Raw genomic sequence first — 225,293 nt, forward strand, 5'->3', positions numbered from 1 at the left:
TCGGCCCGACCCGGAGCCACGTGCTCGCCACCGCTGCCGGCAACCCCCTCGCCCTGGTGGAACTGGCCCGTTCCGTGGCCCGGGACGGCCGGCTGCCCGCCGCGGGACCTGTGCCCGTGCCCGTCACCGACCTGCTGGAGCGGACCTTCGCCGCCCGGGTGGACGAGCTGCCCGCGGCGACGCGCGAGGCCCTGATGGTCGCGGCCGCCGCCGACGGCGCGGGCCTGGCCGACGTACTGGCCGCACTGCCGGCCGGATCCGGCACCGAGGTGTGGCTGCCGGCCGAACGGGCCGGGCTGGTACGGCTGCACGCCGACCGCATCGACTTCTGCCACCCCCTGATCCGTTCGGCGGTCTACGGCTCCGCCCCCTTCACCGAGCGGCGCCGCGCCCACCTGGCCCTCGCGGACGCCCTCGCCGGTGACCCCGACCGCCGCGCCTGGCAGCTGTCGGCCGCCACCGTGACCCCCGAGGAGCCGGTCGCCCTCGCCCTGGAGGCCGCGGCCGTGCGGGCGCTCGGCCGGGGCGCCGTCGCCGAGGCGCTGGCCGGGCTGGAGCGGGCCGCGGAACTGCACCCGGCCCCGACCGAACGGGCGCGCCTGCAGGCGACCGCGGCGTACGCGGCCGTCGTCGCGGGCGACATCGCCAGGGCCGAGGAGCTCGCCGCACGGGCCTCGCGGCTCGACACGGACCCGGACGCGCTGCGCTGGATATCGGCCTTCAGCGGGCTCGTCGAGATGCTGATGCTGCGGATGGAGCGGGCGTTCTGCCTGGTCGTACCGGACGAGCTGCCCGGGGCGGCGCAGATCGACGGCGGGGTCTCCACCATCGCGACAGGCATCGTCCACCACTCGGGCATCCCCGCCCAGCGCGAGCGGGTCCGGCCGATGCTGGCCGCCCGCTCCGGCGCCGAGGGGATGGACACGCACCCCTTCCACCTCTGGGACATCGGCGTCACCGACCCCTTCCTGTACGGCGAGGAGGTGCGCGGCCGGCTGCCTGCCGTCACCACGGCCCCCGGCCTGATCCCCACTCAGAAGCACACCCTCGGGGTCCTGTGCATGCTGCTCGACGAGACCGAGACCGCGGTGAGCCTGCTGGGCGACGTGGTGAACCCGCAGTGGGAGGACGCGGCGGACTTCCACGCCGGAACCACCGCCGCCGACCTGGCCCTGGCCAACCTCGACGGCGGCCGGTGGGCCGACGCCCGCCTCGGCGTCGAACGGCTCGCGGACCGGGCCCTCGCCGGGCAGCGCAACCTCGGAACCGTACGCGCGCTCGCCGTCCTTGCGACCCTGTGCGCCCTGACCGGGGAGACCGGGGCCGCCCGGCGGCACGCGGCCGCGGTGCTGGCCGTCACCGAACCGGCCTGCGCGCTGGCCACCACGGTCCGCGCCCGCAGGGCCGCCGCCTTCGCCGCCACGGCCCTCGGCGACCACGTCACCGCCCACCACCACCTGCGGGCGCTCTTCGACGGATCGGGGGAGCCCGCCCACTACCACTTGTCCTGCTACGCCGTCGCGGACCTCGCGGCCGCGGCCGTGCTCACCGGCCGGGCCGACGACGCCCACCGTGTCCTGGAACGGGTCGGGGCCGCGGTCGGCGGCGGGGCCTCGCCGCGGCTGCGGCAGATCCTGCTGCGGGCCGAGGCCCTGCTGGCCGGACCGGCCCAAGCCGACGCGTGCTTCCGCGAGGCGCTGGAGGAACCGGCCGGACAGCGGTGGCCGTTCGAACGCGGTCAGATCTGGCTGGAGTACGGCGAGTGGCTGCGCCGGCAGCGGCAGATCGCCGAGGCCCGTGCGGCCCTCACCAAGGCGCGCGAGATCTTCGAAGGGCTGGGCGCCGCGCCCTGGGGCGAGCGGGCCGAGGCCGAGCTGCGGGCGGCCGGCGTGGTCGTCGAGCCGGCCCGCCCCAGCGCTCTGCGGTCCCTGACACCGCAGCGGCAGCGGATCGTCAGGCTGGCAGCGCAGGGCCTGACCAACCGGGAGATCGGCGAGCGGCTCTTCCTCTCGCCCCGGACCGTGGGCACGCACCTCTACCAGGCCTTCCCGGCCCTGGGGGTGACCTCGCGCGGTCAGCTGCGCGACATCGTCGAACGGGAGCCGGGCGACTGAGGCATACGGGAGCCGGGCGACTGAGGCGTCCGGCCACCGCGCAAGTCATGTGACGGATGGCAGCGGTGCCGCCCGGTCCGAGAGTGGGGAACAGCAACGACCGCACCGCACCCGGAGCCCCCCATGCCCGACGTCGTGTCCACCTCGCCGCTGTCGCCCACCGATCGGGCGGAGTACTGGCACACCCTGGTGTCCGGCACTTTCATCCCGCTCGACGTCGTCCTGCACGAACGCGAGCCCTCGGCGGGGACGATCGCCAGCCGGCGGCTCGGACCGCTGCAGATCTCCGTGGTCGAGGCCGGCCCGCAGACGGTGTCGCGCAGCGAGCGCCGGATCGCGCAGGGCGGTGCGGAGTACCTGACCGTCACCCTCCACCAGCGGGGTACCGCCCGGCTCACCCAGGACGGCCGGCAGGCCCTGGTACGACCGGGCACCTTCACCTGCTCGGACGCCGGGCGGCCCTACCGCAGGGAACAGCCGGACGACTTCCGCTTCACCGCGTTCCGGGTGCCGAAGCAGGGGCTGGGAGTCTCCGAGGACGACCTGAGGGCCGTCACCGGAACCCTGTTCAGCGGCAGTTCCGGCACGTCGGGGCTGGTCGCCGGATATCTGGCCCGGCTGGCCGAGCAGGCCGGGGACTTCGACCCGTACACGGGCCACCAGCTCGCCCTCACCACGGCCGACCTGCTGGCCGTGCTGGTCCGTGAACGCCGGGGACTGCTGGACCCGCAGGCGCCGGAGGCGGCCCGCGGCATGCTGGCCCGCGTCAAGGAGTACGTCCTGTGCCACCTCGGCGACCCCGGGCTCTCGCCGCAGCGGATCGCGGCGGCGCACCACGTCTCCGTGCGCTACCTGCACAAGCTGTTCCGCTCCGACGGGACCACGGTGGGCCGCTGGATCCACCGGGAACGGCTGGAGCGGTGCCGGCGCGAGCTGTCCCGTCCCCCTGGCGCCACCGTGCCCGTCTCGGCGGTGGCCCAGCGCTGGGGTTTCGTCAGCCCCTCCCATTTCAGCCGGGCCTTCCGCACCGCCTACGGGATGTCACCCAGGCAGTGGCAGGCCGACGCCCGGACCCGGAACGGACCGGACCCGGACGCGGCCTGACGGAGGAGAGGCGGTGCCGGTCGGCTCACAGGGTGCGGCGCACGCCCGCCTGCCGCCCGACATCGCGCAGCTGCACGCCGCGCCGACGGGCACGGCCGCCTCGATGGCGGCCAGGTCCGCCCCGGGGACGACCCGGCGGCCGAGCGCGTCGACGACCAGGGTGGCGGGCCGACGAGCCCGGCGAGCTCGCGCTCGTCGCAGCAGAGGGCCAGGATCCGGCCGTCCTTGACGGCGAGGGCACGGGCCCGGGGACGGGCCGGGTCCCCCCGTGAAGACCTTCGCGTTGCGCAGGACGAGGTCGGCCGTGGAGCCGTCGGGCCGCTGCGGGGCCGGGCGTATGCCGGCCACGGGCATGCCGGGTGCGCCGCTCATGCCAGGGCCTCGCGCAGGGTGTCGACGGCGAGTCCGATGGCGAGCGTCGCGGCCGCGGTCTCGCGCAGGGCGTTCAGCATGACGAAGTCGTGGATGGTGCCCAGCGCGCGCAGCGCGGTGACGGGTACCCCGGCGGCCCGCAGCTTCGCGGCGTACGCCTCGCCCTCGTCGCGCAGGACGTCCGCCTCGGCCGTGATCACCAGGGCCGGGGGCAGCCCGGTGAGCTGCTCGGTGCCGGCCCGCAGCGGGGACGCGGTGATCTCCGTGCGCTGCGCCGGGTCGGTCGTGTACTGGTCCCAGAACCAGCGCATGGCGTCGCGGCGCAGGAAGTAGCCCTCGGCGAACTGCAGGTAGGACTCGCTGTCGAAGGAGGCGTCGGTCACCGGGTAGAAGAGGACCTGCTGGACGAGGCGGACGTCGCCGCGCTCCTTGGCCATCAGGGTGAGGGCGGCGCTCATGTTGCCGCCCACCGAGTCGCCGGCGACGGCGAGGCGGCCGCCGTCGAGTCCGTGCCGGCCGCCCTCGGTGGTGATCCACCGGGCGACGGCGTAGTTCTGCTCGATGGCCACCGGGTAGCGGGCCTCGGGGGAGAGGTCGTACTCGGGGAAGACCACGGCCGCCCCGGCGCCGACGGCGAGTTCGCGCACCAGCCGGTCGTGGGTGTGGGCATTGCCGAAGACCCAGCCGGCGCCGTGGATGTAGAGGATCACGGGCAGCGGGCCGGTGGAGCCGGCCGGGCGGACGACGCGGATGCGGACCTCGCCGGTGGGGCCACAGGGCACGGCGAGCCATTCCTCCTCCACGGGCGGGAGGACGACGCCGTCGCCGCTCTGGACGTCGTCCACGGCCTTGCGGCCGTCGGCGACGGGGATCTCGTAGAGGAACGGCGGCTTGGCGGTGGCGTCCGCGAAGGCCTGGGCGGCGGGCTCCAGGACGGGGCGGCTGGACATGGTGGAACTCCTTCGGGGAAGCGGGGAAGCGGGGAAGCGAGGAAGCGAGGAAGCGGGAAAGTGACGGGCGGCCGGCGGGTACGGTGCCCAGGATCACGCCGGCGGCCGCTCCCGGTCGGGAGACGGCCACCGGCGCGCCGGAGCGGGACCCGCTCAGCCGAGGAAGGCGAGCAGGGCCGAGTTGACCTCGTCGGCGTGGGTCCACAGCAGGCCGTGCGAGCCGCCGGGGACGGTCACCAGCCGGGCTCCGGCGATGCTGCGCGCCAGCGGGATCGCGGTGGAGTCGATCGGCAGGGTGCGGTCGGCGTCGCCGTGGATGATCAGCGTGGGGACGTCGATGCGGGGGAGGTCCCCGCGGAAGTCGGTCAGCCAGGCCTGTACGCACCACAGCGGGTACGGCGTCAGTCCGAGCACCCGGTCGAGGGACCAGGCCCCGGACCGGTGGCGGCCAGGGCGGCGGCGGTGCCGATCAGGACGAGCGGGTACTCGTAGCCGTCGTTCTGCGCCCACAGGCCGTTGTGCCATTTCACGGTGACGGCCACGGTCATGACCCCGACGGCGCCTGTCGCGGCGAGCGGGGTCAGCAGGCCGGCGGCGAGCAGCGCTCCGGACCCGATCTGGCCGGCGCCCGCCGCGGGAGCGGTGAGGGTCCCGCCGCGGAACCCGTCGGCGCGGAACTCCCTCGCACCGCCGCCGAGTCCGCGTCCTCCGAGGTGCGAGCTGACCTTCTGGACGCCATGGCCGGCGATCAGCAGGCCGGCAGCAGCCGCAGCAGGAGCAGGCCGGTGTCCAGGGACGTCATCCGGCCGCGTGCGCGCCGATGACGGCCTGCGCGTAGACGACACCCAGGCCGTAGGCGCCCGCGTGCTCCTTGACGATCTCCATGACGGCGCCGTAGGACTCCGTACGGGCCCAGTCGCGCTGGAGTTCGAGGAGAACCTGCAGCCAGGTGACGGGGACCGCGCCGGCGGCGGTCATCCGCTGGATGGCGTGCTCGTGGGCGGCCGGGGTCACACCGCCCGAGGCGTCGGTGACCACGTACACCTCGTATCCCTGGGCGAGCGCGGAGAGCGCGGGCAGCACCAGGCAGACCTCGGTCCACAGGCCGGAGAGGACGATCTTCCTGCGGCCGGTGGCCCGGACCGCCTCGACCAGCGCCTCGTCCTCCCAGGCGTTCATGCTGGTGCGGTCCACGGCCTGCCGGCCCGGGAACACGGCGCCCAGCTGCGGGAGCAGAGGCCCGGAGAAGGATTCCGCGGCGACGGTGGTCAGTACGGCCGGCACGTCGAACGCGCGGGCCGCCTTCGCGAGGCCCACCGTGCTGTTGATGATCGCGGCCCGGTCCCCGCTTCCCGTGCCGAAGAACATCTGGGGCTGGTGGTCGATGAAGAGCATGACCGAGTTGGCGGGCGTGAGCAGGTCCGCGCTCGGGGCGGCATGGACCTGGGAGACGTCGAACACGAGGGATGTCCTCTCGGGAAAGGCGGAAGGAGAAGCGGAAGCGGCCGCCGCGGTGTTCCCGCGGCCTGCTGTCCGGTCACCGTAGGTCCGCGCCGACCGGCCCGGTTGCCCGTCCGCGCCCGGCGATTTGCCCACGAGCGCACCGCCGCACCGGTGCTTTCCGAAAAACCCGGGGCACGGGTCCGCCGCAAGGGTGAGGATCGGCCATATCAGTGGCGCGATATACACCTTAATTCGATCACGGCATCGTGCTTGGATGGCGCCGCCCCGGTAATTCGTTTACGGCTTGACGGTTTTGACGAACCGGCGGTAACTCCGCGAAGCGCCCAGGTTACGGAGAAGGGAGAAAAGGCCGGCGGGAAGGAAATGACCATCCGTCGGCTCGACTTCCGCAAGATCGGTTATGTAGTGTTCCCGTTATTCACCGCCCAACGGGGGGCGGACGGCAACTTCGGGATTGGTCCGGACTATTTCCGGCGTGTGACGACCCCGAAGAACCGGCAGACCACCGCCCCCGCCACGCTCCCCATTGGGGGAATGCGTGTCCCGACACGGGGGATCAACCATCCGGTTCCAGCTTTTGGGGCCCTTGAGCATTGCGCACGGACCCGAAACCGTCGTTCTCAAACCGTCCAAGCCGACCAGCCTTCTCGCCGCACTTCTGCTGCACCCGAACACGGTGGTGTCAACCGCCTACCTGCTACGCGCCGTATGGGACGAAGAACCGCCTGCCACGGCCCGGGCCGCACTGCAGACGTGCGTCCTCCGGCTGCGCCGGCTGTTCGCCAAGTACGGCATATCCGCGACCACCATCGAGGCCGTCCCCGGCGGATACCGGATGCACTGCGACACCGACACCCTCGATCTCGTGCAGTTCCGTACACTCGCGGCCCGCGCCGGTGCGGCGGCGGGCCCGGGGGAGGAGCTCTACAGGCTGCGCGAGGCGCTCTCCCTCTGGCAGGGCCAGCCCCTCGCCAACGTCGCCTCGCGTCTGCTCCAGGATGACGCGGTGCCCGCCCTCGAACAGGAACGGCTGCGGGTGCTGGAACGGGTCTGCGACCTCGAACTCGCCGCCGGCAACTGCCATCAGGTCCTCGTCGACCTGTACGAGAGCGCCCGTCGGCACCCGGTGCGCGAACGGTTCACCGAACAGCTCGTCGAGGCGCTCTACCGCACCGGACGGCAGGCCGAGGCGCTCGCCGAGTACCGCACGGTCCGCGACCGGCTCCGGGACGAACTCGGCATCGACCCGGGACCGGGGCTGCGCCGCCTGGAACTCGCCATCCTGCGCGCGGAGGAGCTGGCGCCCGCCCCGCCGGAACCCGCGCGTACCGCAGGCGCGACCGCGGTTCCCGCGCTGCCCTCCGGCGCGTCCGCCCCGGCCCGGCCGCCCCGGGCGGCACCGCCCGTCCCCGCCTTCACCGGACGCGAGAGCGACCGCAGGGCCATGGCCGCCCGGCTCACCGCCCCCGACGGACCCCGCCTGGTCGTCGTCTCGGGAGCGCCGGGCATCGGCAAGTCCGCACTCGCCCGCCAGACCGCCCACGAGGTGCAGGAGTCCTTCCCCGGCGGCGTGTTCACCCTCCGGCTGGCCCGGCCGGACGGCACCCCCGTCGCCGTCGAGGAGGCGGCGCGGCTCATGCCGGAGCCCGCGGCCGGACGCAGGCTGGTCGTCCTGGACGGCGCGGCCGGCGCCTGGCAGGTGCTGCCGTTGCTGTCCGCCGCCGAGGACGCCGCCGTCCTCGTGACCAGCAGGCGCCAGCTGGCCGCCGTCGTCGCCACGCACGGCGGCGCCGTGCACCGACTCGACGTGCTCCGGTCCGCCGAGGCGTACGCACTGCTGGCGGGACTCGTCGGCGCCGAACGGGTCGCGGCCGAACCCGCCGCGACCCGTGAACTGGCCGCCGTGTGCGGGCACTTCCCGCTCGCCCTGCGGATCGCCGCGGGACGGCTGCTGACCCGGCCCGGCCTGTCGGTCGCGGCCTGCGCGGCCTGGCTCGCCGAGGATCCCACGGCGCGGCTGGCGCTCGCGGAGGACGCCGGACTCTCCGTACCCCAGGTGCTGGGGCGGGCCCTCGACGCACTCGCCCCCGGTCTGCGGGAGGCGTTCCTCCGGCTGGGGGCCCGCGCCGGGGCCGGGGACCCGACGGCCGGGGAGGACGAGTCCGTGCTCGAACAGCTCGTGGAAGCAGGGCTGTTGGAGGACGGGCCGCCCGGCCCGTACCGCATGCACGAGCTGCTCCGCAGCTACGCGCGTCGGCGCGTCCGCACGCACGAGACCACGGCGGCGGCCGCACCGCGCTGACCCCTCCGGCCCGGGCCCCGGCCCCGTGCCACGGCCGCGCGAGCCGTTCGTCCGCCTCGGCCGTCTCCCGTGCCGCGCTCCGTCCCGCTCGGTCCCCGTGCCGCGCTCTCTCCCCGCTCCAGGCTTCCCCCGATCCCGCCCAGACCGCACCCAGGGGTGTTCCCATGGCTCACGCCAGCTACCAAGCCGTTGCCGCGACCCGTCCCCGGATCCGCCGGGACGTGCTGTTCACCGAGACGCCCGACGGCGTGCTGTTCCACAACGCGGACGGCGGCTTCCGCCTCACCGCCAAGTCCGCGTACCGCTTCGCGACGCTGATCGTCCCCCACCTCACCGGTGAGCACTCGGTCGACGACCTGTGCCGGGGCCTCGGCGAAGCACAGCGGGCGATGGTCGGCGAACTCGTCCGGACCCTGTACGACAGGGACTTCGCGCGACCCGTCACCACCCCCGCCGGACCGGCGGACGCGCAGGCCGCGGCCGCCCCCGACGTGGCCCGCCGGTACGCCCCCCAGATCGCCTACGCCGACCACTACGCCGACGACGCCGAAGCCCGCTTCCTGCGCTTCCGGGAGACCCGCGTGGCCGTGCTCGGCGACGACGACGTCGCCCGCTGGTGCGCGTCGAGCCTGATACGCAACGGCTGCGCGGTCGTCGGCGTGACGCCCGCCCTCGCAGCGCCCGCGCCCGTCACTCCTGAGAGCGGCAGGGCCGCGCCCGGCATGCCCGCGCCCGGAACGCCCGCGCTCGACGCCGAGGTGGCCGAGGCCGTCGCCGACGGCTGCCCGGCCGAGCTCCGCACCCTGCCGGTGGCCGCCGGCCGGGAGCCCGCCTGGATGGACCTGTCCGACTACGACCTCGTGGTCGTCACCGGCGGCCGTACCGCGCCCGCCCGCCTGCTGCCGCTGCTGCGCGCCGGCGTCCCGGCCGGCCGCACCCTGCTGCCGGCCTGGTCGTACGGCTCCGACGCGGTGATCGGCCCGCTCATGACGGCCAACACCCCCGGCTGCTGGGCCTGCGCCGCGCTGCGGCTCGGCGCGGCCCCCGGCCGCGACGGCGCTGCCGCGGCCGAACTGTGGAGCACCCTGGCCCTGCCGGGCGGACCCGCCGCCGCCGGCCCGGAGCCCGGCGGGCCGCTGGCCGCGATGATCGGCAACCTGCTGGGCTACGAGGTCTTCCGCACCACCTCCGGAGCCCTGCCCGCCGAGACCGCCGGCCAGGTCGTCGTGCAGGACATGGCCTCGCTGGACGTCACGGCGGAGCCGCTCCTCGCCCACCCGCGCTGCCCGTTCTGCGCCCCGGACACCGGGACGGCGAGCCGGCCCGTCGCCCCCGTGGACCTCACCGAAGCCGCCACCACCGCCGCGCCCGCCCTGCCCACCCTGGAGACCGCTCGCGAGGCGGACGCCCTGGTGGAGGAGCTGAACCGGCGCTCCGAGGCGCTCGTCCGCCCGTACACCGGCGTCTTCACGCGCTACGCCGACGAGCCGCTGACCCAGATCCCCCTCAAACTGAGCGTGGTCGACCTCGGCACCGGCCACGCGCGCTCCCGGTCCGTCGCGGCCTTCGACGTCCACCACGTCGCCGGGGCCCGGATGCGCGCCCTGGACGCCGCGGCCCTCGTCTACGCCGAGCACGTCGTCCCCGCGTACGGCGTCACCACCCGCGACGAGGGCGCGGACGGGGGCGGGCCCGCGGTCGCGGAAGGCTCGCTGACCGTCGCCTCCGGTCTGCCCGGCACGGCCGCCGCCTGGCAGCGGGCCGTCTCCCTGGTCACGAAGGAGCCCGCCCGCGTGCCGGCGGGCGCCGTCCGGCCCTTCGGCCCGCACAACCCCGACCGGCTCTTCGAACGCACCCGCGCCGGAGCCGGTGCCGGCCCCTCGCCCGCCGACGCGGCCGCCGCCGGTCTGCTGTCCGCCCTGGCCCACGACGCCCTGCTGCGGGCGGTCCGCGGGGCCGCTGCCACGCCCGTACCGCTGACGCACGCCGTCGACGGCACCGCCGACGCCGCTGAAACGGCCGACGCGGCCGGCACCGCCGACGCCGAACTCGTCTTCCTCGTACGGTCGGCGCAGCGGCTCGTGCCGGACGTCGAGCTCCTCGACCTCGGCGAGGCCGCCCGCTCCGGCGTACCGGTGCTGCTCGCCCGGGCCGGCGAGCGCTGGGCCGTGGGCGCCGGCCTGGACCGCCGGACGGCCACCGTGACAGCGCTGCGGGACCTGCTGGGCGCCGTGCAGTACGAGCAGGACGAGGCCGCACCCGGCGGACCGGCCGACACCGGGGATCCACTGCTCGCCGACCTCGACGCCCGCACGCTCACGACCTCGCCGGACGGCGCGTCCACCGGACCGGGCCAGGACGCCGCCGACTGGCCCCAGGTGCTGGACCGGCTGCGCGCCGCGGGCCGCGACGCCTACCTGGTCCCCACCGGAACCCCGGACCTGGCCTCGGCCGGACTCCACACCGCCAGGGTGCTGCTGACCACCGCCCAGGAGCCGGGCGATGACCACTGATCCGCTGACGGCCGACGGCCCCGGCCTCGCCGACGCGCTCGGCCCGGACGCGGCGGCCCGCTTCACCGCGCAGCTCGACCGCGCCCTCGCCGAACTCGGCGGCCCCCGCATCACGCCGGCACCCCTCGGACTCGGCGACGCCTTCACCCGGCCCGCCCCGGAGGGCGCCGACGGGGCGACGGCCGTGCCCGTGCACCTGTACGGCCACCAGGCGGTCGTCGGACCGCCCGGCGGCTGCGCCCGCTGCCTGGAGCGCCGCTGGCAGGCGGTACGGTCCGTGGCGCTCCGGGACGCCCTCGAACTCGGCGGCGGCACCCGGGCCGCGGGCGAGTGGCCGTACGCCCACCCCTTCGCCGCCCGGGCGCTGGCCGCGCTGATCACGGCCGCCCGGGCTCCCCGCCCCGGCGCCCCGGCGCCCGGCGTCTTCCCCGACGTCCGGCTGCTGGACCTGCGGACCGGCCGGGTACGCCGGTACCCGCTGGTCCCGGATCCGGAGTGCCCGCTCTGCGCCACCCCGGGCGAGGACACCGCCGCAGCGGCGGTGCCCGATCCGGCTCCGGCGCCGAAACACCGGCCCGGGGTGTTCCGTACCCGGCCCGTCGAGTCGTACGGGATCGACGTGGCGGCCTTCGCGAACCCGCTGTGCGGGGCGCTGGGGCCCTCCCTCGTCCAGGACGTCTCCTCCACGTCCACCTCGGCGACCATCGGCTGCTTCTCCATGCGCTCGGGCGAGTACCTGCGCGAGACGTTCTGGGGCGGTCACACCGACTCCTTCGCCCGCAGCGCGCACGTGGGGGTCCTGGAGGGGCTGGAGCGCTACGCGGGGATGCGGGCCCGGTCCCGGACCACGAGTGTCACCGGCTCCCTGGAGCGGTTCGGCGCCGACGCGGTCGACCCGCGGGACGTCGGCCTGTACAGCGAGGCCTTCCACCGGGCGAACCCGCGCGTGCGGCCCTTCGCCCCGGACCGGGAGATCGCCTGGGTGTGGGGATGGTCGCTGCGCGACCGGGTACCCCGCCTGGTCCCGGAGATCCTGACGTACTATCACGCCCCGGGCCTGGAGAACCGGTTCGTGCAGGAGAGCTCCAACGGCTGCGCCTCCGGCGGAAGTCCGGCCGAGGCCGCCTACTTCGGGCTGATGGAGGTCGTCGAACGCGACGCGTTCCTGCTCACCTGGTACGGGCGGCAGCCGCTGCCGGAGATCGACCCGGCGAGCAGCTCCCGGCCGGCCACCCGCGCGATGGTCGACCGGCTGGCGATGTACGGCTACCGGGCCCGGTTCTTCGACACCCGGATCACCTTCCCGATCCCCGTCGTCACGGCGGTCGCCGAACGCTTCGACGGCGGCCCCGGCCGGATGTGCTTCGGTGCCGGCGCCGGCCTCGACCCCGAGGCCGCCCTGGCCTCGGCGCTGTGCGAGATCGCCACGGACGCCGTCAACCTGCCCGGGCGCACCGAGCGCGACGAGACCCGGCTGCGCGCGATGGCGGCCGACTTCGACCTGGTCACGGCACTGCACGACCATCCGCTCGTCTACGGGATCCCGGAGATGGGCGTGCACGCGGACTTCCTGCTGCGCGGCCCCCGCACCGGCACCGCAACCGGGACCGGCACCGGGACAGGCACCGGAACCGGAACCGACCGTGAGCGCCGGCGGACCGTCGCCGAGCTGGAGTGGCCCGACGCCTGGGGCTCGCCCGCCTCCGACGACGTGCGCACCGACCTGGAACGGTGCGTGTCGGCGGTCACGGCCGAGGGGTTCGACGTCGTGGTCGTCGACCAGACGATGCCCGAGCAGCGGGCTCTGGGACTGCACACGGTGAGCGTGCTCGTCCCCGGCCTGCTCCCCATCGACTTCGGGTGGTCCCGGCAGCGGGCCCTCGGCATGCCACGGATGCGGACCGGCCTGTTCGCCGCCGGTCTGCGCGAACGGCCCCTGGAGCCCGGCGATCTCAACCCGGCACCCCACCCCTTCCCCTGACCGGCCACCGCCGGCGTCCGCCCCGAACTTACGGAGGACCCATGGGCCACGCCCATGTCTACGCCCACGAGATCATGCACCGCGGCCGGGTGCCGATGGAGCCCGCCGACTTCGTCCCCGACTGGGCCGACCGCCCCCGCAAGGCCAAGTTCCACCCGGACGCCGAGACGCTCCCGCTGCCCGCGCTGCCCGCGCTGCCCGCGCCGGCCACCCCGCCGCGGCCCGTGCCCGGATTCACCCTGCCGCTGCTGGCCGGGATGCTCGGGGACTCGTACGGGCTGACCGGCCGACGGCTCGCGGTCCAGGCCAACACCGACCTGGCCGCCCTGCCGCACTACACCCACGCCAACTGGTCGCGCGGCACCGCCTCCGGCGGTGGCCTCTACCCGGTGGCCGTCCACTGGGCGGCCGGCCCGGGCGGACCGCTGACACCCGGCCTCTACCACTACGCGCCGCACCGGCACGGGCTGCGCCGGCTGCTGACGGGCGACGTCACGGGCGACGTCCGGGAGGCCCTCGGCCCGGGGGCCGGCGCCGCCGGACAGGCCACCCAGTACCTCGTCCTCAGCGTCAAGTACTGGCAGAACGCCTTCAAGTACAACAGCTTCTCCTTCCACGCCGTCAGCATGGACGTCGGAGCGCTCGTGCAGACCTGGCGGCTGTGGGCGGCGCAGTACGGTCTGCGCATCGACCCGGTGCTGTGGTTCGACGAGGAACACCTGGCCCGGCTGCTGGGCGTGCCGCCCGAGGAGGAGGGCGTCTTCGCCGTCGTCCCCCTGGCCTGGCAGGGCGCGCCGGAGCCCGGGCACGCCGGAGCGACGGGCGCCACCACACGCCACCGGGACCGCGAACGCTCCCGCCGCGTCATCGAGTTCGAGACGCTGCGCCGCATCCACACGGCCACCACGGGCCGGGCCGCCGACCGCCCGGCGCCGGGAGCGCTGGACGCGGCGGCCGCCCTCCCGCCCCGCGGCGCGGATCCGCTGCCCCTGCCCGTTCCCCCCGCGCCGCCGGTCACCGTCACCCGTGCCCTGCGCGAACGCCGCAGCAGCTTCGGCCGCTTCGACGCCTCCCGCCCGGTCGCGGCCGGACAGCTCGCCGCCCTGCTGGCCGACTGCGCGGCCACCCGGTACGGAACGGAGGCCGAACGTCCCGGCGGTCCCGCCCTCACCTCGCTGTACGCCTTCGTCAACCACGTCGAGGGCATCGCCCCCGGCACGTACGCCTACGACCGGGCCGTGCACACCCTGCGCCTGGTCCGGCCGGGACCGCCCGGCCCCTTCCTGCAGCGCAGTTACTTCCTCTCCAACTACAACCTGGAGCAGGCCGGCGCGGTGCTCGTCCCGACGGTCCGCACCACCGCCGTGCTGGACGGCGTCGGCGACCGCGGCTACCGGCTCGTGGGCGGCGCCGTCGGAGCCGTCGCACAGACCTTCTACACCACGGCTGCGGCCCACGGCCTCGGCGCCGGGGTGGCCCTCGGCTTCGACAACATCTCCTACATCGAGGAGCTGGGACTGACCGGCACCGACGAGGCACCCCTGCTGATCATGCTCGCGGGCCACGAGCGTCCGCACCCGGCCGACTTCCGCCACGAGATCGCCTGAAGGGGGGCGGGACGAATGAACACCACCGACTGGCACGCGGGCGACCGGTTCATGCTGCGCGTCGCCGGACTGGCCCTGTCCGACGTCGAGGCGCTGCGCGCCGACGGCACCCGCCGCTGGGCCGAGGACGTCCTGGCCGCCGAGACCGGCCTGCGCCAGGGCGCCGAACGGCTGGGCGAGGTGCTCCACGCGGCCGTCGCGGCCACCGACCCGGCGCCGGACGGCCCGGGCACCGCCCAGCGCCGCGCACTGCTCCGGCTGCGCCGCCAGATCCACAACGACCGGCTCCCGGCCAGGCCGGACGCCTCGACCGAGACCGCCGTCGAAGCCGTCGCCGCCGTGGACGAGGCCGCCGCCGAGCACCTGGCCGGCTGGCTGCACCGGCGCCGCCTGCTGGACAAACTGCTGGCCGAGGGGCCGCCGCTGCTCACCGCCGACCTCGCCCGCAACCGGACCGCCCTGCGCGCCCTGGTCGCCGACGAGCGGCTGCGCCGCGGCCTGCTGCTGGCCTCGCCGGTGCTCGAAGGGCAGCTCGACGCATACGCCCGCGCCGAGGGCGTACCGACCGGGCGGGCCCGCAAGGCCGAGCGGTCCGTCCTGTCGTACGTGTACCGCACGGCGTGCAAGACGAGCCCGTTCAGCACCCTCACCGCCGTCGCCACCGGCCGCTTCACGGACACCGCGGGCCGGGACGCGCCGGACGGGATCCGGGTGGCCGACACGTGGAGCAGCCACGTCCGGCTCAACGTCGTGGTCCTCGCCCGGCTCGCCGAGCTGATCCTGGCCGACCCGGAGCGCCGCCGGGACCTGCCGCTGCGCCCGGCCTCCGGCTGGGGCCACGAGGACGACCGGATCCGCTACGTGCGCAGGTCGGTCACGGCCGGCGACGACGCGGCCGCCGTCACCTTCGACGCGGTCGAGGACCGGCTGTTCTTCCTGCGCCGCAGCGGCACCCTGGAGCGGCTCCTCGGCCTGTTCGCCGAGCGTCCCGGACTGCGCCACCGGGAACTGACGGACTGGCTCGCCGCCGAGCACGCCGCCGGCCCCGCGGAGTGCGAGGCGTACGTCCGTGCCCTCCTCCAGCTCGGCCTGGTCCGCGTACCCCTCCTCGACACCCACGTGCACGACGACGACCCGCTGTGCTCCTTCCGGCAGGCACTGACCTCGCTGGAGCGGCCCTGGGCCGACCGGCTCGCCGCCCTGCTCGAAGCGCCCGCCGCCGCCCTGGCCGGCTATCCGGCCGCCGGGCACGCGGAACGGGCCGGTCTGCTGCGGGTGCTGCGCAGCGGCCTGCACCGCGCCCAGGAGGAACTCGGAGCACCGGACGCGGCCCTGCCGCAGACCCTGCTCTACGAGGACGTCAGCGCCGGCCGCGAGCTGCCCTGCCCGACGCGCGACTGGACCGCACTGCGGTCGGTCGAGCGGATCCTGCCCGCCTTCGACCTCACGCTGGCCCAGCGGATCACCTTCGAGGGCTTCTTCACCGCCCGCTACGGGGCGGGGGGCCGGTGCGAGGACCTCCTGGGCCTGGTGCACGACTTCCACGAGGACTTCTTCGACCAGTACCTGTCGTTCACCGCACGGCGCAGACCCTTCGACGAGCACGGCGCGTACGTTCCGGAGGAGAACTGGCTGGGCCTGCCGGGCATCCGCGCCCTGGACGCGGCGCGCCGCACCTTCATCGGCCGGATGCGACAGGCCTGGGCGGCGCACGAGGACGAGCACGGCCGCGACGCGACGGCCGTCCTGCGCCTCGGCGAAGCGGACCTCGCGGCGGTCACGGACGAACTCGCAGCGATCACCCCGGGGTTCGCGCCGCGCTGCCACCACCTGCAATTCGGCAGCGATCCCGCCGACGGCACCCCGCTGACCGTGCTGAACCGCTCCTACGGCGGACTGTCCTTCCCCTTCAGCCGCTTCACCCACGTCTACGACGGGACGGGCGCGGACCTCTCCGACGCCCTGCGCGCCACCGCGCACTCCGTCACCCCGCCCGGGGCGGTCCTCGCCGAGGTCACCGGCGGCCCCGTCACCACCAACCTCAACCTGCACGGACGGCTGACCGAGTACGAGATCGTCTGCCCGGGCGAGAGCGGCACCCTCCCGCCGGAGCGCCGGCTGCACCTGGACGACCTGTACGCCGAACATGTGCCGGCCACCGGACGCGTGGTGCTGCGCTCGCGCCGGCTGGGCCGCGAGGTGGTCCCCGTCTACCTCGGCTACCTGGTGCCGCTCGCCCTGCCCGCGATCCCGCGCACGCTCCTGCTGCTGTCCCCGTCGTCGATGTCACCGCTCGACGTGTGGGCGGGCGTACCGCAGGGCGCCGCGCGCGACAACGTGACCACCCGGCCCCGGGTGGTCCACGGCGACGTCGTGCTGAGCCGTCGCAGCTGGACCACCACCGCCGGTGACCTGCCCGTCCAAGGGGCCCAGGAGGCCCGGCACTTCCTCGACTGGCAGCGCTGGCGCCACGCCCACGGCCTGCCGGAGCAGGTGTTCGCGACCGTGTCGGCCGGACCGTCCGCCGCCGGGGCCAAACCGAGTCACGTCGACTTCGCGAGCCTGCTGTCACTCGCGGCCTTCGAGACGCTGCTGCGCGACCCGGCCCACCGGGTCGTCTTCCGCGAGATGCTCCCCGACTCCGCGGGCCTGCACGTCCACTCGGCGCGCGGCGCGCACGTGGCCGAACTGGCCGTCGAGACCTTCACCACCCCCCGAGACGCAGCAGACCAGGAAGGCGGCACGCGATGTCCGAGATGACCCCGTCCACCACCGGCGCCCGCCCCGACACCCGCGGCGCCTGGCAGGCCCTGCACATCTTCTACGCCGCCAACCCGCAGCCCCTGCTGGTGCAGTGCGTCCGGCCGCTGATCGCCGGACTCACCGCCGACGGCCTGCTCGCCGGCCACTTCTTCATCAACTACTGGCTGGAGGGGCCGCACGTCCGGCTCCGGCTGCGCCCCGCCACGCCGGAGGCGGAGGCCGAGGTGCGGCGCCGCTCCGAGGAGGCCGTGGCCGCCTTCCTGAGGGCCCGGCCGGCCCTCTACGAGGTCGACTCCGGATTCCTCAACGAGTTCTACAACGCCCTCTTCGACATCGAGTTCCCGGAGGGCGACCGGGCCGCCTTCACCGGGCCCGACGGCCGGATGAACCTGCGGCCGAACAACGCGTACTCCCGAGAGCCGTACGAACCCGAATACGGCAAGTACGGCGGCCCCGCCGGCGTCGAACTCGCCGAATGGCACTTCGCCCGCTCCAGCGATCTGGTCATCGACGCCCTGCACCGCATGAACCTGCACCTGCGCACCGTACTGCTGGGCACCTCCGCCCAGCTGATGATGGTCATGGCAGGCGTCTTCCTGCCCGACCGGGAGGAACTCGCCGGATACCTCGACCGCTACTACGAGTTCTGGCACCGGGCCTTCCCCGGCACCGGGTTCATCGGATCCGAGGAGTACGACCGGACGTACGGGCAGACCGCGCCCGGGCTGGGCCGCCGCTTCACCGCCGTACGTGCCGCGCTCGCCTCGGGGGAGACCGGCCGGCTCCCGGCCTTCCTCACCGGGTGGGCGGAACACTGCCACGAGCTGCGTGAGCGGGCCGAGGCCCTCGCCGTCGCCGGGGAGCTCGTCTTCCGGTCCTGGGACGGCACCCGCGACGAACGGGTGACTGACCCCGCCGAGGCCCTGCCGCTGCTGCTCTCCCCGTACATGCACATGACCAACAACCGGCTGCACGTCACCATCCGGGACGAGGCCTACCTGGCACACCTGCTGGGGCGGGTGCTGCGCGAGGACGGGGTCCCGGCCGGGGGAACGGCGGCCGCCACATGACCGGGCTCGGGGACCACCGGCCCGCGCTGCGGCCCGAGGTCCTGCTCTCCCCGCCGCTCCTGGACGGGCCCGCGACCGTGCACCTGGTCAAGGACCCGGTCTCCGGGGCCTCGTTCGAGATCGGCCCCAAGGAGCACTTCCTCGTCTCCCGGCTGGACGGCTCCCGGAGCCTGGCGGAGATCGGCAGCGAGTACGGACGCGTCTTCGGGCGACGGCTCGGCGAGGGTAACTGGCAGCAGCTGCTGGCCCTCCTCGGCAGCCGACGGCTGCTCGCCGGCGGTCCGGCCCCGGACCCGGACCCGGGCCAGACCCCGGAGCCCGTCCCGGCCGCCGGGACGTCCGGCAAGCCGCTCCGGGGCACCCTCCTGCGCGGCACGCTGCGCCTGGTCGCGGACGCCGACGCCACGACGGCCCGGCTGCACCGCGCGCTGCGCCCGCTCCTGCACCCGGCGGTGCTCGGCGTCCTGCTGCTCGGCTGCCTCGCCATGGAGGCCGTGCTCGCCCGGTCCCTGGGTGAACTCGCCGCTGCCTGCGGCTGGTTGCTGCGCCATCCGGCGCCGCTGCTGGCCGTGGCCACCCTCATGTGGCTGAGCACGGCCCTGCACGAGTTCGCGCACGGCATCGCCGCCCGCCACGTCGGCGGGACCGTCGGCGAGATCGGACTGCGCTGGCGGCTGCCCGTCGCCATCATGTACTGCACCGTCGACAACTACCGCTTCCTGCAAAGGCGCCGGCACCAGCTGGCGGTCGCCGCCGCCGGAGCCTTCGCCAACCTGCTGTTCCTGCTGCCGTTCTGGCTCTGGTGGGCGGCGCTGCCCGCGGGCGAGGACCCCACCCGGCGGACCCTCTCCGCACTGCTGCTCATCGGCAGCGCCCAGGCGCTCGTCAACCTGATCCCGCTGCCCCCGCTGGACGGCTACACCATGCTCGGCCACGGCCTGCGCGTCACCCGGCTGGCTCCCGCCAGTTCGGGGTACCTCCGACTGCGGATGCGCGACCGGGCCGCCGCCGCCGCGTACCCGCCGCGTGCCAGAAGGCTCTACCTCGGCTACGCCGTCGGCTCCACCGCGCTGGTCCTGCTGCTGGCGGCCGGCCTCACCGGAGCGGTCTGGTACGCCGCCACCACCTGAACCCACGACACCCCGAACCACGACACCCCGAACATCCCGTACGACAGACACAGAGGGACGCACGACCCATGACGACAGACAGCACCCAGCCGCCCGACTCCCCGGCCATCGCCGTCCGGGACGTCCGCAAACGCTACGGCGACCGCCGGGCGGTGGACGGGGTCTCCCTCGACGTGCGCCGCGGTGAGTTCTTCGGGCTCCTCGGCCCCAACGGAGCCGGCAAGACCACCCTCATCGAGATCATGGAGGGCCTGCGCCAGGCCGACGACGGCACGGTCACCGTCCTCGGCCAGAGCCCCTGGCCCCGCAACACCGCGCTGCTGCCCCGGATGGGCGTACAGACCCAGGCCTCGGCCTTCTTCGTACGCCAGAGCGCCCGCGAGCATCTCGCCACCGTCGCCGGCCTCTACCGCCGCGACCCGGCAGCCGCGGACCGCACCCTGGAGAGCGTCGGGCTCACCGGACAGCGCGACGTCATGGTGGAGAACCTCTCCGGCGGCCAGCGCCAGCGCCTGGCCATCGCCTCCGCACTCGTCCACGAACCGGAGCTGATCTTCCTGGACGAGCCGACGGCCGCCCTGGACCCGCAGGCCCGGCGCGACCTGTGGGAAGTGCTGCGCGCCCTCAAGGACCAGGGCCGCACCATCGTCTACACCACCCACCACCTCGACGAGGCCGAGGCGTTGTGCGACCGGGTCGCCATCCTCGTCGGCGGCCGGATCGCCGCGCTCGACTCGCCCCACCGGCTGGTCACGGCGGCCGGCGCCCCCTCGCGCCTGCTGCTGCCCGCCGGCCGGCTCGCCGTCGAGGAGGCCGCGGCGCTCCCCGGCGTGGACCGGGCCGTCCTGCAGGGCGGCTCGCTCGTCCTGGAGACCGCGACACCCGGCAAGGTTCTCCAGGCCGTCGACGCCCTCACCGGACTGGACGGGGTGATGACCCGCACGGCCACGCTGGAGGACGTCTACCTCGAACTCACCGGCGCCGCACACCCCGGCCCCCGGACCGGCCCCCACCCGCAGACGGAGTACCAGGCATGAGCGCATACACGGCCCTGACCGCCGCCGGCTACCGGGCGCAGGTCCGGGACAAGGCCACCCTCTTCTTCACCTTCGCCTTCCCGCTGCTCTTCCTGGTCGTCTTCGGCCTGATCTTCAGCGGGCAGGACGTCGAGGAGACCGGCCGCCCCTACATCTCCTACATCGCGCCCGGGGTGATGTCCTGGGGCGTCGCCAACGCGGCCGTCTTCGGCATCGCCTTCACCCTGATGCAGTGGCGGCGCGACGACCTGCTCCGCCTGATCCGGCTGACCCCGACCCCGCTGACGACCGTGCTCGCCTCGCGGTACGTCCTGGCCCTGGTCGTCGGCATGGCACAGGCGGCCGTGTTCGTCGCGGTGGCCATGCTCCCCGGTTTCGGGCTGACCCTCGACGGACGCTGGCCGCTGGTACTGCCCGCCCTGGTGCTCGGCATCACCGCCTTCCTCGCCATAGGCGTGATCGTCGGCACCTACGCCAACACCCCGGAGGCCGTCGCCGCCATCGCCAACTGCCTGATGGTCCCGATGGCCTTCCTGTCCGGCTCGTTCCTGCCGCTCGACATGATGCCGTCGTGGCTGCGGTCGGTCTCCCTCGTCCTGCCGCTGCGCTACCTCAACGACGCCGCCACCGGCGCGCTCACCGGCACCGGGACCCTCGCCGGCATCGGCACCGGCTGCGGGGTACTCCTCGGCTTCGCCCTGCTCTTCGGCGCGATCGGGCTGAGGACCTTCCGCTGGAGCAACCGGACATGACCACGCCCCCGTCCCGTCCGCCCGCACCGGACGGGACGCCCCTGGAATCCGCCCGGCGGAACCTCGCGGCAGCACTGGAACCGCTCGGCGCCGTCGTGGTCACCCTGGGCGTGCACGACGCCCTGGGACCGCGCACCGCCGACCCGTTCGCCGCGGTCCGGCCGCGGGCCACCGTCCACCTCACCGCCCGGGAGGTGCTGGTCGGCCCGTGGGGCGGCGACGGCAGCGCACCGGCGTGCGGCCAGTGCCTGGCCATGCGCCGCCAGCGGCTGCGCAGCCGCAGCGAACGCGACGCCCTGGAGACCGGCAGCGGGCCCGGCACGCCCACCGGCCCCGAGTGGCCGCGGCTGTCCCCGTACGCGCACGACGCGGTGTACGCGCTGCACGAGGCCGTCCACGGCGGCCGGGTCACCGCACCCGCCGGAGCCGCGGCCGACCGCACCCTGCCCCAGGTGTCCCGGCTGGACCTGGCCACGCTGCGGATCCGGACGTACCCGCTGCTGGCCGACCCGCTGTGCCCGGACTGCGGCCCACGGGGTACCGACACGCCGCGGCCCTTCACCCCGGTGTCCCGGCCCAAGCCCGGTCCCGGCGACGCACAGCGGCTGCGCGCCGCCTCCTCGTACCCGATGCCGTACACGGCGCTGGCCAACCCGGTGACCGGGGTGCTCGGCGGCGGGACCTGGCTGAACGTCACCTCGCCGACCACCGCCCCGGTCGCGGGGAGCGTCTTCATGCGCGGGTACGCGGGCCTGACGGACGTCACCTGGAGCGGGCAGGCCAACAGCTTCGCAGCCAGCCGCGACCTCGCCCACCTGGAAGGGCTGGAACGGTACGCCGGCACCCACCGCCGCACCGGGAACACCCTGCTCACCGCCTCCTACGCGGAACTGGGCGAGCGGGCGCTCGACCCGGCCGAGTGCGGGTTCTACGCGCCGGAGACCTACCACGACGACCCGCTCGTGTCCCCCTTCGACCCCGGGCGGCCGATCCCGTGGGTGTACGGGCACTCGCTGCGCGACGACCGTGCCGTCCTGGTCCCGGCCCGGCTGGTGCATTACAGCGCCGGTGTCGCCGCCGACAACTTCGTCTTCGAGTGCTCCAACGGCTGCGCCATCGGCAGCTGCCCGGAGGAGGCGCTGCTCGGCGCCCTGCTCGAACTCGTCGAGCGGGACGCGTTCCTGCTCGCCTGGTACGGCGGCCTGCCGCTGACCGAGATCGACCTGGCGAGCATGCCGGGGACCGCGGTGCGCACGATGGCCGACCGGGCGGCGCTCCAGGGCTACGACGTGCACGCCTTCGACAACCGCGTCGACCTGGCGGTCCCGGTCGTCACCGGGCTCGCGGTACGGCGCGACGGCGGCCCCGGACTGTTCTCCTTCGGCGCCGGCGCCGCCCTCGACCCGGCGACGGCGGTGGAGGCGGCGCTGTCGGAAGTGCTCACCTACATCCCGCACCTGCCGCGCCAGGTCGAGGAACGACGCGGCGAACTGGAGGCGATGGCGGCCGACTTCACCAGGGTGCTGCACCTGAAGGACCACGCCCAGCTCTACGGGCTGCCGGCGATGGCGGAGCACGTACGGCCCTACCGGGAACCGGTCGCGGTCCGCGCGATGGACGAGGTCTACCGGTCCTGGACGGACCACGGACGGCCCCGCACCGGCGACCTCCGCGACGATCTGCTCTGCGTGGTGCGGGAGTTGACGGGTGCCGGACACGACGTCATCGTCGTCGACCAGACCACCCCGGAACAGCGGCGGATCGGCCTGCACACGGTCTGCGCGGTGGTGCCGGGCCTGCTGCCGATCGACTTCGGCTGGTCCCGGCAGCGGGCCCCGTACCTGCCGCGCCTGCGCACCGCGCCCCGGCGGGCGGGACTGCGGACCGCCGACCTCACCCACGCCGACATCCGCCGGGTCCCGCACCCGTTCCCGTAGCACGTGCCCGACGGCCGGATGCCCCGGTCCCCGCAAGCACGGGGACCGGGGCATCCGTGTGTCCGCGGCCCGACGGGTCAGGCGGAGCAGGAGGTGGTGCTGGTGGTGGAGGAGCAGGTCGAGGTGGAGCTGCAGCTCGTGGAACCGGCGAGCACGACCTCGCTGGCGTCCGAGTAGTCGGAGATCTCGAAGGTCTCGGACTCCAGCTCCAGGATCTCGTCCGCGAGCGAGGCGAGGGGCGACTTGTCCATGGTGACTCCTTCTGGTGAGGGGACCGCACCGGGTGTTGCCCGGTGCCTGCACCCATCAGATCCGGTGCCGCAGTCAACGGACCCGTCGCACTGCTGACACTCCGCTGACACCGGGTGTCAGCGCCCTGCCGTGCCCGCTCCGGACCCCTGGCCCGATCATGGCCCCATGACCGGCCACACCCCCGTACCGCTCGCCCGGCTCGACGGGCACCTGCGCGACCTGACGGCCTTCTACCTGGAACTGCACCGTGACCCGGAGCTGTCGGGAGCGGAACGGCGCACGGCGGACCGCTTCGCCGGACGGCTGGAGTCGGCGGGGTACGCCACCACGCGCGGCATCGGCGGGCACGGTGTGGCGGGCGTGCTGCGCAACGGGGACGGGCCGACGGTCCTGCTGCGGGCCGAACTCGACGCCCTGCCGGTACGGGAGACGACCGGGCTGCCGTACGCGGCCGACGGGGAAGCGGCGCACGCCTGCGGGCACGATCTGCACCTGGCCGCGGCGGCGGGCACCGCCGCACTGCTCGCACGGACACCGCAGGCCTGGCGCGGCACCCTCGTGGTGGCCGGGCAGCCCGCCGAGGAGACGCTGGAAGGGGCCAGGGCGATGCTGGCCGACGGCCTCTACCGGCGGTGCGGCCGGCCCGACGACGTCCTGGCCCAGCACGCGGCGCCGCTGCCGGCGGGGATGGTCGCGCACGGGTACGGGCCCATGACGGCGGGCAGCGTCACCCTCCGGGTGGTGGTGCACGGCCGGGGCGGGCACGCGGGCGCCCCGCACCTCGCGGTGGACCCGGTGGTGGCCGCGGCACACGTGGTGACCAGGCTGCAGACGGTGGTCGCGCGGGAGGCCGCCCCGGCGGACCAGGTGGCGGTGACCGTCGGCTCCTTCCGGGCGGGGGAGCGGGCGAACGTCATCCCGGACCGCGCCGAACTGGCCCTGACCGTGCGGGCGGTGAGCGAGGCCTCGCTGGCCCGGGCCGCCGCGGCCGTGGAGCGGATCGTGCGCGCCGAGTGCGCCGCCGCGGCCTGCCCCCGGGATCCGGAGGTCGTCCGGCTGTCGCAGTCTCCGGTCACGCACCCGGATCCCGGTCTGACGGCCGCCGTACGGGATGCGCACACGGCCGAGTTCGGGGCGGAGCGGGTGGCGATGTGGCCGCCCTCGCTCGCGACGGAGGACTTCGCCCTCTTCGGTGACGCGGGCGCGGAGGTGCACGGCGAGCGGGGCATCCGGCTCGGATACTGGATGGTGGGCACGGTCGGCCCGGCCGCCTGGGCCCGTGCGCCGGGTGCGACGGCGGCGCAGAAACTGGCCGCCCTCCCCGCCAACCACGCCCCGGACTTCGCCCCGGACGCGCGCACCGCCCTGCCGTCCGCCGTCCGCGCCCTGACCGCCGCGGCCCTGACCCGGCTGGCCCGCCCCTGAACCGCTCCGGATCCACCCCGGCGGAGTGACCCGGTGTACAGGGGTGGGCGCGGTCCGTGGCCGTCGGGGCGGCAAGGGGCAGCCTTCGGGACGCCTGGACGGCCGGACGAGTGAAGCGGGAACGGACAGGGCAGGCGCACACCGGAAGCGCAACTCCGGACATGTCCTGGAATGCGACGTTTCTCTATGAGTCCGGGAGAGCGGGTTCATGCCTCTCCAACTGATACTGCACCTCGACCTGCAAGGCCGGAGGGCCGCGGCACAGGCCCGGCGCGCGGCCCGCACGCACCTCGTCATGGCGGCCGAGAGCGACGGCGGGTACCTCCCGCCCCTCGCGCTGGACACGGCGCTCCTGCTGATCAGTGAGCTCGTCACCAACGCCGTCCGCCATACGAGCGGCGGCTGCCTGCTGGAGGTCCGTCTCGAGCGGGAGGGCATCGACATCGAGGTTACCGACACCAGCGACGAGGATCCGCAACCGAGACGTCCCGACCGGCGCGGCGAGGGCGGCTGGGGATGGCACCTGGTCAACCGGCTGGGAACCGACGTGGGCATCCGCCACCACGCGGCGGGAGGCAAGACGATCCACGTCCGTGTCCCGCGCGAGGGCTTTGCCGCGCATTAGCGTCGGCAGCCCTGCGGGGCAGGCGGTGGGGCTCTGCGGACCCGCCCGAGGGTTCCCCCGGGGGCTCCGCGTCCCGCGTCGGGGCCCCGCGTCAGGGCCCGCGTCAGGGCACGGCTCGGGCCCGCAGGACGCGGGCCGGCTGCTGGCCCCCGCTCGTCGCCAGCACCCGCACCTCGCCGCCGCTGCTGATCTCGGCCCGGACGATACCGGTGGCGTCCTCGTACACGGGATGCCCGCCGGGTCCTGCCCCGCTGGTGCGGGTCATCCGGACGACGTCCTCCCCGACGCCGTCCACCGCGGCGAAGACCACCTCGTAGGCTTCCGCGTCCCCGTGCACCGTACCCATGGCCGGCCCTCCTGCCGTGACATCTGCCGTTCGCCGGCGGTGGCCGACTTCCCACCTGCCACGCTAAGCCCGCCCCGCCGCTCTGTCCTGACGGCCCGCGCGCCACGGCCTCAGCCGACCGGCCGTACCACGAACGCCACGGCGTCCACCGCCCCGCTGCGCCGGAAGTGCAGGACGAACGGGATGGCATCGCCCACCCGGTGGCGGGCCTTCACCCGGATCCTCAGGTCCAGGGTGGCCGGTGTCATCACGAGGAAGTCGCCCGCCGGGATGTTCGCCGACGGGACCGCCCGTGTCCGCACCGCGTCGCCCGCCTCTCCGCCGCGCTCGTGGCGGTTCAGCACGATCCCGTCGGCGGCCGGTGAGGTGACCGACAGCAACTGGTCGTCGGAGTCACCGGTGTTGGCGATCCGGAAGAAGGCGGCCGTGTGCTCCTTCCCGGCCTGCGGGACCAGGACCCGGCCCACGCCGACGTCGATCCGCGCGGGGCTGCCCGCGGCACCCGCCTTCGTCCAGGCCGTCAGCCCCACCAGCATCGTCAGACAGGCCATCACAGGAACCAGCACGGGGATCAGCGCGCCGAGCAGCCCGTCGCGCAGGCTCCGACGGCCGGGCATGCGGCCTTCCGCCGCCGTCACGGCCCGGTACACCGCCCGGTACACGGCCCTGCGCACCGCACGGTCCACCGTCCGCAGGAGGTCACTCATCGACGGGAGCCCTTCCGGACGGGGGCGGCGAGGCGTTTCGGCGTGGGATGCCAGGTGCGCAGGCGCAGGCTGTTGGCCACCACGAGCAGCGAGCTCGCGGACATCGCGGCGGCGGCGAGCATGGGTCCCAGCAGTCCCACGGCCGCCAGCGGGACGGTCACCGCGTTGTAGCCGAACGCCCAGACCAAATTGAGCCGGATCGTCGCCAGGGTCCGGCGCGCGAGGCGGACCGCGTCGGCGACCGCCTCGATGTCGCCCCGTACGAGGGTCACGTCGGCGGCGCCGATGGCCACGTCCGTACCGCTGCCCATCGCGATCCCGAGATCGGCCTCCGCCAGGGCCGCGGCGTCGTTGACCCCGTCCCCGATCACGGCCACCCGGCGGCCCCCGCTGCGCAGCTCCCGTACCAGCGCCGCCTTGCCCTCCGGCGTGCAGTGGGCGTGGACCTGCGTAATGCCCAGCTCGCGGGCGACGGCCCGCGCGGTCGCCTCCCGGTCGCCGGTCGCCAGGACCGGTTCCACGCCGAGGCGCCGCAGCCGGTCCACCGCCCGGTAGCTGCCGGGCCGCAGGACGTCGCCCAGCGCGATGAGCGCCTCGTCGAAGCCGTCCACCCGGACCAGGACCGGGGTGAGCGCGGCGGCCTCCGCCCCGGCCAGCGCCTGCGCCAGCGAGGCGGGCAGGCCCTCGCCCGGAGTGCGCACCTCCACCCGCCGGCCCTCCACGATTCCCGTCACGCCGCTGCCAGGCGCGGCCAGGAAGCCGACGACCCCCGGCAGCGGGCCCGCGGCGGCGCGCTGCGCGTACGAGAGGACCGCCCGGCCCAGCGGGTGCTCGGAGCCCTGCTCCACCGCCCCGGCCAGCCGGACGGCCGCGTCCCGGCCGATCCCTCCGGCCGTCTCCGTGACCCGTACGACGGACATGTGGCCGGTGGTGAGGGTACCCGTCTTGTCCAGGACGATCACATCGACGTGCCGCAGGGCCTCCAGCGCCTGCGGCCCTTTGACCAGGATCCCGAGACGGGCACCGCGGCCGGTGGCGGCCATGAGCGCGGTGGGCGTGGCCAGGCCCAGGGCGCACGGGCAGGCCACGACGAGGATCGCCACCGCCGCGGTCACGGCTGCCTGGGGGTCGGCTCCGGCGCCGAGCCAGAAGCCGAGCACGGTGACGGCCAGGGACAGCACGGCCGGGACGAATACGCCCGCCACCCGGTCGGCGAGGCGCTGGGCCCGCGCCTTGCCCGCCTGGGCCTCGGTGACCAGGTGCGTGATCCGGGCCAGCCGGGTGTCGGCGCCGACCGCCGTGGCCTGCACGAGGAGCAGCCCGCCCATGTTGACGGCGCCGCCCACCACCGCCCGGCCGGGGCCGACCTCGACGGGGTCGCTCTCCCCGGTGATCAGCGACAGGTCCAGGGCCGAGTTGCCCGAGACCACGACGCCGTCGGTGGCGACCCGCTCCCCGGGCCGGACGACGAAACCCTGCCCCGGTACGAGTTCCGCTATGGGCAGGAGGCGTTCCCTGCCGTCTTCGCGCACGGTCACGTCCTTGGCGGCCAGGCCGGCGAGGGAGCGCAGGGCCGCACCCGTGCCGCGCCGGGCGCGTGCCTCCAGATGGCGGCCGGTCAGCACGAAGAGGGGAACGGCGACGGCCGCCTCCAGGTAGATGTGCGCGACCTCCGTTCCGGCCTGCGGGAGCAGGCTGAACGGCATCCGCATGCCGGGATCACCCGCGCCGCCGAGGAACAGCGCGTACAGGGACCAGGCGAAGGACGCCATGACGCCGATCGAGACGAGGGTGTCCATGGTGGCCGCCGAGTGCCGCAGCCCGCGGGCCGCCCGTACGTGGAACGGCCAGGCGCTCCAGACGACCACGGGGGCGGCCAGGACGAGGCACAGCCACTGCCAGTTGCGGAACTGCAGGGCGGGCACCATCGACAGGACGAGGACGGGCAGGCAGAGGAGCGTGGTGATCAGCAGGCGTTCGCGGTCCTGGCGGGCCTCGGCACGGGTCGGACCGGCCGGGTCGTCGCGGTCTTCGGGTCCCCGGGGGTCGTCCGGGCCGGTCGGAGCGCCGGGGGTACCGGACGGACCGGGGCCGGTGGCGGCCGCCGGGGCGGTCCGCGAGGCGGGCGGCGGCACCAGCTCCGTCTCGTATCCGGCCCGTTCGACCGCCGCCAGAAGTTCGCCTGGGGTGACCTCCGCCGGGTGGTGGACGCGGGCCCGGCCGGTGGCCAGGTTGACCGAGGCCGTCACCCCGTCGATGCGGGACAGCCGCTTCTCCACCCGGTTCACACAGGCCGCGCAGGTCATGCCCCGGACGACGAGGTCGGTGGTCGCCCCGGCGACCGTGCCGCTCTCCGGTGTCATCGCCCACCGCCGCTCATGCCGCCGGTCATGCCGTTCATGCCACCGGTCATGCCGCCCATGTCCCCGCGGCCGCCCGGCTCGGCGGAACCCGCGTCGCCGACGGTGCTCCGCATGCCGGGCGCCACCGGACCGGCCGCCGCCCCCACCCCGTACGCGAGGCCGAACATGGCGAGGAGCAGTACCACGAAGCCGGTCAGCGCCGGAGGAGGGCCCCACCGCCCCCTGGTCGCGGGCGCCTGGACTGCGGACTGCTGTTCTTCGGCCATCGACATTCCCTGATCCGAGGATTCGCTCACGGAGCCACCGCCCCGCCCGTTCCGCGCAGGTGGTCGGATGCGATCCCCGTCCGGTTCCCGCGGATCCCGGGCCCGTTTCCGGGTGGTCGGTCCGTCCGGCGCACCCCGGCCGTGGCGCTTCGGGGGCGCGTCAGGGGCGGGCGGTCAGGTAGCCGCCCATGGAGGTGAAGTACTCGGTCGCGGGCAGTTCGCGGCCGTCCTCGGTCCGCACCCGGGTGATGGCCAGACCGTGGTTGCGGCCGGAGCGGGCATCGGCGCCCGCCACGATGACCACGCCGTCGCCCTCGCGGTAGAAGACGCGGCCAGGCGTGCCGCCGTACCGGCCCTGCGACACGAAGGCGGCCAGGACCTCGATCCGCCTGCCGCGGTGGAAGGTGAACGCACTCGGGTACGGCTCGGACTGGGCGCGCACCAGGCGGTCCAGCTCCTGCGCGGACCAGGTCCAGTCGATGCGGCTGTCCTCGACGGAGCGCTTGTGGAAGAAGCTCGCCTGCGACCGGTCCTGGCGGACGAACTCCCGTCGCCCGGAGGCTATGAGGTCCAGCGCGCCGACGGTGACCGGTGCGATGAGGCCGACGGTGCGGTGGAAGAGGTCGGTGGCGGTGTCCTTCGGCCCCACCGGTACGGCCTCCTGCCGCACTATGTCCCCCGCGTCGAGCTCGTCGTTCATCAGGTGGGCGGTGACGCCCACCTCGGTCTCGCCGTTGATCAGCGCCCAGATCAGGGGCGAGAAGCCGGCGTACTTCGGCAGCAGCGAGTCGTGCACGTTCAGGGTGCCGTGGCGCGGGAGGCTGAAAACGCGCGGGGGCAGCCAGGTCCGCCAGTTGTTGGCCACGATGATGTCCGGGTCCGCCTCCTTCAGGCGTGCGAACAGCTCGTCGTCGTCGGGGCGGTTGCGGAGCAGTACCGGGACCCCGTGCGCCTCGGCGAGATCGGCGACGGAGTCGCTCCAGATCTTCTCGTAGACGTGCTCGCTCCTGGGGTGCGTCACGACCAGTACCACGTCGTGCTCGGAGTCCAGGAGGGCTTGCAGGGTGCGGTGCCCCCAGGTCTGGTAACCGAACATGACGACCCGCATGGGGTTCCTCCTCGGCGCAGGGGGTTGGTCATGTCGAGTAAAGCAAGGCTTGCCTAAGCCTGCAATGGCCCTTATCTGCAAGGGAGTTGAGGATCACTCGGAAGGGTGACCGCATGGTTGGCCTATCGACAGCACCGTCCGGATCAGCTTAGCCTTGCCTAAGTCTCACGGTCGTGGCTCCGTCGGCATGCCCTCGTTCCACGCCGGCCGGCCCCCCGACCGACGGCCGCCCGTCCCCACGGCGGGAAGGCCGCCCTCGCAGGATGGGAGTGACATGGCACAGGTTCGTCCTGGCGAAGGCCCGGTGGTCCACGACCTCATCGGAATCGGCTTCGGGCCGTCCAACGTGGCCATGGCCATCGCGGTCAGCGAGCACAACTTACGCGTCGGCGGACAGGAAGCGATCAGCGCCCGCTTCTTCGAACAGCAGCCCCGCTTCGGCTGGCACCGCGGCATGCTCATCGACGACGCGACCATGCAGGTGAGCTTCCTCAAGGACCTGGTGACGCTGCGGAACCCGGCGAGCGACTACAGCTTCCTCTGCTACCTCAAGAGCAAAGGACGGCTGGTCGACTTCATCAACCACAAGAACCTCTTCCCGCTCCGCGTGGAGTTCCACGACTACTTCGAGTGGGCCGCGGACAAGGTCGACGCCATGGTGTCCTACGGGCACGAGGTCGTCGGGATCACCCCCGTGACCCGGGGCGGAGTGATGGAGCACCTCGACATCACGGTCCGGTCCGGGGAGGGACTCGCACTCCACCGGGCCCGCAACGTCGTCATAGGAACGGGCCTGCGCCCCTTCATGCCCGACGGTGTGGAACGCACCGACCGCGTCTGGCACAACTGCGACCTGCTGACGAAGGTCGACGGCCTGGACGCCGCCGCCCCCGCCCCTTCCCGCTTCATCGTGGTCGGCGCCGGGCAGAGCGCCGCCGAGAACGTCGCCTACCTCCACCGCCGCTTCCCCGGGGCCGAGGTCTGTGCCGTCTTCTCCCGTTACGGCTACAGCCCCGCCGACGACAGCGGTTTCGCCAACCGCATCTTCGACCCGCAGGCCGTGGGTGAGTTCTTCGCGGCTCCGGAGGACGTCAAGCGCCGGCTCATGGACTACCACGGCAACACCAACTACTCCGTGGTCGACATCGACCTGATCGACGACCTCTACCGGCAGATGTACCAGGAGAAGGTCCTGGGCACCGAGCGCCTCCGCTTCCTCAACGTCTCCCGGCTGACCGACGTCCGGGAGACCCCGGCGGGCGTCCACACGACCGTGCAGTCCCTCGTCACCGGTGAGGAGACCCCTCTCGACGCGGACGTCGTGGTCTTCGCGACCGGATACCGTCCCGCCGACCCCCTCGACCTGCTCGGCGACGTCGCCGAACGCTGCCTGCGCGACGATGCGGGCCGCGTCCGGGTCGAGCGCGACTACCGGATCGCGACCGATGCCGCACTGCGCTGCGGCATCTACGTACAGGGCGGTACGGAGCACACGCACGGCATCACCTCCTCCCTGCTGTCCAACACGGCCGTCAGGGTGGGCGAGATCCTCGACTCGCTCCTCGGGCGGGGCCTCACATCCGGTGCCGACGAGGTCCGCACGGTCGCCGGGGGCACCGGCAGCACCGCCGCCCGCTGACGAAGGGATGACGTACGGCGACATGGGCACGCTTGCACTCGAACGCCCCGTGCCCACGGGCACGACGAGGGCGCGGAAAAGGCGGGTGGCCGGTTCGCTCGCCCTCGTGTCGGTCCTCCTGGCCGCGATGGTGGTGTCGTTGGGTGTCGGTGCGCGCGGGCTGACTCCGTCCGAGGTCTGGTACGGGCTGACCGCCGGGCCCGGCGGCGCCGACCACCGGCTCACCGAGATCCGGCTCATCGTCCAGACCGTACGGATCCCCCGTACGGTGCTCGCCACCGTCGCCGGAGTGGCACTGGGGGTCGGCGGGGCGCTGATCCAGGGCTACACGCGCAACCCGATCGCCGACACCGGCCTGCTCGGCGTCAACGCGGGGGCCTCGTTCGCCGTGGTCTCGGTGATCGCCGTCTTCGGCTTCGCGAACCCGTTCCAGTACGTCTGGTTCGCCTTCGCCGGGGCGGCGGTCGCCGGCGTCGTCGTGTTCGGGCTGGCGAGCATCGGCCGGGGCGCCGGCAACCCGTTGACGCTGGCCCTGGCGGGACAAGGGGTCACCGTGTTCCTCGCGGCCATGACCACGGCGGTCGCCCTGTCCGACAAGGCGTCGCTGAACGCACTGCGCTTCTGGAACGCGGGCTCGGTGGCCGGCGTAGGCTTCGGCGTCATCTGGCCGGTGACCGCCTTCGTCGCGGCCGGGCTGGTCCTGGCACTGACCACGCTGCCCGCCGTCAACCTGCTCAACCTCGGCGACGACGTGGCCAGGGGCCTGGGGGTCAACATCGCACTGAACCGGACCGTCGGCATCATCGCCGTCACCCTGCTGGCGGGGGCCGCGACGGCGGCGTGCGGCTCCATCGCGTTCCTCGGGCTCATGGTCGCCCACGTGGCCCGCTACCTGACCGGGCCGGACTACCGCTGGCTCGTGCCGTACGCGGGTCTCCTCGGCGCCATCGTCCTGCTGCTCTGCGACATCGCCGGGCGGCTGCTGGTCCGGCCGGGCGAGCTGGACGCGGGTGTCGTCGTGGCCCTCCTGGGCGCCCCCTTCTTCGCGGTGCTGGTGTGGCGCGGAAAGTTCAAGAGCGCATGACCGGGACACAGGTGAAGCCTTCGGTGGCCCCGGGCGTGCGGCTCGGCCGGGTGTCGTTCGTCTGGCGGCCCTGGCTCGTCTGCGTCACCCTCCTGCTGGCGGCGGCGACGTTCCTCCTCTTCTGCCTGTCCATCGGCGTCGGGGACTTCCCGATCGGCCTGCCCCAGGTGATCGCCACGATCCTGGGCCGGGGCGAGCAGGTGGACGAGTTCGTGATCATGGACCTGCGTATGCCGCGCGCCCTGGCCGGGTGCGTCGTCGGCATCGCGCTGGGCATGTCCGGGGCGATCACCCAGTCCATCGCGCGCAACCCGCTGGCCAGCCCGGACATTCTCGGGATCACCTGGGGCGCCGGTGCGGTCGCGGTGTTCCTGGTGACCGTGTCGGGCGGGACCGCCACGGCGGTCGTCAACTCCGTGGGCCTGTCGGGGGCAGCCCTTGCGGGTGGTCTCGGTACGGGGCTCCTCGTGTACCTCCTGGCGTGGCGGCGCGGGATCGACGGCTTCCGGCTCATCCTCATCGGCCTGTCCGTGAGCGCGGTGATGGAGGCGATCACGACCTGGCTGCTGGTGACGGCCGACATCAGGGACGTGGCCCGGGCACAGGCCTGGCTCGTCGGCTCGCTGGACAACCGCTCGTGGGACGACGTGCGGGTGGCGCTGTGGTGCACGCTCGCCCTGGCGGCGGTCGTCGCGGGCGTCGCCTTCCAGTTCAAGCCGCTGCACCTCGGAGACGACGTGGCCGCGGGCCTGGGGGTCCGCTACACGGTGGTGCGCGCCGTCCTGCTGCTGTGCGCCGTGCTGCTGGCCGGCGTCGCGGTGAGCGCGGCCGGACCGGTCTCCTTCGTCGCGCTGGTGGCACCGCAGGTCGCGATGCGTCTGGCGAGGTGTCCGACGCCGCCGCTGGTCGCCTCGGGCCTGACCGGGGCCCTGCTGCTGATCGGTGCGGACCTGGTCGCCCGTACGGCGCTGCCGATGACCCTGCCGGTCGGCGTCGTCACCGCCGCGATCGGCGGTCCCTTCCTGGTCTACCTCCTGGTGCGGGCCAATCTTCGTTGATCGACACATGTTCGGGCAGGCACGGACCGAGGGGGAAGCGTGGCCGTTGAGTACGTCGCCGGGAGTGCGGCCGGGGGCGGGGACACCGCACGGCTGGCCGCCAGAGGGGTCACGGTCGGGTACGGGGGCCGGGTCGTCATCGACGACCTGGACGTGGTCGTCCCGCCCCGGGTGATCACCACGATCATCGGATCCAACGGCTGCGGGAAGTCGACGCTGCTGCGGACCCTGTCGCGGCTGCTCAAGCCGACCAGGGGGACCGTCGTGCTGGACGGCGAGGACATCGCCGGGCTCAGGACCCGGGACGTGGCGAGGAAGCTCGGTCTGCTGCCGCAGGCCCCGGTGGCCCCGGAGGGGCTCACGGTGGCCGACCTGGTGGCCAGGGGCCGGCATCCGCACCAGAGCTGGCTGCGGCAGTGGTCGTCGGACGACGCCGCCGTCGTGGAACGCGCGCTGGCCATGACCGGGGTGTCCGACCTGGCGGACCGTCCGGTCGACGCCCTGTCGGGAGGCCAGCGGCAGCGCGTGTGGATCTCCATGACGCTGGCCCAGGGCACCGACCTGCTGCTGCTGGACGAGCCGACCACGTACCTGGACCTGGCGCACGCCATCGACGTGCTCGACCTGGTGGACGACCTCCACGAGTCCGGATGCACCGTGGTCCTCGTGCTGCACGACCTCAATCTGGCCACCCGTTACAGCGACAACCTCATCGTGATGAAGGCGGGATCCATCCTCGCGCAGGGGCACCCGCGGGACGTGATCACGGCCGAGTTGCTGCACGAGGCCTTCGGGCTGCGTGCCAAGGTGATCGACGACCCGGTGGGGGACAGGCCGCTCATCGTGCCGATCGGCCGCGCTCATGTGAGGCCGGATCAGTTGGACAAAGATACGGTTCAAGTAAGGCTAGGCTAGCCTCACTTGGGGGCGCTACTGTGTGGCTGCCCTCGGCCGGGGGCGCAATGGACAGCACGAAAGCAAGGGATTGCGGATGCTTCTCCATCGAACGTCAGTCACGAACCCCTGGGCGCGGTCCGCGGTGGCGGTGTCCGCCGCGGCGCTCGGGGTCGGCCTCCTGGCCGGATGCGGTTCCGACCCGGCGGACCCGGCCGAGAAGAAGGGTGGTGACGCCCCGGCCGCGGCGGCCGGCACCTTCCCGGTCGCCGTGGAGCACGCGTTCGGATCCACGAAGATCACCAAGGCCCCCCAGCGGGTCGTCTCCGTCGGCTACACCGACGAACAGGCGATCCTCGCCCTCGGCGTCAAGCCGGTGGGCATGGTCGACCAGTACCCCAACCCGCCCGGCACGAGCCCCGACATCAACACCCAGTGGCCCTGGACGAAGGAAAAATGGGGCGACACCCGCCCCGAGGTCGTCATGAACAACGGTGACGCCGGCCCGAACTTCGAGAAGATCGCCGCCCTGCGCCCGGACCTGATCGTCGCGGTCTACTCCGAGATCGACCAGGCCGCCTACGACAAGCTCTCCAAGATCGCTCCGACGGTGGGCCGGACCAAGGCCGAGAAGGAGCCGTTCAGCGCCCCCTGGCAGGACAACGCGGTCCACATCGCCAAGGCCCTCGGCCAGGAGAGCAAGGGCACCGAACTGGTCAAGGGCATCCAGGACAAGCTCGACGCGGCCAGGAAGGCACACCCCGAGTTCGCCGACCGGACCGCCGTCGCACTGTCCTGGTACAAGGACTCCGTGGCCCCCTTCACCACCACCGACGTACGCGGCCGGCTGGTGACGGGCATCGGCTACAAGGGCCAGACGGAGATCGACAAGATCGCCGACGGCAAGTTCTACACCACGCTCTCCCCCGAGCGCATGGACCTCGTCGACGTCGACCGCATCTTCGTCATCGCCGACAAGGCGGACCAGGAGGCACTGAAGAAGTTCGAGCTGTTCACCAACCTCGACGCGGTCAAGAACGGCAAGGTCTCCTACCTCCTGGACAGCGAGGGCCCGGCCGTCGGCGCGGCCATGTCCCAGGGCACCCTGCTCTCCCTGCCGTACGCGATCGACGAACTCGTCAAGTCGGCCGGCTGAGTGTGAGCACCACGGACACGCTCGTCGCCCCGGCCACCCTGCGGACCACCACCGGACGCGAGGCCGCCCGCTGGGTCGCCGCGCACTGCCGCGAGGTGCCCTGGCTGACGGCCGCCACCGCCTTGACGACGGTGGCCGGGGCCGCCCTCCAGGTGCTCCCGCTGCTCCTGCTCGGCCGGGTCGTCGACGGGGTGGTCGCGGGCGGACCGCGCTCCATCCTGGTCACCACGGGCGTGCTGATGGCGGCCGCCGCGCTCCTCGGCGCGGCGGCCACCGCCCTGTCCACCTACCTGGTCGGCCGGCTCGGCGCCGACCTCCTCGCCCGGCTGCGGGAAGGCGCCGTCCGGGCGGTCCTGGGCATGCCGAGCGCCCGGATCGAACAGGTCGGCCGGGGAGACGTGCTCTCCCGCGTCGGCGACGACGTCGCCGTGCTGTCCAGGGGCATCCGTACCGCCGTCCCCACCGTGTTCTCGGCGGGCGTGCTCGTCGTCATCGCCACCCTCGGCATGTTCGGCCTCGACTGGCGGCTCGGCCTGGCCGGAGCCGGCGCACTGCCCGCGTACGCCCTCGCCCTGCGCTGGTACCTGCCCCGCTCCGCCCCCCTCTACAAGCAGCAGCGAGCCGTCCAGGCCGACCGCGCGCAGGCGCTGATCAGCGGACTCAACGGGATCGACACGGTCCGCGCCTACCGTCTGGAGGGCGCCGTCCGGGAGAAGGTCACCACGGAGTCGTGGCGGGTCCGCGAACTCGGCATCGACGTGTTCCGCCTCTTCGGCCGCTTCGTCGGCCGGGAGAACCGGGCCGAGTTCATCGGACTGGTCCTCATCATCCTCGTCGGGTACGCCCTGCTGGAGGCCGACGCCGCCACCCTCGGCGAGGTCTCCGCGGCCCCGCTGCTCTTCCACCGGCTCTTCACCCCGCTGGGCTCCATCATGTTCACCTTCGACGAGGCGCAGAAGTCGGGCGCGAGCCTGACCCGGCTCGTCGGGGTCCTCGGCGAGGACGCCCAGGACCGGCTCGTCGGCACCCCGGGCGTCACGCCGGCGGCCGGGGCGCCGTACCCGGTGACCGTCAAAGGCCTGACCTTCAGCTACCCCGGCACCGAGCAGCCCGTCCTGAGGGACGTCGACCTGACCATCCCGGCCGGCGGCTCCCTCGCCCTGGTCGGCGCGACCGGCGCCGGCAAGTCGACCCTGGCCGCGCTGATCGCGGGCATCGGGACCCCGCAGGCCGGATCGGTCCGCATCGGACCGGCCGACCTCGCCGGTCTCGACGAGGCCGGGGCCCGGGCCCTGGTCAGCATCCTGACCCAGGAGACGCACGTGTTCTCCGGCCCGCTCGCCGACGACCTGCGGCTGGCCGCACCGCAGGCCACCGACGCCGAGCTGACCGACGCCCTGCGCACGGTCGGCGCCGACGGCTGGGTGGACGCCCTGCCCGACGGCCTGAAGACCACGGTCGGGGAGGGCGGCGAACGCCTGGACGTCACCAAGGTCGCCCAGATCGCCCTCGCCCGGCTCGTACTGGCCCGCTCACCCGTGGTGGTGCTCGACGAGTCCACGGCCGAGGCGGGCAGCGAGGGCGCGGCCGAACTCGAACGGGCTGTGCTCGCCGCGTGCGCCGGCCGCACCACCCTGTTCGTCGCGCACCGGCTGACCCAGGCCATGGCGGCGGACCGGATCGCCGTCCTCGACGCGGGCCGCGTCGTGGAGCACGGCACGCACGAGGAGTTGGTGGCCCTGGGCGGCCGGTACGCGCGACTGTGGCGCGCCTGGCGCGAGGGAAGCTAGCCCCACCCCGCAACCGGGTGGGACAACCTGCGGACACTGAAGGGGCGTTGAGTCTTCGATGACGGAACCGACCGCTCGTCTCCTGCGGCTTTCTCCCACGCGCCTGGCCGGGGTACGCCGGCGAACGGGCGACTACGGCGACCGGACCATCGCCTCGGCGTGCTCGGTCGCCCTGGCGTACTGGGCGACCGGCCGCAGCCCCGACGGCATGGAACTCACCCCCGGCACCCTCTTCGCCGACGTCCTCGGATGGGCCGACAACGGCGGCGGCGGTGCGGCCGGCTGGGACGTCGGCGCGGACGCCCGCAGCATCACCCTCCCGGAAGGCGTCCCGCCGGCCGAGGCGCAGCTCGCCCTCGACGACCTGGCCGACTTCCCCGACCGGCCTCTCGGCACCATCGCCCCCTCCAGCGTGGCGGCGCGCATCGAGACCCTGGCCGAATGGAACGACACCGGCGCCGACCGGGTCCGCCCCACCATCGTGGAGATGTTCCTCGCCCAGGCGCGCACCCGCCCCGACGCCGTCGCCGTCGTCGACGAGCACCGCACCCTGACCTACGGCCGGGTCGCGGAATTATCGGGCCAGCTGGCCCACCACCTCCTCGACCGCGGGATCACCGCCGAACAGGTCGTCGGCATCTCACTGGACCGCTCCGCCGACATGGTGGTCGCCCTGCTCGGCGTACTCCGGGCCGGCGCCGCATTCGTCCCGCTCGACCCGCAGTGGCCCGCCGCACGCAGGGCCGTCGTCATCGAGGACGCGGGCGTCGTGCTCCAGCTCAACGGCTCGGGCGAGCACCCCCCGGGCGAACCGCCCGCCGTGGCCGTCGACCTCGGCGCATGGCGCCACGGCTCCCACCCCGGCGGGCCCACCGGCATCACCACCCCCGGCGACGCCCTCGCCTACGTGATCTTCACCTCCGGCTCCACCGGCCGCCCCAAGGGCGCGATGATCCGTCACGAGGCGATCAGCGAGCGCCTGCTGTGGCAGGTCGACGAGATCCTGGGCTTCGGCCCCGACGACGCCTCACTGTTCAAGGCGCCGCTCTCCTTCGACATCTCCGTCAACGAGATCTTCCTGCCGCTGGTGTCCGGCGGCAGGCTGGTCGTCCTGCGGCCCGGCGGCGAACGCGACCCCCACCACCTCCTCGGCGTGATCGCCGAGCAGCGCGTCACCTTCACCTACCTGGTGTCGTCGATGCTGGACGTCCTGCTGGAGATCGCGGGCGACTCCGGACGGCTGGACAGCCTGCGGCACGTGTGGTGCGGCGGCGAAGTGCTCACCCCCGAACTGTACGAACGGTTCCGCACCCGGCTCGACATACCCATGTACCACGGCTACGGCCCGGCCGAGACGACGATCGGTGTCTCCCACGTCATCTACCGGGGCGCCGCGGAACGTCTGTCCACCTCGATCGGCCGCGCCAATCCCAACACCCGGCTCTACGTCCTCGACGACGAGCTGCGCCCGGTCCCGGTCGGCGTCGGCGGCGAACTCTACGTGGGCGGCTTCCTCCTGGGCCGCGGCTACGCCGGCGCCCCCGGCCTGACGGCCTCCCGGTTCGTCGCCGACCCCTTCGCCGGGGACGGCTCGCGCCTGTACCGGACCGGCGACCTGGCCCGGTACGCCCCGGACGGATCACTGGACTTCCTCGGCCGCGCGGACAACCAGATCAAGATCCGCGGCATGCGGCTGGAGATCGAGGACGTCGAGGCCGGCCTCGCCGAACACCCGCGTGTACGGCACACCTGCGTCGTCGCGAAGAAGAACTCCGCCGGCGGCACCTACCTGGTGGGCTACGTGATCCCCACCGCCACCGCCACCGCCACCGCCACCGCCACCGCGACCGCCCCAGCCGCGGACCTGCGGGCCGAGGAGGTCCGGGACTGGGCCGCCGCGCACATGGTCGCGTACATGGTGCCCGCCCACATCGTCGTCCTGAAGGAGTTCCCGCTCACCGCCAACGGCAAGCTCGACCGCGCCGCGCTGCCGGAGCCCGCGTCCGGCACCGGCCCGTTCGCCCCGCCCGTCACCGAGAACGAGCGCCTGGTGTGCGCGGCGGTCGCGACGCTCCTGCGGCTGGACCGGGCCGGTGTCGACCAGGACTTCTTCCGGCTCGGCGGCGACAGCCTGCTCGCCATCTCCCTGCTCGGCGCACTGCGCAAGGCCGGCCTGCACGTCACCCCCCGGCAGATCTTCACCCACAGCGGGCTCGGGGCGCTGGCCGCGGTGGCGAGTCCCGTCGGCACCGCCGCCGAGGACCACGACGACGTGGCGACCGGGCCCGTCACGGGATCCCCCATCGTGCGCTGGCTCGGCGCGACCACCGACGCCGTCGACGGCTTCGTACAGGCCGTGGAGCTGAACACCCCCGCAGACCTGACTGCCGTCGCCCTCGACACGATCCTTTCCGCCGTCGTCGAACGGCACGACATGCTGCGCGCCCGGCTCGTGCGCGGCGACCACTGGGGATTCGAGGTCCCGGCACCGGCGGACCGTACCGCCGCCGGATGGCAGGAGAGCGACCGGCCGCTCGACGAATGCGTCGCGCTCGCCACCGCCGCCCTGGACCCGGTGGGCGGCGTCATGCTGCGCGCCGTCTGGCGCCGCGAGGCCCGCCGGCTCGTCCTCGTCGCCCACCACGTGGTGATCGACGGCGTGTCCTGGCGGATCCTGACGGAGGACCTCGCCACCGCCTGGCGGCAGTACTCCACCGGCGTCCCGGTCCGGCTGCCGGCGGTGGGGACCTCGTTCCGCCGATGGACCCAACTGCTGGAACAGGCCGCGTTCGACGACGACCGCGCCCACTTCCGCCGCGCCCTGCCGGGGACGGACGCACCCCTGGGCCGGCGCGCCCTCGGCGCGGACGACACCGTCGCACGCGAACGGACCCTGACCGTCCCGGTCGGCCCCGACGTCACCGCCGCCCTGCTCGGTGACGTTCCCGCCCGGTTCCACGCGGGCGTCAACGACGTGCTGCTGACCGCACTCGCCGTCACCCTCGCCCGGTGGCGCCGCGACCTCGGCCAGGACCAGACCTTCGCCCACATCGAACTGGAGGGTCACGGACGCGAAGCACGCTTCGTCGCGGACGGCGCCGGCTTCGAACCGGAACTCTCCCGGACCGTCGGCTGGTTCACCACCCTGTTCCCCGTCACCGTGGACCCCGGCGCGGCCGCCGACCTCACCGCTCCCGACTACCTGGCGGCCGCCCTCAAGGCCGTCAAGGAGGACCTCGCCCGCGTCCCGCGGGGCGGCCTCTCCTACGGCGTCCTGCGCCACCTGGCCGGCGCCCGGTTCGGCACACCCGCACCCCAGGTCCTCTTCAACTACCTCGGCCGCTTCACCGCCGGAGCGTCCGGCGACTGGGAACCGGCCGGGCCCACGGGCCAGTTGGGGGAGCGGCGCGACCCCGGAATGCGCCTGCCGCGCGCCCTGGAGTTCAACGCCATCGCAGAGCCCGGCCCCACCGGTGCCTACGAACTGCTCACCACCCTCTCCTGGCCCGACGGGCTGTTCACCGACGAGGACGTCGCGACCATCGGCGCGTACTACCAGCAGACCCTGACCGCGATCGCCGCCCTCGACGGCGGAGGCCACACCCCCGGCGACTTCCCCCTGGTCACCCTCACCCAGGCCGACGTCGACGAACTCGACGGCCCCGCCCTGCGCGACGTCCTGCCGTTGACCCCGCTCCAGGAGGGCCTGTACTTCCACTCCGTCTTCGACGACGACTCCTCGGGCCACTACGTCGAGCAGCAGCTGCTCACCCTGGAGGGAGAGGCCGACACCGCCCGGCTCGCCGCCGCGGCCACCCGCCTGCTCGCCCTCCACCCCAACCTCGCCGCCCGTTTCACGCCGCTCGCCGACGGCCGCGTCGTCTCCGTACTGGAGAGCGGCGTACAGGCCCCCTTCACCGTCCTGGACCGGCCCGGCATCAGCGACGAGGAGATCCGCGACCACGCCGGACGGGACCGCCGCGCCGGATTCGACCTGGCCACCGGCCCCCTCATGCGGTACACGCTCATCCGGGCGGGAGCGGGCCGGAACATCCTGGTGCAGACCGTGCACCACATCATCGCCGACGGCTGGTCGGTGCCGCCGATGCTCCGCGCCCTGCTCGCCGAATACCACGCGCCGGGCACAGTCCACCCGGTCGGCGGCTTCACCGACCACGTGCGCCGGCTCGCCGGGCGGGACCAGGACGAAAGCGACCGCGTGTGGTCCGAACAGCTCGCCGGCCTCCCCGGACCCTCCCTGGTCGCCGAGGGACACACCCCCTCCGACCGGTTCGCCGACGCGGCCTCGGAGCCGGACGGAGACCTCGACGAAACCGCCCGCTCGGCCGGGGTGCCCCTGAGCGTCGCCGTGCACAGCGCCTGGGCGGTGGCCCTCGGCGGCCTCCTGCACGGCCGGGACGTCGTCTTCGGCTCCACCGTGTCCGGGCGCGACGCGGACGTGCCCGGCATCGGGGACATGGTCGGCCTGTTCATCAACACCATCCCCGTCCGTGCCCGATGGACCGCCACCACCACTGCCCGGGATCTGCTCGCCTCGGTCCGCGAGCACCAGAGCGCCGTGCTGGCGCACCAGCACGTGTCGCTGGCCCGCATCGGCCGCCGGGCCGGCGCCGGCCCGCTGTTCGACACCCTGGTGGTCTTCGACGTCGCGACGGATATCGCGGCCCTGCGCGACCCCGCCCACACCCTGTCCGTCACCGGCATCGTGAACGAGGGGGCCCCGCACTATCCCCTGACCCTCGTGGTGGAACGCGCCCCTGACGGACGGCCCCGCTTCAACCTGATCCACGACGGCGCGCTCCTGCGGGAGAGCGGAGCCCGCGCGATCCTGTCCGCCTTCACCCGTACCCTCACCGGCCTCCTCACCCGGCCGGACGCCCTGGTCGACGACCTGCTCGCCGAAGCGCGGCCCGCCGCGGCCCGGCACCCGGAGCGGACCGCGCCGATCGCCCCGATCACCCCGGCCTCGGCGGCCACCCTGGGTGCCCTCTTCGACGCCGCCGCGCGCCGCGACCCGGCCGCCACCGCCGTCACCCAGTGCGCCCTCGACGGCGCGACCCGCTCGCTGACCTACGGCGAACTGGCCGCGGCACGCGACGAACTGGCCGCCACCCTGCTCGCCGCCGGTGCCGGACCGGGAGCGCGCGTCGCCGTCGCCGTACCGCGTTCCCTGGAACAGGTCGTCGCGCTCGTGGCCGTCGTCACCGCCGGCGGGGCCTACGTACCGCTGGACCTCGACTACCCGGACGGGCGGCTGGAGTACCTCCTCACCGACGCCGCTCCGCAGGTCGTCCTCGTCGCCCCGGAGCACCGGGACCGCTTCGCGCGGCTGCTGGCCCGGGCGGGCGTCCCCGCCCGCGTCCTCGTACCGGGGGAGGAACCGCCGCCGCAGGACACCGGAGGTCCCGCCGCTCCCGCCGCCGCGCCGCACGACCCCGCGTACGTCATCTACACCTCCGGCTCGACCGGCCGGCCCAAGGGGGTCGTGGTCCCGCACTCCAGTGTCGTGACCCTGCTCGCCGGCACCCGCCCCGGCATGGCCTTCGGCCCGCGCGACGTGTGGGTGCAGTTCCACTCGTACTCCTTCGACTTCGCGGTCTGGGAACTGTGGGGCGCCCTCGTCCACGGCGGCGAGCTGCTGGTGCCCGACTACGCGCTGACCCGGTCCCCGGTCGACTTCCACCGGCTGGTACGCGAACGCGCGGTCACCGTGCTCAACCAGACCCCCTCCGCCTTCTACCGGTTCATCGAGGCCGACCGGCACGCCGCCGAGCCGCTCCCCGCACTGCGCCGGATCATCTTCGGGGGCGAGGCACTGGACCTCGGGCGGCTGCGCGGCTGGGTCGAACGGCACGGCACCGCCTCGCCCGAGCTCGTCAACATGTACGGCATCACCGAGACCACCGTCCACGTCACCCACCGGGTCCTGACCGACGAGGACTTCCGCCCCGGCGGCGACATCAGCCCGATCGGCGGCCCCCTCCCCGGCCTGGTCACCCACCTGCTCGACGACCGGCTCCGGCCGGTGCCGCCGGGCCGGGTGGGCGCCATCTACGTCGCCGGCGACCAGGTCTCCCTCGGCTACCTGGGCCGGCCCGGGCTGACCGCAGGCCGCTTCGTGGCCGACCCGTTCGCCGCCGACGGCTCCCGCATGTACCACACCGGCGACCTCGCCCGCCGCACGCTCGACGGCGAGCTGGAGTTCACCGGCCGCGCCGACGACCAGCTACAGCTCAAGGGCTTCCGCATCGAGCCCGGCGAGGTGGAGGCCGCGATCAGGGAAATCGACGGCGTCGTCGACGTGGCCGTCACCGCGGCGGACAGCGGCGACCACCTCGTCGCACACCTCGTGGGACGCACACCGGGCGACTTCACCGCCGCTCTGGCGGCGAAACTGCCCGCGCACATGGTGCCCGCACGGGTGCTGCCGGTCGACGTCCTGCCCCTGACGGTCAACGGCAAGCTGGACCGGCAGACCCTCGCCGACCGCGCCCGGGCGGCGGGCGGGACCGGCCCGGAGGACGACGTGGACGGTGCGGCCGCCGTGCCCGGCGGGGCGCTCGACAGCGCGCTGACGGCACTGGTCGGCATCTTCACGCAGTCCCTGCCCGGCACCGCCGTGGACGCCGACTGCGACTTCTTCCGGGCCGGCGGCGACAGCATCCTCGCCATCACCGTCGTCAACCGGGCCAGGGCCCTCGGTCTCGCGATCACCCCGCGGGACGTGTTCCTGCTCAGGACACCGCGCGCGCTCGCCGGACAGCTGGCGACCAGCGCCCCGCCGACCGGGGTGTCCGCGCCCGCCGACGCCACTGCCGCCCCCGCCGGGCCGGCCGCCCCGCAGGACGGCCCGCTGGCACCGACCCCGATCATCCTGCGGCAACGCCTGCTGGGCGGCTCCCTCGCCCGGTTCGCCCAGGCCCGGGCCGTGACCGCCGCCGAGGGCACCGCGTTCGCCGACGTCGAGCGTGCCGCGAACGCCGTCGTGGCCGCGCACCCGGCCCTGCGGCTGCGGCTGCGCACCGAGCACGGCGTATGGGCCCTGCGTACCGAACCCGCCCGCGCGGTGAGCGTCGTCCGCGCGGACACGACCGACCCGGCGGCCGCGGCCGACGAGGCCGCCGGACGGCTCGATCCCGAGGCGGGGGACGTCATCGCGTTCACGTGGCTGGAGACGAGCCGCACCCTCGTGGTCGCCGTGCACCACCTCGCCGTCGACACGGTGTCCTGGCTGATCCTCCTCGACGACCTGGACGCGGCCCTGCGCGGAACGCCCCCGGCGCCGCAGACCACCCCCTACGCCGAGTACGCGCGGGCCCTGGCCGATCCCCCGGCCCACCCGGCCGACGGCGGCCTCGGCCACTGGATCGCCACGCTCCAGGCGCCCCCGCTGCTGGCCCGGGTCCGGGCGCCGCACGACGTCACCGTCGTGCTCCCGCCCGACGTCAGCGACCTTGTCACCCGCACCGCGCCCGCCGCACTCGGCGCCGGACCCACCGAGCTGCTGTGCGGCGCGCTGCGCACCGCGCTGACCCGCGTCCAGCCCACGCCTACCGACCTCGCGGTCGACCTGGAGCGGCACGGCCGCGAACCGGTGCTGCCCCACCACGACTACACCCGTACCGTCGGCTGGTTCACCTCCATCGCGCCCGTCCGGCTCACCCCCCACACCGACCCCGTCGCGGCGGCCCGTGAGGTCGCCCGACGCCGCCCCGACGAGCGCGCCCACCTCGCCTACGGCCGGCTGCGCTACCTCGACCCGCAGACGGCCCCGCTGCTGGACGCCCACCCGCAGGTGCTGTTCAACTACCTCGGCCGGGGCGACGAGTCGCGCGCCCTGCACATCACCGGCGGCGACCAGGGCGGCCACAGCCCCTACGCCGTCGAGGTCAACGCCTGGACGGACGCGGCCACCGGCCGCCTGCACGCCGTCTTCACCCTCGCCGACGGCGTCCCCGAGGAGATCACCGGGCACTGGTGCGACGCACTGCGGCACATCGCGGAAGCCTCCACCACCGCCGCGCGCACCGCACCGGTCACCCCGCTCCAGCGCGGCCTGTACTTCCAGGCCCAGCTGGCCGGACCGGCCGGCCACTACGTCGCACAGAGCTGGTTCACCTTCGACCGGCGCCTGGACACCGGCGCCCTGGCCGAGGCCATGGCCTGGGTGATCGCCCGCCACCCGGCGGTCGGCGCCGGCTTCGCCACCGGCGACGACGGCAACGCCGTGCAGGTCCTCGCGGCCGGCCGCCGCGTCGACGTCCGCACGGTCGGCCTCACCACCGACGCCGAGGTCGACGACCTGCTGGCCCGGGACCGCGACACCGGATTCGACACGGGCCGGCCGCCGCTGATCCGGCTGACCGTGGTGCGCCGGCCCGACGGCCGTGACGGCCTGCTGCTCAGCTACCACCTGCTGCTGTGGGACGGCTGGTCCCGGGAGATCGTCCTGCGCGACCTGTTCGACGCCTACGAGGCGGCTCTCGCGGGCACCCTGACGGTCCCGGCCCCGGCCTCCCCGAGCTTCGAGGACCATGCCCGGGCGCTCGCCGCCAAGGACCCCGCCGAGGCGGAACGGTTCTGGGCGCGGCACCTGACCGGCCTGCCCGGCCCCACCCTGCTCGCCGGACCGTCCCCGGCCCTCGCAGACGGCCTGCCCCGTACCCTCGTGCACACGCTCGACCCCGAGCGGTCGCAGCTCCTGCGGGACGCCGCCCGCACCCACGGCGTCACCCTGAACTCCTTACTGACCGGCGCCTTCGGACTCCTGCTGGGCGCCCGGACCGGCCGCGGCGACGCCGTCTTCGGCGTGACCGTCTCCGGCCGCGAGGGCGAAGGCCTGGCCGGCATCGTGGGCGTCCTGCTCAACACCGTCCCCCAGTGGACCCGGGCCCGGCCGGGCGACACCGTCCGTGAGTACCTGTCGGCCGTGCAGGCCGCCCGGGCCGAGGCGATGGAGCACGAGCACATCGGGCTCGGCGAGATCCAGCGGGCCGGCGGACACGACACCCTCTTCGACAACCTGTTCGTCCTCCAGAACTTCCTGGACCTGGACGCCTTCGCCGAGATGAACACCCGCCACGGCATCACCGCCGTACGCGCCGACGACTCCACGCACTACCCGTACACCTGGGTGGTCGCCCCCGGCGACCGGCTCACCGTCAAACTCGAGTACCGCGACCACGACACCCCGGCGGCCCGGCGCCTCCTGGACGACTACCTGCGCCTCCTCGACGACCTGGCCCGGGCCACGGGACCGGTGGGCGCACTTGGCGCCCTCGGGCCACGGCCCGAGACCGCCGGGCGCACCGACATCGGAACGGACACCGTCGTCGACCGGTTCGACCTCGCGGCCAGCCGCGACCCCGGGCGGACCGCACTCGTCGCCCACGGACACACCATGACCTTCGCCGAACTCCGGGACCGCAGCCGCGCCGTCGCGGGCGTCCTCGCCGGGCGCGGCATCGGCCCCGAGACCACGGTGGGCATCGCCGTGCCCCGCTCCCTCGACTCGATCGTGGCGCTGTTCGCCGTCCTGCGCACGGGCGCCGCGTACGTGCCGCTGGAGCTGGACCACCCCGACGAGCGGATCACCGCGATCGTCGCGGACGCCCGACCCGAGGCCGTCCTCACCGTCAGCGCCGTGTCACCCCGGCTGGACGTGCCACCCGGCGACCTGATCGAGCTGGACCGGCCCCTCCCCGCGGCCGGGCCCTTCACCACCTTCGCCCCCGACGACCCGCACCGCCTGCGGCACCCCGCCTACACGATCTACACCTCCGGATCGACCGGCAGGCCCAAGGGTGTGGTCACCGAGTACGCGGGCCTGACCAACATGCTGATCAACCACCAGCGCCGGATTTTCGAGCCGGTCCTCGCGGACCACGGCCACCGGGTCTTCCGGATCGCCCACACCGTGTCGTTCGCCTTCGACATGTCGTGGGAGGAACTGCTGTGGCTCGCGGACGGCCACGAGGTGCACATCTGCGACGAGGAACTGCGCCGCGACGCCCCCCGGCTCGTCGCGTACTGCCTCCGGCACGGGATCGACGTCATCAACGTGACCCCGACCTACGCCCAGCAACTGGTGGCCGAAGGCCTGCTCGACGACCCGGACCGGCGGCCCGCCCTCGTCCTGCTGGGCGGCGAGGCCGTCACGCCCGCCCTGTGGCAGCGGCTCGCCGAGACCGAGGGGACGGCCGGATACAACCTGTACGGCCCCACCGAATACACCATCAACACCCTCGGCGTCGGCACCTTCGAGTGCGAGGACCCCGTGGTGGGCGTCGCCATCGACAACACCGACGTCCACGTTCTGGACCCGTGGCTGCGCCCCCTGCCGGACGGGGTCCCCGGCGAGCTGTACGTGGCCGGCATCGGGATCGCCCGCGGCTACCTCGGCCAGGCCGCGCAGACCGCGCACCGGTTCGTGGCCTGCCCGTTCGGCGAGCCCGGCGAACGCATGTACCGCACCGGAGACCTGGTGGCGCGGCGGCCCGACGGCAACCTGACGTACCTGGGCCGCACCGACCAGCAGGTCAAGATCCGTGGACACCGCGTCGAACCGGGCGAGGTCGAGGCCGCGTTCGCCGCGCACCCGCGGGTCCGGTTCGTCGCCGCGGTCGCCCAGCCCGATCCGCAGGTGGACGGCGCGTACCGGCTGGCGGCCTACCTCGTCCTGGACGAGGGCGGGGACCTGGCGACGGTCGCCGCCGAAGTGGGCTCCGCACTGCCGGACTTCCTGCGCCCGACCCACTACGCCCGGGTCGACGCCATCCCGCTGACGGTGAACGGGAAGGCCGACACCAGGGCACTGCCCGAGGCCCGGCCGCTGGGCGCGCTGACCACGGCGGGGGAGCGCGGCCCGGAGACGGAGACGGAGACCGTCGTCTGCGAATTCTTCGCGGAGGCCCTGGACCTGGACGACGACGAGGTGAGCGCGGTGAGCGACTTCGTGTCCCTCGGCGGACACTCCATGCTGGCGGTGCGGCTGATCGGGCTGCTCCGCCGGGAGTACGGTCCAGTGATCACGATCCGCGATCTGTTCACCCTGCGAACCCCGGAAGCGATTGCCCGCCACCTCGATGACAACTCCTGACACGCAGCGGGCCCGTTCGGGGTCCGAGATCCTGCGCATCGCGCTGCGCCGCAACATCGGCGCCATGGCCTGGGGCACCGTCCTCATGGGCCTCTACCAGGCCGGCGAGACGGCCTTCCCCATCGCGCTCGGCCTGATCGTCGAGCACACGATGCAGGACCGCGGCCCCGGCGCCCTCATCCTGTCGATCGGCGCGCTCGCCGTGATCATCACGACGGTGTCGCTGTCGTGGCGCTTCGGCATGCGCATCCTGCAGAAGGCCAACACGACCGAGGCGCACCGCTGGCGGGTGCGCGTCGCGGACTGCGGACTCCAGCCCGTGGCCCGGGACGCCGGCCTCAAGTCGGGCGAGGTGCTGACCATCGCCACCGAGGACGCCGACCAGACGGCCGACATCATCGAGGTCGTGCCGCTGCTGATCAGCTCGCTGGTCGCGGTGCTGGTGGCCGCCGTGGCGCTCGGGCTCGCGGACCTCAGACTCGGCCTGCTGGTGATCGTCGGCACCGTCGCGATCCTGTCGGTCCTGTCGGTGATGTCCCGGCGGATCGGCTCCAGTACGCGTGAACAGCAGGCCCGGGTGGCCCGCGCGGGCGCGAAGGTCGCCGACCTGATCACCGGGCTGCGCCCGCTGCACGGCTTCGGCGGCAACCACGCGGCCTTCGGCTCCTACCGGAAGGTCAGCACCGAGGCGAAGCGTCAGGCGGTCACCGTGGCCGGGGTGAACGGCGCGTACGCGGGCACGGCCGCCGCCCTCAACGCGGCCCTGGCCGTCGCCGTGACCCTGACGGCCGGCTGGCTCGCCTTCGACGGCCGCATCAGCGTCGGCGAGCTCGTCATGGCCGTGGGGCTGGCGCAGTTCATCATGGAACCGCTGAAGATGTTCTCGGACATGCCCAAGTACGTGATGATGGCGCGGGCGTCGGCCGAGCGGATGGCGCTGGTGCTGACCGCGCCCCCGGTCTGCGTCCCGGGGCCGCGGCGGCCGGGCGCCGGCGGCGACCTGGAGATCGACGGTGTCCGCCACGGCGCCCTGCGCGGCCTGAAGTTCCAGGTCCCGGCGGGCGGTTTCACGGCGATTGCCGCCTACCAGCCGCGGGCCGCCGCCGACCTCGCCGCCGTCCTGGCCGTCAGGGTCCCGCCCCACTCGTACGAGGGAGCCGTACGTGTGGGCGGGCAGGAGATCGCCGACCTGTCGGTGGAGGCGGTCCGCGAGCACATGCTGGTCAACCCGTACGACGCGGAGATCTTCGCGGGCACGCTCCGTACCAACATCGACCCGTCGGGCAGCAGCCGGACGGTCCCCGAGGCCGTCGAGGCGTCCATGCTGACCGATGTCGTCGCCCTCCACCACGAGGGGCTCGACTACGCGGTCCGCGACCGCGGCGCCAACCTGTCCGGCGGCCAGCGCCAACGGCTCTCCCTGGCCAGGGCCCTGGCGGCCGACAGCGACGTCCTCGTCCTGCACGACCCGACGACTGCCGTCGACGCCGTGACCGAACAGCTCATCGCCCGCAACATCGCCCGGCTGCGCCGGGGCCGGACCACCCTCGTGATCACGAGCAGCCCGGCCCTCCTGGACGCCGCCGACCGGGTGCTCGTCCTGGACGACGGCGTGATCACCGCCGAGGACACCCACCGCAACCTGCTCGCCACCGACCAGGACTACTGCCTGGCGGTGGCGAGGTGAGCGGACGGGTCAGACCCCGGCGCCGCGGTCGAAGAGGCTCCTGCGGGCGAGCTGCTCGGACTCCATCTGGGCCAGCGCGGACCGGCACGCGTCGGTGAACTTCCAGAAGTCGGTGTTGGTGCTCTGGGCGCGCCTGGTGGGGCTGGTCGCGTTCGGGGCGCCGCCGAAGTCGGCGAACAGGCTCTTGCGGAGGTCGTAGGTGATCTCCAGCTGGCCGCCGCCCTCCCCGGTCAGGGTGCGGTTGCAGATGTTGTCGGGCAGGTCGCCGTTGAGGTGCTCGGGGTCCCCCGTCGCGATGAGGAAGCCCGCCTTGCCCAGCCGGTCGGCGAGGAGGGCGCGCAGGCGGCCGTTGGCACCGCCGACGACGACGCCCTTGGCCCCGGCCGGCAGACCGGCCTGGGTGGCTGTGCAGCCGTGCAGGCTGAGGACGTTGGTGCTGCCCGCGGCCATCGAACGGGCCACCGGGTCGTCGTTGAGCGTCGAGGTGACGTGCAGGTCGCCGTTGCCCGGCACCGCGCCCGGGGCCCGCAGACCCTCGAACATCCAGTAGTCGTGGAGCGGGGCGCCCGCAGCGACGGGTTCGAGCGTGTCGGGCCGGAAACCGGCGATGGCCAGGCACAGTTCGGAGGTGCCCGGTTCGATCCCGCCCCCGTGGATGGCCATGACCGTGCTCAGCCGCGGCCCCGGGGTCGTCGCCCGCTGGGGATCGAACATCTCGTGGCGCTTGAAGCGGCGGGCGTAGTCCACGCCCTCCACGTTCGCGGGGTCGGCGTAGAGCCTGCTGTTGGTGAGGGTGTCGGCGGCGTCGGCGGCGTGCGCCGGGGTGGCGGAGAGGGTGTTCAACAGCGGCGCACCCGCGGCGGCGGCCACGAGGCCCGCGAGCAGGGTACGACGGCTGGCCCGGGACGATGGCATGACGAATCCTTGATCTTGGTCGGAGATCGTGTACGGCCGAATCCTCGGTGATCATCAGCAGATCGCCTAGCGGGTTTCAGGGCGCGACGTCTGCATGGACGTCACTCGGGGGCGGCGGGTGGCCGGCGCTACCCCAGGGCCCAGGCGACGTCCCTGAGGAGGGCGTGGCGCCAGCCCGCGCGGTCGTGGGCCGACGGGGAGCGCGAGACGCGTACGGTCGCGCCGGCCCGGGCGACCAGGGACTCGACCAGGACGCAGTGGGGCAGCATCCGGGTCTCGTGTTCCCCCACGTCGAAGGCGACCCGCAGCCCCGACAGGTCGACGCGCTCGCGCAGCCGCGCCGCGACGGAGCCGCCGAGCGGGCCGCCGAGCGGATCCGGGAGGCCGGGGGCGCCCGGCGCCCACCAGAACGACGGGGACTGGCAGGCGACCCGTGACACCAGGTCCGGGAACTCCAGCGCCGCGTACACCGCGCTCAGGCCGCCGAGGCTCTGCCCGGCGACCACCAGCCCGTCCCGGTCCGCGGGCAGGCCCGTCTCCGCCACCAGCGGCAGGAGTTCGTCCCGTACCGCCTCCCACAGCCCGGGCCGGCACCCGAACTCGGCCTCCCGGTCCCTGGTCGGCAGGAAGACAAGGGTGACGGGCGGCATGTCCCCGGCCTCGACGGCCGCGTCGAACGCCGTCATGGCCGGGTGCAGGTACAGCCAGTCGTCCCCGTCGAGCAGCAGGACCACCGGTCCGCCGCCGCCCGCCGGGTGGACGCGTACGGTGCGCCGTCCCCCGAGCCGTTCACTCGTCCAGCGGATCCGGGTGCGGGGCAGAGGCAGCACCTGGCCGGCGCCGGCGCCGAGGACGGGCCAGTACGGCTGGGCCGGCGCGTCCGGGGTCGCGGCGATGGACCGGTCCCCGCCCGCACCGACCGGGTTGAACGGGTCGGCGAACTCCCCGCCGTCCACCAGGAACCGGTACGTGACCCGCAGCCGCGCGGGCATGCGCACCTGCGCGTACCAGCAGTCCGTGTCGCCCCACCGGTCCAGCGTCACCGGCTCCGACCAGCTCTCGAAGCCGATGCCGGCCGGCGAGCCGCGCCACAGGAACAGGGTCGTCCAGCCGCCGTCCCCCGAGGGGACGGACACGGGTGCTCCGGCCGCCGCCCAGAACGCTTCGGAACCCGGTGCGCCGGGCAGTCCGTACGCGGCGAAGGCGTCCTCGGTCAGACGCATGCGGGTCTCCTTGTGAGCGGCAAGGGGAGGAACTAAGCTCGTTGCGATGAGGCGAGCCTAACCTAATCGTGACGTTCCGGGGAGGCAACAACCGTGACCACCAACCCCTTCGACGACGCCGAGGGCCGCTTCCTCGTCCTGGTGAACGACGAGGGCCAGCACTCGCTCTGGCCGTCCTTCGTCGACGTGCCCGGCGGCTGGACGATCGCCCTCGGCGAGACCAGCCGGGAGGCCTGCCTGGATTTCGTCGAGGCCAACTGGACCGATCTGCGCCCCCGTTCCCTCGCCCGGTCGATGGAAGCCTGACAGTCCCTCCAGCGCACACCGCGCACATCCGCGCCGATCCGATCCGGTACGCATCCGGCGGCACCGGCCGGCCATCTCCGGGGACCCCGCACGATGCTCTGCACCCGGCTGGCCAACGCCCGTTTCCTCACCATGGACCCGGACCATCCCGTCGCCCACGAGGTCCGCGGCTGGGGCTCAGCGCGGTCGTCCAGCCCCACTTCCTGAGCTACTTCGGCGACGACTACGCGGCGATCAGACGACCCGCGCCGCGTCGACGTCTCCCGCATCGGGGACGTCGAGGTGGTGGCGGCGTACGTGGACGGCAGGGAGGCCGGCCGGCCGCCGCCGTGAGACCCGGCCCGGCGGGCGGCGGGACCGTCAGCCGGCCGTCACGAGTGCCGTCAACAGGCGCGGACCGGCTTGTGGTTGTGGACGTAGCGCGCCGAGACCCATCCCTTGGCGTTCTGGAGGCGGTACCAGACGGGGTTGCCGTCCACCCACCCGCCGCGCGCCTGGCAGTTGAGGAGCACGCGCTGGCCCGGGCGGAGCGTCCTGACGACGCCGGAGTACACCGTGGGCTTCTGGCGCACGTGGAGGGGCGCGTCCGAGACCACCTCGCCCACCGGGTACGCGACCCGCGACGCCGCGGCGGCCGGCGCGGCCCCCTGCTGCGGTGCGGCCCAGCCGGCGCCGCCCGTCGGGCCGAGCACCAGGCCGGTCACCAGCGCGCACATCACTACGGACTTCTTCATCCCGGTCCCGTTCTCCGACGACTTCGGTACGGGCATGCCACGACGGACCGTGGCCGGCCGAGAGCGCCCGGTACGACTATCCGCGCGGAGCCGGGGACTTCCGGGCCGACACGTCCGCCGTTCCCCCTGATGGCGGCAGACCTGGCCGTGGCCCCGGCCGGACGTGTGTCCGGATCCGCTGTTTCGGACGCGGACGAGCGAGCAGACGCGAGCCATGGCACCCGGCGCCGTCGGTGCCGCCCCGGCCGGACGGCGAGATCCCGGCCCCGAACCGCCCGCCGCCCCTCCCCGCAGAGACGAGTCGTCATGGACCACCGGCCCCGCGCCCCCGAGCAGCACACGACGCAGCAGCACCCGACGCAGAGCCCGACGGAGCAGAGCCTGACCTGGACGACCCGTATCCACCAGGTGCGGACCCGGCTGCGGTTCCCGCTCCGGGCCACGTTCCACTGGTCGCCCCGCACCCCGCTGGGCGTCGAGGTCACGTTCCACCCGGTCGGCGCGGACACGGTGACCTGGGTGATCGGCCGGGACCTCCTGGCCAGGGGCCTGCGCACCCTGGCCGGAACCGGAGAGGTACGGGTCCGCCCGGCCGACGGACCCGGCCGCGCGGGCCAGGTGGTGCTGCGGCTGGGGGCGGAGGAGCCGTACGCCCTCTTCGTGCTGGACCGGGCGGGCCTCACACGGTGGCTGGAGGAGACGTGGGCGCTGGTTCCGGCCGGCGCCGAGGCGGAGCACCTGGACTGGGAATTCTTCGACCGCCTGCTCGCCGACCGCTGAGCGGCGGCGTCACGGCAGCGGCAGGGCCCCGTCGTCGGGGATGCCGTCCGCGGACTCGGCGGCGGGCGGCGGCGTCGGCGTGGCCAGTGGTCCCGAGAGGTAGGCCAGGAGGCCGGCGATCTCACGGCCGGCCTCCGCCGGGTGGCGGAAGCGCGCCCCGGGCGCGATGGCGTAGCGGTTGCGTCGGCCGTCCCGGGTCCGTGTGAGGTATCCGTCCGTCTGGAGGTCCGTGACGATCCCCTGCACGGTGCGTTCGGTGAGGTCGCAGTCCGCGGCGATGTCGCGCAGCCGGGCCCCCGGGTCGCGCGCGATGGCGACCAGGACCCGGGCGTGGTTCGTCAGGAAGGTCCAGTGGTTCCGGCGGGACCCCGTGTGCTCGTTCTCCACTCCGACATTCTTGAGTGACGACTCGCGAAAAGCAAATCCAGAAAAGTATTTCCGGTATAACTTGACGTCTGTCCGGGGGGCCCGGCAGGGTGCAGGGGAGCGGAAGGGGACTTCCGCCCCGACCGAACGACCGAGCAAGCGACCGAGCAGTCGCGCAACGCGCCGCAAGCCCCTGTGCCCAAGGAGCGAAGACGATGACCATCACGGCCACGACCGAGGCCACGACCTCGACGACGCCCCCCACGACGGCCACCACCCCCACCGGTGGCGCCGCAGCGGCCCCCGCACTCGGCGGGCTCCCCGAGGTGCCCTTCCCGCGGGAACTCTCCACCTGCGATGCCCGGCAGCTGACCAGGGTGTTCTTCGAACGGCTGCGGAGCCTCGAAGAGGGCACCCGTGAGTACCAGTACGTGCGCGGCACGCTGATCGAGATGAACATCTCACTCGTGAACTTCGTCGCCCGCCCGTTCCGCGACCGGCCCGGCGGCCCCGAGAACGAGGACATCGTCCAGGTCGGCATCATCGGCCTGATCAAGGCCATCGACCGGTACGACCCCGAGCGCAACACCCAGTTCACCACACTGGCCGTGCCCTACATCACAGGTGAGATCAAGCGCCACTTCCGGGACACCACCTGGGCCGTGCGTGTCCCGCGCCGGCTCCAGGAGCAGCGTCTGCTGCTGGCGAGGGCGACGGAGGAGCTGACCTCCGAGACCGACCACGCCCCCACTCCGGCGGAACTCGCCACCCACCTCGGCCTCACCGAGGACGAGGTCCGCGAGGGCCTGGTCGCCGCCAACGGCTACTCCTCCCAGTCCCTCGACGCGCCCCAGGCCGACGCCGGCGGCAGCGGCACCACCCCCGCGAACGGACAGCCCGCACGCTCCCTGGCCGAGACCGTCGGCGGCCTCGACCCCGCCCTGGCGGCCGTCGAGGACCGGCAGGCCCTCGCACCGCTGCTCGCCGGCCTGGACGAGCGCAGCACCCGCATCCTTCAGCTCCGCTTCGGCCAGGAGATGACCCAGGCGGAGATCGGCGAGGAGGTCGGGCTCTCCCAGATGCACGTCTCGCGCCTGCTCGCCCGCACGCTGGAGAACCTGCGCGAGGAGCTGCTGCACGACTGACCCGCGGTCCGAGGACCTCTGGGAGCCGGGCGCCGCCGTGCGCCCGGCCGCCCCGACCCGTTCCCGAGACCTGACACCGGGGAGTCATGAACAGTTTCGTCCGACTGCTGGCCGTCCTGGGCGGCTCCGCCGTGCTCACCCTCGTCGTGGGCCGCCTCACCGACCTGCTGCTGCGGCGGGCCGACGCCCGTCATCCCGAGACACCGCTGTGGAACATGCTGCGGCGCTGCGGACCGTCGCTGCGCGTGCTGCTGTTCACCGCGATGCTGCGCGGGGCGTACCGCCAGATCGCCTGGCAGCCGCTGCGCGACCACGAGGCCGCCGTGGGCCAAACCCTGACGCTCGTACTGATCGGGGCGGGCGCCTGGTGCGTCGTCGGCGTCGCCTCCGCCGTGGTCGAATCCTCCTACGCCCGCTACGCGCTGGGCACGCGCGACCCCTCACGCGTGCGCCGCGTCCGTACCCAGGTGACGCTCATCAGGAGGATCGTCACCGCCGTCGTCGCGGTGGTCGCGGCGGCCGCGATGCTCCTCACCTTCCCCGCCTTCCGGGCAGTCGGCACGTCCGTACTGGCCTCGGCGGGCATCATCGGCATCGTCGCGGGTGTGGCGGCCCAGTCCACCCTCGGCAATGTCTTCGCCGGCTTCCAGATCGCCTTCGGCGACATGGTGCGCATCGGCGACACCGTCGTCGTCGACGGGGAGTGGGGCGTGGTCGAGGAGGTGACCCTCACCCTGGTCGCCGTGCGCACCTGGGACGAGCGCCGGATCACCATGCCCGTCTCGTACTTCACCTCGCGGCCCTTCGAGAACTGGTCGCGCGGCGGCATCCAGATGACCGGCACGGTGTTCGTCCACTGCGACCACACGGCCCCCGTCGCCCTCATGCGCGAGAAGCTGAAGGAGATCCTCGACGGCTGCGAGGCCTGGGACGGCCGGGGCTGGGACCTGGCCGTCACCGAGGCCACGCCCACCACCATCGTGGTACGGGCGATCGTCACCGCCAAGGACCCGGACCTGCTGTGGACCGCCCGTTGCGAGGTCCGCGAGCAACTGGTGGCCTGGCTGGCCGAGAAGCACCCGTACGCCCTGCCGCGTGTCGCCACGGCCGCCGCCGTGCCCCCGCCCCGGGCGGAGGCCCGCGCGGAGGCCCGTACGGACGTCAGGCCGCCAGCGGGGTGAACGGGTACAGCCCGTCCGCGCCCGCCCGTACCACGCCGTAGCTGCTCTCCGGCACCTCGTTCCACGCGCCCGGCAGGTCCCCGAGCGGCTCGGACACCACCAGGCGGGTCTCGTCGGACACCTCCTGGAGGAATCGGATGTCGGGGTGCAGCCTGCGCAGCGAGTCCACCCGGCTGCTGTAGAACAGCGACCGGGAGGTGCCCTGGCTGGAGTAGCGGAAGGCCCACACGCCGGTCCCGTCGGTGACGGCCACCGTCATCTGCATGGGGAACTCCACGCCGTGCTCGTGGCCGACCCGCTCCACCACGCCCACCATCCGGGCGACCGCGGCCGGCGGGTCCTCCTCCAGACCGAAGGTGAGCGCCAGATAGAACATGACCTCGGAGTCCGTCGTGCCCTCGATCTCCCCGAACAGCGCGGGGTCGACGAGGAGCGCGAGGTCCCTGCGCATCGCGTGGAAGCCGGAGATGGCCCCGTTGTGCATCCACATCCAGCGGCCGTGCCGGAACGGGTGACAGTTCGTCTGCTGCACGGCCGTGCCCGTCGACGCCCGGATGTGGGCGAAGAAGACGGGGGAGGTGACATGGTCCGCGAGCTCCCGCAGGTTGCGGTTGTTCCAGGCGGGCCCCACGTCCTTCATCAGGGCGGGCGTGCCGTCGCCGCTGGCGCCGTCCGGATACCAGCCGATGCCGAAGCCGTCGCCGTTGGTCGTCTCCACGCCCAGCTTCGAGTGGAGGCTCTGGTCGATCAGTGAGTGGGCGGGTCTGTACAGGATGGTGTCGAGCAGCACGGGGGTTCCCGAATACGCCAGCCACCGGCACATGAGCGATCACCTGACTCGTCCGCCCCGTGCGGGTTGACCGTGCCGCGGGCCGGCCGGGGCCGTAACCGCCCGCATGGGCGCCCCGTCGCCCATGTCATTCTCCCGCCGCCCGACGGGCGCCGCACCCGGGGCGCCGCGGCCGCCCGCCCGGACGGTGCGGCCGCTACCAGCCGAAACGGCGGTCGACCACGGCCGCGAACTCCTCGAAGCTCAGCACCCGGTCTCCGTTCTGGTCCGCCGCGTCGAACAGCGCCGAGGAGTCCTCGGCGTCCCCCACGCCCCAGAAGGGAATCGCCCCCTGCGCGGCGAGGGTCGGTCCCTTCGAGCGCAGGGCGCCGATGACCTCGGCGCGGGTCAGGGTGCCGTCCTGGTCGAGGTCGAGGGCGTCGAACAGCCGCCGGGCCTTCTCACTCATCACATGTCCTCTCCGCGGTGCACGCGCCGTCCGGGCCGGCGGGTCCTGCCAGGAAGGACGCGACGCGCCCCCACGAGGTTGCCTCCGGCCCCGGATCCGCGCGCCGCGATGACGACCGGGGTCCGGGCGGCTGCGCTGCTCCCTCGTCACCAGTGCGCGAGGTCCGCTCTACGGCAGGGCCTGACGCCGCGTGTTGAGCTCGGCGACGATCGACGCGGGGGAGTGGCCGCTGCTGTCGGACAGGCGGTGGAAGTCGACCGAGACGAAGTTCGGGTCGCGGCCCCCGGCCGCGGGCCGGCACTGCTCGGCGATGCGGTTGCGCAGCTTCGCGCCGTTGTCCAGGGCCGCCGTCATCACGGTGGGCACGTTGCGGTGGTGGCTCATGGTGAACAGGCGCCGGAAACCGGGCTCCTGCCGGTCCAGGGGCACGTCCGACCAGCGGCTGACGCACGTCAGGTCGTTGCCCAGGTCCCCGAGGCTCCAGAAGTTGCTCACCGTCCAGGACCTGTCGTACATGACGCCCAGGTTCTCGCGGTCGGACCGGTCGGAGAAGATCAGCAGCCGCTTGCCGGAGGTCACGAGGTCGGCGACCTTCGGCCATCCGTTCTGCCGTACACCCCACTCGTCGGGCCGGAAGACCATGTCGGACAGCCCCCGGACCCGGCCGAGGGACTGCCGCAGCTGCTCGGCGCTCACGTAGTCCTCCAGGAAGACCGTCACGACCTCCTGGGGGTGGGCGGCGAGGAAGTCCACCACGGTCTGCATCGTGCCGTGGAAGGACTGGCGCGGCAGGGCGTACGTGGCACCGGCGAAGGTCTTGCAGTCGCCGTGGCACAGGTACACGTCGCTGGGGTAGCAGTCGCTGCCGAAGCTGATGACGCACAGCCAGGTGCTGCGCTCGTACCAATGGGTGTCCAGGCTCAGGCCTCGGACGCCGCCCTCTAGCTGGGCGCGCACCGATTCGGACTGGCTCACCGAACTCCAGCGTGAGTCCTGGTAGTTGGTGAAGGCGTTGTGGGTGGTCAGGAAGGAGACCTCGTCCAGGCGCCGGTCGCCCCAGCGGGCGTCCGCCGCGGCGTCTGCCGCGGCGGACGGTGTGCCGGCGGGCGTGCCGGACGGCGCGGCTGCGGGTGGGCGGGCGGCGGTGGCGGAGGCGGTGGTCGCGGTCCCCAGCAGCGCCAGCAGGAGCAGGCACACCAGGGTGCGGAGGGTGTGTCCGCTTCGAGGCGCACGGCGCGGACGGCCGCGGACCGGCCCCGCTTGTTTCATGTCCATGTCAACCATGGCGGGAGGGTAGCGCGCGGCCCGCCGCCCCGTCCCCCCTCCGGACACGGACGGCCGGCCGGCGCCCGCGGCGGTTCAGTAGCGCAGGGCCGTCCCGGTCTGCGCCGTCACGGTGCCGGACAGCTTGTGTGTGCTGCGGGCCGTACCCTGCCCGGTGCCCTTTCCTGCGACGTCGGAGACCGTCACCACCACGGTGTCGACGAGGCTGCCGCTCTCGTCCTTGAACTCGACCTGCACCGCGAAGGACTTGGTGGCGTCGTCGGTGTTCCGTACGGTCACGGGAACCGTCGTGTACCCGTCGGTGGCGGTGGTCACGGTGCCCAGAGTCACCTGGTCCTTGGCGTCGACGCCGTTCTTGACGTCGGCGAGCTTGTCCTTCGCGACGGCGGCCGCGGACTCGGCGGCCTTCGCGGCCTCGGAGGCGGCCGACGAGACGGCCTCGCCGGCCGACCTCACCGCCGAAGCGGCGCTGGAGACGGCCCCGGACGGGTTGCCGTCGCCGCCCGAGCAGGCCGCGGCGCCGAGCGCCACCGCCGACAGCACCGCACCTGCCGCACCACGCATCCACGCGACCTTCGCCACCACGCCTCCAAGGGTGTTCCGGGTCTCCCAGTCAACGGCCCGGCGGCCCGGATGCCCACTGCACGGGGCATCCGGGTGAGGCGCGGCGGGCGGCCCGGGGGCGTGCGCCGTCAAGGTCGTCCCGCGGCGGTCAGGCGCTGCTCGCGGACGCGCCGACCGTGAGGATCCTCATGTGCGGGTGCCTTTCGCGTGAGCGGGGGGAGTGCCGTCCACGGGAGTCCGCGGGTTTCGAGGGGCGGGCGGCGCGTACCGGGAGACCGCCACGCCGGCCAGGCACAGCACCCCGCCGAGGAGCGTCAGCCAGCCCGGTACCTCGGCCAGCAGGGCCCAGCTCAGCAGGACGACGATGGCCGGGACCGCGTACGTTGTCGCACCGAGCCGGCCGGCGGGCATCCGCGCCAGCGCGTACGTCCACGTGGTGAAGGCCAGGGCGGTGGGGACCACGCCCAGGTAGACCATGTTCAAGGTCGCCGACAGCGGCGCCCGGGGCAGTTCGTCGAGCAGCCGGCCGGTGAAGGGCAGGCAGACCACGGCGCCCGTCATGCAGCTGTACGCCGTGATCTGGAGGGGCGTTGCGTAGGAGAGGGCGGGCTTCTGCGCGATGACACCGGTCGCGTAGGCCACCGCCGCGAGCAGACAGAGGGCGACGCCGAGGAGCGAGGTCGAGCCGCCGTCCCCGGACGACATCGACAGGCCCACGACCACCGCGCCGGCGAAGGAGACGGCCATACCCGCCAGCAGGCGCGGCGGGAGCGCCTCGCCCAGCAGGCGGGCCGCGAGCAACGCCATGAGGATGGGCCCGGTGTTCACGAGCAGGGCGGCCGTGCCGGCGTCGACCAGCCGCTCACCCCAGTTCAGCGCGACCGTGTAGCCGCAGAACCACACGACACCGGAGACCAGGATCCCCCGCCAGGCCTCACGGGGCGGCAGGCCCTGCCGGCGGACCAGAAGCAGGACACCCAGCACCAGCGAGGCGGCCAGCAGACGGCCCAGGGCCAGCGCGCCCGGGGAGTACGCGGCGCCCGCGCTGCGGATGGAGACGAAGGCGGAGGCCCAGGCGAACACCGTGAAGGTGACGGCGCCGACCGTGAGCAGGCCGGGCGGGATCGGATTCGAGCGGAGGGTCATGCCGCCACTCTACGGTCGCAACATTTCGGCGTCGACCGAAATGTTGTTCCGGGCTCCGGCGTGGAGAGACAGCCCTGAGCGAACCGCGACGCGGACGCCTCAGGCCCAGGCCTGCGCGCTGAGGCCCAGCAGATCCCCGAAGGCCCGCTCGCCCGCCGCCGTGACCTCCAGCGCGCGCCCGCCGCCCGGCGGGCGCACCACCCATCCCTCCTCCAGCGACCGAGCGCACAGCCGCGCCCCGGCCAGGCCGCCCAGATGGCGGCGCCGCTCGGTCCAGTCCAGGCAGGAGCTCGCCGCCGCCCGCCTGCGCCCCCCGCCGTCGAGGCCGATACCGGCCTCGGCGCACCAGAGCCGGCCCGCCTCCGTCAGTTCGAACACGCCGTCCGTACGCAGCAGGCCGCGCCGCTCCATCGCGTCGGTCACCGCCATGCCCAGCCGGCCGGCGAAGTGGTCGTAGCAGGTACGGGCCCGGGCCAGCGGATCCGGTGCGCCGACCACCGGTACGGCGTGCGGGGCATCCCGGTCCGGGACCGCGTGGGCGGCGAGCTCGTCGAGCAGGCGGGCGGTCGCCGCGTCGGCGACGCGCACGTAGCTGTGGCGGCCCTGGCGCTCGGTCACGCAGATCCCGGCATCGAGCAGCCGGGTCAGGTGGCCGGAGACGGTGGAGGGCGCCACGCCGGTGATCCGGGCCAGCTCGCCGGCGGTCCAGGCGCGCCCCTCCAGGAGCGTCATGCAGATCGCGGCCCGCGTCTCGTCGGCCAGAGCGGCGGCGAAGGCCGCCAGACGGGCCGCGGGGGCCGGGGCGTCCATAGGGCCCGGGACGTCCATGGGGCCCGTGGGGTCCGCCGGGGCCGGGGTGCTCGCGGGAGGCCCGGGATGCAGCTCGTTCATACGTCCAGGATGCCCCATCGCTTCGGTATGCGGCGAACGGTTCGCCATGCCCGCTCAGTGGCCCGCCGCGGCCTTCACCAGGGCCACGGCCAGGCCGATCGCCGCGTCGAGCGCGCCCGCGAGCAGGGCGACGGCCACACCGCTGCCCATGCGGACGCTGCCGTACCAGCCCCACCCGAAGAGGCCGGCGACACTCACACCGGCCGATGCGTACAGGGCCGTGCGCAGGTCCATCACCCCCAGGGCGGACGAGGCGATGAGGATCAGCGGGCCGATGGCGGACAGCAGCAGCGGACTGCCGATCCACAGCATGTGCCGCAGCTCGGCTCCGGTGGCGAGCCGTCCGTGGACCACCCGGTGGGCCACCTGGTCGGAGACGAGGGACGCCAGCCACAGTCCGACGGCGGCGGTCAGCACCGTGGCCGCGGCCCCGGCGGCGGTGGCGTGCTCCGACGCGACCAGGCCGATCACCACGGAGATCATGGTGATCGTGGCGTAGAGCCGCTCCTTCAGCCGGGCCGCGGCGCCCGCCGCCACATCGGCGGGTGTGCCGGCGGTGTGATCCATACGGTCAGCCTAGGACGCCGCAGCCCGCGGGGCGGGACCGCCGAGGGCCGGGCGTGCCCTCTGTCGTGACGGGGTTTCACCGACCACACTGATGGCCCAGGGGCGCAACGCCCCCGTCCCGAGGAGGTGGTGGCGTGGTGCCGGAAGACCCTGTGGAAACCCCCGCGGCGAACCCTGTGGAACCCCCCGCGGAAGAACCCGCGGGACAGCCTGCTCCGTTCGTACGGCCCCAGGTGTGGGAGACGTACGGACCGGCCGATCTCGCCGCCGTGCCGGTGTTCGCCGGAGGGTTCATCAACTTCGGCTACTGGCACCGCGTCGACCTCGACGGGCCGCTGTCGCAGGACGACCGGATCCGCAGCGAGCAGGACCTCTACCGGCACGTGCTCGACGCCGTCGCCCCCGACGGCGGCCGGGCCGTGGAGGTCGGCTGCGGCCTCGGCCTCGGATGCGCCCTGGCCCTCGACGAGTACGGACCCGCAAGCATCACCGGGGTGGACATCCACCCCCAGCAGCTCCGGCGGGCCCGCGAAGCGAACTCCCCGCTCCTCGCCGCCCGGCCGCAGCAGCTGCGCTTCCTGCTCGGGGCGGCCGAGAGCCTGCCGCTGGGCGACGCGGAGTTCGACTGCCTCTACAGCGTCGAGGCCGTCCAGCACTTCCCGGACCTGCCGGCGTTCGCCCGCGAGGCGGCGCGGGTCCTGCGCCCGGGCGGCCGGGTGGCTGTCGCCGGCTTCTTCACCGTCGACGGCGCGCCCGCGCCCGAGGAGCGGCTCGCGGAGCTGTTGGAGACGTTCGCCAGCGGACTCGACATCGCCCGGCCCGTCTCCCGGCTGGCGGACGCCCTGGCCGACGCGGGCTTCGCCGACGTGCGGGCGGATTCGATCGGTCCGCAGGTCTGGCCCGGCTGGGACCGCTGGCTCGCCCGCCTCTGGGCGCCCGGCACCTGGCCGCGGAACTTCATGGCCGCCTGGGAGCAGCGGATCCTGGACTACTACCTGATCACCGCCAGGACCGGGCCGCACGGGCCCGGTGACGGATCGTCAGGGTGACGGCGGGGCCTCCTGGAGGTAGGCGGCGATCATGGCGAGGTCGTTGGCGATGGCCACGACGTCCTGGGTGTTCGGGCCAGGGGTGGAGGCGCCGTTGACCCCCGCGTAGAAGGTGTCGAAACGGCCGTCGCCCCGGTCCAGGTACCCGGCGATGGTGATCGCTCCGACGGCCAGCCGGTCGTTGAGCGAGTCCCCGCCGACCGCCGCCCCGGTCTTGGCGAACACCTTTCCGCGGGCCGGGCAGTCACGGCAGTTCTCCGCCAGCAGCCCGTCGACGCCGAGGACGGGCAGGGACTCGCGGAAGAGCTTCGCGTCGGGGGCGCGCTGCCAGTACGCCAGCATCTGCACCAGCACCTCGGGCGTGGCCCGGTCGGCGGGGTTGCCGCCCCGGCCGTCCATCAGCTGGAGCTGTCCGCGCTCGACGCCCGCCTCGTCCAGGAAGTCGGCGAGCACCGGGAAGCCGTCCTCGCACTGGCGGCTGCCGGTCGAGACGGCCATCAGGCAGATGCCCAGGTTGGCGCCCAGATTGTGGCTGACCTTGAGGATCAGCTTCGCGTACTGGGCGTAGGGAGGCGAGGTGTATGCGGCCACCCGCGGCCGGCCGTCGTAGTCGCGGGGCAGCCGGCCGACCGGATTGGGGCCCGTCGGGTCCGCGGTGACCCGGACCCCGGCCCGTTCCAGTGCCTCGATCAGAGCGGTGCGCCCGAAGGCGGCGGGGTCGGTGACGGGGGAGGTACGCAGCAGGGGCTCGGCGTCCGCCGCGATCGTGCCCGACAGCCGGATGCGGGTGCCGCCGTCGGTGGCCGTCACCGTGATGTCGGTCGGCCCGCCGGCCGCGACCGTCCGCACCGTGGAAGAGACCTGGTACGGGGCGACCTTCGGCCGCCAGTCCAGCCGGGCGGCGGTGCCCGCGCGGTCCCCGGGGGTGGTCATCAGGTCGATCAGGTTGTCGTTGATGATCAGCGGCGTGGGGGTCGGGTCGAGGACGGGATCGGGGGCGAACAGCCGGCTGTCCACGATCACTTCCCCGTCCACGCGGGTGATGCCGGAGGCGCGGACCTGGCGGGCGAGCTCGTCGATCCCGGCGAGGGGGTTCTCCGGGGTCAGGGTCGCCCCCGTGAAGTCGTTGGCGTAGGTGTGGTCGAGGTCCGTGTACGCGACCGTGCCGTCGGGGCGGGTCCTGCCGCCCATGGTGAGGTCGCCCTGCGCGACGAGGTCGAGGTCGCCGGTCAGGGTGGCGCCCCTGCGCTCACCGACCGCGTAGACCGGGGTCACGAAGCGGTGTTCGGAGCCGAGGGTGTGCCACGGACCCGAGACGCTGACCAGCTTGGCGGTCGACCCGGGGATGAAGAACTGCTCGGGGAACATGCTGTGCACCACGCGCCCGCCGTCCGGTCCGGTCTGCAGCAGACCCCACTGGGCGTTGCGGTACTCCGGCTTGCGCATGATCTCCGTGATGCGCGGGTCGAGCCCGCCGGCGGGGGAGGGCGTGGGAGTGGCGGAGGGCGGCGGAGCGGGCGTCGGGGCCGGGGCCGCGCCGGTGGCCGTACCGGAGGCCAGCGCCACGAACAGCAGCGCGGCGCAGGTGGCGGCCAGGCCGCGGCGCAGCGGGGCGGTGGGGTACCAACCGTTCACAGCGCGCTCCGTTCGTCGCGGCTGCCTTCCCCGAGTGCTGCAACCAGCGTGGCACGGCCGGTTCGAGGGTGCATGTGGTTCGGGGGGTGCATGTCACCACCGGCCGCACCCACCCAGGTCATACGGGGTGACTCCCGCCGGACAAGATCGTTCCCAGGGCATGCGACAGAACGTACGAACCGCCGCCCTCGCCCTGGCCCTCGCGGGCTCTGCCCTCACGGCCGCCACCGCCGCCCACGCCGCGGTGCCCACCGCCGGCCCGGCCGCGACCACCCTGGCGTCGGCACCGGCCGACGGCCCCGTCGGCGAACTCTCGGACGACCTGACCGACGACCTCGGCGACGTCGCCGGGGAACTCGGCCTGACCGGCGAGGACTGAGGCCGGCCGGACACCACCACCACGCACGTACCGGCCGGCCCCGCCTGAGCGGGCCGGCCGGTACGTTTCTGTCGCCTCCTCGTCCGGTCCTCAGCCGTTCCCGTCGCCGGGGCGTACCGCGTCGACGAGGGTGGCGAGCACCTCGACGGCGCTGCCGTCGTGGTCACTGCCCGCCGTCCCGCTCCCGCTCTGGAGGTTGGCCGTGCGGTCGACCTCGACGACGGAGTCGGAGTGCGAATTGTCGATGACGGTGATCAGGCTGCCGCTCGCGGCGGCCGGCGCCGCGCCGCCACCGATGAGAGCCACCGCGAGCGCGGCCGCGGCCCGGATGCGCGCGCCGGTCACACCTTCACGCTCTCACGCGCCACCGGTACGGGGTGGTGGCGCGAGATGTTCTTGGTCAGCAGCCTCGTGGACTCGCCGACCCCGACCTCCGCGCCCCCGTCGGCCGCGGGCAGCCGCCCGTCGGCGAGCCGCAGTTCGGCGAGGGCGGTGTCCATCGCCTTGTGCGCGGCGAACAGGCACGGGGTGCTGTAGATGGCCAGGTCGACACCGAGGTCGGTCAGCTCGGTGAGCGAGAGCCGCGGTGACTTGCCGCCGGCGATCTGGTTGAACAGCAGCGGCTTGCTGCCGACGGCCTCGCGGATCCGCTCGATCCACTCCACACTGCGGACCCCGTCGACCAGGACGACGTCCGCGTCGGTCGCCGCCAGGGCCTGCGCGCGGTGGATGATGTCGGCCTCCTCCGTCGCGTCGGTCCGGGCCACGACGACCAGGTCCTTGCGGGTCGCCAGCACCATCTCCAGCTTCTCCAGGTACTCCGTCAGCGGCAGCACCTGCTTGCCGTCGGCGTGACCGCAGCGCCGCGGGCGCTTCTGGTCCTCCAGGATCACGCCGGAGGCACCCATCCGTTCCAGGCCCTCCACGACGTGGCAGGCCACTTCGGGGTCGACGTAGCCGTCGTCGATGTCGACGAGCAGGTGGTGACGGGGGAAGGCGCCGCGCAGTCGCTGGACGAAGGCCACCATGTCGGGCCAGGCGATGAATCCGATGTCGGGCAGCCCGTAGTAGGAGGCGGCGAACCCGAATCCGGAGACGAACATCCCGTCGTAGTGCGCGGCCGCCACCGAGGCCGAGTACATGTCGTACACCCCGATGAGCGGCGTGGTGCCCGGCTCGGCGATCTGTTCCCGCAGCTTGTTCCCGTAAGTCATCGTTCGGTTCCTCCGAGGAGCGCATCGGTACAGGAAGGGCAGAGAGCCGCGCCACCAGGGCTCTTTACCTAAAACAGATCCTTCCTTGGTGAAGAGCGGAACTTTCGCGGATGAAGCCTTTACTCACCCCCACGGCGTAGCCGGTTCACCACAGAAACGTCACTGGAAGCAAGCCCGGGCCCCCGGCGGGCAGCGGTCAGCCGTGCAGACCGAGGGGGACCCGGCCGGGGATGCGGGTCCGGGGACGGGCCGACCGTGAGCCTGCTCCACCGGACGTGGTCGCGGACCGCCGCGGCGTCCGCCGAACCGGTTCCAGGGGCCCGGACAGCCGGATCCGTTCACCGGTCCCGTCACTTCCGGGTGGGACCTCCCGGCGGGCCCCCCGAGGGTCAGGCGGGGGTGAACGCGTCCGCGCGCGCGTCGTCGAGGACGAAGCCGTTGTCGAGGCGGACGCGGACCGTCACGCGCGGGCCGTGCTCGCGATGGGCCGTCCACGCGGGTTCGAGAGAAGCCACCTGCTCCTCCAGCTGCCGCCTGCTCGCCGGGGGCATCTGGTGACCGAAGTCGTCCAGGAGCGCCTTGAGTCGTACGTACTCGCGCACCTCGTGGCTCTGCTCCCGCTCCCGTGGAGCGTCCACCCGCTCCACGGTGCCGGCGGTGCCCGACGCGAGGGACAGCGAACCGACGACGGTGTCCTCGCCCGCCGGGCCGTCCTGGGCCGTGCACACCGTCCCGGCCAGCCGGAGGTCTGCCGCCAGCGTGACCCGCTGGCCTTCCTGGAGCATCATCGGGCGTTCACTTCTCCGGTCGGGACGGGGCAAAGACATCCCCTAGTGCTGTGACCGGAAAGGTTCACCGGGTCACGGCGCCCGGCACGGCACCTCGCCGCGTTGTCGGACCACGCACGTACGTCCAGTACGAGACGTGGCCCTCCGCCTTGCGATGCACCGCACCGGACACCGCGACCCGGCAAACCTTTCCGGTCACAGCNACGTCCAGTACGAGACGTGGCCCTCCGCCTTGCGATGCACCGCACCGGACACCGCGACCCGGCAAACCTTTCCGGTCACAGCACCTAGTCTCCCACCATGTCAGTCAACATCGATCTTGCTTTCACCGTCACCGGCGTCGCCGACGAGCCGCAGGCCCGGGAGATCGTCGGCGCTCTCGAGGAACTGATGCGCGAGGAGTCCATGGACGGCTACGTCCGCATCACGGTCGACGCCGACGCCGACGGCACGTGCCGCGTCCTGGGCAGGAGCCGCTTCCCGCTCTCCATCTCGGGCTTCCACCGGTGGCAGCCGTACTTTGAATCGCTCTTCGCGACGACCGTCGCCGACGTGACCACCGCCGCCAGGGCGGAGATCGAGTGGGGCTACCCGGACGAGGAGTCCTGACCCGCGGGGTCCTGACCCGCGCGCCCAGGAGCGGGCGGCAGCGCCCAGCGGATCGCCCGGGTCACGGCGTGGCCGCCCGCGCGGGCGGCCACGCCCGGCATCCGCTCGGCCGCGGCCCCCGAACCGGCCGTGACCGCCGTCCTCGCCCAGCCCGGCAGCAGGTCCACGGCCGCCGCCGCGAGCAGCGCGTACGGCAGCCGGGCGGCCCCAGGCAGCGGCGGATCGGTGAGCAGGAAACGGGCCGTGTCCCGGGAGGCGTCCGTCGGCCGCAGGGCGGGCCGGTACCCGGCCATCCGCACCGCCAGCTCCCGCACGTCCCGCGGCGGCCGGTCCGCGCCCAGCGCCCGGGCCACCCGCGCCGTGTCGGCGAGGTACGCGTCGCAGCCTGCCGGATCCAGCGGTTGCCTGCCGTACCGCTGGTGGGCCCGCAGGAAACAGTCCGCCTCGGCGACGTGCACCCAGCCCAGCAGCTCCGGGTCGTCGGCCCGGTACGGCACGCCGTCGGCCGTCCGGCCCCGGACCCGGGCGTGCACCGCCCGGACACGGGCCACGGCCGCCTCGGCGTCGGCGCTCGTACCGAAGGTGGTGACCGCCAGGAAGGTGCTGGTCCGGTGCAGGCGGCCCCACGGGTCGCCGCGGTAGCCGGAGTGCGCCGCCACCGCGGCCATCGCGACGGGGTGCAGCGACTGGAGCAGCAGGGCGGCGAGACCGCCGACGAACATCGACGCGTCCCCGTGCACCCGCCTGACCGGCCGGTCCGGCGCGAACCAGCGCGGTCCGGGAGTCGAGTGGATCCGCTCCCGGTTGCGGGCTCCGTCGGGGCCGGCGACGCGCAGGAAGACCGCCTCGCCGGCCTGCCGCCGGATCCGCCGGACGGCGGTCGTCGGGCTCGCCATGCGCCCAGTATGCGCGCGGCGCCGCTCCGCGGTCCCATGGACGCAAGGACGGTTGAGAGATACCGCGCCGGGCAGGTGCCCCATGTACGAGGAGGTACGTCATGGCTGCCGAGGACGCGCCCGGTCCGGAAGCCGCCGCCGGCGTCGGCCACCCCGATCCCTACGTGGTGCCGGTGAGCGGTGACATGGACCTGGACCACGCGGGCGAACTGCGGGAGACACTCGCCGCAGCCCTCTCGCAGGCCCCCGAGGGCGCCGACATCATCGTCGACCTGCGGAATTCGTCCTTCTGCGATTCCGCGGGCCTCAACACACTGCTGGACGCCCGGCGGCGGGCTGTCCGGACCGGACACGTCCTGCACCTGGCCGCGCCCAGCCACCAGTTGCTGAGACTGCTCGAACTCACCGGTTCGAGCAGCTCCTTCCCGCTGGACGCCTCCGTGCCCGGCTGAGCGCACCGGGGACCGGTGCGCCCCCGCCGGCGGCACGCCGACCCGACCGATCGGAGAACCCGATGAGCAGCGCCGACGAAGCCTACGGCGACGACGTCTACCAGCCGCAGGAGAGCGACGAGTCCGCCGAGGCCCAACCCGACCTGGAGAACACCCTCGACGAGCCAGGCCTCGACGACACGCTCGACACCGCCTACGTGCCCCTCGACCGCCCGCTCGCGGTGGACGACAGGGGCACGACCGCCGCCGAGGCGCGCACCGGCGAGACGCTGGAACAGCGCCTGGCCCGGGAGCAGCCCGAGGTGTCCGACGAGGACGAGGTCTCCGACGAGGCCGGCGACGCCCTGCTGGCCGGATCGGACCGCGCGGGCCGCCTGGCCGTGGTGGACGACTCCGCCCCGCAGCGCCACATCTCCGTACTCGCCCGTGACGTCGGGATCGACGGTGGCGCGGCATCGGCCGAGGAGGCCGCGGTCCACGTCGTCGACGAGCTGCCGCCCGCCGAGGACCTGGACGTCTGAGCCGCCGGCGCCCCCTCCTCGGGCGTCCCGGCGGTCGGTCGGATGATCGGTCAGATCGGTCAGATGATGTGGATGCGCTCCAGGGCGCCGGCGGTGTCCCGGATCATCAGGTCGTTGCCCTTGGCGCGTTCGCGCTCGATGAAACCGAGCAGGAGCACGGCCCGGTTGATCACGTCGGACTTGCTCACGCCGGATGCGGCCGTCAGCTCCGAGACGATCGTGACCGCGGGCGGGCACAGGGTCACGGAGTACCGCTCGGTGTCGGGGTGAGGGGGGAGCTGATCCATGGTGCGGTCCTTCCTGAGGGCGAGATGATGCACCATCGTTGCATCAAACCCGCGCGGAAGCGCACCAATTTCGTGCACAGATGGTGCACGGGGCGGGTTTACATGCCTGGGTCCCCATGCCCGGTCCGCCTGCGGGCTCGGGTCGATGAGCCGGTGACCTCAGTGAGCCGGTGACCTCAGTGAGCCGGTGACCACAGGGCGGTCAGCTGCCCCTTGCCGGGGGTCAGGTCCTCCCAGCCGCCCGCGAGGTCCACCACCACGACGCCGGAGGTCGGGAAGCCGTCCTTCAGCTGTTCCAGCAACTCCGCCGGGCCGCTGCCGCACAGCGCGGTCGCCAGCTCGTGGATGCCCGTGTTGTGGCCGACCAGCGCCAGACAGCCGAGCCCCGACCCGCGCTCGGTCAGTACGGTGACCAGCGTGTTCGGCGCCGCGTTGTAGAGCCTGTCGTCGTAGACGGCGTCCGGCGGGTCCGCCAGGGCGGGGACCATCAGTTGCCAGGTCTGGCGCGTCCTGCGCGAGGGCGAGCACAGCGCCAGGTCCGGCTTGTAGCCGCGCTCCGCCAGCCAGCGGCCCGTACGGGGTGCGTCGGCTCTGCCGCGCTCGCCCAGGCCACGCTCGAAGTCCTCGGCGGGGTCGCCCTTCGGTACCGCCTTGGCGTGCCGAACCAGCAGCAGTCGACTCCCGGTCGTGTGCGGCGCGGAGTCCGGGGACATGGGCACCTCCCTTCCGGCTGGTGCGCGTACGGGTACAGGCTCATGGTGCGGTGGGTCCCGGAGGCGCGCACCCGCACCCGGCCGCGGGCGGACTACGCGGACTACGCTGCGAGAGATGGAACGCGCAGACGTACTCAGGCGAGTGATCGGCATCCTCACCGAGGCCCAGGACATCCGCCGGGCCGCCGAGGCCGGGGAGGACACCCAGGGCCCGGGCGGGACGGCCGGGGTGGCCACACAGCTCCTGAACGAGATGCTGCCCTCGATCAGCGTGCCGGCCGACGCGTCGCCGCAGGAGGTGGCGACGCTGGTGGCCGAGGCCCTGGGACCGGCCCTGCACACGATGGTCTCGGGATTCAGCCTGGCGTTCACCAGTCTCGCGATCGCCCATGACGCAGGGCGCACGGACATCTCCTCGATCGAGGTCCTCCAGGAACTCGCCCTGGAGGTCGAGGCCGGCACCTACGACGAAGGCCCCTGGGAGCACTGACCCCTACGTGGGTGAACCGACCCGCCCGTAGGAGAACCGGCCCGCCCGTGGGACGGAAGCCGTCAGTCGGCGTCCTCGTCGTCGCGGTGGGACATCTTCCGCTCCTGCCGCATCCGCAGCTCCTCCGGGGTCTTGCCGGCGACCGGCTTGCTGGCCTCGGGGTGTACGGGGTCCGGCCCGGGGTGTTCCTGCGCGTGCTCCTCACGGCCTCCGGCCGGCCGCTGCCGCTTGTCCTCCGTACCCTTCATGGCTGTCGCTCCCTCGCAGATCCGATCGACGCTGACTTCGGACTCCCCCCACCTACCCCACCGGTCACTCGTGACACGATCGCGACACGAGCGGCCTTGACCACTGTGGCACGTGTCATCGCGCACGGCCTGGGAAGATGCGCAGTCATGCCGGAAACGATCAGCAGCATCGCCACCCGTGTCGTACGGCGCCACCGCGAGCCGGTCGCCGTCCAGGCCCTGCGCTCCACCGCCGCGGCCGTCATCAGCTACGTCGTCGCGCTCCGCCTGAGCAGCGAGCCCAACCCGCTGACCGCCCCGCTGACAGCCCTGCTCGTCGTCCAGGTCACGCTCTACTCCACGTTGACCACCAGCATCCGCCGGGTCAATTCGGTGGTCGTCGGCGTCCTGATCGCCATCGGGTTCAGCGCGCTGGTCGGTCTCACCTGGTGGAGCCTGGGCCTGCTGATCCTGGCCTCTCTCGTGGTGGGCCATCTCGTGCGCGTGGACGAGTTCGTCCCCGAGGTCGCGATCAGCGCGATGCTCGTCCTCGGCGTCACCCAGGTGGCGGACACCGCCTGGGACCGGGTGCTGGAGACCCTCATCGGCGCGGTGGTCGGACTGCTGGTCAACCTCCTGCTGGCGCCACCCCTCTGGATCGGCCCGGCGGGCGCCGCGATCACCGACCTCGCCCTGCGCATGAGCCGGCTGCTCGATCACCTCGGCGAGGAACCCCAGGGCCCGGGCAAGGTCGAACAGGCCGCCGCCCGGCTGCACGAGGCGCGCCGCCTCGACAACGACATCGCACAGGTCGACACCGCCCTGCGGCAGGCCGAGGACAGCCTCCGGCTCAATCCGCGGGTCAAGGAGGGCCTGATCTTCCGGCTGGTGCTGCGCACCGGTCTGGACACCCTGGAGATCTGCGCGGTGGTGCTCCGCGTGGCCTGCCGGACCCTGACCGACCTGGCCAAGGTCCGCCCCGACGTCCCGCTCTTCGAGCCCGCCACCGGCGCGGCGCTGCGCGAGGTGCTGCGGCACACCGCGATCGCCGTGGAGAGCTTCGCCCAGCTGATCACCGCCCAGGTGAGCGCCAACGCGGAGGAGGCCGAAGCCCGGCTGTCCGGTGAGCTCGCGGTGGCCCGGGCCCATCGGGACCGGCTCGCGGAGCTGCTGCTGGCCGCCGCCCGGGAGGACCCCGAGCACTGGCAGTTGCGTGGCGCGCTGCTCGCCGAGATCGACCGGGTCCTCGACGAGCTGGGCGTGGAGAAGCGCTCGCAGCGCCTGCTGGAGGAACTCGACCGGCACACCCGCAGCCGGCGCACCGACGGGGTACGCGGCCGGCTGCGGGCCTGGACCCGCAGGAGCCGCGGGGCGGAGCGGCCCGGGTGACGAAGCGGAGCGGCCCGGGTGACGAAGGGGGTGCGGTGCGCGAAGGTGGGGTACATGGTGCACGTACTGGGCAGCAGGATCCTGCTGCGACCGACGGACCCCGAGCGCTCACGCGCGTTCTACGGCGAGACCCTCGGCCTCGCCGTGTACCGCGAGTTCGGCACGGGGCCGGACCGCGGCACGGTGTACTTCCTGGGGGGCGGCTTCCTCGAGGTGTCGGGACGGGCCGAGGCGCCGCCCGCGCCGGGCCTGCGGCTGTGGCTCCAGGTCGCCGATGTGCAGGCGGCGTACGAGGAGCTGCACAGCCGCGGCGCCGAAGTGCTGAGGTCTCCGCTGCGTGAACCGTGGGGGCTGGTCGAGATGTGGATCGCCGACCCCGACGGTGTACGGATCGCTGTGGTGGAGGTCCCGGAGGACCATCCACTGCGCTTCCGTCCCTGAGTGGCAAGAGGGTGCCTGGCGTCAGTAGTAGTGCTTGCGGCCTCCCACGGCGTGCCCGACCGCGCCCAGTACCCAGAGCACCAGGCCGATGATGACGAGGATCAGGCCGATCGTCCAGAGGATCGAGATTCCTGTGACGAAGCCGATGATCAGCAGGATGACGCCCAGAATGATCATGACTACCTCCTGGTTCCTGTCGAACCGGTATGCAGGGCGTCTACCACAGTTGGGCGGCCTTATGCCTCTTTCATCCGTTTCTTGCTGCCGGGTGCTGCCGGGTGCTGCCGGGTGTCGCCGGTGGTGTCGGGTGGTGTCGGGTGGTGTCGGGTGGTCAGTCGACCCGGGGCGGCAGCCCTGCGAGGCCCGTGTCGCGCAGGATGAGGTCGATCGTCCCGGCGAGGGTGCTGTCGGCCCCGATGACGGTCTCGGCGCAGCCGGGGAGGAGGTCGCGCTCGCGGTACCAGTCGCGCAGGTGCAGCTCGGTCACCTGGGCCAGATAGTCGGGCTCCGCCTTCGAGGCATGGCGGGTCAGCGTCTCCTCGACCGGGACGTCGAGGTAGTAGCAGCGCGAGACGCCGCGATGGTCTCCGAGCAGGCCGGCGAGCATGTCGCCGTACCGGTCGGCGTACAGGATGCCTTCGACCACCACGTGGTAGCCGGCGTCCAGCGCGTACCGGGCGACCGTGTCGATCAGCCCGATGTTGGCACCGCCGGGAACGTCACGCTCCCTCAGCACGGTACGTCTGAGGTTGTCCTGGCCGACCACGGCCAGGCCGCGGCCGAACCGGTCGCGGATCCCCGCCGCCACCGATGACTTGCCGGACGCCGAGTTGCCCCGGACGACGACGAGCCGGGTCTCTTCGCTTCCCACGGCCATGCCGGCCACGCTACCGGCCCCCTCGTGCGCCGGTCGCCGGGCCGGCGAGGAACTCGGTGCGGCCGGAACCCGGTTGGCCGTCCCGGTGCTCCACGGGGTCGCCCGGCCGCTGGAAGTGGACGGCCGCCGGGAGCCCGGCCCGGTAGGCGTCCAGCCCGGCCCGGCAGTACGCGACCATCGGCGCGGGCAGGGCGTCCAGCCCGTACCAGCCCATGCCGTCGCAGCGGTCCGGCTCCATGATCCTGGGTGGGCCCGACCAGCTGCGCACCTCGAAGAAGACGCCGAGGCGGGACGACGAGCCCGTCGGGGGACGGTGGTGCACGGTGACCGCCGCCCGGACGTCCGCGGGGTCGATGACGACCCCGGTCTCCTCGTGCGCCTCCCGGACCACGGCCTCGACGAAGTCCTCACCGGCCTCCAGATGACCGGACGGCAGGTGCCACATGCCGGTCGCGTACACCGGCCCGGACCGCCGCGACAGCAGGACCTCGGGACCGCGCCCGCCGTCGCGGCGCAGCAGGAGGTGCACGTCGAGCGGAAGCGTGTGCCTGCGCGGGGCGGTCATCGGGCGCTCCCGCGGTCGTTCCAGCCGAGTTCGGTGTAGGGGCGTCCGGCGCGAATGCCTTCGAGCGCGGCGCGGGCGTAGGGGACGATCGGTTCGGGCAGGGCGTCGAGGGGCCACCAGTTCCACGACACGCACCGGTCGGGCTCCCGCAGCCGGGGCTCCCCGTGCCAGCGCCGGGCCCGGAAGACCAGTTGCATGCGCGGCGGGGCACCCGGCCGGTCCCTGACATGCACGAGGTGGACGAGGTCGACGTCGGCCGGGTCGATGACGAGCCCGGCCTCCTCCTGCGCCTCCCTGACCAGACAGCTGACGGCGGACTCCTGTTCGCAGTGACCGGCGAGGAAGTGGTGGGTGGAGCCCGCGTAGGCGGAGTCCGGGTGCCGTAGCCCGAGCAGGACCTCGCCGTTGCGTTCCAGGTAGAGGTGGACGCCCACGACGTGCGGGACCGGCGCGCTCCCGGACCCGGCGCGGACCGGCTCCGGGACGGGCTCCGCGGTGTACTCCTGGCCGTGCCCCGGGCCGTGCTCCGCGGCGTGCCGGCGGATCAGGGCGAGGGTCGAGGGGCTCAACCGCAGGCGGGGCAAGGTCCGCAGGCCGTGCCAGGCGAGCATGACCCCTTCGGTCAGGGTGAGGGCGCCGGGATCGCCGTTCCAGCGGGCGGCGAAGATCTGCACGGGGACGGTGGTGCCGTCGGTTCCGGTGGCGTGTTCCACCGCGAACGGCTCCAGGGCGGACGGTTGTAGTCCGGCCTCCTCCCGCAGCTCCCGGCGGACGGTGTCCTCCAGGGAGGTGTCCTGCGGCTCACGGCCGCCACCGAGGAGGGCCCAGGCACCCGGCTCCCAGATGTCCGGGATGTGGTCGCGCAGGTGGAGCAGGTAGCGGCCCGCGCCGTCGTGGATCAGTGCCGAGGCGTTCACCGGCTCGGCCCGGCCGTCGAGCCCGGACTCCAGCAGTCCGGCCCGCAGGGCGGGCGGGCCGACCTCGTCGAAGGGGAGCCACTCGGCTCCCGGTACCCCTTCGGGACGCGGTGCCACATCGCCGGTCTCCTCGGCCAGGTGGAAGACCATACGGAAGTCGTAGTGCCGGCAAGCCGGTTCACCCCCGGTCGGCCCCGCCTCCGCCGTATCGACGGCGATGTCGACGGGCACGTCCAGGTACGCGGCGGTGCGGCAGAGGGCGGCCGGCGGGATCCCCGCCTGCTCGTGGACCGCGCGCAGCGCCGCGGCGAGGAGCGTACGGTCGTCCGGCCCGACGCGCCCGCCCGGCAGGAGGAGGCTGCCGCCGGGCCGGTCGCGGACGTACAGGACGCGTCGGTGCCGGTCGACCACGACCGCGCTGCAGGTGATGTGCCCGGCCAGGGCCGCCGGGCCGGCGGCCTCGGCGGGGCAGGAGGGATCAGCGGAGCCCGCGGGATCGGCGGGATCGGCTCCGGCGTCGAGGGCGGTCAGCAGGTCCTCGAGTGCCTCGCGTCCGGCGGGACGGCGTTCGAGGTGGGCGGCGACAGCGTGGCGGATGTGGGAACGGGTGGGCGGCACGTGAACCTCACAGGTGCAGGGGAGGGCCGGCTCCAAGAACGGCTCGGGGCGCGGCCCGTCACGGTCGGCGCGGGGGCAGTCGGAGAACGGATGTTCTGGCCGCCGGGCCCACCCCCTGGGGACCTGGACCGGCAGCCCTGAAACTCGCTCGAAGCGGGTGGTGTCACCCTCGCGGGGGATTGCCCCGCGGGGCGTAGGGCAATCCCCCGGCACTCCCCGTCCGTTCAGGACACGAGCGTCTGCTCCTGCAGTTCGGTGAGCCTGACGGTGCACAGGCCGCCGCGCTCCGCCTTCACCTCCGTGACCTTGAGCTGCGTACCGGGCGGGAGGATGTACTCCTCCTCGTCGGTGAAGGCGGAGAAGCTGCGGATGCCCACCGCGCGGACGGGGGTCACCTCGAAGAGCGTCCGCTTCCCGCGCCCGCCGAGGAACGCGCGCGCCACGCCGAGCTTCGACGTGCACGAGGACACACCCCACCAGGTCACCGTCCGGCCGAGCGGATACTGCGCGCGCAGGTCCAGGGAGACCCCGCGCCACAGGGGCTCCGTACGGGCGGGGAGCCCGGAAACGGCCGAGAACAGCAGGCGCAGGTAGGGGATGTACGGGACGAGCCGGGCGCGGTCCGGGGACCGGAGCACGGCGTTGATCTCCCGGTAGAACGCGGACTCGCAGGTGTAGAGGTGGAGAGCGGCGATCGCGTCGGCGGACAGGCGGCTGACCACGCGCCGCGGGCCGCGGGCCGCACGGCTGAGGGCGGTGCCGGGTTCGTGGGCCGGATGCCGGTGCGTCAGCCCTGGGGCGGGGATGCGAGCCAGCGGTCGTCCTCGAACGCTTCGGGAACCTCGTCCTCCCACGGATCGATCCCGCGGCGTTCCAGTTCGTCGAACCACCGGTCCCGCTGGGACTCGGGCAGGCCCTGTCCGCACCAGGGACAGTAGGCGATCCCGATGCTCGCTGTCCCGCCGTCATGGATGATCAGCCCGTACTCCTGGAACTTGGCGCTGAACCGGATCAGCGCGTCCGGGCAGGCGAACGGGTCCTCGTGCTGGTCGCAGACCGCGTTCACCTTGCGGTCCATCGCCTCGCAGCAGTGGGAGGTCATGGCCTCGGCTTCTCGTCGTCGGATCTACGCCGACAAGTAGATCATGTTGTGTGACCGTCGACGGACGGCCCGTGGCGGAAGCTCCAGGCCTCGATGTCGCGGTAGTGGATCGGACCGGGACCGCGGCCGATGTTGCTGCCGACCAGGTGCAGGCGCGCCGTCGGCCACCGGCGGCCGGAGAACGCGGCGAGCCCGGCGGCGGCCTCCACCACGCACGCGGGATCGTTTCGGCGGGTCCGGGCCAGGGTGAGGTGGGGGCGCAGCGGCCGGTCCTCGAAGGGAACGCCGCACTCCTTGACCACCGCGCGCACCTCGGAGGCCAGCAGGTGCAGGCCTTCGAGGTCCCCGTCGACACCGCTCCACAGCACCCGCTCGTCGAAGTGCCCGCCGCCGCGCAGTGCCAGTTCCAGGGGCCGGCGGGCCGCCGCCAGGTCCGCGAGCGGCGGCCGCAGGAGCGGGACGGTCCCGACCGGGAGCTCGCCGAGGAACGCCAGGGTGATGTGCCAGTCCTCGATGCGGTTCCAGCGCATGCCCGGGTACGCCGCGTAGGCGGGCCGCAGCGCCCGCGCGAGCTCCTCCTTGGCGTCGTCGGGCGGGGCGAGCGCTATGAACACGCGAACGGTCGAGGGCTGGATCTGTTCCTTCACAGGCCCTTCGTACCGTACGCCGCACGCCCCGGTCATCTTTCCGGCCCGCCCGCCCGCCGGGTCCGCCCGCGCCGGCGTCGGCGGCTCAGCCGATCAGCACACCCGGGTTGAGGATGCCCCGCGGGTCGAGGGCGTCCTTCGCGGCGCGCAGCGCGAGGGCGAAGGGGTCGGGGCGCTGGCGCTCGTAGCCCGGGCGGTGGTCCCGGCCGACGGCGTGGTGGTGGGTGATCGTGGCCCGGTGGCGGTGCAGGACGTCGCTCGCCACGGCCTTGAGGTCGTCCCAGAAGGCCACCTCGTCGCCCGGCCGGCCCGCGGCGAGGACGGTGAAGTACGGCGCCGCGCCGTCGGGATAGACGTGAGTGAGACGGCAGTTGACGGTCGCCGGGTGGCCGGAGCCCTTGAGTGCGGCCTCCCCGACCTCCCTGCGGACCGCTGCGATCAGGCCGGGGATCCGGTCCCAGGTGGCCGCGGTCTCGAAGGTCTCCGCGACGGCCCCCATCCGGGCCAGACCGTCGCGCAGGTACGGCATCCGCAGGAAGGCCGAGCGCCACGCGCTCACGGCCGCGTCGGCGCCCGCGCCGCCCGTCGCCCCGCCGCCCGCCTCCCCGGAGGCTCCGCTGCGGCCGCCGTGTGACCGGGCCAGGCCGACGGCCTGTGCGAGCCGGGCGTCCACCGGTCCGTCCGCGGACTCGAACCCCAGGACGAGCACGGCGGAGCCGTCGTGGGAGGCGCCCGCCAGTGCGGCCTCGCCGGCGTCGAGCAGCCGGCAGTTGGCGGGGGAGAGGTCCGACTGCGCGAGGGCGCGCACCGCGTCCAGTGCCGCCTGGAAGTCGGTGAAGGCGAGGGAGGCGGACGCCTTGTGGGACGGGCGCGGCTGCAGCCGCACCCAGGCCTCGGTGATGACGCCGAGGGCTCCCTCGGAGCCGAGGAACAGCCGGTCGGGGGAGGGGCCCGCGCCGGAGGCGGGCAGTCGCCACGAGGCACTGGTGCCGGCCGGGGTGACCACGCGCAGGGACTGGACGAAGTCGTCGATGTGCGTGCGACCGGTGGCGTAGTGCCCGCCGGCCCGCGTGGCGAGCCAGCCGCCCAGCGTGGAGAACTCGAAGCTCTGCGGGAAGTGCCTCAGCGTCAGCCCGTGGGGCCGCAGCTGGTCCTCCAGGCTCGGACCGAGGGTGCCGGCCTGGATGCGTGCGGCCCGGCCGGCGGTGTCGACCTCCAGGACGCGGCCCATGGCGGTCAGGTCGAGGGACAGTACGGCGCGGTGGGCGTCGCCGCGGTACTCCACACCGCCCGAGACGGAGGAGCCGCCGCCGTACGGGACGACCGCCACCTGCCGCTCGCCGGCCCAGTCCAGCAGGTCGGCCACCTCCCGCTCGTCCGTCGGGCGGGCTACCAGGTCGGGGATGCGGCCGGGGCGTCCGCGCAGGGCGCGCACGACGTCGCGGTACGCCTTGCCCATGGCGTGGGCGGCGCGGTCCCCCGGCCCGGTGGCGACCAGGTGCGCCAGGCTCGCCGGGGGCTCGACGGCCGGGCGCTCGATGCCGAGGTCACGGACGCGCGGTACGGGCAGGGGGTGGGGGAGGGTGCCCGGTATCAGGGAGCCCATCGCCGCGCACTCGGCGTCGTCGGGGTGCGCGTCCGCCCACCCCCACCCCCACCAGGACCGGGTGCGCGGGGCAGGGGTCGGCTGTGGCGTCGTACCGGGCACGGGGCCGCTCCAGAAGTCACGGGACGGAACTTACCTTGCGGTAAATTACTTACTGATAATATCCGTCCATGGCAACCCCACGCTCGAAGGCCGGCACCAAGGGAGTCCCGCGGCAGCACCGCCGGCAGCAGATCCTGGCGGCCGCCACGCAGGAGTTCGGCACCCGTGGCTACGCGGCCGCCTCCCTCCCCGCCATCGCCGAACGCGTCGGCGTCACCAAGACCCTGCTGCACCAGTACTTCGGCACCAAGGAGGACCTGTACCTCGCCTGCCTGGTGCCCGTCGGGGACCGCCTGCTCGACACCGTCCGCACCGCGATGGGCCGGAACGGCACCACCGCGCACACGCCCCTGCGGGTGCTCGAGAGCATCTTCACCGCCCTGGAGGGGCAGCGGGAGGCGTGGTTCGTGCTCTACGACACCTCCCTCCCGGCCGACGGCGCGGCCGCCCGCCGCGCCGCGGAGTACTGGTCCGCCATCGACGACCTCGCGGCCGGCGGGACCGCCGACCTGCTGCGCGCGACCGGGTCCGCCGACCCGCTGGACGCGGACGCGCTTCGGTACGTCTGGCGGGACCTGGTCGCCACCCTCGTCCGCTGGTGGGTCAAGCACCCGGACGAGTCCCCGGAAGCCATGACCCGACGCTGCGCCCGCCTCTTCGCGGCCGCCGCAGCCCTCACCCCCGCCCCGGCGGATCCGCTCGGCTGACCTGCGTCACCACCGGTGCCGACGGCCCGGCCCCGTCTGACGTCGGGGAACGTCGGGTCCACGGCCAGGGTGGGGGCGGACTGCACCCGCGTCCAGCCGGTTCCTCGTCCACCACCGGATCCACGACGCCTTCCTCACCGCCTTCGCGGCCGAGGCCGCGAAACCGCGTACAGGTGCCAGTGGGCGGCGTTGTCAGCGGACCGAAGCCGGCGTCCGGATCGTCCGCCGTGCGGCATCTCGGGGCTCCTGGACACACCCAGGTCGAGCACGTCATGCCGTGAGCCCGTCGGCACCGCCCTCCGCCCGGTCAGCCGTTCAGGGAGGCCATCAGCTCGGGGGCGTAGCGGTCGCCCGACGCCACGCCGTGCGGGGCCACGGCGTCGATCGCGGCCAGTTCGGCCGGGGTGACCGTGACGGTGGTGGCGGCGACGTTCTCCTCCAGGTAGCGGCGGCGCTTGGTGCCCGGGATGGGCACCGCGCCCTGCTGCAGCGTCCAGGCCAGGGCGAGCTGCGAGGGCGTCACGCCCTTCTCGGCGGCGAGCCGGCGGACCTGGTCCACGACGGCCAGGTTCCGGTGGAAGTTCTCCCCCTGGAACCGCGGGTCGGTGCGGCGGAAGTCGTCCGCCGCGAAGTCGTCGGGGCTGGTGATGGCGCCCGAGAGGAACCCCCGGCCGAGCGGGGAGTAGGCGACGAGCCCGATCCCCAGCTCGCGGAGGGTGTCAAGGACGCCGTCGTGCTCGATGCCGCGCTCGAAGAGGCTGTACTCGGTCTGTACGGCGGCCAGCGGGTGCACGGCGTGGGCGCGGGCGATGGTGGCGGGGGAGACCTCGCACAGCCCGATGTGGCGGACCTTGCCGGCCTCGACCAGTCCGGCCAGGGCGCCGACGCTCTCCTCGATCGGCACGTTCGGGTCGACACGGTGCAGGTAGTAGAGGTCGATGTGGTCGGTGCCCAGGTGGCGCAGCGAGCGGTCGGCCGACCGGCGGATGTACTCCGGGGTCCCGTTGTGGCCGAGGAAGGCGCCCGCGTCCGTGAACTCGATCCCGGTCTTCGTGGCCACCACGGCCGCCTCGCGACGCCCGGCCAGGGCCTTGCCCAGCAGCTGCTCGTTACGGAAGGGGCCGTAGCCCTCAGCGGTGTCGAGCAGGGTGACGCCGAGCTCCAGGGCGCGGCCGATCGTGGCGAGCGACTCGGTCTCGTCGGTGGCGCCGTAGTGGGCGCTCATGCCCATCAGCCCGAGGCCCTCCGCCCCGACCTCGAGGCCCTGACGGCCCAGTGCGCGCATCTCCATGGTGTGCTCCTCGAAAGAAAGTAACTAACTGGTTAGCTAAAGTCTGCGACGCATGGGCCGTCGTTGTCAATAACCGGATAGTTACTTGCTAGGCTGCGGGCCATGGCACGGGACTCCAGCGCGACCAAGGCACGCCTGCTCGACGCGGCCTTCTCCGAGTTCGCGACGTACGGCATCGCCGGTGCGCGGGTCGACCGCATCGCCGAGACCGCGCAGGCGAACAAGCGGCTCATCTACGTCTACTACGGCAACAAGGAGCAGCTCTTCGACGCCGTGCTCCAGCGGGCCCTGGAGACGGGCTCGGAGTCCGTCCCCTTCGACGCCGACGATCTGCCCGGCTACGCGGGCGCGATCTTCGACCACCTCGTCGAGCGGCCCGAGCTGATGCGCCTGGTGCTGTGGAAGCAGCTGGAGCGCCCCGGGTCCACCGGCGCGGAGGCCGAGTCCTACGAGGGCAAGATCGCCGCCGTGCGGCGGGCGCAGGAAGCGGGCCGGATCGACGCGGACATCGCCCCCGCGGACGTACTGACGCTGATCATCGGGGTGTCGCAGGCGTGGTTCGGGGCGGTGGGCGGCCCGGCCGTGGGAGCCGCGGGCTCCGGCTGGCCCGCCGAGCGACTCGCCGCCCACCGGTCAGCCGTGGTGGAGTCCGTCCGCCGCATCACGGCACCCCGGCGCCCGGCCGCCTGAGACCCGGGACGCCGCCCCGGGGCGCCGGGGTCGGCCCGCGGGGCGTCACCACGGGTCGCGCCGACCGGGACCGCGGCCGTGGTCGTGGTGGAGCCAGCTCCGACGCGCCCGGTCCGGCGGCACGGCTGGGTGAGCGGCCTGGGGCGCGACGAGGGATGGCCCGCGCTGCTGCTCGGCCGAGCCCGGCCGGTCCGTCCGTGCGAACGCTGCGGCGGTCCGCGGTGGCTCGGGGCGTTGCCCGCCCGTTCAACGCCGTAGCCCTGCCGGTCGCCGCCTGCCGGCTCGCGGAAGTGCTGAGTCCCGCGGGCCCGTGGCCGCTGCGGCCGGGGGCTCGGCCCGGCTGCTCCCCGACGTGGGGCGTACGGAGGAGGTCGCTGCGATGCTGCGCAGGGCGCCACCCGTGGGCACACGGCGCCCGGGCCTGCCACCTGAGGTGGCCGTCCCCCCTTCCGGGGGGTTTCCGCTGCCGCCGCGCATCGGTCTGGCGTCGGCAGGAACCGGCTCCGGCAGCAATTGAATTGACGATCCGTCACCGTGCTGGCGAAAAGCGCATGGGGTCCGTGTCCGAAACCGTCGGCGCAATGATCAAACACGGCGACGCTCGAGATCACCGAATCGAGGTAATCCCTGCCTCTTCTGGTGGGTGGCCCGAATCGGGGGCGGTTAGTGTTCTTCCGGATCTAGAGGGATTGCCCGGGTATTCACCCTATTTTTCTTCTTTCACTGGTGACGTGCACACGCATGCGCTGATCACCGCCCGCACGAAGGAGAGGCCTGCGCGATGACCGTGGACACCAGCCCAGAGGCGCAGCTGGAGCCGACCCGGCAGACCAGTCTGGGCACGGCGGCCGCCCGCAACCTTGCCACCACGACCAAGTCCGCCCCGCAGATGCAGGAGATCACCTCCCGGTGGCTGCTGAAGACGCTCCCCTGGGTGGAGACCAAGGGCGGCACCTACCGGGTCAACCGCCGCCTGACCTACACCGTCGGTGACGGCCGCATCGAGTTCGTGCAGGACGGCGCCACCGTCCGGGTGATCCCGCGCGAACTCGGCGAACTCGCCCTACTGCGGGGCTTCGAGGACGAGCAGGTGCTGGTCACGCTCGCCGACCGGTGCGTGCAACGCGACTTCCGCGCCGGCGAGGTGCTGGTGGAGCGCGGCACCCCCGCCCAGGGCATCCACCTGATCGCCCACGGCCGCATCAGTCAGACCTCCGTCGGCAAGTACGGTGACGAAGTCGCCGTCGCGGTACTGGCCGACGGCGACCGCTTCGGCGAGAACGCGCTGCTCGACGCCGACGCGACCGCCGACTACACGGCCACCGCCGAGACCTCCGGCACCCTGCTCACCCTCTCCCGTGCCGACTTCGCTGCCGTGCTCGACGCGACGCCGGACCTCCGGGCCCATGTCGAGCGGTTCGGCTCCCTGCCGCACCAGCGGCAGAACAAGCACGGCGAGGCCGAGATCGCCATGTCCGCCGGCCACACCGGTGAGGCCGCCCTCCCCGGCACCTTCGTCGACTACGAACTCAAGCCGCGCGAGTACGAACTCTCCATCGCCCAGACCGTGCTGCGGGTCCACACGCGCGTCGCCGACCTCTACAACGGGCCGCACAACCAGACCGAGGAGCAACTCCGGCTCACCATCGAGGCGCTGCGCGAGCGCCAGGAGTACGAGCTCATCAACAACCGGGAGTTCGGCCTGCTCCACAACGCCGACTTCAAGCAGCGCATCCAGACCCACTCGGGGCCGCCCACCCCGGACGACATGGACGAACTGCTCTGCCGCCGTCGCGGCACCAAGTTTTTCTTCGCCCACCCCAAGACGATCGCCGCGATCGGGCGCGAGTTCAACGCCCGCGGGCTCTACCCGGACCACGTCGACCTCGGCGGCCAGCAGGTGCCGGCCTGGCGCGGGGTGCCGATCCTGCCCTGCAGCAAGATCCCCATCAGCAAGGAGAACACCAGCTCCATCCTCGCCATGCGTACGGGCGAGGACAACCAGGGCGTCATCGGCCTGCACCAGACGGGGCTGCCGGAGGAGTACGAGCCCGGCCTGTCCGTGCGCTTCATGGGCATCAGCGAGCAGGCGATCATCTCGTACCTCGTCACCACCTACTACTCCGCCGCGATCCTGGTGCCCGACGCGCTCGGTGTGATGGAGAACGTCCAGATCGGCCGCCGGCGCGACTGACGGCCCGGCCGCCATCAGCCCGGATCCTCCCGGATCCTCCCGGATCAGCCCGGACAGGCCGATCGTGCCCGGGAGGGTCCGGTCCGGGACAGCCCACCCTCATCACCTAGGAGCCACGGATGCCCGTTTCCGGGCCTTCCCCCGCGCAGTCGAGCCTGCCTGCCGCCGCGGCCCGCTTCGGGGCCCGCGGCCGCGGCGCCGAGGCCGTCCCCGCGGGCAAGCCCGCGCTGCCGACGGGGCCGGCGCTGCCCTTCGGACCGGCGGCCCGGCCACTCCACCCCGTCTCCCCTCCCTCTCCAGTTCCCGCTCCCGCTCCCGCGTCCGTTCCCGATGCCGTACCCGTGGCAGCGCCCGTACCGGTCGAGGACGCGGCCACGGCGGCGCCGAGCCCGGTGCCGAACCCCGCCCTGGAGCGGATCATCCGCGGCCCCAGCGGTGTGGGTACGGCGGGACTGTTCTTCACCCCCCGCCAGGCACCCCCCGTGGTACCGCCCGTGGTACCGCCCACAGCGCCACCCGCGCCCGAGTTGCCCGCGCCCCCGCCCCCGGCGGAGGGCCGGCCGATTCCGGGCCTCTACCACCACCCCGTCCCGGAGCCCGACCCCGCCCGCGTTGCGGAGGTCAGCCGCCGGATCAAGCGCTGGGCGGTGGACGAGGTGGAGGCGTACCCGCCGGAGTGGGAGGACCAGTTCGACGGCTTCTCCGTGGGCCGCTACATGGTCGCCTGCCACCCGGACGCGCCCACCGTCGACCACCTCATGATCGCCACCAGGCTGATGGTCGCCGAGAACGTGGTCGACGACTGCTACTGCGAGGACCACGGAGGTTCGCCGGTAGGCCTAGGAGGAAGGCTTCTGCTGGCGCACACCGCGCTGGACCCGGTCCACACGACCGCGGAGTACCAGCCGACGTGGGCGCAGTCGCTTCTCTCGGACGCGCCGCGGCGCTCCTACCGCTCGGCCATGGAGTACTTCACGCAGGCGGCGACCCCGTCGCAGGCCGACCGGTACCGGCACGACATGGCCCGGCTGCACATGGGGTACCTCGCCGAGGCCGCCTGGGCCGAGACGAAGTACGTCCCGGAGGTGTCCGAGTACCTGGCGATGCGTCAGTTCAACAACTTCCGCCCCTGCCCCACCATCACCGACACCGTGGGCGGTTACGAACTGCCGGCCGATCTGCACGCCCTGCCCGCCATGCAGCGGGTCATCGCGCTCGCGGGCAACGCCACCACCATCTCCAACGACCTTTACTCGTACACCAAGGAACTGGAAAGCCCCGGCCTGCACCTGAACCTGCCGGTGGTCATCGCCGCACGGGAAGGCCTCTCCGACAAGGAGGCCTACCTGAAGGCGGTCGAGGTCCACAACGACCTCATGCACGCCTTCGAGGCGGCGGCCGCCGAACTGGCCGTGTCCTGCCCCGATCCACGCGTCGTCCGCTTCCTCCGGGGCGTCGCCGTCTGGGTCGACGGCAACCACTACTGGCACCGGACCAACACATACCGCTACAGCCTGCCCGACTTCTGGTAAGGATGGATATATTCGTGACCAGCACCGATCTCACCGTTACCGCCCCCACTTCCGCCGCTTCCGCCTTCATCCCCTCCCCGGCGACGCCCTACCAGGGGGACATCGCCCGTTACTGGGACCACGAGGCCCGGCCGGTGAACCTGCGCCTCGGCGATGTCGACGGCCTGTACCACCATCACTACGGCATCGGTGACATCGACCACGAGGCCCTCGGGGACACCGAGGACAGCGCATACGAGAAGAAGCTGATCGCCGAGCTCCACCGCCTGGAGTCCGCACAGGCGGACGTCCTGCTGAACCACCTCGGCTCCATCGGACGGGACGACACCCTCGTGGACGCCGGCTGCGGCCGCGGCGGTTCGATGGTCATGGCCCACCAGCGGTTCGGGTGCAAGGTGGAGGGCGTGACCCTGTCGGCCAAGCAGGCCGACTTCGCGAACCAGCGCGCCCGTGAACTCGGCATCGACGACTCCGTCCGCGCCCGCGTCTGCAACATGCTCAGCACGCCGTTCGAGACCGGGCAGGCCGCCGCCTCCTGGAACAACGAGTCGAGCATGTACGTCGACCTGCACGACCTCTTCGCCGAGCACTCCCGCGTCCTCGCGGTCGGTGGCCGGTACGTGACCATCACCGGCTGCTGGAACCCGCGTTACGGCCAGCCCTCGAAGTGGGTCTCGCAGATCAACGCGCACTTCGAGTGCAACATCCACTCCCGCCGCGAGTACATGCGGGCCATGGCCGACAACCGTCTCGTGCCGCAGGCCGTCATCGACCTGACCCCGCAGACGCTGCCCTACTGGGAGCTGCGCGCGACGTCCTCCCTGGTCACGGGCATCGAGGAGGCGTTCATCAACTCCTACAAGGACGGCTCCTTCCAATACGTCCTGATCGCGGCCGACCGCGTCTGACGCCGCGGCCACGAGCAGGCCGGGCCCGTGACCACGGGCCCGGCCCGACGCGTGGGTGGGTAGCGGTCGTGGAGGAGCCTGGTCCCGACACACACCGAGGCACGAGTCTTGGCCAAACATGTTGCCGTGCGTCAGGACCGCTCGTCGGCGCCGTCGGCCGCGAGTGCCTTGGAGATCATGGCACCCGACCCGGTGAGGGACGGTCCGGTACCGGCCAACCGCGCAAGGGGCCGATCCGGTCTCGCGCTACTGTGCGCGCGTGAGTCTTCATGTCGTTTTGGGTTTTGGGCCGGCCGGCGCCGCCACCGCCCGGTTGCTGGCCGTGCAGGGACATTCCGTACGGGTCGTCACCAGGTCGGGCGGAAGCCCGGAACCGGGGATCGAGCACCTCGCACTGGACGCGGCGGACCCGGAGCGCCTGACCGCCGCCGCACGCGGCGCGGCGGCGATCCACCACTGCGCCGCACCGCCCTACCACCGCTGGGTCCGCGCATGGCCGCCGCTCGTCGCCTCGGCCTGCGCCGCGGCCGAGGCCACCGGGGCCGTACTGGTCATGCTGGGCAATCTGTACGGCTACGGGCCGGTGGACGGACCCCTGACCGAGGAGCTGCCGCTCGCGGCGACCGGCCCCAAGGGCCGTGTCCGGGCCGCCGGGTGGGAACAGGCGCGGGCACTGCACGAGCAGGGCCGGGTCCGGGCGGTCGAGGTGCGGGCGTCCGACTTCTTCGGCCCCGGCGTCACCGACGGCGGCCATCTGGCGGCCCGGGTCGTGCCCGCGCTGCTGCGCGGCAGGCCGGTCTCCGCGCTGGGCGACCCGGACGCCCCGCACAGCTGGACCTATCTCCCTGATGTGGCCGCCGCCATGGCCGAGGTCGCGGGCGAGGAGCGCGCCTGGGGCCGCCCCTGGCACGTCCCCACCCAACCTGCCTGCTCCGTAAGGGAGATGGCCGACAGAATCGCGGCGGAGGCGGGAACCGGGCCGGCGGTGGTCCGCAGGGTCCCGTCGGCCGTCCTGGGCCTCGCGGGACTCCTGTTCCCGCTGATGCGCGAACTGAAGGAGATCCGCTACCAGTTCGACCGTCCCTTCGTGGTCGATTCGAGCGCCTACGAGGCGGCCTTCACGGTCCGCGCCACGCCCGTCGACGAACAGATCAAGGCCACCGTCGACTGGTGGCGCACGCGACCGGGCACCTCCCGATGACCTCCGACAGGGACAGGGACAGGGACAGGGACGAGGCAGGTACGGGGACAGGGACGTCGACCCCCGGCGAGGGGCGCGAGGCCATCGCGATCGTGGGCATGGCCTGCCGGTTTCCGGGAGCCCGCGACCTCAACGAGTACTGGCGGCTCCTGACGGCCCCGCAGGCCCAGTTCTCCACCGTCCCGGACACGCGCTGGCGCAGCGCCGCCCTCCTCAGCGGCGACTTCCGCGACACGTCGTCGACGTACACCGACACCATGGCGCTGCTGCCCGACGTCGACCGCTTCGACGCCGCGCACTACGGCATACCGCCGCGCCGGGCCGCCGCGATGGACCCCCAGCACCGGCTGCTGATCGACCTGACCCGCGAGGCGATCCAGGACGCGGGCTGGGAGGCCGACGGCTTCGACCGCGAGGAGACCTCGGTGATCACGGCCCTCACCGAGAGCGGCTACCGCGAGCTCAGCACCCTGCGGATACGGATGCGCCAGCTGGCCGGCGGCGAGTTCGGCGCCCGGGTGACCGACCCCGGCCACCAGGAGGCCGTACGTGCCGTCCAGGGGCTGCACGGCACCTCCGTGGCCGGACTCCTGCTCAACATGGGCCCGAACACGGTCAGTTCGGTCTTCGATCTGCACGGCGAGAGCTACGCGCTGGACTCCGCGTGCTCCGGCGGGCTGATGGCCGTCGCCAACGCGGTCCACGCGCTGCGCGCCGGACGCTCCCGCATCGCGATCGCCGGTGGCGCCCAGCTCGTGCTCGCCCCGGACCTGCTGGTGGGCCTGTGCCGCATAGGAGCCATCTCGCGCAGCGGCCGGTGCCTGCCCTTCGGCGCGGAGGCCGACGGCTTCGTCCTGGGTGAGGGCGCCGGGGTCCTGGTGCTGCGGCCGCTGGCCGACGCCCGGGCGGCCGGCGACCGGGTGTACGCGGTGATCCGGGGCGTGGGCACGGCCAACGACGGGACCGTGCAGGGCGGCATGCACCCCCGCGCGGGCGGCCAGCTCAGGGCCCTGCGCCGGGCCTACCGCGACGCGGGCCTGCCCCCGGGCGCGGTGGACTATCTGGAGGCGCACGGCACCGGGACCACCGTCGGTGACCCCGTAGAACTCGCGGTCCTGGGCGAACTGCGCGGTGCGGACGCCGCCCCCGCCCACCTCGGCGCCGTCAAGGCGGTCGTCGGGCACTCCCTCAACTCGGCCGGGCTGGCCGGACTCGTCAAGACGGTCCTGGCCGTCCAGCGCGGGGTGATCCCGCCCCAGCCGGAATTCGGCCTCGCCGACACCGCCGCCCTCGACGCCGCACGGCTGACCGTCGCGACGGCCCCCGTTCCGTGGCCCGCGAGCGGCACGCCCCGCCGGGCGGGGGTGAGCGCCTTCGGCTTCGGCGGCACCGGGGTCCATGTGGTCGTGGAGGAGTGCACCGGGCCGCCCGTTCTCCCGGCCCCCGCCGACGGACCGTACGAACTGGTGCTCACCGCGCGCGACCGGGCCGGCCTGGCCCGGTACGCCCGGGACGTGGCGCGGGCCATCACCGAGGACGGGCCGACGCTGGCCGCCGTGGCGGACACCCTGGCCCGCCGGGCTCCCCTGACGGAGCGCCTCGCCCTGGTGGCGCGGGACCCCGCCGACGCCGCCGCCCGGCTGGCCGCGGCGTCCTCGGCGCTGGAGGCCGGAGACGGCGGAGAGCCCGCGCCGACGCCGGCCGCGCTCTCCGCCGCGGGACGCATACCCCCGTGCACCCTGCCGCCGAGCCCGCTCGCCCCACGCCGCCACTGGGTCGTGGACGAAGCCGCCCGCGAGGCGGCGCGGCCGGCCGAGCCCGTCCCGTCCGTCCCACCCTCCGGGCCCGAAGAGCCGGCCGTGACCGCCGAGCCCACCGAGCCCGCCGAGCAGGCCGTGTCCGCCGGATCCGTCGCGCCCGGTGCGGACGCCGCGTCCATCGTGCTCGACGAGGTGTCGCGGACCGGGGTGTTCCCCCGAGCGGACCTCGACGAGGACATGAAGCTGGTGGCGGGGCTCGGCTTCGACTCCCTCATGCTCCAGGAGCTGGCGGTCAACCTGGCCAAGCACGCCCCCGGCTTCCGCTCCGAGGACCTGTTCACACCCGAACTCACCGTAGGCGGGCTGATGGCGCTGCTCGATCCGGGCCGTGCCCGGCCGGCGGCCCCGGGCCGGGCGGCGTCCCCCGAGGCGCAGCCGGCCGCATGGAGCGCCGACGCGGCGAGGATCGACGACTTCCCGGAGGTGGCCCTCTTCGAGCAACGCCTGGGCGCGGTCACGGCCGGCGATGCCGCTTTCCCGTACTTCCGCGTCCACGAGGGCACCGTCCGCGACACCACGGTGATCGGCGACCGGTCGTACCTGTCCTTCGGCAGCTACAACTACCTCGGGATCTCCGGCCATCCCGCGGTCAACGAAGCCGTGCACGAAGCCGTGGAGCGGTACGGGACCTCGGTCTCCGCGAGCCGCGCCCTCTCGGGCGAGCGTGAACTGACGATCCGTCTGGAACGGACCCTGGCGGACTTCCTCGGCGTCGGGGACTGTCTCACGCTGGTCGGCGGCCATGCCACCAACGTCACGGCGATTGGGCACCTCGTCGGCCCGGGCGACCTCGTCCTGCACGACGCCCTGGCCCACGACAGCATCATCCAGGGCTGCGCCCTGTCCGGGGCGGCGCGACGGCCGTTCGCCCACAACGACGCCGACGAACTGGAACGCCTGCTGCGGCTCAACCGGTCGCGCTTCCGCCGGGTCCTGATCGTCGTCGAGGGTGCCTACAGCATGGACGGCGACCTGGTCGGCCTGCCCGCCGTGATCGAACTGAAGAAGCGGTACGGTGCCCTGCTGATGGTCGACGAGGCGCACAGCATCGGGACCGTGGGCGAACACGGCCGGGGCGTAGGCGAGTTCTTCGGCGTCGACCGGTCCGACGTCGACCTGTGGATGGGCACTCTCTCCAAATCCTTCGCCAGCTGCGGGGGTTACCTCGCAGGCTCGGTCCGCATGGTGCGCTGGCTGCGGCACACCCTCCCGGGCTTCGTCTACAGCGTGGGTCTGACCCCGGCCAACGCGGCCGCCGCGCTGGCCGCGGCCGAGCTGATCGTCGCGGAACCGCACCGTGTCCGCGCGCTCAGGCGCAACGCCCGGCTGTTCCTCGGCCTCGCCGCCACGGCCGGTCTGGCGACCGGCTCCAGCGTCGGCACACCCATCGTGCCGGTCGTCCTCGGCGATTCGGCGCGCACCCTGCGCGTCGCGGACCGCCTGTTCACCCGTGGGATCGTCGCCGATCCGATCTTCCACCCCGCGGTGGAGGAGGGCCTGTCCCGGCTGCGGTTCTTCCTCACCTCCGAACACCGCGAGGACGACATCCGCCGGGCGGTGGCCGTCGTGGCCGAGGAGGTGTCGGCGGCCGCCGGGACCTGAGCGGGTCATCTCAGAACAGGGTGCGTTCGATACGGCTGAGCATCGCGCTCGTCCCGGGATCGCCGGCCGCTCCCGTCTCCCCGGGCGGGCCCGCGCCGTCCCGCCCCTCGGCGGCGCCGCCCATCCGCTGGGAGAGCAGGTAGGCGATGATCTCCGCCTCCTGTTCCTGCACGTCGTCGTAGGCGGCGCGCAGGAGCATGTCGCGCACGAGTTCGGGGTCGAGGTTGGGGAAGAGCAGGCGGGCGGCCGTCTCGTCGAGCCCGCCGGCCCCGCGATGGCAGCAGATGATGTGGCCCAGCTCATGCAAGATGATGTGCTCCTGATGCGCGCTGGTGGTGTTGGCGTCGTAGAAGATCAGGTCCTCGTCGCGCGCGGCGACCCACATGCCGCACGGATGCGACGAGGGCATCTGCAGCGGGACCAGGATGATGGGGCGGCCCCGCGCTTCGCCGAGGTGGCGGCACAGTTCGGCCACATCGGTCGCCTTCGGCAGGTCGAGTGCGGCGATCCGCTCGGCGCCGGCCTTCCGGAGCTTCTTGAGCCGGCTGCGGCGGTCCTGGTCCGCCGACCGCTCCTTCCTGGCGCCTCTCATTCGGGGCCGGAGGAGTCGTCGACCGGCGGAAGGCCCTGCAACTGCCGGTACTGGTCCATGATGGCCGTGATGGCCTGGAGGTTCTCCTTCTTCATCCCGGCCGCCCGCATGGCGATGGCGCGGACCCCCGACTGTCGCAGGGCCTCGATGGCGGCGAGTTCGCCGAGGACCGACTCGGCGACCTTGTCGTCGAAGAAGTACGCGACCGACACGCCGAAGAAGCGGGCGAGGGCGGCGAGGAGGTCGGGTGAGGGATTGGACCGCTTGCCGGTGCGCAGCTGCGACAAGTACACGCCGCCGACCTTGAGTTCGGGATTGACCCGCTTCAGTTCCTCCGCGACCTCGGCGTTGGTCCAGTGCCGGCCCTTGGGGCGGACCGTCCTGAACAGGTCGTCGAGGCGTACTGCGAGCAGGGGCCGGTCATCGCCCTCGGTGTCGGTCTCCGTCATGGTGAACCTTCCTCCCGTCACCTCCCCGGTATAGCCCTTGGCTATACGTCACTTTCCCAGAATAGCTGTCAGTTGACAATTGGCCTGGACTCCGCCAACGTTGGGTCTCGCCGATAGCTGTCAGCTAACGCGACTCACGGGGGAAACGGGGTCGGGTTGCTGGGGGCATCGGACTGGCCCGGCCCTCGGGGGATGGGCCGGGCCAGTCCGGGCGGAAGCCACCCGTCCGGCCCGAGGAAACACGGGGGAACGGGAGGTGCCCGCCCGGTTTGACGGGGGATGCAAACCGGGCGGGAGCTCTCAACTCGCCTTACCGAGCTTACTGTAGGCGGCGGCAACCTGGGTGAGCCATGCGACTTCCGCCATGAAGTTGTCCGTGTCGCGGTCGTCGAAATCCCCCGCGTCCTTGCTGTGGTCGGGGACGCTCCCGGCCCGCTTCGCCCGCAGGGCCTGCCTGATCTGCGCCGCTTCGGCGAACGCCTGCCGCGCCTCCGCCCCCGCGTCACCGGCCGCCCCGCTGCCCGCCGCCCCGCCGGGACCGTCGGACGTGTGCGTGTCGCGGTCGATGTAGGGCCTCAAGTCCCGCCAACCGTCGCGGATTTCGACCACCCGGCGGTGCAGACGGTAGTTGAGGTCGGAGACCGAGGCCCCCGGCGGCTCCAGCGCGATGTCGGGCGATGCCTCGTACAGATCCCGCCACAGTGGGTGCAGCGCCCGGTAGGAACGGTAGCTGCGGGCCCATTCCGCCAGCCGGGAAACCGGCGGCCCCCAGAGGGAGTTGATCAGGCTGAGGGAGAGGATCACGATCCCCGAGGCGCTGAAGATGTTCGAGGCGAGCTTCCAGACGCCGATGTCCACCCCGGCCGCCGCGGTCAGGATGTTGACCGTACGGGCCGTGCAGTAGAGGAACAGCACGACCGCGGCGACCGACAGCATCCGCAACGCCTGCCGCAGCGAGGCGTTGTCGGTCATCCGGGCGTACGGGCCGCACTGACGGTAGATCGTCACGCACGGCACCGCCTGGGACACGATGAAGACCAGGAGGTAGGTGAGCAGCAGCGGTCTGCTGGTGCCGTCGAAGTCGGACATCGGCCGGCCGGGGCCGTCCGCCAGGAAGAACAGGACCGTCAGCAGCACGTCGAGGACGATGCCGGTGATCAGCCAGTACCGGGTGCCGCGGGCCGCCGCCTCGTCCGTGGCCGCCCACCGCAGCAGGATGATCTGCGCCGCCACGCAGAAGGCGACGGCGGCGAGGTGCATGATCAGGACGGCCAGGTTGCCGATGCCGAAGAGGCTGCCCCCGCCCATGGCGACGGCACCCATGGTGAAGGTCAGGCACTGCAGTAGGAGGGTGGCGATCAGCGCGCGGTAGGCGCTGTCCCGCCAGCTGCGCCGGGCCTGGGAGAGGCGGTAGAGGAGCGCGGCGTACGAGGAGAACGCCGCTATGGCGAAGCAGAGGGTACGGATGGCAGTCACGTCAGTGGTCGTCCTCGCCCAGCGGGACCACGATCCCGGCGGTCTCGGCCGCCACGGCGACGGCATGGTCGAAGTCGGCGGCCTCCACTGCGGTGACGGCCAGTCCGCAGTCGCGGGCCACGGCGTCCAGGGACAGCCCCGACGCCCCCAGCTTCACCAGGTGTTGACGTGCGGTGTCCTTGACCACTGCCGGCAGCGCCGTGTCGTCGGTCGGGTTCGGTGCGGGAACGTCCATGCCGGAACCGTACCCGCGGACGATCGCGCGGGCAGCCGAGTCGCCCGAACACCCGTGCCATCCGCCGTGATCCGGCCACGGCGGATGGGCGGAAGGCCGGTACGGGTCACATCCCGGGGCCTGCGTCAGGGTGCCCCGCCCGGCCCGCACGGGCCGGGCGGGGGTGCTTGCGCGTCAGGAAACGGTCACGAACTGCCCGATGCTCGGCACCCCCTGGGCGTCGAGGGCGAAGAGCATGTACGTCCCCGGCAGTACCACACCGGTGTCGGAGGGGATCGACACGGTGTACGCACCCGTTCCCGCGGGCGCGGACACGAGCGGCACCCGCCGCTGGTCGTTGTCGGTGGAGTGGGTCGCGGCCGCGGCCCGCATCAGGACGAACGACGCCACCGACTTGTCGGTGCTCACCGTCAGCTGCGCACCCGGAGCCGCCCTCGGGGGCACGCCCCCGGTGATCGCGGGCCGCGGTTTGGGCGTACCGTCCGCGCTCAGCAGGTAGGGCGGTGTGAAGACGGCCCCGTCGGGATGGTTGGTCGCGCAGTCGCCGCACAGGCCGCCGCCACCGGAGAAGACCCGGCCGTCCGGCAGCAGGTTGGCCACGCTGTGGTAGTTGCGCGGGACGGCCATGGAGGCGAGCGGGGTGAACCTGCCGGTCGCCGGGTCCCACAGTTCGGGCGTCAGGACCGAGGTGGCGTCGCTGAACGGCACCGGATAGGCCTGGCCGCCGAAGACGGCCACCTTGCCGTCCGGCAGGACGACGCTGTTGCTGAACGCGCGGGGGTGCTCCATGTCCCCGGTGCGCGCCGCCTGGACCTGGCTGCCCGAGATGCCGACGGTGTACGCCCGCTGCGTGGCGGGGGAGTCCTGGTAGGCCGGGGAGCCGCCCAGCGTGACCAGCTTGCCGATGTCGTACGGGACGGCGTTGCCGGTCATGGCGTCCTGGCTGTCGGCGCGGGTGCCGGCGGGCGTGACGGAGCCCTGGCCGCTGGTCGAGATCCAGTTCATCTGCTTGCTCGGCCCCAGCTGCAGGACCTTGCCGCCCGAAGTGGCGTGCAGCCACATGTGGTTGTCGGCGCGGTAGGGGCCCGCCGGATCGGCGGTCAGCGCCTTGGACGCGGGAACACCCGGCAGCGAGCGCCATGTACGGGTGTCCGGCGACCAGACCTCACCGGCCTTGTCGGTGCTCGCGTTGCCGCTCCAGGACCCGCCGAGGACGAAGGCCTCACCGGTGGAGAGCAGCGTCATGGCCTGGTAGCCGCGGGCGATGTTCATACTGGTGGTCGCGGACCAGGAGTCGGTGGCAGGGTCGTAGATGCTGGCCTTCTCCGCGTTGCTGCCGCCGGTGACCAGGACCCGGCCGTCCGCCAGCATGGCTATGCCGGGGCAGAACATGTCGTGGCCGGTGTTGTCGATGCGGCGCTGGGTGACCTTGCCCGTCTTCAGGTCCAGGATCGCCGTCTGGGTGTAACCGTTGCTGCCGCCGAAGCGGTCGACGGCGTACGCGGACCAGGCGAGCAGCTTGTCCCCGGGCAGGGCGGCGGTGGCCACGGGCACCAGCGGGAAGCCGATGATCCGGCCCCAGGACCCGTGCACGGCGGGGCTGGCCGGCCCGCTCAGGCGTATCTCGCCCGCCGAGGTCCACGGTCCGCGGCCGCCGGCCTCACTGGTCACCGTCAGGCGTATGTACCGGGTGTGCTCGGCGCGGGTGAAGGTGGCCGTCTTGACGGTGTCGTCGTCCCGCCAGGTGCCGGACGCCACCGAAGAGCCGAAGGAGATGCCGTCGGTGCTGGTCGCGACGGTGTATGCGCCCGCGCGCCCGTTGGGACCGTCACCGCGGGGATGGTAGACGAGCGCGGAGACGACCGCTGAGCGGTGCATGTCGATGGTGATGCTGTGCGGCAGGGGAGCCGGGGTGCCGCTCCACTTGCTGTGCCAGATGGTGTTGGCGTTGCCGTCCAGGACATTGGCGGCGCGGCCGTTCTCGCCGGTGGTCTCCTCGTCGCTCGCCGTCGCCGTCCAGCCGGACCGGGACAGGTCGACGGTGGCGGCGGGGGTGCCGGGGTCGCCCAGCAGGTCGATCTCGGCGGCGGAGGTCCACGGCCCGCGGTTGCCGGCCTCGGTGATCGCCGTCAGCCGGACGAACCGGGCGCCCGTCGGGGCGAAGCCGAGGGTCTTGGCGGTGGCGTCGTCCGCGAGGGTTCCGGTGGCGACGGGGGTTCCCCAGTTCTGCCCGTCCGCGCTGATGCTGATGGCGTACTCGCCGACACGGCCGTTGGCCCCGCCCGCCCGCGGGCGGTAGACGAGCGCGGAGACGACCGCCGTGCGGTGCATGTCGATGGTGATGTTGTGCGGCAGGGGAGCCGCGGTGGCGGTCCACTTGCTGTGCCAGATGGTGTTGGCGTCACCGTCGAGGACGTTGGCGGCGCGGCCGTTCTCGCTGGTGGTCTCCTCGTCGCTGGCCGTCGCCGTCCAGCCGGCCCGGTCCAGGACGGGAGCCGCCGGCTCCATGGCGTTCGCCGGTGCGACGCCGTGGTGCGGCGACTGCACCGCCGCCTGCTGGTCGGTGGGCACGGGCGCGGCCCGCGGTCCCGGGGTGCGGCCGGCCGCCGCGGTGCTCGTGACCCCGAGCCACGGCGTCAGGCCGATCAGCACGGAACCGAGGGCGAAGGCTATGAGCAGGTGGGAGCGGCGTAACAGGCGGGTGAGCGCGCGGGAGCGCCTGGACTGCAATCTGACCTCCTGGGGCGAACCGGTATGCCCCGTAGAACATAGTCAGAGCGGTTACAACTCGTGTGTGAATATGCAGAGTTGGCGGGAATGCGTGCCGGCGCCGCAGCCGGGGGAGCCCGGGTGCCCGGGCGTCAGGACAGGCCGTCCCAGAAACCGAGGCGGTGCTCCCGGCGGTAGTCGACAGGACCGGTCCGCCCCGGCGCCAGCGACTGCGTGTACGGCCGGTCCGTACGGTGGGGGAGCCAGCCGGGCAGGCCGGCTCCCCGCGGCGCCCCGGTACGGGCGAACGCCGCCCAGTAACCGGTCATCACGGCCGACAGGCCGCGTTGCGCCTGAGTGAACCGCGGCTGCGCCGCCGCGTCCTCGAACAGGTACGGGACGTCACCGGCATGGAAGGCCCCGAAGTCGAAGCCACCCGGCAGCGGGAGGAACATCGGCGCGTCGCGGTCGGCGAACTCGTAGGCGTACACGGGCACATGCGGTGCGAGCGCGTCGTGCTGGGCCTGGGTGCCGCGCGCCCACATCCGGTCGGTGACCACCGCTGCCCACGCCAGAGCGGGGGACGCGAAGGCGCCCGGCGGGTACGCGGCCCGCACCCGCGCCGCGGCCGCCGCGCCGAACGCGGTGCGCAGCGCACGGTCGTAGTCCGCCGCGGTGAAGGGCCGGCCGGCCGCGTCGTACGTCATCCCCACGAAGGTGCGGTGCTCGTCGCGGGTGGCACCGGACAGGACGGGCACCCGGTGGAATCGTCCGGCCCGCAGAGCCGCGGGCGGCAGCTCGGGCAGCGTGGTGTTGCCGTACCCGAATGCCTGGAAGGCGTTCATGATGTACGGCACGTCGAGGATCCTGCGGACGGGCAGGGCGCGCAGGCAGACGAGGGTGCGCTCCGGCCGGTCGTCGCCACAGCCCAGGGAGGCGGTCATCGCCCGGGTGATGTCCTCCATCTCCCGTCCGGTCCGCCAGACGTACCACGGATATCCCGGCACGCCCGGCCCCATCGCACCGGCCGGCATGTCCATCATCCCCTCACCGCTGGCCATGACGGCGCGGTGGAACAGACCCGCCGAGGCGGGCGAGGTCAGGTGCCCGGCGACGGCCGACGCCCCGAAGGACACACCGGCGACGGTGACGTTGCCCGGATCGCCGCCGAAGGCCCGCGCGTTCCTCCGTACCCACTCCAGGGCGGCCCGCTGGTCCTGCAGGCCGAAGGTGCCGGAGCCCTCCAGCCCCGGCAGGGCCAGGCCGCCGAAGACGCCGAGCCGGTAGTTGACGGTGACGACCACCAGGCCGCGCGCGGCCAGCCGGCGCCCGTCGAAGAAGGAGCCGCCGCCCACGGCTCCGTCGCCGTGGATCCAGACCAGTACGGGTGCGGCCCGCCGCCGGTCCGCCACCGGCGGCGTCGTCACGTTCAGGACCAGGCAGTCCTCCTCCGTACTGGAGATCCGCGCGTACGGCGAGGGCACCTGCGGACACAGCGGCCCCGTCGCGGTCGCGTCCCGCACTCCCTGCCACGGGGTTACGGGACGGGGCGGCGCCCACCGGTGCCGCCCCGCGGGGGCGCCCGCGTACGGGATGCCCCGGAAGACCAGGTGCGGGCCCGACCGCACACCGCGGACCGGACCGGCGTCCGTACGCACGGTCTCGCCGACCGGCGCCGGCCCCGGCGTACAGCCGAGCGGCGCGGACACCGCGGAGGCGAGGGCCAGGGTGCAGGCCGCCGCCACGAGGGAACGGCGGGGGGATCGGCGATGCGTCACCCGTCAAGCCTTCCGCGCGGCGCCCCGACCGCCCCGCGTACGCGCCGTGCGCGACCTGATCGGACGCGGCCTCCGCGCCCTCCGCGGCTCGCACGGTTTCCGCGGAGGCGGTCAGGCGCCCACGTAGGCCGCGAGGTGCTCCCCGGTCAGGGTGGACCGGTCGGCGACGAGGTCGGCGGGAGTGCCCTCGAAGACGATCAGGCCGCCGTCGTGGCCGGCGCCGGGGCCGAGGTCGACGATCCAGTCGGCGTGCGCCATGACCGCCTGGTGGTGCTCGATGACGATGACCGACTTGCCCGAGTCGACGAGCCGGTCGAGCAGCCCGAGCAGCTGTTCGACGTCGGCGAGGTGGAGTCCGGTGGTCGGCTCGTCGAGGACGTAGACGCCGCCCTTGTCGGACATGTGCGTGGCCAGCTTCAGCCGCTGCCGCTCGCCGCCGGACAGCGTGGTGAGCGGCTGCCCGAGGCTGACGTAGCCCAGCCCCACATCGGCGAGCCGGTCCAGGATGCGGTGCGCGGCGGGCGTGGCCGCCTCACCGGAACCGAAGAACTCCAGGGCCTCGGTCACCGGCATCGCGAGCACCTCGCTGATGTCGCGGCCCCCCAGGTGGTAGTCCAGCACCGACGCCTGGAACCGCTTGCCTTCGCAGTCCTCGCAGGTGGTCGCGACACCCGCCATCATCGCCAGGTCGGTGTACACCACTCCCGCGCCGTTGCAGGTGGGGCAGGCACCCTCGGAGTTGGCGCTGAACAGCGCCGGCTTGACCCCGTGGGCCTTCGCGAAGGCCTTGCGGATCGGGTCGAGCAGACCGGTGTACGTCGCCGGGTTGCTGCGCCGGGAACCGCGGATCGCACCCTGGTCGATCGACACGACGCCCTCGCCGGCCGGGATCGAACCGTGGATCAGTGAACTCTTCCCGGAGCCCGCGACCCCGGTGATGACGGTGAGGACACCCAGCGGGATGTCGACGTCGACGCCGCGCAGGTTGTGCGTGGTGGCGCCGCGGATCGGGAGGGTGCCGGTGGGCGTCCTCACCGTCTCCTTCAGGGCCGCCCGGTCGTCGAAGTGCCGGCCGGTGATGGTGCCGCCCTTGCGCAGCCCCTCCACACTGCCCTCGAAGCAGACGGTGCCGCCCGCCGTGCCGGCGCCGGGGCCGAGGTCGACGACGTGGTCGGCGATCGCGATCGTCTCCGGCTTGTGCTCCACGACGAGCACCGTGTTGCCCTTGTCGCGCAGCCGCAGCAGCAGGCCGTTCATCCGCTGGATGTCGTGCGGGTGCAGGCCGGTGGTGGGCTCGTCGAAGACGTAGGTGGTGTCGGTGAGCGAGGAACCGAGGTGGCGGATCATCTTGACGCGCTGCGCCTCGCCGCCGGAGAGGGTACCCGCGGGACGGTCGAGGGAGAGGTAGCCGAGCCCGATCTCGACGAACGACGCGAGGGTGTGGTGGAGCGTGGCGAGCAGCGGCGCCACCGAGGGCTCGTCGAGGGAGTCGACCCATGCGGCGAGGTCGCTGATCTGCATCGCGCACGCGTCGGCGATGCTCACCTTCTTGATCTTCGATGAGCGGGCCGCCTCGGTGAGCCGGGTGCCGTCGCAGTCGGGGCAGGTCGTGAAGGTGACCGCCCGGTCCACGAACTCCCGGATGTGCGGCTGCATCGACTCCCGGTCCTTGGCGAGCATCGACTTCTGGATCCGGGGGATCAGGCCCTCGTACGTCATGTTGATGCCCGCGATCTTCATCCGGACCGGCTCGCGGTGGAGGAAGTCGTGCAGCTCCCGCTTGGTGTACTTGCGGATCGGCTTGTCGGCGTCGTAGAGCCCGGACTCGCTGTAGAGCCGGTAGCTCCAGCCGCCCGGCTTGTAGCCGGGGACGGTCAGGGCGCCTTCGTTCAGCGACTTGGAGTCGTCGTAGAGCTGGGTGAGGTCGAGATCGGTGACCGAGCCGCGGCCCTCGCAGCGGGGGCACATGCCGCCGGTGATGCTGAAGGAGCGGCGCTCCTTCACCGTCTGGCCGCCGCGCTCCACCGTGACCGCCCCCGCGCCGCTGATGGAGGCGACGTTGAAGGAGAACGCCTTGGGCGAGCCGATGTAGGGCTTGCCGAGGCGGCTGAACAGGATGCGCAGCATCGCGTTGGCGTCGGTCGCGGTGCCCACCGTGGAGCGGGGGTCGCCGCCCATCCGCTGCTGGTCGACGATGATCGCGGTGGTCAGCCCGTCCAGCACGTCGACCTCGGGCCGCGCCAGCGTCGGCATGAAACCCTGCACGAAGGCGCTGTAGGTCTCGTTGATCAGCCGCTGCGACTCCGCGGCGATCGTGTCGAAGACCAGCGAGCTCTTGCCCGAGCCGGAGACCCCGGTGAACACCGTCAGCCGGCGCTTGGGGATCTCGATGCTCACGTCCTTGAGGTTGTTCACGCGGGCGCCGTGCACGCGGATCAGATCGTGACTGTCGGCAGCGTGCGGGGCGGGCGGCTGCGTGTTCTTCCTCGTGGCCATGCTGGGCGTTTCTCCATCCGTGGGGGCGGGCCGCGGTCGCGTTCACGCCGGGTGACGCGAAGGTGACCGCGGCCGTGGTGGGCGGGGCGGCGCTACTGCCTGCGGGGCTGGTTGAAGCGGAGCATGTTGCCCGCCGGGTCGCGGAAGGCACAGTCGCGGACACCGTACGGCTGGTCGATCGGCTCCTGCATGACCTCGCCGCCCGCCGCCCGGATGCGTTCGAAGGTGGCGTCGACGTCGTCCGTGGAGAAGATCACGCCCCGCAGCATGCCCTTGGCCAGCAGCTCGGCCATCGCCTGCCGGTCCGCGGCGGGCGCGCCGGGGTCGGCGAGCGGCGGTTCGAGGACGATCTCGACGTCCTGCGAGGGCGAGCCCACGGTCACCCAGCGCATCCCCTCGAACCCGACGTCGTTGCGCACCTCCAGGCCGAGGACGTCGCGGTAGAACGCGATCGCCTTGTCGTGGTCGTCGACTGCGATGAAGCACTGCGAGAGGTTGATGTTCATGGCTCCGACGCTACGAGGCGCCCGCCGATTTCGCTTCTCCATTCCTGACCGGTTCCCTGACCGGTTCTCTGACCGGTTCACCGCCCTTGTCCGGTCCACCGCCCCTCACCGGTCGCGTCATGTACTTGGCGACGCACGCCGGGATCGCCTCGCCCGCCTCGTGCGCGCGGGCCCGGTACGCGCTGGGGCTCTCGCCGACCAGCTCGGTGAAGCGCGAGCTGAAGGACCCCAGCGACGTGCTTCCCACGGCGAAGCAGACCTCCGTCACGCTCATGTCGCCGCGCCGCAGCAGCGCCTTCGCGCGCTCGACGCGGCGGGTCATCAGATAGCTGTACGGGGTCTCCCCGAAGGCGGCGCGGAAGCTGCGGGAGAAATGCCCCGGCGACATCAGAGCGACCTTCGCGAGCGCCGGCACGTCCAGGGGCTCCGCGTAGTCGCGGTCGATCACGTCCCGGGCACGGCGCAGCCTCACCAGGTCTTCCAGGGTCATGCGTACCAGCATCGCACGGCGCCGTCCGCCCGCCTCGGCATCGGCCCGGTCCGGCGGTGTTCTTGATCCCGGCACCCCCGTCGACCTGGTGGAGCGCGCCCTGGCCCGTACCGCCGACGGGCGGCTCCCGGACCCGGCGGACCGGTCGGGGTCGCCCCCCCTCCCCGCACGAGACCGCGCCCCGGCCATCACATCTGCCAGGCCCACGTCACCCCCGGCAACGACTTCGTCTCGAAGTGGCCGTCGGTACGGCCGAGTTCGGCGAGGGAACACCGACGGCGCACATCCAGACCGCCGCCACCCAGCTGGGCACGCCCCCTCGCGCATCCGCCTGGTGCGGTCGGACACCGACCGCACCGGATTCGGCACGGGCGCCTTCGCCGGCGCCGGGCTCTTCGTCTCCGGCAACGCCGTGCTGCGGGCCGTCGTCGTCTACGCGATCACGACGCGGATCTGGACCCTGCCCCGACCCCGCGCCGGGCCCCTGGTTCAGCCGGACGGGGAGTCGCCCACGATCAGGCTCCGCAGGGCCGGCATACCGCCCTCCCGCAGGGCCCGCCGCTGCCGGTCGGCCGGCGTTCCCTCCTGCAGCAGCCGGTGGACGAGCGAGGACACCTCGCGTTCGTCGCCGGACTCCACCAGGGCCGGAGTGACGTGGGCCAGCAGCAGGGACAGCACGTCACCGCTGCTGCGGCAGCGGCCGTCGGGATCGACCAGCGTGGAGTTCAGGCCGTGCCGGGCCGCGTGCCAGTTGGCGGCCTGCAGCAGCTCCGGCCGGCACCGGACCGGTGCGGCTCCGGCCTTCTCCTCGGCGAGCGCGACCGCGACCAGCGCACGTACCAGACCGGCCAGCATCACCGCGTCGTCGGCCCGCAGCTGCACGTCCAGGCAGCGGATCTCCACGGTCGGGAACCGCTCGGAGAGCCGTGCCTGCCAGTACAGCTGGCCCCGGTCGGCGATCACCCCCGACGCCACCAGGGCGTCGATCCGCTGCTCGTAGTCGGCGAGGCCGTCGAAGTACGGGGGCGGGCCGCTCACCGGCCAGCGGCCGAAGACGATCGTGCGCCAGCTCGCGAAGCCGGTGTCCTTGCCGTCCCACAGAGGAGAGTTCGCCGACATGGCCAGCAGTGTCGGCAGCCAGACCCGGATGCGGTTGAGCACCGCGACGCCGGTCTCCGGATCGGGCACCCCCACGTGCACGTGCATGCCGTTGATCAGCTGCTCGTCCACCAGCTGCCGGGCCTGGCCCTCCATCCTCAGATACCGCGGCTTGCGGGTGACCGGTACCGCCGAGGCGTTCCTGAGCGGTGCGGCCGCGGCCATGGCGACCCGGCAGCCGTGCTCCTCGGCGGCGGAGGCGACCGCGTGCCGCAGCCGGAGGAGGTGCCCGCCCACCTCCTCCAGCTCCGTGCAGACCGGCGTGGCGACCTCGACCTGGGCCTGCAGCAGCTCGTCCTGGACCTCGTCGTCCTCCGCGAGCGGACCCAGGCCGGCCGCCCTGCGGACGTACTCGGCCCCGGGGACCGGCAGCACCGTCACCGGGTCCACCAGCAGGTATTCCTCTTCGACGCCGAATGTGATCACGCCGTGCGGTTACCCCGGGAACGGCCCGATCATCCGTCGCCTGAGCCGACCGGCCTAGGGGGTGTCCGGCGGACCAGGGTCGGACGGCCGGACGGTGCGGCAGTGGTTCAGCCGTCGCCGCTCTCCGGCTCGGGACGCCCGCCCTGCGGGGAGTGCGGTCGGACCTGCTCCTCCCGTCCCGTGCCCGGCCGCTGCCGCTTCGCGGTGTGCGCGCCCGCGCCGTCCTCGTTCCCGCCGCCCGCGTCCCGCAGGACGGCCCGGTCCGCCTCCCGGCGGGCCTCCTGGTCCCCGCTCTCGCCCGGGGCCCGCGACGGGGTGGTCGGCCGCCGGCCGTGGACCTGTCCGTGCCGTGTCATCGCATCCTCCTTCGTCGTCAGTGGCCCAGCTTCCGCTTGAGCTCGGCCTTGTCCATCGAGGAACGGCCGTGGATGTTCTTCCGCTTGGCCTCCTCGTAGAGCTGGTCGTAGGTCGGGCCCCCGGCTCCCTTGTGCGAGCGCAGTCCGCCGCGCCGGCCGGAGGAGATGTCCTCCAGCGACGTCCTGCTCGCCGTCTCGGACTCACCGGCCCTGGCCCGTTCCTTGTTCACCGTCCGCGCGGCGATCTCCTTCGCCCTCTCCGGGCTCTCGCCGCGCTCCTCGGCGCTCTCCTTGATGTGCTCGTACTGGCGTTCACGCTTGGGGCTGGAACCGCGAGGCATGATCACTCCCGGGGCGGTGTGCGGACGTTCCGGTACGCCCGGCGCCTACCCGGTGCCCGCCCCCGCACACGACCGCTCCGGGCCGCGGCCGGGTGATTGGCCCGCCGCCGACCGGGTAGCCGCCGCGGACAAGGGTTCTCCGGGAGGGCTGCCATGATCCACGTGTCGATACCGCTGATCCCCGCCGTCGACGGCGTGATGCTGATCCCCGCCGGCCACGTGACCACCCTCCTGCGCCGCCTCGCCGCGGACTGGGAGCGTTCGGCCGAATCCGGCGAGCTGCGCGGAGACCTGCAGACCGCCCGCGACCTGTCCGGAGTGCTGACGGAGCTCGCCGACCAGATCGACGTCGAGTGCATCGGCTTCGCCTCCGCACTCGAAGAGGACACCTGAGGAAGCGGGCCGGGCGGGGACGGTCAGTCGGGTCCTGCCAGGTGCCGTTCGGCGGCCGCCACGGCTTCGTGGACGGTCGACCGGCCCATGAGTACGCACAGGGTGTAGGCGGCGTCGTCCATGGCGCTGCGGGCCGTCGCGTCGCCCGGGGCGGCGGCGAGCCGCTCCCGGGACGCCCGGAACAGGGCCAGGGCGTCCTCGGTCCGGGCCCGGCTGGGCAGCAGGCCGACCCCCCGCCCGCCCTCCGTCCCCGGCAGGGGGCTCCGCAGGGCCTCCACCGCCCGGCGCAGCGCCCGCTCCCACCGGGCGGGTACGGGTTCCCCGTGCGCGCCCGCGACCACCGCGGCCGCGAAGTCCGCCACCTGGACGTGGACGAGCTCGGCGGCGGCCGCCAGCACGAGCCGTGCCTCACGGGCCCCGCAGGGTGCCAGGGTCATCACCATGCCCATCGCCCACTCCACCGCCGGCTCACCACGGAGGACCGGTCCATGCCCTGTAGAGGACTGATGAATGCTTTGAGAGATCACCGATCATCCTTTCAACCGAAGGTTGTGCGAGCGGTGGGGGGAAGTATGAAAGGTATGCCCGCTGCAGTTGCCTTCCCACACCCACAGAACGCACCCCGCGTCCCCGCCGCGTAGGTTCGGCCGCATGATCTTCACGACCCGCCGCGAGGAGTTCACCGGCGGTGCGCAGGGCCCGTCGGCCCGCGGGCCCTGAACCAGACGGGCCAGGGCCCGCCCCGCGCGCACAGGGAAGATCGCCGCCACCCGGCCCGGAAGGTCCGCGCGGGCCGGTACGGACCCGGCGATGCGCAGCGAACTCGCCGGCCGGCCCAGGTGTTCCTCCTGCATCGACAGCACCGCGAGGACGATCGGTTCCACCTCCGCCGGTCCCAACTCACGTTCACCGGAGGCCAGTTCCAGCGCCCGCAGGTGCAACTGCCGCGAGAACGGCTGCTGTTCGGCGTCGAAGGTGATCTGTGCGGCGACCTGCAACAGCTCGGCGAGCGCGGCCCGCTCCCCGGCGTCCCGCCCCGGCCGGCGGTGCGCACCGCCTCCAGTGCCCCGGCCGCCGCCCACCGCGCCCCGGCGGCCACGACGAGTGCGACGAGCCGCTCCTTCAGGGCCCTCAGCTTCGCCACCGGCATGCCCGGAGCCCGCGCATCCTCCGTCATCCGGGCCGCCCCGTGATCTCATAAGTGTCCTGGCCTGCTGCCTGCTTGCTGCCGCCGGCACCGGCCCGGTTGCGCCGCCGCGCAGCGGCGCGGCGGGAGGATGGCGCCATGGCCGACACCTTCGTATCGCGCACCATCGACGTGACGACCGGCGACCGGGAGACCGTCCACGACCTCACCTCCGCCTGCGCCGCCTTCCTCCGGGAGGTGGCGCGCGGCCGGAGCGGACTGCTGAACATCTTCACGCCGCACGCGACCGCCGGGCTCGCCGTCATCGAGACGGGAGCGGGCAGTGACGACGATCTGCTCACCGCCCTGAAGTCCCTGCTGCCGGCCGACGACCGGTGGCGGCACCGGCACGGCTCCCCGGGCCACGGACGCGACCACGTCCTGCCCGCGATCGTCCCGCCGCACGCGACGCTGCCGGTGATCGACGGGACGCTGGAGCTCGGAACCTGGCAGTCCGTCACCCTCGTGGACACCAACCGGGACAACCCCCGCCGTCAGGTCCGGCTGTCCTTCCTCGCCGGCTGACTCGACCGCCGAGGGGGCACCGGGTGGGCGCAGGGGTGAAGACGTATCCATCATGACAGGTCAGAGCGGGTTTTCGTAGGACCAAGGGCACAGCTGTTTGTCATTGTTCGAGCCCCTGTGCGGCTTTCAGAATCATCGTCATGACTCACACGGCGCACATCAGTCACGACGCGATACTCCGAGCACGAGTGGCCCTCTACCACGTACACCCGACGGCCCGGGAGGAGGTCGCCGCCTACCGCGTGCTCGCCCAGGTGAGCCCGCTGGCGTATCTGCCCCTGCTGGCCCACGCCCTGTGCACATACGGCATGCACGAGTTCGCCGACCGGCCCGAGGTAGCCCTCGCGCTGCGGGCCGAAGCGGTCGCCGCAGCGCGCCGCATGAACTCCCTGGAAGCCGGAAGGGAGCCGCTGCTCATCCACATGCTGATCGCCTACCGGGTACAGCTGGACCACATGGGACGGCAGGAGGAACTCGCCGCGGTGGAGGAGGAGATCGCCCTCCTGCAAGCCGCACACCGGGCCCCGTAGCGGGACGTCGGCCGGGCGGGGGAGCGGTGGGTGCGGGGCAGGGGCCGGGTGGGAACGCCGGCCGGCCGCGGCCCGGTCCTCACCAGCGCCAGGTGAGGGTTCCGCCCTCCGCCACCCCCGACCAGCGCTCGGCGGCACGGTCGAGCGCCGCGCAGGCCAGGGCGATCTGACGGTCGTCCAGCGGGCTCCGGCCCACCCCCCTGCCCTCCGTGCGCAGGCCGGACCAGACACGGTAGGCCCAGTTGACGGAGAGCTCGGCCCGCAGCACCGCGTCACCGCCGCGTCGCAGGACCTTCATCCCCGACCGGCGGTGGCGGGTCGGGGCCGCCGTCTCGAAGCCCTCGAAGGTGGCGCCCCGTGCCATGGCTCCCCAGAACCCGTCGGTGACCGAGAGCGCGCTCTCGACCGCCGCGTGCACGAGATCGTGGGGCATGGTCGGGCCCGTCGCCTGGGACATCAGCCGTACGTCCGGTCCCCGCCGGTCGCGGACCTCGAGGTCGTGCCGGTTGTCCGGGAGCTTCCGGAAGATGATCTCCATCGGTCCTTCTCTCAGGGGGCTCGGCCTGGATGGTAGGCGTGGAGCCCCCGCGACCGCGCTCTTTTTTCCGTGCGGGCGGCCCTGTCGAGGTGCCGGACGTCCGGCGCTGACCCATCCTTCTCATGGAGGGCAACCGCAGCCGACAGGCGCCGTCCGCGGAAGGAGCCGTCACCGTGTCGGAACCGCGTGACAAGCCGCCCCGATTCACCGTGCCGGCATGGATGCGCAAGTACACGCCGTTCCTGGGCCGGATCCTCGAACAGTTCGCCCGCGTCAACCTGCTGGACTGCGCGACCCGGCTGGCCGCGCAGGCCTTCCTCGGCGCAATCCCCGCCATCTTCGTCATCGGGGCCCTCGCGCCCGACTGGATGCGCAAACAGCTCGTGGCCACCGTCAGCGGGACCCTGGGCTTCACCGGCCCGGCCCTGGACCAGATCCGCGCCGTGGTGCACAACAGCGGCGAGGACACGACGACCATCGCGAGTACCGGGGCCGTGGGTGTCGTGGTCACGCTGCTGTCCGCCACCGCCTGCAGCCGCGCACTCCAGCGGACCTGCGAGCGCGCGTGGCACCTGCCGAAGGCGGGCGCCCGGCTCGCGGCCTGGCGCTGGGTAGTCTGGCTGCTCGTCTGGCTGACGGCCCTGTTGTTCCAGGGGCCCATCCAGCAGGCGTTCGGGGCCGGCCCCGTGCTCGGCGCGGTCGTCTCGCTGATCAGCGGCATCCTGCTGTGGTGGTGGACCCAGCACCTCCTGCTCGGCGGCCGGGTGGCGTGGCTGCCGCTGCTGCCCGGCGCGGTACTGATCGCGGTGGGGGCGAGCCTGATCAGCTGGGGTTCCAGGTTCTACATGCCCCGCGCCCTGAATCACAGCCTGGAGCAGTTCGGCGGCCTTGGACTGGTCTTCGTCGTCCTGTCCTGGCTGATCATGTTCTTCGTCGTCGTCACCATGGGCGTCGCCCTGGGCTACGTACTGGCCCACGAGTCCCTGCTGGCCCACCACCTGCGCACCCCCGACGACCCGCCGCCGCCCCGCAGCGAGCCCCCCGCCACCCCGCGATGAGCCCGCCACCACCCCGGCAATCGGCCCGCACCTCACCCGGACCGGGCGACCCGAGTGGTGATCACGACCGATCGCGGCTTGAGTGGAGGCTGTGGCCCGACCGCAGAGCGATCCGATGCTCACGGCCCGCTTCACCGCACCGGCCGTGCCGAAGACCCTCGTCCACCGGCCCGAGCTGCTCAGACGCCTGACGGCCGGGGTACGGGGCCCGCTCACCCTGATCAACGGTCCGGCCGGCTCCGGCAAGACGGTGCTCACCGCCCACTGGGCCGCGGCCGGCCGTCGCGCTCCGCGGCCCCCCGTGTGGCTGACCGTCGAACCCGACGACGCCCCCGGCGTCTTCTGGGCGTACGTCCTGGAGGCCCTGCACCGCGGCGGCGTCGAGATACCCGCCGCCGTGGGCAGGCCGACCCGCGCCGAGGGGGTGACCCAGTCCTTCCTGGTGCGTCTGGCGGCGGGGCTGGCCGAGTCCGCTCAGCCCGTGGTCCTCGTCCTCGACCAGTTCGACACGGCCCAGCCGCCCGCCATGACCGAAGGGCTGGACTTCGTCCTGCGGCACGCCGCCGGAGGGCTGCGCATCGTGCTCACCAGCCGGACGGACTCCCTGCTCCCGCTCCACCGCTACCGCGCCGCCGGGGAGATCGCGGAGATCCGGCACGCCGACCTCCGGTTCACCCACGCGGACGCCGAGGCCCTGCTGGGCGAGCACCGGCTGGACCTCTCACAGGACGGCATCCGGCTCCTCGTGCAGCGCACGGAGGGATGGGCCGCGGGGGTGCGGCTGTGCGCCCTCGCGATGCAGCGCAGCCCCGACCCGGAGGCCTTCGTCCGCCAGTTCGCGGCCGACCGCACCACGATCGCCGACTACCTGCTGGGGGAGGTCCTCGACGCGCAGCCGCCGGACACCCAGGACCTGCTGCTGCGCGTCTGTGTGACGGACCGCGTCCACCCCGACCTCGCGGACGCGCTGACCGGCCGCGACGACGCCGCCCGCACGCTCGCCGGCCTGGCCCGCGACAACGCGTTCCTGGAACAGGTCGACGCATCGGCCTGGTACCGGCTGCACCCGCTGTTCGCCGAGGTGCTGCGCGCCCACCTGCGTCAGCGTCACCCGGGCCTCGAACAGCAGTTGCACGGGCGGGCGGCACGCTGGCTCGCCGGCACCGACCGGCTCACCGAAGCCGTGTTCCAGGGGGCGGCCGCCGGTGACTGGCCGTTCGCCGCCGGGCAGCTCGTCGACGCCCTGGCGATCGGCCGGCTGTTCACCGGCCTGGAGGCGGAGCAGCTCAACCGGGCGTTCGCCCCGCTGCCGGCCGAGGCGGAGGGGGCGGCCCCCGCACTGGTCGGCGCGGCCGCCCGGCTCGTCGTACAGGACCTCCCCGGATACGAGGACGCGGTGCGGCGCGCGGACTGTCACCTGGGTCCCGGATCCGGCGCGGCCGCCCGGCTCAGCCGGGCCTTCCTCGGGGTGCTCGCCGGCCGTGCGACCGGCGACCCGGCGGCCACCGAGCGGGCGGCCGCCGAGGCCGAGCGTGTACTCGGCGAGCTGCCGGCCCCGCTGGTCGCCGCGCACCCGGAGATCCGGGCCCTGGTCCTGGCGGGCCTCGGCGCGGTACGGCTCGGCGCCGGACGGCTCGACGGCGCGCACAGCGCTCTCACGGCCGCGGTCGAGGCCTGCGGAGAACCCGGAACGCGGCCGGGAACGGAGCCGGGACCCGCGCCGGACACGATATCGGGAACGGAGCTCGCGCCGCTGTACCCGCCGCTGTGCGACGCCCTCGGCTCGCTGGCCCTCACGGAACTGATGCGCGGCCGGCTGCGGCAGGCCGCCGCACACGCCCGGGCGTGCCTCGCCGTCGCCGAGCAGTCGGCCCTCCCGCCCGAGCGCCGGTCCGGTACCGGCCACGTCGTCCTGGCGGGCGTCGCCCTGGAGCAGGACGACCTGCCGGCCGCCCGCTCCCACCTGGACCTGGCGACCGCGACCGCGGCCGCCGGGCCCCGCCCCGAACCCGCCGTCGCGGTGGCGGCTGCCGTCATCGGCGCCCGGATCGCGGCCGCCGACGGCGACGGCGAGGCCGCGCTCGCCGTCCTCGCCCGGCCGTGGCCGCCGGGGGCGGCGCCGGCCGGGGCGTGGGCGACGGACGAGCTGGCCGTGGCCGCATCGGCCGCGCACCTGGCCCGCGGTGACGCCGCCGCGGCCCTGCGGGCGCTGGACACCGCGCCGTCCGGGCGGCCCGAGCATGCGCTCGCCCGGGCCCGCGCCCTCATGGCGGCCGGTCGTGCCGAGCCCGCCGCTCGGGAGCTGGCGGCCCTGCCCGCGGACGACGGCCTCACGCTGCCGGTCAGGGTCGGCGCGTGCCTGCTCAGGGCCCGGATCGCCGCGGCCGACGGCGACACCGCGGAGGCGCACCGGAGGCTGGCCGAGGCCGTGGAGCTCGCCCGGCCGGAGGAAGTGCGCCGGCCGTTCGCCGAGGGCGGGCCCTGGGTGCGCCGGACCCTGCGGGAGGCCATCCGGCCGGTACCGGCCCTCGGCAGCCCGGCCGGCCGTCAGCCCGGCAGCCGGACCGGCAGCCCGGCCGAGGGGCAGGCCGGCAGCCGGACCGGCAGCCCGGCCGAGGGGCCGCCGCCCGTGGAGGCGCTCAGCGCGCGGGAGACCGACGTACTGCGCCAGGCCGCCCGGATGTTCTCGACCGAGGAGATCGCGGCCGAGCTGTATGTGTCGGCCAACACGGTCAAGACCCACCTGAAGAGCATCTACCGCAAGCTCGGCGTCACCCGGCGCAGCGACGCCGTCCACCGGGCCCAGGACCTCGGTCTGCTCTGATCCGACGCGTGGCCCTCTCGCCCGTGGCGGGCGATGCGGGACGCCGGGACCCGGACCGACGATGGCAGCGCAAGGCACCTGAAGTCTTCCTTCGGAGAGAAGTGAGTGCTCTCATGCGCTACGAGTTCCGCATCTCGGGCGTCGTGCCGGACACACTCGCCGCGAACTTCCCCGAGCTCGACCGGATCCCGGTCCGGGAGCAGACGCTCCTCCTCGGCATCGTGGCGGACGAGGCACACCTGTACGGGCTCCTCACGCGCTTCCAGTCCCTGGGCCTGCGGGTGCTCGAAATGCGCCAGATACCCGCCTGACGCCGCACCCGTCCCCGACCCGGAAGGGAGGACCACCCGCTTCGGGTGATCACGAGAAGCCGTCGGCCGGACGACACTGCGAAGTGTGCCCGGCGCGGTACCGCCAACTGTGAGGTGAGTTCGATGGGCCAGTCGACACCGACCGGGGGAACTTGGAATACCGGCCCCGCGCCGGGCACCACACCGCTGTCCAGCGGTGGCGACGGAACAGGAGGGGCGGTCGGCACGTTCTTCGCCGCTGTGCTCCTCGTCGTGACCGGATGCCTCGCGATCTTCCAGGGCATCGCGGCCATCGCCGAGGACGACGTGTACGCCCGCCTCGGCAGCTACGTCTTCGAATTCGACCTGACGGCCTGGGGCTGGATCCACCTCATCGTCGGACTCATCGTCGTCCTGACCGGAGTGGGCCTGTTCCTCGGCTCGAACGTGGCCAGGGGCGCGGGCATCGCCCTCGCCAGCCTCAGCATCATCGTGAACTTCCTGTGGCTGCCCTATCAGCCCTGGTGGTCGATCATCATCATCGCGATCGACGTGTTCATCATCTGGTCCTTGTGCACGAGCTGGTCGCAGAAGCCCGCGTGACCGGGCGGCGGCACAGCGGCACCCGGTCCGGGCCACCCGGACCGGGTGCCGCCGCGCACGGCCCCCGGCCTGTGCTCAGGCCAGGGTGAGGCGCACCTCGTCGATCTCGCCGTCCCGGGCCCGCGCGAAGCCCCGCCCGTGCCCGGTGACGACGAAGCCGCACTTCTCCAGCACCCGGATCGACCCGGCGTTGTCGGCCGCCGCGTGGGCGTACAGCGGACGGGTGCCCTCCAGGCCGACCAGCGCCGCGAGCGCCGCCGTGGCGATGCCGCGGCCCCAGTGCTCCCGGCCGATCCAGTACGTGACCTCCCGCTCGTCCGGCGGCCCGTACACCGCGGCGTGCCCCGCCACTTCGTCATCGGCCAGCACCGTGCGCACCAGGACGTCGGGGTTCGAGCGGACCTTCGCCCAGTGGCTCTCGAAGCGCACCCGGTCGTAGTGGTAGTCCCGGGTGACCGCGGCCACGTGCCGCGCCACCGGGTCGGAGAGCTGCTCCCAGAAGGCGGGCAGGTCGCTGTCGCGTACGTCGCGGAGGGAGATCATCAGGGTGGTGGCTCCTGTGCGGGCTCGGGGACGGCACGGTCCGGCCGACCCGGAAGCGTACCCGCCGCGCCGCCCCGCAGGGCGCGGCGCATCGCGTCGATCTCGTCCCGCCAGGCCCCGGACCCGAAGGCCGTCGGGTACAGCCGCAGACAGGTGGCCAGATGGTCGTGGAAGGCCGCGCGCAGGCGGTTCGCGTAGTGGGCGCACAGCGCACGCGCGGACGTGCCGGCCGCGGCCGCGTCGATCACCGCCGCCGCCAGGATCGCCGTACGCAGGGCCTGCGCGGTGCCCGTGCCGCTGATCGGGTCCTGCCGCAGGGCGCCCGCTCCGACGACCAGCAGGCCGCCGCGGCCCGCCACGGGCGGTACCGCCGGGGCGAGATGGACCCGGGGCGCCGCGGCCAGGGCCACCGCGGTACGGGGCGGTCGGCGCAGCCGGGTCCCGAGGGCGGACTCGGCCAGCAGCCGTGCGAGCAGCCCGGCCGGATCCGCGGCCGGCCCGGGCACCATCGCCTGTACGAGGCACGCGTCCCGGCCGAGCGGCGTCAGGTGCAGCCAGCCCAGCCCGGTGCAGTCCAGCCGGGCCGTGTCCTGGTCGCGCGGGCGCCGCACGGGAGCGGTTCCGGCCAGCAGCCGTCGGCGCCCGCTCTGTTCGTGCGCGGCCTGCTCGCCCGGGGTGGCCGTCACCGTCCACGCGGCCGGTTCCCCGGAAAGGTCCCCGGCGCCCAGCCGCTCCCGCATCCGGGCGGCCAGCACCGCACCGTCCACCGCCCGTGCGGGCTGCGGGAACCGGGCCGGTGACGGCTCCGCGCCCCACCGCGCATGGCGGTGGGTGAGCGGCCAGCCGCCGTCGAGCAGTCCGTCGCCCCAGAGCTGAGCCACCAGCTCCAGCGTGGGCCCCGTCAGCAGGAGGGGCCGTGCTCCGGCCCCCGCCCCGGCCGCCCCCGTGGGCTGCGCGGGCGGCCGGGGCGGCTGGGGCGGAGCCAGCCGGACCCGGTGCCCCCGGTCGGCGAGCAGCCGTGCGCAGGTGAGTTCGGCGAGCCCGGAGCCGGCGATCTCGACGAGGGTCACCCGCCGCCACCGGGCAGGGCGGACGGGGTGGTGGTGCGCTGCGGCGCGCCCCCGTCGAGCCGGGCGAGGAGGGCGATCAGCGATTCGGTGTCGGTCTGGTGGCGGATGGCCATCTCCCGGACCGACCGGTTCCCGAGCACCCCGATCGCCTCCCGCGCCCGCGCCGCGGCCGCCGACGCCTCCCGTACGAACTGCCCGTCGGTCCACGGGACGTCGGTGCTCGCGAGCGAGACCGGCTGCGGCCGGAGCATGGGCGGCAGGGTGAACCGGGGCCCCACCCCGCGCGCCGCGAGCTCGTGGTTGGTCTCGTGCATGTTCTGCATCACGAGACGGCTGCGCCGCATCAGCTCACCGCCCGCCGTGTCGCGGCGTGCGAAGGATCCCCGCAGCGTCCCCATCAGCAGCGCGTAGTCCTCGTCGCTGCGGTTGAGCAGCTCCAGGTCCGTCTCGTCCGTGGTCGCGGTGGCCAGCGGACGCAGGAACTGCTCCTCGGTGAGGCCCGCCAAGTGGCGCTGGACGGCGCGGAACCGGTTCCAGTGGTCGTTGCCCTCGTCGATGATCAGCTTGATCAGGTGGGTGAGCCGGTCGGCGTCGTGGAACCGGTCCCCGTGCTTGACCAGGGCCGCGTGCAGTTCGACGTACATGCCGTCGACCGTGCTCGGATCGTCCGGGTCGGCGCTGGAGCTCTGGCTGGGGGCCTCCACGTCGACGAACCACTGCAGCCGCTGGAGCGTGAGGGGCTCCAGGCCGAACAGGTGCACCGTCTCGCGCTTGATCTCCCTCGCACGGTCCAGGACCGGCCGCCGGCCCAGCATGTCGAGGGCCTCGTTGACCCACCGCAGGTGCCGCATCTCGTCCACGGCGACCGAGAACACCTCCTGACCTGCGGCGTGGGCGCGGCGGGTGAGCTCGTCGGCGCTGGCCGGCAGCCGCATCGGAGCGTTCAGCGAATAGTGCGCGTACAGGTACTCGACGCACAGCGCGTGCTCCACACCGGCCAGTTCCGTCAGCCTGTCGGCGACCTGACCGGGCGTCATCCCGTCGGAGTCACCGCTTCGGCCGGCACGGGCCGGTCTCGGAGCAGGCGCGTGTCCCCCCACGTCCGGCTCGGGCTGTTCGCGGTCGTCGAGGACGACGGGGAGGACGTTCCAGTCACGGACGAGGTCCCCGTAGGTCAGCTCCAGGTCCGTCCGCTGCGACCCGATGTCGCTCGACTTGTCGGGGGCGGGCGGCTCGCTGCGGTCCCTGCGCAGGAAGTTGACCTCCGGGACGGACCCGTCCGCGTTGCTGGTCACGTCCGGCTTGGAGGCCGCCCAGTAGTAGCAGCCGCAGTCGCGGAAGTCGTACTGCCACGGTGCGCACAGGCTGCGGGTCAGCTCACCGGGCCGGTAGGCCGAGGGCTCGATCACCCCGTCCTCGTCCAGGTAGCGGGCCCTGTCCGCCACGAGCAGGGCGACCTCCACCTCGTCGTTCGCGCCGCGCCGCACGTAGCCCCGGCTGCCCAGCCGCGAGTCGTTGAGTTCGCGCACCTCGTCGAGGGGCGGGCCGGGGTAGTTGCGGTCGGGCAGCGGCCCGACCAGTACCGCGATCCGCCCCGGCAGCAGGTCGTGGACGCGCCGCCACACGTCCAGGCCGTCCATGCCGGTGCAGTCCACGGTGACGGCCCGTTCCTCGGTCTGGTCCACGGTGGTGCGCCCGCACAGGGCCCGTACGTACAGCGGACGGAGGTCGTCGCTCACGTCGGCGTCGACCAGGCCGTCCGGGTACGGGGGGCCGACGGCCGCGGACAGGACCCGGGCGCCTTCGGAGCGGTGGAAGTCGACCCGCAGGCCGGGGAAGAACGCGGTGTCCAGGTTGCGCTGGTCGAATTCCAGACCCGGGAAGCAGTTGTCGACGCCGCTCTCCGGCCGGCTGCCGGACGGATTGCCGCGTACCTGGTAGTCCGCGCGGGCGGTGAGGTTGCGGGGGAACAACTTCCCCGCGGGGGGCGGGAGGTCGGGCATGGACGGCTCCTTCAGACGAGGCCGGTGGCCCCGGCGGTGGTGGCGACGGGCTCGGGGGGCAGCCGGAAGAACTCGGGCGCGGCCTGTGACAGTTCGACGTAGGCCCGCAGGCAGAAGGCCAGCCAGCCGCGGATGTAGTCGCAGCCGGGGCGGCCGCGCCGGCTCACCTCGTGGTAGCAGCCGCCCCCGCACAGGTACCGGGCCCAGCAGGAGCGGCACGGCTCCGCCCGGTCGACGTGCCCGGTCGCCAGATGGCGCCGCCGGGCCTCCCCGTCCGGTCCTTCGGCGACCGAGCCCATCGCGAAGGCCGGATCGTCGACGAGCCGGTGGCAGGCGTACAGGCCGCCCTCGGCCGAGGCGCTGAGATAGCCGGCGCCGGCGCCGCACGGGTACGGCCGGTGGGTGCCCCGGTGCAGTTCCCGCATGGCGGTCAGGAAGTTCCCGAAGGGGTAGTCCCGGCCGGCCGACAGCTCGCGCAGCGCGCGCTCCCCGCACTCCACCATCTGGTCCAGGAAGCCGTCGAAGGCCCGCGCGGTGATCTCGTACGCCGGGTCGGGGGCGCTGACCACGGCGGCGAAGCCGACCTCGTCGAAGCCGAGACCGATGCCGTGCTCCAGCACATCGACCAGCCGTCCGGTCCGCGGGGTGACGCTGACTCGGGCGGACAGGTGGCGCGGGCGGCCGTGCCGGGCCAGTACGCCCAGGCCGGCGCGCAGTTGGTCGTACGCGCTGGCGCCGCCCGGTGCGCGGCGCAGCGCGTCGTGCCCGGCCCGGTCGCCGTCGAGGCTGACGGTCACGGTGAACGGGTGCGCGGCGAACAGCCGGGCGTCCTGCGGCCGCACGGTGGTGAGATTGGTGGTGAGGGAGAACCGCACCGGATTTCCCGCCTCGGCGGCGGCCCGCGTCGCGTACCGGACCACGTCGTGCACCAGGTCGCGGGCGAGGAGCGGCTCGCCGCCCATGAAACCGACCACCACGTCCGCCCCGGGAGCCGCCTGCGCCAGCAGCCGGTCGACCGCCGCGTACGCGGTGTGCCGCGGCATGGAGCGGGCGGATCCGCCGAAGCGCCCTTCGTCGGCGTAGCAGTGCCCGCAGCTCAGGTTGCACGCCTGCATCACGTTGAGGGAGAGCGAGGCCAGCGGGGGAGGCTCGGCGGGTGTGCCGTCGATCCGGGGCCGCGACCACAAGGGAAGGCCCAGGTCCCGGGCGAGGTCCGGCAGCGCGGCGTCCGGTGCGGCCGTCCACCGTTCCAGCCGGTCCGCGAGCGGCTCGGGCAGGTCGTACACGCGGCTTCCGTCCGCCACGAACAGGTGGGCGCCGTGGGCGCTGCGGAAGACCTTGGCCTCCGCGGAGGCCGGGGGCGGCCCGGATGGCGGCGCGGGGGCTGGTGCGGGGAGGCCCTGCGGTGGGGGATCCGGGGGCTGCCGGCCGATCTGGAGCAGTACGGTCACGACTGCGGCTCCGTGTCCTCGCGCAGCTTCTCCGCCCAGCGCACCAGAAGGTCGTACTGCCGGCGTGTCAGGTGCATCGGATAGGCGTCGGAGCCGCGCATGTTGCTGGGCATCTGCCGGTTGTAGAACCGCGGGGAGTCCAGGGTCATGCCGCCCTCGCCGCCCGACCGGGCGGGGGCGCGGACCTGTCTGCGGATCAGATCGGGCTGTTCCCGGATCATGTCCTCCAGCACCTCCAGTGCCACGAACCGGCGATGGCGGCGCCGGCCCCGCTCGGTCAGCCCGAGCAGCAGACCCAGCAGCGGCTCGGGGGGTTCGAAGGTCATGGCGCGGGCGTCGGCCGGCGCCAGGTCCAGATAGCCGGCCAGGCTCGCGTTCTCCGCGGCCGACCGCTCGTTCTGGACGTCCACGTTGACCGCGCCCATCGTTTCCAGGACCCGCTCGAACAGGTCGCGCACCTCCTGGGCGGTCTGCTTCTCGTCCTCCATGTAGTCGGGCCGGTGCACGTCCGCACGCTGGACGCGGTCGGCCAGCCCGTCGGCCAGGGACACGAAGGGCCGGCGGTCCGGGGAGAAACGGGGCGGGGCGGCCACGATCCGTGCAGTGGCCGTCAGCCCGGCGGCCGGGAGCGACACGGTCACGGTGCCGTCGCAGACGTCGTCCACGAGGCCGACGCTGCGCCATCCGTTCTCGGCCCCGGCGAAGAGCAGCCCGGGGGTCGTCCGGAAGTCGGCGCTGCCGACCCGGAAGCCGCACCAGGCGGCGTCGGGGTTGAGGATCAGCCGCTCCGCCGGAGGCTCGTAGCCACTGGCGGGGTCGAGACCCCGGGGGCCGTAGACGGCGCCCACTGCCGGGGTGAACCGCAGCCGCAGCTCGGGCAGCTCGGCATTGGGCGCGGGGAGCTGTACGGAGCCGAGCGGCAGGACCTCCCCGGCCGGGACGAGGGGCCGCTCGGCGTCCTGCGGCGACCGCCCTTCGAGGACGTGCCGCCGGTGGTCGTCGCCGCTCACTGAGACCAGGGCCTCGACCCGGTCGCCGTCCTGCCGGGTGATGTGGTGCGCCTTGAGGTTCGCGACGGAGACCTCCCACCGGACGTCCTGCGGACGCAGCCCGGAGCGCGTCAGCACCTCCTCGGTCACCGGGCCCGTGCCGGACTCCCCGTCGATGGTCCATGCGCCGTGCACCTCGAAGTAGGGGCACACCGGCCGCCAGCCGACGTCGTCCTTGAACTGCACCCGCTCCGACGGGCGCTCGCTGAGGTTGCCGTCCTCGTCGAGGTCCAGCGTCAGGTCCGGCAGGACGGTGGTCCGGCCCGTGCCGCGCGGTGTGAGGTCGCTCGGTCCGTAGCGGTAGTTGTCGCAGGGTACGGGGGAGGGGCCCAGACGGGCGAAGGCGAGGGGTGGCTGGAGCCAGAGTCGTTCGATCACCGGCATCTCCTCGTGATCGGTACGGAGGGGAAGGCGCACGGCGCGACATGACAGCGCTGTGTGACCGAAACTACAGCACTGGTGACAATGAGTCACCGACCGGCGCGTCCGGGAGCGCGGCGGCCTGCGTATCACCCCGGGCCCCCGCCGACCGCCGGCCGCCGGACCCCGCCACCGCGGCGAAGGCGATTCCGGTGTCGGAGAGCAGGACCGGCCGGAGGCGATCCGGTCACCGCAGTATGTACGCGTCCGTGCGGGACTCGCCCGTGCGCTGTGTGTACGGCAACAGCACCTTCCGCAGGCGGGGTTCGCCGCTGGATGCAGGCGCCGGGCAGGGCCTGTTCGATCCGCTCGACGGAGCGGGTGCGCAGATCCTCCGGAGCAACTCCCAGTCTCCGCAGGGCCGTCACGATGCGGTTCCGCGTCGAGGGGCGGGTCCGCCAGGTGGCTCGGGTACCGGTCGCCGTTGGCGGGCCGGCCGGGCGTGATCACCAACTTCCGCTCCATCGGGGCCCCTTGCCGGTGGGGTTGCGGAGAGTGGCGAGGTCGCCTCGACGGCCACTGAGCGTGCCGGATTCGCCGGCCCCGCACCGATCGTCACCACGTCGACTTCCCGGTCGGTCGGTCCGGGAGGGGCGGCGGGCTCGGATACCTCCAAACGGAGGGTGCGGGGGACACCTCTTCGAGGGAACGGGGCCGTCCGGACTTCGGTCGGCGGTGGTCGGCTGCCGAAGAAGGAGGGGCGGCCCCCCTCGGGGCCGTGCGGTGCTCCGGCACCGTCCTGCACGACAAGGAGATTCCACGTGTCGCGTGTTTGGAAGAGTGCGGGCCTCGCCCTGGTGATGGGCCTGGCGGTCATCGGCGGTGCGTCCTCGGCCTCGGCGGACTCCGTCGCGGAGGGCTACGCGGTCGGCTCGCCGGGCGTCCTCTCGGGCAACGTCGTCCAGATCCCGATCCACATTCCGATCAACGTGTGCGGAAACAGCATCAACCTGATCGGCGCGCTCAACCCGGCCGCCGGCAACACCTGCATCAACACCTGAAGGTCGTAGTGCAGCGCCCGTCCCGGCCGGACCCCCGGCCGGGACGGGCCCCGGCCGTACGGCCGGCCCGGGGCAGGACAGGGTGCGTACCTGCTGGTCGCGCAGCTCGTAGCGGGCCGCGACCGCGGCCAGTTCACCCGTCGCCACCCTCCCCGCGTGATCGGACTCGGCGGGGCGCGTCGGCCGAGCGGCCCGCCGCGGACCCCCGTCCCGCCGCGCCTCTCCCCGCGTGCGAGGCTTGCCGGGCACCCGGAAGGAGATCACACGATGCACACCCCGAGCCGGCCCGAAGACCTCGACCACCCCGAGCGGTTGTGGGCCAGAGCCGCCATCATGGCCATGGTCGACGCCGCCTGCTCCACCGGCACCGAGTTCGCCCTCGACGAGGACGGCCTGTGGTGCCACAGCACCGGCGCCGGTGGCTGGTGGCGCCTGAGCGTGTTCGACGGGGGCCGTGCGGTGTTCTGCGGCCAGGACCCCGACGGCAGCCACACCCATATCGGCGGCGAGCAGATCGACTTCCTGGCGGGCGGGCCCGACTGGCTGCCCTGGGAACTCCTGCGGGACGACGCCGACGGCAATCTCTTCGGCTTCGTCTACTGGTGGGAGGACGACGCCTGGCACCGCATCCCCTACCCGGAGGAGGTGCGCGAGGACGGGCTGGAGGGAGCCGCACCATGGGCCGGCTCGCACGAGGAGTTCCTCGGGCTCACGGCCTCCTCCTTCGACGTCCCCCACGTGCAGGAGCGGGCCCTCGCCGAACTCGTCGACCGGTTCGCGGCGCTCGTACGGGAGGGCAGGGCCGACGCCGACGCCGTGACGGCCCTGCTGAACGCCCCCGGCACCGCCGGGGGCCGCCCCGCACCGCGCATCGACGTGGCACTGGACATCGCCACCCGCGCGGGCATCCTGGCCTGATCCGGCCGAAGCCGGCCAGGGCGTGCGCTACTTGAGGGCGGCGAACGCCCTGGTGAAGGCGAGCGGCTGCTGGAGGATCGAACTGCAGGTGGCGTCCGCGTGGTTGACCGCTCCGGCCGCGCACTGCTTGTCGCGCGTCGAGGACCACATGGCCAGCCTGCCGATGCCCTTCGACGCCGCGAACTCCACCAGCTGCGTCGCGTCCGCCACGGTGAAGATCTCGCTGGTCACGTCGTTGACGCCGATCATCGGTGTGACGGCCACAGCTTTCCACGCCGCCGCGTCGGAGAGCCCGAGCACCCCCTTGATCTGGGCCTGGGTGGCCGTCGCGGCCTGGATCGCGTACTGCCCCATGTCCCCGCTGTACGCCGGGCCGTAGTCCATCGCCATGATGTTGACGGCGTCGACGCGCACGCCGTTCTTCTTGGCGTCGGCCAGCAGCGCCACGCCCGGCTGGGTGAGGCCCTCGGGCATCACGGGCAGCGTGAAGGCCACGTCCAGACCCGGGTGGGACTTCTGCAGCTTGGCGATGGCCTGCGAACGGCGTGCGTTGGCGGCGGTGTCCGGCAGCGCCGCGCCCTCGATGTCGAAGTCCACCTTGGTGAGCTTGTAGTGGTCGACGACCTTGCCGTAGGCGGCGGCCAGTTCGTCCACGGTGGCGCAGTTCAGGGCCAGTTCGTGCCCGGCGGCACCGCCGAAGGACACCCGGACGTCACCGCCCTTGGCGCGCAGCGCACCGATCTGGGAGGCGACCCTGTCGCTCGCCAGATCGGTGACGCCGCCCCACAACGGTGCGCAGCCGCCGCCGGAGGTGATGAAGGCGAGATGGAACTCCTTCACCCCGGTCTGTGCCGCGGTGTCGAGCAGGTCGTACGCGGGGTACAGGGAGGTGTCCACGTACGGGGCGAAGCGCGCGCCACCACCGACCGGGGCGGGGGCGGTCGCCGTGGGGGAGGGGGACGCGGTCCGGGTCGGCGCGGCGGAGGTGGGTGCCGCGGTCGGAGCCGTGGTCGGGGCGGCGGTGGCGGTGGGACGGGCGGTGGGGCGCCCGCTCGGCTGGGCCGTCGCGCCCTGGTCGACGGAGCACTTCACCCCGTTGATCCGGCAGCCCGTGGGGTCGCCCGGAGCGCCGGAGCCGCTCGCGACGAAGCCGACGGTGACGGAGGCACCGGCCGCCAACTGCCCGTTCCAGCTTGCGGGTTTCACGGTGACGCGCCGGTCCGCGACGGTGTGGGTGCCGTTCCAGAGCGAGTCGATCTTCGTGTCGGCCGGCAGGTCGAACTCCAGGGTCCAGCCGGACTGGGCCTGGCCTGAGCTGTTGGTGATGACGTACTGCCCGGTGTAACCACCGCTCCAGGAGCTGGACTTCGTATAGACGGCCCCGACGGAACCGGCGTGGGCGGTCCCGGTGAGGGCGAAGGCCGCACCGCCGATCACCGCCGCCGCCACGATCGCGCCCGTGACCCTCGCCGTACGACTCGTCCTGCGCCGGTGACCGACTGTGCTGCCCATGTGCGTGCCTGCCTCTGTGTTACTGGGGAGTTGGGGTTGCGGCAGCACGCTAGCCGCCCCGAAACGGACATTCGTTCGTTTCGGTGCACCCCTGGTGAGTCTTAGGTTCCGCTTAAGGAAGGGGAAAGCGGGGGATCAGGTAGCGGCGGCCCGCCGCTCGCGGTGTGGGCCGGTGGTGCCGGTCGTACGGTGGAGGGGGGAAACCGACCGCGGGCGAGGTGTGTTCCATGCAAAGGCCCATCCGAACCGCCGGGGTGCTCACCGGCCTGATCCTGACGCTCGGCGGCATCGTCGCCGCGGCCCCGGCCACCACGGCGGACATCCCCGCCTGCACGCAGATGGCCGCCCAGGCCGGAACGGAAACCACCGACGCCGTCACGGCGGCCTGCGGTCGCGGTGTGGTCGGGGACTTCCAGGGCTGCGTGGACGGCCTCACCGAAGCCGGAGTCCCCGGCGGCGCCGCCGCCGGCGCCTGCCGCCAGGCCGCCCTGGAACCCCGGTAGGCCCTGTCGGGCCTGCCGAGGGGCAACAGGAGCCTGGGGAAGGGGTGCTGGGGGTGCTGGGTCGCAGGGGCGGGGCCAGGGGTGTCAGCCGTGGGTGGCGTCGATCACGCAGAAGCGGTTGCCCTCCGGGTCCGCCAGGACCACGAAGTCCGGGTCCTCCGGGTAGGAGTCCCAGTCCACGCGCCGGGCCCCCAGCGCCACCAGTCGCGCCACCTCCGCCGCCTGCTCGGCCGCGTCCGCCGCGTACAGGTCGAGGTGGACTCGGGGGCGCTCCTGAACCGGCGTGGTGCTGCGCCCGAGTGCCAGCCCGGGCCCGCCGCCGTCGGCCGGGACCAGGACCGTCCAGCCCTCGTCCACCTCGCCGTCGCGGGGTACGTAGCCCAGCGCCCCGGACCAGAATTCCGCGGCCCGCCGCACGTCCGCGGCGCCCATGACGATCGTCCCGAGGGTCAGCATGATCCGATTCTGGCAAACCCCGCACGGCCGGCCACGGCCGGGAGCGGATCAGCGCGGCGCGGGCCGCCTGACCGCGACCATCGCGGCGTCGTCGTCCAGGGTGTTCCCGGCCGCATGCGCGAGCAGGTCCCCGCACAGGTGGTCCAGCAGCGCCTGCGGGGGCATGCCGCCCCACGCGGCGACCCGTTCCGCGAGGGGGTAGAAGGTGCCCGCCCGGTCGCGCGCCTCCAGAACGCCGTCCGTGTACAGGAGCAGGACGTCTCCCGGCCCGAAGGGGAAGGTCTGGGCGGTGACCGTCGACGTCACCAGCCCGGCCAGGCCCAGCGGCGGCGCGGGCCGGGCCACGTCGAGGACCACGGCCCCGCCGGCGCCGCGCAGCACCAGCGGCGGCGGATGCCCGCAGCTGACCAGGCGCAGCACCGGCTCGTCGTCGGGGATCTCCAGCACGGCCGCGGTCACGAAGCTCTCGCCCTGGTCCCCGCCGTCCAGGTCCGCGGAGACCGCCGCTTCCAGATAGTCCACCAGGCCGGTCAGCTCGGTCTCCTGGTGGGCGGAGGCCCGGAAGGCGCCGAGGACCAGCGCGGCGTCCCCGACCGCCTCCAGGCCCTTCCCGCGGACGTCGCCGATGATCAGCCGCGTCCCCGTGCCCGTACGGGCGGCCGCGTACAGGTCGCCGCCGATCTGGGCCTCCGCCGCCGCGGCCAGGTACACCGAGGCGACGCCCAGCGGGCCGATCCGGTCGCGCAGCGGCCGCAGGACCACCTGCTGGGCGGTCTCCGCCACTGTGCGCAGCTGCACCATTTCCTTCTCGTGCACTTCCCGCAGGTGGGCGAAGAAGGTCACGAAGACCGAGATCATGATGAGCGCGATGATCTGGAAGGTGTGGTTCAGGTCGGTCAGGCTGGTGCGCGTCACGGAGACCACCACCTGGGCCAGTACGGCCACCAGACCTACGAAGGCCGTCATCCGGGGTCCCGCGAACGAGGCTGTCATGGCCGGTGCGGCGGCCAGGAACGGCCCCAGGTGCACCTCGGGCGGGGCCAGGACGTCGACCACCGTCACGACGGCGATGAGCACGAACGGGGCAACCAGCTGCGCGTGGCTCGCCTGCCGGGACCGGTGGGGACGCGTGAGGGGCGGCCGGAGATCCATCCCTCCTGCATACACCGGGAGACGACCGGGATCCCCGAGGCCAGGCCGTCGGCGGACCGTCCGGTCCCGTGACGGTTCAGCCCGGCACCACGTGCCGACGAGTCGCCCCCGCCTCCGCCCTCGTGGCGTCCGGGCCCGCCGGCCGGGTAGCTCCGCTTCGCGGGGCTACGGGCGTCGGCGGGGCTTGCCGCTCCTGGCGCCGCCGGCGCCCTTGGCTCCGCCGGAGCCGCCGCGCTGGTTCTTCCCCCCGGACTTCCCGGAGGCGGACTTTCCGGCCCCGCCACCGGCCCCGCCACCGGTCCCGGCCCCGCGACGCGCACCGGCGGCTCCGCCCTTGCCGGCGCCCGCCTCGGGGCGCCCCCGCTTCGCCTTCGGCTGCGCGGGGGTGGGCTGCCGGCCCCGCGTGCTGTTCACCGTCCGGCCGCGGACGATCCCGATGAACTCCTCCACCAGATCGGGCGTCGGCTCCGCCTGCGGCCACGACAGCGCGACCCGCGACGTGGGCGCGTCCGTGACCGTCCGGTAGGTGAGGTCCCTGCGGTGGTGCAGACGGGCCAGGGACTGGGGCACGACGAGTACGCCCACGCCCGCCGCCACCAGCTCGATCGCGTCCGCCGTCGTGGCGGGCCGCTCGATCGCGGGCTGTCCCGGCAGCTTCTCCCAGCCGAGGGTGTCGTCGAGGGGCTGCCACACGACCTCGTCGGCGAGGTCCTCGGTGGTGATCTCCTCCGCGGCCGCCACGACGTGGTCCTTGGGGACGACGACGACCGTGGTCTCGGTGTAGAGGGGGATCGCGCTGAGGTCGGTACGGTCGACCGGGAGCCGGACGAATCCCGCGTCGGCGTCACCGGCGCGCAGGACGCCGAACACCTCGGCGGACGAGACCTGCGCGAGGGTCAGCGGGACGTCGGGCAGCCGCTCGTTCCAGATCCGCACCCACTTGGCTGGGGTCACGCCGGGGACATAAGCGAGCCGGAACGCTTGGGGTACTTCCGAGCCTGTCACCCCGCAAGGTTACCGGGCGTGGTCGGAACCCGTGCACACGCTCGATACCCTTGACCTCATGACGTCGCACCAGAACACCCAGACGATGAAGCCCGCGACCGCGGCGAAGAAGCTGGGCGTGTACCTCGAGGCCACCCCCGCAGAGTTCCAGGAGGGTGTCGTCTCGCGCAGTGAATTGAGTGCGCTCCAGGCCGACCCGCCCCAGTGGCTCCAGGAGCTGCGCCGCAACGGTCCCCACCCCCGCCCGGTGGTCGCCGCCAAGCTGGGCGTCTCCATCGCCGGCCTCGCGCGCGGCGGGGTCACGGAGCCCCTCACCACCGAACAGATCGAAGCGCTGAAGCAGGAGTCCCCCGAGTGGCTCCAGCGGGAGCGGGCCACCCAGGCCGACGTCCGCAAGGAAGCGGTGCGGATCAAGGAGCGGAACGCGGAGCGGGCCGAGAAGGCGCGCAACCAGGAGTCCTGACCCGCCGCGGTCCGGATTCCCCTCGGGCCCGGCCTCCCCCCGCGGGGGGAGGCCGGGCCCGATGCCTTCTCCCGGGTCGGACCGGTCAGCGCGGATCGGCGGTTCCGCGCCCGGATCATTGCGGGGAGTCGCCCGCCAGCAGTCGTACGGCCCGCTCCAGCCGGGCCCGCCTGGTCTCGGGCGTGAGCGCCTGGAGCAGCGGCAGGGCCACCAGGTAGCGGCCGGTCCGGTCCAGCGCCTCGAAGGCCGCGCCGGCCTCGGGGCGCGCCGCGAGCGCCGCCGCGAGGTCCTCCGGCACCCCCGCGGTCCGCTGCGAGGCGTAGGCGCCGACCCAGCGGCCGTCGGCCTGCGCCCGGCGGACCTCCGCGAGCCCGGGCTCGCGCATCCGGCCGGCGGCGGTCAGCTCCGCGACCTTGTCCACGTTCACCTGCGACCACAGGCTCCGGGACCGCCGGGGCACGTACTTCTGCAGGTAGTGCAGCTCGTCGAGGGAGCGCCGCTGCCCGGAGATCCAGCCGTAGCAGAGCCCGATGTCGACGAGCTCGTCAGCGGTGACCGACGGGATGCCGGACCTCTTCTTCGCGAGCCTGATCCACACCCCCTCCTGGCGTGTGTGGTGCTCCGCGAGCCAGCTCTCGAACGCCGCGGCGTCCGGGAAGCCGACGATCTCCACCCCGTCGATGTCGTCCATCGGCCCAGGCTAGTGCTGTGACCGCCCACCCGGCGAAGGATCGCTTCCTCAGGCGGCCACGGTCTCCGGGCGGGTGTCGTCCCGGCGCCCGGGGGAGGCCGAAGTACGCGAGGCGAACAGTGAGTCCAGCGCCAGCGCGCCGGGCCCGGTGAACACCAGCAGCAGGAAGGCCCAGCAGAACATCGCCGAGGCCTCGCCGCCGTTCTGCAGCGGCCAGAGCGCATCGGGCTGATGCACCGTGAAGTACGCGTACGCCATGGAACCGGAGGCGAGGAAGGCGGCCGCCCGGGTGCCCAGACCCAGGAGGACCAGGCCGCCGGCCACCAGCTGGATGGCGGCCGCGTACCAGCCGGGCCAGGTGCCGGCCGCGACGGTGCCGCCGCCGGGGGCGCCACCGAGGACGCCGAAGAGGGACGCCGCCCCGTGCGAGGCGAAGAGCAGCCCCGTGACGATGCGGAACAGGCCGACGGCGTAGGGCTGGGCGTGGTCGAGGCGTGCGTTCATGGGGGGAGGCTCCTTCGGTGGGGGACGGGTCCCGAAGTGGTGCCGGACATGAGCGAAGGCGAGTGAACGTGATCGAGTCCGAGCGAGCCAAAGGTTAGGTAGACCTAACAGGCGTGACAAGCGCGAGTTCCGGCCAACCGCCCGCGAAGACGGAGGTGCTGCCCGGTCGGACCGGCCCGCTGGCGGTCCGCCGGCCCGTGGGGTCCGCTGGAGAGGTGAGCATCCTCCCCGGCGCCGGCTGGTGGGCCGGGCTCCCGCCGGCGGCGGGAGCCCCCGTCATGGCCACGGGCATCATCTCCGTCGCGCTGCACATGACGGGACATGAGACGTCGTCGCTGATCGCCCTGGTCATCGCCGTCGCCCTGTGGCTCGTCCTCGCCTTCGACTTCACGGCCCGGCTGGTGGGCGACCGCGGGCGGTTCCATGCCGAGGCCGACACCCCGGCCGCCCTGACGGCCGTCGCCGCCACCACCGTCATCGGCACCCGCCTCTCCCTGCTCGGCCTGCAGACCACGGCCGCCGCCCTGCTCGCGCTGGCGGCGCTGCTCTGGCCGGGCCTGCTGTTCAACGTCCTCGCGCACTGGCGCAGGCGTATGCCCGGAGGCGCCTTCCTCGGCTGCGTGGCCACACAGGGGCTCGCCGTCCTCGCGGCGGTCCTCGCCGCCGCCGGCGGGCCGGCCTGGCTGGACCGGGCGGCGCTGGCCGCCTTCTGCCTCGGCCTGCTGCTGTACGTCGCCGCGTTCTTCAGGTTCGACCTGCGCGAGGTGGTCGGCGGTGCGGGCGACCACTGGGTGGCCGGCGGGGCCCTCTCCATCTCCGCCCTGGCCGGCTCCAAGCTCACGGCGTCACCCGTATGGCCGGGTTCGGCGCACATGGCCCTGCGTACCGTCACACTCGTCACACTCGCCCTGTCCCTCGCCTGGTACGCCGTCCTCCTCACCGCCGAACTGCGCCACCCCCGGCCGCGTTACGACATCCGGCGCTGGGCCACCGTCTTCCCCCTCGGCATGACGGCCACCGCCTGCCTCTCCGTCGCGGGCCCGGCCGGCATCGCCTGGCTGGTGCCGCTGGGGGAGATCCTGCTCTGGATCGCCGTGGCCGCCTGGCTGTTCACCGTCGCCGTACTGGCCACCTCCCTCGTGGCCGCCCGGCCCCCGGCCCGCCGGGAGAGCCCGCCGCGGTGACGGCGCCCTTCCTGTGGCGGGGCCGGGGCCCGGTCAGTAGGGTCCCGGCATGGCGTACACGTTCCAGGTGACCATCGACTCGCCCGACCCGCACCCGCTCGCCGACTGGTGGGCCGACGCCCTCGGCTGGGAAGTGGAACCCAGCGACGAGCAGTTCATCCGCGGCCTGATCGCCGCCGGGCACGCGACCGACGACGACACCACCACCCACCGCGGCACCCTCGTCTGGAAGGCGGGCGCGGCGATCCGCCACCCCGACGGCCTGGAAGGCGCTCCCCGCATCCTCTTCCAGCTCGTTCCCGAGGCCAAGACCGTCAAGAACCGGGTGCACCTCGACGTACGCACCGGTGACGACGACCCGAAGGAACTGGTCGAACGCCTCGTCGCCAAGGGCGCGAAACACCTCCACGAGGGCCGCCAGGGACCCAGCACGTGGACCACCCTCGCCGACCCCCAGGGAAACGAGCTCTGCGTCTCCCACTGAGCGCCGCCGAGCCCCGGCGGGCCCCACCGAGCCCGCCGCCCCCGCGCGCCGGCCTTATCGAGCCCGCCGCCCCCGCGCGCCGGCCTTATCGAGCCCGCCGCCCCCGCGCGCCGGCCTTATCGAGCCCGCCGCCCCCGCGCGCCGGCCTTATCGAGCCCGCCGCCCCCGCGCGCTGGCCCCCGGCACGCTCTACGCTTCCACGGGTGAACGTCATCCTCTTCGGCGCGACCGGGATGCTCGGCCGGGCCGTCCTGCGTGAGTGCCTGCGCGACGACTCGGTCACCGGCGTCCTGGCCATCGGCCGGTCACCGCTCGGCGTCACCCACCCCAAACTGCGCGAGCGGGTGCAGGACGACCCCTCCGACCTGGCCGCCGCCGGGGTCGACCCGGCCGCGTACGACGCCTGCTTCTTCTGCCTGGGCGTCTCCTCCGTCGGCATGACGGAGGAGGACTACCGGCGCGTCACCCACGACCTGACCCTCGCGGTGGCCCGGCCGCTCGCCGCCGCAAACCCCGGCATGACCTTCGTGTACGTCTCCGGGGAGGGCACGGACAGCACCGGACGGGGCCGCTCCATGTGGGCCCGCGTCAAGGGGCGGACCGAGAACGACCTGCTGGAACTCCCCTTCCGCGCCTACATGTTCCGTCCCGGCATCGTCCAGCCGGTGCGCGGCGTCCCCTCCAGGACCCGGCTCTACCGCGTCCTCTACGCCGTCACCGCACCGCTGGTTCCGCTGCTGCGGCGGTTCGCCCCGGACCTCGTCATCACCTCCGAGGCCTTCGGCCGCGCCATGATCGCCGTCGCCACTCCCGGCACCGAGGTCCCCGGCCACATCCTGCGGCCCGCGGACATCAACCGCCTGGGAGGTGCCCCGACCAGGAGGAATTGACTACCGAGCACGCCCTCCCGCAGGCGAGAATGAGCCATCTCAAACCGGGAGGACCCCATGAGCCAGGAGACCCTGACTCTGCATGACCTGCTGCCCGCACAGGCGCTGGCGGACTCGATCGACGCCGGGTACGTGACCCGCAAGTCGCACCCAGAGCTGCCGCTGTCCATCTACACCTACACTCGGACGGCCCAGTACGAGCGCGTCTGGAACCAGGTCACCACGCGCTGCCGCGGACTCGTCGCCGACGACGAGACCGGCGCGATCGTCGCCCTGCCGCTGCCGAAGTTCTTCAACGTCGGCGAGCACGAGTCGGGACAGCCGTACGCCCCGGCCCTCCCCGACGAGCCGTTCGAGGTCTACGACAAGGTCGACGGCAGCCTCGCGATCGTCTTCCACTACGCGGGCCGCTGGCGGGTCGCCTCCAAGGGCTCGTTCATCAGCGCCCAGGCCCTCTGGGCACAGCGCCGGCTCGACGGCGCGGACACCTCGGCCCTGCACCCGGGCACCACCTACCTCGCGGAGATCCTGTACCCGCAGAACCGCATCGTCGTCGACTACGGCGACCGGCGCGACCTCGTGCTCCTCGCGGCCTTCGGCCCGGACGGCACCGAGGTCCCGCTCGCCGAGGCCGCGCCCCACTGGGAGGGCATCGGTTCCGTCGTCACGGTGTGGCCCGCCATGCCCCTCGGTGAACTGCTCGCGCTGGCCGAGTCCAACACCCTGCCCGGCGGTTCCGCCGCGAGCGGCATGGACGCCGAGGGCTTCGTCCTGCGCTTCGCCTCGGGCGTGCGCGCCAAGGCCAAGCTGTCCGAATACGTACGGCTCCACAAGGTCCTCACCGGTGTGACCGCGCGGGACATCTGGCGCGGTCACGGCGTCCAGCGCTTCGCCGGCCTGCCCGCCAAGCAGCTCGCGCAGGGCCTGAACTGCACCGTCGCCGACATCGAGGCGTCCGGCGGAAAGCCGCTGGACGCCCTGCTGGAGCAGGTGCCCGACGAGTTCGACCACTGGGTGCGCGAGGTCATCGCCGGCCTGGAGGAGGCGGCGGCCCGCCACGAGCGCGCGATCGACGAGGCCTACGCGGGCCTCACGCACCTGACCGACGACCGGGGAGCCTTCGCCCGGGCGGTCGCGCAGCTGCCCGACCGCACCGTCCGGCCCGCGATGTTCATGCGGCTCGACGGCCGGTCGACCGAGCTCACGACCTGGCGCCAGGTGCGGCCGGAGGCCGCCGACCCGTACATCGCCGACGAGGAGAACGGGACCGTGACCGAGGAGAACCGGACCGCGCCGCCCGCGCCCGCGCGGGAACGGACGACGCCTGCCGCGGCGCCCACCCGCGCGCCGGAGGCGGCGCCGCGGATCCCGGCGCCGACGGCCGACCGGCCCGAGCGCCCCGCGGAGCGGGAGGCCCGGCTGCCCGTCGTCCACGTCATGACGGGTCTGCCCGCATCGGGCAAGACGACGGCCGCGCGCGCCCTCCAGGCCGAGGCCGGCGGCCGCATGCGGCGCGTCAACCTCGACGACCTGCGGGCCATGCTCGACCTGCCGGACCCGGAGCGGGGCCGCAGCTTCGCCCACGAGCAGACCGTGCTGGCCGTCCAGGACGCGGCCGTCCGCGCGGCCGTCGACGACGGTTTCGACGTGGTCGTCGACAACACGCACCTGACCAAGAACATCCCGAAGCGGCTCAAGGCGGCGGTCGGCGGCCTCGCGACCTTCGTCGTGCACGACTTCACCGACGTCCCGCTGGAGGAGTGCCTGCGCCGGGACGCCGCCCGCGACCGCCAGGTCGGCGAGGAGATCATCCGGATCCTGGCCGAGAAGCACCGCAACGTCCGCAAGGGCGGCTGGCGGCTGACGTCGGAGTGGATGAACGGCTCCGGTGCGGTGGCCGCACCGCCTGTCACGGCCTACGTGCCCGACCCGGCGCTGCCGGCGGCGGTGATGTGCGACATCGACGGCACGCTCGCCCTGACCGGCGACCGGGGTCCGTACGACTTCACGCGGTGCGAGCTCGACCTGCTCAACGAGCCCGTACGGCACGCCCTGGACGTCTTCCGGCGCGCGGACGGCGACACGATCGTGCTGCTGTCGGGCCGCAGCGAGGAGTACCGGCCGCAGACCGAGGCATGGCTGCGCCGGCACCGGGTGCCGTACGACGAGCTGTGGATGCGCGCGGCGGGTGACACGCGCCGCGACGACGTGGTCAAGGCCGAGCTGTTCGACGCGCATGTGCGCCACCGCTACGCGGTGCGGGTGTCGCTCGACGACAGGGACCGGGTCGTCGCGATCTGGCGCCGCATGGGCCTGCCCACCTGGCAGGTCAACTACGGCGACTTCTAGTGCTGTGACCGGAAAGGTTCACCGGGGCACGGCGCTCGGCACGGCACCTCGCCGCGTTGTCGGACCACGCAAGTACGTCCAGTACGAGACGTGGCCCTCCGCCTTGCGATGCACCGCACCGGACACCGCGACCCGGCAAACCTTTCCGGTCACAGCACTAGAGTGCCCGTGTGAGCAACGTCCTGATCGTCGACGCCGCGAATGTCGTCGGGTCGGTGCCGGACGGCTGGTGGCGCGACCGGCGCGGCGCGGCCGAACGGCTCCGCGACCGGCTGGCCTCCCGGGAGGGATCCCAGGAGGCCGGCCGGGAGGACGACGAGGAGATCATCCTGGTCGTCGAAGGCGCCGCCCGGGGTGTCGCCTCCGTGCCCGGCGTACGGGTCGAGGCGGCGCCCGGCAGCGGTGACGACCTGATCGTGGAGCTGGCCGCGGCCCGGGCCGCGGCCGGCTGCTCCGTGGTCGTGGTCACGGCCGACCGCGAACTGCGGGAACGCGTCCGGGCGCACGGTGCGCGGTGCGTGGGACCGCGTACCGTACGCCCGGTGGACGGACCGGGGGTCAGCGGCAGTACTTCACCTCGGAGAGGTTCTTGACGTAGCGGGCGGAGACCCAGCGCTCCTTCTCGTATGCCTTCGCGCGGTTGGGGTCCTGGCGGTCCTGGCGGTCCTCACGCTCCTCGCGGCCGGAACCGTTCTCCCAGTCCTCGCGGTCCTCGTGCAGGCGGTACCAGACACGGTTCCCGTCGACCTTCTGGCCGTACTTCTTGCACTCGATCTCGACCTTGCTGTTCGGCTGTACGTGGCCGATGGCACGGGACTCGGTGGTCGGCTTGCTGCGGACCTTCAGCGGGCCCTTGGAGACGACCTTGCCGGTGGCGTACTTGTCGTACGGGTACTGGCCGGGCTGCGCGGACGCGGGCACCTCGCCGACGATGATCTCCCGCGGGCCCTCGTCCGCGACGGCGGCGCCCACCCCGACCAGACCGAGAACCAGGCTTCCGGTGGCGAGAGCGAGGATGGTTCTGGTGGGCATCAGCATGAGCCGACTCCTCTGTGAAGACGTCCGACCGGCCGCGGCACGCGGCGCGGAATGGCAACGGGCGGTTGCCACGGACGACTATGACGAGGCTGCACCCCACAACCCCGGTGCCCCACCGGCGGTTAGCCCGATATGACCAATCTGTCCACCGGAGCGCAGCCCGCCCCGCGCGGCGGCAGGCCGGCCGGATGAGCCGGATGCGGGGTTCCCGGATGCGGTGGGGGGCGGGCGGGGCAAGAGTGGGTGCCATGGGTATCGATGACTACGGCGGTGGAGCGGGCGCGCACGAGAGCGGCGTCCTCGTCGTGACGACCAACGACGTCCCCGGCTACCGCGTCGAGCGGGTGATCGGCGAGGTCTTCGGCCTCACCGTGCGCTCCCGCCATCTGGGAAGCCAGATCGGCGCCGGACTCAAGTCGATGATCGGCGGCGAGCTGAAGGGCCTCACCAAGACCCTGGTCCAGACCCGCAACCAGGCCATGGACCGGCTCGTCGAGCAGGCGAAGGCACGCGGCGCGAACGCCGTGCTGATGATGCGGTTCGACGTCACCGACGCCGCCGACGTCGGGACCGAGGTGTGCGCCTACGGGACGGCCGTCGTCCTCGTCCCCGCCTCCGGCTGACCGCGCTTGTACGGTGGTTCCTCCGACGACGACGGGGGAGGCCCGATGAGCCGACGCAAGTCAGCGGCAGAGGTGTTCGACGCACTGGGGGAGCGCTACGAGGAGGCGTTCGGCAAGGTGCCGGGCCAGATCGAGGCCCTCGACTGGCTCACCGCCCGGCTGCCCGCCGGAGCCCGCGTCCTGGACGTGGGCAGCGGCACCGGACGGCCCACCGCCGAGACCCTGGTCCGGGCCGGCTGCGACGTGACCGGCATCGATGTCTCGGCGGCCATGGTCGCCCTGGCCCGCGCCCGGGTCCCGGGCGCCCGCTTCGAACAGGCCGACGTGCGCACCTACACGCCCCCGCCCGGCGGTTTCGACGCCGTGTGCTCCTTCTTCCCGCTGCTGGTCATGGACCAGCCGGAGGTCGCCGCGGCCCTCGACCGGATGGCCTCGTGGACGGCACCCGGCGGGTACTTCGTGATGGCCACGGTGCCCGGGGACATCCGGGGCCTGGACATCGAGTGGATGGGGCACGCGGTCACGGTCAGCAGCCTCTCCACGGAGGACCACCTGGCCCGGCTCGCCGACCGGGGCCTGGAGGTACTGCACCACCACACCGCGACGTTCCGGCCCGCCGACGACCTGGCGGGCCCCGAGGAACACCTGTTCTGCTACGCCCGCCGCAGGCCCTGACCGGTGCGCGCCGGCGGGGGAGGGGGCACGACACCCCCTGCCCCGCCGGCGCCGGAGATCAGCAGCTGCGCCACTCCACCGACGCGTCCCCGTTGAAGTACTTGCCGGGGTCCGCCGAGACGTCGATCCGCAGGGTGGTGCCGGCCGGGCCGACACTCGGGCTGGACTTGTGGCCGCCCTTCGCGTAGTAGAACTTGATGAACGGGCACCGGCCGTCGGCCTTCGCGTCGTAGATGTTCCCGGTGGCCCGCGCGCCGTCACAGATCTCGCCGCTGCCGCCGCCCTCGCCGCGCCACTCCCGCCAGGGCGTGCACCCCAGAGCGCTGCTGTCGCCGCCGGCTGCGGCCGGTGCGGGGGCGGCCGGTGCCGGGGCGGCCGCGATCGCGACCGCGGACAGTCCGAGGGCGAGTGTCGCCAGTGCGCGGCCGACGAGGCGACCGCCGGTCTTCATGCTGTTCATGCCGGTCAACGTGTCTCCCGATGAGTGGATTTCGAACGCCCGGGACCGGTCGAGCGCCGGCCGGGCGGCGGAGGCTGGGCCTCCTGAGGCGGTCACCACCCTGTCCGGGGGAGCCATTGTCCGGACCGGGGGCGAACGGGAGCCGCAGGCCGGCCCGGGCGGAGAAGGCGGACAACACCGGTTGTCCGCGGACAAAGATCCGGCAGGCGGAAAATTCTTCGGGAACCGCGGCAACCTCCCGCGGGGTCGCGCGTCGTGCGGGGGTGAAGGGGCGCAGTCCCGCACCCCGACCAGACCGTGGAGAACCACCGTGAAGAAGTTGAAGCGTGTCCCCCTGGCCGTCCGCCGCACGGCCGTCGCCGCTGCCGCCGCCGGGGCGGCTGTCGCCCTGGCCGGCCCGGCCCAGGCCGCGGGCGGCGGCTCGGCCGCCCCCTCCCCGTCGGTCAGCGTCCCGGCGAGCGCCTCCCCCGGCCAGGGCGGCCCCCGGCCCTCCGCCTCGGTCAGCACCCCGCCGACCGGCAAGGACGCGAACAGCGCGTCGCCCAGCGCCGCCCCCAGCGCCTCCCCGAGCAGCGCGGGCGGCGGTACCGCGCCCAGCGCGTCGCCCTCGTCGCCCGCCGTGGCACCCGCCGCGGGCGAAGCGGCCGAGCTCGCGCATACTGGCTCCTCGGCGACGACCGTCGCGATGGGGGCGGGGGCCACCGCTCTGATCCTCGCCGGCGCCGGAGCCCTCTACGCCGTGCGGCGCCGCGCGAACAGCTGAGGAACCCCGTGCTCCACCTCGCCTCACCCGTCGGCCCCCTCACGCCCGGTCCCGTCCGGGCGTGGCGGGGCCTGTGGTCGCTGCTGCGCCGCGAGCGTTCCCCCGCCCCGCGGGTGGCGCCGCGGCCGTACGGTCCTGCGTACGCCTCCTCGTACGGGACCCCGCACGCCCCCGGCCACCCGGGCGGCGACGACCCGAAGCCGCCCACCGTCACCGAGCTGTACCACGCGCACCGGCTGGGCATGGTCCGGCTGGCGGTGCTGCTCGTCGACGACCTGGCCACCGCCGAGGACGTGGTCCAGGACGCCTTCACCGCCCTGTACCGGCGCCACGGGGAGCGGATCACCGAGGTCGACAACGCCCTCGGCTACCTGCGCACCTCGGTCGTCAACACCGCGCGCTCCGTCCTGCGCCGCAGACGCACCATGCGGGCCTGGACCCCACCGCCCGCTGTCGACATGCCGTCCGCCGAGGACCACGTGGTCCTGGACGAGGCGCACCGTGAGGTGCTCGCCGCGCTCGCACGGCTGACACCCCGCCGCCGGCAGGTCCTCGTACTGCGCTACTGGGCCGACCTCGGCGAGGCGGAGATCGCGGCCACCCTGGGGATCAGCAGGGGAGCGGTGAAGTCCAACGCGAGCCGCGGCCTGGACGCGCTGGAACGGAATCTGGAGGGACGGATATGACGCCCGACGGCGAACGCCTCGGTGACCGCCTGGGTGAACACCCGGGCGAGCGCCCCGTGGAGCGCAGGCTGCGCCGGGCGCTCGACGCGCGGGCCGACAGCATCGACGTGCGCCGGCTGCGCCCGGCGAGCCCGCCGGGAGCACGGGCCGGACGGCGGCCGATGCAGAGGCTGCGGCGGTTCGCGCTGCCCCTCGCGGGTCTGGTGGCGGCTGCGGCCGCCGGGATCGGATACCTGCTGTTCGCCGCGGAAGCGGAGCCCGGTCCCCAGCTGCCCGCCACTCCGCCGCAGGTCACGGCCCCGGGCCCGGCCACCGGCTCACCGCCGTCGCCCTCGCCGGGGCGGCCGAGCCCGACCCCGAGCGTGGATCCGTCGTCGAGCCCGTCCGGGTTCCGGGCGCCCGACCGGTCGGCGAGCCCGTCGGCGCAGGCCTCCCCCTCGCGGCCGGGATCGGCGACGCCGTCACGCAGCTCGTCCGGCACCCCGGGCGCGGCGGTCACGTCGTCCCCGCCGCCCACCGGCCGGTAACGGACGCCGTCGTGCGGACCGGCTCCGACCGGTCCGCACGACGGGTCCCGGGGGCTCAGGACTTGCGCAGGTTCTCCACGGCCACGACCAGGGGGGCCAGTTCCGGATTGCCCGCGGCCTCGTCGAGGGCCTCGCGCAGGGCGGCGTCGTTGGTGGGGCGGGCGGCGGCCAGCAGGGCCAGGCCGGACTCGCTCACGTCGGTGTAGATGCCGCGCCGGTCGGTGTCGCAGATGTAGCGGTTGAGCAGGCCGCGGTCCTCCAGTCTGCTGACCAGCCGGGTCGTCGCGCTCTGGCTGAGCACCACCGAGTCGGCGACCTGGTGCATCCGCAGGTGCCCGCCCGGCCCGTCGTGCTGCCGGCTCAGGACGTCGAGCAGTGAGTACTCGCGCACGCTGAGGCCGTGCCCGGCCTGCAGGGCCCGTTCGATGTGGGCCTCGATCCGGCCGTGCAGGAGCGAGAGGGCACACCAGCCCTGGGAGAGGGCGGTGAGCGCGCTGTCCGTGGCCGTCATGGGCTCCTCCATCGAAGCGTCGCAGCATGCCGTGCGGGCGTGTGACCACCAGGATATGCCACCTCCGCAATAGCCCGCGCTTGCAAATATCCCGCGTCTGCAATTAATGTGGACGCACGTAAGCGGCGGCAGCATCGATGAGCTCGGGCCGCAGCCCCCCGCACCACCACCTCCCTGAAGGGCACCCTCCCCATGCCTCTCGCACTTCTCGCCCTCGCCGTCGGGGCCTTCGGGATCGGCACCACCGAATTCGTGATCATGGGCCTGCTCCCCGAGGTCGCCGCCGACTACGGCGTCTCGATCCCCACCGCCGGCTTCCTGGTCACCGGCTACGCCCTCGGCGTCGTCCTCGGCGCGCCCCTCATGACCGTGCTCGGCACCCGCATCCCCCGCAAGCGCATGCTGATGCTGCTCATGGGCCTCTTCATCGCCGGCAACGTGCTCTCCGCGCTCGCCCCCGCCTTCGGCGTCATGCTCGCGGGCCGCGTCGTCGCCTCGCTCGCCCACGGCGCCTTCTTCGGCATCGGCGCGGTCGTCGCCGCCGAGCTCGTCGCCCCCGAGAAGAAGGCCGGCGCCATCGCCATGATGTTCACCGGCCTGACCGTGGCCAACGTCGTCGGCGTCCCCCTCGGCACCCTCGTCGGACAGACCCTCGGCTGGCGCGTCACCTTCCTGATCGTCGCCGCGCTCGGCGTCGCCGGCCTGCTCGGCATCGCCCGCCTCGTCCCCGAGCTGCCCAGGCCCGCGGGCGGCGTGCGCATCCGCCGCGAACTCGCCGCCTTCCGCAACGTCCAGGTACTGCTCGCGATGGCCATGACCGTCCTCGGCTTCGGCGGCGTCTTCGCGGCGATCACCTACATCACGCCGATGATGACCGACGTCGCCGGATTCGCGGACTCCTCCGTCACCTGGCTGCTCGTCCTCTTCGGCCTCGGCATGGTCGCCGGCAACCTCATCGGCGGCCGCTACGCCGACCGCGCCCTGATGCCCATGCTCTACGTGTCCCTGGCGGCCCTCGCGGTCACCCTCGCCGTCTTCACCCTCACCGCCCACAGCAAGGCCGGCGCCGCCGTCACCGTCGTCCTGATCGGCGCCCTCGGCTTCGCGACCGTGCCCCCGCTCCAGAAGCGCGTCCTCGACCAGGCCGCCGGGGCGCCCACCCTGGCCTCCGCCGTCAACATCGGCGCCTTCAACCTCGGCAACGCCCTCGCCGCCTGGCTCGGCGGCCTCGTGATCGCCGCCGGCCTCGGCTGGACCGCCCCCAACTGGGTGGGCGCCGCGCTCGCCGCCTCGGCCCTGGTGCTGGCCCTCGTCTCCGGCGCCCTGGAACGCCGTACGGCCGGACGCGCCGCCCCCGCCGGCCGGGTGGTCGCCGCCGCCGAGGCCCGTGCGACGACCGCTGCCGCACCCGCCCACCACTGACCTCTCCTCCCCGTACACCCCCCCCCGCAAGGAGAAACCCGTATGTCCACCGCCATCCGCACCGCAGTCGTTCCCCTGACCACCGAGGACGCCGAGCTCCTCGTCGCCGTCGCCACGTCCGCCGCCGAGGCGGCCGGAGCCACCGTCAGCGTCACCGTCCTCGACGCCGGCGGCCACCTGCTGGCCTTCCGCCGTGACGACCGGGCCGTGCTCATCTCCGGCGAGACCAGCACCCGCAAGGCCTACACGGCCCTGCAGCTGAACGCGCCCACCGCCGACCTGGCCGACGCGGTCCGGCCCGAGGGCCCCTTCCACACGCTGCCCACGGCCCTCGACCGCCCCCTGCTGTTCATCGCGGGCGGCCTGCCCGTCCACCGCGACGGCCGCCTCATCGGCGCCGTGGGCGTCGGCGGCGGCGCCCCCGAGCAGGACCACGCGTTCGCCACCGCCGCCCGCGACGCCCTGGTCTGAGCCCCGCCGGGTCGCGGGCCCGTGTCCCCCGTGCCACGTTGGGTACGGGGGACACGGGCACATGATGCGGAAACCGAAGCGGCACAGGAGGGTCCACACCATCGCGACGGCAGGTGTCGCCGCGCTGGTCACCCTTGCCCTCCCCGGCTGCACGGCCGCCTCCGACGAGGTGCGCGCCCCCGCCCCCACGACCCCGGCCGCCTCCGGTCCGACCACCGCCCCGGCGCCGGCGGCCCCCACCCCGCCGGCCCCGTCTCCCAGCTACGCCCTGTCCACCGCCCCGCGCACCATCCCGGCCGTACGGGAACACGAACCGGCCCGCGGCCCCGGCTGGAAGCCCGCCCCCCAGGCACGGGTGGTCGTCGCCCAGGACGACACCGCCGCCCTCTCCGACGAGGCCCGGCTCCTTGCCGGGGAACTGGGCCTCCAGTACGGCGAGGCTGCGGCCCCCCGCGCGGGCGACGTGGAGCTCTCGGTGGAAGGCACGGGCACGTCCGAGTCGTACACCCTCACCGTCAAGGACGGCCGCGTCCGCATCAACGGCTCCGACGAGGCCGGCGTCTTCTACGGCACCCGCACCCTCAAACAGGCCGTACGCTCCTCCGGCTCGGCCCCCGAGGGCACCGTGCGCGACGCCCCGGCCAAACCCCAGCGCGGCCTCAACCTCGACATAGCGCGCAAGCACTTCACACCCGACTGGATCAAGAACCGGCTGCGCGAGATGGCCGACCTCAAGCTCAACCAGCTCGGCCTGCACTTCTCCGACGACCAGGCCTTCCGGATCCAGTCCGACAGCCACCCCGAGATCGTCTCCACACCGCACCTCACCAAGGCGCAGGTACGCGACATCACGGCGCTCGCCTCCCGGCTGCACATCACCGTGGTCCCGGAGATCGACTCGCCCGGGCACCTCGGCGCGGTGCTGCGCGCCCACCCCGACCTGCAACTGCGGGACGTGAACGGCAGGGCCGTCAAGGGCGCGGTGGACATATCCAAGCCGGCCTCGGCCAAGCTGATCGACGACCTGCTGCGCGAGTACCGGCCGCTCTTCCCCGGCGGGGCCTGGCACCTCGGCGCCGACGAGTACCAGGCACTGGTCGTCCGCGACCCGCAGGCCTCCTTCCCCCAGCTCGCCCGGGCCGCCCAGGAGCGCTACGGACCCTCCGCGCGCGTGCAGGACCTGGCCACCGGCTGGCTGAACGACCGGGCCGACGTGGTCCGCCCCTCGGGGAAGGCGCTCAAGGCGTGGAACGACGGCTTCTTCGCCGGCGGGGTGACCGACGCGGCCAAGGACATCCAGGTCGAGTACTGGACCGGCAAGGAGATAGGCGCCCGTCCGCCGCTGGAGTACCTGCGCGAGGGCCGCAGGCTCGTGAACCTCAACGACGAGTACCTGTACTACGTGCTCGGCGAGCCGAACCAGTTCACCTACCCCACCGGCCGGCGGATCTACGAGCAGTGGACCCCGCTGGTCCTGCGCGGCACCACCCCCGTGCCCGCCTCCTACGACGGCCAGATCCTCGGCGGCCGCCTCGCCGTCTGGGCCGACCTGTCCGGCGCACAGACCCAGGACCAGGTGGCGGCCGGCATCCGGATGCCGCTGGCCGCGCTCTCGCAGAAGGTCTGGGACGCGCGGACGCCCCAGATGTCCTGGGCCGACTTCCAGGCCCTGGCCGGACGGCTCTGAGCTCCCGGTACCGAGCTGCCGCCCCGCCCTCCGCGCTCCTGCGCTCAGCCCTCCCGGTGGCGCCCGGGCCGTCCGCGGCCGGCGGCCCACCGGACGGCCTGCGGCAGCGCCGTGGCCACCGTCAGGGTCAAGGCGGCTGCGCAGCCCCAGAGCAGGGGCTCGGAGACGGTGGCCGACGCCGCGGTGAACAGCGCCACCGTCACCACGCCCCACACCCCGGCCCAGGCGGCGCGGCGGCGCCGGCGCCCCGACCGCAGCATGCGGTCGAGGGCGCGGTCGGTCCTCAGTTCTGCCTCGATCGCGGAGAGGACGCGCTGCTCGCGATCGGAAAGGCCGGCTCCGTCCATCACGGGACACCTCCGCGGGCTGCCGCCGCCGGGCGCGGACCGCAGCCTGTGGCCTGCGAAATACCCGGCCTGACGCGCGTCAACCCCCGGAGGCCGCCTGGGCCCTGCCGGCCGCCGTCCGGCGTCACCAGATGGCGTCGACCCACTCCGGGTGGTCGATGAACGGGTTGCGGTTGTGCTGGTACGTGTCGAATATGACCTGGTTGCGGCGCTGCTCGAAGGCGTCCGGCGGGTCCATCCGGTTCCACTGCTTCAGCAGGCTGATCCTGCCGAACAGCGGGGCCGAGCCGTTGTTGACCCTGTCGTTCATCTCCAGGTCCGCGAAGCCGTCGCCGCCGTCGTAGCGGACGGCCATGTAGAGCAGCATGCGCGCGACGTCGCCCTTGACCGCGTCCCGCGGCTCGAAGGAGTCGGCGTCGGTCCGGCTGCCCGGTGCCTCGGAGACGGGGCTGCCGCCCAGGTCGAAGTCCTTGTTGCCGCGGGTGCTGTTGACGGTGACGTCCTCGGGCCGCAGGTGGTGCAGGTCGGTGCCCGGGCCGGTGGCGGTACCGAAGTCGCCGTGGCTCTTGGCCCAGACGTGCTCGCGGTTCCAGTCGTTGGCCCCGCCGCCGTTCGTCGCCTTGGACTGCGAGCGGCCGGAGTAGACGAGGATGACGTTGTTCGGGTTCGCGGGGTCCTGGTCGGTCACCTTCAGGGCGTTCCAGACGCCGTCGTAGGACACCTTGGACTGCGACTTGATGATGTCGTGCAGGGCCGTCTTCAGCGCGGCCCCGGTCTTGCCCTCGGCGGGCGCGTAGTACGCGTCGTACGAGGCGGCCGCGGCCGGGGCGGCTGCGGGGGTCCGGGGCGCCGCCGTGTCCTGCCGGGCGGCGGACGCGGCCGCCGGCACGGCGAACAGGGAGACGGCGGCGAGTCCGGCCGCCCAGGGGGTCAGGCGCGAGATTCTCATCGGGTGGGGGGTACCTCTCCGTACGCACCGTCCCCGCCCGGGGAATCGGCGGGGGATCAGGTGGCGGCACGAGGATGGCATTGTCATGTGCCCATCAGGCAAAAAACATGTGTCGGGGACGTGGAAGCCAGGGTGTGCGACCCGATGACCGCGGGCAGGGTAGCGATGGCCCCCGAGGGGCCGCCCCGACCGTGAACGGCCTTGTCTGGAGCAGCCCATGGCAGTGAAGATCCTCATCGTGACCGGCGACGCGGCCGAATCGCTGGAGGTGCTGTATCCGTACCAGCGTCTGCGCGAGGAGGGGTACGAGGTCCACATCGCGGCGCCGCAGGTGAAGAAGCTGCGGTTCGTGGTCCACGACTTCGAGGAGGGGTTCGACACCTACACCGAGAAGCCCGGCTACACCTGGCCGGCCGATCTGGCCTTCACGGACGTGGTCACGGAGGACTACGCGGCCCTCGTCGTCCCCGGCGGCCGGGCGCCCGAGTACCTGCGCAACGACCCCGAGGTGCGGCGGATCCTGGCCGCCTTCGCCGAAGCGGACAAGCCGATCGCGCAGATCTGCCACGGCCCGCTGATCACCGCCGCGGCCGGGAGCCTGGCCGGGCGCAAGGTGACCGCGTACCCGGCGCTGGAGCTGGACATGAAGGCCGCGGGCGCCGAGTTCGAGGACTCCGAGACGGTGGTCGACGGCACCCTGGTCTCGGCCAGGGCGTGGCCCGACCACTCGCGCTGGATGCGGGAGTTCCTGACCGTGCTGCGCGGCAAGGCCCCCGTGGTCTGACCGGCGCGCCCCGGGTCCTTGGCCGGGCGGGAACGCGCGGGCGGCCGTGACCCTTGCCCCAGGGTCACGGCCACCCGTTCCGCGTGCGTCAGCCGGTGGTGATCGCCGGCGCCGGGTCGTACTTGTAGTTCGGGCCGAAGTTCTTCTTCACGGCCGCTTCCCAGGACCCGTCCTGGACCATCTTCTTCAGCGCGTCGTTGATCTTGCGCTGGAGTTCCTTCTCGCCCTTCTTGACGCCGATGCCGTAGTTCTCGTTGCTGAGGCTCTGGCCGGTCAGCTTGAACTTGCCCTCGTTCCCCTTGCGGGCGGCGTACCCGGCCAGGATCGCGTTGTCCGTGGTCATGGCGTCGACGCGGCCCTCCTGAAGGGCGACGACGCAGTCCGAGTACCCGGCGAGTTCGAGCAGGGCCGCCTTGGGCGCGAGGTTCTTCTTGAGGTTCTCGGCGGACGTGGAACCCGAGACCGAGCACATCGTCTTGGAGTTGAGGTCCTCGGCCTTGGTGATGGAGGTGTCGTCGGCACGGGTCAGCAGGTCCTGGTGGGCCACGAAATACGGGCCGGCGAAGTCGACCTTCTCCTTGCGCTTCTCGTTGATCGAGTAGCTCGCGACGACGAATTCGACCTCGTTGTACTGCAGCAGCAGTTCGCGGTCGTTGCTGAGGACCTGCTTGAACTCGATCTGCTCCGGCTTGTAGCCGAGCTCCTTGGCCACGTAGGTGGCGACATCCACGTCGAAACCGGAGAAGACGCCGCCGGTCTCCCGCATGCCGATACCCGGCTGGTCGAACTTGATACCGATGGGAAGGGTCCCCTGGTCCTCTTCTCCACCGCCGCACCCGGTGGCGGTCAGGGCGAGGGCGATCACTGCGGCGACCGCGCCGGCCTGGGGAACCTTCATGCTTGCACTCTTTCCTGGGGGAACGCGGGACGCGTCACCGGGATCGCCGGGCGTGTGGAACCGCGGGAACGTACGACACGTCGAGACATGTGTACGAGGAAGCTAGGAAGAGGGCGCCCTTAGCGTCACTACATTTGAGCGAAACTTGAGGATAACGATCCGGCACGACCGTAATTTCTTCGGTGAAACCGGGTCTGACCAGCAGAAAGGGGCGGGTGTGGGAACAGGTTCAGTACGGGTGGACGGAAATGCGCTGCTTTTGGGAGAAGGGGTGCAGATCCGATTCATACGGACCCTGCGTCTGCCCGAATCCGGAACGCACGCCCTGCCGCCCGGGCTGGGGGAATTCCCCCTGCGCAGGGTCGAGGACCACCCGGACACGGTTCCCCCGGAGTGGCTGGCGAAGGGCGGCGTGATGCTGCCCGTGTACCTGCGCGAGGCGATGTGGCTGAGCTTCGGCGGGACCCGGACGCCCGCCGCGCTCCAGGTCGGCGTCGGCAAGGTGTGCGCCGTCTCCGGCGAGCGCTGGAGCGGTCGCCTGGCGCGCAGCCCGCAGAACTACGTGGTGCTGCCCCGGCAGCCCTGGCTGGACGGGATCAATTCCGGGGACGGGACGGTGCGCCAGTTCGTCGCCGTGCCCCTGGGGCTCGGTGCCACGGTCGAGGGGCAGGTCACGGGGGAGGAGACCACCGGCGGCGTGCAACTCCAGGCGTTCGAGCTGGGCCGCGAGGCGCTGGCGCAGTGGCACCGCGCCGAACGGGCGCGCCTGACGCCGCCCCCGGCGCCGGCCGGCGGCACTGGGCTCTACGGGGGCCCGCCCGTGCAGGCCCCCATGGGCGGGGCCTTCGGCGGCCCGGTCCCGGCGCCGATGATGGCTCCGCCCGCGCCCGCGGCGGCGCCCCGCTCGGCCCGACCGGGCAGCAGGTCGGGTCCGCCCGCGGCCCCCGCGATGGGGCTCGGCGTCGGCGGCAGCATGCGCCAGGAGGTCTACCGGGACGAGCGCCCGCTCTCCGACTGGGCCGACGAGCCCGCCGCCCGGGTCTTCGTACACCTGGTGCCGCCGCCCGCATGGCGCCATATCACCGGGGAGGAGGCTCCGCCCTCGCCGGTGGACCGGGCCGCCTACACCAAGGCGGGGCTGCCCTGGTTCGACTACTACGACGAGTCGGCCACCGATCTGGCCCCGACCGACGCCCTCAGCGGGGTCAAGCCGGTGGGGGAGTGGCTCGGTGACGACCACGACCCGTGGGTGGAGCCCGCTCCCGGCCAGGTCAAGCCGCTCGGGAACGCCCCGAGGCCGGGCAGGCCCGTACAGGACGGGGACTGGTAGCCGACGCGAGGCGCCGACGCGACCGGATCGGCCCGACTGGCCGGGAACGTACGGTCGTTCGGGCCGGGAGGGGGCGTCCATGGGATCATGGGCGGGCAATACCCGCAGACGAAGGGGGAGTTCGGTGACCGGTGTACGCAAGGGACTGGCCAAGGTGGAGGTCGCGCTGCGGTGGGACCCCAGCCCGGCCGGCACCCCCGCGAACGACCTCGACATCGTCGCCGCGGTGTACGCGGCCGCCGATCCGCACGGCGCTCCCGTCCAGCTCGTCCACTTCGGCAGCCGCTCGCCGGACGGGACCATCACCCTCAACCGGGACAGTCACACCGGTCAGGGCTTCGGCTTCGACGAGGTGATGACGGTCGAACTGCACCGGATGGCGGCGGACAAGGGCCGTGTGGTGATCGGCGTGGTCATCCAGGACTCCGGCGCGGGAACGGGCCGGGGCGCGGAGGGCACGAAGACCTTCGCCGATGTCGCGGGCACCGGGTTCCGGATCCGGGAGGGGTACACCGACCTCGCCCAGGGCGACTTCGCGGGCGTGTCCGGCGCCAGCGCTGCCACCGTCGCCGAGTTCACCAGGGACGCCTCGGGCGCCTGGTCGTTCCACCTGCGGCTGGAGGGCTTCGACGCGGACCCGGAGGAGTTCACCCGGGCCATGGGCGGGGTCCGCTGAATGCGGCGGACTTCGCCGCGGGGCCGCTCAGAGCGGGCGGCGGTCACTCGGGTGAGTGGCCGCCGCCCGGTCCGGGTGGCGCGCTGCCGCCGTCCCCACGAGGCAGCGCGGGCGGGCCGCCGTCAGGTCACCGGGACGACGGGCCGCCGGTTCAGGGGGTCCGGCCTGCCGCCGGACGGGCGGGGCGGTCGGGTGCCGGGCCGGCGGGACGGTCGGGTGCGAGACCCAGGGACGGGAGCATGACCGCCTCCACGAACCGGATCAGGTAGCCGGCGTCCGCGTACCGCCCCTCCAGTACGGGCCGGATGCGGAGCACGCCCATCAGCTGGGCCGGCAGGAACTCCACGGCGGGATGGTCCGCGGCGATCTCGCCGCGTGCCACGGCCCGCCCGACCATTGCGTCGAAGGCGGCCAGTTCGGGTTCGACCAGTGCCTCGCGCAGGGCGGACTGGAGTGCCTCGTCGCTCAGTACGGCGTGTCCGAGGGCCTGCGTCAGCCGGGTGTCCCGGCCGGAGGTGCCGGCCGCGATCCGGGCCGCCTCGCGCAGGTCGCCCGCCAGGCTCCCGGTGTCCACCGCGGCCAGGGTGCCCCGCCGGCCTGAGCGCAGCGCGGCGGCGACCAGCTGGGGCTTGGTCCGCCACTGCCGGTAGAGCGTGGACTTCCCGCAGCTGGCCCGGGCGGCGATGCCCTCCATGGTCAGGGCCTCGTAGCCGTGCTCACGGAGCTGCTCCAGGACGGCGTCGTAGAACTCCTGCTCCCGCTCCGGGGTGATCTTGGAGCGGCGCGCGGGGGTCGGCGTCGACGTCATGGGGTGCGGCTCTCCTCGGGGGGCGCCTCGGGTACGGGGTTCCGCTTCGAAGTGTACGGGAACGCGACCGTATCGGTACACGAGCGTATCGATACGCCAATGTATCGATACACTGGCGTGTCGCTGTGCGCGCAACAGGAAGAGAGACCGGGGGATGACCTCCCACACCACGCCTGCCGGGCCGGCGGGCGGGCCGAGAGCCGCTCGCCGACGCCTCATACGCGAGCTGCTGCTCGTCGTGGGCTTCTTCGCCGTCTACAAGGCGGGCCGGCTGCTCTCGACCGACCGCACCGGAGAGGCCTTCCGCAACGCGGACCGGATCTGGGACGCCGAGCGCGCCCTGCACCTGCCCGGCGAGGGCGCGGTCCAGCGGCTGCTGCTGCACGGGGACGCGCTCGTGACCACCGCGAACACCTACTACGCGGTCGTCCACTTCCCGGCCACCGCACTCTTCCTGATCTGGCTCTACATCCGCCGCCCCGCCCACTACCTGTGGACCCGCCGGGTGCTCGCGGTGCTCACCGCAGCCGCGCTCGTCCTGCACCTCGCCTATCCCCTCGCGCCCCCGCGGATGCTGCCCGTCGCCCGGCTCGTCGACACCGGACAGGTCTACGGGCCCACCGTGTACCGGGCCGCGCCGGACACCGACACCCTGGCCAACCAGTTCGCCGCGATGCCCTCCCTGCACTTCGGCTGGGCGCTCATGCTCGCCGTCGGCATGATCGTCGCGACCCGCGGCGCCAAGGTCTCACGGTGGCGGCTGCTGTGGCTGCTCCACCCGGTGGTGACCCTGCTGGTGATAGTCGGCACCGCCAACCACTACTGGCTCGACGCGATCGTCGCCGCCGCCCTGCTCGGGAGCGCCCTGCTGCTGGTCCCGCGGCCGCGCGTCGCGAGCGACCGGGACGGGACGGACACGGGCAGGGACCCGGGCGCGGACGCCGATGGCGGCGCGAAAAGCGGGGAGAGCGCGGAGGGCGCCGTACCCGCATTCCCGCGCCCGAAGAGCGCCGCCGCGGCCGTGGGAGCCGGGAAATGAACGACACCGTCCTGGCCGTCGGCCTCTGCCTCGCCTCGGCCGTGGCCTACGCGGCCGGCGCCGTCGCCCAGGAACGGCTCGCCCGCGCCGGCGTCGCGCGCAGCGCCAAGGCGCTGCTGGGCACCGGCGTCTGGTGGTGGTCGGCGGGGCTGAACGCGGCCGCGGCCCTGCTGCACGCGGCGGCCCTGCGCTACGGGCCTCTCACTCTGGTGCAGCCGCTCGGCGCGCTCACCCTGGTGGCCGCCGTCCCGATGGGGGCGCGCCGGGCCGGGCGGCGCGTGGCGGCCACCGAATGGCGCGGCACCCTCGCCACCGTCGCCGGACTCGGCCTCCTGCTGCTCCCGGCCTCCGGGCCCGCCCCCGACGACAGCCTCACGCTGACCGAGGCGCTCGCCGTCTCCGGGGCGACCACCGCGGTGATCCTCTTCCTGACCGCGGTCCGGGACCCGGGCTCGGGGCTGCGGCACGCCACGGCCTCCGGACTGGCGTCCGCGGTGGCCTCCGCGCTGACCCAGACCGTGGCCGTCGCGGGCGGCCGCGGAGGATCCCTGCTCAGCGTCCGGGTCGTCGCCGTGGCCCTGCTCGTCGTGGTGTTCGCGGTCGGCGGGATGTTCCTGTCGCAGCGCGCCTACCGGGGCGGCGGGCTCGGCGCCCCGCTCGCGGTGGTCAACCTGGCCAACCCCCTCGCCGCGGCCGCCATCGGCGCGGTCCTGCTCGGCGAACGCCTCCAGGGCGGGCCGGCGGGGCTGGTGCTGGCGGGAGCCGGAGCGTTCGTGGCGGCGCGCGGCGTGGTCCTGCTGACCCGGGCGCCGGCCGCGCCGACGGGCGCCGCGCCGGCCCGCGTACCGGCCGCCGCCGAACTGGCCGTGCCCAGTGGCCGGGTGCCCGTCTGAGCCGGGGAGCACGTGACGCCGTACGGAAACGTTCCACCGCCACCGCCACCGCCACCGCCACCGCCACCGCCACCGTCACCGCCACGGCTTCCGCGCGGCACCGGCCCGCCGGGATCCGGCCGTTGTCCGGCCCGCCGCCCCGCCCCCGCCGCCCCCGCAGCCGGGCCCACTACCCTGGCCGCACGGCGCGACGTACGAGAAACGAACAGCGAGGAACCGGTACCGCGATGAGCATCACCCCCGTCCCCACCGCCGACCTGTACGACGAGCACGGCGAAGCCCTCGACATCTGCACCACCGACTTCCGGCAGTTCGGCGGCCGCAGGCTCTTCGCCGGCCCCGTGCGGACCGTCCGCTGCCACGAGGACAACGCCCTGCTCCGCGAGCTCCTGCACACGCCGGGCGAGGGCGCGGTCCTCGTCGTGGACGGCGGCGGCTCGCCGCGCACCGCGCTGGTCGGCGACCTCATCGCCGGCGCGGCCGAACGCAACGGCTGGGCGGGCCTGATCATCAACGGCTCGGTCCGCGACAGCGTCGCCCTCGGCGGCCTCGACCTCGGGGTGAAGGCCCTGGGCACGGTCCCCCGCAAGAGCGGCAAGACCGGCGCCGGCGCCGTGGACGAGCCCGTCACCATCGGCGGGGTCACCTTCCGGGCCGGGGACACCGTCCACGCGGACGACGACGGCGTGGTCGTCCTGCGCGGCTGACGACGGCCCCGGCGTACTGCCGCGGCCGACGGCCGGAACCGGCCGGAACCGGCCAGGTCCGGCCTACCCGCCCTGGCCGCCACCAGGCGCCGCGGGTTTCACTGCCGGTCCATGAGACGACACAGGATCACGGGCCTGCTCGGCGCGCTCGCACTGGCCGCCGGAGCCCTGGCCGCCGCAGGACCCGCGCACGGCCTGCCCCGCGCCGACCCGCCGCCGCCCGCCGAGTTCGGCACCGACTGGCACGACCCCCTCACCGCCGCGCCACCCGTCGCGCGGCCCGCGACCCGCTCCTGCCAGGTGACGCTCGCCAAGGCACAGTTCCGCGACTTCACCCCCTACCGCGGCACCTACACGCCCCCCGCCGGCTGCGGCGCGGCCGACTGGGCCGCGGTGGTGCTCCGCCTCGAAGGCAAGGTCAAGGGCCGCCAGTACGACCGCCTCGGCCACCTCTCCCTGGGCGGCGTGGAGATCCTGCGCACCTCCACGCCCCAGCCCTCACCCGACGGCATCACCTGGTCCGTCGAGAAGGACGTCACCCGGTACCGCGACACCCTCGCCCGCCCGCAGCCCGTCGAGATGCTCATCGGCAACGTCGTCGACGACACCTACACGGGCGTCCTCGACGTCACGGTGACCCTCACCTTCTACGCCGCCGATCCCCGCACCCCCGCGCCCGACACCCCCGACCGCGTCCTGCCCCTCACCGCCTCCACGATCACCACCCCCCGCAACACCGAACGGCTGGTGGCCGAGGTGTACGCCACCGGCTCCGGCGGCGGCTGCGAGGAGTACTGGTACCTGACCACCCCCTCCGGAGCCCCGTACTCCTGCCCGGCGGACGGCGGTCCGCACCGTGAGGTCCGCATCTCGGTCGACGGCCGGCTCGCCGGCATCGCCGCGCCCTTCCCCACCGTCTGGACCGGTGGCTGGTCCAACCCCTTCCTCTGGTATGTCACGCCCGGCCCGCGAGCCTTCGACGTCCAGCCGCTCCGATACGACCTCACACCCTTCGCCGCCCTCCTCAACGACGGCCGCCCGCACCGCATCGAGGTGACCGTCGCCGGGCTGCCGGCCGGCCGGAGCGGCTGGAGCACCCCCACGAACCTGCTGCTGTGGCAGGACGAGGCCCGGCAGGTCGTCACCGGCGCCCTGACCCGGCACGAGGAGAACGCCCCGACGGGTCACTCACGCTGGACGCCCGCCGGCCCCGGCGAACAGCACCGGGTGGACACCGGGGGCGACCACCGGCTGACCGTCGCCGGGTACCTCAACACCTCCCGCGGCCGCGTGGCCACCACCGTCACCCGCTCCGTGCACCTCACATCCGCCCACCGCTGGACCGAGGGCGAGAACCACGACGCGCTGAACGCGACCTGGACCGACCGGGAGAGCGTGACGCACGGCCCGACAACCATCCGGACCGACCGCACCTACACGATGGACGGCGAGACCATCCTCGGCGCCGGCGACCGCCTGCGCACCGTCCTGTCCCTGGGCGACCGCGCGGACACCGTCACCCTGCGTGGCGGCCGGACCGTCGACGTCTCCCGGCTCGACGACCGGTACACGGGCGACGCCACCAACACCGCGAACGTCCCGCGCGACCAGCGCCACGCGGTCGCCACCACCTCCGCCCGCCACCGGTTGTACGGGGCACAAGCGCCCGGCGGGTGCTACGACCGCACCGTGGACACCGTCCAGGGCACCGTGACGGTGGACCGCCGCCGCTGCTGACACCGGCGCCCCCTACGATTCCGCCATGGACACGAGTGAGGCCGGCAGACAGCTGATCGACGGGCGCTTCGAACTGGTTGCGCCCCTGGGCAGCGGCGGCATGGGTACCGTTTGGCGGGCGCGCGACATCGCCCTGCACCGAGAGGTCGCGCTCAAGGAGGTGCGCCCGCCCGACCCGGCGACCGCCGCCGCCCAGCCCGGGCTGGCCGATCAGATGCGCGAGCGCGCCGTCCGCGAGGCCCGCGCGCTCGCCCGCCTCGCCCACCCCCACGTCGTGACCATCCACCACATCGTCGAACCGGCGGACGGCGCGGAGGGCCACCCCTGGATCGTCATGGAGATGGTCAAGGGCGGATCCCTGCACGACCGGCTGGAGTCGGGCCCGATGCCGCCCGCGGAAGCGGTGCGGCTCGGCCTCGACGTCCTGTCCGCGCTGCGCGCCGCCCACGCCGAGGGAGTCCTGCACCGCGACGTGAAGCCGGCCAACGTGCTGCTGCGCCCGGACGGCTCGGCGGTGCTCACCGACTTCGGCATCGCCGCCCTGCACGACTCCACCGGGCTCACCGCGACCGGCGTGCTGATCGGCTCGCCCGAGTACATCGCGCCCGAGCGGGTCCGCGGGGAGGAGGGGCTGGCCGCCTCCGACCTGTGGTCGCTGGGCATGCTCCTGTACGTGGCCGCGGAGGGGGTCAGCCCGCTGCGCCGGGCCACCAGCCTGGCCACGGTCGTCGCCGTGCTCGACGAGCCGATCCCCGTTCCGGTGCGCTCCGGCCCGCTGGGGCCCGTACTGGAACGGCTCCTGGTGCGGGACCCGGCCGTACGCCCCGACGGCGCACAGCTGGAACAGCTGCTCCGGGAGGCGAGCGCCGCTCTCGGTTCCGGCGCCGGCCACGGTTCGGGCCCCGGCTCGTCCGGTCCCGCGCCGGTCACCCCGCCGGCGGTCGCCGCCGCGTCCGTGGCCGGCCAGGCCGTGGCCTCCCCGTCCGTGCCCGGCCCGTACGGCCAGTTCGGTCCGTACGCGCCGAACAGCACCCCGAACACCCCGCCGCCGTACGGCTCCGGCGCCTCCCCGTACGCGGCGCCCACCCGGCCCGTCCCGGTGGGGTCCGCCCCGCGCCGGCGCCCCGTCCTCATCGGCGCCGCGCTCACCGCGGTCCTGGCGGCCGGTGTGTTCGGCATCGTCCAGCTGCTGCCCGACGGGAACGCCGGCGACGACAAGGCGAAGGGCGGCGACACCACCTCCTCGGCCGCCCCGCCCGGGCGGACGGCCTCCTCGGCCCCGGCCCCCAGGGCGAGCGCGCAGAAGGCGGACGCGCCCAAGGGCAGCATGATGACGCCGGAGAACGTCCGCACCGCCCTGGAGGCGTTCAAGAAGGAGACGGGGACGACCACCTTCGTCGACATGACGCTCTACGACGGCTACATCCTCGCCTCCATCCCCACCGCCGCCGGCGCCGAGACCGTCGACTCCTGGCAGTACCGGGACGGCGCCGCCTCGCGCACGGGACCGGACGGCACGGTCGAGGAGGGGGAGCCGCTGATCGACATGGCCACGGTCAACTGGGACGCGCTGCCCGGCATGCTGGATCAGTCCAAGAAGGACCTGAAGGTCGAGAAGCCGACCTCGCGCCACGTCATCGTCGACCCCTGGATGATGGACCAGGTCCCCTCGATCCGCACCTACCTCAGCGACGAGTACGGCCGCGGCGGCTACGTCCTGTGGAAGACCGACGGGAGCCTGAGGAAGGTCACCGCCACCTGATCCCGGGCCCGCACCGGCCGCGCACCGGCCGCGCACCGGACCCCGTCCACGCGTACCTCGAGGAGCACGACCACCATGCCCAGCTGGCGCACCACCCTCACGACGGCCGGGATATCCGGCACCCGGCTGCGCCAGGACTACACCCACGCCGCCCGCCGGGTGCTCCGTCGTGAACCCGCGCCGTACCTCGCGCTGCGGCTGCTGGCCGCGCCGCCCCTCGTGCCGTACCTCGCCGCCGGCCTGGCCTTCATGAACCTGGTCGACGACGTGGCCGAGACCGGCACCCCGCGGCAACGGGCCGCGGGCCTCGCCGCGTTGACCGAGCGTGTCGGGACCGCCCTGAAGTCGAAGGACAGCCCCGACCCGGTGTTGCGGGCCTTCGCCCACGCCGTGGACTCCCGGGGCCTGCCCGAGCACTGGGTGACCCGGTTCCTCGCGGGCGCCGCCACGGCGGAGGCCGGCTTCGACGGCTTCGCCGACGAGGCCGGCTTCCAGGCCTACCTCGACGCGTACGCCTGGCCCGGGGTGCTGGTCTTCACCGGACTGCAGTACCAGGGCGGCCCGGATCCCGAACAGGCCGCCGGCTGGCGGCGGTTCGTCGACGCGGCCCAGCGCGTCGACTTCCTCGCCGACCTCCACGGCGACCTCGCCGACGGCCGGCTCTGCATCCCGCTCGCCCGCCTGGACGAGCACTCCGTGATCCGGGCCGACCTGGAACAGGCGCGCGACACCCCTGCCGTGCGCGCCCTCCTCGCGGCCGAGAGCCGGCGGGCCCGCGCCGCACTCGACGCCACCGACGGCATCCTCGACCTCGCCGAGCCGGGCCTGCGCCCCGTCATCGCCACCATGGCGGACCTCATGGCCCACCAGCTGACGGCCGTCGAGCGGGCCGGGGCCGGCGCCCTGCGCCGGGACGTCGGGTACGGTCTCGCGGCGCCCCTGCGGATCCTCCTCCGCGCCGCGGCCTCCCGGCGCCCGACTAGTACGCGCCGTTGACGTTGTCGATCGACCCGTAGCGGGCGGCCGCGTAGTTGCAGGCCGCGGTGATGTTGGCCACCGGGTCGTAGGAGTCCGTCGAAGTGCCGGGTACGTGATAGGCCTTGAAGGTCGGGTCGATGACCTGGAGCAGGCCCTTGGAAGGGATGCCGTTGCGGGCGTTGATGTCCCAGAGGTTGATCGCCCTGGGGTTGCCCGAGGACTCCCGCATCACGTTGCGGTGAATTCCGTTGTAGGTGCCGGGAATACCGTGCTTGGCCATCACGTCCAGGGACTCGCGGATCCACCCGTCGAGATTGTTCGCGTACGAGGCGGCCGACTTGGCGGCGGCCTTCACGGCGGGCTTGGCGGCCGTGGCGGCCTTCACCTGGGTGCCGATGTTCAGTTTGATGCCGGGCCGGATGACCGAGGGGTTGGCGCCGACCACGGCACGGTTCGCCTCGTAGAGCTGCTTCCATCCGCCACGGACGGAGTGGTCCGCGGCGATCTCCGAAAGGGTGTCGCCCACGACCACGGAATACGTGGTGGGAGGGGCCGTCGCCACGTTGACGGCGGCGGTGGCCGCGGTGACGGCGGTCACCGCGGCCGGTGCGCTCGTCCCGGCCGCGCCTGCGGTGGTGGCGCTGATCAGCGGGAGCGTGAGAGCCGCGCCACCTGTGCCGGCGAGGGCCAGCTTGCGGGTGATCGGGTTCTGCTTCGGCCGACGGTGCTTACCCTTTGCAGGCATGGCGGAATTCCTCACGTGGGGGGACGGAGACCCGGATGGCGGGGCCGTTTTCGGCCGCCTGGCCATCTGGAGTGAGGTGACCGTAGGTGAGCCCGCCGGGCGGGAACAAGCCCCGAATTCCACCGATAGATCGACATCCCGCAATCCGCCCCGGAAATGACCTTGTGGACATCTCGGTGAAAAGGCCGATTCCCTTTCAGGGAAAAGGGAATCGGCCTGGTGCGGGAAATGATGTTGAGGCGTTCCGCGTGACTGACGTCACGGGGCGGGGGCTCGGGGGTCAATAGGGGCAAGTCCGGTACCTGGTGGGCTCATTCGGGCGACTCGCACGTAGAGGTCAAATCGCCCATCCAGGACTCTTTCCGGCGTGCATTTCCTCCCCGTACGGTCCCCTACGCCGGGAAGGCCTCGCGGAGCGCCGCCAGCCGTTCCAGTACGGCCGCCACCGCCGCCTTCGAGGCCGGCAGCAGCGGGAGGCGCACATCAGGGGTCGGGATCCGCCCCTGGGCGTGGAGGACGCCCTTCACGACGGCCGGATTGGGCTCGGCGAAAACCGCCGCCGCCAGTCCGGCCAGCGCGTGCCCCAGCGCCCGGGCACGCACCACGTCCCCCGTGCGCCAGGCCGCCGCCAGCTCGGCGAACCGCTCCGTCGCCAGATGCGCCGACGCCAGGATCCCGCCCGACGCGCCCAGCGCCAGCATCGGGGACAGGTACACGTCGTCCCCGGTCAGCACGTGGAAGCCGGCCGGCAGGTCGCCGAGCAGCTCCACCGCGTCCTGGTCGAGCCCGCCGGAGGAGTACTTCACCCCCACGACCCCGGACAGCGAACCGAGGGCCCGCAGCGCGGCAGCGTCCAGCGGCTGCCCCGTGCGGTGGGGGACGTGATAGACGATCAGCGGTACCGGGCTCACCCCGGCCAGCCGCTCGAAGTGTGCCGCCACGCCCGCCGCCGCGGGCCGTACGAACGACGGAACGGTGACCAGCGCCGCATCCACCTGCGGCCACCGCGCCAGCCGGGCCAGCGAGGCCTCCGCGGCCCGGGTACCGGCCGCCCCCGCTCCGACGGTCAGCGCGGCGCCCCGCTCCCGGCAGACCCGGGCGCACACGTCGGTGACGAGGTCGAGCTCCGCCTCGTCGAGGCAGGCAGCCTCTCCGGTGGTGCCGAGGGCGACGATCCCGCTGGCGCCCGCGTCGAGCACCTCGTGGGCGAGCGCCTCCAGGTCCCCGGCGGCGATCTCCCCCGTGCGCGCGTAGGGGGTGACGAGCGGTACGTGGATCCCGTGCAGCCGGGGGGTCCCCGCGGGGTCCTCCGTGATGTTCCCCGTCGTGTCCTGTGTCGTGCGGCGTGACGTGGGGTGCGTCGTGGGGTGTGCCACGTCCTGTGCCGTGTCCTGTGCCATGACCGCGAGCCTCACGCACCCCGAGCGCCGAATCCAGTTCACGTTTCTTACCCGACCCGTAAGCTGAGCCGATGCTCGATGTACGGCGCCTGCGCCTGCTGCGTGAACTCGCCCGCCGCGGCACGATCGCCGCCGTGGCCGAAGCTCTCTCCTTCAGTCCTTCGGCGGTGTCCCAGCAGCTCGGCGTGCTGGAGCGGGAGGCCGGCCTGCCCCTGCTGGAGCGCACCGGGCGGCGGGTCCGGCTCACCCCGGCCGGGGAGAACCTGGTCCGCCACGCGGAGGCAGTACTGGAGCGGCTGGAGCAGGCCGACGCGGACCTCGCCGAGGCCCGCGGAGGTCTTTCCGGGGCCCTGCGGATCGGCGCCTTCCCGACCGCCACCCGTACGATCGTTCCGGCCGCCCTGGTGGCCCTGGCCCGGCGCCACCCGGGGCTGGAGCCGATGGTCCACGAGACCGACCCGGCGGCGGTCGCCCACGCCCTGCGGGCCGGGGACCTCGACGTCGCGCTCGTCCACGCGTACGACTTCGTACCCGCCGAGCGCGAGCCCGGACTGACCACCGAGCCGCTGTACGGCGAGGCGATGTACCTGGCCGAGCCCGCGCAGGGAGCGTCCGCCGCGGCCGGAACGCCCGGGGTATCCGCAACGTCCGAGGTGCCGGGAATGTCCGGGGCGCCCGGCGCGGAGGTCTGCCCGCCACCCGGCCAGGGCGCGGCCCTGCGCGCGCACGCCGCATCGCCGTGGATCACCGCCACGCCCGGCACCCTCTGCCACACCATGACGGTCCGGGCCTGCCAGGCCGCCGGCTTCACACCCCGGGTGCGCCACCTGATGGACGACTTCGCCGCCGTGCTCGCGCTGGTCGCGGCGGGCCAGGGCGTGGCCGTCGTGCCCCAGCTCGGCGCCGCGGAGCCCGCCGACCCCGCCGTGCACCTCACCCGGCTCGTGATGCAGCGGCGCACCGGCCTGGCCTTCCGCAGCGGGGCCGGGGCCCATCCGGCCGTGGCCGCCTTCGGCGCGGCACTTCGCGCCGCGGTACCGCCGGATCTGGCCGGGTCGCGCGCCGAAGCGTGACACAACTCCCTTACCGGGCGCCGTCCGTGTACGTTCGTTGATCCAGGCCGATCGAACAGAACGGGGTACGACGTGACACATCGCGTACGAGGGGTCATCGCCCGGAGCAAGGGCGCGCCGGTGGAGACGACGACGATCCTCGTGCCCGACCCGGGACCGGGCGAGGCCCTCGTCCGGGTGCAGGCCTGCGGGGTCTGCCACACCGACCTGCACTACCGCGAAGGCGGGATCAACGACGAGTTCCCCTTCCTGCTCGGACACGAGGCCGCCGGAATCGTCGAGTCCGTCGGCCCGGACGTCACCTCCGTGGCCCCGGGCGACTTCGTGGTCCTCAACTGGCGAGCGGTGTGCGGGAACTGCCGGGCCTGCAAGCGCGGACGCCCCTGGTACTGCTTCGCCACGCACAACGCCACCCAGCCCATGACCCTGGAGGACGGCACTCCGCTCTCCCCGGCCCTCGGTATCGGCGCCTTCGCCGAGAAGACCCTGGTCGCGGCCGGTCAGTGCACCAAGGTGGACCCGGCCGCGGCTCCCGCCGCCGCGGGACTCCTCGGCTGCGGGGTGATGGCCGGCCTCGGCGCGGCCCTGAACACCGGCAATGTCGGGCGGGGCGACTCCGTCGCCGTCATCGGCTGTGGAGGAGTAGGCAACGCGGCCGTGGCCGGTGCCAGGCTCGCGGGCGCCTCGAAGGTCATCGCGGTGGACCTGGACGACCGGAAGCTGGAATGGGCGCGCGGCCTCGGCGCCACGCACACCGTCAACGGCCGCACGGATGACGTCGTCAAGGCGATCCAGGGCCTCACCGGCGGCAACGGTGCCGACGTCGTCATCGACGCCGTGGGCCGCCCGGAGACCTACCAGCAGGCCTTCTACGCACGCGACCTCGCCGGGACGGTGGTCCTGGTCGGCGTTCCCACCCCGGAGATGAAGCTCGAACTGCCCCTCCTGGACGTCTTCGGCCGCGGCGGCGCCCTGAAGTCGTCCTGGTACGGCGACTGCCTGCCCGAGCGGGACTTCCCCCTGCTGATCGACCTCTATCTGCAGGGCCGGCTCGACCTGGACGCCTTCGTCTCGGAGACCATCCCTCTCGACGGCGTCGAGGAGGCCTTCGCCCGGATGGAGCGCGGCGAGGTACTCCGCTCGGTCGTCGAGTTCTGACCCAGCCCCGAAGGCCCGCAGTCCCGCAGTCCCGCAGGCCCCGGTCCGGTCCGGTTCGATCCGCCCGGTCCGGGGCCCGTGCGGCCCCAGGGGTCAGGCCGCCCGCCACAGCGCCGGTACGGACGGAAGCTCCCAGCCCCGCTGCGCCGTGTGCGGCTGGAGGCAGACGTAGCCGCGGCCGCCGTACACGACCCGCTCGCCCGCCCGGTACGCGGTCCCTGCCGTCCAGGCGCCGCCCGACGGCGGCGTGCCGGTCGGCGTGGGACCCGGGCCGGGATCCTGGGGAAGATCCAGGACGAAGTCGAAGGCCGCCTCGCGCCCGCCACCGCCGTCCCGCACGGCCATCAGCAGCCGGGCGTCGAAGATCGCGTCGGTGTGGTTGCGCGGCTCGTTCGGGAAGTACAGCTGTGTCGTCAGCACCGGACGGCCCGGGGCCTGCACCTTGACGTGGATGTGCCGGGTGCGGCCGGGGTAGAGCCCCGGGACGATCGTGGTGAGCGCGAAGGAGCCGCGCGAATCGGTGTACTGGTGGCCCCGCAGCCGGTATCGGACGTTGTCGTAGGCGCCGTTCGCGTCGGCCTGCCAGAAGTCCAGCAGGGCGCCCGTGACCGGCAGGCAGGCCCGGCCGAAGACGTAGCCCGTCACTGTCAGCCGCGTGCCGGGCATACCGGGCTCCAGCAGGCTGGTGCGCTCGGGCGAGGCGGGCTTGAAGTAGGGGCCCTCGGTCTGCTCCGGGGTGGGGTGGTCGCCGTCGTCGCACGCCGGGGTCAGCGGTACGGGCCCGGCGTCCGGGGTGAAGGTACGGGCCAGGGCCGGGCCGCCGATGAGGGCGACGGGTACCGCCGCGGTGGCCGCGAGGGCCGCGCGCAGCACGGCCTTGCGGGTGATGCGGCGGGGCCGTTCGGGGTCTGCGGGGTGTAACGCGTCGGCGCTGTCCCTGCCCGGATCGCGCATGCCTGCCTCCTTAGACCGTGTCCTATGTGGTGAGGCGTCGTTGGGCCCCGTATAGGGCGGGGTACGTGGAGTTGGATTGTTCCGGACGGGTTGTGGGAGATTGCGGAGCCGTTGATCCCGCCATCGAAGGTGCGTCCGCAGGGTGGCGGGACACAGGACACGCCTGACGAGACGCTGTTCGCGGCGATCATCTACGTGCTGGTATCGGGGCGTGCCTGACGAGATGCACGTCCTGTCGGACGCGGCAGGACTGCCCCTCGTCGTCGGCGTCAGCGCGGGCAACACCCATGACAGCGAAGCCCTGAAGCCCATGGTGCTCGGTCACCAAACGAGACACGACCCCCACCGCGGCCGCCACTTCAAACCCCAACGCCTGCACGCCGACAAGGCCTACGACATCCCCCACCTGCGGAAATGGGTGCGCGGCAAACGTATCGGCGTCCGGATCGCCCGCAAAGGCATCGAGTCGAGCGAGCGATTAGGGCGTCGGCGGTGGGTGATCGAGCGGACGATGTCCTGGCTGACCGGCTACCGCCGCCTCAACCACCGCTACCAACGCCACCCCCGCAACTACCTGGCCTTCCTCGGCCTCGCAGCCGCCCTCTGCTGCTACAAACGTCTCATCCGACTGACTACATAGAACACCCCCTAAGGCTGAGGGCAGTTGTACTGCTCCGGCATCGGCACGGTGACGCAGTAGGAGCCCTGGTTACCGGTCTCTTTGACGACGGCGTCGGGAACGGTGAAGACGACGGTTCTTGAGCGAGGCATCACCACCGTGCCAATCTGCCGGACGAGTGAGGCACGGCTTTCGGATTGGGTTGTGGAGTCGGTCTTGTAGAGCCCGACCGGGATCCGCGCTCCGGGCGGGAACCCATAGATGAGGATCCGGTGACTGCCGTTGTCCACGACCAAGCGATCGGGATTGCCTGGGAGCTCCACCGAGTGACTGTGTTGGGCCGTCAGCGAGCCCTGGGTCGCCTGGATCGTGAGCGTCCCCGCAGCCGCGAGATCCTCGCGGGCCGCGCCGGGCGGCACGAACCACCACTTCTCGCTCTGCAGCACTCCATCGCCTTGGGGGTGCACGGCAAGTACCTGCCCGGTGAAGAGCGACTCTGACGGCTCGAAGTGCGCATATGTGAGCTCGGAGGCGGTGGGCTGGGCCGTGCTCGCGTACTGCCGACCGCCGGCCGTGACGACCACCTTGACCGGTTCGTCAGGTGAGAAGCCGCTCAGACACAGGGCCACCTCGTCGGGGGTGGTGACCCGGTCGAGTCCGCGGATGTTTCCGACCCAGACCGCGGGCGAGCCGCTGAGGCCGGAGATCCTGCCCAGGTCCGCGGTGCAGTCCGGGGCGGCCCCGTCGCCGGCCGCGAGGAGGGTGATTTGCTGGGCCAGGAGGACGTCCGTGGCAGAGTCGGTAGTCGTGCTGGAGGAGGGGGTTGCCGTCTGCGTGGTACGGCTCGGGGAGGGCGACGCCGCCCCGGTGGTCGGGCTCGGGGAGACGGACTCCGACGGAGGGCTGCTGCACCCTGCGACGGCACAGCCCAGCATGACGATGCTCAAGATCAGTACTCTTGGTGTCACTCGCACCACGGTCCTTTCGGGGGTCAGCCACCCGGCGAAACCCGGGGGCACCGGGCCCCTGCGGCTTTGGCCTCTTGCTGGAGAGAGTTCTCGATTTCCTCGTACCGCTGCGACGTGATCGCGCCCTTGCCCTGGGCGTTGCCGAGCTGGTCGAGTGAGTCCTGCATGTCGCGGCAGCCTGATGTCGTGTCGCCGCGCTGAAACTCCCAAGAGGCTGCGAGCGCCTGCCAGAGCCCTCGCCGGGCGAACCCTCGTTCCCCTCTGATCGCTTCCTTGATGTAGGAGATGGCAGCGACCGAATCTCCGCGCTCGAAGGCATGCACCGCTGCGACGGAGGCAGCCAGCGCCTGAAGGTCCTTGACTGCGCGGCCCCCCTTGGCGGAGCGGACCCGTTGCAGGGCCTGGTCGATGATCCCGTCATCGGGAACGATCTGCGCTGTCACCCTGCACTGCTCCACCTGGGCCAGGTTCACGGACGCCCGCAGCCGACCGACATCGGAGAAGAGCCCCTCGACCGAGAGCCTCCTCAGCTCGGTCGACGAGGCACTCAGTGCCTTGGTATCCACCGTCCCCGGGCGGCAGCTCGGTGACGGGCCCAGCGCCAGCTGGTACTGCGCGCCGGCCAAGCTGAGGCGGGCCCGCAGCCCGATCCGGCCGTTCGGGTCGATGGCCTGGTAGTCGGCGAGAGCCGCCTCGAGGTACGGCTTCCGTTGAGCCGCGGGGAGGCCGATGGCAACCTGCTCGAGGGCGTGCCCGTGAAAGAGCCGGACCAGATCGGGCGTGACGAACTCGGCGCCGTCCTGTCGAACGGCGACCGCGCCCGATGGCAGTAGCTGGTCCAGCACCTGCTTCGCGTCGTTGACCTTGCCGTTCCGCCAGAGGTCGAGAGCGTGGGTGAAATCGGCCAATCCGCGCGTCCGGCGCACCAACTCGGTGATCACGTGTCTCCGGCCTGTGTCGGAGCTCCAGTCCTGATCGAGTCGGATCTGGCCGCTGAGGTACCACCCGGCGAGTTCGGGTGCATCGTCCACCTGTGCCGCCCGCACGTAGACAGCCGGCCGAAGTCCGGTCTGTCCGGCAGAGTCGGTGGTCACGAGGCCGCCGATGACGATCCCGGCGTTCGTCCGTTCAACGAAGCCGTTCGTCCAGTCGTCCAGCTCCTGTTGATCCTGCCCCGCCTTCCCGAGCACCTCCAGGGGAGGCGAGGTCACCCTGGCGTAGTCGTATGCCCTGCTTCCCTCGGGCAGCTGATCTTTCATCAGGTCCGTCGTGAAGACCTCCGACACGTCGTCGAGCACCCGTTGGTCCTGGCCGGCGCCAACGCCCTCGAAACCGACCACGGCCACGTCCTGGGCCCCGGGCAAGCGGAGCAGCTCCGGCGGTGGCGGATGCGGCTGGAAGACGATCACCAGAGTGGTGCAGGCCACGAGGAACCCTCCCAGGACGGCGACCGACAACCAGCGCGCGCGGCGGGACATGTTGGGCCGGTCCGCAAATGCCTTCCTGACGGCGACGATCCCGCCGATCAGGACCGCCAAGAGCAGGAGAGCCGCGGCAACAGGGCCAGACTTAATGCCGAACAGTTGCAGCATCGGACCGAGGCTCGCCGAGAGCAACGTGGCTGCCATTGCCAGCAGACCCAACCCCCACGGCAGTGAACCAGAACCGTTGTGCGGCTCGGGGGCTTCCGGTGACTCGGTGGCAGGGACTTCGTCCGGGGCATCCGGCTCAGGGCCGTCCAGCGTGATCTCCTTTCGGGATCTTGTCCGCAATCGCACCGTTGCACACAATCTAGGCGTCGGGAGCATGCCGCTCCGCGACTCGGCCTGTTGGGCCAGCCGGTCCCCGCAATCGAGTGAGAGGCGTGCGACGCCGCACCGTGTGCGGACGGATCGCCGCCCGCAAGACTCATCCGCCTCACCACATAGGACACGGTCTTAGTGGACTAGTGGATTCGGCATCGAACCTGGGCGGACGCCCCGCCCGGATCGATGGACGGGAGACGGCTGTCCGGAAGGCCCGTCGGGCCCGGCCCGCCGGAGCGCCCCGGCGACCAGAGCGCCCCGGCAGCCGGAACGCCCCGCGAGCCGGAGCACCCCGGGGCCGGAGCAACCCGGCGGCCGGAGCACCCCGGGCGCCGGAACGCCCCGGCAGCCCGGGCCCCCGGTGCACCTCTTAGACTCGGGCGGATCGCCGCGTCCGCCCGCGCCTCACCCGGCCGCGGCGCGGGCCTTCCGCACCTCGCACCCCTGGGGGCCGTTACGTGACCGTCGTCCACAGCTACCGTCAGCCCGGCACGGTCCTCACCGACCACCGGTTCTCCGTCCCCCTGGACCACGCGCACCCGGACGGCGAGCGGATCGAGCTGTACGGCCGCGAGGTCGTCGCCACCGGCAAGGACCCGGAGACCCTGCCCTGGCTGCTGTACCTGGAGGGCGGCCCCGGCTTCGGCGCCCGCCGCTTCGTCGGCCGGCAGGCCTGGCTGGAGCGCGCCCTGCAGGACTACCGGGTACTCCTGCTGGACCAGCGCGGCACCGGCCGGTCCACCCCGGCGAACCGGCAGACGCTGCCCCTGCGCGGCACCCCCGCCCAGCAGGCCGCGTACCTCGCCCACTTCCGCGCCGACTCCATCGTGCGCGACGCGGAGGCGATCCGGCCCGGGCTGACCGGCGGCGCGCCCTGGACCGTGCTCGGCCAGAGCTTCGGCGGCTTCTGCACGGTCCGGTACCTCTCCAGCGCCCCCGAGGGACTCACCGCCGCCCTGATCACCGGCGGCCTCCCGGCGCTGACCGCCACCGCGGACGAGGTGTACCGGGCCGCCTACCCCCGCATCGAGCGCAAGAACCTGGCCCACTACGCCCGTTACCCCATGGACGTCGAGCGGGCCCGCCGGATCGCCGCCCACCTCGCGGAGCAGCCGGCCGAACTCCCCGGCGGGCATGTCCTGACGGTCGAGGCCTTCCAGTCCCTCGGCATCCTCCTCGGCGGCGGCGACGGCAGCCACCAGCTCCACTACCTGCTGGAGGACGCCTTCGTACCGACCTCCGGCGGACCGGCCCTCTCCGACGCCTTCCTGGAGGGCGCCCGCGCCCTCCTCTCCTTCGCCGGACACCCCCTGTACGCGCTGGTCCACGAGGCGATCTACGCCCAGGACCCGGCCGCGTCCACCGCATGGGCGGCCGACCGCGTCCGCGCGGAACACGCCCGCTTCGACGCCCGCAAGGCCCTCGCGGGTGACGAGCCCCTGCTCTTCACCGGCGAGACCATCCACCCCTGGCACTTCACCACCGACCCGGCCCTCGCTCCGCTGCGCGAGACCGCCGACCTCCTGGCCGCCCGTACCGGATGGCAGCCGCTCTACGACCCGGAGCGGCTCGCGGCCAACGAAGTGCCGGTGGCGGCCGCGGTCTACCACGACGACATGTACGTGGACGTGGAGGACTCCCTGCGCACGGCCCGCGCCATCCGCGGCCTGCGCACCTGGGTGACGGACGAGTTCGAGCACGACGGCCTGCGCGCGGGCGGCCCCCGCGTCCTGGACCGCCTGCTGGCCCTCGTACGTGACGAGGCCTGACGTCCTCGCAGGTCACCGGGTGATGAAGGCATCGAATAATCGTTCTCGCAGAAGTTGATCACATGGTTAGGGTGGCTCTCGACCCCGAGAACCGACCCATGTGTGGAGCGTGCATGTCGAGAAGGATGCCGAGCGCCGTCTCGCTGGCCCTGGCCGGCGGACTGGCCGTGACCGGCGTGGCGGCAGGAGCGGCACCGGCCGCCGTCGCCGCACCGGCCGTCAGCGCCGCGGGGACGGGGGAGAACCCCGTCGGCGCACAGGCCTGGACCCGCGTGTCCAAGAAGAATCCGAACCGGTCCTACTGGAACTCCGCCGACGACCTCCGCGTCGGCAACGAGGGCGGCAGCCAGGGCCTCTCCCGCGCCTACCTGACCCTGGACACCACCGCGCTCCAGGGCGCCACCGTCTCCAGGGCGACCTTCCGGATCACCAACACCGGGTCCGCGTCCTGCACGGGCCGTCCGGTGGAGCTGTGGAGCGTGGGCGCCGTCTCGGCGCAGACCACGTGGAAGCTCCAGCCGGCCAAGGGCGTCCGGCTGGCGACGGTGACCGACGCCAAGGGCAGCGAGGGCTGCGCGGCGGGCGACCTCGAGTTCGACGCCACCGCGCTGGTGAAGGAGGCGGCGGCCGCGTCCCGGACCTCCGTCACCGTCGGTCTGTTCGCCTCCGACGAGTCCGACGCCTCGGCCTGGAAGCGCTTCGCCCCGGCGAGCGCGAAGCTGGAGACCACCATCGGCCGCCCCGCACCGCCGGTGATCAGCTCCCCGGAGTTCCCCGACGCCTCGAACGGGGTTCCCGCCGGGACCGGGAAGGCCCGTACGCCGGGCACGTTCACCTTCGGCACCGGCGGTGCCGAGAACGTCGAGAAGATCGTGTACTGGTCGGTGTCCGAGCCGCGGGAGGTCACCGTGGCGCCGGGCGCGGCCGTCGTGATCACGCCCACGCTGTCCGGCCCCAACATGCTCTACGCGTACAGCGTCGACCGGGCCGGGCGGCGCTCGGACCAGACCGTGTACCACTTCTGGGCCCTCGGCAACGGCGGGGTCCGCGACGCGGCCGGCGACCTGAACGGCGACGGCCTGCGCGACCTGTGGACCCTGGACGCCGACGGCAGGCTCCGCTTCTCGGCCGGCCGGGCCGACGGCACCTTCGCCGCGCCGGTCGACGGCGGCGCGTCCTTCGCCCCCGGCAGCCGGATCGCCGCCGGCGGCGACTGGGGCGAGGACGGCTACAACGACCTTCTGGTGCTGGAGACCGTCCCGGGACTGGGAGCCAGGCAGCTCCGCGTCTACACCAACAACGGCCTCGGCAGCGTCCGTCCGCACGACCGCACGGTCCTGAGCGTCCTTGAGAGCGACCCGGTGCAGGGCAACGACCACTGGTCCGACGCCCAGGACGTCGTCGACGCGGGCGACCTGGGCGGCGACGGCGAGCCCGACCTGCTGGTCAAGCAGGGCGCCAAGCTCTGGGCCTACGCGGGCAGCCGCTCCGGCTACCTCGACATGAACGGCGCCCCGGTCCTCGTCGGCGACGGCGGCTGGGACGCCGTCTCGGTCCTCGTCCCGGGCGACACCGACGGTGACGGCGCCACCGACCTGTGGGTGCGCGACGACGCCTCGGGCGACCTCTTCGCCGTGCGGGGGGCCAAGGACGCCGCCGGCCGGTTCGATCCCACGGGCTGGGCCACGGCAGAGCGCGTGAAGATCGGCTCCGGCCTCGGCCGGGCCGCGTACCCGACGCTGGTCTCGGCGGGCGACCTCGACCGCGACGGTCGCGCCGACCTGGCCGCCGTCGGCGCCGACGGCAAGGCCGTCTGGTTCCGCGCGACGGCCTCCGGGTTCGACTCGACCCCGCGCCCCATCGGCTGACCACATGGCAACCGGCCGGGCCGGCACCCGCGTTCGGCGGGTCCGGCCCGGAGCCGGGGGCGGTGGCCTCCGCCGGAGTCCACGAGGCGCTGCCGCCTGTCCGTGACGGACTGTTCGCCTATTGTGCGACGCATGACCGGACAACGTGATCAGCAGGCCTCCTTGGAGCCCATGCCCACCGACTGGCGGCGCGCCCTCGCCGTCGTGGCCCACCCGGACGATCTGGAGTACGGGTGCGCGGCGGCCGTCGCGGACTGGACGGACGGCGGCCGGGAGGTGGTCTACCTCCTGGCCACCCGAGGTGAGGCGGGCATCGACTCCGTCACCCCCGACGCCTGCGCCGCGCTGCGCGAGGCCGAGCAGCGCGCGAGCGCCGCCGTGGTCGGGGTGTCCGCGGTGGAGTTCCTCGACCACCGCGACGGGGTCGTCGAATACGGTCTCGGCCTGCGCCGGGACATCGCGGCGGCGATCCGCCGGCACCGGCCCGAGCTGGTCATCACCCTCAACCACCGGGACACGTGGGGCGGGGACCTGGGCGGTGGCTACTGGAACACCCCCGACCACAAGGCCGTCGGCCGGGCCACCCTGGACGCCGCCGGCGACGCCGGCAACCGGTGGATCTTCCCGGAGCTCATCTCCGAGCAGGGCCTGGAGCCGTGGGACGGGGTCCGCTGGGTGGCGGTGGCCGGTACCAGCACGCCCACGCACGCGGCCGACGCCGGTCCCGGCCTGGAGCGTTCGGTGCTGTCCCTGCTGGAGCACAAGGCCTACATCGCGGCACTGACGGACCAGGATCCCGAGGAGTACGTCCGTACCTTCCTCACCGGCAACGCCGAGCGGGTGGCGCCGCGGTTCGGGGGCCGTCCGGCGGTCGCGTTCGAGGTCTTCCCGCGCTGACCTCTTCTCCTGCCGGCCCTCTTCCCCCGCCGACCCCCCACCCCTAGTCTGACGATTCGTCAGTTTGTGGCCGGCCGTCGGACCGGGGGTGCGGGACAAGGTGATCGACACCATCTCCACGGAGATCGCGGAGGGCGAGGAGCGGATCCGCCTGGAGGTCGCGGACGGCGTCGCGGTCCTCACCCTCTGCCGCCCGGACAAGCTCAACGGCTGGAGCTGGGAGTCCAGCCGCCAGCTCGGCCTGCTCGTGGACCGGATCCGCTTCGACCCCGCGGTACGAGCCGTGCTGCTGCGGGCCGAGGGCCGGGCCTTCTGCGCGGGCATCGACGTGACCGCCCCGGGCGGCGCCATCACCGGCGGCACCGCCGCCGAACGCACCCGCAACTACTACGAGGGCATCCGCTGGATCCACGAGCGCTTCGCGGTCCTGGCCCGGCTGCCCCAGCCGGTGGTGGCCGCGGTCCAGGGGTACTGCCTGGGCTTCGGCTTCGAACTGGCGCTGATGGCCGACGTCCGGGTGGCCGCACGGGACGCCGTTTTCGCCCTGCCCGAGGCCCGGCTGGGCGTGGCCGTGGACGCGGGCGGCGACCTGCGCATCGCCCGCGAGGCGGGCGCGGGCTGGGCGAAGTTCCTGGCCCTGACGGGCCGCCGGATCGACGCGGCGACCGCCGAGCGGCTCAACCTGGTCCAACTCGTGGTCGAGCCGGACGAGATGGAGGACGTCGCGCGCGCCCTGACGGCGGAGATCGCCGCCAACGCCCCCCTCGCGGTCCAGGGCGTCAAACGCGCGATCGACGCCTACGCCGACGCCGCCCTCCCCGCGGCCCTCGACCGGGTGGCGATGACCGCGGCCCTCACCCTCGCCTCGGACGACGCCCGCGAGGGCTACACCGCGAAGGCGGAGCGCCGCCCGCCCCGCTTCACCGGAGGCTGACCCCCGGACCGGGCCGGCCGGGCAGGACACCCCTACGTGCCGCCCGGCCCGGCGGTGAAGGGGCCGCGCCCCAGCTGTTCCCGTACCGGGACCACCTCGGGGCCGACCACCGTACGGCGCTGCCAGTTGGCCCCGTCGACGACCAGGGTGTGGCCGGTGACGAACCGGGCGTACGGGGAGGCCAGGAAGGTCGCCGCCCAGCCCAGTTCGCGCGGCACTCCCACCCGTAGCGCCGGCTGGCGGGCGTCCTGGACGCCGGGCGCGGCCCGATCCAGGCCGCCGCGGATGTCCGCGGTCATGTCGACGTGCGGGAACAGGCCCGGGACCAGCCCGTTGATCTGGATGCCGTACGGGCCCCACTCCACCGCGAGGGTCTCGACGAGGTTCTTGACTCCGGCCTTCGCGGCGGCGCTGTGGGCGAAGCCCGGCCCGCCCGTCCAGGCGTACGACGCGCCCATGCTGACGATCGACCCGGGCGTGCCCGCGGCGAGGTGGCGGCGGCCGAACTCGCGGGTCATGAACCACGTACCGGTCAGGGTGATGTCGACCACCGCCCGCCAGGCGTTCGGCGTCAGGTCCTCCGCCGGGGAGGGGAAGTTGGCGGCCGCGTTGTTGACCAGTACGTCCGGCAGCCCGAGGGCCGCCTGCGCCGCGTCGAAGACCTCTGCGACCCGCTCCGGGTCCCTGATGTCGCAGACGGCGGCGGCCACCCGGCCCGCGCCCGGTACCGCCGCCAGCTCGTCCCGCGCCGCCTTGAGCCGCTCGGGGCGCCGGCCCGCGATCAGCAGGTCGGCGCCGAGCCGCGCGAACTCGGTGGCCACGGCCTTGCCCAGCCCGGTGCCGCCGCCGGTCACGAGGACCACCTGCCCCGCGTACGTACCGGGGGGCAGTGCGGCGGCACCGAGCGGCGGCGGCGCGGGAAGGCCGCGCAGAGGGTTCTCCATGCGCCCATCGATAGCGTGCGGACGCTCAGATCACCATCCTCGCGGGCCCCGGACTAACTGCCCGGGTTGTACGCCTGCTGGGTCGCGCAGGTCCAGATCACCGGCTTGAGCTTGCCCTTGGCGTTGACCGCCGCCCCGCCCACCCGGTCGGCGTCCGAGACCGCGTCGGCCATGCTCGCCTGCCCGGCGGCCAGCCGCGGCAGGGCCTTGACCGGGCCGGAACCGGCCCGCAGCAGCGCCTGGTCCGGCAGGGCCATCTCGTCCGGGTGGAACTTGGCCGTGCCGACGCTGACGTTCGTGGTGGGGCTGATCGCCTCGAACGTGGCGTACGGGTGCGAGCTCAGGCCCCCGGGCGTGGTGCCGGGGCCGGTGAGCGGGGGCTCCCAGACCCACGTGCGGTACTCGTGCCACGGCCCGGCCCAGTCGTAGCCGACGATCCGGCCGCTCTCGTCGAGGTCCTGGACGTAGCTGTCGTTCCCCGACGGCGCCAGCAGCCGGGCGGCGGTGCCGTCCCCCGGCCACAGCACCGGGTAGGTGTTCTCCAGGTGCTCACCGGTCTCGGGGACCTCGTGGTCCTGCGTGGCCATGCCGATGATGTCGCCCCGGTTGTTGATGCCGGTGACCATCGTGATCCGGGTGCCCGGGCCCGCAGCGGCCGGGACGGGCAGGTCGCGGACCTTCAGGCCGTCCTTCCAGACGGCCCCGGGCCCGCTGTTGGTACGGGAGACCACGTACCCGGCGTCGTTGATGTCGGCCTCGAGGTCCGAGCCGTAGCTGTCCGGCAGCGGGGTGATCGCCGCCGCACCCGCCTGGTAGGTGAACAGGGAGGTGCCGCCGAAGCCGCGGAGGACGCCCACCATCAGACCGTGCGCGTTGACGGCGAGCACCTGACCCGTCTGGTTCGGGTCGGTCAGCGGGACCCGGTGGACGGTGGTGCCGGTCCAGTAGACGGGCTTGTGACCCGAGACGCCGACGGCGAGATCGCCCGAGCCGAAGTCGAAGACGCCCTGGCTGCGCTGCGTGTCGCGCGTGTACGACTCGTCCCCGACCGAGCCGAGCACCTGGATCTTCGGCGTGCACTTCGCGCCGGTCGCCGCACCGGCCGCCACGGCCGGCCCGGCCGCGCTGATCAGGCCCGCCAGAACGACGGCGGCTCCGGCCGCGGACATGCTTCTTCTCATGTGGTGGTCCCCCCTGGACAGGTGCTGTTCCCCGTTGAGTCATGACACGTGCACGCCACATCTTGCCTGATGGTGTGGCGAATGTGGCCTGAAATGGCGCGTGTTGTTGCGAGCCGGGCGGCACACGCGCCCGCCGGCGGTTCACAGAAGAGCAAGCGACCGCTTAGTATGCGCCCGGAGCGTGATTCCTCGACGGCGGCTGGAGGCCCCGGATGCAGGCATGGCGAGTACATACCCCCGGAGAACCCCGCGAGGCCATGCGCCTCGAAGAGGTTCCCGAACCGGTCCCCGGCGAGGGCGAGGTGAAACTCAGGGTGCTCGCCGCGAACGTCAACTTCCCAGACGCGCTGCTCGTCCGCGGGCAGTACCAGATCACACCGCCGCTGCCCTTCACCCCCGGCGTCGAGATCTGCGGCGAGACCGAGGACGGCCGCCGGGTCATCGCCAACCCGAGCCTGCCGCACGGCGGCTTCGCCGAGTACGTCACCGCACCCGCCCGCGCCCTGCTGCCGGCCCCGGACACCCTCGACGACGCCGAGGCGGCGGCCCTCCACATCGGCTACCAGACCGGCTGGTTCGGCCTGCACCGCCGCGCCGGCCTCCGGGCCGGCGAGACCCTCCTCGTGCACGCCGCCGCCGGCGGGGTCGGCAGCGCCGCCGTCCAGCTGGGCAAGGCCGCCGGAGCCACCGTCATCGGCGTCGTCGGGGGCAAGGACAAGGCCCGCACCGCCGAGGAACTCGGCTGCGACCTGGTGATCGACCGCACCGCGGAGGAGATCGCCCCCCGCGTCAAGGAGTTCACCGGCGGACGCGGCGCCGACGTCGTCTACGACCCGGTCGGCGGGGACGCCTATACAGCCTCCGCGAAATGCGTCGCCTTCGAGGGCCGGATCGTCGTCGTCGGCTTCGCGAGCGGCACCGTCCCCGCACCCGCCCTCAACCACGCCCTCGTGAAGAACTACTCCGTGCTCGGCCTGCACTGGGGCCTGTACGCGGCCAAGGATCCCGCCGCCGTCCTCGCCTGCCACACCGAACTCACCCGGCTCGCCGCCGAAGGCGCCGTCACCCCGCTGGTCAGCGAACGCGTCCCGCTCACGGCCGCCGCCGACGCCGTGCAGCGCCTCGCCGACGGCACCACCACCGGCCGCCTGGTCGTCCTACCGGGCCTGGACGGAGCCGCCCGATGACCACCGGAGCCACCCCCGGCACCCCCACCACCGCCGAGGCGCTGCGCGCCCGCACCCGGGAACTGCTCGCCGCCCACCCGCCCGCCGCGACCGGCCGCACCGAGTTCCTCCGCGCCCGCTTCGACGCCGGACTCGCCTGGGTGCACTACCCCGAGGGCCTCGGCGGACTCGGCGCGCCCCGCTCCCTGCAGGCCGTCGTCGACGCCGAGCTGGAGGCCGCCGGCGCCCCCGACAACGACCCGCGCCGGATCGGCATCGGCCTCGGCATGGCCGCGCCCACGATCCTCGCGTACGGCACCGAGGAACAGAAGCGGCGCTTCCTGCGGCCCCTGTGGGTGGGCGAGGAGGTCTGGTGCCAGCTCTTCAGCGAGCCCGGCGCGGGATCCGACCTGGCCGCGCTCGCCACCCGCGCCGTCCTCGACGAGGACACGGGCGAGTGGACCGTCGACGGCCAGAAGGTGTGGACCTCCAGCGCCCACAACGCCCGCTGGGGCATCCTCGTCGCCCGCACCGACCCGGCACGGCCCAAGCACCAGGGCATCACCTACTTCCTCTGCGACATGCACGACCCCGGCGTCGAGGTACGGCCGCTGCGCCAGATCACCGGCGAGGCCGAGTTCAACGAGGTCTTCCTCACCGGCGTCCGCATCCCCGACACCCACCGCCTGGGCGCCGTCGGCGAGGGCTGGGCGGTCGCCCGTACCACCCTGATGAACGAACGCGTCTCGATCGGCGGCATGCGCATCCCGCGCGAGGGCGGCATGATCGCACCCGTCGCCGCGGCCTGGCGCGAGCGCCCCGGACTGCGCACCCACGCCCTCCACCAGCGGCTGCTGGAACTGTGGGTCGAGGCCGAGGTCGCCCGCCTCACCGGGGAACGGCTGCGCCAGCAGCTCGCCGCCGGCCAGCCCGGCCCCGAGGGCTCGGGCATGAAGCTGGCCTTCGCCCGGCTCAACCAGGAGATCAGCGGACTGGAGGTCGAACTCCTCGGTGAGGAAGGCCTCCTGTACGAGGACTGGACCATGCGCCGTCCGGAACTGGTCGACTTCACCGGCCGCGACGCCGGCTACCGCTACCTGCGTGCCAAGGGCAACAGCATCGAGGGCGGCACGAGCGAAATCCTCCTCAACATCGTCGCCGAACGCGTCCTCGGCCTGCCCCCCGAGCCGCGCGACGACAAGGACCTCGCATGGAAGGACCTCTCCCGATGACGGCACCGACGCCACCGACAGCGCCGGCGGCCCCGGCCGACCTTCTCTACTCCGAGGCCGAGGAGGAACTGCGCGCCGCCGTACGCTCGCTCCTCGCCGACCGGTGCGACGCCAAGGGGATCCTCGCCCGCGCCGAGAGCGGCCGCCCGCACGATCCGGCCCTGTGGCACACCCTCGCCGTCGAGATCGGCACGGCGGGGCTCCTCGTGCCCGAGAAGCTCGGCGGACTGGGCGCGGGCCACCGTGAGGCGGCCGTGGTGCTGGAGGAGCTGGGCCGCGCCGTGGCGCCCGTCCCGTACCTCACGAGCGCCGTGCTCGCCACGGAGATCCTGCTCGGCTGCGACACCGCCGAAGCGGCCCCGCTGCTGGCGGAGCTGGCGTCGGGGAGCACGGTGTGCGCCCCGGCCGTGCCGCTGACCCTCGCCCCCGGTGCCCGCCTGCCGGCCCCCGTACGGGACGCCGGCGGAGGGATCCTGACCGGCACGGTCACCGCCGTGGCGGACGCGGTGGCCGCCGACGTCCTGCTCGTCCTGGCCGACACCGGGCTCTACGCGGTCCCGGCCGCGCAGGCCGGCGTGACACCGCTGGTCCCGCTGGACCTGACCCGGCCGCTCGCCACCGTCACCCTGGAGGCGACACCAGGCACCCGCCTGGCGGACCCCGCCACGGCCCGGGCGGCCGTCGCCGGAGCACTGCTCTGCGCGGCGGGCCTGCTCGCGTCCGAGCAGGTCGGGCTCGCCGAGTGGTGCCTGACCGAGACCGTCGGACACGTCAGGGGCCGCTACCAGTTCAACCGGCCCGTCGGCTCCTTCCAGGCCCTCAAGCACCGGCTGGCGCGGCTCTGGCTCGACGTCGCCTCCGCCCGCGCGGCGGCCAGGGCCGCGGCCGACGCCCTCGCCGTCGGCGCCCCCGACGCACCCCTGACGGTCGCCGTCGCCCAGGCCTACTGCTCGGGTGTGGCCGTCCGCGCGGCCGAGGAGTGTGTCCAGCTCCACGGAGGCATCGGCATGACGTGGGAGCACCCGGCCCACCTCTACCTCAAGCGGGCCAAGGCCGACTCCCTCGCACTCGGCACAGCGGGCCACCACCGAGGCCTGGTGGCCGACTTCGCGGAACTCCCGGCGCCGTAGGGGTGCCGTGCCGATCAGGCCGGGCCCGCGGCGCGTCGTCCGGCTCGCCGCGGCCACGGTGGCCGCGGCGGCCGCGGCGGCCCGCTCGGCCGGTCCGGCCGTGGGCGGCCGTGGGGCGGCCGTGGGCAGGGACCGCCGGCCCGGGCGTCGGTGGTCCGGCGGGGTGGACGCCGGTCCGCAACGGCGCCCCGGAGCGGCGGTATCGACCGCCCTGCCCGCCCGGCCTCGCCTCGTACGTCCGGCCGGAGTGCCATGGCCGGACGGCCGACGCGGTCGCGGCAGCCGGTGCGACCGGCTGCTGCTCGCCCCGGGATCACCGTCATCGGCGCCCGCGCGGCTGCCGAGGCGCACGTCCCGCCCGCATCCTCGCCGTCCTCTGCGGTGAGTTCCCGCCCCTGCTGCTGCGCGAGGAGGGCTCGGGGTGTCGGGCGCGCTCGCCGGCCCCGCCTGCCTCGGCCTGCGTGGAGCCGGTACGCCGGACACGGCCGCCACCGCCGACCCGCCGGCCCTGCCTCGCCCTGCGGCCGGCCGCGAGCCTCCGCACCCGCACCCGCACCCGCACCCGCACCTGCCCCGTCTCCTGCGGGTCCCCGGCTGATCCCTATGCTCGCCGCATGACCACCGTGATCACCCGGCTGTCCGCCGCCGGACTGCGCGCCCATCGCCACGAACTCGCCGCCCTCCTGCACGCCGTGGTCGCCGACGGCTCCTCGCTCGGCTTCCTGGCCGGCCTCCGCCACACGGACGCCGCCGCCTGGTGGGAGTCCCTGCTGCCCGCCGTCGAGGACGGGTCCCTCGCCCTGTGGGTCTCCCGTACCGGCGCCGACGGCCCCCTCGACGGCACCGTCAGCTGGTACCGGGAGTCCAAGCCCAACGGCCGCCACCGCGCCGAGCTGCGCAAGCTCATGGTCCACCCGGGCTGCCGGGGCCGCGGCACCGCCCGCGCCCTCCTCGCGCACGCCGAGAGCGAGGCCGCCCGCGCCGGAGTGCTGCTGCTGTTCCTGGACACCGAGACCGGCAGCGGCGCCGAGCACGTCTACCGCTCCGCGGGCTGGACGGAAGCGGGCACCATCCCGGACTACGCCACCGACCCGGCCGGCCGGCTGCACCCGACCACCTACTTCTACAAGCGGCTCCCGGGCACCGGCGGGTGACCTCGCACGCCGCGCGGCGTTAGACCCGTAGCCGCCGGAGACCGAGCGAGGGAGACCGCATGTCCGCAGCAACCGCCGCCGCACCCCTGACCCGACGCGCGCTCCTGCGCACGGCGTTCACCGCGGCCGTGCTGGCCGGTACGGGTGCGGCCCTGGCCCCCGTACTGCGGGCCCGCCGCCCGCGGCAGACCCTCACCCCGGCGCCGCTCGCCGAGGAGGAGACCTACCGCGGCCGGCACATCGCCGTGGACGTCGCCGGGGTCCGTATCGACGGCCGTCCGCTGCACGTCATGCGCCGGGCCGACGGCAGTTACCTGAGCGGGATCAACCACTTCCAGTCCTATCCGACCCCACTGGAACTGGCCCGGGCCGCCGTCGACGAACTGGGCACGGCACAGCTGGCGTTCGCGGCCCCGCACCACGGCGGCTGACAGAGACACGGGAATGGGAGGACCCCCGCTTTGCACGTCCGGCAGAACCAGAAGAACCTCACCAGCGCCCAGAAGAAGCGGTTCACCGCTGCGGTACTGGAGCTGAAGCGCAGCGGTGCCTACGACGCCCTGGTGCGCACCCACGACAAGTACTTCGTGCCCGACCGCGACCGCAAGCTGCGCGTCGGGCACATGTCGCCGTCCTTCTTCCCCTGGCACCGGCTCTATCTGCTCGAGTTCGAGAAGCAGTTGCGGCAGATCGACCCGAGCGTGTCCGTCCCGTACTGGGACTGGACCACCGACACCAGCCCGGTTTCCTCGCTCTGGGCGGACGACTTCCTCGGCGGCACCGGCCGCGCCACCGACCGCAAGGTGATGACCGGGCCGTTCGCATACGACAGGGGCGACTGGACGGTGACCGTGGGCATCACGGAGTCCGCGTTCCTCACCCGCAACCTGGGCCGGCCGCAGAACCCGATCGCCCTGCCCACACCGGCCGAACTGCAGTGGGCGATCGACGATCCCGTCTACGACGTCTCGCCCTGGGACTCCACGGCCACGGCGGGCGGCTTCCGTAACAAGCTGGAGGGCTGGGCGGCCCCCAGGAGCGAACGCTGGCGCAACCACAACAAGGTCCACCAGTGGATCGGCGGCCACATGACCGGCGGTACGGCGCCCAACGATCCGGCGTTCTGGCTGCATCACGCCTTCGTGGACCTGATCTGGGACCGCTGGCAGCGCAAGCACCCCCGCTCCGGCTACCTGCCGGCGGCGCCCCTGCCCCTCGGCGACCTCCAGCGCGGCCGGGTGATCGCCCTCGACGAGCCGATGCCGCCGTGGAACGTCACCCCGCGCGAGGTTCTCGGCCACCAGGGCCAGTACCGCTACGAATGAACCGTCCTCCCCGCCTGCCCGCCCGCGCGGGTGCCGGCAGCCGCGCACAGGGGAAGGGCGCACAGGGGAAGGACACAGGGGAAGGGCCCCCGCCGCACGGCGGGGGCCCTTCGGCCGAGCAGGTGATCAGTGACCGTAGTCGCCACCCTCGGTGTGGTGGTCGGCGCCGCCGCCCGAGGCGTTGACGCAGGTGTTGCCGAACGCCGGGTTCAGCAGACCGATGACGTTCACGGTGTTGCCGCAGACGTTGACCGGGACGTGCACCGGAACCTGGAGCAGGTTGCCCGACAGGACACCGGGGGAGCCGACCGCCGCACCGTGCGCTCCGGCATCGGCGACAGCCAGGCCCGCACCGGCGACCACGGCGCTACCGGTGACAGCGGTGATGGCGAATGCCTTCGCGATACGCGACATCAAGATCTCCTCGTGAGATGTGGGGCGCCACAGAATCTGTGGCATTTGACATGGCATACAACGCGGAGAGGGCCAAGGGGTCACGGCCCGTGCGCCTACCTGGTGACGGGAAAATCGACGGAGGCGAAGGAGGGCCGCACCTGAGTGACCTCCCCGGCCCGCAGCGTCCCGACGACCCGGCCCGTGCAGCCGGGGCCCTGGTGCAGGACCGCCGTCCCCCGGGTCGCGTTGGTGACCGCCCGGCCGCCGCCGCCCTCCGCGGCCACGCAGCCCCGCGGCGCGGTGAGCCCGTGGACCCGGTCGTCCTGGCCGACGTACTGGAAATCCGGCCCCGCGGCGTGGGCCGGACCGGCGACGCACGAGATGCCCGCCAGCAGCAGGACGGGCAGAGTGTGGTGGATACGCAGGATTCGCATGCCCGTCCAACCGGGCCGGTCCCCGGCCCGGTCACGTCTTGTCACCCGTTGGACGGCTGTGCGAGTGTGCGGGACCGGCACCAGCGGCAGGAGGACGGGATGAGCACTGAGGGCGTCGCCGGCGGGGGAGACGGGCCGCGGGCCAGGACCGGGGCCGGCGTGGTCGAGGGCCGTACCCGGGCCGACGGGATCTCCGTCTTCCTGGGCATCCCGTACGCGGCCCCGCCCGTCGGCGCCCTCCGGTTCGCGCCGCCCGCGCCACCGGCCGCCTGGGACGGCGTGCGGGAGGCCGTGGCCTTCGGCCCGACCGCGCCGAAGGTGCCCTACCCGCCCGCGTTCGCGGCCCTGCTGACCGACCCGGTGATCCCCGGCGACGGCTGTCTGAACGTGAACGTGTGGACCCCGGACCCGACCCCCGGAGCCGGGCTGCCGGTCATGGTGTGGATCCATGGCGGGGCGCACACCCGCGGCTCCTCGGCCGTGCCCGTCTACGACGGCGCCGCCTTCGCCCGCGACGGCGTGGTGCTGGTCTCCTTCAACTTCCGCCTCGGCGTCCTCGGGTACGGGCTGTTTCCCGACGCACCGGCCAACCGTGGCATGCTGGACCAGATCGCCGCCCTCGAATGGGTCCGCGACAACGTCGGGGCCTTCGGCGGAGACCCCGCCCGCGTCACCCTCTTCGGCGAATCCGCCGGGGCCATCGGTATCGGCGCCCTCCTGGCCGCCCCGCGCGCGGCCGGACTCTTCCACCGTGCGGTGCTGCAGAGCGGAGCCCCCGAGGCCCTGCCGCGCCCCAGGGTGCGCGCCATCGTCCGGCGGATGGCCTCGCTGCTGAAGGTCGAGGCCACCGCGGGTGCCTTCACCGCCGCCTCCCTGCCCGACCTGCTGGCCGCCCAGGCGGCCGTCCTGCGCCGATCGGGCCCCCTCCTCGGCGGCCCCGCCTTCGGCCTGGTCGTCGACCCGGACACGCTGCCCGTCGACCCGCTCGACGCCCTGACCGCCGAGACGGACGCGGCCTCCGACAAGATCCCGCTGCTGTTCGGATGGACCACCGAGGAGTACCGCCTCTGGCTCGCCCCGACCGGCGGGATGCGGCTCCTGGACCGGATGGGGCCGCTCGCCGTGGCGCTGGCCCGCGCGCGCACCGGCAAGGACCGGGCCGCCGTCCAGGAGCTGCGCGACGCCCTGCCCGGGGCCGGTCCGGCCGAGCTCGCCGGGCAGCTCTTCACCGACCGGCTGCTGCGCGACCCGCTGCGCAGGCTCGCGGCGGCACGGCGGACGGCGCCGAGCTTCCTGTACGAGTTCGCCTGGTGCTCGGGCGTCCCGGGGCTCGGCGCCTGCCACGCCCTGGAGCTCGGCTTCGTCTTCGACACGCTGTCCGTGCCCGAGGCCGCCTCGCTGGCCGGGCCGGCCGCCCCCCAGGCGCTGGCCGACGAGATGCACGCGGCATGGGTGCGGTTCGCGACGACGGGCTCCCCGGGCTGGGCGCCCTGGAACGGCGACGGCCCGCCGAAGGTGTTCGGCGGGCCGGAGCGCGAGCGGACGGAGGCGCCGGCGGCTACTCGACCGGTCCTTCCATGACCTTGCTGATGTACTGGACCGGGCCCTCGCCCATGTTCGGGACGTAGGTCTTGGCGTTGTGCTGGCCGCCCGGGATCACCCGCAGGCTGGTGTGCACGGGCCCTTTGTTGCCGAAGGTGGCGACGAACTTCTGCACGTCGGGCAGGGTCTTCTTGTTGCTCTCGTTGTCGCCGACCTGGAAGGCGATGTAGACGTCCGGGCCCTTGGTGTCGATCAGCTGCTTGGCCAGCAGCTCCGGGTTGTTCTCGGCCTTCTCCTTGTCGTGGCCCTTCCACAGGGAGGAGTCCGGGACGATGTCCGGGCCGGAGGCGATCACGGCCTTGAACTTGTCCGGGTGCTTCAGCACGGCCTTCATCCCGGCGAACCCACCGGTGGAGGAGCCCATGAACGCCCAGCCGTCACGGGACTTCACCGTGCGGAAGTTCGCCTTCATCAGGTCCGGGACGTCCTCGGTCAGCCAGGTGCCCATCTTCGGCTGGCCGGGGATGTCGGAGCCGTCCCAGTAGACGCCCTTGTCGTCCGGTCCGGGGTTGAGCACCGGCATGGCCAGCAGGAAGGGCTTGCTCTTCCCCTCCGCGTACCACTTGCTGATGCTGGTCTGGAGGCCGAGGTCGGTGCCCATCCAGTAGTTGCTCGGGTAGCCCGCGCCGCCCGGCAGGGCGATCATGACCGGGAAGCCGCTCTTGGCGAACTTCGGGTCGTTGTACTCCTTGGGGGCCCAGACCCAGACCTTGCCCTTGAAGCCGGACTTCTTGCCGTCCAGGGTGGTCACGGCCACGTGCGTGCCGTCGGGCAGCGTCATCGAGTTCTTGAACTCGGCGGCCGGCCCCGTCGGCATCAGCATCCTGGAGTTCGCCGGCTGGGCGGTCCCCGAACCGCCCTGGCCGGAGCCCTTGCCGCCACCGTCCTGCCCGAAGGACACCGAGGAGCCCTTGTCGGTGAACGGGGGTATCTCGTAGTAGGTCATGACGCCGGCGGCTATGCCCGCGAGCGCGAGGACGGACACGCCGGCGATCAGCCAGCGGCGGCCCCTGCGGCGCGGCCGCTCGGGCTGTTCCTGCTCCCAGTGTCCCTGCGGCTGCTCGTACGGCCGGCCGTACTGGTCGCCGTAGGGCGGCTGCGGGGTGTGCCCCTCCGGCCTGTAAGGCTGGTGCTGCTGCCCCTCGGGTGCGTACGACATGTGCGGTGACTCTCCGGCTGGTGCTGCCCCCACGGGGGCGGGTGGTCCGACGACTCGGTTCTTCCGTTCGGAAGATGAACGTAAGTACGTCAGGGTTCCGCACTTTTCCTTCTCTTGGGGTTTCCTGGGGCAGCCCATTGCCCGGCCCTGCGCGCCTGGTCATCGCACATGCCGACGGGAGCGGTGCCCCGTCCGGCTGATGCACTCGGCCCTCGCCCAGGCCTTCCTCGGATGAGGGGGCCGGGACGAGGGCCGGGGCAGGACCGTTTTTCCGTTCTTCCGACTCCCTGGCTAGGCCGGGATCAGGGTCTTGCGGCGGCGCTTGCGCTGCGCCCCCGCCGAAAGCCTCAGCTCGATGATCGACCGTACGGCCGGCCACTCCTCGTCGAGGATCGAGTAGAAGGCGGTGCTGCGGACGGCGCCGTCCAGCCCCCGAGAATGGGCCCGGCGGACCCCCTCGCAGGTGAAGCCGAGACGTTCCATCGCTGCCCGGGACCGGCCGTTGCGCGCGTCGGCGCGCAGCGAGATGCGCCGGACACCCCAGGTCTCGAAGGCGTGGCGGAGCATGAGCAGCTTCGCCTCGGTGTTGATGCCGGTGCCCTGGGCGGTCGGGGACAGCCAGGTATTGCCGATCTCGGCGGCATCGGGGATCGCCGTAGCCGGATCGCCGAACGGGACGCCGGGCACGGCGGGCCACACCAGCGGCCCCTGCCAGTAGTCGAGTTCCAGGAACCTGGTCGAACCGACCACCCGCCCGTCAGTGGCTCTGACGATGGCGAACGGGAGCGATCGACCCGCAGCCTGATCGGCGAGGGCACGGTCGATGTACTCGTGTGACGCCTGCACCCCGTGGGGTACGGGGGTGAAGGCGTAAGTCGTACGATCCTCGGCACCGGCCACGGCCAGGGCCTCGGTGTGGTGGGGTGCGAGGGGCTCGAGCCGCACGGTGCGGCCCGCGAGGTGTACGGGTACGGGCACGGAGCCTTCGGTCCTTCTGGGCGGTGGGGTGGTTGCACAGTCTGCGTCCATGACGTCGCCCCCCGTGCAAAACACGAGTGAAAGGCGACCGGCTGTCAGGTGAACGCGAGTGGCTCAATGTAGCCCCTTGAAGTCCTTCCTTGAAGCCCCAATTTGGCAATGGTGTGACGCCGGTTTTCGCCGACTTGGGTCCCCGCGGCGGAGCGCCCGTAATCCTGATCTCCGGACATCCCTTCCCCTGCCCCGCGCAGGCCCCCCGGACGGCCGCCCGCACGGGCCCCGGACGCCGCGTGATCGCCCCTGACCTGCGATGATGCGGTGAGATCCGCGGCGCGGCCGAGCAGCCTCCCGCCTGTCGGCCGCACGGGAGCCCCGCGGCCCTGCCCGCCGGTCCGGGCTTCGAACGCATGGCCGTCGGTGATGTGTCCACGGGCGTGGGGATCCTCACGGTGCGACCCCTGCTCCGGACGCCCCGGAAACGCTGACGTGAGCACGCCCAGGCGAGCCTGAGATCATTCCGGGTATGGACGACGTACTGCGGCGACTGGCCGCCGTGGGGCCCTTCTTCGCGGTCCCGTACGGGCCGGAGCCGCCCGGGCCGGGCTTCCGGCCCCTCACCGCGCTGTACGGCGAGCAGCTCGGACCGTACGTGGCCGAGGTGGGCCGCCGGATCGGCAGCGGACCCGGCAGGGTGGCCGCCTCGACCGCGCAGTTCGGGATCGCCTCCCGGCTGTGGTCGGTCGGGCTGGGGTGCGCGGCCCTGGCCGGGCGGGTGCCGGACCTGGCCGCCGGCCGGGTGTGGTGGCGGCTGCCGGAGGAGGGCTCCCTCCAGCTCTGGCTGCCCGAGCCTGCGGCCCTCCCCGTCGACGGGCTCGGGGAGTCGGTCCTGGGCAACCTGGCCGTGCTGGAGGCGGGCCTGCGGCGGCGGTACGGGGTCTCCCCGACGGTCCTGCGGGGGAACGCCGCGTCCGGCCTGGTCGGCGCGCTGCGGGTGCTGATCGACCGGGTCCCGGGCGGCGCGGCGGTCGAGACGGTACGCGCCCTGCTGGCCGAGGGCGGCGCGCTCGCGGGCACCGGCACGTTCCTCCACGAGGAGGGGCTCGGCGTGGCCTTCGTACGGCGCAGCTGCTGCCTGTACTACCGGGTCCCCGGCGGCGGCCTGTGCGGCGACTGCGTGCTGCGCACGCGGCGGGGCTGAGCGGGCCGCGCGTTGGGCCGCGCGTCGGGCTGCGCGGCCCGTTCGGAGCAGGGGAGGGCGCGGCGCAGCGCCGCACGCGGGAGTGCGCCGTAGCGTCCCCCGCATGACCGCAAGCACACCGCACCGGCCCGCCTCCCTCAGCCGACGTGCCGCCCTGACCGGGCTGGCCGCGGGAGCCGGGGCACTCGCCGTCGGGAGCACCGCCCGCACCGCGGCGGCCACCCCCACGCCGTCCACGCCGTCCGCGTCGTCCGCACCGCCTGTGCCGTCCGCGACGGCCTCGGATCCGGCACCGGGCGCGATGCGGCTCTTCGACGATCCCGGATTCAACTTCGCGGGGCTGCTCGCGCTCGGCGCCGCCGGCATGCGTGCCTCCGAGGTCGGCGAGGTGCTGACGGCGGTCAACACGATCAACGCGGCCGGTCTCTCCGAGCAGACCTACACCGACACCTTCCGGTCCTGGGGCGACCGGCTCGCCGCGCCCCCGGCGGCCGGGCGGGACGGCCGCGGGACGCCCTCGCAGACCCGCCGCTTCCGCTCGCTGCGCGCGGCCCAGTACTACGCCCAGGCGCTGTTCTACGTGCTCGGGACCGACCGGCCGGCCGACGAGGAGGCGGTCTACCGCGCGGGACGCGACGCCTGGGACACCTTCGCCCGCCTCTGCACGCCCGCCGCCGTCACGGCGACCGTCCCGTGGGGCAGGACCCGTCTCCCGCTCTGGTTCTTCCGCCCGGACGGTCCCGCCGAGCGGCGCCCCACCGTCATCCTCACCAACGGCAGTGACGGGCAGAACGTCGACATGTGGACCTACGGGGTGTCCGCAGCCCTCGACCGGGGCTGGAACGCCCTTGTTTACGACGGTCCCGGCCAGGGGCAGTTGCTGTTCGTGGAGGAGATCCCCTTCACCACCCGCTGGGAGACGGTGGTCCGTCCGATCGTCGACTGGCTGCTGCGCCGGGAGGACGTCGACGGCGACCGGATCGCCCTCACCGGCCTGAGTATGGGCGGCAACCTCGCTCCGCGCGCGGCCGCCTTCGAGCACCGGCTCGCCGCCGTCGCGGCCATGCCGGGCTGCCTCAGCCCCTGGCTGGGCTTCGACGAGGAGCTCCGCGCCATCGTCACGCCCGACAAGGCGGAGACCAACCGGGTGTGGAACGAGGAGGTCGTTCCGGAACTGACCCCGCAACTGGCGTTCACCGTCAAGAAGCGTTTCGAGATCTTCGACCGGCAGGCGCTGCGCCAGGCGCGCGAGGGCAAGGTCCTCACGGACCTCTGGACACCGGCCCAGGTCGCCATCGGCCTCGACATCACCAAGGTGGTCGGGCGGATCAAGGCCCCGACGCTGGTCCTGGACTACGACTTCGAGCAGTTCTATCCGGGGCAGCCGCGGCAGATGTACGAACTGCTCCGCACGCGGCGGGAGTACGTGAAACTGACGAAGGCCACCGGGGCGCAGTTGCACTGCTCCCCGATGGCCCCGCAGCAGCACTGCGACGTCGTCTTCGACTGGCTCGCCGACGTCCTGCAGCGCTAGGGAGTGTCTCGTCCTACCGGGTCCTGGGACCTCAGAAGGTGAGGTTCCAGGAGTCGATCCTGCCGGTGTCGCCGCCGGCGTTGTCGTTGACCCGGAGCTTCCAGGTGCCGCCCGCGACCTCGGAGGAGGCGTTGACGGTGTAGACCTGGTTGATGTTGTCGGTGCTGCCGCCGGAGCGGTTGTGCACCGTGTAGACGGAGCCGTCCGGGGCGATCAGGTCGACCTTGAGGTCACCGATGTAGGTGTGGACGATGTTCACGCCGACCTTGNGCGTTGCCGGTCACGCCGCTGACGGCGAGGGGGCTCTCCACGGTGGTGTTGTCACCGATGGCGACGTCCGCGGTGTTCTCGAAGAACCTGCCGGGCGGCGGGGTGCTGCCGACCGCCTTGAGGGCGTCGACCTGGCCCTCGCCGAAGAAGCCGTTCTTCGCCGTGGTGCCCTTGCAGCGGCTGTCCGACGGGCAGGCGATGTCGTTGGCCTGGGTGGCCAGCTTGTCGCGCAGCTGCGCCGGGGTGATGCCCGGGTTGGTGCTGACCAGCAGCGCCGCCACACCGGCGACGTGCGGCGAGGCCATCGAGGTGCCGCTCATGGAGCCGTACTTGCCGCCCGGCAGGGTGCTGTAGATGCCGGTGCTGTCGCCGCCGGGGGCCGTGATGTCGACGACGTTCAGGCCGTAGTTGGAGTACGAGGCCTTCGCGGTGGTGCCCATCGCCGAGACCGTGACCACGCCCGGGAGCTCGGTCGGGATGTCCAGGCAGGCGTTGGTGATGGTGCGGGTGACCGGCGTCGAGTCGTTCGGGCTCTCGGTGTCGGTCGTCTTGTTCGCCAGGTCGAGGTTGGAGTTGCCGGCCGCAGCGACCTGCAGCGAGCCCTTGCCCTCCGCGTACTCCTGGGCGCGCTTGACGCCCTCGATGATCGCGGCCTGGTCGGCGTTGTCCGGGCAGTTGAACTGCCACGGGTCCGTGTAGTAGCTGTTGTTGGTGACCTTGAAGCCGTGGTCACCGGCCCACATGAAGCCGCAGATGGTGTTCTCGGCGAAGAACAGCGAGGAGTTCGGCTCGGCGATGCGCACCGAGGAGATCTTCACGCCGGGGGCCACGCCGATGACGCCCTTGCCGTTCTTGGCGGCGGCGACCGTGCCGGCCACGTGCGTGCCGTGGGTGCCGATGTCGCGCCAGGCGCCCGTACGGGTGTCCGGCTTGCCGTACGCGCAGGACGCGGAGTCCGCGGCGTTGAAGTTCGGGGCCAGGTCCTGGTGCTGGTCGTCCACACCGGTGTCCAGGATGCCGACCTTGACGGACGCGGAGCCGGTGGTGACCGCCCAGGCCTGGTCCGCCTTGATCTGGGTCATGTCGGCGCGGACCGGCTCGCCCGAAGGCGTCGTGGACTGCGCCGGGTTGGCGGGCAGCGCCGGGTTGTAGGCGTCCGCCGGCACGTCCGAGGTGCGGGTGGCGCCGACCTGCTGGACCCCGCTGACGCCCCGCATGGTGGCGGCGAAGGAGGCGGACGCGGAGTGGGCGGTGATGACGCCGATCGCGTCGTAGTACTGGAACACCGTTCCCCCGTTGGCGGTGACCGCGTTGCGGACCGCCGTGGTGTCACCGGGGGCGGTGATCACGAGGTAGGCACGGGTGCCGGCAACCCAGGTCGCACTCTGGGAGGACGGGGCCGCGGCCTGCGGCGCCGCCGCGGGAGAGGAGGCGGCGGAACCGGAGGGAGAGACCGGGGCGGTGCCGGCGAGCGCGGCGGGGGCCCCGAAGGCGAGTGCCGCGCCGAGCGTGGCGGCCAGCACGAGGGTACGTCGAGGTCGGCTGGATATGTGGGGTATCAATGCGTCCTCCGAAGACCCGGTGGTCAGGCCGGGTCGTACGAAACAAGTGGTGGACGCAAGATGTCATGCACGCGGCCGGTTACGGAAGTACCTTTTACAGCACGGGGGTTCGTTTATCGGTGGCTGAATACCGACTATGGGTGCAAGTGCGCAGAATGCGGCGGGCCGGCCGGGCTGGGCACCGTGGGGGCGAGCCCTGCCCGGTCGGCCCGTACGGGGCGGACCGGCTAGACCGGCACGCCGTCCTTGGGGTTGTGCGCCGGGACCGGCACGGCCGTCGGGTCCGCGGCCGGGGCCGCAGCGGTGGTCGCGGCCGTCGTGTCCGCTTCGACCGGTTCCGTCCCGTGTCCGTCGTCGACCAGCGTCTTCTCGTCGAACGGGACACGTCCCGCGAGGACTTCCGCGGCCCGGTCGCGGTCGAACTCCTTCGTCCACGTCCCGATGAGCACCGTGGCGACCGCGTTGCCCGCGAAGTTCGTCAGGGCCCGGGCCTCGCTCATGAACCGGTCGATGCCCACGATCAGGCCGACGCCGTCGACCAGTTCCGGCCGGTGCGACTGGAGGCCGCCCGCGAGGGTGGCAAGGCCCGCGCCGGTCACCCCGGCCGCGCCCTTCGAGGCGATGACCATGAACAGCAGCAGCGAGATCTGCTCACCCAGGGCCAGCGGCGTGCCCATCGCCTCGGCCACGAACAGCGAAGCCATCGTCAGGTAGATCGCGGTCCCGTCCAGGTTGAAGGAGTACCCGGTCGGCACCGTGATGCCGGTGACCGGCCGCGAGACGCCCAGGTGCTCCATCTTCGCGATCAGCCGCGGCAGCGCCGACTCCGACGAGGAGGTCGAGAGGATCAGCAGGAACTCCCGGCCCAGGTAGCGCAGCAGGGCGAAGATGCTGACGCCCGTGCAGACGCGCAGCAGGGTGCCCAGCACCAGGAAGACGAAGAGCAGGCAGGTGGTGTAGAAGCCGATCATGATGACGGCGAGGGACTTCAGCGCGTCGATGCCGGTCGCCCCGACCACCGCCGCGATCGCTCCGAAGGCACCCACGGGAGCCGCCCACATGATCATCGCGAGCACCCGGAACACCAGCTTCTGCACGTGTCCGATACCCCGCAGGACCGGTTCGCCCGCCGCGCCCATGGCCTGGAGCGCGAACCCGCACAGCAGGGCCACCAACAGCGTCTGGAGCACCTCACCGCCGGTGAAGGCGGAGACCATGGTGGTCGGGATGATCCCCAGCAGGAACTCCGTGGTGCTCTCGGCCCCGCCCGCCTTGGCCTGCGCCTCGCCCGCGCTGCGCGCCGCCTCGGTCAGCTGCAGCCCGCTGCCGGGCTCCAGCAGGTTGCCGACCAGCAGACCGATGGCCAGCGCCACCGTGGACATGACCATGAAATAGCCGAGGGCCAGTCCGCCCACGGCGCCCACCTTGGCGGCCTTGCGCACGGAGCCGATGCCCAGCACGATCGTGCAGAAGATCACGGGTGAGATCATCATCTTGATGAGGTTCACGAAACCCGTGCCCAGCGGTTTGAGCTCCACGGCCACGCCGGGCGCGGCGAACCCGACCCCGATGCCGAGCAGCACCGCGGCGATCACCGCGATGTAGAGATAGTGCGTTCTGTCGCGCTTGGCGGCCACGATGCCTCCTGGTGGTGAAGTCGTCCGGGGAGACCATCACCCAGGGCTGTGACCCCGGTCACCCTTGCGTTCATTGAGTTCACGACCCGGTGCACACTGAGCGCCATGTTCCGCTTCCCTCGTCCGCCGCGCAGCCTCGCCGGCCAGCTCTTCGCCATGCAGGTCCTGCTGGTGGCCGTGGTCGTCGCCGGCTGCGCCGTCTTCGCCTACGCCACCGCCCGGGGCCAGGCCGAGGAGGCCGCCCGGCGCCAGGCCGGGGCGGTGGCGCGGGCCGTCGCGGACTCGCCCTCCGTGCGCGAGGCCGTACGGGGAGCGGCGCGCGGGAGCGACCCGTCGGCCGAGCTCCAGCCCTACGCGCAGAAAGTCCGCGTGGACTCCGGCGTCGACTTCGTGACGATCATGGCGCCGGACGGCAGGCGCTGGACCCATCCCGACCCCCGCCGGATCGGCGAGCCCTTCATGGGCAACACCGCCGCGGCCCTGCGCGGCGAAACCTTCAGCGAGACCTACACCGGCACCCTCGGCCCCTCCATCCGCGTGGTCACCCCGCTGGAGGACGGCGGCCGGATCGTGGGCCTGGTGAGCGCGGGGATCACCGTCCGCGCCATCAGCGACCGGCTGGGCGCGCAGCTCTCGGCCCTCGTCTGGGTCGCGGGCGGCGCGCTCGCCCTCGGCGGCGTGGGCACGTACGTCGTCAACGCGCGGCTGCGCCGCCACACTCACGGCATGAACGCGGCCGAGCTCAGCGCGATGTACGACTACCACCAGGCGGCCCTGCACGGCGTCCGTGAGGGCCTGCTCATGCTCGACGGGCAGCGCCGGATCACCCTGGTCAACGACGCGGGCCGTGAGCTGCTGGGCCTGCCGGCGGACGTCACCGGCACCGCGGCGGCCGACCTCGGCCTGCCGGCCCCGCTCACCGGCGTACTGCTGGCCGACCGGCCCCGGGTGGACGAGGTGCACCTGACGGCGGACCGGGTGCTGGTGGTCAACAGCGCGCCGGTCGCCGGCGGCGGCCGCCGCGGCACCGTGGTCACCCTGCGCGACCACACGGAACTGCAGGCACTGACCGGTGAGCTGGACCACGAGCGGGGCTTCACGCAGGCGCTGCGCTCCCAGGCCCACGAAGCGGCCAACCGGCTGCACACCGTGGTCTCCCTCATCGAGCTCGGCCGCGCCCAGGAGGCGGTGGAGTTCGCCACCGCCGAGCTGGAACTGGCCCAGGCCCTCACCGACGAGGTGGTCACCGCCGTGGGTGAGCCGGTACTGGTCGCACTGCTGCTGGGCAAGGCCGCCCAGGCGCACGAGCGGGGCATCGAGCTCGTCGTCACCGCCGACAGCCGCAGCCTCGCGGACCTGGCCGGACTGCCGCCGGCCCGCGACCTCGTGACCGTGCTCGGCAACCTCATAGACAACGCCGTCGACGCGGTGACGGCCGTGCCGGGCGCTCGGATCGCGGTCACCCTGCGGCCCGAGCGCGAGGGTCTGCTGCTGCGGGTCGCGGACAACGGCCCCGGACTGCCCGCGGGGGTGGACGTGTTCCGCCGGGGCTGGTCCGGCAAGGGGGAGGGCCGCGGCCTGGGCCTCGCACTCGTCCGCCAGGTCGCACAGCGCTACGGCGGCGCGGTGGTCGCCTCGCAGGGACCGGGAGGCGGCGCGGAGTTCACCGTACGGCTCCCCACGGCGCCAAAGCGCGCGGCGCAGTGGGCCCCGGCCGCGGGGGACGTGCGATGAGCGGCGCCGAGGTGCGCGTGCTCGTGGTCGAGGACGACCAGGTCGCCGCCGACGCGCACGCGCTCTACGTGGACCGGGTGCCCGGCTTCACCGCCGTCGGCGCCGTCCACTCGCTGGCCGAGGCCACCCGGGTGCTGGAGCGCACCCGGGTCGACCTGCTGCTGCTCGACCTCGGCCTGCCCGACGGGCACGGCCTGCGCTTCGCGCGCGGACTGCGGGCCGCAGGGCATCCGGTCGACGTGATCGTGGTGACCTCCGCCCGGGACCTGGCCGTGGTCCGTGAGAGCGTCTCGCTCGGGGTGGTCCAGTACGTCCTGAAACCCTTCGCCTTCCCGACCCTGCGCGAACGGCTGCTGCGCTACGCCGAGTTCCGCCAGGCGGCGGGTGAGGCGGCCGGCCAGGACGACGTGGACCGGGCGATGGCAGCCCTGCGCGCGCCCCGCCCGGCCGAGCTTCCCAAGGGGCTGAGCGCGCCGACCCTGGACCGGGTCGCCGCCCTGCTGCGGGCCGCGCCCGAGGGGCTCACCGCGGCGGGGGCGGCCGAGGCGGCCGGGATCTCCCGGATCACCGCCCGCCGTTACCTGGAGCACCTGGTGGACACCGGCCGCGCGGACCGGACCCCTCGGTACGGCCAGGTCGGCCGCCCCGAACTGCACTACCGCTGGCTGGCCGCCGCGGCCACCGGTTCGGTGTCGAAGGTGTAGAACTTGCGGTGGTCGAGCATGTCCGCCGGGGTCACGTCGTTCCACGGCCGCATGGTGTCGTTCAGGTCCACCACGTTCGTCGTGCCGGCGGCCGGCAGGTACGTGGACTGAGGGTGCTTGGCCTGCCAGTCCGCCCACAGCTTGTCGATGAAGGCGTGGTGCATCCAGAACACCGGGTCGTTGGGGGAGACGCCGGTGGACATCTGCCCGCCGACCCACACGTGCACCCGGTTGTGCAGGTTGGCCCCGCGCCAGCCCTCCAGGTGGTTGCGGAAGCCGCCCGAGGAGCTGTTCCAGGGGGCCATGTCGTAGACCGGCATGGCCAGTACGGAGTCCACCTCGGCGCGGGTCGGCAGCTGCGCGACGCCCGCCCCGAGGGCGCGCCGCAGGTACGGGCGCCCGTCCACGCGCACGTCGATGTTCCAGCGGCCGGTGGAGTAGGCGAAGGGGCCGTCGATGACCTGCCCGTCCCGGGCCCGCCCGCTGCCGCCGAGGAAATCGGGGGCCCAGAGGGAGGCGCGGGTGGTGCGGTCGACGGTCCAGTCCCAGTAGGGGAGCGCGACACTCGCGTCGACCTTCTGCAGTGCCTCCTCGAACTCCAGCAGGAAGCGGCGGTGCCACGGCAGGAAGGAGGGGGAGCGATGGCCGACGCGGTCGCCCGAGTCGGTGTCGCTCATGATGAAGCCGTTGTGGGTGGTGACGAAGCGGTCGTAGCTGCCGTTGCGCTTGAGCTCCAGCAGGGCCGAGGTGAAGGCGCGCTTCTCGTCGGCGGTCAGCGTGGCCTGGTTCTTGCGGACGGTCATGCCACACCTCCGAAGGGGACGAGGGGAGCGCCCTGGAGGTCGCGGACGGCGGCACGGGCGAGCAGCTTGGGCTCGGTGAAGGTCTCGTAGTGGTTGATCACGCTGATCCAGCTGCCGTCGGCGTTCCGCATGATGTGGAGTTCTCTGCCGTCTATGCGGACAGTGGGTTGACCGGGTGAGTGGTGGCCACCGTGGTGGCCTCCTCCGCCCGAGGTGATCTGGATGCGACGGCCCTGGTACACCTCGTCGACCGTGCCCGGGGGTGTGGGCGCGGCGGGGGTCGCGGCGGCGCTCGTGGCGATGCTCGTTGCTGCGCCGGTCAGGCCGAGGACGGTGAGTGCACCGGCAGTTGTCCCCAGAGCCTGACGGCGAGTGATCTTGTTCATGGCCGAAGAGGTATCAGCGCCCGGCAGGGGCTTGGCCGGTATCCGGACATCAGCGGATAAGTTGCCGGTAGAACAAGTTGGATGATCTTCCCGTCCTGACCGGCTCCTGAGGTCCGGACGGGAAGATCTGCGGCAATGAGTCTACTGCACAGTAATTTCTTCTGGCAGGCGGGGGCTGTATGAATGGTGTCACGCTATAGAGTTGGCCGGAAGCAGAGCGTCAGCTCGATGGCCGGATGGACGCGGACCCACCCTGCGGGATGTCCTTGATGAACACGAGCCCGTCGGTCGCCGCCAAGTGGGCCGGTTCGAACGGGAAGTAGCCGAACCAGGCCGACGCGCGGGGGGCGGCGAGCGTGCCGGTGAGCGCGGCGCCGAGACCGCGGGAGTCGACGACGCACAGGTCGTCCGGGAGCGCGTACAGCACCCCTTCCAGCGTGCCCGGCTGCGGGGCGTCCACTCCCCGGTGCCGGATCGTGCCGAGGGCCGTCGCGAAGAAGGCGTACTCCTCGCCCAGACGGGCGCTCACGATCGACCCCGCGCCCCACCACTCCAGCGGCAGGCCGCCCATGCGCATCGAGCTCTTCTCCCGCTGGAGATGGCTGTTGTGGGCGTGGACCAGGGTGGGGCCGCGCTCGGCGAGGGCGAGGAGGTTGTCGGCCATCATCAGGTCGCGCAGGCCGGTCAGCCGCGTCAGGCGGCCGGGGGAGGTGTCGGCCATCCAGAAGTGATAGCGCAGCAGGCCGGTGGCGGTGCGCCCGCACAGGCGGGCCCGCTCCCACTCCTCCCGGGAGGGCGCCGTGCCCAGGTGCGGCGTCTGCGCGTCGAGCAGCGCCACGAGGTCGTCGGCGAGCAGCCGCAGTTCCCGGGCCTCGGCGGACCGGCCCGTCGAGGCGGACGGGTCGGTCATCGCGGCCGGTTCGGTCCACCGGTCGTCGGCGCCGAGCAGGGCGTCGAGGGCGGGCGCGGTGCAGGGGAGCAGGTCGGCGTCGACGTGGCGGGCGAGGTATCCGTGGAGCGAGGTCAGGGCCTCGCGGGGGCTCGCCGCCGCGGTCATCTCCAGCGGGCCGTCGATGCCGGCGAAGCGGAGCCGGTCGGCCGCGGGCCGGCCGGCGTTGTACGCCCGCATCCAGCGCACGAGTTCGCGGTTGGCCTCGGACGCGCCCAGGCCGTGGCTGAACCCGCGCTCCATGACCTCGTCGAGGCTGCCGGTGCCGGAGGTGACGTAGGCGTCGACGAGCAGCCCGGTCAGACAGTCGCTCTCGATCGCGATCGTCCGGTAGCCCTCCTCCTCGACGAGCTGCCGGAAGAGTTCGTTGCGCACGTCGAGCAGCGCGTCCTCGCCGTGGGTGGGCTCGCCCAGCGCGAGCACCCGTGGCCGGGCCGGGAGCAGGCCCATGACGGCGGCGGCCTCGACGGCATGGACGGCGTTCTTGATGTCGGTAGCCATGCCTTCAACGCTATCGTTGAAACCCCGGTTGAAACTCTGGCGCGATATCGTGGGCTCGATGGGGCGAAACCTTAAAACCCGTGAGCGGCTGAGGCCGGTCGACCTGGCGCGCGGGCACGGCCTGTCCACCCAGGCCGTCCGGAACTACGAGGAGGCGGGCATCCTGCCGCCCGCCGGCCGCACGCCCCACGGCCACCGCACCTACACCCCGCTCCACGCGCAGGCCCTGGACGCCTTCCTCGCCCTCGTGCCCGGACACGGCCACCGGACGGCGACGTCGATCATGCGGGCGGTGAACGAGGGCTCGGCCGAGGAGGCATTCCGCCTCATCGACGAGAGTCACGCGCAGCTGCTGGAGGACCGGCGGACCCTCCGGGCCGTCGAGGACGCCCTGCGCGACCTGGCGCCCGCCCGGCCGCTGCCCGCCTTCGCGTCCGCCCCCGGCGACCTGTTCATCGGTACCCTCGCGGACCGGCTCGGGATCCGGCCCGCGACGCTGCGGGTGTGGGAACGGGCCGGACTCGTCCGCCCGCGCCGCGACCCGGCGACCGGCTACCGCGTCTACGACGAGGCGGCCGTACGGGACGCCCGTCTGACCCGTCAACTCAGGCGGGGCGGCTACCTGCTGGAGCAGATCGCCCCGCTGCTCACGGAGGTCCGCGCCGCCGGCGGACTGGAACCTCTGGAGGCAGCCCTGCACACCTGGCGTGACCGGCTGTCCTCCCGCGGCCGCGCACTGCTCACAGGCGCGGCCGGGCTGGATGCGTACCTCCGTGCCCGCACCTGACGGCCCGGCAGCCGTCGCGCGATGCGCACTGCACAGTGCCCAGGGCGCATCGTGCGAACTCTCCCAATAAACTTCTGCAAAGATACTTTTGGAGTGTGTGCGGGCCGCCCTATCCTCCCCCTCATGCCCAGCGAAGATCACAAGCGCGTTCTCGATCCCGAACAGGACGCGGCGGCGCTCAAGGCCCTCACGCACCCCTTGCGCATCCGGCTGCTCGGGATGCTCCGGCAGGACGGCCCCGCCACCGCCAGCGAACTGGCGGTCAGGACGGGGGAGTCGTCCGCCTCCACCAGCTACCACCTGCGGGTTCTGGCGAAGTACGCGTTCGTCGCCGAGGCCGAGCACCGTGACGGGCGGGAGCGCCGCTGGCGGGCGGTGCATGCCGTGACCTCCTGGAGCAACCGGGCCATGGAGGCCACGCCGGGCAGCCGCGCCTACGTCACCCTCTCCCGCCGGGTGCAGATCCAGCACCTGGAGGAGTCGCTCGTCCGGCACGAGGCCGACCTCGCCGACGGCCGGCTCGGCCGGGAATGGGTGGAGCCCTCCGGGATCAGCGACCGGATGCCCCGGCTGACCCCCGAGTCACTCACCGAACTGTGGGAATCCTTCGGCGGGCGCCTGCGGGAACTGGCCGCGCGTGACGCGGGCGACCCGCGCGCGGTGCAGGTCGTACTCCTCACCGCCGGCCTGCCGCTGGCGCCGCGCGAGACCGGGGCCGCCCCGGACGGAGTCGCCGGGGACATGGGGGACGGGGGCTCCGGAGCCGCCGGGGGTGCCCGAGCCGCCGGGCCCGGCCCGGACGGAGCCGCCTCGTGAGCGCGATGCCGGACCAGACCACCGCACTCCGACGCTACGTCACGGTCTGCGTCCTGTTCTGGCTGCCGCTGGGGCTGACGATCGCCCCCCTGATCCTGCTGCTCACCGAGCGCGGCCTGACGCTGGCGGCCATCGCCGGCTGTTTCGCCGTCCACTCCCTCACCGTCGTCGCGCTGGAACTGCCCACCGGAGGACTGTCCGACGCCCTCGGTCGCCGCGGCGTCCTGGCGGCCGCCGGCGCCGCGAATCTGGCCGCCCTCACCCTGGTGGCCCTGGGCACTGCCCCCTGGCAGCTCGGACTCGGTATGGCGCTCATGGGCGCGGGCCGCGCCCTGTCCAGCGGACCGGCCGAGGCCTGGTACGTCGACACCGTCCAGGCCTCGGCCGGTCCCGGCGCCGAACTGCGCACCGGCCTGGCCCGCGGCTCCTCCGCGAAGTCCGCCGCGCTCGCGAGCGGCACCCTGCTGGGCGGCGCCCTGCCCTGGCTGCTCGGACTCGGGCCGGACCCCGGCGTCCGGCTGAGCGCGGCGACCTCCGGGCTGGTGCTGCCCCTTTCCGTGCCGCTGCTGCTGGGCGCGGCGGTCACGGTCGCCTTCGTCCTTCACGTCCTGGCCGCCCTGACCGAGCCGGCCCGGCCGGCGGCCACCCTGCGCGGTGTGCTCCGCGGCATCCCGGCCACCGTGTCGGGCGGGCTGCGCCTCGGCGGACGCGACCCGCTGGTCCGGCGGGTCCTCCTGGGCGCGGCGGGTGCCGGCAGCGCGCTGTCCGTGGTCGAACTGCTCACCCCGGGCCGTACGGCGGCCCTGACAGGCGCTCCGGAGTCGGGCGCGGTGCTCTTCGCGCTGCTCGCCTGTGCCGGATTCGCATGTTCCGCCGTCGGCAGCCATCTCGCCCCGCGCACCGCCGCGTGGGCCGGTGGCGGGGAGCGTGCGGTCCTGGTGAGCCTCTGCGCCGGGGCGGGCGGACTGTTCCTGCTGGCCGCCACGGCGGCGTCCACCGGGGCGGGCCCGGCAGTTCTCGCGGCCGCCGGCTTCGGGGTGGTCTACCTCGGCCTCGGTGCGGCGGGCCCGAACGAGGGCGAGCTGCTGCACCGCCGTGTCGAAGGATCGGGGCGGGCCACGGCCCTGTCCGTGCAGTCCCTTGCCCTGCAGCTGTCGGCGGCTCTCACCGGTGCGATCGCGGGCCTTCTCCCGCCGGGCCCGCTGCCCTGGCTGCTGGGAGGGGGCGCCCTCCTGGCGGCCGCCCTCCTGTGGTCGGGCCGCGGCGGCCGGCGGGGACCGGCGGCTCCGCCGGGCGGCCTGAAGGCCGCACTCCGCGCCGATGTCCATTCTGTCGATAAATGAGACATCTCATCACTTATAGTCCCGCTATGGCTCTGCATGAGACGAAGGACGTATCCCGCCAGGACGCCGATACGGACGTGTTCGCGTCCACGTTGAGCGGCCAGATCCTCCCCAAGTACCGGATCCCGGAGGACCACTCACCCACCGAGGTCGTCTACGAGCTCCTCCGCAACGAGCTCCTGCTCGACGGCAACGCCGCCCAGAACCTCGCGACGTTCTGCACCACCTGGTCGGACGAGGGTGTGCACCGCCTGATGAACGTCTGTCTCGACAAGAACATGATCGACAAGGACGAGTACCCGCAGACCGCCGAGATCGAGTCCCGGTGCGTCAACATCCTGGCCGACCTGTGGAACGCCCCCGCCGGCACCACCGCGACCGGATGCTCCACCACCGGCTCCAGCGAAGCCGCCATGCTCGGCGGCCTCGCCCTCAAATGGCGCTGGCGCGAACGCCGCCGCGCCGCGGGGCTCCCCACCGACCGCCCGAACCTGGTCTGCGGGCCGGTCCAGATCTGCTGGGACAAGTTCGCCCGCTACTTCGACGTCGAGCTGCGCCAGGTCCCGCTGGAGCCCGGCGCCACCGGCCTGCAGCCGCACCAGCTCGCCCAGTACGTCGACGAGAACACCATCGGCGTCGTCGCCATCCTCGGCGTCACCTACACCTGCGACTACGAGCCCGTCGCCGAACTCGCCGCCGAACTCGACCGGATCCAGGCCGAGCACGGCTGGGACATCCCCATCCACGTCGACGGCGCGAGCGGCGGCTTCGTCGCGCCCTTCCTCCACCCCGACGTGGTGTGGGACTTCCGGCTGCCGCGCGTCGCCTCCGTCAACACCTCCGGCCACAAGTACGGACTCGCGCCCCTCGGGGTCGGCTGGATCATCTGGCGCTCCGCCGACATGCTCCCCGGCGACCTCGTCTTCAAGGTGGACTACCTGGGCGGCGACATGCCGACCTTCGCCCTCAACTTCTCCCGCCCCGGCGGTGAGATCATCGCCCAGTACTACCTGTTCCTGCGCCTCGGCCGGGGCGGCTACACCCGGGTGCAGCAGGCCTGCGCCGACACCGCCCAGTACCTGGCACGGCAGATCGCCGACATGGGCCCCTTCACCCTCCTCTACGACGGCAAGGGCGCCCTGCCCGCCGTCTCCTACACGCTGACCGACCCGGACGCCTCCCCCTTCACCCTCTACGACCTCTCCGACCGGCTGCGGATGCGCGGCTGGCAGGTGCCCTCGTACCCGCTGCCCGCCGACCGCGACGACACCGTCATCCAGCGCGTCCTGGTCCGCCACGGGGTGACCCGCGACCAGATCGCCCTGCTCGTCGAGGACCTGCGCCGCGCCGTAGAACACCTGACGGCCTCACCCCCGCCCGCCCCGGCCGCCGCCCCCCGCTCCGGCTTCCACCACTGACCGCCACCGGATGGACACAGGCGGCCCGGCCGACGTGTGGGCGCAGGGTGACGCCTACGAGCGGTACATGGGCCGGTGGAGCCGCCGGGTCGCCGAGGTGTTCGCGGCCCGGCTCGGCGGCCCGGCCGGCCTGCGCTGGCTGGACATCGGCTGCGGCACCGGGGCGCTGACCGCGGCCGTCGCCGCCCGATGCCGGCCGGAGGCCGTGCTGGGACTGGACCGCTCCCCGGGCTTCCTGCGCGCGGCCCGGGCCGCCGCGCCCGGGCCGGCCCTCTTCGCCGTGGCCGACGCGTCGGCCCTGCCGCTGCGCGACGCGGCGTTCGATGCGGTCGTCAGCGGGCTGTCCCTCAATTTCCTCGACCCGCCACGGGCGGCGGCCGAGGCCGCACGGGTGGTCCGGCCGGGCGGCCTCGTCGCGGCCTACGTGTGGGACTACGCCGACGGCATGACCTTCCTGCGCCGCTTCTGGGACGCGGCGGCCGCCCTCGACCCGGTGGCCGCCGAGCTGGACGAGGGCCGGCGGTTCGCGCTGTGCCGGCCCGGCCCGCTGCGCTCGCTCTGGAGCGGTGCGGGGCTGGTCGACGTGACGGTCGCCGCCATCGAGGTGCCCACCGTCTTCAGCGGGTTCGAGGACTTCTGGGAGCCCTTCCTCTCCGGCCAGGGACCGGCACCCGGCTACGTCGCCGCTCTCGACGCCGCCGCCCGCGACCGGCTGCACACCCGGCTCGCCACGACCTTGCCCACCGGCCCCGACGGGTCGGTCCACCTCACCGCCCGCGCCTGGGCCGTCCAGGGGAGGCGGCCGTGACACCCCCGACCCGGCCGGCCACGTCGCAGCTCAGGCGTACCACATCGTCGACGACACCCCGATGGGCTTCGGCGCGCACGTCAGGACGGTCGCCGAGGTCCACCGGCTGGTCACGGCGAACATGCGGGTGTCCGACGCGAAGGCGAAGGCGGAGCCGGGACCCCGAGCCACCCCGGCCGCGTCGATGGGCTGCGCGCACTCGCCCGTGGCTGAGGCGGCCGGGGAACGGTCCCGGCCGGCCGGCGGACGCTTCCTACTTGGCGCCGAAGTTCTGCGTCCACCACGGGCCGCCCGCGCCCTGGTGGATACCGACACCGATGTCCTTGAAGGAGCAGTTGAGGATGTTGGCCCGGTGGCCCGGGCTCTTCATCCAGGAGTCCATGACCGACTGCGCCGTCTGCTGGCCCCTCGCGATGTTCTCGCCGTACGTCGACCAGCGGTAGCCCGACGCCGTCGTGCGCTCCCCGGGGTCCTTGCCGTCGGGGTTGGTGTGGTCGAAGAAGCTCCGCGCGGCCATGTCGTCGGAGTGCCCCTGCGCGGCCGCCCGCAGCTGCGAGTCCTCCTTGAGGGGGCCGCAGCCGGCCGCCGCCCGCTCGGTGTTGACCAGTGCCACCACCTGGCCGGCGATGCCCGGCGGCGCGGGCGCGGGCTTGGGCGCGGAGGGGCGCGGGCTCGGCGAGGTGCTCCGGCTCTGCGTGGGGCTCGGGCTGGCCGACGGGCTCGCCGAGGCCGAGGCGGACGGAGAGGGGGACGCGGAGGGCGAGGCGGAGGCCGACGGCGAGGGGACCCCGGCGGACTCCGTCGCCGAGAGCGCGGCCAGCGGCGCCGCGGTCGCACCCGTGTCCTCCCTGGCGTCGCCCGAACCGGGCAGGCCGCCCAGGTACACGAGGCCGCCGCCCGCGACACACGCGGCGACCACCGCGCCGCCGACCACCCGGCGGCGGCTCTGCCGGCGCCTGCGCAGTGCGCCCCGGCCGCCCGTGCCCGTGCTCGCCACCGGAGTGAGGTGGGTCGCGGCGTCGTCGAACCCGGTATCGGCGCCGCCCAACCCGCCGTGGGCCCCCGACCCGCCGTTCGCGCCGTTCGTATCCGCGGCGCCGTCCGTGAAGGCTGCGCCGTCCGCGTAGGCCGCGCCGTCGGCGTAGGCCACCGGGGCGAAGCCGGCCGTCCCGGCCGTCCGCATGCCCGCCAGCAGCGCCGCCGAGACCGGGACGAGGGCCAGACCGGCCAGCAGCCCCTCCGCCGGAACCAGCCCGCTCCACAGGCCGGAACACCGTACGCACTCCCGCGCGTGACGGGCTATTCGCTTGCGCCACAGCGCCGACGGCTGCCCGTCCCAGCCCGGCAGCACGCCCCGCAGCTCCTCGCACGCCGGCTGGGAGTCCAGGGCGCGCTCCACCACCCGCGCCGACTCCAGCTGCGCCTTCATCCGCTGCACCCGGACCGCCGTGTGCTGGGGGGACAGCTCCAGCGCCGAGGCCACCTCCGCCCGGTTCAGCTCACCGGCGCACTCCAGCCACCACAGGGACAGCAGCGCCCGGTCCTCGGGCTCCAGCCAGCGCGTCGCCCGGGCCGTCTCACGCCGCTGCCCGGCCAGGTTGAGGCGTACGACGGTCAGGTCGACGAAGTCCGCGCCCGGGTCGGCCACATCCCAGGCAGACTCCAGGGTGCTCTCGCCGAAACCGCTCTGCCGGGCCTGCCAGTGCGCCCGCACCCGGTTCATCGCGATGGCCACCAGCCAGGACCGGAACGACTCGTCCGCGCGCAGTCCGCCCAGCCCGTCCAGGGCCCGCAGCATCGTGTCCTGCACCACGTCGTCCACGTCGCAGGAGCCGCCCAGGGCCCGCCCGACGATGTTGTAGACGAGCGGGAGGTGGGCGCCGACGAGCTCGTCCTGTGCGCGGGGATCGCCCGTGCGAGCCGCTGCCACCAGCGCTGCGGTGTGCTGAGTAGTCATGTGAATGTCCCTGTCCGTACCGGCGGTCGATGATGCCCGATACCTGGGAGACCGTGCAGGGGGGCCTCGATAACAGTTAATCGGAAGAATTTTCCTTGAGGTCCTTCCGAGGCCGCCATCGGGGTCAATGGGGCGTCACAGCAGGGGCGCCAGCGCGCGGGCGGAGTACCACCCGCTGCCGGTGAACCCCGCGCCCGTCGACACGACGGGCGCGGGCGACTGCTTCACGGGCACCGCCACAGCCCGGATCGTCCTCGGCGACAGCCTTGAGGACGCCGTGGCCCACGCGACCGCCGCCGCCTCCCTGTCGGTGTCCGGCCGCGGCGGCACCGGGCGGGTCCCGGCCTTCAGCGAGACGGCGGCGCCGGCGGCCGCGCACCGGGGAAGGACGGCGGAGCGAGCAGGCCGGCCGCTCCGGGCCGACCCTGCGCCGCGGCCTCCGGATCGGTGACCCAGCCCGCGGCGAGGACCAGCCCGGAGGCGCGGTGCACGGCCAGGAACCCGAACGGCCGGTCGAAGCGGAGTTCGGCCCGCCGGGCCCGGTGGCTCGGCTGCCGCGCGGCACCGCCGGGCCGGGCGGCGATGGCGGTGACGGCCGCCGCCTCGAACCCCGCGGCGTGGAAGCGGGCCATGGCCGACTGCCGTGCGGAGCCGATGGCCAGCGGCTCGGTGCTGATGCCCGGGAAGTGGCCGTAGCCGTGGTCGGTCGCGGTCAGGAGCCCGAACAGTGCCGCGTCCTCCAGCAGGTCGTGCTCCGCCGACAGCGAGAAGACCACCGTGGACACGGACAGCTGCGGCTGCGGGCTGAAGGACTGCACCGCCCCGATCGTCAGCCCGGGGCCCGGCGCCCCGTCCGCGAGGGCGTCGCCGCCCACCAGCGGGCCGGTACCGGAGGCGGCGGCGATACCGGTCGCCAGTACGTCGGCGGCGGGCGCCGCCGGGCCGCCGAGGAGCAGGTGCACGTCCAGGTCGGTGTCCGCCGCGCCGGTGACCTCCAGGACGGTGACCGGCCCGGCGGGCCCCGCGGCGACCCGGACCGGGTCCAGCGAGGACGTGGTGCGTGAGAGCTGCCGCACGCCGCGGCCCGCCCAGGGGCCGTCGGACACCCGGCCCGGGAACTCCCTGAATGGTTCCTCCCACTTCAGTGTCAGTGCGAGCGCCGAGGCGAGGACGAGGCGGGTGTCCGGCTGCAGGGTGACCGGCATGCGTTCGATCAGGCCCCCCGTCCGGTCCGACGCCCAGCCGTCCAGGGCCTTGGTGTCCCGCTCCAGGTCCCAGGTCAGCGTCCCCCGGGTGCCGGGCGGGAGCTTCGCCGACCAGCCGTCCTTGAGCCGCAGGTCGGCCTTGGTCCACAGGCCGGTCGCCGCGCTCAGCCCCCGTACGTCGGCCAGTGCGGCCAGCAGCTCCCGAGCGGCCCCGGCCGCGTCCTCGGCGGGTATGCCCAGAGCCTGAGTCAACTCCTCGCGGGCCGGTCCGCCCGCGCCGTCCGCGAGCAGGGCGAGCAGCGGCCAGACCCCGGCCGCGGTGAACACCGTGCCCTCGGCGCCGGAAGCGGCCCGCGAGGCCCAGCGCGTGGTGAGGTGATTGACCGCCCGTACCGTCGTCTCGCTCGTCTTCGTCGTCATGCGGGGGAGCGTACGGGGAGGGACGCCGCCGGGCCGGACGGATTTCCACGGCCCGGCGGCGCCGGTCAGCGGCCGCGCAGGCCCCGGTCGACGGCCGTCACCAGCTCGCCGTCGGCGGTGTCCGCGTCGAGCGACCAGAACATCGCGCCGCCCAGGCCGTGTTCACGGACGTAGCCGGTCTTGGCGCGCAGCACCTGCGGGTCGTCGTACGTCCACAGGGTGGTGCCGTCGAAGAGCCAGGCGTGCCCGCCGCGCCGGTCGCGGTGGACCTGGTACGCGCCGGAGTCGGCCAGCTTCTGCAGGGCCTTGTAGTCCTCGTACCCGGCGGCCCAGGTGGCCGGGGCCGGGCCGGTGGCGGGCTGCCCCAGGCCGTCCCCGCCGCCGGTGACGCCGGTCCAGCCCTGCCCGTAGAACGGCATGCCCATCACGAGCTTGTGGGCGGGCGCGCCGCGCCGCTTCCAGGCCTCCACGGTGCCGTGGACGCTGAAGTCGCCGCGGGCGTACAGGGCGGACTGCTGCGCGGTCCTCGGCTCGCCGGAGACGTGGAAGTCGTAGCCCTGGAGGTTGACGAAGTCCAGGTCGCGCATGATGCGGCGGACGTCGAAGCCCGCGTCGATCTTGGCGGGCGCCGTCGGGACAAAGGCGGTCAGCTCGTACTTCGTGCCCCGCTTCTGGGTGCGGGCGTACGCGTCGAGCTGGGTACGGAACTCCTTCACGAGCTCGGTGAAGTTGCGCTTGTCCTCGGGCCGGTACGGGGTGTCCGTGTCACCCGCCGAGCCGGGCCACTCCCAGTCGAGGTCGATGCCGTCGAAGACACCGGCGGCGGCTCCGGCGCCGCCGCGGGTGCCGTCCTGGGGGAGGTTGCCCTTGATGTACAGGTCGATGCAGGAGGCGACGAAGGCCTTGCGGGAGGCGGGGGTGAGCGCGGCGTCGGAGAAGTGGGTGGACCAGCTCCAGCCGCCCAGCGAGATCAGCACCTTGAGGCCGGGGTGTTTGGCCTTGAGCTCCTTCAGCTGGTTGAAGTTGCCGGCGAGGGGCTGGTCCCAGGTGTCGGCGACCCCGTCGACGGAGTTCGCGGCATCGAGCGGGCGGGCGTAGTCGGCCCAGGCGTCGGCCTCGCCGGGGATGTTCCCGGTGAAGCACGTGCCCTCGGCGCTGACGTTGCCGAAGGCGTAGTTGATGTGGGTGAGCTTGCCGGCGGAGCCGTTCGCCTCCAGGTCCTGGACCTGGAAGTCCCGGCCGTAGACGCCCCATTGGGTGAAGTAGCCGATCTTCTTGTACGAGCGGCCGGCGCCGCTGTCCGCGCTGTCCGCGCCGACGGCGGTGGCCGGGGCGAAGGCGGTCAGCAGGGAGAGGGAACAGGCGGCTACGGCCAGTCTGCCGAGCATGCTGCGGCGCATGGGCTTCCTTCGAGGATGCGAGGAGTGGGCGTGAGCGCGTGCGGCGGTGCATGCCGGAAACTATTGGTCTGGACCATCTGGGTCAAGGGGCCGGGCCGGAACTCGGCCGGCCCCCGAGCCCCTGGGCCCCCGAGCCCCTGGGCCCCCGAGCCCCTGGGCCCCCGAGCGCCCGAGCGCCCTGGGACCCGAGCGCCCTGGGACCGCGCGGCCCAAGGGCCGTACGGCCCGGGGCCGGCCTGCCTTCGGGTGACGGTCAGCCGGTGCAGCCGGGGACCGCGCCGGCCGGGCTGCAGTTGTTCGGCCGGTTGTCGCGAATGACGTCGCCGCCCAGGGTCAGGACACCGGATGCCTTGAAGATGCCGCCCCCGTCGCCCGCCCGGTTGTGCGTGATGGTGTTCCCTTCCAGCGTGGTGGTGCCCAGCCCCGCGGGCCCTCCGGCGTGGTAGAGGCCGCCGCCCTGCGCTGTGCCGCCCTTCGCGGTGGCCGTGTTCCGGAGGACCTTGTTGCCGACGGCCGTCAGGCACCGCGACCGGCCGAGCCCAGCCGGCCATGCGCGGCCACCCCCGGCTTCCCGGCATGATCCGTACGGGCGGGCGGACAGCCCGGACGGAGCACGAGGACGCGCGAACGGGCCAAGGTGCGCGGACGCGCGCTCGGCCCCTGGCCCGGGTCCCCGCCACCGCGGGGTGGGAACCGCCGGACCTGGCCCCGCTAGTGTGTGCGAGTGACGCTCACCGACGACCGACAGTTCCCCGCCGCGCTCGCTGCCGCGATGGCGGTCCCCTTCGACTACGCGGACGGCCACGGGGTCGACTTCGAACCCTTCGAGGCCTTCCTGTCCGCCGAGGACACCGACGACTGGTTCAGGGCGTGGACCGGGAACAACGATCTCGACGGCGGCGCCTTCCGCGTCTTCGGCCAGGACGGATCCGGCGGGTACGCGGCGTTCTGGCTGGTGCGCCCCGGCCGTCCGGCGGCCGAACAGCCCGTGGTCTTCCTCGGGTCCGAGGGGGAGACGGGCGTCGTGGCGCGCGATCTCGGCGACTTCCTGTGGCTGCTGGCCGACGGCTGCGGCCCGTACGAGGCGGCCGCGCCGTACGGGGCCGACCGGACCTCGTGCCCGGACGAGGCCCTGACGGCCGTCGCGGTCCGGTTCGCACCGGACGCGCGGAGCACGGCCGCCGCCGTGGTCGAGCGGGCGGCCGCGGAGTTCCCCGACTTCGACGACATGATCACGGAACTCTGCCGCTGATCCCGTCGGCGCGGCGCGCCGGTAATTCACTGGATCACCCTGCCCGGCCGTGCCATGGTTGGTCCCACCGAAGGGGTGTAGCTCAGCTGGTCAGAGCAACGGTCTCCAAAACCGTAGGCCGCAGGTTCGAATCCTGCCGCCCCTGCCACGGCGCGACAGCTCGTCACACGGCCCGGGTGAGGGACATGGTCCCGCCCGGGCCGCTGGTGTCTTCGCCGCCCGCCCGCCCGCCTGCCGCCGCCCGCCCGCCCGCACGCCCGCGGGCAGGGCCGCGGCCGTAACCGGCCCCCACCCCGCCCCACATGGGGGTTCTGGCAGACTGGGGCGTACAACCAGGCGGTGCAGGACAGGAAACCGGTGCGATTCCGGTGCGGTCCCGCCACTGTGACCGGTCGCCCCGCGCGGGGGCCGGGAGTCAGACACTGACGCACCGCCTCTGCTCCTTCACGTCGACCAGGGGACGCGGATCCCCCGGAGAGGCCCTGCCATGTCGCGTACCCGCGCCGCCCTGCGCGCGTTCACCCCCGTCGCGCTCCTGATATCCCTGACCGCCTGCGCCGGTTCACCCGGCACCGGGCAGGACACGGCCGCGCCAGACGCCGCCCCCGCGCCCGGCTTCCCGTACACCGTCACCAACTGCGGTGTGAGCAGCACCTATCAGGCCCCGCCCCGGCGGGCGGTCACCATGAACCAGCACGCCACCGAGCTCATGCTCGCCCTCGGCCTGGGCGACCGGGTCGTCGGCACCGCCTACCTCGACGACGCCGTACTGCCCGCCTACAAGCCGGCCTACGACAAGATCAGGGTGCTGGCCGAGGAGTACCCCTCCAAGGAGATCCTGCTCGGCGCCGACCCGGACTTCGTCTACGGCGGCTACGCCAGCGCCTTCGACAAGGCACAGGGCCGCGACCGCGCGGGCCTCGCGCAATCCGGCATCAACTCCCGCCTGAACGTGGAGTACTGCACCGAGGGGAAGGTCGGCCTCGACCAGCTCAAGACCGAGATCACCGAGGTCGCCCGGACCTTCGGGGTACCCGACCGCGGTGCGAAGCTCGTCGAGGACGAGCAGCGCCGCATCGACGCCGTCGCCGCCCGCGTCAAGGACCGGCCCCGCCCGACCGTCTTCGCCTACGACTCCGGCGAGGCCACCGCCTCCACCTCCGGAGGCAACGGCGTGGGCAACGAGATCATCTCCCTCGCCGGTGGCACCAACGTCTTCGCCGACCTCGACGACACCTTCGGCGACGTCGCCTGGGAGAAGGTCATCGAGCGGAGGCCCGAGGTCGTCCTCATCTACGACTACGGCGGCACCACCGTCGAAGCCAAGAAGCAGCGCCTGCTGAACGACCCCGCGCTCGCCGAGGTCCCCGCCGTCAAGAACCGGCGGTTCGTCGTCCTGCCGCTCTCCTCGGCCGTTCTCGGCGTCCGCGTGGCGGACGCGGTGGAAGCGCTGGGCGGCCAGCTCCACCCGAACCCCGCGTGAGGCTGCGCACGGGCGCGGTCCTCGCCGTCCTCACCGCCGCGCTCGCCGTCTCCGCGATCGCGGGCCTCGCACTGGGCCCCGTACGGATCGCCCCCGGCCGCGTCGTCGACATCGTCATCGCCGGCCTGTCGGGGAACCGGCCCACCGGAGCCTTCGCCACCATCGTCTGGGACGTGCGGATGCCGAGGATCCTCCTCGGCGCCGTCGTCGGAGCCGGGCTCGCCGTGGCGGGCACCGTGCTCCAGGCCCTCGTCCGCAACCAGCTCGCCGACCCGTTCCTCCTCGGAGCCTCCTCCGGGGCCTCCGCCGGAGCCGTCCTCGTCATCGTCTTCGGCTCGGCCGCGGCCGGCTTCGGCATGGGCGTGCCGCTGGCCGCCTTCGCGGGCTCCCTCGCCGCGCTCGTCGCCGTCTACGCGATGGCCCGGCGCGGCGGGACCATGACCACCGGCCGGCTGATCCTGGCCGGCGTGGCCGTCCAGTACATCCTGTCCGCCCTCACCAGCCTCGTCCTCGTGCTCGCCGCGCACCCCGACCAGCTCCGCTCCGTCCTTTTCTGGACCCTCGGCGGCCTCGGCGGGGCGCGCATGGACGAACTGGCGCTGCCCACCGTCGCACTGCTCGTCGGCGGCGCACTGCTGCTCACCCTCGCCCGGCCGCTCGACCTGCTCCTCGCCGGGGAGGAGGGCGCACACACCCTGGGACTGGACACCGGACGCTTCCGCGCCGCCGTGTTCGTCCTGACCTCCCTCGTCATCGGTGTGCTCGTCGCCTGCAGCGGGGCGATCGGCTTCGTCGGGCTGATGGTTCCGCACGCCGCCCGGATGGTCGTCGGCGCCGGACACCGGGCGCTGCTGCCGGTCGCCGCACTGGGCGGGGCGGTGTTCCTGCTCCTGGCCGACCTGATCGCCCGTACGGCCGCCGCCCCGGAGGAGATACCGGTGGGGGTGGTCACCGCACTCGTCGGCGGGCCGTTCTTCCTCTGGATGCTGCGCCGTGCCGGCCGGACCGAAGGGGTGACCGGATGACGGAGAGGGACGGTCCGGCCCGGCCGGTGGAGCTCGCCGTCGAGGGCGTGCGCTACGAGACCGACGGGCACACGCTCCTGCACGGAATCGACCTCACCGCCCGCCCCGGGGAGACGGTGGGCGTGGTCGGCCCCAACGGCAGCGGCAAGACCACCCTGCTGCGCTGCGTCTACGGCACCCTGCGGGCGAGCGCCGGCCGGGTGCTGCTGGACGGCGCGGACGCGGACGCGCTCACCGTCAAGGAACGCGCGCGGCGCGTGGCGGTGGTCCCGCAGGACGCGAGCGGCACCTTCGGGCTGACCGTGCGCGAGGCCGTCGCCATGGGGCGCAGCCCGCACAAGCGCTTCTGGGAGCAGGACGGCCCGGCCGACGCACGGCGCATCGCGGACGCCCTGGAGACCGTGGGCGCCGCCCCCTTCACGGCCCGCCGCTTCGACGAGCTGTCCGGGGGCGAACGCCAGCGCGTCCTGGTGGCCCGGGCCCTCGTCCAGGACCCCGGCCTGCTCGCCCTCGACGAACCGACCAACCACCTGGACATCCGCTACCAGCTGGAGGTCCTGGGCCTGGTCCGGGCGCTGCCCGCCACCAGCCTGCTGGTCCTGCACGACCTCAACCTCGCCGCCGCCTTCTGCGACCGGCTGTACGTGCTCGCGGGCGGCCGCGTCGCGGCCTCCGGGCCACCGCGGGAGGTCCTCACCGAGGAACTGCTGGCGGAGGTGTACGGGGTGCGGGCCCGTGTCGAGGTCCATCCCGACACGGGCTCGCCCAACGTCGTCTACCTGCCCGTCACCGCGGGCTCCTGGTAACCGTACGGGCGCGTGATGATCTCCATCCCGTGCCCGGCGGGGTCCGTGAAGTAGACGCCGCGGCCCCCGTCGTTGTGGTTGATCTCGCCCGGGAACCTGCCGTGCGGGTCGGCGAAGTACGGGACCCCGGCCGAGCGGATCCTCTCGAACGCCACGTCGAACTCCTCCTCGGAGAGGAGGAAGGCGTAGTGCTGCGGGGTGATCTTCTCGGCCGGAACGGTGGCGAAGTCCAGGGTGACGCCGTTGGCGGTGTCGACGGGGATGAACGGCCCCCACTCGGCCCCGACCTCGAGACCGAGGACGTGCGCCAGGAACTCGGCGGACTCCCGGTTGTCACGGGAGTGGACGATCGTGTGGTTCAGCTGTACGGACATGGGTGAATGCCTCCGGAAGGCACATCACGGGCACCTCCATGCCTCACCCGGCCGGTGACCGGCACGCGATGCCGTGATCACGATCCTAGACAGCCCGCCGCGGTGGAGCCAAGCCCTTTCCGCCGCGGCGGGATCATGAACCCCCGTCCTTCGGGGGACTACGCCAGGGGCAGGACCAGGCGGGCGGAGGTGTCCTCGGCGGCCGTGAACGTGATGGCGGCGGCGACGCCGTCGCCCGCGTCCGAGTAGAGCTGGTCCTGGCTGTTCACCACGAGCATGAGCCGGTGGTTCGGGGCGAGGTCGTAGCCGGCGGCCTGGAGCTGCCAGGTGGCCCTGCGGTCCTCGTCGGGGGAGAGCTCCCGCAGGGTGAAGGGCTCGTGCGTGATGATGCGGGCGGTGTCGTCGGGGGCGACGTCGAACAGGTACGCCACGAGGGTCGCGGCCGGGGCGGAGCTGCGGACGGTCAGGGTGAGCCCGGGGACACCGCGGATGCGGCGGCCGGTCTGCAGCGGGCCGCTGGTCCACACGGCGAGGTGCCGGCGGTCGAAGGTGCCCGTGGGATAGGGCTTCGGGTTGCCCTTCCACTCCGCCTGGCCCGTCGTGATGAGGGCGTCCACCGCGGTGGCGGCCGTGACCTGCCCGGCCGTGAACTCCCGCTTCCAGCCCGTTTCCGGCGCGGTGCCGAGGCCGCCGTCACGGCGGTCCGTGGAGGAGGCGGTGAGATACCAGGTCTCGGTGGAGGTGGTGACGTCCGCCCAGGACTGCGCCGTTTCGCGGACGGCCGGTTCGGTGATGACGTTCTGGCCGGTCCCGGGGTCGGGCTCGGTCTTGTACGTGAACATGATCTGGCTGCTCACCGGCTTCCAGCCGGGAACGCCGTTGTCGGCCCCGAGCAGGTGGTGGTCGAGCCAGGCGAACGCCTCCTCGACGGGCAGGTTCGGCCCGCTGAACGGGATGGTGAGCCCGGCGCCCTCGGGCGCGGCGTGGTCTCCGATCCAGAGGTTGAGCCGCTTGGGCACGGTCAGCCGCTCGAAGTGCGCGATGGCCTGGTTGGCCGGGAACAGCGTTTCGTGCCAGGTGTTGGAGATGAAGGTGGGGACGCCGCGGGCGTTGGTCTCGTCGACGTACGACGCCGGCGAGTGCTCCTTGCCCCACGCCACGACAGCGTCGAGGTTCCGGCCGGCCAGGAAGTCCTCGAGGATCTGCCGGGTGGCCGGGTCGAACTTCCGCTCGATGGGGCCGCCGGTGAAGTCGATCAGGGCCTGTACGGCCTTCAGGTGCCGGGTGTCGTTCTGGTAGAGGCTGTCGGCCAGGTCGCCCCACGTGCTCAGGGCCACGACCGCGTCCACTCGGGCCGCCGGGTCGTGCGCCGCGACCAGCTGGCTGATGCCCGACCCGTAGGACTCGCCGAGGAAGGCGATCCTGCTCGGCTCGAAGTACTGCTGGGCGTAGTCGATGACGGTGGAGCCGTCGGCCCAGTCCGAGGGGCCGGCCACGTCGATCGTGCCGCCGGAGGTCCAGGGCGCGTCGATGAAGGAGCCGCCGGGGGCGGGGAAGGTGAGGCCGATGCCGCGGGGAGTGTAGGCCAGGACGTGGTAGCCGCGGAGCGCCAGCTGGAGATAGGCGTACTCGAAGATGATCCAGCCGAACGGCGTCCAGCCCGACGGCACGATCACCAGCGGGCGGGGCTCGGTGGTGTTGAGCTTGATGGTGTGGGCGGAGAGCCGCACGCCGTCATGGGCGGTGATGCGGGGGAAGCCGAAGGTCGCCTTCGCCCGCACCTGTTCCGTCAGCTGCTGGAGTTCGGGGGTGAGCAGCGGGGTCTCGGCCGTCCCGTCCAGCGTGGCGATCAGCGCCTCGGCGACGTTGACGGCGTCCGGGTCCACGGACGTGGCCGAGGTGTAGATGCCCTGCCCGGAGATCCGGTTCAGCTGGGCCGCGGTGACCGGGGTGATCGGGTTGTCGTCCTGCGAGTGGCTCACGAAGCCGTCCTCTCGAAATCGCCGACCGGGCGGGCCGGTCGGTGCCGTGGGGGACCCGTTCTAGCCCTGCCGGTGCACCTCGTAGCGCATATCAGGACATCTACGCTCTTGGCGGCAGTCGGCGGGCTTCACCCGTCCAGACGGTTTGAACACTCCCGGCCCGCCCCGGGAGAGGAGAACGATCAATGTGCGCCGGGAGGTGGTCGCCCGCGGTCCCCGAGGGGTGACGACCGATCGACCTGATTCGGCCGCAGGTGCGCGGCAGAACGGGGGAGAGGGGTGGCGCGCACCCCACTCGGGCGTTCTAGGCTGGCTCTTTATCGTTTCCGAACACCAGCCGGTCATGAGGGAGCGGGAGATGGCGCACGGCGGCTCAGATGAACGATTCCGCACAGGACGGCCGGAAGTCGAATCCCGCGTGCGGCCACCGCATCCCGCGATCTGGACTCACCGACCTGTTCGTCATGTACCCGTCGAGTCGGAGGAACGAAAACGCATGCGCCATCTCCCGCTGGGCAGTTCAGCATGATCTGGCGCGGAACCCCGGGCGTTCACGCCCGCGAGGAAGCGCTTCCCTGGACTGCTCTGACCCGCACTGGAGCANTTCAGCATGATCTGGCGCGGAACCCCGGGCGTTCACGCCCGCGAGGAAGCGCTTCCCTGGACTGCTCTGACCCGCACTGGAGCATGGGTCCGCACTGTTGACCTCAGCCAGGGCGTTTCTGGTTCTCGATGTACTCCTTGATGATGCTGAGCGGAGCACCACCGCAAGACGCGGCGAAGTAGGACGGCGACCAGAAGTGATCGCCCCACAGGTACTTGCGGATGTGCTCAGGGAACTCCTGGCGGAGCCTGCGGGCGGAGACGCCCTTGAGGGAGCCGACCAGCCGGGACAGGGCGACCTTCGGCGGGTAGTGCACCAGGAGGTGCACGTGATCGGTCTCGCCATTGAACTCGACCAGTTCGGTCTCGAAGTCGGCGCACACGGTGCGCATGATCTCTTCGCAGCGCCCGAGGATCTCGTCCGTGAAGGGACCGCGCCGGTACTTGGGTGTGAAGACCAAATGTGCATGGAGGGTGTATACGACCGTACGACCCCTGCGGATGTTGGGGTTTGGTTCCCATCGTGGTGACATAGATCAATGCTACGATCACGGGTGTGAAGATCGTGACGCAGGTGAAGCTGATGCCGGAGGCCGGCCAGGCCGCTGCGCTGTCGGCGACTCTGCGTACGGTCAATGAGGCCGCGTGCTGGGTATCCGGTGTGGCGTTCGAGCGCGGTGTTCCACGTGAGTACGAGCTGCGCAGGCACACCTACGCCGAGTTGAAGGCGCGCGGGCTGGGGGCGCAGGCCGCCCAGCATGTGATCAAGAAGACGCGTGACGCCTACACCACGCTGAAGGCGAACATCCGCGCCGGGAACCTCGGCAGACCGGGGTCGAAGCGCAGGGTCAAAGCGGAGTCAAGGCCGGTCACGTTCCGGCCCGGGGCCGCGCAGCCGTACGACGACCGGTGCCTGTCCTGGCAGTACGACGCCGGAACGGTGTCGATCTGGACGGTGGCCGGACGGCTGAAGAACGTCCGCTTCGCGTGCTCACCGGACGCGCTCAAGATGCNACGCCGGAACGGTGTCGATCTGGACGGTGGCCGGACGGCTGAAGAACGTCCGCTTCGCGTGCTCACCGGACGCGCTCAAGATGCTTCGCGAGCACCGCAAGGGCGAATCCGACCTGATCGAACGGGACGGCGTGTTCTACCTGCTCTCCGTCTGCGACGTGCCTGAGAAGCCGGTCAACGAGAACCCGGCCGGGTTCGTCGGCGTCGATCTCGGGATCGTGAACATCGCCACTACCTCCACCGGCTACCGGGCTGCCGGGCGCGGTCTGAACCGGCACCGCGAGCGGCAGCTCGCGCTACGGAAGAAGCTCCAGTCCAAGGGCACCAAGTCTGCCAAGCGCCTCCTGAAGAAGCGCTCGCGCAAGGAAGCCCGGCATGCCACCAACGTCAACCACATCATCTCCAAGCACATCGTCACCACCGCTGAACGCACCGGCTCCGGTATCGCTCTGGAAGACCTCACGGGCATCCGTAGCCGGGTACGGCTCCGCAAGGACCAGCGGACCTCTCTGCATTCGTGGAGCTTCCAGCAGCTTGGCCAGTGCATCGAGTACAAGGCCAGGCGGGCCGGGGTGCCGCTGGTGTACGTCGATCCGGCGTACACCAGCCGACAGTGCTCCGAGTGCGGTCACATCGACCGGGGCAACCGCCAGTCACAAGCGACGTTCGCCTGCCGGTCCTGCGGGGCCCTCATGCACGCGGACGACAACGCGTCCCACAACATCGGCCGCAAGGGCGAGACCGTGTGGACCGCGGGGCGTGAGTCACGCGTCCCTGCCACCCCATAGGGGTGTCTGGACGGAGGAGTCCACCCAGCAGCCAGTTGGGCGCTACCTCCAAGCCCGGTCCTTCAGGGCCGGGTCAAGTTGACTGCTTCTTGGAGGCCTCGGCGGCCTGCGCGGCGATGTCCTCCAGGACGCCCTTGGGGTTGCCGGTCGGCTCCACGGCGCGTCCGATGTTGCGCTTGATGGTGTCGCTGACCGTCACCCAGGACGGGTCGTTGACCGGGTAGAGCTGGGCGCCGCGCAGCGCGTTCAGGAACTGCTGGTCGTTCTTGTCGAGCCCGCCGCCCGCCGGGGTGCGCGAGGCCGTCACGGTGGACGGCAGCAGGTGGTAGCGGCCCGCGAAGTCCGCCAGGTTCCTGTCCTGGTAGACGAAGTCCAGGAACTTGCCGATCTCCGCGCCCCTGCCGTTCTGCTTGAAGGCCATCATCCAGTCGGCCACGCCGACGGTCGGCGGGGTCTCCCCGGTGCCGAGGTCGTCCGACACGGGCATGGTGGTGGTGACGACGTTGATGCCCTTGGCGCGCGCCTCGTGGGCGAGCGAGGGGTAGCCGTTGAGCATGCCGACCTCGCCGCGCGTGAAGGCGGCGAAGGCGTCGGCCCGGTTCAGCTGGGAGGGGGCCGTGGCGCCCGTGTACCCGGTCGCGACCATGTTCTCCTTGACCCATTCCCAGGTCTTGACGTTCCGGTCGGAGGCCAGGCTGTAGTTGCCGCTGCTGTCGGCGTAGCCGCCGCCGTTGCTCAGCTCCCAGATCAGCGCCTCGGCGTGCGCCTCCTCCGGCCCGAGCGGCAGCGCGTACGGGTACTTCACGCCCTTGTCCTTGAGCGCCTTGGCGGCGGCCTTCAGATCGGACCAGGTCCTGGGGGCCTCCTTGATGCCGGCCTTGGCGAACAGCGCCTCGTTGTAGAAGAGCAGGCGGCTGCTCGCCACGAAGGGCAGGCCGTAGAGGGTGCTGCCCACCGAGCCGGCGTCGGCCAGCGGCTGGAGGAAATTCGCCTCGGCGGTGACCGAGAGGAGTTCGTCCGCGGGATAGAGCTCGCCCCGGGCGGCGAAGTCCGAGTAAGAGCCCATGAGCGCGATGTCGGGCGCCTTGCCGGCCTTGACCATGCGGGAAACTTCGCGGTCGATGTCGGCCCACGGCAGGAGCTTTACCTCGACCTTGATTCCCGGGTTCTCCTCGGTGAAATCAGCCGTCACCTTGTCCCAGAACGGCTTGGAACTGGTGGCCGGGCTGTCGCCGTATTCGGCGGCCACCAGCTGCAGCGTACCCTCGCCACCTGCGCCGTCTCCGGAACCGCCGCATCCGGCCAGTGGTATCAGCAGGCCGAGCACGGACGCGGTCGCGGTCGTGCCGAAAATTCTCCGTCGCACGGGTGTATTCCCCTGAATTTCTTTTGTGGCTCGTTATTACTTATGGGTTGCTCCGGGCAGGGTGATCCCTCGATGGCCCGTTGGCCGGAATTCTCTCCCGAGGGAGGGGTGGTTGTTTCCATGGGGGTCTTACTTGTGGTCAATGCTCCAAGCGGCGCTTTTCGTAATGGTGTTTTCCGATATGCGGCCGGTGAACTGGACGCGCGTAGACATGCCGAAAAGCCCGTTTCCGGCCGGGAAACGGGCTTTTCGGTGTGGTGGCGGGGGCCGCCGGGGTCAGTCGGCGAATTCGCCCGCGTACGGGTCGGGCTCACCCGTCTCCGGGTTGCGGCCCTCCTGCCAGCGCCGCTGCGCCTTGTGCCAGTGCACGAAGCTCAGGTGGCCGCCGTCCCAGAACGTGATGCCGACCGGGCTCACGTCGAACTCGTCGGAGCACAGCCGGTAGAGGAACTCGGCCATGCCGTACGGGTAGACGGCGAAGGAGTCCGCGGTGTGCCGGCCGCACACCAGGACCGGCCAGCGGTCCGGATCGGGGTCGGAGGTCAGCCAGCACAGGATGTCCGAGCCGCCGGTGACACCCCAGGCGATGATCGACTCCGGGTCCACGTCGAAGGCCGAACGGCCGCCCTCCGCCTCCCACACCTGCCGGGCGTTGTCCGTCTCCTCGGCCATCCCGGCCGGATCCCACTGGAGTCCGGGCTTGGGCAGCGGCAGCAGGATGCTGGCCTCCCCGTTGATCGAGCCGGCGCCGAACCGGCCCATGAACGCGATGAAGTCCGCCGGGAACCGGGTCCCCCACACCGCCTCGGCCGCGCGCCAGTCGATGTCCTCGTCGGCGCCGTGCGTCGCCGGCATGATCTGCTCCAGCGCCTTGATCCGCGCGTTCTCCGTCATGCCGCTCCCCTGCTGCCCCAGCTCAACCGCCCCAACCTACTGCCGGCGCCGGGCTCCACCTAGGCCCGGTCGTCGAAGTCCCGCCTGGCCCGCGGTGTCCGGCACCGCACCTCGACGCGTTGTCGGGGCGCCCGAGTGCGTCCAGTGCACGGGCGCCCCTCCGCCGTGCGAGGCGCAGCACCGGACACCGCGGGCCTGCCCGGCGCTACTTCGACGACAGCGCCTAAGGGGTGTCCACTGCCAGCGTGGTCCCGGCCGTCAGGCCCCAGCCGGACATCGCGCCGGCCGCCGCCTCCAGGACGTGCCGGGCGCGCAGCCGGGGGAGCCCGAGCCGGCCCGGGGCCATGGTGACCACGTCGAGCACCCGCAGGTTCCGGTCCAGGTACGCCACGTCGATCGCGAACCGCATCCGGAAGGTGTGCACGCTCGCCGCGGGGGTCAGCAGCATCGCCCCGTCGATCCCGTCCCGGCCGAGCAGCCCCCGTGTCCTCGCCCGGTAGGAGGCGGCGACCTCCAGCGGGATCCGCGTCGGGTCCGTGCCGACCCGCAACGCGGCGGGACCGTCGTACCAGTGCGCCATGGCGGTCACCTTAAGGGGTGTCTACCTTCGCCCCCATGGGTGTGTTCGTGATCGTTGTCGCCGCCGGGTACGGCGTGGCCGCCGGGCTGCTGCTGCCGCGCGCGGCCTACCGGCTGTCCGTGGAGCCGGGGGAGCCGTGGCGGGAGCACTGCCCGCAGGGGCACCCGCTGCGCGGCTGGCTCGGCCCGGCCCGCTGCCGCCCGTCCGGGCCGGCGGGCTCCGGGCCGGCGGGCTCCGGGGCGGCGCACGCGTACGGGCCGCGCGCCGTGCTCCCGGCCGTCCTCACCGCGGCGGTCTGCGCCCTGGTCGCGGCCGCCGTCGGGGTGCGGCCCGAGGCGGCGGCGTACGCGGGACTGGCCCCGCTCCTCGTCCTGCTCGCCCTGGTCGACCGGGCCGTGCACCGGCTGCCCGACGTACTGACCCTGCCGCTCGCGGCCGGGGCGGCCGCCCTGCTCGGGATCTCCGCCCTGCTGCCCGGCGCGGCCGGGTCCTGGCGGCTCGCCCTGCTCGGCGGCGGCGCGCTCGGGGCGGCGTACCTGGTGCTCCATCTGATCAACCCCGCCGGCATGGGCCTCGGCGACGTCAAGCTGGCGCTCTCGCTGGGGGTCGCTCTTGGGTGGTACGGGTGGGGGGTATGGGCCGCGGGGGCCTTCCTGGGCCTCCTCTACGGCTCGCTCTACGGCCTGACCCTGCTCCTGCGCGGCTCCGCCACCCGTGACCAGGGCTTCGCCTTCGGCCCCTTCATGGCGGCCGGAGCACTCACCGGAGTGCTGCTGGGTGGTTTCGGAGCGTAATCATGGCGCGCCGATGCACGCAGCATGCTTTACGAAGGGTTATGGTGGAACCCCCCCCCTCGGGCCGGTCCGTATCCCCCCCACGGACCGGCCCGTTTTTCGTTCACCCGTCCCCCGCAAGGGCGTTGAGGCAAAAACGCAGGTCAGCCGCGCTGGGCCCAGATGTTGGTGCCGGGGGTGGACACCGCGAAGGAGTCGATCTCCTTCAGCTCCTCCTCGGACAGCGGTGCACCGGCCAGAGCGGCCACGTTCTGCTCCAGCTGCCGCACGCTCGACGCACCGATGAGGGCCGAGGTCATCCGCTCGTCGCGCAGCACCCAGGTGAGCGCGAGCTGGGCGAGGGACTGGCCGCGGCGGGAGGCGATCTCGTTCAGTCCGGCCAGCCGGCGCAGCACGTCGTCCGAGAGCAGGTCGGGGCTCAGCGACTTGCCCTGGGCGGCGCGCGAGTCGGCCGGGATCCCCTTGAGGTACTTGTCGGTCAGCAGGCCCTGCGCGAGCGGCGCGAAGGAGATGCACCCCATGCCGGCGTCCTCCAGGGCGTCCAGCAGGCCGTCCTCCTCCGTCCAGCGGTTGATCATGGAGTAGGAGGGCTGGTGGATGAGCGGACGCACGCCCATGCCGCGCAGGATCCGCACGGCCTCCGCCGTCTGCTCGGCCGTGTACGAGGAGACGCCGACGTAGAGCGCCTTGCCCTGCTGGACCGCGGACGCGAGGGCGCCCATGGTCTCCTCCAGCGGGGTCTGGGGGTCGAAGCGGTGCGAGTAGAAGATGTCGACGTAGTCCACACCCATCCGCTTCAGCGAGGCGTCGAGCGAGCTGAGCAGGTACTTGCGGCTGCCCCACTCGCCGTACGGCCCGGGGTGCATCAGGTAGCCGGCCTTGGTCGACAGGATCAGCTCGTCGCGGTAGGACGCGAAGTCCTGCGCAAAGATCTTGCCGAAGTTCAGCTCGGCCGATCCGGGCGGCGGTCCGTAGTTGTTCGCGAGGTCGAAGTGGGTGACGCCGAGATCGAAGGCGCGGCGCAGGATCGCCCGCTGGGACTCCAGGGACCGGTCGTCACCGAAGTTGTGCCAGAGGCCGAGGGAGATGGCGGGGAGCTTGAGGCCGCTGTGGCCGGTGCGCCGGTACTCCATGGAGCCGTAGCGCGAGGGCTCTGCCCGATAGGGATTGGTATCAGTCACGTTGTCCTCCCTATCACGGAGTTGTGACAGACCGAGTTGGGTACCCCATCCCGCCGCGCAGTAATGTGGCGCACTCGGGGGGACCGCAATTCGCACGGGGGCATCGCACGGAGGGGCTGGAAGATCGTGAAGCTGCGCGACCTGGTGTACAGGCTTTATGCACGCCGGGTGGAAGGCCGCCTCGACCATGACGCGTCGCCCAAGCACATCGGCGTCATCCTGGACGGGAACCGTCGCTGGGCGAAGGCGTCCGGTGGTACGACGGAGCAGGGCCACCAGGCCGGAGCCGACAAGATCTCCGAGATGCTCGGCTGGTGCACGGAGACGGACGTCGAGGTCGTCACCCTGTGGATGCTCTCCACGGACAACCTGGACCGGCCCGAGGTCGAACTCCGCCCGCTGCTCAACATCATCGAGAACACCGTGCGGGGCCTCGCCGCGGACGGCCGCTGGCGCGTCCACCACGTAGGCAACCTGGACATCCTGCCCGCCGGGACGCAGACGGTCCTCAAGGAGGCCGAGCAGGCCACCCACGACGTCGACGGGATACTCGTCAACGTCGCCGTCGGCTACGGCGGCCGCCAGGAGATCGCCGACGCGGTGCGTTCACTGCTGCTGGAACATGCGCGCAAGGGCACCTCCTTCGAGGAGCTCGCCGAGATCCTCGACATCGACCACATCGCCGAGCACCTCTACACGCGCGGCCAGCCCGACCCCGACCTCGTGATCCGCACCAGCGGCGAGCAGCGGCTGTCCGGGTTCATGCTGTGGCAGAGCGCGCACTCCGAGTACTACTTCTGCGAGGTCTTCTGGCCGGCCTTCCGCAAGGTCGACTTCCTGCGGGCCCTGCGCGACTACGCCGCCCGCCACCGGCGCTACGGCACCTGACGGCGGGTAGGGGGTGTCCTGGGAGCCGGGCCGGCGAGGCCGGCCCGGCTCCCAGGACACCCCCTTCGGGTTCCGGCCATCCGGTTCCCCCTCGGTCCCGTCCTTCCCTCCCCTCGAAGCCTTCACCAGGGATTCACCGAGCGTCCGTCATATGCCATGGCATGGCCTGGCCTGATCGGGGAATATCCCTTTCAGGTCGATGCCCGATCCACGGGTGTCGAGTCTCAGCGGACGGCATGGGGTCGTCCGCCCGGGAGGCCCTTTGCACCAGGACGCACGTGCGGTTCGCACGGACGCAGTGGAGGGCCGGAAATCGGCCCTGGCATGGGTGCCGATGACCGGTCCGGTCTTCATGGCCCGACCTCTTCCGAGGGGGTACGTCCTTCCGTGGTGACCAGCACAAAGCGCCGCCTGCCCGACAGGCGGACCTACGTCCTCGACACCAGCGTCCTGCTGGCAGACCCCAACGCGATCTCCCGCTTCGACGAGCACGAGGTCGTGCTCCCGATCGTGGTGATCACCGAGCTGGAGGCGAAGAGGCACCATCCCGAACTCGGCTACTTCGCGCGCCAGGCCCTGCGCCTGCTCGACGACTTCCGGGTTCGCAACGGTCGCCTGGACGCACCCATCCCGCTGGGCGATCTGGGCGGCACCCTGCGCGTCGAACTCAACCACTCAGACCCCGGCGTCCTGCCCGCCGGCTTCCGGCTGGGGGACAACGACTCCCGGATCCTCGCGGTCGCACGCAATCTCCAGGCCGAGGGCTACGACGTCACCGTCGTCTCGAAGGACCTCCCCCTGCGCATCAAGGCCTCCTCCGTGGGGCTGATCGCGGAGGAGTACCGCGCCGAGCTCGCGATCACCGACGGCGGCTGGACCGGCATGAGCGAGATCGGCCTCTCCGGGGAGCAGGTCGACCTCCTCTACTCGGAGGAGCGGCTCTACGTACCGGAAGCGGCGGAACTGCCCGTGCACACGGGGCTGGTCCTGCAGTCCGAGCGGGGCAAGGCCCTGGGCCGGGTCACCGCCGACGGCAACGTCAGGCTCGTACGGGGCGACCGCGACGCCTTCGGGCTGCACGGGCGCAGCGCCGAGCAGCGCATCGCGCTGGATCTCCTCCTCGACCCCGAGATCGGGATCATCTCGATGGGCGGCCGGGCCGGCACGGGCAAGTCCGCGCTGGCGCTCTGCGCCGGCCTGGAGGCGGTCCTGGAACGCAGGCAGCACCAGAAGGTGATGGTCTTCCGGCCGCTGTACGCCGTCGGCGGCCAGGACCTCGGCTACCTGCCGGGTGACGCCTCCGAGAAGATGAGCCCCTGGGCGCAGGCGGTCTTCGACACGCTCTCGTCGGTCGCCGGCCGTGAGGTCATCGAGGAGGTGCTGAACCGCGGGATGCTGGAGGTCCTGCCGCTCACGCACATCCGGGGCCGCTCGCTCCATGACGCCTTCGTGATCGTGGACGAGGCGCAGTCGCTGGAGCGGAACGTCCTGCTGACCGTTCTGTCCCGGATCGGGGCCAATTCGCGGGTCGTTCTGACCCACGACGTGGCCCAGCGGGACAACCTGCGGGTCGGCCGGTACGACGGAGTGGTCGCCGTGGTCGAGAAGCTGAAGGGGCATCCGCTCTTCGCGCACATCACGCTGACGCGATCCGAGCGGTCCCCGATCGCCGCCCTGGTCACCGAGATGCTGGAGACCCTCTGATCCGGGTGGGGCCGGTGACCCGGCCCGGCCGGCCGCGGAACCGGTCAAAAACCCCATAACGGGAAGGCGAGTTGGCGCCGCCCGGCAAAGGCCACAGAGCCTAGCCGGGCGGCGTCGTGCTGCACAGCCCTTTGTCGATAGAGACGGCGACATGCCAGGTGTGACCTTTCCCACGCAACGGAGAATTGCCTTGCGGTGTCGAGGTCCGGCAGAGTCTGGTTTCCGTCAGGCCCCGCATACGGCACACCTGTATCTCCCGTGAGGTACGCGCAGCACCACAACTCCACAGCCGATGGCCGTATGCCGCCCGCAGTTTCACGCGGCAGCCCCCGCAGGGGAGTTGCCCACGGGCCCGTGCCTCCAGTGACCGTCGCACCACGGAGGCCAGAGTCGAGGGCACTCTTGCTCCGCGCGGTCACTGCGGACGCTGCTGGAAGGACACCGTGTGAGCCGGATCTCGGTCCGGGGGTTCGCAGTGGCTTCGGCCACCGCGGTCACCACCGTCGGCGCAGTCGTGGGCGTTGCCACCGGCGACCCCACGAACGATCTCGAGACGACCGCGTCCGGGGCGACCCTCCTCGCAGACATCCCCGCCGGCGACCAGGCGGAGGTCCAGAGCGCGTCCCTGACGCAGCAGGCCGACACCATCGCGCACGCCGCCGATGCCGACGCCAAGCGCTCCGCCGAGGAGGCCGCCCGCCTCCAGGCCGCCGAGGACGCCAAGTCCAAGAAGGCCGAGGCGCAGAAGGCTGCCGACGAGAAGGCGAAGAAGGAACGCGAGGCGAAGGAAGTCGCCAGCCGCTCCGCCGCCCGCGACGCCGGTGACTTCGCCGTCCAGAGCTCCTACACGGTCGCTCAGGTCAAGGCCATCGCCCAGCAGATGGTTCCGGCCGGTCAGTTCCAGTGCTTCTCGAACATCATCAACCAGGAATCCACCTGGAACTACCTGGCCGTGAACAAGTCCTCCGGGGCGTACGGTCTGGTCCAGGCGCTCCCCGGTTCGAAGATGGCCTCGGCCGGCGCGGACTGGCGCACCAACCCCGCCACGCAGATCAAGTGGGGCCTGAACTACATGGAGGACCGCTACGGCAGCCCGTGCGCCGCGTGGACCTTCCACCAGGCCAACGGCTGGTACTGACGGCCTCCGCCGCACCGCGGCGGCACAGCTCGACCCCGGGTAGCCCCGCACCGTCGTACGGTGCGGGGCTCCTCGCGTGTACGGTCATCGGGGTGTGCCCGTAGACGGGGGGCGGGGGAAGGAAGTGACATGGCGAAGAGGGAAGGCTGGCTCGGCCGGCTGGGCAGCAGGCTGACCGCGATGGAGGCGCGGCTCAACGAGCGGCGCGCCGAGGTCGAGAGCGGCGGCGATCTGCCCGAGCGGCCGCGGCCGGACGCGGCGGCTCCGAAGGCTCCCGAGCGGGCCGGCGCCCATGCGCAGACGCACACGGTCGCCACGGCCGCCCCGGTCGCGGCGGAGCGCTACCGGCGCCCGGAGCGGCCCGACCCGGCGAGCGTGGTCCCGTGGGGGATGCGCGTCGCGGCCGAGGCCAGCTGGAGGCTGCTGCTGCTCGCCGGGATGCTCTGGGTGCTGATGAAGGTGATCAGCGAAGTCCGCCTGGTCGTCCTCGCGTTCGCGGCCGCCATGCTCGTCACCGCGATGCTCCAGCCCTTCGTCGTCCGGCTGCGCAGGCTCGGCATGCCGCGCGGCCTCGCCACCGCCGTCACCGCGGTCCTCGGCTTCGTCGTCATCGGGCTCGTCGGCTGGTTCGTGGTCTGGCAGGTCATGGAGAACCTCGACGACCTCTCCGACCGGGTCCGCGACGGCATCAACGAACTCAAACTCTGGGCGCTGGACAGTCCGTTCCACGTGACCGAGAAGCAGATCAACGACATCGCGAAGAACCTCAGCGAGACCATCGGCACCAACACCGAGCAGATCACCACCGCCGGTCTCCAGGGCGTGACGGTCCTCGTCGAGATCCTCACCGGCATGCTGCTCGCGATGTTCTCGACGCTCTTCCTGCTCTACGACGGCAAGCGCATCTGGAACTGGGCGCTCGGTCTGGTCCCGGCCGCCGCCCGCGCCGGGGTCGCCGGCGCCGGTCCGCGCGCCTGGCGCACGCTGACCGCGTACGTCCGCGGCACGGTCATCGTCGCCCTCATCGACGCCGTCTTCATCGGCCTCGGGCTGTACTTCCTGGACGTGCCGATGGCGGTGCCGCTGGCCGTCTTCATCTTCCTGTTCGCCTTCATCCCGCTGGTCGGTGCGGTCATCTCGGGCGCTCTCGCCGTCGTCGTGGCGCTCGTGACCCAGGGGGTGTTCACCGCCCTGATGGCGCTGCTGGTGGTCCTGGCGGTGCAGCAGATCGAGGGCCATGTGCTCCAGCCCTTCATCCTCGGCCGGGCCGTACGGGTCCACCCGCTCGCGGTGGTGCTCGCGGTGGCCGCCGGCGGGATGATCGCGGGCATCGGCGGGGCGGTCGTCGCCGTTCCGCTGGTGGCCGTCACCAACACGGTGGTGGGTTACCTGAAGGCGTACTCGCGCGACCAGCACCACCTCGGGGCGGGGATGGTCGGCCCGGCGCCGCACGGCTCGACGGCGCTGGGCGTGGCACCCGACGACGAGGAGTACCCCCGGCCGTAGGACCCGCCGGGCCATGTCCGGCCGGATCGCGGCCACCGGAGCCGGACGTCGGGGCGGTCCGGGCTGCCATGATCGAAGGCGTGCGGGCGCGGCTGGTGGCGCCCGGGAAGCAATGGTGAACGGGGGGACAGGGATGATCAGCGATCCGGAGCTCGACGGCGGGTGGCAGACCGACCGTGCGGAAGGGCCGGCGGAGCGGCTCGCACCGCACGGAGCGGAGGCGGACGGCCCGGGGGCACGGCGGCCGTGGCTGTGGGCGCTGAGCGGGGCCGCGATCGCCTCGGCGGTGTGGGCGGGCGGGCTGTACGCCTTGGGGGACCGGCTCGCCGCGCCGGAGCTCTCGTACCGGGCCGCGGAGAACCTCTGCGAGGACTTCCGGGCCCGTGCGCTGGGCCAGATCGCTGGAGACCTGCACCGCTACCGGCCGGTGAACAAGGAGCACGACCACCCGGCCGTGCGCGGGGCCGTCTGCGAGCTGCGGAACGGCGAGAGCGTGTCCAGCCTCACCGTGCGGGCGCAGGTCGATCTGCACAGGAAGACCGATCCCGCGCCTGAGTTCGACGTACCGTCGCTCGGGCTCGTCGCCGCGCTCGGTGCGGGGAGCACCGAGGCGGTGCAGGGTCTCGGTGAGCGCGCGGTGTTCTTCACGACCCCCGGGGACGGGGTCGTCCAACTCAGGGTGCTGGACGGCGGGGCGGTGTTCACGATCGAGGCCTACGGCACCGGCACGGTACAGAACGCGCCGACTGACACCGCCGTGATGCAGGCGGCGATGGTTGAGGACGCCCGCGCGCTGATGACGGCATTGAAGGAGCAGGGGGCGGGATGATCAGCGAGCCCGAGCTCGACGGGGCATGGGAGTCGGCGCGCCCGCCGGAGGTCGCCCAGGACGATGCCCGGGACGGCGCCGTGCCCGCGCGGCGGGCGGACCGGGTGTGGTGGTGGGTCGCGACGGCCGTCGTGGTCACGTCCGCGCTGTGGGCGGTCGGGCTGTACGCCTTCGCCGACCGGCTGCGGCCGACGGAACCGGAGGTCCGGTACGCGGTCACGGACAACCTGTGCAAGCAGTTCGAGGCACCGGCCCTCGGGCGGGCGATGGGCGGCTTCGCGGACTCCAGCCCGAACAGGACCGGCCGGCATCCGGCCATGGACTGGGCGTCGTGCAGCTACGACGGCGGCGGCTCGGGCGGGTCGGACGGGTTCTCCGCCCTGTTCCTGGTCGAGCTGCACAAGAAGAGCGATCCGGCGCCCGAGTTCGCACTGGGTTCGTTCTACGAGCGGCTCTTCGAGACGGACGTCCCCTGGGAGGAGGTGCCCGGCCTGGGGGAGCAGGCACTGGTCCGCGTGCCCGAGACCGGTGACGGCCTCCAGCTGCGCGTCCGTGACGGCGGCGCGGTGTTCACCGTCGAGCTGGCGGTCTTCGGTTCGCGCGACGAGGAGACCGACGCGGGAGCGACCCCGCCGGCACGGCCCGACCCGGACGCTCTGACGGCGGCGGCCGTCGAGGACGTGCGGGCGCTGATGGCCGCACTGCGCAAGGACTGACAGTGCAGCAGGGGCCCGCGACCGTTTCCGGTCGCGGGCCCCTGCGTCGTACGGGATGCCGTTACTCGCCGGCGATGGCGGCCTCGGCGTCGAGGGTGACCGCGACGGCCTGGATCACCGAGGCAATCTTGAAGGCCTCCTGGATCGTCTCGCGGTCGACGCCGGCCTTGCGCAGGACCTGCTCGTGCGAGTCCAGGCACTGGCCGCAGCCGTTGATCGCGGAGACCGCGAGGGACCACAGCTCGAAGTCGATCTTCTCCACGCCAGGGTTGCCGATGATGTTCATCCGCAGGCCCGCGCGCAGGGTGCCGTACTCCGGGTCGGAGAGCAGGTGCCGCGTGCGGTAGAAGACGTTGTTCATCGCCATGACCGCGGCGGCGGACTTGGCGGCGGTGTACGCCTCGGGCGAGAGGTTCGCCTTCGCCTCCGGCTCCAGCTCACGCAGGACGCGCGGGGAGCGGGCGGCTATCGCGCAGGACAGGACCGTGCCCCACAGCTGCTGCTGCGGGAGGTCGCTGTTGCCTATGACCGAACCGAGGTTCAGCTTCAGGTCCTTGGCGAAGTCCGGGACGGACGCCTTCAGGGAGTCGAGGGACATCCGTCACTCACCGGCCAGCAGCGCGCCGGCGTCGATCGTGGCGTCGCCCTTGTTCCAGTTGCAGGGGCACAGCTCGTCGGTCTGCAGGGCGTCGAGGACCCGCAGGACCTCCTTGGGGTTACGGCCCACGGAACCGGCGGTCACCATCGAGAACTGGATCTCGTTGTTCGGGTCGACGATGAAGACGGCGCGCATCGGCAGGCCGTCCTCGCCGAGGATGCCCAGCTCGGCGGAGAGCTCGCGCTTGATGTCCGACATCATCGGGAAGGGCAGGTCACGCAGGTCGGCGTGGTCCTTGCGCCAGGCGTGGTGCACGTACTCGGAGTCCAGGGAGAAGCCGAGGACCTGCGCGTCACGGTCGGCGAACTCGTCGTTCAGCTTGCCGAAGGCGGCGATCTCGGTCGGGCACACGAAGGTGAAGTCGAGCGGCCACGCGAAGACGACCTTCCACTTGCCCTCGTAGGTCTTGTGGTCGATCTGCGCGAACTCGGAACCGGCCTCGAGCGAGACACAGGCGGTCAGGTCGAAGGCGGGGAACTTGTCACCAACAGTGAGCACGCGCTCTCCTTGATCAATGGGAAATGACCCCTTTTGGGGGGCTTTCCGAGGGGGTTGGACGTGTCTCACATGCTGGCACAGCCTGCATT

At 73.1% G+C, this 225,293-nt stretch carries 206 protein-coding genes, 1 tRNA gene, 5 pseudogenes and 1 riboswitch (1 of these 213 running past the window's edge); of the genes and pseudogenes, 112 read left to right on the top strand and 100 right to left on the bottom strand.

All coding sequences use genetic code 11. From position 1 onward, the window contains the following. Nucleotides 1–2,114: the 3' portion of a helix-turn-helix transcriptional regulator gene (locus tag AAT21_RS06205; protein WP_046775762.1), read on the top strand. 598 nt of this gene lie to the left of the window's left edge; the window shows 2,114 of its 2,712 coding nt (coding positions 599–2,712); its start codon lies off the left edge, out of view; it ends in the stop codon at nt 2,112–2,114. A 123-nt stretch (nt 2,115–2,237) separates the two neighbouring features. Further along, nucleotides 2,238–3,218 carry a helix-turn-helix domain-containing protein gene (locus AAT21_RS06210; RefSeq protein WP_046775763.1) on the top strand — a complete coding sequence of 327 codons (981 nt, stop codon included), beginning with the start codon at nt 2,238–2,240 and terminating at the stop codon, nt 3,216–3,218. A gap of 368 nt (nt 3,219–3,586) precedes the next feature. Here AAT21_RS06210 and AAT21_RS06215 read toward each other — a convergent pair whose 3' ends face one another. From AAT21_RS06215 to AAT21_RS06225, 3 genes and pseudogenes are all read right to left on the bottom strand, one after another. Next, nucleotides 3,587–4,540, bottom strand: a complete 954-nt coding sequence (locus AAT21_RS06215; RefSeq protein WP_046775764.1) for an alpha/beta hydrolase — start codon at nt 4,538–4,540, stop codon at nt 3,587–3,589. 384 nt (nt 4,541–4,924) lie between these two features. After that, a pseudogene (locus tag AAT21_RS06220) lies at nt 4,925–5,333 on the bottom strand (DoxX family protein); the annotation flags it as partial. A gap of 5 nt (nt 5,334–5,338) precedes the next feature. Further along, a complete protein-coding gene (locus tag AAT21_RS06225) occupies nt 5,339–6,001 on the bottom strand; it encodes a hydrolase (RefSeq protein WP_046775765.1) in 663 nt (220 codons plus the stop codon). Between the two features lie 589 nt (nt 6,002–6,590). Here AAT21_RS06225 and AAT21_RS06230 point away from each other — a divergent pair. The 10 genes from AAT21_RS06230 to AAT21_RS06275 all read left to right on the top strand — a co-directional run bounded on the left by AAT21_RS06230 (nt 6,591) and on the right by AAT21_RS06275 (nt 23,096). After that, nucleotides 6,591–8,306: an AfsR/SARP family transcriptional regulator gene (locus AAT21_RS06230; protein WP_235438701.1), complete on the top strand. Its 1,716-nt coding sequence runs from the start codon at nt 6,591–6,593 to the stop codon at nt 8,304–8,306. A gap of 164 nt (nt 8,307–8,470) precedes the next feature. Further along, nucleotides 8,471–10,819 carry a TOMM precursor leader peptide-binding protein gene (locus tag AAT21_RS06235; RefSeq protein ID WP_046775766.1) on the top strand — a complete coding sequence of 783 codons (2,349 nt, stop codon included), beginning with the start codon at nt 8,471–8,473 and terminating at the stop codon, nt 10,817–10,819. Then, entirely contained in the window at nt 10,809–12,800 is a 1,992-nt protein-coding gene (locus AAT21_RS06240; protein WP_046775767.1) for a TOMM precursor leader peptide-binding protein, read from the top strand. Before AAT21_RS06235 ends, AAT21_RS06240 begins: the two co-directional genes overlap by 11 nt. A 41-nt stretch (nt 12,801–12,841) precedes the next feature. After that, a complete protein-coding gene (locus tag AAT21_RS06245) occupies nt 12,842–14,407 on the top strand; it encodes a SagB family peptide dehydrogenase (protein WP_046775768.1) in 1,566 nt (521 codons plus the stop codon). A gap of 15 nt (nt 14,408–14,422) precedes the next feature. Then, the gene (locus AAT21_RS06250) at nt 14,423–17,167 is read left to right on the top strand and encodes a lantibiotic dehydratase (protein ID WP_046775769.1); all 2,745 of its coding nucleotides are present in this window, start codon (nt 14,423–14,425) and stop codon (nt 17,165–17,167) included. Next, nucleotides 17,164–18,240, top strand: coding sequence for a lantibiotic dehydratase C-terminal domain-containing protein (locus AAT21_RS06255; RefSeq protein ID WP_412180314.1), 1,077 nt, complete (start codon nt 17,164–17,166; stop codon nt 18,238–18,240). Before AAT21_RS06250 ends, AAT21_RS06255 begins: the two co-directional genes overlap by 4 nt. Continuing rightward, a complete protein-coding gene (locus AAT21_RS06260) occupies nt 18,237–19,370 on the top strand; it encodes a peptidase M50 (RefSeq protein ID WP_046775771.1) in 1,134 nt (377 codons plus the stop codon). The genes AAT21_RS06255 and AAT21_RS06260 overlap by 4 nt, the downstream gene beginning before the upstream one ends. Nucleotides 19,371–19,438: 68 nt before the next feature. Next, complete coding sequence (locus tag AAT21_RS06265; RefSeq protein WP_046775772.1) at nt 19,439–20,407, top strand: ABC transporter ATP-binding protein; 969 nt, start codon at nt 19,439–19,441, stop codon at nt 20,405–20,407. Then, nucleotides 20,404–21,159, top strand: a complete 756-nt coding sequence (locus AAT21_RS06270) for an ABC transporter permease (RefSeq protein ID WP_046775773.1) — start codon at nt 20,404–20,406, stop codon at nt 21,157–21,159. The genes AAT21_RS06265 and AAT21_RS06270 overlap by 4 nt, the downstream gene beginning before the upstream one ends. After that, nucleotides 21,156–23,096, top strand: coding sequence for a TOMM precursor leader peptide-binding protein (locus AAT21_RS06275; RefSeq protein ID WP_046775774.1), 1,941 nt, complete (start codon nt 21,156–21,158; stop codon nt 23,094–23,096). Before AAT21_RS06270 ends, AAT21_RS06275 begins: the two co-directional genes overlap by 4 nt. Before the next feature lie 77 nt (nt 23,097–23,173). Here AAT21_RS06275 and AAT21_RS06280 read toward each other — a convergent pair whose 3' ends face one another. Then, nucleotides 23,174–23,347 carry a thiazolylpeptide-type bacteriocin gene (locus AAT21_RS06280; protein ID WP_046775775.1) on the bottom strand — a complete coding sequence of 58 codons (174 nt, stop codon included), beginning with the start codon at nt 23,345–23,347 and terminating at the stop codon, nt 23,174–23,176. A 166-nt stretch (nt 23,348–23,513) separates the two neighbouring features. Here AAT21_RS06280 and AAT21_RS06285 point away from each other — a divergent pair, with 166 nt between their 5' ends. After that, nucleotides 23,514–24,773, top strand: coding sequence for an amidohydrolase (locus tag AAT21_RS06285; RefSeq protein WP_052757667.1), 1,260 nt, complete (start codon nt 23,514–23,516; stop codon nt 24,771–24,773). 208 nt (nt 24,774–24,981) lie between these two features. Then, nucleotides 24,982–25,398 carry an ATP-binding protein gene (locus AAT21_RS06290; protein WP_046775776.1) on the top strand — a complete coding sequence of 139 codons (417 nt, stop codon included), beginning with the start codon at nt 24,982–24,984 and terminating at the stop codon, nt 25,396–25,398. A 103-nt stretch (nt 25,399–25,501) separates the two neighbouring features. Here the strand turns inward: AAT21_RS06290 and AAT21_RS06295 are convergent, their stop codons facing one another. From AAT21_RS06295 to AAT21_RS06315, 5 genes are all read right to left on the bottom strand, one after another. After that, nucleotides 25,502–25,744, bottom strand: coding sequence for a DUF6296 family protein (locus tag AAT21_RS06295; protein ID WP_046775777.1), 243 nt, complete (start codon nt 25,742–25,744; stop codon nt 25,502–25,504). A gap of 110 nt (nt 25,745–25,854) precedes the next feature. Beyond that, complete coding sequence (locus AAT21_RS06300) at nt 25,855–26,451, bottom strand: copper chaperone PCu(A)C (RefSeq protein ID WP_079025484.1); 597 nt, start codon at nt 26,449–26,451, stop codon at nt 25,855–25,857. Next, a complete protein-coding gene (locus tag AAT21_RS06305; RefSeq protein WP_046775778.1) occupies nt 26,448–28,814 on the bottom strand; it encodes a heavy metal translocating P-type ATPase in 2,367 nt (788 codons plus the stop codon). Before AAT21_RS06305 ends, AAT21_RS06300 begins: the two co-directional genes overlap by 4 nt. After that, a complete protein-coding gene (locus AAT21_RS06310) occupies nt 28,811–29,080 on the bottom strand; it encodes a hypothetical protein (protein ID WP_046775779.1) in 270 nt (89 codons plus the stop codon). Before AAT21_RS06310 ends, AAT21_RS06305 begins: the two co-directional genes overlap by 4 nt. 160 nt (nt 29,081–29,240) lie before the next feature. Further along, on the bottom strand, nt 29,241–30,188 hold the full coding sequence (locus tag AAT21_RS06315) for a methionyl-tRNA formyltransferase (RefSeq protein ID WP_046775780.1): 948 nt from the start codon (nt 30,186–30,188) through the stop codon (nt 29,241–29,243). 274 nt (nt 30,189–30,462) lie between these two features. Between AAT21_RS06315 and AAT21_RS06320 the strand changes: the two genes are divergently transcribed. The 8 genes from AAT21_RS06320 to AAT21_RS06355 all read left to right on the top strand — a co-directional run bounded on the left by AAT21_RS06320 (nt 30,463) and on the right by AAT21_RS06355 (nt 50,615). Then, nucleotides 30,463–31,827 (top strand): lysine N(6)-hydroxylase/L-ornithine N(5)-oxygenase family protein, encoded by a 1,365-nt coding sequence (locus tag AAT21_RS06320; protein WP_046775781.1) that lies wholly within the window; start codon nt 30,463–30,465, stop codon nt 31,825–31,827. A 22-nt stretch (nt 31,828–31,849) separates the two neighbouring features. Continuing rightward, a complete protein-coding gene (locus tag AAT21_RS06325; protein ID WP_046777094.1) occupies nt 31,850–32,911 on the top strand; it encodes a FecCD family ABC transporter permease in 1,062 nt (353 codons plus the stop codon). After that, complete coding sequence (locus tag AAT21_RS06330) at nt 32,908–33,969, top strand: FecCD family ABC transporter permease (RefSeq protein WP_046775782.1); 1,062 nt, start codon at nt 32,908–32,910, stop codon at nt 33,967–33,969. The genes AAT21_RS06325 and AAT21_RS06330 overlap by 4 nt, the downstream gene beginning before the upstream one ends. Nucleotides 33,970–34,008: 39 nt before the next feature. Further along, nucleotides 34,009–34,884 (top strand): ABC transporter ATP-binding protein, encoded by an 876-nt coding sequence (locus tag AAT21_RS06335; RefSeq protein WP_046775783.1) that lies wholly within the window; start codon nt 34,009–34,011, stop codon nt 34,882–34,884. A gap of 76 nt (nt 34,885–34,960) precedes the next feature. Next, nucleotides 34,961–36,019 carry an iron-siderophore ABC transporter substrate-binding protein gene (locus AAT21_RS06340; RefSeq protein ID WP_046775784.1) on the top strand — a complete coding sequence of 353 codons (1,059 nt, stop codon included), beginning with the start codon at nt 34,961–34,963 and terminating at the stop codon, nt 36,017–36,019. Between the two features lie 2 nt (nt 36,020–36,021). After that, on the top strand, nt 36,022–37,809 hold the full coding sequence (locus AAT21_RS06345; protein WP_046775785.1) for an ABC transporter ATP-binding protein: 1,788 nt from the start codon (nt 36,022–36,024) through the stop codon (nt 37,807–37,809). Nucleotides 37,810–37,867: 58 nt separating this feature from the next. Next, nucleotides 37,868–48,928, top strand: coding sequence for a non-ribosomal peptide synthetase (locus AAT21_RS06350; protein WP_046775786.1), 11,061 nt, complete (start codon nt 37,868–37,870; stop codon nt 48,926–48,928). Beyond that, complete coding sequence (locus tag AAT21_RS06355) at nt 48,915–50,615, top strand: ABC transporter ATP-binding protein (RefSeq protein WP_046775787.1); 1,701 nt, start codon at nt 48,915–48,917, stop codon at nt 50,613–50,615. The genes AAT21_RS06350 and AAT21_RS06355 overlap by 14 nt, the downstream gene beginning before the upstream one ends. Before the next feature lie 9 nt (nt 50,616–50,624). Here the strand turns inward: AAT21_RS06355 and AAT21_RS06360 are convergent, their stop codons facing one another. After that, nucleotides 50,625–51,530 carry a poly-gamma-glutamate hydrolase family protein gene (locus tag AAT21_RS06360; RefSeq protein WP_107081219.1) on the bottom strand — a complete coding sequence of 302 codons (906 nt, stop codon included), beginning with the start codon at nt 51,528–51,530 and terminating at the stop codon, nt 50,625–50,627. A gap of 128 nt (nt 51,531–51,658) precedes the next feature. Beyond that, nucleotides 51,659–52,753, bottom strand: coding sequence for an alpha/beta hydrolase-fold protein (locus AAT21_RS06365; RefSeq protein ID WP_046775788.1), 1,095 nt, complete (start codon nt 52,751–52,753; stop codon nt 51,659–51,661). Between the two features lie 93 nt (nt 52,754–52,846). Here AAT21_RS06365 and AAT21_RS06370 point away from each other — a divergent pair, with 93 nt between their 5' ends. Next, entirely contained in the window at nt 52,847–53,059 is a 213-nt protein-coding gene (locus tag AAT21_RS06370; protein WP_046775789.1) for an MbtH family protein, read from the top strand. Between the two features lie 383 nt (nt 53,060–53,442). Here AAT21_RS06370 and AAT21_RS06375 read toward each other — a convergent pair whose 3' ends face one another. Beyond that, nucleotides 53,443–53,793 carry an SH3 domain-containing protein gene (locus tag AAT21_RS06375; protein ID WP_157879636.1) on the bottom strand — a complete coding sequence of 117 codons (351 nt, stop codon included), beginning with the start codon at nt 53,791–53,793 and terminating at the stop codon, nt 53,443–53,445. 306 nt (nt 53,794–54,099) lie between these two features. Between AAT21_RS06375 and AAT21_RS35195 the strand changes: the two genes are divergently transcribed. Continuing rightward, nucleotides 54,100–54,573 (top strand): SsgA family sporulation/cell division regulator, encoded by a 474-nt coding sequence (locus AAT21_RS35195; RefSeq protein WP_052757670.1) that lies wholly within the window; start codon nt 54,100–54,102, stop codon nt 54,571–54,573. Between the two features lie 9 nt (nt 54,574–54,582). Here the strand turns inward: AAT21_RS35195 and AAT21_RS06385 are convergent, their stop codons facing one another. Next, entirely contained in the window at nt 54,583–54,960 is a 378-nt protein-coding gene (locus AAT21_RS06385; RefSeq protein WP_046775790.1) for a helix-turn-helix transcriptional regulator, read from the bottom strand. A 194-nt stretch (nt 54,961–55,154) separates the two neighbouring features. On the opposite strand from AAT21_RS06385, the gene AAT21_RS06390 reads away from it, so the two are divergent. Next, nucleotides 55,155–56,084: a SigB/SigF/SigG family RNA polymerase sigma factor gene (locus AAT21_RS06390; protein ID WP_046775791.1), complete on the top strand. Its 930-nt coding sequence runs from the start codon at nt 55,155–55,157 to the stop codon at nt 56,082–56,084. 86 nt (nt 56,085–56,170) lie between these two features. Further along, complete coding sequence (locus AAT21_RS06395; protein WP_046775792.1) at nt 56,171–57,265, top strand: mechanosensitive ion channel family protein; 1,095 nt, start codon at nt 56,171–56,173, stop codon at nt 57,263–57,265. Here AAT21_RS06395 and AAT21_RS06400 read toward each other — a convergent pair. The 7 genes from AAT21_RS06400 to AAT21_RS06430 form a co-directional block, all read right to left on the bottom strand. Continuing rightward, entirely contained in the window at nt 57,246–58,088 is an 843-nt protein-coding gene (locus AAT21_RS06400; protein ID WP_046775793.1) for a class II glutamine amidotransferase, read from the bottom strand. The genes AAT21_RS06395 and AAT21_RS06400 overlap by 20 nt on opposite strands. 163 nt (nt 58,089–58,251) lie before the next feature. Next, complete coding sequence (locus AAT21_RS06405; protein ID WP_046777098.1) at nt 58,252–58,503, bottom strand: EF-hand domain-containing protein; 252 nt, start codon at nt 58,501–58,503, stop codon at nt 58,252–58,254. Nucleotides 58,504–58,671: 168 nt separating this feature from the next. After that, a complete protein-coding gene (locus AAT21_RS06410; RefSeq protein WP_157879637.1) occupies nt 58,672–59,787 on the bottom strand; it encodes a PI-PLC domain-containing protein in 1,116 nt (371 codons plus the stop codon). A 75-nt stretch (nt 59,788–59,862) separates the two neighbouring features. Continuing rightward, a complete protein-coding gene (locus AAT21_RS06415) occupies nt 59,863–60,372 on the bottom strand; it encodes a hypothetical protein (protein WP_235438702.1) in 510 nt (169 codons plus the stop codon). Between the two features lie 165 nt (nt 60,373–60,537). Continuing rightward, nucleotides 60,538–61,497 (bottom strand): DMT family transporter, encoded by a 960-nt coding sequence (locus AAT21_RS06420; protein WP_046775794.1) that lies wholly within the window; start codon nt 61,495–61,497, stop codon nt 60,538–60,540. A gap of 99 nt (nt 61,498–61,596) precedes the next feature. Further along, nucleotides 61,597–62,307, bottom strand: a complete 711-nt coding sequence (locus tag AAT21_RS06425; RefSeq protein ID WP_046775795.1) for an ArsR/SmtB family transcription factor — start codon at nt 62,305–62,307, stop codon at nt 61,597–61,599. A 135-nt stretch (nt 62,308–62,442) separates the two neighbouring features. Continuing rightward, on the bottom strand, nt 62,443–62,955 hold the full coding sequence (locus tag AAT21_RS06430) for a hypothetical protein (RefSeq protein ID WP_046775796.1): 513 nt from the start codon (nt 62,953–62,955) through the stop codon (nt 62,443–62,445). A gap of 137 nt (nt 62,956–63,092) precedes the next feature. On the opposite strand from AAT21_RS06430, the gene AAT21_RS06435 reads away from it, so the two are divergent. Next, nucleotides 63,093–64,004: a class I SAM-dependent methyltransferase gene (locus tag AAT21_RS06435; RefSeq protein WP_235438703.1), complete on the top strand. Its 912-nt coding sequence runs from the start codon at nt 63,093–63,095 to the stop codon at nt 64,002–64,004. Here AAT21_RS06435 and dacB read toward each other — a convergent pair. Further along, a complete protein-coding gene (gene dacB, locus AAT21_RS06440) occupies nt 63,996–65,639 on the bottom strand; it encodes a D-alanyl-D-alanine carboxypeptidase/D-alanyl-D-alanine endopeptidase (protein WP_046775798.1) in 1,644 nt (547 codons plus the stop codon). The genes AAT21_RS06435 and dacB overlap by 9 nt on opposite strands. 160 nt (nt 65,640–65,799) lie before the next feature. On the opposite strand from dacB, the gene AAT21_RS06445 reads away from it, so the two are divergent. Then, complete coding sequence (locus tag AAT21_RS06445) at nt 65,800–66,018, top strand: hypothetical protein (protein WP_046775799.1); 219 nt, start codon at nt 65,800–65,802, stop codon at nt 66,016–66,018. Nucleotides 66,019–66,108: 90 nt separating this feature from the next. Here the strand turns inward: AAT21_RS06445 and AAT21_RS06450 are convergent, their stop codons facing one another. From AAT21_RS06450 to AAT21_RS06460, 3 genes are all read right to left on the bottom strand, one after another. Continuing rightward, on the bottom strand, nt 66,109–66,363 hold the full coding sequence (locus AAT21_RS06450) for a hypothetical protein (protein ID WP_200904342.1): 255 nt from the start codon (nt 66,361–66,363) through the stop codon (nt 66,109–66,111). After that, entirely contained in the window at nt 66,360–67,232 is an 873-nt protein-coding gene (locus tag AAT21_RS06455; protein ID WP_046775800.1) for an isocitrate lyase/PEP mutase family protein, read from the bottom strand. Before AAT21_RS06455 ends, AAT21_RS06450 begins: the two co-directional genes overlap by 4 nt. Before the next feature lie 389 nt (nt 67,233–67,621). Next, a complete protein-coding gene (locus tag AAT21_RS06460; RefSeq protein WP_046775801.1) occupies nt 67,622–68,020 on the bottom strand; it encodes a hypothetical protein in 399 nt (132 codons plus the stop codon). Between the two features lie 300 nt (nt 68,021–68,320). Here AAT21_RS06460 and AAT21_RS06465 point away from each other — a divergent pair, with 300 nt between their 5' ends. After that, nucleotides 68,321–68,629: a hypothetical protein gene (locus tag AAT21_RS06465; protein WP_046775802.1), complete on the top strand. Its 309-nt coding sequence runs from the start codon at nt 68,321–68,323 to the stop codon at nt 68,627–68,629. On the opposite strand, the gene AAT21_RS06470 is transcribed toward AAT21_RS06465, so the two are convergent. Then, complete coding sequence (locus AAT21_RS06470) at nt 68,608–69,525, bottom strand: oxygenase MpaB family protein (RefSeq protein WP_046775803.1); 918 nt, start codon at nt 69,523–69,525, stop codon at nt 68,608–68,610. The two genes, AAT21_RS06465 and AAT21_RS06470, sit on opposite strands and share 22 nt — an antisense overlap. A gap of 101 nt (nt 69,526–69,626) precedes the next feature. Between AAT21_RS06470 and AAT21_RS06475 the strand changes: the two genes are divergently transcribed. Together AAT21_RS06475 and AAT21_RS06480 are read left to right on the top strand one after the other, a co-directional pair. Further along, nucleotides 69,627–69,977: an STAS domain-containing protein gene (locus AAT21_RS06475; protein WP_052757672.1), complete on the top strand. Its 351-nt coding sequence runs from the start codon at nt 69,627–69,629 to the stop codon at nt 69,975–69,977. A gap of 62 nt (nt 69,978–70,039) precedes the next feature. After that, nucleotides 70,040–70,498, top strand: coding sequence for a DUF5709 domain-containing protein (locus tag AAT21_RS06480; RefSeq protein ID WP_046775804.1), 459 nt, complete (start codon nt 70,040–70,042; stop codon nt 70,496–70,498). Between the two features lie 59 nt (nt 70,499–70,557). Here the strand turns inward: AAT21_RS06480 and AAT21_RS06485 are convergent, their stop codons facing one another. Together AAT21_RS06485 and AAT21_RS06490 are read right to left on the bottom strand one after the other, a co-directional pair. Further along, the gene (locus tag AAT21_RS06485; protein ID WP_030959179.1) at nt 70,558–70,785 is read right to left on the bottom strand and encodes a hypothetical protein; all 228 of its coding nucleotides are present in this window, start codon (nt 70,783–70,785) and stop codon (nt 70,558–70,560) included. 176 nt (nt 70,786–70,961) lie between these two features. Further along, nucleotides 70,962–71,498, bottom strand: a complete 537-nt coding sequence (locus AAT21_RS06490; protein ID WP_046775805.1) for a SixA phosphatase family protein — start codon at nt 71,496–71,498, stop codon at nt 70,962–70,964. Between the two features lie 115 nt (nt 71,499–71,613). Between AAT21_RS06490 and AAT21_RS06495 the strand changes: the two genes are divergently transcribed. Continuing rightward, on the top strand, nt 71,614–71,988 hold the full coding sequence (locus AAT21_RS06495; protein ID WP_046775806.1) for a hypothetical protein: 375 nt from the start codon (nt 71,614–71,616) through the stop codon (nt 71,986–71,988). Nucleotides 71,989–72,050: 62 nt separating this feature from the next. Here the strand turns inward: AAT21_RS06495 and AAT21_RS06500 are convergent, their stop codons facing one another. Next, nucleotides 72,051–72,236, bottom strand: a complete 186-nt coding sequence (locus AAT21_RS06500) for a hypothetical protein (RefSeq protein ID WP_046775807.1) — start codon at nt 72,234–72,236, stop codon at nt 72,051–72,053. 147 nt (nt 72,237–72,383) lie between these two features. Here AAT21_RS06500 and AAT21_RS06505 point away from each other — a divergent pair, with 147 nt between their 5' ends. Together AAT21_RS06505 and AAT21_RS06510 are read left to right on the top strand one after the other, a co-directional pair. Further along, nucleotides 72,384–73,604 (top strand): FUSC family protein, encoded by a 1,221-nt coding sequence (locus AAT21_RS06505; RefSeq protein ID WP_046775808.1) that lies wholly within the window; start codon nt 72,384–72,386, stop codon nt 73,602–73,604. Nucleotides 73,605–73,658: 54 nt separating this feature from the next. Next, nucleotides 73,659–74,045, top strand: coding sequence for a VOC family protein (locus AAT21_RS06510; RefSeq protein WP_046777103.1), 387 nt, complete (start codon nt 73,659–73,661; stop codon nt 74,043–74,045). A 21-nt stretch (nt 74,046–74,066) separates the two neighbouring features. Here AAT21_RS06510 and AAT21_RS37930 read toward each other — a convergent pair whose 3' ends face one another. The 8 genes from AAT21_RS37930 to AAT21_RS06545 all read right to left on the bottom strand — a co-directional run bounded on the left by AAT21_RS37930 (nt 74,067) and on the right by AAT21_RS06545 (nt 80,479). Beyond that, the gene (locus AAT21_RS37930) at nt 74,067–74,222 is read right to left on the bottom strand and encodes a DUF6131 family protein (RefSeq protein WP_167350560.1); all 156 of its coding nucleotides are present in this window, start codon (nt 74,220–74,222) and stop codon (nt 74,067–74,069) included. 154 nt (nt 74,223–74,376) lie between these two features. Next, nucleotides 74,377–74,922, bottom strand: a complete 546-nt coding sequence (locus tag AAT21_RS06515; RefSeq protein WP_235438704.1) for an AAA family ATPase — start codon at nt 74,920–74,922, stop codon at nt 74,377–74,379. 10 nt (nt 74,923–74,932) lie between these two features. After that, nucleotides 74,933–75,487 (bottom strand): NUDIX hydrolase, encoded by a 555-nt coding sequence (locus AAT21_RS06520; protein WP_079025485.1) that lies wholly within the window; start codon nt 75,485–75,487, stop codon nt 74,933–74,935. Beyond that, nucleotides 75,484–77,022, bottom strand: a complete 1,539-nt coding sequence (locus tag AAT21_RS06525) for an NUDIX hydrolase (RefSeq protein ID WP_046775810.1) — start codon at nt 77,020–77,022, stop codon at nt 75,484–75,486. Before AAT21_RS06525 ends, AAT21_RS06520 begins: the two co-directional genes overlap by 4 nt. 224 nt (nt 77,023–77,246) lie before the next feature. Further along, entirely contained in the window at nt 77,247–77,744 is a 498-nt protein-coding gene (locus AAT21_RS06530; RefSeq protein WP_046775811.1) for an ADP-ribosyltransferase domain-containing protein, read from the bottom strand. Nucleotides 77,745–77,809: 65 nt separating this feature from the next. Then, entirely contained in the window at nt 77,810–78,124 is a 315-nt protein-coding gene (locus AAT21_RS06535; RefSeq protein ID WP_046775812.1) for a DUF6980 family protein, read from the bottom strand. Between the two features lie 41 nt (nt 78,125–78,165). Continuing rightward, on the bottom strand, nt 78,166–78,807 hold the full coding sequence (gene thpR, locus AAT21_RS06540) for an RNA 2',3'-cyclic phosphodiesterase (protein WP_046775813.1): 642 nt from the start codon (nt 78,805–78,807) through the stop codon (nt 78,166–78,168). Nucleotides 78,808–78,856: 49 nt separating this feature from the next. Beyond that, nucleotides 78,857–80,479 carry an FAD-binding oxidoreductase gene (locus AAT21_RS06545; protein WP_046775814.1) on the bottom strand — a complete coding sequence of 541 codons (1,623 nt, stop codon included), beginning with the start codon at nt 80,477–80,479 and terminating at the stop codon, nt 78,857–78,859. 68 nt (nt 80,480–80,547) lie between these two features. Between AAT21_RS06545 and AAT21_RS06550 the strand changes: the two genes are divergently transcribed. Beyond that, nucleotides 80,548–81,186: a TetR/AcrR family transcriptional regulator gene (locus AAT21_RS06550; RefSeq protein WP_046775815.1), complete on the top strand. Its 639-nt coding sequence runs from the start codon at nt 80,548–80,550 to the stop codon at nt 81,184–81,186. Nucleotides 81,187–81,493: 307 nt separating this feature from the next. Here the strand turns inward: AAT21_RS06550 and AAT21_RS06555 are convergent, their stop codons facing one another. Continuing rightward, complete coding sequence (locus AAT21_RS06555; RefSeq protein WP_046775816.1) at nt 81,494–82,477, bottom strand: aldo/keto reductase; 984 nt, start codon at nt 82,475–82,477, stop codon at nt 81,494–81,496. Between the two features lie 102 nt (nt 82,478–82,579). On the opposite strand from AAT21_RS06555, the gene AAT21_RS06560 reads away from it, so the two are divergent. The 6 genes from AAT21_RS06560 to AAT21_RS06585 all read left to right on the top strand — a co-directional run bounded on the left by AAT21_RS06560 (nt 82,580) and on the right by AAT21_RS06585 (nt 92,424). Beyond that, nucleotides 82,580–83,167, top strand: a complete 588-nt coding sequence (locus AAT21_RS06560; protein ID WP_046775817.1) for a TetR family transcriptional regulator — start codon at nt 82,580–82,582, stop codon at nt 83,165–83,167. 781 nt (nt 83,168–83,948) lie between these two features. Further along, nucleotides 83,949–85,361: a family 2B encapsulin nanocompartment shell protein gene (locus AAT21_RS06565; RefSeq protein ID WP_046775818.1), complete on the top strand. Its 1,413-nt coding sequence runs from the start codon at nt 83,949–83,951 to the stop codon at nt 85,359–85,361. A 119-nt stretch (nt 85,362–85,480) separates the two neighbouring features. Further along, complete coding sequence (locus tag AAT21_RS06570) at nt 85,481–86,893, top strand: family 2 encapsulin nanocompartment cargo protein terpene cyclase (RefSeq protein WP_046775819.1); 1,413 nt, start codon at nt 85,481–85,483, stop codon at nt 86,891–86,893. A 2-nt stretch (nt 86,894–86,895) separates the two neighbouring features. Continuing rightward, nucleotides 86,896–87,801, top strand: coding sequence for a geranyl diphosphate 2-C-methyltransferase (locus AAT21_RS06575; RefSeq protein WP_235438705.1), 906 nt, complete (start codon nt 86,896–86,898; stop codon nt 87,799–87,801). Nucleotides 87,802–88,060: 259 nt separating this feature from the next. After that, nucleotides 88,061–89,002, top strand: a complete 942-nt coding sequence (locus tag AAT21_RS06580) for an NAD-dependent epimerase/dehydratase family protein (protein WP_046775821.1) — start codon at nt 88,061–88,063, stop codon at nt 89,000–89,002. Between the two features lie 83 nt (nt 89,003–89,085). Then, complete coding sequence (locus tag AAT21_RS06585; protein WP_268768177.1) at nt 89,086–92,424, top strand: aminotransferase class I/II-fold pyridoxal phosphate-dependent enzyme; 3,339 nt, start codon at nt 89,086–89,088, stop codon at nt 92,422–92,424. A gap of 10 nt (nt 92,425–92,434) precedes the next feature. Here AAT21_RS06585 and AAT21_RS06590 read toward each other — a convergent pair whose 3' ends face one another. From AAT21_RS06590 to AAT21_RS06645, 12 genes are all read right to left on the bottom strand, one after another. After that, nucleotides 92,435–93,016: a toxin gene (locus AAT21_RS06590; RefSeq protein WP_046775822.1), complete on the bottom strand. Its 582-nt coding sequence runs from the start codon at nt 93,014–93,016 to the stop codon at nt 92,435–92,437. Next, nucleotides 93,013–93,465, bottom strand: a complete 453-nt coding sequence (locus AAT21_RS06595) for a helix-turn-helix domain-containing protein (RefSeq protein ID WP_046775823.1) — start codon at nt 93,463–93,465, stop codon at nt 93,013–93,015. The genes AAT21_RS06590 and AAT21_RS06595 overlap by 4 nt, the downstream gene beginning before the upstream one ends. A 300-nt stretch (nt 93,466–93,765) precedes the next feature. Then, entirely contained in the window at nt 93,766–94,941 is a 1,176-nt protein-coding gene (locus AAT21_RS06600) for an MAB_1171c family putative transporter (RefSeq protein ID WP_046775824.1), read from the bottom strand. A gap of 1 nt (nt 94,942) precedes the next feature. Next, complete coding sequence (locus AAT21_RS06605) at nt 94,943–95,176, bottom strand: hypothetical protein (protein WP_046775825.1); 234 nt, start codon at nt 95,174–95,176, stop codon at nt 94,943–94,945. A 174-nt stretch (nt 95,177–95,350) separates the two neighbouring features. Continuing rightward, a complete protein-coding gene (locus tag AAT21_RS06610) occupies nt 95,351–97,906 on the bottom strand; it encodes a discoidin domain-containing protein (RefSeq protein WP_235438706.1) in 2,556 nt (851 codons plus the stop codon). Nucleotides 97,907–98,037: 131 nt separating this feature from the next. Continuing rightward, nucleotides 98,038–99,663, bottom strand: coding sequence for a carboxylesterase/lipase family protein (locus AAT21_RS06615; RefSeq protein WP_235438707.1), 1,626 nt, complete (start codon nt 99,661–99,663; stop codon nt 98,038–98,040). Nucleotides 99,664–99,774: 111 nt separating this feature from the next. Beyond that, entirely contained in the window at nt 99,775–102,159 is a 2,385-nt protein-coding gene (locus AAT21_RS06620) for an ATP-binding cassette domain-containing protein (RefSeq protein ID WP_046775826.1), read from the bottom strand. 92 nt (nt 102,160–102,251) lie between these two features. Continuing rightward, nucleotides 102,252–102,665, bottom strand: coding sequence for a VOC family protein (locus tag AAT21_RS06625; RefSeq protein WP_046775827.1), 414 nt, complete (start codon nt 102,663–102,665; stop codon nt 102,252–102,254). Between the two features lie 10 nt (nt 102,666–102,675). Further along, nucleotides 102,676–103,155 carry a helix-turn-helix domain-containing protein gene (locus tag AAT21_RS06630; protein ID WP_046777108.1) on the bottom strand — a complete coding sequence of 160 codons (480 nt, stop codon included), beginning with the start codon at nt 103,153–103,155 and terminating at the stop codon, nt 102,676–102,678. Between the two features lie 489 nt (nt 103,156–103,644). Beyond that, nucleotides 103,645–104,739 carry a carboxylate-amine ligase gene (locus tag AAT21_RS06635; RefSeq protein WP_046775828.1) on the bottom strand — a complete coding sequence of 365 codons (1,095 nt, stop codon included), beginning with the start codon at nt 104,737–104,739 and terminating at the stop codon, nt 103,645–103,647. 107 nt (nt 104,740–104,846) lie between these two features. Continuing rightward, the gene (locus tag AAT21_RS06640) at nt 104,847–105,095 is read right to left on the bottom strand and encodes a hypothetical protein (RefSeq protein WP_046775829.1); all 249 of its coding nucleotides are present in this window, start codon (nt 105,093–105,095) and stop codon (nt 104,847–104,849) included. A gap of 17 nt (nt 105,096–105,112) precedes the next feature. Further along, complete coding sequence (locus AAT21_RS06645) at nt 105,113–105,436, bottom strand: hypothetical protein (protein WP_046777109.1); 324 nt, start codon at nt 105,434–105,436, stop codon at nt 105,113–105,115. A gap of 153 nt (nt 105,437–105,589) precedes the next feature. Between AAT21_RS06645 and AAT21_RS06650 the strand changes: the two genes are divergently transcribed. Continuing rightward, nucleotides 105,590–105,829, top strand: a complete 240-nt coding sequence (locus AAT21_RS06650; protein ID WP_046775830.1) for a DUF6213 family protein — start codon at nt 105,590–105,592, stop codon at nt 105,827–105,829. Between the two features lie 23 nt (nt 105,830–105,852). Here AAT21_RS06650 and AAT21_RS35205 read toward each other — a convergent pair whose 3' ends face one another. Both AAT21_RS35205 and AAT21_RS37370 read right to left on the bottom strand, forming a co-directional pair. Further along, nucleotides 105,853–106,278, bottom strand: a complete 426-nt coding sequence (locus AAT21_RS35205) for a DUF5133 domain-containing protein (protein ID WP_200904343.1) — start codon at nt 106,276–106,278, stop codon at nt 105,853–105,855. An 81-nt stretch (nt 106,279–106,359) separates the two neighbouring features. Continuing rightward, nucleotides 106,360–106,827: a hypothetical protein gene (locus tag AAT21_RS37370; RefSeq protein ID WP_157879638.1), complete on the bottom strand. Its 468-nt coding sequence runs from the start codon at nt 106,825–106,827 to the stop codon at nt 106,360–106,362. A gap of 287 nt (nt 106,828–107,114) precedes the next feature. Between AAT21_RS37370 and AAT21_RS06665 the strand changes: the two genes are divergently transcribed. Both AAT21_RS06665 and AAT21_RS06670 read left to right on the top strand, forming a co-directional pair. Further along, complete coding sequence (locus AAT21_RS06665; protein ID WP_046775832.1) at nt 107,115–107,540, top strand: secondary thiamine-phosphate synthase enzyme YjbQ; 426 nt, start codon at nt 107,115–107,117, stop codon at nt 107,538–107,540. Nucleotides 107,541–107,680: 140 nt separating this feature from the next. Then, complete coding sequence (locus AAT21_RS06670; protein WP_157879639.1) at nt 107,681–108,070, top strand: hypothetical protein; 390 nt, start codon at nt 107,681–107,683, stop codon at nt 108,068–108,070. Nucleotides 108,071–108,149: 79 nt separating this feature from the next. Here AAT21_RS06670 and AAT21_RS06675 read toward each other — a convergent pair whose 3' ends face one another. Further along, nucleotides 108,150–108,608: a hypothetical protein gene (locus AAT21_RS06675; RefSeq protein WP_046775834.1), complete on the bottom strand. Its 459-nt coding sequence runs from the start codon at nt 108,606–108,608 to the stop codon at nt 108,150–108,152. A gap of 173 nt (nt 108,609–108,781) precedes the next feature. Between AAT21_RS06675 and AAT21_RS06680 the strand changes: the two genes are divergently transcribed. From AAT21_RS06680 to AAT21_RS06695, 4 genes are all read left to right on the top strand, one after another. After that, the gene (locus AAT21_RS06680) at nt 108,782–109,666 is read left to right on the top strand and encodes a YhjD/YihY/BrkB family envelope integrity protein (RefSeq protein WP_235438708.1); all 885 of its coding nucleotides are present in this window, start codon (nt 108,782–108,784) and stop codon (nt 109,664–109,666) included. Between the two features lie 91 nt (nt 109,667–109,757). Next, nucleotides 109,758–112,490, top strand: a complete 2,733-nt coding sequence (locus AAT21_RS06685) for a helix-turn-helix transcriptional regulator (RefSeq protein ID WP_235438709.1) — start codon at nt 109,758–109,760, stop codon at nt 112,488–112,490. A gap of 113 nt (nt 112,491–112,603) precedes the next feature. Next, the gene (locus tag AAT21_RS06690; protein ID WP_046775836.1) at nt 112,604–112,801 is read left to right on the top strand and encodes a hypothetical protein; all 198 of its coding nucleotides are present in this window, start codon (nt 112,604–112,606) and stop codon (nt 112,799–112,801) included. 123 nt (nt 112,802–112,924) lie between these two features. Continuing rightward, complete coding sequence (locus AAT21_RS06695; protein WP_046775837.1) at nt 112,925–113,383, top strand: DUF7144 family membrane protein; 459 nt, start codon at nt 112,925–112,927, stop codon at nt 113,381–113,383. A 75-nt stretch (nt 113,384–113,458) separates the two neighbouring features. On the opposite strand, the gene AAT21_RS06700 is transcribed toward AAT21_RS06695, so the two are convergent. Genes AAT21_RS06700 through AAT21_RS06720 form a run of 5 tightly spaced genes read right to left on the bottom strand, consistent with a single transcriptional unit; the run spans nt 113,459 to nt 119,877 of the window. Beyond that, nucleotides 113,459–113,926: a GNAT family N-acetyltransferase gene (locus tag AAT21_RS06700; RefSeq protein WP_046775838.1), complete on the bottom strand. Its 468-nt coding sequence runs from the start codon at nt 113,924–113,926 to the stop codon at nt 113,459–113,461. Continuing rightward, complete coding sequence (locus AAT21_RS06705; RefSeq protein WP_046775839.1) at nt 113,926–114,996, bottom strand: hypothetical protein; 1,071 nt, start codon at nt 114,994–114,996, stop codon at nt 113,926–113,928. Before AAT21_RS06705 ends, AAT21_RS06700 begins: the two co-directional genes overlap by 1 nt. Further along, nucleotides 114,993–116,999 (bottom strand): ferritin-like domain-containing protein, encoded by a 2,007-nt coding sequence (locus AAT21_RS06710; RefSeq protein WP_046775840.1) that lies wholly within the window; start codon nt 116,997–116,999, stop codon nt 114,993–114,995. Before AAT21_RS06710 ends, AAT21_RS06705 begins: the two co-directional genes overlap by 4 nt. Nucleotides 117,000–117,010: 11 nt before the next feature. Further along, entirely contained in the window at nt 117,011–118,450 is a 1,440-nt protein-coding gene (locus tag AAT21_RS37935) for a radical SAM/SPASM domain-containing protein (RefSeq protein WP_052757675.1), read from the bottom strand. Beyond that, on the bottom strand, nt 118,447–119,877 hold the full coding sequence (locus tag AAT21_RS06720) for a hypothetical protein (RefSeq protein WP_167350561.1): 1,431 nt from the start codon (nt 119,875–119,877) through the stop codon (nt 118,447–118,449). The genes AAT21_RS37935 and AAT21_RS06720 overlap by 4 nt, the downstream gene beginning before the upstream one ends. Nucleotides 119,878–120,680: 803 nt before the next feature. Here AAT21_RS06720 and AAT21_RS06725 point away from each other — a divergent pair. Together AAT21_RS06725 and AAT21_RS34350 are read left to right on the top strand one after the other, a co-directional pair. Next, on the top strand, nt 120,681–120,920 hold the full coding sequence (locus AAT21_RS06725) for a chaplin (RefSeq protein WP_030843411.1): 240 nt from the start codon (nt 120,681–120,683) through the stop codon (nt 120,918–120,920). 267 nt (nt 120,921–121,187) lie between these two features. Then, nucleotides 121,188–121,838, top strand: a complete 651-nt coding sequence (locus AAT21_RS34350; RefSeq protein WP_052757676.1) for a hypothetical protein — start codon at nt 121,188–121,190, stop codon at nt 121,836–121,838. A gap of 27 nt (nt 121,839–121,865) precedes the next feature. On the opposite strand, the gene AAT21_RS06735 is transcribed toward AAT21_RS34350, so the two are convergent. Continuing rightward, on the bottom strand, nt 121,866–123,350 hold the full coding sequence (locus tag AAT21_RS06735) for a glycoside hydrolase family 18 protein (RefSeq protein ID WP_046775842.1): 1,485 nt from the start codon (nt 123,348–123,350) through the stop codon (nt 121,866–121,868). A 227-nt stretch (nt 123,351–123,577) separates the two neighbouring features. Between AAT21_RS06735 and AAT21_RS06740 the strand changes: the two genes are divergently transcribed. Continuing rightward, a complete protein-coding gene (locus AAT21_RS06740; RefSeq protein ID WP_046775843.1) occupies nt 123,578–123,853 on the top strand; it encodes a hypothetical protein in 276 nt (91 codons plus the stop codon). Nucleotides 123,854–123,937: 84 nt separating this feature from the next. Here AAT21_RS06740 and AAT21_RS06745 read toward each other — a convergent pair whose 3' ends face one another. From AAT21_RS06745 to AAT21_RS06755, 3 genes are all read right to left on the bottom strand, one after another. Continuing rightward, a complete protein-coding gene (locus AAT21_RS06745) occupies nt 123,938–124,309 on the bottom strand; it encodes a VOC family protein (RefSeq protein ID WP_046775844.1) in 372 nt (123 codons plus the stop codon). Between the two features lie 48 nt (nt 124,310–124,357). Continuing rightward, a complete protein-coding gene (locus tag AAT21_RS06750; RefSeq protein ID WP_046775845.1) occupies nt 124,358–125,461 on the bottom strand; it encodes a PP2C family protein-serine/threonine phosphatase in 1,104 nt (367 codons plus the stop codon). A gap of 165 nt (nt 125,462–125,626) precedes the next feature. Beyond that, a complete protein-coding gene (locus AAT21_RS06755; RefSeq protein WP_046775846.1) occupies nt 125,627–126,466 on the bottom strand; it encodes a LysR family transcriptional regulator substrate-binding protein in 840 nt (279 codons plus the stop codon). Nucleotides 126,467–126,524: 58 nt separating this feature from the next. Between AAT21_RS06755 and AAT21_RS06760 the strand changes: the two genes are divergently transcribed. Then, on the top strand, nt 126,525–126,929 hold the full coding sequence (locus AAT21_RS06760; protein ID WP_046775847.1) for a DUF5997 family protein: 405 nt from the start codon (nt 126,525–126,527) through the stop codon (nt 126,927–126,929). 115 nt (nt 126,930–127,044) lie between these two features. Here AAT21_RS06760 and AAT21_RS06765 read toward each other — a convergent pair whose 3' ends face one another. Both AAT21_RS06765 and AAT21_RS06770 read right to left on the bottom strand, forming a co-directional pair. Next, complete coding sequence (locus AAT21_RS06765; RefSeq protein ID WP_046775848.1) at nt 127,045–127,620, bottom strand: YdeI/OmpD-associated family protein; 576 nt, start codon at nt 127,618–127,620, stop codon at nt 127,045–127,047. Nucleotides 127,621–127,668: 48 nt separating this feature from the next. After that, nucleotides 127,669–128,124, bottom strand: a complete 456-nt coding sequence (locus tag AAT21_RS06770; RefSeq protein WP_046775849.1) for a DoxX family protein — start codon at nt 128,122–128,124, stop codon at nt 127,669–127,671. A 215-nt stretch (nt 128,125–128,339) separates the two neighbouring features. Here AAT21_RS06770 and AAT21_RS06775 point away from each other — a divergent pair, with 215 nt between their 5' ends. The 5 genes from AAT21_RS06775 (at nt 128,340) to AAT21_RS06800 (ending at nt 133,624) form a co-directional block, all read left to right on the top strand. Continuing rightward, entirely contained in the window at nt 128,340–129,308 is a 969-nt protein-coding gene (locus tag AAT21_RS06775; protein WP_046775850.1) for a tellurite resistance/C4-dicarboxylate transporter family protein, read from the top strand. Nucleotides 129,309–129,357: 49 nt separating this feature from the next. Further along, complete coding sequence (locus AAT21_RS06780) at nt 129,358–129,792, top strand: VOC family protein (RefSeq protein WP_046775851.1); 435 nt, start codon at nt 129,358–129,360, stop codon at nt 129,790–129,792. A 203-nt stretch (nt 129,793–129,995) separates the two neighbouring features. Then, entirely contained in the window at nt 129,996–130,682 is a 687-nt protein-coding gene (locus tag AAT21_RS06785; RefSeq protein WP_046775852.1) for a Rossmann-fold NAD(P)-binding domain-containing protein, read from the top strand. 57 nt (nt 130,683–130,739) lie between these two features. Next, entirely contained in the window at nt 130,740–133,031 is a 2,292-nt protein-coding gene (locus AAT21_RS38680) for a phosphatase domain-containing protein (protein ID WP_235438710.1), read from the top strand. A 170-nt stretch (nt 133,032–133,201) separates the two neighbouring features. Then, nucleotides 133,202–133,624, top strand: coding sequence for an NYN domain-containing protein (locus tag AAT21_RS06800; RefSeq protein WP_046775853.1), 423 nt, complete (start codon nt 133,202–133,204; stop codon nt 133,622–133,624). Here AAT21_RS06800 and AAT21_RS06805 read toward each other — a convergent pair. Next, complete coding sequence (locus AAT21_RS06805) at nt 133,590–134,063, bottom strand: SH3 domain-containing protein (protein ID WP_157879640.1); 474 nt, start codon at nt 134,061–134,063, stop codon at nt 133,590–133,592. The genes AAT21_RS06800 and AAT21_RS06805 overlap by 35 nt on opposite strands. 254 nt (nt 134,064–134,317) lie before the next feature. On the opposite strand from AAT21_RS06805, the gene AAT21_RS06810 reads away from it, so the two are divergent. Further along, the gene (locus AAT21_RS06810; RefSeq protein ID WP_046775854.1) at nt 134,318–134,692 is read left to right on the top strand and encodes a YbjQ family protein; all 375 of its coding nucleotides are present in this window, start codon (nt 134,318–134,320) and stop codon (nt 134,690–134,692) included. Nucleotides 134,693–134,737: 45 nt separating this feature from the next. Next, the gene (locus AAT21_RS06815; protein WP_046775855.1) at nt 134,738–135,367 is read left to right on the top strand and encodes a class I SAM-dependent methyltransferase; all 630 of its coding nucleotides are present in this window, start codon (nt 134,738–134,740) and stop codon (nt 135,365–135,367) included. Nucleotides 135,368–135,425: 58 nt separating this feature from the next. On the opposite strand, the gene AAT21_RS06820 is transcribed toward AAT21_RS06815, so the two are convergent. Continuing rightward, entirely contained in the window at nt 135,426–135,827 is a 402-nt protein-coding gene (locus AAT21_RS06820) for a hypothetical protein (RefSeq protein ID WP_157879641.1), read from the bottom strand. Nucleotides 135,828–136,137: 310 nt separating this feature from the next. Here AAT21_RS06820 and AAT21_RS06825 point away from each other — a divergent pair, with 310 nt between their 5' ends. The 3 genes from AAT21_RS06825 to AAT21_RS06835 are packed head-to-tail and all read left to right on the top strand — an operon-like array spanning nt 136,138 to nt 137,803. Next, nucleotides 136,138–136,590, top strand: a complete 453-nt coding sequence (locus tag AAT21_RS06825) for an LPXTG cell wall anchor domain-containing protein (RefSeq protein ID WP_052757678.1) — start codon at nt 136,138–136,140, stop codon at nt 136,588–136,590. Between the two features lie 8 nt (nt 136,591–136,598). Beyond that, nucleotides 136,599–137,276 (top strand): RNA polymerase sigma factor, encoded by a 678-nt coding sequence (locus AAT21_RS06830; RefSeq protein WP_046775857.1) that lies wholly within the window; start codon nt 136,599–136,601, stop codon nt 137,274–137,276. Next, nucleotides 137,273–137,803 carry a hypothetical protein gene (locus tag AAT21_RS06835; RefSeq protein ID WP_052757679.1) on the top strand — a complete coding sequence of 177 codons (531 nt, stop codon included), beginning with the start codon at nt 137,273–137,275 and terminating at the stop codon, nt 137,801–137,803. Before AAT21_RS06830 ends, AAT21_RS06835 begins: the two co-directional genes overlap by 4 nt. A gap of 55 nt (nt 137,804–137,858) precedes the next feature. Here the strand turns inward: AAT21_RS06835 and AAT21_RS06840 are convergent, their stop codons facing one another. Further along, nucleotides 137,859–138,314 (bottom strand): MarR family winged helix-turn-helix transcriptional regulator, encoded by a 456-nt coding sequence (locus AAT21_RS06840; protein WP_046775858.1) that lies wholly within the window; start codon nt 138,312–138,314, stop codon nt 137,859–137,861. Between the two features lie 192 nt (nt 138,315–138,506). On the opposite strand from AAT21_RS06840, the gene AAT21_RS06845 reads away from it, so the two are divergent. From AAT21_RS06845 to AAT21_RS06855, 3 genes are all read left to right on the top strand, one after another. Further along, nucleotides 138,507–139,736: an MFS transporter gene (locus tag AAT21_RS06845; RefSeq protein WP_046775859.1), complete on the top strand. Its 1,230-nt coding sequence runs from the start codon at nt 138,507–138,509 to the stop codon at nt 139,734–139,736. Between the two features lie 42 nt (nt 139,737–139,778). After that, nucleotides 139,779–140,207 (top strand): GlcG/HbpS family heme-binding protein, encoded by a 429-nt coding sequence (locus AAT21_RS06850; protein WP_046775860.1) that lies wholly within the window; start codon nt 139,779–139,781, stop codon nt 140,205–140,207. Nucleotides 140,208–140,268: 61 nt separating this feature from the next. Then, on the top strand, nt 140,269–141,894 hold the full coding sequence (locus tag AAT21_RS06855; RefSeq protein WP_412180301.1) for a beta-N-acetylhexosaminidase: 1,626 nt from the start codon (nt 140,269–140,271) through the stop codon (nt 141,892–141,894). A gap of 44 nt (nt 141,895–141,938) precedes the next feature. On the opposite strand, the gene AAT21_RS06860 is transcribed toward AAT21_RS06855, so the two are convergent. Together AAT21_RS06860 and AAT21_RS06865 are read right to left on the bottom strand one after the other, a co-directional pair. Beyond that, nucleotides 141,939–142,241, bottom strand: a complete 303-nt coding sequence (locus AAT21_RS06860) for a DUF3040 domain-containing protein (RefSeq protein WP_046775861.1) — start codon at nt 142,239–142,241, stop codon at nt 141,939–141,941. Nucleotides 142,242–142,365: 124 nt separating this feature from the next. After that, nucleotides 142,366–143,190: an endonuclease I family protein gene (locus AAT21_RS06865; RefSeq protein ID WP_079025487.1), complete on the bottom strand. Its 825-nt coding sequence runs from the start codon at nt 143,188–143,190 to the stop codon at nt 142,366–142,368. Nucleotides 143,191–143,407: 217 nt separating this feature from the next. On the opposite strand from AAT21_RS06865, the gene AAT21_RS06870 reads away from it, so the two are divergent. Next, nucleotides 143,408–143,974 (top strand): DJ-1/PfpI family protein, encoded by a 567-nt coding sequence (locus tag AAT21_RS06870; RefSeq protein WP_046775862.1) that lies wholly within the window; start codon nt 143,408–143,410, stop codon nt 143,972–143,974. 88 nt (nt 143,975–144,062) lie between these two features. On the opposite strand, the gene AAT21_RS06875 is transcribed toward AAT21_RS06870, so the two are convergent. Beyond that, the gene (locus tag AAT21_RS06875; protein WP_046775863.1) at nt 144,063–144,872 is read right to left on the bottom strand and encodes a glutamate ABC transporter substrate-binding protein; all 810 of its coding nucleotides are present in this window, start codon (nt 144,870–144,872) and stop codon (nt 144,063–144,065) included. 217 nt (nt 144,873–145,089) lie between these two features. Here AAT21_RS06875 and AAT21_RS06880 point away from each other — a divergent pair, with 217 nt between their 5' ends. Both AAT21_RS06880 and AAT21_RS06885 read left to right on the top strand, forming a co-directional pair. Then, nucleotides 145,090–146,202, top strand: coding sequence for a hypothetical protein (locus tag AAT21_RS06880; protein WP_046775864.1), 1,113 nt, complete (start codon nt 145,090–145,092; stop codon nt 146,200–146,202). 124 nt (nt 146,203–146,326) lie between these two features. Continuing rightward, entirely contained in the window at nt 146,327–146,878 is a 552-nt protein-coding gene (locus tag AAT21_RS06885) for a TerD family protein (RefSeq protein WP_046775865.1), read from the top strand. Nucleotides 146,879–147,029: 151 nt separating this feature from the next. Here the strand turns inward: AAT21_RS06885 and AAT21_RS06890 are convergent, their stop codons facing one another. Beyond that, nucleotides 147,030–147,686 carry a TetR/AcrR family transcriptional regulator gene (locus AAT21_RS06890; RefSeq protein WP_079025488.1) on the bottom strand — a complete coding sequence of 219 codons (657 nt, stop codon included), beginning with the start codon at nt 147,684–147,686 and terminating at the stop codon, nt 147,030–147,032. A 154-nt stretch (nt 147,687–147,840) separates the two neighbouring features. Here AAT21_RS06890 and AAT21_RS06895 point away from each other — a divergent pair, with 154 nt between their 5' ends. From AAT21_RS06895 to AAT21_RS34360, 6 genes are all read left to right on the top strand, one after another. Then, nucleotides 147,841–148,725 (top strand): phosphatase PAP2 family protein, encoded by an 885-nt coding sequence (locus tag AAT21_RS06895; RefSeq protein ID WP_079025489.1) that lies wholly within the window; start codon nt 147,841–147,843, stop codon nt 148,723–148,725. Beyond that, entirely contained in the window at nt 148,722–149,618 is an 897-nt protein-coding gene (locus AAT21_RS06900) for a DMT family transporter (RefSeq protein ID WP_046775866.1), read from the top strand. Before AAT21_RS06895 ends, AAT21_RS06900 begins: the two co-directional genes overlap by 4 nt. A gap of 227 nt (nt 149,619–149,845) precedes the next feature. Continuing rightward, nucleotides 149,846–150,325, top strand: a complete 480-nt coding sequence (gene rraA, locus AAT21_RS06905) for a ribonuclease E activity regulator RraA (RefSeq protein WP_046775867.1) — start codon at nt 149,846–149,848, stop codon at nt 150,323–150,325. 111 nt (nt 150,326–150,436) lie between these two features. Next, the gene (locus AAT21_RS06910; protein ID WP_046775868.1) at nt 150,437–152,062 is read left to right on the top strand and encodes a peptide-N4-asparagine amidase; all 1,626 of its coding nucleotides are present in this window, start codon (nt 150,437–150,439) and stop codon (nt 152,060–152,062) included. Between the two features lie 25 nt (nt 152,063–152,087). Beyond that, on the top strand, nt 152,088–153,824 hold the full coding sequence (locus AAT21_RS06915) for a serine/threonine-protein kinase (RefSeq protein WP_046775869.1): 1,737 nt from the start codon (nt 152,088–152,090) through the stop codon (nt 153,822–153,824). Between the two features lie 75 nt (nt 153,825–153,899). Then, nucleotides 153,900–154,820 (top strand): squalene/phytoene synthase family protein, encoded by a 921-nt coding sequence (locus tag AAT21_RS34360; protein WP_052757680.1) that lies wholly within the window; start codon nt 153,900–153,902, stop codon nt 154,818–154,820. On the opposite strand, the gene AAT21_RS06925 is transcribed toward AAT21_RS34360, so the two are convergent. Continuing rightward, a complete protein-coding gene (locus AAT21_RS06925) occupies nt 154,804–155,547 on the bottom strand; it encodes a LysM peptidoglycan-binding domain-containing protein (RefSeq protein ID WP_046775870.1) in 744 nt (247 codons plus the stop codon). The genes AAT21_RS34360 and AAT21_RS06925 overlap by 17 nt on opposite strands. A 392-nt stretch (nt 155,548–155,939) precedes the next feature. Continuing rightward, entirely contained in the window at nt 155,940–156,947 is a 1,008-nt protein-coding gene (locus tag AAT21_RS06930) for a dihydrodipicolinate synthase family protein (protein WP_079025491.1), read from the bottom strand. A 71-nt stretch (nt 156,948–157,018) separates the two neighbouring features. On the opposite strand from AAT21_RS06930, the gene AAT21_RS06935 reads away from it, so the two are divergent. Continuing rightward, nucleotides 157,019–158,020, top strand: coding sequence for a LysR substrate-binding domain-containing protein (locus tag AAT21_RS06935; protein ID WP_046775871.1), 1,002 nt, complete (start codon nt 157,019–157,021; stop codon nt 158,018–158,020). 72 nt (nt 158,021–158,092) lie between these two features. Beyond that, on the top strand, nt 158,093–159,178 hold the full coding sequence (locus tag AAT21_RS06940; RefSeq protein ID WP_046775872.1) for an S-(hydroxymethyl)mycothiol dehydrogenase: 1,086 nt from the start codon (nt 158,093–158,095) through the stop codon (nt 159,176–159,178). Between the two features lie 93 nt (nt 159,179–159,271). Here AAT21_RS06940 and AAT21_RS06945 read toward each other — a convergent pair whose 3' ends face one another. Further along, on the bottom strand, nt 159,272–160,132 hold the full coding sequence (locus AAT21_RS06945) for a dioxygenase family protein (RefSeq protein ID WP_167350562.1): 861 nt from the start codon (nt 160,130–160,132) through the stop codon (nt 159,272–159,274). A 51-nt stretch (nt 160,133–160,183) separates the two neighbouring features. Here AAT21_RS06945 and AAT21_RS36580 point away from each other — a divergent pair. Next, a pseudogene (locus AAT21_RS36580) lies at nt 160,184–160,772 on the top strand (transposase). An 8-nt stretch (nt 160,773–160,780) separates the two neighbouring features. On the opposite strand, the gene AAT21_RS06955 reads toward AAT21_RS36580, so the two are convergent. Beyond that, complete coding sequence (locus AAT21_RS06955; RefSeq protein WP_046775874.1) at nt 160,781–161,698, bottom strand: hypothetical protein; 918 nt, start codon at nt 161,696–161,698, stop codon at nt 160,781–160,783. Nucleotides 161,699–161,742: 44 nt separating this feature from the next. Beyond that, a complete protein-coding gene (locus tag AAT21_RS06960; RefSeq protein WP_157879642.1) occupies nt 161,743–163,311 on the bottom strand; it encodes a hypothetical protein in 1,569 nt (522 codons plus the stop codon). 671 nt (nt 163,312–163,982) lie between these two features. On the opposite strand from AAT21_RS06960, the gene AAT21_RS06965 reads away from it, so the two are divergent. The 4 genes from AAT21_RS06965 (at nt 163,983) to AAT21_RS06980 (ending at nt 168,992) form a co-directional block, all read left to right on the top strand. After that, nucleotides 163,983–165,293 carry an alpha/beta fold hydrolase gene (locus AAT21_RS06965; protein WP_046775876.1) on the top strand — a complete coding sequence of 437 codons (1,311 nt, stop codon included), beginning with the start codon at nt 163,983–163,985 and terminating at the stop codon, nt 165,291–165,293. Between the two features lie 113 nt (nt 165,294–165,406). Then, nucleotides 165,407–167,161: a DNRLRE domain-containing protein gene (locus AAT21_RS06970; RefSeq protein ID WP_157879643.1), complete on the top strand. Its 1,755-nt coding sequence runs from the start codon at nt 165,407–165,409 to the stop codon at nt 167,159–167,161. 132 nt (nt 167,162–167,293) lie between these two features. Beyond that, nucleotides 167,294–168,058: a PIG-L deacetylase family protein gene (locus AAT21_RS06975; protein WP_046775878.1), complete on the top strand. Its 765-nt coding sequence runs from the start codon at nt 167,294–167,296 to the stop codon at nt 168,056–168,058. 100 nt (nt 168,059–168,158) lie between these two features. Beyond that, entirely contained in the window at nt 168,159–168,992 is an 834-nt protein-coding gene (locus AAT21_RS06980) for an enoyl-CoA hydratase/isomerase family protein (RefSeq protein ID WP_052757812.1), read from the top strand. Between the two features lie 32 nt (nt 168,993–169,024). Here the strand turns inward: AAT21_RS06980 and AAT21_RS06985 are convergent, their stop codons facing one another. Then, a complete protein-coding gene (locus AAT21_RS06985) occupies nt 169,025–169,936 on the bottom strand; it encodes an SDR family oxidoreductase (RefSeq protein ID WP_046775879.1) in 912 nt (303 codons plus the stop codon). A 53-nt stretch (nt 169,937–169,989) separates the two neighbouring features. Beyond that, entirely contained in the window at nt 169,990–171,117 is a 1,128-nt protein-coding gene (locus AAT21_RS06990) for a hypothetical protein (protein WP_235438711.1), read from the bottom strand. Nucleotides 171,118–171,329: 212 nt separating this feature from the next. On the opposite strand from AAT21_RS06990, the gene AAT21_RS06995 reads away from it, so the two are divergent. The 6 genes from AAT21_RS06995 (at nt 171,330) to AAT21_RS07020 (ending at nt 177,124) form a co-directional block, all read left to right on the top strand. Next, a complete protein-coding gene (locus AAT21_RS06995; protein WP_046775880.1) occupies nt 171,330–172,304 on the top strand; it encodes an NADPH:quinone oxidoreductase family protein in 975 nt (324 codons plus the stop codon). Continuing rightward, nucleotides 172,301–173,515, top strand: coding sequence for an acyl-CoA dehydrogenase family protein (locus tag AAT21_RS07000; protein ID WP_046775881.1), 1,215 nt, complete (start codon nt 172,301–172,303; stop codon nt 173,513–173,515). The genes AAT21_RS06995 and AAT21_RS07000 overlap by 4 nt, the downstream gene beginning before the upstream one ends. Beyond that, nucleotides 173,512–174,645, top strand: a complete 1,134-nt coding sequence (locus AAT21_RS07005; RefSeq protein ID WP_046775882.1) for an acyl-CoA dehydrogenase family protein — start codon at nt 173,512–173,514, stop codon at nt 174,643–174,645. Before AAT21_RS07000 ends, AAT21_RS07005 begins: the two co-directional genes overlap by 4 nt. Before the next feature lie 614 nt (nt 174,646–175,259). Continuing rightward, the gene (locus AAT21_RS07010) at nt 175,260–175,799 is read left to right on the top strand and encodes a GNAT family N-acetyltransferase (protein ID WP_046775883.1); all 540 of its coding nucleotides are present in this window, start codon (nt 175,260–175,262) and stop codon (nt 175,797–175,799) included. Between the two features lie 59 nt (nt 175,800–175,858). Next, nucleotides 175,859–176,230, top strand: coding sequence for a tyrosinase family oxidase copper chaperone (locus AAT21_RS07015; RefSeq protein WP_046775884.1), 372 nt, complete (start codon nt 175,859–175,861; stop codon nt 176,228–176,230). A gap of 30 nt (nt 176,231–176,260) precedes the next feature. Continuing rightward, nucleotides 176,261–177,124: a tyrosinase family protein gene (locus tag AAT21_RS07020; protein ID WP_046775885.1), complete on the top strand. Its 864-nt coding sequence runs from the start codon at nt 176,261–176,263 to the stop codon at nt 177,122–177,124. A 126-nt stretch (nt 177,125–177,250) separates the two neighbouring features. Here AAT21_RS07020 and AAT21_RS07025 read toward each other — a convergent pair whose 3' ends face one another. Further along, complete coding sequence (locus tag AAT21_RS07025; RefSeq protein ID WP_046775886.1) at nt 177,251–177,538, bottom strand: chaplin; 288 nt, start codon at nt 177,536–177,538, stop codon at nt 177,251–177,253. A 95-nt stretch (nt 177,539–177,633) separates the two neighbouring features. Next, nucleotides 177,634–177,954 (bottom strand): hypothetical protein, encoded by a 321-nt coding sequence (locus AAT21_RS07030; protein WP_046775887.1) that lies wholly within the window; start codon nt 177,952–177,954, stop codon nt 177,634–177,636. 99 nt (nt 177,955–178,053) lie between these two features. Here AAT21_RS07030 and AAT21_RS07035 point away from each other — a divergent pair, with 99 nt between their 5' ends. Then, nucleotides 178,054–179,535 (top strand): carboxylesterase/lipase family protein, encoded by a 1,482-nt coding sequence (locus AAT21_RS07035; protein WP_046775888.1) that lies wholly within the window; start codon nt 178,054–178,056, stop codon nt 179,533–179,535. On the opposite strand, the gene AAT21_RS07040 is transcribed toward AAT21_RS07035, so the two are convergent. Both AAT21_RS07040 and AAT21_RS07045 read right to left on the bottom strand, forming a co-directional pair. Then, entirely contained in the window at nt 179,513–180,715 is a 1,203-nt protein-coding gene (locus AAT21_RS07040; protein ID WP_235438712.1) for an alpha/beta hydrolase, read from the bottom strand. The two genes, AAT21_RS07035 and AAT21_RS07040, sit on opposite strands and share 23 nt — an antisense overlap. Nucleotides 180,716–181,006: 291 nt before the next feature. Further along, nucleotides 181,007–181,693 (bottom strand): GNAT family N-acetyltransferase, encoded by a 687-nt coding sequence (locus tag AAT21_RS07045; protein WP_030820224.1) that lies wholly within the window; start codon nt 181,691–181,693, stop codon nt 181,007–181,009. Nucleotides 181,694–182,216: 523 nt separating this feature from the next. On the opposite strand from AAT21_RS07045, the gene AAT21_RS07050 reads away from it, so the two are divergent. Continuing rightward, a complete protein-coding gene (locus AAT21_RS07050; RefSeq protein WP_046775889.1) occupies nt 182,217–182,891 on the top strand; it encodes a (2Fe-2S)-binding protein in 675 nt (224 codons plus the stop codon). A 103-nt stretch (nt 182,892–182,994) separates the two neighbouring features. Further along, nucleotides 182,995–184,425: an alpha/beta hydrolase family protein gene (locus AAT21_RS07055; RefSeq protein WP_046775890.1), complete on the top strand. Its 1,431-nt coding sequence runs from the start codon at nt 182,995–182,997 to the stop codon at nt 184,423–184,425. Nucleotides 184,426–184,456: 31 nt separating this feature from the next. Here the strand turns inward: AAT21_RS07055 and AAT21_RS38685 are convergent. The 3 genes and pseudogenes from AAT21_RS38685 to AAT21_RS07065 form a co-directional block, all read right to left on the bottom strand. Continuing rightward, the coding region (locus AAT21_RS38685; protein ID WP_235438713.1) for a proprotein convertase P-domain-containing protein at nt 184,457–184,694 on the bottom strand (238 nt) is incomplete at its 5' end. Between the two features lies 1 nt (nt 184,695). Next, a pseudogene (locus tag AAT21_RS07060) lies at nt 184,696–186,218 on the bottom strand (S8 family peptidase); the annotation flags it as partial. Between the two features lie 266 nt (nt 186,219–186,484). Then, complete coding sequence (locus tag AAT21_RS07065) at nt 186,485–187,894, bottom strand: cation:dicarboxylate symporter family transporter (protein ID WP_079025492.1); 1,410 nt, start codon at nt 187,892–187,894, stop codon at nt 186,485–186,487. 105 nt (nt 187,895–187,999) lie between these two features. Between AAT21_RS07065 and AAT21_RS07070 the strand changes: the two genes are divergently transcribed. Further along, nucleotides 188,000–189,628 carry a sensor histidine kinase gene (locus AAT21_RS07070; protein WP_046775891.1) on the top strand — a complete coding sequence of 543 codons (1,629 nt, stop codon included), beginning with the start codon at nt 188,000–188,002 and terminating at the stop codon, nt 189,626–189,628. After that, nucleotides 189,625–190,332 carry a response regulator gene (locus AAT21_RS07075; RefSeq protein ID WP_046775892.1) on the top strand — a complete coding sequence of 236 codons (708 nt, stop codon included), beginning with the start codon at nt 189,625–189,627 and terminating at the stop codon, nt 190,330–190,332. Before AAT21_RS07070 ends, AAT21_RS07075 begins: the two co-directional genes overlap by 4 nt. Here the strand turns inward: AAT21_RS07075 and melC2 are convergent. From melC2 to AAT21_RS07090, 3 genes are all read right to left on the bottom strand, one after another. After that, nucleotides 190,284–191,135, bottom strand: a complete 852-nt coding sequence (melC2, locus tag AAT21_RS07080) for a tyrosinase MelC2 (RefSeq protein ID WP_046775893.1) — start codon at nt 191,133–191,135, stop codon at nt 190,284–190,286. The genes AAT21_RS07075 and melC2 overlap by 49 nt on opposite strands. Continuing rightward, nucleotides 191,132–191,521: an apotyrosinase chaperone MelC1 gene (gene melC1 / locus AAT21_RS07085; protein ID WP_046775894.1), complete on the bottom strand. Its 390-nt coding sequence runs from the start codon at nt 191,519–191,521 to the stop codon at nt 191,132–191,134. Before melC1 ends, melC2 begins: the two co-directional genes overlap by 4 nt. Before the next feature lie 220 nt (nt 191,522–191,741). Further along, complete coding sequence (locus AAT21_RS07090) at nt 191,742–192,971, bottom strand: erythromycin esterase family protein (protein WP_046775895.1); 1,230 nt, start codon at nt 192,969–192,971, stop codon at nt 191,742–191,744. A gap of 58 nt (nt 192,972–193,029) precedes the next feature. On the opposite strand from AAT21_RS07090, the gene AAT21_RS07095 reads away from it, so the two are divergent. From AAT21_RS07095 to AAT21_RS07115, 5 genes are all read left to right on the top strand, one after another. Then, the gene (locus tag AAT21_RS07095) at nt 193,030–193,758 is read left to right on the top strand and encodes a TioE family transcriptional regulator (RefSeq protein ID WP_046775896.1); all 729 of its coding nucleotides are present in this window, start codon (nt 193,030–193,032) and stop codon (nt 193,756–193,758) included. Nucleotides 193,759–193,881: 123 nt separating this feature from the next. After that, the gene (locus AAT21_RS07100; RefSeq protein ID WP_079025493.1) at nt 193,882–194,574 is read left to right on the top strand and encodes an ArsR/SmtB family transcription factor; all 693 of its coding nucleotides are present in this window, start codon (nt 193,882–193,884) and stop codon (nt 194,572–194,574) included. A 5-nt stretch (nt 194,575–194,579) separates the two neighbouring features. Further along, nucleotides 194,580–195,917, top strand: coding sequence for an MFS transporter (locus AAT21_RS07105; RefSeq protein WP_235438810.1), 1,338 nt, complete (start codon nt 194,580–194,582; stop codon nt 195,915–195,917). Nucleotides 195,918–195,943: 26 nt separating this feature from the next. Further along, nucleotides 195,944–197,335, top strand: a complete 1,392-nt coding sequence (locus tag AAT21_RS07110) for a glutamate decarboxylase (RefSeq protein ID WP_046775897.1) — start codon at nt 195,944–195,946, stop codon at nt 197,333–197,335. A gap of 10 nt (nt 197,336–197,345) precedes the next feature. Then, complete coding sequence (locus tag AAT21_RS07115) at nt 197,346–198,143, top strand: class I SAM-dependent methyltransferase (protein ID WP_046775898.1); 798 nt, start codon at nt 197,346–197,348, stop codon at nt 198,141–198,143. A gap of 30 nt (nt 198,144–198,173) precedes the next feature. On the opposite strand, the gene AAT21_RS37375 is transcribed toward AAT21_RS07115, so the two are convergent. Together AAT21_RS37375 and AAT21_RS07120 are read right to left on the bottom strand one after the other, a co-directional pair. After that, nucleotides 198,174–198,314 carry a hypothetical protein gene (locus AAT21_RS37375; protein WP_157879644.1) on the bottom strand — a complete coding sequence of 47 codons (141 nt, stop codon included), beginning with the start codon at nt 198,312–198,314 and terminating at the stop codon, nt 198,174–198,176. Between the two features lie 82 nt (nt 198,315–198,396). Continuing rightward, complete coding sequence (locus tag AAT21_RS07120) at nt 198,397–200,100, bottom strand: sigma-70 family RNA polymerase sigma factor (RefSeq protein WP_046775899.1); 1,704 nt, start codon at nt 200,098–200,100, stop codon at nt 198,397–198,399. Nucleotides 200,101–200,227: 127 nt separating this feature from the next. On the opposite strand from AAT21_RS07120, the gene AAT21_RS35220 reads away from it, so the two are divergent. After that, nucleotides 200,228–200,551: a PfkB family carbohydrate kinase gene (locus AAT21_RS35220; RefSeq protein WP_079025494.1), complete on the top strand. Its 324-nt coding sequence runs from the start codon at nt 200,228–200,230 to the stop codon at nt 200,549–200,551. Here the strand turns inward: AAT21_RS35220 and AAT21_RS07130 are convergent. Both AAT21_RS07130 and AAT21_RS07135 read right to left on the bottom strand, forming a co-directional pair. Beyond that, nucleotides 200,448–201,725: a serpin family protein gene (locus AAT21_RS07130; RefSeq protein WP_063838069.1), complete on the bottom strand. Its 1,278-nt coding sequence runs from the start codon at nt 201,723–201,725 to the stop codon at nt 200,448–200,450. The two genes, AAT21_RS35220 and AAT21_RS07130, sit on opposite strands and share 104 nt — an antisense overlap. 65 nt (nt 201,726–201,790) lie before the next feature. Then, complete coding sequence (locus AAT21_RS07135) at nt 201,791–203,125, bottom strand: glycoside hydrolase family 18 protein (RefSeq protein WP_046775901.1); 1,335 nt, start codon at nt 203,123–203,125, stop codon at nt 201,791–201,793. A gap of 724 nt (nt 203,126–203,849) precedes the next feature. Between AAT21_RS07135 and AAT21_RS07140 the strand changes: the two genes are divergently transcribed. The 5 genes from AAT21_RS07140 (at nt 203,850) to AAT21_RS07160 (ending at nt 207,691) form a co-directional block, all read left to right on the top strand. After that, complete coding sequence (locus AAT21_RS07140; protein ID WP_107081221.1) at nt 203,850–204,377, top strand: SMI1/KNR4 family protein; 528 nt, start codon at nt 203,850–203,852, stop codon at nt 204,375–204,377. Nucleotides 204,378–204,448: 71 nt separating this feature from the next. Further along, nucleotides 204,449–204,525, top strand: a tRNA-Trp gene (locus AAT21_RS07145). 159 nt (nt 204,526–204,684) lie between these two features. Continuing rightward, a riboswitch (cobalamin riboswitch) is annotated at nt 204,685–204,823 on the top strand. A gap of 41 nt (nt 204,824–204,864) precedes the next feature. Continuing rightward, complete coding sequence (locus tag AAT21_RS07150; protein WP_046775902.1) at nt 204,865–205,860, top strand: ABC transporter substrate-binding protein; 996 nt, start codon at nt 204,865–204,867, stop codon at nt 205,858–205,860. Further along, a complete protein-coding gene (locus tag AAT21_RS07155; protein WP_046775903.1) occupies nt 205,857–206,885 on the top strand; it encodes a FecCD family ABC transporter permease in 1,029 nt (342 codons plus the stop codon). Before AAT21_RS07150 ends, AAT21_RS07155 begins: the two co-directional genes overlap by 4 nt. Next, nucleotides 206,882–207,691 carry an ABC transporter ATP-binding protein gene (locus tag AAT21_RS07160; protein WP_052757682.1) on the top strand — a complete coding sequence of 270 codons (810 nt, stop codon included), beginning with the start codon at nt 206,882–206,884 and terminating at the stop codon, nt 207,689–207,691. The genes AAT21_RS07155 and AAT21_RS07160 overlap by 4 nt, the downstream gene beginning before the upstream one ends. Here the strand turns inward: AAT21_RS07160 and AAT21_RS07165 are convergent. The 3 genes from AAT21_RS07165 to tnpA form a co-directional block, all read right to left on the bottom strand. Continuing rightward, on the bottom strand, nt 207,661–208,065 hold the full coding sequence (locus AAT21_RS07165) for a VOC family protein (protein WP_046775905.1): 405 nt from the start codon (nt 208,063–208,065) through the stop codon (nt 207,661–207,663). The genes AAT21_RS07160 and AAT21_RS07165 overlap by 31 nt on opposite strands. Nucleotides 208,066–208,223: 158 nt before the next feature. Next, nucleotides 208,224–210,047: a CocE/NonD family hydrolase gene (locus AAT21_RS07170; protein WP_046775906.1), complete on the bottom strand. Its 1,824-nt coding sequence runs from the start codon at nt 210,045–210,047 to the stop codon at nt 208,224–208,226. Nucleotides 210,048–210,754: 707 nt separating this feature from the next. Then, nucleotides 210,755–211,183, bottom strand: a complete 429-nt coding sequence (tnpA, locus tag AAT21_RS07175; RefSeq protein ID WP_079025495.1) for an IS200/IS605 family transposase — start codon at nt 211,181–211,183, stop codon at nt 210,755–210,757. 50 nt (nt 211,184–211,233) lie between these two features. Between tnpA and AAT21_RS38690 the strand changes: the two are divergent. Together AAT21_RS38690 and AAT21_RS38695 are read left to right on the top strand one after the other, a co-directional pair. Continuing rightward, nucleotides 211,234–211,663 (top strand): annotated as a pseudogene (locus tag AAT21_RS38690) (RNA-guided endonuclease TnpB family protein); the annotation flags it as partial. Nucleotide 211,664: 1 nt separating this feature from the next. Continuing rightward, nucleotides 211,665–212,452, top strand: a pseudogene (locus AAT21_RS38695) (RNA-guided endonuclease InsQ/TnpB family protein); the annotation flags it as partial. A gap of 73 nt (nt 212,453–212,525) precedes the next feature. Here AAT21_RS38695 and AAT21_RS07185 read toward each other — a convergent pair. From AAT21_RS07185 to AAT21_RS07195, 3 genes are all read right to left on the bottom strand, one after another. Then, nucleotides 212,526–213,818 (bottom strand): extracellular solute-binding protein, encoded by a 1,293-nt coding sequence (locus AAT21_RS07185; protein WP_046775908.1) that lies wholly within the window; start codon nt 213,816–213,818, stop codon nt 212,526–212,528. A gap of 276 nt (nt 213,819–214,094) precedes the next feature. Further along, entirely contained in the window at nt 214,095–214,712 is a 618-nt protein-coding gene (locus tag AAT21_RS07190; RefSeq protein ID WP_052757683.1) for an SMI1/KNR4 family protein, read from the bottom strand. Nucleotides 214,713–214,935: 223 nt separating this feature from the next. Beyond that, nucleotides 214,936–215,292 carry a DUF192 domain-containing protein gene (locus AAT21_RS07195; protein ID WP_046777135.1) on the bottom strand — a complete coding sequence of 119 codons (357 nt, stop codon included), beginning with the start codon at nt 215,290–215,292 and terminating at the stop codon, nt 214,936–214,938. A gap of 35 nt (nt 215,293–215,327) precedes the next feature. On the opposite strand from AAT21_RS07195, the gene AAT21_RS07200 reads away from it, so the two are divergent. After that, nucleotides 215,328–216,086: a prepilin peptidase gene (locus AAT21_RS07200; protein WP_046775909.1), complete on the top strand. Its 759-nt coding sequence runs from the start codon at nt 215,328–215,330 to the stop codon at nt 216,084–216,086. 143 nt (nt 216,087–216,229) lie between these two features. Here AAT21_RS07200 and mgrA read toward each other — a convergent pair whose 3' ends face one another. Next, a complete protein-coding gene (gene mgrA, locus AAT21_RS07205) occupies nt 216,230–217,267 on the bottom strand; it encodes an L-glyceraldehyde 3-phosphate reductase (RefSeq protein WP_046775910.1) in 1,038 nt (345 codons plus the stop codon). A gap of 126 nt (nt 217,268–217,393) precedes the next feature. Here mgrA and AAT21_RS07210 point away from each other — a divergent pair, with 126 nt between their 5' ends. The 6 genes from AAT21_RS07210 (at nt 217,394) to AAT21_RS07235 (ending at nt 224,048) form a co-directional block, all read left to right on the top strand. Then, entirely contained in the window at nt 217,394–218,155 is a 762-nt protein-coding gene (locus AAT21_RS07210) for an isoprenyl transferase (RefSeq protein WP_046775911.1), read from the top strand. A gap of 387 nt (nt 218,156–218,542) precedes the next feature. Continuing rightward, a complete protein-coding gene (locus AAT21_RS07215) occupies nt 218,543–219,859 on the top strand; it encodes a PhoH family protein (protein ID WP_046775912.1) in 1,317 nt (438 codons plus the stop codon). A 445-nt stretch (nt 219,860–220,304) separates the two neighbouring features. Further along, a complete protein-coding gene (locus tag AAT21_RS07220) occupies nt 220,305–220,997 on the top strand; it encodes an aggregation-promoting factor C-terminal-like domain-containing protein (protein WP_046775913.1) in 693 nt (230 codons plus the stop codon). Nucleotides 220,998–221,126: 129 nt separating this feature from the next. Then, the gene (locus tag AAT21_RS07225) at nt 221,127–222,503 is read left to right on the top strand and encodes an AI-2E family transporter (RefSeq protein ID WP_046775914.1); all 1,377 of its coding nucleotides are present in this window, start codon (nt 221,127–221,129) and stop codon (nt 222,501–222,503) included. 133 nt (nt 222,504–222,636) lie between these two features. Next, entirely contained in the window at nt 222,637–223,332 is a 696-nt protein-coding gene (locus AAT21_RS07230; RefSeq protein WP_046775915.1) for a hypothetical protein, read from the top strand. Further along, nucleotides 223,329–224,048 carry a hypothetical protein gene (locus AAT21_RS07235; RefSeq protein ID WP_046775916.1) on the top strand — a complete coding sequence of 240 codons (720 nt, stop codon included), beginning with the start codon at nt 223,329–223,331 and terminating at the stop codon, nt 224,046–224,048. The genes AAT21_RS07230 and AAT21_RS07235 overlap by 4 nt, the downstream gene beginning before the upstream one ends. Nucleotides 224,049–224,109: 61 nt before the next feature. Here AAT21_RS07235 and AAT21_RS07240 read toward each other — a convergent pair whose 3' ends face one another. Both AAT21_RS07240 and AAT21_RS07245 read right to left on the bottom strand, forming a co-directional pair. Beyond that, entirely contained in the window at nt 224,110–224,646 is a 537-nt protein-coding gene (locus AAT21_RS07240) for an alkyl hydroperoxide reductase (protein ID WP_046775917.1), read from the bottom strand. A 3-nt stretch (nt 224,647–224,649) separates the two neighbouring features. Then, nucleotides 224,650–225,204, bottom strand: coding sequence for a peroxiredoxin (locus tag AAT21_RS07245; RefSeq protein WP_030774574.1), 555 nt, complete (start codon nt 225,202–225,204; stop codon nt 224,650–224,652). Between the last annotated feature and the right edge of the window lie 89 nt (nt 225,205–225,293).

It is taken from the genome of Streptomyces yangpuensis, from assembly GCF_001005295.1.
Lineage (GTDB): Bacteria > Actinomycetota > Actinomycetes > Streptomycetales > Streptomycetaceae > Streptomyces > Streptomyces yangpuensis.

What these genes read in the sequence shown, in the direction of transcription:
- AAT21_RS06475 (WP_052757672.1), top strand. Translation starts at nt 69,627, where the DNA reads ATGGCTGCCGAGGACGCGCCCGGTCCGGAAGCCGCCGCCGGCGTCGGC.
- AAT21_RS06620 (WP_046775826.1), bottom strand. Translation starts at nt 102,159, where the DNA reads ATGGCCACGAGGAAGAACACGCAGCCGCCCGCCCCGCACGCTGCCGAC.
- AAT21_RS07075 (WP_046775892.1), top strand. Translation starts at nt 189,625, where the DNA reads ATGAGCGGCGCCGAGGTGCGCGTGCTCGTGGTCGAGGACGACCAGGTC.
- AAT21_RS06430 (WP_046775796.1), bottom strand. Translation starts at nt 62,955, where the DNA reads ATGGATCACACCGCCGGCACACCCGCCGATGTGGCGGCGGGCGCCGCG.
- AAT21_RS06210 (WP_046775763.1), top strand. Translation starts at nt 2,238, where the DNA reads ATGCCCGACGTCGTGTCCACCTCGCCGCTGTCGCCCACCGATCGGGCG.
- AAT21_RS06865 (WP_079025487.1), bottom strand. Translation starts at nt 143,190, where the DNA reads ATGAGAATCTCGCGCCTGACCCCCTGGGCGGCCGGACTCGCCGCCGTC.
- AAT21_RS06770 (WP_046775849.1), bottom strand. Translation starts at nt 128,124, where the DNA reads ATGAACGCACGCCTCGACCACGCCCAGCCCTACGCCGTCGGCCTGTTC.
- AAT21_RS07090 (WP_046775895.1), bottom strand. Translation starts at nt 192,971, where the DNA reads ATGGCTACCGACATCAAGAACGCCGTCCATGCCGTCGAGGCCGCCGCC.
- AAT21_RS06515 (WP_235438704.1), bottom strand. Translation starts at nt 74,922, where the DNA reads ATGGCCGTGGGAAGCGAAGAGACCCGGCTCGTCGTCGTCCGGGGCAAC.
- rraA (WP_046775867.1), top strand. Translation starts at nt 149,846, where the DNA reads ATGAGCATCACCCCCGTCCCCACCGCCGACCTGTACGACGAGCACGGC.
- AAT21_RS06280 (WP_046775775.1), bottom strand. Translation starts at nt 23,347, where the DNA reads ATGGACAAGTCGCCCCTCGCCTCGCTCGCGGACGAGATCCTGGAGCTG.
- AAT21_RS06690 (WP_046775836.1), top strand. Translation starts at nt 112,604, where the DNA reads ATGCGCTACGAGTTCCGCATCTCGGGCGTCGTGCCGGACACACTCGCC.
- AAT21_RS07195 (WP_046777135.1), bottom strand. Translation starts at nt 215,292, where the DNA reads ATGGCGCACTGGTACGACGGTCCCGCCGCGTTGCGGGTCGGCACGGAC.
- AAT21_RS06895 (WP_079025489.1), top strand. Translation starts at nt 147,841, where the DNA reads ATGACCTCCCACACCACGCCTGCCGGGCCGGCGGGCGGGCCGAGAGCC.
- AAT21_RS06260 (WP_046775771.1), top strand. Translation starts at nt 18,237, where the DNA reads ATGACCGGGCTCGGGGACCACCGGCCCGCGCTGCGGCCCGAGGTCCTG.
- AAT21_RS07050 (WP_046775889.1), top strand. Translation starts at nt 182,217, where the DNA reads ATGGACGACGTACTGCGGCGACTGGCCGCCGTGGGGCCCTTCTTCGCG.
- AAT21_RS06340 (WP_046775784.1), top strand. Translation starts at nt 34,961, where the DNA reads ATGCTTCTCCATCGAACGTCAGTCACGAACCCCTGGGCGCGGTCCGCG.
- AAT21_RS06355 (WP_046775787.1), top strand. Translation starts at nt 48,915, where the DNA reads ATGACAACTCCTGACACGCAGCGGGCCCGTTCGGGGTCCGAGATCCTG.
- AAT21_RS06820 (WP_157879641.1), bottom strand. Translation starts at nt 135,827, where the DNA reads ATGAACAGCATGAAGACCGGCGGTCGCCTCGTCGGCCGCGCACTGGCG.
- AAT21_RS06840 (WP_046775858.1), bottom strand. Translation starts at nt 138,314, where the DNA reads ATGACGGCCACGGACAGCGCGCTCACCGCCCTCTCCCAGGGCTGGTGT.
- AAT21_RS06855 (WP_412180301.1), top strand. Translation starts at nt 140,269, where the DNA reads ATGATGCGGAAACCGAAGCGGCACAGGAGGGTCCACACCATCGCGACG.
- AAT21_RS07100 (WP_079025493.1), top strand. Translation starts at nt 193,882, where the DNA reads ATGCCCAGCGAAGATCACAAGCGCGTTCTCGATCCCGAACAGGACGCG.
- AAT21_RS06700 (WP_046775838.1), bottom strand. Translation starts at nt 113,926, where the DNA reads ATGATCTCCCTCCGCGACGTACGCGACAGCGACCTGCCCGCCTTCTGG.
- AAT21_RS06295 (WP_046775777.1), bottom strand. Translation starts at nt 25,744, where the DNA reads ATGGGTACGGTGCACGGGGACGCGGAAGCCTACGAGGTGGTCTTCGCC.
- AAT21_RS06710 (WP_046775840.1), bottom strand. Translation starts at nt 116,999, where the DNA reads ATGCCCGACCTCCCGCCCCCCGCGGGGAAGTTGTTCCCCCGCAACCTC.
- AAT21_RS06235 (WP_046775766.1), top strand. Translation starts at nt 8,471, where the DNA reads ATGGCTCACGCCAGCTACCAAGCCGTTGCCGCGACCCGTCCCCGGATC.
- AAT21_RS06315 (WP_046775780.1), bottom strand. Translation starts at nt 30,188, where the DNA reads ATGCGGGTCGTCATGTTCGGTTACCAGACCTGGGGGCACCGCACCCTG.
- AAT21_RS06250 (WP_046775769.1), top strand. Translation starts at nt 14,423, where the DNA reads ATGAACACCACCGACTGGCACGCGGGCGACCGGTTCATGCTGCGCGTC.
- AAT21_RS06645 (WP_046777109.1), bottom strand. Translation starts at nt 105,436, where the DNA reads ATGCCTCGCGGTTCCAGCCCCAAGCGTGAACGCCAGTACGAGCACATC.
- AAT21_RS06575 (WP_235438705.1), top strand. Translation starts at nt 86,896, where the DNA reads ATGGATATATTCGTGACCAGCACCGATCTCACCGTTACCGCCCCCACT.
- AAT21_RS06365 (WP_046775788.1), bottom strand. Translation starts at nt 52,753, where the DNA reads ATGCGTCTGACCGAGGACGCCTTCGCCGCGTACGGACTGCCCGGCGCA.
- AAT21_RS06875 (WP_046775863.1), bottom strand. Translation starts at nt 144,872, where the DNA reads ATGAAGGTTCCCCAGGCCGGCGCGGTCGCCGCAGTGATCGCCCTCGCC.
- AAT21_RS07235 (WP_046775916.1), top strand. Translation starts at nt 223,329, where the DNA reads ATGATCAGCGAGCCCGAGCTCGACGGGGCATGGGAGTCGGCGCGCCCG.
- AAT21_RS06590 (WP_046775822.1), bottom strand. Translation starts at nt 93,016, where the DNA reads ATGAGAGGCGCCAGGAAGGAGCGGTCGGCGGACCAGGACCGCCGCAGC.
- AAT21_RS07040 (WP_235438712.1), bottom strand. Translation starts at nt 180,715, where the DNA reads ATGTCGTACGCACCCGAGGGGCAGCAGCACCAGCCTTACAGGCCGGAG.
- AAT21_RS06990 (WP_235438711.1), bottom strand. Translation starts at nt 171,117, where the DNA reads ATGAGAAGAAGCATGTCCGCGGCCGGAGCCGCCGTCGTTCTGGCGGGC.
- AAT21_RS06410 (WP_157879637.1), bottom strand. Translation starts at nt 59,787, where the DNA reads ATGGTTGACATGGACATGAAACAAGCGGGGCCGGTCCGCGGCCGTCCG.
- AAT21_RS06215 (WP_046775764.1), bottom strand. Translation starts at nt 4,540, where the DNA reads ATGTCCAGCCGCCCCGTCCTGGAGCCCGCCGCCCAGGCCTTCGCGGAC.
- AAT21_RS35195 (WP_052757670.1), top strand. Translation starts at nt 54,100, where the DNA reads ATGGACCACCGGCCCCGCGCCCCCGAGCAGCACACGACGCAGCAGCAC.
- AAT21_RS07200 (WP_046775909.1), top strand. Translation starts at nt 215,328, where the DNA reads ATGGGTGTGTTCGTGATCGTTGTCGCCGCCGGGTACGGCGTGGCCGCC.
- AAT21_RS06485 (WP_030959179.1), bottom strand. Translation starts at nt 70,785, where the DNA reads ATGGATCAGCTCCCCCCTCACCCCGACACCGAGCGGTACTCCGTGACC.
- AAT21_RS07130 (WP_063838069.1), bottom strand. Translation starts at nt 201,725, where the DNA reads ATGACGACGAAGACGAGCGAGACGACGGTACGGGCGGTCAATCACCTC.
- AAT21_RS06815 (WP_046775855.1), top strand. Translation starts at nt 134,738, where the DNA reads ATGAGCCGACGCAAGTCAGCGGCAGAGGTGTTCGACGCACTGGGGGAG.
- AAT21_RS06805 (WP_157879640.1), bottom strand. Translation starts at nt 134,063, where the DNA reads ATGCCCACCAGAACCATCCTCGCTCTCGCCACCGGAAGCCTGGTTCTC.
- AAT21_RS06565 (WP_046775818.1), top strand. Translation starts at nt 83,949, where the DNA reads ATGACCGTGGACACCAGCCCAGAGGCGCAGCTGGAGCCGACCCGGCAG.
- AAT21_RS06985 (WP_046775879.1), bottom strand. Translation starts at nt 169,936, where the DNA reads ATGGAGAACCCTCTGCGCGGCCTTCCCGCGCCGCCGCCGCTCGGTGCC.
- AAT21_RS07225 (WP_046775914.1), top strand. Translation starts at nt 221,127, where the DNA reads ATGGCGAAGAGGGAAGGCTGGCTCGGCCGGCTGGGCAGCAGGCTGACC.
- AAT21_RS07165 (WP_046775905.1), bottom strand. Translation starts at nt 208,065, where the DNA reads ATGTCCGTACAGCTGAACCACACGATCGTCCACTCCCGTGACAACCGG.
- melC1 (WP_046775894.1), bottom strand. Translation starts at nt 191,521, where the DNA reads ATGAACAAGATCACTCGCCGTCAGGCTCTGGGGACAACTGCCGGTGCA.
- AAT21_RS07025 (WP_046775886.1), bottom strand. Translation starts at nt 177,538, where the DNA reads ATGTCGCGTATCGCGAAGGCATTCGCCATCACCGCTGTCACCGGTAGC.
- AAT21_RS06995 (WP_046775880.1), top strand. Translation starts at nt 171,330, where the DNA reads ATGCAGGCATGGCGAGTACATACCCCCGGAGAACCCCGCGAGGCCATG.
- AAT21_RS07120 (WP_046775899.1), bottom strand. Translation starts at nt 200,100, where the DNA reads ATGACTACTCAGCACACCGCAGCGCTGGTGGCAGCGGCTCGCACGGGC.
- AAT21_RS06465 (WP_046775802.1), top strand. Translation starts at nt 68,321, where the DNA reads ATGTCAGTCAACATCGATCTTGCTTTCACCGTCACCGGCGTCGCCGAC.
- AAT21_RS06330 (WP_046775782.1), top strand. Translation starts at nt 32,908, where the DNA reads ATGACCGGGACACAGGTGAAGCCTTCGGTGGCCCCGGGCGTGCGGCTC.
- AAT21_RS06850 (WP_046775860.1), top strand. Translation starts at nt 139,779, where the DNA reads ATGTCCACCGCCATCCGCACCGCAGTCGTTCCCCTGACCACCGAGGAC.
- AAT21_RS34350 (WP_052757676.1), top strand. Translation starts at nt 121,188, where the DNA reads ATGCACACCCCGAGCCGGCCCGAAGACCTCGACCACCCCGAGCGGTTG.
- AAT21_RS06535 (WP_046775812.1), bottom strand. Translation starts at nt 78,124, where the DNA reads ATGACCTCCCACTGCTGCGAGGCGATGGACCGCAAGGTGAACGCGGTC.
- AAT21_RS06460 (WP_046775801.1), bottom strand. Translation starts at nt 68,020, where the DNA reads ATGATGCTCCAGGAAGGCCAGCGGGTCACGCTGGCGGCAGACCTCCGG.
- AAT21_RS35220 (WP_079025494.1), top strand. Translation starts at nt 200,228, where the DNA reads ATGGGGCGTCACAGCAGGGGCGCCAGCGCGCGGGCGGAGTACCACCCG.
- AAT21_RS34360 (WP_052757680.1), top strand. Translation starts at nt 153,900, where the DNA reads ATGCCCAGCTGGCGCACCACCCTCACGACGGCCGGGATATCCGGCACC.
- AAT21_RS07035 (WP_046775888.1), top strand. Translation starts at nt 178,054, where the DNA reads ATGAGCACTGAGGGCGTCGCCGGCGGGGGAGACGGGCCGCGGGCCAGG.
- AAT21_RS06935 (WP_046775871.1), top strand. Translation starts at nt 157,019, where the DNA reads ATGCTCGATGTACGGCGCCTGCGCCTGCTGCGTGAACTCGCCCGCCGC.
- AAT21_RS06455 (WP_046775800.1), bottom strand. Translation starts at nt 67,232, where the DNA reads ATGACTTACGGGAACAAGCTGCGGGAACAGATCGCCGAGCCGGGCACC.
- AAT21_RS06320 (WP_046775781.1), top strand. Translation starts at nt 30,463, where the DNA reads ATGGCACAGGTTCGTCCTGGCGAAGGCCCGGTGGTCCACGACCTCATC.
- AAT21_RS37930 (WP_167350560.1), bottom strand. Translation starts at nt 74,222, where the DNA reads ATGATCATTCTGGGCGTCATCCTGCTGATCATCGGCTTCGTCACAGGA.
- AAT21_RS06925 (WP_046775870.1), bottom strand. Translation starts at nt 155,547, where the DNA reads ATGCCTGCAAAGGGTAAGCACCGTCGGCCGAAGCAGAACCCGATCACC.
- AAT21_RS06405 (WP_046777098.1), bottom strand. Translation starts at nt 58,503, where the DNA reads ATGAGTGAGAAGGCCCGGCGGCTGTTCGACGCCCTCGACCTCGACCAG.
- AAT21_RS06400 (WP_046775793.1), bottom strand. Translation starts at nt 58,088, where the DNA reads ATGTGCCGGTGGCTGGCGTATTCGGGAACCCCCGTGCTGCTCGACACC.
- AAT21_RS06560 (WP_046775817.1), top strand. Translation starts at nt 82,580, where the DNA reads ATGGCACGGGACTCCAGCGCGACCAAGGCACGCCTGCTCGACGCGGCC.
- AAT21_RS07115 (WP_046775898.1), top strand. Translation starts at nt 197,346, where the DNA reads ATGGACACAGGCGGCCCGGCCGACGTGTGGGCGCAGGGTGACGCCTAC.
- AAT21_RS06900 (WP_046775866.1), top strand. Translation starts at nt 148,722, where the DNA reads ATGAACGACACCGTCCTGGCCGTCGGCCTCTGCCTCGCCTCGGCCGTG.
- AAT21_RS06630 (WP_046777108.1), bottom strand. Translation starts at nt 103,155, where the DNA reads ATGACCCTGGAAGACCTGGTGAGGCTGCGCCGTGCCCGGGACGTGATC.
- AAT21_RS06555 (WP_046775816.1), bottom strand. Translation starts at nt 82,477, where the DNA reads ATGGAGATGCGCGCACTGGGCCGTCAGGGCCTCGAGGTCGGGGCGGAG.
- AAT21_RS06595 (WP_046775823.1), bottom strand. Translation starts at nt 93,465, where the DNA reads ATGACGGAGACCGACACCGAGGGCGATGACCGGCCCCTGCTCGCAGTA.
- AAT21_RS06270 (WP_046775773.1), top strand. Translation starts at nt 20,404, where the DNA reads ATGAGCGCATACACGGCCCTGACCGCCGCCGGCTACCGGGCGCAGGTC.
- AAT21_RS06275 (WP_046775774.1), top strand. Translation starts at nt 21,156, where the DNA reads ATGACCACGCCCCCGTCCCGTCCGCCCGCACCGGACGGGACGCCCCTG.
- AAT21_RS35205 (WP_200904343.1), bottom strand. Translation starts at nt 106,278, where the DNA reads ATGGGCATGGTGATGACCCTGGCACCCTGCGGGGCCCGTGAGGCACGG.
- AAT21_RS06860 (WP_046775861.1), bottom strand. Translation starts at nt 142,241, where the DNA reads ATGGACGGAGCCGGCCTTTCCGATCGCGAGCAGCGCGTCCTCTCCGCG.
- AAT21_RS06930 (WP_079025491.1), bottom strand. Translation starts at nt 156,947, where the DNA reads ATGGCACAGGACACGGCACAGGACGTGGCACACCCCACGACGCACCCC.
- AAT21_RS06890 (WP_079025488.1), bottom strand. Translation starts at nt 147,686, where the DNA reads ATGACGTCGACGCCGACCCCCGCGCGCCGCTCCAAGATCACCCCGGAG.
- AAT21_RS07010 (WP_046775883.1), top strand. Translation starts at nt 175,260, where the DNA reads ATGACCACCGTGATCACCCGGCTGTCCGCCGCCGGACTGCGCGCCCAT.
- AAT21_RS07055 (WP_046775890.1), top strand. Translation starts at nt 182,995, where the DNA reads ATGACCGCAAGCACACCGCACCGGCCCGCCTCCCTCAGCCGACGTGCC.
- AAT21_RS06445 (WP_046775799.1), top strand. Translation starts at nt 65,800, where the DNA reads ATGCGACAGAACGTACGAACCGCCGCCCTCGCCCTGGCCCTCGCGGGC.
- AAT21_RS07030 (WP_046775887.1), bottom strand. Translation starts at nt 177,954, where the DNA reads ATGCGAATCCTGCGTATCCACCACACTCTGCCCGTCCTGCTGCTGGCG.
- AAT21_RS06640 (WP_046775829.1), bottom strand. Translation starts at nt 105,095, where the DNA reads ATGACACGGCACGGACAGGTCCACGGCCGGCGGCCGACCACCCCGTCG.
- AAT21_RS06420 (WP_046775794.1), bottom strand. Translation starts at nt 61,497, where the DNA reads ATGACCCTCCGCTCGAATCCGATCCCGCCCGGCCTGCTCACGGTCGGC.
- AAT21_RS06290 (WP_046775776.1), top strand. Translation starts at nt 24,982, where the DNA reads ATGCCTCTCCAACTGATACTGCACCTCGACCTGCAAGGCCGGAGGGCC.
- AAT21_RS06395 (WP_046775792.1), top strand. Translation starts at nt 56,171, where the DNA reads ATGAACAGTTTCGTCCGACTGCTGGCCGTCCTGGGCGGCTCCGCCGTG.
- melC2 (WP_046775893.1), bottom strand. Translation starts at nt 191,135, where the DNA reads ATGACCGTCCGCAAGAACCAGGCCACGCTGACCGCCGACGAGAAGCGC.
- AAT21_RS06945 (WP_167350562.1), bottom strand. Translation starts at nt 160,132, where the DNA reads ATGCGCGATCCGGGCAGGGACAGCGCCGACGCGTTACACCCCGCAGAC.
- AAT21_RS07160 (WP_052757682.1), top strand. Translation starts at nt 206,882, where the DNA reads ATGACGGAGAGGGACGGTCCGGCCCGGCCGGTGGAGCTCGCCGTCGAG.
- AAT21_RS06670 (WP_157879639.1), top strand. Translation starts at nt 107,681, where the DNA reads ATGACTCACACGGCGCACATCAGTCACGACGCGATACTCCGAGCACGA.
- AAT21_RS06350 (WP_046775786.1), top strand. Translation starts at nt 37,868, where the DNA reads ATGACGGAACCGACCGCTCGTCTCCTGCGGCTTTCTCCCACGCGCCTG.
- AAT21_RS06265 (WP_046775772.1), top strand. Translation starts at nt 19,439, where the DNA reads ATGACGACAGACAGCACCCAGCCGCCCGACTCCCCGGCCATCGCCGTC.
- tnpA (WP_079025495.1), bottom strand. Translation starts at nt 211,183, where the DNA reads ATGTCACCACGATGGGAACCAAACCCCAACATCCGCAGGGGTCGTACG.
- AAT21_RS06625 (WP_046775827.1), bottom strand. Translation starts at nt 102,665, where the DNA reads ATGAACATCAACCTCTCGCAGTGCTTCATCGCAGTCGACGACCACGAC.
- AAT21_RS06970 (WP_157879643.1), top strand. Translation starts at nt 165,407, where the DNA reads ATGTCGAGAAGGATGCCGAGCGCCGTCTCGCTGGCCCTGGCCGGCGGA.
- AAT21_RS06915 (WP_046775869.1), top strand. Translation starts at nt 152,088, where the DNA reads ATGGACACGAGTGAGGCCGGCAGACAGCTGATCGACGGGCGCTTCGAA.
- AAT21_RS06310 (WP_046775779.1), bottom strand. Translation starts at nt 29,080, where the DNA reads ATGGCCGAAGAACAGCAGTCCGCAGTCCAGGCGCCCGCGACCAGGGGG.
- AAT21_RS06650 (WP_046775830.1), top strand. Translation starts at nt 105,590, where the DNA reads ATGATCCACGTGTCGATACCGCTGATCCCCGCCGTCGACGGCGTGATG.
- AAT21_RS07230 (WP_046775915.1), top strand. Translation starts at nt 222,637, where the DNA reads ATGATCAGCGATCCGGAGCTCGACGGCGGGTGGCAGACCGACCGTGCG.
- AAT21_RS06810 (WP_046775854.1), top strand. Translation starts at nt 134,318, where the DNA reads ATGGGTATCGATGACTACGGCGGTGGAGCGGGCGCGCACGAGAGCGGC.
- AAT21_RS06305 (WP_046775778.1), bottom strand. Translation starts at nt 28,814, where the DNA reads ATGACACCGGAGAGCGGCACGGTCGCCGGGGCGACCACCGACCTCGTC.
- AAT21_RS06780 (WP_046775851.1), top strand. Translation starts at nt 129,358, where the DNA reads ATGGCGTACACGTTCCAGGTGACCATCGACTCGCCCGACCCGCACCCG.
- AAT21_RS06675 (WP_046775834.1), bottom strand. Translation starts at nt 108,608, where the DNA reads ATGGAGATCATCTTCCGGAAGCTCCCGGACAACCGGCACGACCTCGAG.
- AAT21_RS06910 (WP_046775868.1), top strand. Translation starts at nt 150,437, where the DNA reads ATGAGACGACACAGGATCACGGGCCTGCTCGGCGCGCTCGCACTGGCC.
- AAT21_RS07135 (WP_046775901.1), bottom strand. Translation starts at nt 203,125, where the DNA reads ATGCGCCGCAGCATGCTCGGCAGACTGGCCGTAGCCGCCTGTTCCCTC.
- AAT21_RS06255 (WP_412180314.1), top strand. Translation starts at nt 17,164, where the DNA reads ATGACCCCGTCCACCACCGGCGCCCGCCCCGACACCCGCGGCGCCTGG.
- AAT21_RS06505 (WP_046775808.1), top strand. Translation starts at nt 72,384, where the DNA reads ATGCCGGAAACGATCAGCAGCATCGCCACCCGTGTCGTACGGCGCCAC.
- AAT21_RS06550 (WP_046775815.1), top strand. Translation starts at nt 80,548, where the DNA reads ATGGCAACCCCACGCTCGAAGGCCGGCACCAAGGGAGTCCCGCGGCAG.
- AAT21_RS06760 (WP_046775847.1), top strand. Translation starts at nt 126,525, where the DNA reads ATGACGTCGCACCAGAACACCCAGACGATGAAGCCCGCGACCGCGGCG.
- AAT21_RS07000 (WP_046775881.1), top strand. Translation starts at nt 172,301, where the DNA reads ATGACCACCGGAGCCACCCCCGGCACCCCCACCACCGCCGAGGCGCTG.
- AAT21_RS07005 (WP_046775882.1), top strand. Translation starts at nt 173,512, where the DNA reads ATGACGGCACCGACGCCACCGACAGCGCCGGCGGCCCCGGCCGACCTT.
- AAT21_RS06870 (WP_046775862.1), top strand. Translation starts at nt 143,408, where the DNA reads ATGGCAGTGAAGATCCTCATCGTGACCGGCGACGCGGCCGAATCGCTG.
- AAT21_RS06520 (WP_079025485.1), bottom strand. Translation starts at nt 75,487, where the DNA reads ATGACCGCCCCGCGCAGGCACACGCTTCCGCTCGACGTGCACCTCCTG.
- AAT21_RS06570 (WP_046775819.1), top strand. Translation starts at nt 85,481, where the DNA reads ATGCCCGTTTCCGGGCCTTCCCCCGCGCAGTCGAGCCTGCCTGCCGCC.
- AAT21_RS06285 (WP_052757667.1), top strand. Translation starts at nt 23,514, where the DNA reads ATGACCGGCCACACCCCCGTACCGCTCGCCCGGCTCGACGGGCACCTG.
- AAT21_RS07015 (WP_046775884.1), top strand. Translation starts at nt 175,859, where the DNA reads ATGTCCGCAGCAACCGCCGCCGCACCCCTGACCCGACGCGCGCTCCTG.
- AAT21_RS38680 (WP_235438710.1), top strand. Translation starts at nt 130,740, where the DNA reads ATGAGCCAGGAGACCCTGACTCTGCATGACCTGCTGCCCGCACAGGCG.
- AAT21_RS06500 (WP_046775807.1), bottom strand. Translation starts at nt 72,236, where the DNA reads ATGAAGGGTACGGAGGACAAGCGGCAGCGGCCGGCCGGAGGCCGTGAG.
- AAT21_RS07190 (WP_052757683.1), bottom strand. Translation starts at nt 214,712, where the DNA reads ATGACGGAGAACGCGCGGATCAAGGCGCTGGAGCAGATCATGCCGGCG.
- AAT21_RS06745 (WP_046775844.1), bottom strand. Translation starts at nt 124,309, where the DNA reads ATGCTGACCCTCGGGACGATCGTCATGGGCGCCGCGGACGTGCGGCGG.
- AAT21_RS06605 (WP_046775825.1), bottom strand. Translation starts at nt 95,176, where the DNA reads ATGGACGTTCCCGCACCGAACCCGACCGACGACACGGCGCTGCCGGCA.
- AAT21_RS07105 (WP_235438810.1), top strand. Translation starts at nt 194,580, where the DNA reads ATGCCGGACCAGACCACCGCACTCCGACGCTACGTCACGGTCTGCGTC.
- AAT21_RS06765 (WP_046775848.1), bottom strand. Translation starts at nt 127,620, where the DNA reads ATGGACGACATCGACGGGGTGGAGATCGTCGGCTTCCCGGACGCCGCG.
- AAT21_RS06245 (WP_046775768.1), top strand. Translation starts at nt 12,842, where the DNA reads ATGGGCCACGCCCATGTCTACGCCCACGAGATCATGCACCGCGGCCGG.
- AAT21_RS06750 (WP_046775845.1), bottom strand. Translation starts at nt 125,461, where the DNA reads ATGGATCTCCGGCCGCCCCTCACGCGTCCCCACCGGTCCCGGCAGGCG.
- AAT21_RS06495 (WP_046775806.1), top strand. Translation starts at nt 71,614, where the DNA reads ATGGAACGCGCAGACGTACTCAGGCGAGTGATCGGCATCCTCACCGAG.
- AAT21_RS06510 (WP_046777103.1), top strand. Translation starts at nt 73,659, where the DNA reads ATGGTGCACGTACTGGGCAGCAGGATCCTGCTGCGACCGACGGACCCC.
- AAT21_RS06470 (WP_046775803.1), bottom strand. Translation starts at nt 69,525, where the DNA reads ATGGCGAGCCCGACGACCGCCGTCCGGCGGATCCGGCGGCAGGCCGGC.
- thpR (WP_046775813.1), bottom strand. Translation starts at nt 78,807, where the DNA reads ATGACCGGGGCGTGCGGCGTACGGTACGAAGGGCCTGTGAAGGAACAG.
- AAT21_RS06665 (WP_046775832.1), top strand. Translation starts at nt 107,115, where the DNA reads ATGGCCGACACCTTCGTATCGCGCACCATCGACGTGACGACCGGCGAC.
- AAT21_RS07150 (WP_046775902.1), top strand. Translation starts at nt 204,865, where the DNA reads ATGTCGCGTACCCGCGCCGCCCTGCGCGCGTTCACCCCCGTCGCGCTC.
- AAT21_RS06490 (WP_046775805.1), bottom strand. Translation starts at nt 71,498, where the DNA reads ATGTCCCCGGACTCCGCGCCGCACACGACCGGGAGTCGACTGCTGCTG.
- AAT21_RS06240 (WP_046775767.1), top strand. Translation starts at nt 10,809, where the DNA reads ATGACCACTGATCCGCTGACGGCCGACGGCCCCGGCCTCGCCGACGCG.
- AAT21_RS06360 (WP_107081219.1), bottom strand. Translation starts at nt 51,530, where the DNA reads ATGCCATCGTCCCGGGCCAGCCGTCGTACCCTGCTCGCGGGCCTCGTG.
- AAT21_RS06480 (WP_046775804.1), top strand. Translation starts at nt 70,040, where the DNA reads ATGAGCAGCGCCGACGAAGCCTACGGCGACGACGTCTACCAGCCGCAG.
- AAT21_RS07095 (WP_046775896.1), top strand. Translation starts at nt 193,030, where the DNA reads ATGGGGCGAAACCTTAAAACCCGTGAGCGGCTGAGGCCGGTCGACCTG.
- AAT21_RS06960 (WP_157879642.1), bottom strand. Translation starts at nt 163,311, where the DNA reads ATGCTGCAACTGTTCGGCATTAAGTCTGGCCCTGTTGCCGCGGCTCTC.
- AAT21_RS06975 (WP_046775878.1), top strand. Translation starts at nt 167,294, where the DNA reads ATGACCGGACAACGTGATCAGCAGGCCTCCTTGGAGCCCATGCCCACC.
- AAT21_RS06735 (WP_046775842.1), bottom strand. Translation starts at nt 123,350, where the DNA reads ATGGGCAGCACAGTCGGTCACCGGCGCAGGACGAGTCGTACGGCGAGG.
- AAT21_RS07240 (WP_046775917.1), bottom strand. Translation starts at nt 224,646, where the DNA reads ATGTCCCTCGACTCCCTGAAGGCGTCCGTCCCGGACTTCGCCAAGGAC.
- AAT21_RS06325 (WP_046777094.1), top strand. Translation starts at nt 31,850, where the DNA reads ATGGGCACGCTTGCACTCGAACGCCCCGTGCCCACGGGCACGACGAGG.
- AAT21_RS06695 (WP_046775837.1), top strand. Translation starts at nt 112,925, where the DNA reads ATGGGCCAGTCGACACCGACCGGGGGAACTTGGAATACCGGCCCCGCG.
- AAT21_RS06740 (WP_046775843.1), top strand. Translation starts at nt 123,578, where the DNA reads ATGCAAAGGCCCATCCGAACCGCCGGGGTGCTCACCGGCCTGATCCTG.
- AAT21_RS06425 (WP_046775795.1), bottom strand. Translation starts at nt 62,307, where the DNA reads ATGGACGCCCCGGCCCCCGCGGCCCGTCTGGCGGCCTTCGCCGCCGCT.
- AAT21_RS07070 (WP_046775891.1), top strand. Translation starts at nt 188,000, where the DNA reads ATGTTCCGCTTCCCTCGTCCGCCGCGCAGCCTCGCCGGCCAGCTCTTC.
- AAT21_RS06390 (WP_046775791.1), top strand. Translation starts at nt 55,155, where the DNA reads ATGACCATCACGGCCACGACCGAGGCCACGACCTCGACGACGCCCCCC.
- AAT21_RS06845 (WP_046775859.1), top strand. Translation starts at nt 138,507, where the DNA reads ATGCCTCTCGCACTTCTCGCCCTCGCCGTCGGGGCCTTCGGGATCGGC.
- AAT21_RS06835 (WP_052757679.1), top strand. Translation starts at nt 137,273, where the DNA reads ATGACGCCCGACGGCGAACGCCTCGGTGACCGCCTGGGTGAACACCCG.
- AAT21_RS06300 (WP_079025484.1), bottom strand. Translation starts at nt 26,451, where the DNA reads ATGAGTGACCTCCTGCGGACGGTGGACCGTGCGGTGCGCAGGGCCGTG.
- AAT21_RS06375 (WP_157879636.1), bottom strand. Translation starts at nt 53,793, where the DNA reads ATGAAGAAGTCCGTAGTGATGTGCGCGCTGGTGACCGGCCTGGTGCTC.
- AAT21_RS07110 (WP_046775897.1), top strand. Translation starts at nt 195,944, where the DNA reads ATGGCTCTGCATGAGACGAAGGACGTATCCCGCCAGGACGCCGATACG.